The organism is Salinimicrobium tongyeongense, from assembly GCF_026109735.1.
GTDB classification, from domain to species: domain Bacteria; phylum Bacteroidota; class Bacteroidia; order Flavobacteriales; family Flavobacteriaceae; genus Salinimicrobium; species Salinimicrobium tongyeongense.
This window is the reverse complement of record NZ_CP069620.1, coordinates 1,958,309-2,188,994: the sequence shown is the minus strand read 5'-3', so window position 1 is coordinate 2,188,994 and position 230,686 is coordinate 1,958,309. Positions and strand designations below refer to the sequence as shown.

Annotated in this window: 201 protein-coding genes, 4 tRNA genes and 1 pseudogene (2 of these 206 cut by a window edge); 114 read left to right on the top strand and 92 right to left on the bottom strand. The window is 44.1% G+C overall.

Annotated elements, in window-relative coordinates:
- Positions 1–1,557, top strand: partial view of a lysine--tRNA ligase gene (gene lysS / locus JRG66_RS09705; protein WP_265162576.1) — the 3' portion only. Its footprint begins 141 nt before the window's first position; 1,557 of the gene's 1,698 nt are visible here — the last part of the coding sequence; its start codon lies off the left edge, out of view; it ends in the stop codon at positions 1,555–1,557.
- A 108-nt stretch (positions 1,558–1,665) separates the two neighbouring features.
- Here the strand turns inward: lysS and JRG66_RS09700 are convergent, their stop codons facing one another.
- Positions 1,666–2,619, bottom strand: coding sequence for a PorP/SprF family type IX secretion system membrane protein (locus JRG66_RS09700; protein ID WP_265162575.1), 954 nt, complete (start codon positions 2,617–2,619; stop codon positions 1,666–1,668).
- A gap of 51 nt (positions 2,620–2,670) precedes the next feature.
- On the bottom strand, positions 2,671–4,530 hold the full coding sequence (locus JRG66_RS09695; RefSeq protein ID WP_265162574.1) for a T9SS type B sorting domain-containing protein: 1,860 nt from the start codon (positions 4,528–4,530) through the stop codon (positions 2,671–2,673).
- Positions 4,531–4,749: 219 nt separating this feature from the next.
- Here JRG66_RS09695 and JRG66_RS09690 point away from each other — a divergent pair, with 219 nt between their 5' ends.
- Positions 4,750–7,242, top strand: a complete 2,493-nt coding sequence (locus tag JRG66_RS09690; RefSeq protein WP_265162573.1) for a zinc-dependent metalloprotease — start codon at positions 4,750–4,752, stop codon at positions 7,240–7,242.
- Between the two features lie 52 nt (positions 7,243–7,294).
- On the opposite strand, the gene JRG66_RS09685 is transcribed toward JRG66_RS09690, so the two are convergent.
- The 10 genes from JRG66_RS09685 to xrtF form a co-directional block, all read right to left on the bottom strand.
- The gene (locus JRG66_RS09685; RefSeq protein ID WP_265162572.1) at positions 7,295–8,518 is read right to left on the bottom strand and encodes a permease; all 1,224 of its coding nucleotides are present in this window, start codon (positions 8,516–8,518) and stop codon (positions 7,295–7,297) included.
- 57 nt (positions 8,519–8,575) lie between these two features.
- Positions 8,576–11,572: a heavy metal translocating P-type ATPase gene (locus JRG66_RS09680; RefSeq protein ID WP_265162571.1), complete on the bottom strand. Its 2,997-nt coding sequence runs from the start codon at positions 11,570–11,572 to the stop codon at positions 8,576–8,578.
- An 80-nt stretch (positions 11,573–11,652) separates the two neighbouring features.
- Positions 11,653–12,171 (bottom strand): helix-turn-helix domain-containing protein, encoded by a 519-nt coding sequence (locus JRG66_RS09675; RefSeq protein ID WP_265162570.1) that lies wholly within the window; start codon positions 12,169–12,171, stop codon positions 11,653–11,655.
- 44 nt (positions 12,172–12,215) lie between these two features.
- Positions 12,216–12,815: a DUF3347 domain-containing protein gene (locus JRG66_RS09670; RefSeq protein WP_265162569.1), complete on the bottom strand. Its 600-nt coding sequence runs from the start codon at positions 12,813–12,815 to the stop codon at positions 12,216–12,218.
- Between the two features lie 24 nt (positions 12,816–12,839).
- Positions 12,840–14,594 (bottom strand): efflux RND transporter periplasmic adaptor subunit, encoded by a 1,755-nt coding sequence (locus tag JRG66_RS09665; RefSeq protein WP_265162567.1) that lies wholly within the window; start codon positions 14,592–14,594, stop codon positions 12,840–12,842.
- On the bottom strand, positions 14,578–15,831 hold the full coding sequence (locus tag JRG66_RS09660) for a TolC family protein (RefSeq protein WP_265162566.1): 1,254 nt from the start codon (positions 15,829–15,831) through the stop codon (positions 14,578–14,580). Before JRG66_RS09660 ends, JRG66_RS09665 begins: the two co-directional genes overlap by 17 nt.
- On the bottom strand, positions 15,828–19,658 hold the full coding sequence (locus tag JRG66_RS09655; RefSeq protein WP_265162565.1) for an efflux RND transporter permease subunit: 3,831 nt from the start codon (positions 19,656–19,658) through the stop codon (positions 15,828–15,830). The genes JRG66_RS09660 and JRG66_RS09655 overlap by 4 nt, the downstream gene beginning before the upstream one ends.
- A 78-nt stretch (positions 19,659–19,736) precedes the next feature.
- Positions 19,737–20,135 carry an HYC_CC_PP family protein gene (locus tag JRG66_RS09650; protein WP_443096476.1) on the bottom strand — a complete coding sequence of 133 codons (399 nt, stop codon included), beginning with the start codon at positions 20,133–20,135 and terminating at the stop codon, positions 19,737–19,739.
- A gap of 43 nt (positions 20,136–20,178) precedes the next feature.
- Positions 20,179–20,616, bottom strand: a complete 438-nt coding sequence (locus JRG66_RS09645; protein WP_265162563.1) for an exosortase F system-associated membrane protein — start codon at positions 20,614–20,616, stop codon at positions 20,179–20,181.
- Positions 20,600–21,157 carry an exosortase family protein XrtF gene (xrtF, locus tag JRG66_RS09640; protein ID WP_265162562.1) on the bottom strand — a complete coding sequence of 186 codons (558 nt, stop codon included), beginning with the start codon at positions 21,155–21,157 and terminating at the stop codon, positions 20,600–20,602. The genes JRG66_RS09645 and xrtF overlap by 17 nt, the downstream gene beginning before the upstream one ends.
- Positions 21,158–21,244: 87 nt before the next feature.
- On the opposite strand from xrtF, the gene JRG66_RS09635 reads away from it, so the two are divergent.
- Positions 21,245–21,700: an XrtF-associated fRMsr-like GAF protein gene (locus tag JRG66_RS09635; protein ID WP_265162561.1), complete on the top strand. Its 456-nt coding sequence runs from the start codon at positions 21,245–21,247 to the stop codon at positions 21,698–21,700.
- A 111-nt stretch (positions 21,701–21,811) separates the two neighbouring features.
- Here JRG66_RS09635 and JRG66_RS09630 read toward each other — a convergent pair whose 3' ends face one another.
- The 4 genes from JRG66_RS09630 to JRG66_RS09615 form a co-directional block, all read right to left on the bottom strand.
- Positions 21,812–22,642: an IS3 family transposase gene (locus JRG66_RS09630; protein WP_265165389.1), complete on the bottom strand. Its 831-nt coding sequence runs from the start codon at positions 22,640–22,642 to the stop codon at positions 21,812–21,814.
- Complete coding sequence (locus JRG66_RS09625) at positions 22,630–23,031, bottom strand: helix-turn-helix domain-containing protein (RefSeq protein WP_265162560.1); 402 nt, start codon at positions 23,029–23,031, stop codon at positions 22,630–22,632. The genes JRG66_RS09630 and JRG66_RS09625 overlap by 13 nt, the downstream gene beginning before the upstream one ends.
- Before the next feature lie 214 nt (positions 23,032–23,245).
- On the bottom strand, positions 23,246–24,562 hold the full coding sequence (locus JRG66_RS09620) for a serine hydrolase domain-containing protein (RefSeq protein ID WP_265162559.1): 1,317 nt from the start codon (positions 24,560–24,562) through the stop codon (positions 23,246–23,248).
- Between the two features lie 77 nt (positions 24,563–24,639).
- Positions 24,640–25,893: an ABC transporter permease gene (locus JRG66_RS09615; RefSeq protein WP_265162558.1), complete on the bottom strand. Its 1,254-nt coding sequence runs from the start codon at positions 25,891–25,893 to the stop codon at positions 24,640–24,642.
- 147 nt (positions 25,894–26,040) lie between these two features.
- Here JRG66_RS09615 and purH point away from each other — a divergent pair, with 147 nt between their 5' ends.
- The 6 genes from purH to rodA are packed head-to-tail and all read left to right on the top strand — an operon-like array spanning position 26,041 to position 33,089.
- Positions 26,041–27,567, top strand: coding sequence for a bifunctional phosphoribosylaminoimidazolecarboxamide formyltransferase/IMP cyclohydrolase (gene purH / locus JRG66_RS09610; RefSeq protein ID WP_265162557.1), 1,527 nt, complete (start codon positions 26,041–26,043; stop codon positions 27,565–27,567).
- Between the two features lie 39 nt (positions 27,568–27,606).
- On the top strand, positions 27,607–28,635 hold the full coding sequence (locus JRG66_RS09605) for a rod shape-determining protein (protein ID WP_097055686.1): 1,029 nt from the start codon (positions 27,607–27,609) through the stop codon (positions 28,633–28,635).
- A gap of 9 nt (positions 28,636–28,644) precedes the next feature.
- Entirely contained in the window at positions 28,645–29,472 is an 828-nt protein-coding gene (gene mreC / locus JRG66_RS09600; RefSeq protein WP_265162556.1) for a rod shape-determining protein MreC, read from the top strand.
- Positions 29,465–29,971: a rod shape-determining protein MreD gene (locus tag JRG66_RS09595; RefSeq protein ID WP_265162554.1), complete on the top strand. Its 507-nt coding sequence runs from the start codon at positions 29,465–29,467 to the stop codon at positions 29,969–29,971. Before mreC ends, JRG66_RS09595 begins: the two co-directional genes overlap by 8 nt.
- Entirely contained in the window at positions 29,968–31,836 is a 1,869-nt protein-coding gene (gene mrdA, locus JRG66_RS09590; protein WP_265162553.1) for a penicillin-binding protein 2, read from the top strand. The genes JRG66_RS09595 and mrdA overlap by 4 nt, the downstream gene beginning before the upstream one ends.
- A 2-nt stretch (positions 31,837–31,838) precedes the next feature.
- Positions 31,839–33,089, top strand: coding sequence for a rod shape-determining protein RodA (rodA, locus tag JRG66_RS09585; protein ID WP_265162551.1), 1,251 nt, complete (start codon positions 31,839–31,841; stop codon positions 33,087–33,089).
- Between the two features lie 336 nt (positions 33,090–33,425).
- Here the strand turns inward: rodA and JRG66_RS09580 are convergent, their stop codons facing one another.
- Positions 33,426–35,558 carry a carboxy terminal-processing peptidase gene (locus JRG66_RS09580; RefSeq protein ID WP_265162550.1) on the bottom strand — a complete coding sequence of 711 codons (2,133 nt, stop codon included), beginning with the start codon at positions 35,556–35,558 and terminating at the stop codon, positions 33,426–33,428.
- Positions 35,559–35,703: 145 nt separating this feature from the next.
- On the opposite strand from JRG66_RS09580, the gene surE reads away from it, so the two are divergent.
- The 5 genes from surE to JRG66_RS09555 all read left to right on the top strand — a co-directional run bounded on the left by surE (position 35,704) and on the right by JRG66_RS09555 (position 40,481).
- Positions 35,704–36,486: a 5'/3'-nucleotidase SurE gene (gene surE, locus JRG66_RS09575; RefSeq protein WP_265162549.1), complete on the top strand. Its 783-nt coding sequence runs from the start codon at positions 35,704–35,706 to the stop codon at positions 36,484–36,486.
- The gene (locus JRG66_RS09570; protein WP_265162548.1) at positions 36,479–36,760 is read left to right on the top strand and encodes a hypothetical protein; all 282 of its coding nucleotides are present in this window, start codon (positions 36,479–36,481) and stop codon (positions 36,758–36,760) included. The genes surE and JRG66_RS09570 overlap by 8 nt, the downstream gene beginning before the upstream one ends.
- A 1-nt stretch (position 36,761) precedes the next feature.
- The gene (gene lpxB / locus JRG66_RS09565; RefSeq protein WP_265162547.1) at positions 36,762–37,880 is read left to right on the top strand and encodes a lipid-A-disaccharide synthase; all 1,119 of its coding nucleotides are present in this window, start codon (positions 36,762–36,764) and stop codon (positions 37,878–37,880) included.
- The gene (locus JRG66_RS09560; RefSeq protein ID WP_265162546.1) at positions 37,877–38,428 is read left to right on the top strand and encodes a C40 family peptidase; all 552 of its coding nucleotides are present in this window, start codon (positions 37,877–37,879) and stop codon (positions 38,426–38,428) included. Before lpxB ends, JRG66_RS09560 begins: the two co-directional genes overlap by 4 nt.
- 118 nt (positions 38,429–38,546) lie before the next feature.
- Positions 38,547–40,481, top strand: a complete 1,935-nt coding sequence (locus tag JRG66_RS09555) for a ComEC/Rec2 family competence protein (protein ID WP_265162545.1) — start codon at positions 38,547–38,549, stop codon at positions 40,479–40,481.
- A gap of 191 nt (positions 40,482–40,672) precedes the next feature.
- On the opposite strand, the gene JRG66_RS09550 is transcribed toward JRG66_RS09555, so the two are convergent.
- From JRG66_RS09550 to JRG66_RS09535, 4 genes are all read right to left on the bottom strand, one after another.
- Entirely contained in the window at positions 40,673–41,224 is a 552-nt protein-coding gene (locus JRG66_RS09550) for a thioredoxin family protein (protein WP_265162544.1), read from the bottom strand.
- A gap of 96 nt (positions 41,225–41,320) precedes the next feature.
- The gene (locus JRG66_RS09545; RefSeq protein ID WP_265162543.1) at positions 41,321–43,108 is read right to left on the bottom strand and encodes a peptide MFS transporter; all 1,788 of its coding nucleotides are present in this window, start codon (positions 43,106–43,108) and stop codon (positions 41,321–41,323) included.
- A complete protein-coding gene (locus JRG66_RS09540; RefSeq protein ID WP_265162542.1) occupies positions 43,108–44,703 on the bottom strand; it encodes a peptide MFS transporter in 1,596 nt (531 codons plus the stop codon). The genes JRG66_RS09545 and JRG66_RS09540 overlap by 1 nt, the downstream gene beginning before the upstream one ends.
- Entirely contained in the window at positions 44,703–46,904 is a 2,202-nt protein-coding gene (locus JRG66_RS09535; protein ID WP_265162541.1) for a S9 family peptidase, read from the bottom strand. Before JRG66_RS09535 ends, JRG66_RS09540 begins: the two co-directional genes overlap by 1 nt.
- A gap of 179 nt (positions 46,905–47,083) precedes the next feature.
- Here JRG66_RS09535 and JRG66_RS09530 point away from each other — a divergent pair, with 179 nt between their 5' ends.
- Positions 47,084–48,427: a hydroxymethylglutaryl-CoA reductase, degradative gene (locus tag JRG66_RS09530; protein ID WP_265162540.1), complete on the top strand. Its 1,344-nt coding sequence runs from the start codon at positions 47,084–47,086 to the stop codon at positions 48,425–48,427.
- A complete protein-coding gene (locus JRG66_RS09525; RefSeq protein WP_265162539.1) occupies positions 48,427–49,344 on the top strand; it encodes a GYDIA family GHMP kinase in 918 nt (305 codons plus the stop codon). The genes JRG66_RS09530 and JRG66_RS09525 overlap by 1 nt, the downstream gene beginning before the upstream one ends.
- Before the next feature lie 117 nt (positions 49,345–49,461).
- On the opposite strand, the gene JRG66_RS09520 is transcribed toward JRG66_RS09525, so the two are convergent.
- The 7 genes from JRG66_RS09520 to JRG66_RS09490 all read right to left on the bottom strand — a co-directional run bounded on the left by JRG66_RS09520 (position 49,462) and on the right by JRG66_RS09490 (position 57,105).
- On the bottom strand, positions 49,462–51,582 hold the full coding sequence (locus JRG66_RS09520; protein WP_265162538.1) for a peptidylprolyl isomerase: 2,121 nt from the start codon (positions 51,580–51,582) through the stop codon (positions 49,462–49,464).
- 97 nt (positions 51,583–51,679) lie between these two features.
- Positions 51,680–52,966: a hemolysin family protein gene (locus JRG66_RS09515; RefSeq protein WP_265162537.1), complete on the bottom strand. Its 1,287-nt coding sequence runs from the start codon at positions 52,964–52,966 to the stop codon at positions 51,680–51,682.
- 5 nt (positions 52,967–52,971) lie between these two features.
- Positions 52,972–53,160: a hypothetical protein gene (locus tag JRG66_RS09510; RefSeq protein WP_265162536.1), complete on the bottom strand. Its 189-nt coding sequence runs from the start codon at positions 53,158–53,160 to the stop codon at positions 52,972–52,974.
- Positions 53,157–53,723: an LPS export ABC transporter periplasmic protein LptC gene (gene lptC, locus JRG66_RS09505; RefSeq protein ID WP_265162534.1), complete on the bottom strand. Its 567-nt coding sequence runs from the start codon at positions 53,721–53,723 to the stop codon at positions 53,157–53,159. The genes JRG66_RS09510 and lptC overlap by 4 nt, the downstream gene beginning before the upstream one ends.
- A 1-nt stretch (position 53,724) precedes the next feature.
- Positions 53,725–55,095 carry a tetratricopeptide repeat protein gene (locus tag JRG66_RS09500; protein ID WP_265162533.1) on the bottom strand — a complete coding sequence of 457 codons (1,371 nt, stop codon included), beginning with the start codon at positions 55,093–55,095 and terminating at the stop codon, positions 53,725–53,727.
- Between the two features lie 34 nt (positions 55,096–55,129).
- On the bottom strand, positions 55,130–56,377 hold the full coding sequence (gene bamG, locus JRG66_RS09495) for a BamG family beta-barrel-assembly machinery protein (RefSeq protein ID WP_265162532.1): 1,248 nt from the start codon (positions 56,375–56,377) through the stop codon (positions 55,130–55,132).
- Positions 56,374–57,105, bottom strand: a complete 732-nt coding sequence (locus JRG66_RS09490; RefSeq protein WP_265162531.1) for a type III pantothenate kinase — start codon at positions 57,103–57,105, stop codon at positions 56,374–56,376. Before JRG66_RS09490 ends, bamG begins: the two co-directional genes overlap by 4 nt.
- Positions 57,106–57,223: 118 nt before the next feature.
- Here JRG66_RS09490 and JRG66_RS09485 point away from each other — a divergent pair.
- Positions 57,224–57,299: transfer RNA gene (locus JRG66_RS09485), tRNA-Phe, on the top strand.
- Between the two features lie 39 nt (positions 57,300–57,338).
- On the opposite strand, the gene JRG66_RS09480 is transcribed toward JRG66_RS09485, so the two are convergent.
- The 3 genes from JRG66_RS09480 to JRG66_RS09470 form a co-directional block, all read right to left on the bottom strand.
- Positions 57,339–57,512, bottom strand: coding sequence for a hypothetical protein (locus JRG66_RS09480; RefSeq protein ID WP_265162530.1), 174 nt, complete (start codon positions 57,510–57,512; stop codon positions 57,339–57,341).
- 15 nt (positions 57,513–57,527) lie between these two features.
- On the bottom strand, positions 57,528–59,984 hold the full coding sequence (locus JRG66_RS09475; protein ID WP_265162529.1) for a TonB-dependent receptor: 2,457 nt from the start codon (positions 59,982–59,984) through the stop codon (positions 57,528–57,530).
- Positions 59,985–60,562: 578 nt separating this feature from the next.
- On the bottom strand, positions 60,563–61,432 hold the full coding sequence (locus JRG66_RS09470; protein WP_265162528.1) for a manganese catalase: 870 nt from the start codon (positions 61,430–61,432) through the stop codon (positions 60,563–60,565).
- Between the two features lie 477 nt (positions 61,433–61,909).
- Here JRG66_RS09470 and JRG66_RS09465 point away from each other — a divergent pair, with 477 nt between their 5' ends.
- From JRG66_RS09465 to JRG66_RS09445, 5 genes are all read left to right on the top strand, one after another.
- Positions 61,910–63,250: a ferredoxin reductase family protein gene (locus JRG66_RS09465; protein WP_265162527.1), complete on the top strand. Its 1,341-nt coding sequence runs from the start codon at positions 61,910–61,912 to the stop codon at positions 63,248–63,250.
- A 213-nt stretch (positions 63,251–63,463) separates the two neighbouring features.
- A complete protein-coding gene (locus tag JRG66_RS09460) occupies positions 63,464–64,504 on the top strand; it encodes a hypothetical protein (RefSeq protein ID WP_265162526.1) in 1,041 nt (346 codons plus the stop codon).
- A 361-nt stretch (positions 64,505–64,865) separates the two neighbouring features.
- Positions 64,866–65,366, top strand: a complete 501-nt coding sequence (locus JRG66_RS09455; protein WP_265162525.1) for a hypothetical protein — start codon at positions 64,866–64,868, stop codon at positions 65,364–65,366.
- Positions 65,367–65,417: 51 nt separating this feature from the next.
- Positions 65,418–65,669, top strand: a complete 252-nt coding sequence (locus JRG66_RS09450; protein ID WP_265162524.1) for a hypothetical protein — start codon at positions 65,418–65,420, stop codon at positions 65,667–65,669.
- Between the two features lie 261 nt (positions 65,670–65,930).
- Positions 65,931–66,806, top strand: a complete 876-nt coding sequence (locus tag JRG66_RS09445; RefSeq protein ID WP_265162523.1) for a DUF808 domain-containing protein — start codon at positions 65,931–65,933, stop codon at positions 66,804–66,806.
- A 195-nt stretch (positions 66,807–67,001) separates the two neighbouring features.
- On the opposite strand, the gene JRG66_RS09440 is transcribed toward JRG66_RS09445, so the two are convergent.
- On the bottom strand, positions 67,002–68,198 hold the full coding sequence (locus JRG66_RS09440) for a DUF7282 domain-containing protein (RefSeq protein WP_265162522.1): 1,197 nt from the start codon (positions 68,196–68,198) through the stop codon (positions 67,002–67,004).
- A gap of 484 nt (positions 68,199–68,682) precedes the next feature.
- On the opposite strand from JRG66_RS09440, the gene thrA reads away from it, so the two are divergent.
- The 3 genes from thrA to thrC are packed head-to-tail and all read left to right on the top strand — an operon-like array spanning position 68,683 to position 73,349.
- A complete protein-coding gene (thrA, locus tag JRG66_RS09435) occupies positions 68,683–71,130 on the top strand; it encodes a bifunctional aspartate kinase/homoserine dehydrogenase I (protein ID WP_265162521.1) in 2,448 nt (815 codons plus the stop codon).
- Between the two features lie 3 nt (positions 71,131–71,133).
- Entirely contained in the window at positions 71,134–72,057 is a 924-nt protein-coding gene (locus tag JRG66_RS09430) for a homoserine kinase (protein ID WP_265162520.1), read from the top strand.
- Positions 72,054–73,349 (top strand): threonine synthase, encoded by a 1,296-nt coding sequence (thrC, locus tag JRG66_RS09425; protein ID WP_265162519.1) that lies wholly within the window; start codon positions 72,054–72,056, stop codon positions 73,347–73,349. Before JRG66_RS09430 ends, thrC begins: the two co-directional genes overlap by 4 nt.
- Positions 73,350–73,431: 82 nt before the next feature.
- Here thrC and JRG66_RS09420 read toward each other — a convergent pair whose 3' ends face one another.
- The 3 genes from JRG66_RS09420 to JRG66_RS09410 all read right to left on the bottom strand — a co-directional run bounded on the left by JRG66_RS09420 (position 73,432) and on the right by JRG66_RS09410 (position 75,838).
- On the bottom strand, positions 73,432–73,953 hold the full coding sequence (locus JRG66_RS09420) for a hypothetical protein (protein WP_265162518.1): 522 nt from the start codon (positions 73,951–73,953) through the stop codon (positions 73,432–73,434).
- Positions 73,954–73,982: 29 nt separating this feature from the next.
- Positions 73,983–75,134 carry a zinc-dependent alcohol dehydrogenase gene (locus JRG66_RS09415; protein ID WP_265162517.1) on the bottom strand — a complete coding sequence of 384 codons (1,152 nt, stop codon included), beginning with the start codon at positions 75,132–75,134 and terminating at the stop codon, positions 73,983–73,985.
- Between the two features lie 227 nt (positions 75,135–75,361).
- Complete coding sequence (locus JRG66_RS09410; protein WP_265162516.1) at positions 75,362–75,838, bottom strand: DUF4168 domain-containing protein; 477 nt, start codon at positions 75,836–75,838, stop codon at positions 75,362–75,364.
- A gap of 129 nt (positions 75,839–75,967) precedes the next feature.
- On the opposite strand from JRG66_RS09410, the gene JRG66_RS09405 reads away from it, so the two are divergent.
- The 11 genes from JRG66_RS09405 to JRG66_RS09355 all read left to right on the top strand — a co-directional run bounded on the left by JRG66_RS09405 (position 75,968) and on the right by JRG66_RS09355 (position 86,171).
- Positions 75,968–76,861, top strand: coding sequence for a sulfotransferase domain-containing protein (locus JRG66_RS09405; RefSeq protein WP_265162515.1), 894 nt, complete (start codon positions 75,968–75,970; stop codon positions 76,859–76,861).
- A 101-nt stretch (positions 76,862–76,962) separates the two neighbouring features.
- The gene (locus tag JRG66_RS09400; RefSeq protein WP_265162514.1) at positions 76,963–77,151 is read left to right on the top strand and encodes a hypothetical protein; all 189 of its coding nucleotides are present in this window, start codon (positions 76,963–76,965) and stop codon (positions 77,149–77,151) included.
- Between the two features lie 92 nt (positions 77,152–77,243).
- A complete protein-coding gene (locus tag JRG66_RS09395; RefSeq protein ID WP_029036636.1) occupies positions 77,244–77,579 on the top strand; it encodes an arsenosugar biosynthesis-associated peroxidase-like protein in 336 nt (111 codons plus the stop codon).
- Between the two features lie 172 nt (positions 77,580–77,751).
- Positions 77,752–78,807, top strand: coding sequence for an arsenosugar biosynthesis radical SAM (seleno)protein ArsS (gene arsS, locus JRG66_RS09390; RefSeq protein WP_265162513.1), 1,056 nt, complete (start codon positions 77,752–77,754; stop codon positions 78,805–78,807).
- Positions 78,808–78,811: 4 nt separating this feature from the next.
- Positions 78,812–79,426: a TIGR04282 family arsenosugar biosynthesis glycosyltransferase gene (locus JRG66_RS09385; RefSeq protein WP_265162512.1), complete on the top strand. Its 615-nt coding sequence runs from the start codon at positions 78,812–78,814 to the stop codon at positions 79,424–79,426.
- Between the two features lie 10 nt (positions 79,427–79,436).
- Positions 79,437–79,997, top strand: a complete 561-nt coding sequence (gene msrB, locus JRG66_RS09380) for a peptide-methionine (R)-S-oxide reductase MsrB (RefSeq protein WP_265162511.1) — start codon at positions 79,437–79,439, stop codon at positions 79,995–79,997.
- Between the two features lie 10 nt (positions 79,998–80,007).
- Entirely contained in the window at positions 80,008–80,838 is an 831-nt protein-coding gene (locus JRG66_RS09375) for a purine-nucleoside phosphorylase (RefSeq protein ID WP_265162510.1), read from the top strand.
- Complete coding sequence (locus JRG66_RS09370) at positions 80,838–82,139, top strand: NAD(P)/FAD-dependent oxidoreductase (protein WP_265162509.1); 1,302 nt, start codon at positions 80,838–80,840, stop codon at positions 82,137–82,139. The genes JRG66_RS09375 and JRG66_RS09370 overlap by 1 nt, the downstream gene beginning before the upstream one ends.
- A 137-nt stretch (positions 82,140–82,276) precedes the next feature.
- Complete coding sequence (locus JRG66_RS09365) at positions 82,277–83,875, top strand: 4Fe-4S binding protein (protein ID WP_265162508.1); 1,599 nt, start codon at positions 82,277–82,279, stop codon at positions 83,873–83,875.
- Between the two features lie 29 nt (positions 83,876–83,904).
- A complete protein-coding gene (locus tag JRG66_RS09360; protein ID WP_265162507.1) occupies positions 83,905–84,594 on the top strand; it encodes a glycosyltransferase family 2 protein in 690 nt (229 codons plus the stop codon).
- Positions 84,595–84,629: 35 nt separating this feature from the next.
- On the top strand, positions 84,630–86,171 hold the full coding sequence (locus JRG66_RS09355) for a cellulose synthase family protein (protein ID WP_265162506.1): 1,542 nt from the start codon (positions 84,630–84,632) through the stop codon (positions 86,169–86,171).
- A gap of 23 nt (positions 86,172–86,194) precedes the next feature.
- Here the strand turns inward: JRG66_RS09355 and JRG66_RS09350 are convergent, their stop codons facing one another.
- Positions 86,195–86,392 (bottom strand): hypothetical protein, encoded by a 198-nt coding sequence (locus JRG66_RS09350; protein WP_265162505.1) that lies wholly within the window; start codon positions 86,390–86,392, stop codon positions 86,195–86,197.
- Here JRG66_RS09350 and mptB point away from each other — a divergent pair, their 5' ends adjacent.
- Positions 86,393–87,571 carry a polyprenol phosphomannose-dependent alpha 1,6 mannosyltransferase MptB gene (mptB, locus tag JRG66_RS09345; protein WP_265162504.1) on the top strand — a complete coding sequence of 393 codons (1,179 nt, stop codon included), beginning with the start codon at positions 86,393–86,395 and terminating at the stop codon, positions 87,569–87,571.
- A gap of 399 nt (positions 87,572–87,970) precedes the next feature.
- On the opposite strand, the gene JRG66_RS09340 is transcribed toward mptB, so the two are convergent.
- The 4 genes from JRG66_RS09340 to JRG66_RS09325 form a co-directional block, all read right to left on the bottom strand.
- A complete protein-coding gene (locus tag JRG66_RS09340; protein ID WP_265162502.1) occupies positions 87,971–88,942 on the bottom strand; it encodes a deoxyhypusine synthase family protein in 972 nt (323 codons plus the stop codon).
- Positions 88,935–89,810, bottom strand: a complete 876-nt coding sequence (gene speB, locus JRG66_RS09335; RefSeq protein ID WP_265162501.1) for an agmatinase — start codon at positions 89,808–89,810, stop codon at positions 88,935–88,937. The genes JRG66_RS09340 and speB overlap by 8 nt, the downstream gene beginning before the upstream one ends.
- Before the next feature lie 66 nt (positions 89,811–89,876).
- A complete protein-coding gene (locus JRG66_RS09330) occupies positions 89,877–91,274 on the bottom strand; it encodes an arginine decarboxylase (RefSeq protein WP_265162500.1) in 1,398 nt (465 codons plus the stop codon).
- A 261-nt stretch (positions 91,275–91,535) separates the two neighbouring features.
- Positions 91,536–92,444 carry a pseudouridine synthase gene (locus JRG66_RS09325; RefSeq protein WP_265162499.1) on the bottom strand — a complete coding sequence of 303 codons (909 nt, stop codon included), beginning with the start codon at positions 92,442–92,444 and terminating at the stop codon, positions 91,536–91,538.
- Between the two features lie 266 nt (positions 92,445–92,710).
- Here JRG66_RS09325 and JRG66_RS09320 point away from each other — a divergent pair, with 266 nt between their 5' ends.
- The 3 genes from JRG66_RS09320 to hemN all read left to right on the top strand — a co-directional run bounded on the left by JRG66_RS09320 (position 92,711) and on the right by hemN (position 96,877).
- Complete coding sequence (locus JRG66_RS09320) at positions 92,711–93,970, top strand: putative DNA modification/repair radical SAM protein (RefSeq protein ID WP_265162498.1); 1,260 nt, start codon at positions 92,711–92,713, stop codon at positions 93,968–93,970.
- Positions 93,971–94,744 carry a TIGR03915 family putative DNA repair protein gene (locus JRG66_RS09315; RefSeq protein ID WP_265162497.1) on the top strand — a complete coding sequence of 258 codons (774 nt, stop codon included), beginning with the start codon at positions 93,971–93,973 and terminating at the stop codon, positions 94,742–94,744.
- A 768-nt stretch (positions 94,745–95,512) separates the two neighbouring features.
- On the top strand, positions 95,513–96,877 hold the full coding sequence (gene hemN, locus JRG66_RS09310; protein WP_265162496.1) for an oxygen-independent coproporphyrinogen III oxidase: 1,365 nt from the start codon (positions 95,513–95,515) through the stop codon (positions 96,875–96,877).
- 430 nt (positions 96,878–97,307) lie between these two features.
- Here the strand turns inward: hemN and JRG66_RS09305 are convergent, their stop codons facing one another.
- The 6 genes from JRG66_RS09305 to JRG66_RS09280 all read right to left on the bottom strand — a co-directional run bounded on the left by JRG66_RS09305 (position 97,308) and on the right by JRG66_RS09280 (position 100,975).
- Positions 97,308–97,889, bottom strand: a complete 582-nt coding sequence (locus JRG66_RS09305) for a DUF1989 domain-containing protein (RefSeq protein ID WP_265162495.1) — start codon at positions 97,887–97,889, stop codon at positions 97,308–97,310.
- Positions 97,873–98,493 carry an FMN-binding negative transcriptional regulator gene (locus JRG66_RS09300; protein WP_265162494.1) on the bottom strand — a complete coding sequence of 207 codons (621 nt, stop codon included), beginning with the start codon at positions 98,491–98,493 and terminating at the stop codon, positions 97,873–97,875. Before JRG66_RS09300 ends, JRG66_RS09305 begins: the two co-directional genes overlap by 17 nt.
- A gap of 2 nt (positions 98,494–98,495) precedes the next feature.
- Positions 98,496–99,176: a guanitoxin biosynthesis heme-dependent pre-guanitoxin N-hydroxylase GntA gene (gene gntA / locus JRG66_RS09295; protein WP_265162493.1), complete on the bottom strand. Its 681-nt coding sequence runs from the start codon at positions 99,174–99,176 to the stop codon at positions 98,496–98,498.
- A gap of 107 nt (positions 99,177–99,283) precedes the next feature.
- Positions 99,284–99,550 (bottom strand): SemiSWEET family sugar transporter, encoded by a 267-nt coding sequence (locus tag JRG66_RS09290; RefSeq protein ID WP_265162492.1) that lies wholly within the window; start codon positions 99,548–99,550, stop codon positions 99,284–99,286.
- On the bottom strand, positions 99,550–100,071 hold the full coding sequence (locus tag JRG66_RS09285; protein ID WP_265162491.1) for a DUF421 domain-containing protein: 522 nt from the start codon (positions 100,069–100,071) through the stop codon (positions 99,550–99,552). The genes JRG66_RS09290 and JRG66_RS09285 overlap by 1 nt, the downstream gene beginning before the upstream one ends.
- Positions 100,072–100,117: 46 nt before the next feature.
- The gene (locus JRG66_RS09280; protein ID WP_265162490.1) at positions 100,118–100,975 is read right to left on the bottom strand and encodes an SDR family oxidoreductase; all 858 of its coding nucleotides are present in this window, start codon (positions 100,973–100,975) and stop codon (positions 100,118–100,120) included.
- Positions 100,976–101,101: 126 nt separating this feature from the next.
- Between JRG66_RS09280 and JRG66_RS09275 the strand changes: the two genes are divergently transcribed.
- Positions 101,102–102,337 carry a BaiN/RdsA family NAD(P)/FAD-dependent oxidoreductase gene (locus JRG66_RS09275; RefSeq protein WP_265162489.1) on the top strand — a complete coding sequence of 412 codons (1,236 nt, stop codon included), beginning with the start codon at positions 101,102–101,104 and terminating at the stop codon, positions 102,335–102,337.
- On the opposite strand, the gene JRG66_RS09270 is transcribed toward JRG66_RS09275, so the two are convergent.
- Together JRG66_RS09270 and tnpA are read right to left on the bottom strand one after the other, a co-directional pair.
- The gene (locus JRG66_RS09270) at positions 102,318–103,133 is read right to left on the bottom strand and encodes an SDR family oxidoreductase (RefSeq protein WP_265162488.1); all 816 of its coding nucleotides are present in this window, start codon (positions 103,131–103,133) and stop codon (positions 102,318–102,320) included. The two genes, JRG66_RS09275 and JRG66_RS09270, sit on opposite strands and share 20 nt — an antisense overlap.
- A gap of 160 nt (positions 103,134–103,293) precedes the next feature.
- Positions 103,294–103,791, bottom strand: coding sequence for an IS200/IS605 family transposase (tnpA, locus tag JRG66_RS09265; protein ID WP_265162487.1), 498 nt, complete (start codon positions 103,789–103,791; stop codon positions 103,294–103,296).
- A 270-nt stretch (positions 103,792–104,061) separates the two neighbouring features.
- Here tnpA and JRG66_RS09260 point away from each other — a divergent pair, with 270 nt between their 5' ends.
- The 3 genes from JRG66_RS09260 to JRG66_RS09250 all read left to right on the top strand — a co-directional run bounded on the left by JRG66_RS09260 (position 104,062) and on the right by JRG66_RS09250 (position 107,233).
- Positions 104,062–105,147 (top strand): diphosphomevalonate decarboxylase, encoded by a 1,086-nt coding sequence (locus tag JRG66_RS09260; protein ID WP_265162486.1) that lies wholly within the window; start codon positions 104,062–104,064, stop codon positions 105,145–105,147.
- A gap of 233 nt (positions 105,148–105,380) precedes the next feature.
- Positions 105,381–106,319 carry a mevalonate kinase family protein gene (locus JRG66_RS09255; RefSeq protein WP_265162485.1) on the top strand — a complete coding sequence of 313 codons (939 nt, stop codon included), beginning with the start codon at positions 105,381–105,383 and terminating at the stop codon, positions 106,317–106,319.
- A gap of 8 nt (positions 106,320–106,327) precedes the next feature.
- Positions 106,328–107,233 (top strand): geranylgeranylglycerol-phosphate geranylgeranyltransferase, encoded by a 906-nt coding sequence (locus JRG66_RS09250; protein ID WP_265162484.1) that lies wholly within the window; start codon positions 106,328–106,330, stop codon positions 107,231–107,233.
- 160 nt (positions 107,234–107,393) lie between these two features.
- On the opposite strand, the gene JRG66_RS09245 is transcribed toward JRG66_RS09250, so the two are convergent.
- A complete protein-coding gene (locus JRG66_RS09245) occupies positions 107,394–108,866 on the bottom strand; it encodes an AsmA family protein (RefSeq protein WP_265162483.1) in 1,473 nt (490 codons plus the stop codon).
- A 280-nt stretch (positions 108,867–109,146) separates the two neighbouring features.
- On the opposite strand from JRG66_RS09245, the gene JRG66_RS09240 reads away from it, so the two are divergent.
- From JRG66_RS09240 to JRG66_RS09210, 7 genes are all read left to right on the top strand, one after another.
- A complete protein-coding gene (locus JRG66_RS09240; protein ID WP_265162482.1) occupies positions 109,147–109,491 on the top strand; it encodes a hypothetical protein in 345 nt (114 codons plus the stop codon).
- Between the two features lie 398 nt (positions 109,492–109,889).
- Positions 109,890–111,104 carry a site-specific integrase gene (locus tag JRG66_RS09235; RefSeq protein WP_265162481.1) on the top strand — a complete coding sequence of 405 codons (1,215 nt, stop codon included), beginning with the start codon at positions 109,890–109,892 and terminating at the stop codon, positions 111,102–111,104.
- A 151-nt stretch (positions 111,105–111,255) separates the two neighbouring features.
- The gene (locus tag JRG66_RS09230; RefSeq protein ID WP_265162480.1) at positions 111,256–112,461 is read left to right on the top strand and encodes a primase-helicase family protein; all 1,206 of its coding nucleotides are present in this window, start codon (positions 111,256–111,258) and stop codon (positions 112,459–112,461) included.
- Between the two features lie 323 nt (positions 112,462–112,784).
- Positions 112,785–113,633 carry a DUF8464 domain-containing protein gene (locus tag JRG66_RS09225; RefSeq protein WP_265162479.1) on the top strand — a complete coding sequence of 283 codons (849 nt, stop codon included), beginning with the start codon at positions 112,785–112,787 and terminating at the stop codon, positions 113,631–113,633.
- Positions 113,634–113,776: 143 nt separating this feature from the next.
- On the top strand, positions 113,777–114,073 hold the full coding sequence (mbpA, locus tag JRG66_RS09220) for a mobilization protein MbpA (protein ID WP_265162478.1): 297 nt from the start codon (positions 113,777–113,779) through the stop codon (positions 114,071–114,073).
- Positions 114,070–114,942 (top strand): relaxase/mobilization nuclease domain-containing protein, encoded by an 873-nt coding sequence (locus JRG66_RS09215; protein ID WP_265162477.1) that lies wholly within the window; start codon positions 114,070–114,072, stop codon positions 114,940–114,942. The genes mbpA and JRG66_RS09215 overlap by 4 nt, the downstream gene beginning before the upstream one ends.
- Positions 114,943–114,953: 11 nt before the next feature.
- A complete protein-coding gene (locus JRG66_RS09210) occupies positions 114,954–115,406 on the top strand; it encodes a DUF6730 family protein (protein ID WP_265162476.1) in 453 nt (150 codons plus the stop codon).
- 219 nt (positions 115,407–115,625) lie between these two features.
- Here the strand turns inward: JRG66_RS09210 and arsB are convergent, their stop codons facing one another.
- The 5 genes from arsB to arsD are packed head-to-tail and all read right to left on the bottom strand — an operon-like array spanning position 115,626 to position 120,002.
- Entirely contained in the window at positions 115,626–116,693 is a 1,068-nt protein-coding gene (arsB, locus tag JRG66_RS09205; protein ID WP_265162475.1) for an ACR3 family arsenite efflux transporter, read from the bottom strand.
- Between the two features lie 2 nt (positions 116,694–116,695).
- Positions 116,696–117,469: a metallophosphoesterase family protein gene (locus tag JRG66_RS09200; RefSeq protein WP_265162474.1), complete on the bottom strand. Its 774-nt coding sequence runs from the start codon at positions 117,467–117,469 to the stop codon at positions 116,696–116,698.
- 17 nt (positions 117,470–117,486) lie between these two features.
- Positions 117,487–117,822, bottom strand: coding sequence for an ArsR/SmtB family transcription factor (locus tag JRG66_RS09195; protein WP_265162473.1), 336 nt, complete (start codon positions 117,820–117,822; stop codon positions 117,487–117,489).
- Entirely contained in the window at positions 117,823–119,613 is a 1,791-nt protein-coding gene (gene arsA, locus JRG66_RS09190; protein WP_265162472.1) for an arsenical pump-driving ATPase, read from the bottom strand.
- A 29-nt stretch (positions 119,614–119,642) separates the two neighbouring features.
- Positions 119,643–120,002, bottom strand: coding sequence for an arsenite efflux transporter metallochaperone ArsD (gene arsD, locus JRG66_RS09185; RefSeq protein ID WP_265162471.1), 360 nt, complete (start codon positions 120,000–120,002; stop codon positions 119,643–119,645).
- Between the two features lie 170 nt (positions 120,003–120,172).
- On the opposite strand from arsD, the gene JRG66_RS09180 reads away from it, so the two are divergent.
- The 11 genes from JRG66_RS09180 (at position 120,173) to JRG66_RS09130 (ending at position 134,885) form a co-directional block, all read left to right on the top strand.
- Positions 120,173–120,616, top strand: a complete 444-nt coding sequence (locus tag JRG66_RS09180) for a hypothetical protein (RefSeq protein WP_265162469.1) — start codon at positions 120,173–120,175, stop codon at positions 120,614–120,616.
- An 88-nt stretch (positions 120,617–120,704) separates the two neighbouring features.
- A complete protein-coding gene (locus JRG66_RS09175; protein WP_265162468.1) occupies positions 120,705–125,171 on the top strand; it encodes a CusA/CzcA family heavy metal efflux RND transporter in 4,467 nt (1,488 codons plus the stop codon).
- Positions 125,172–125,201: 30 nt separating this feature from the next.
- Complete coding sequence (locus JRG66_RS09170) at positions 125,202–126,452, top strand: efflux RND transporter periplasmic adaptor subunit (protein WP_265162467.1); 1,251 nt, start codon at positions 125,202–125,204, stop codon at positions 126,450–126,452.
- 93 nt (positions 126,453–126,545) lie between these two features.
- Positions 126,546–126,881, top strand: coding sequence for a P-II family nitrogen regulator (locus tag JRG66_RS09165; RefSeq protein ID WP_265162465.1), 336 nt, complete (start codon positions 126,546–126,548; stop codon positions 126,879–126,881).
- A 112-nt stretch (positions 126,882–126,993) separates the two neighbouring features.
- Complete coding sequence (locus tag JRG66_RS09160; RefSeq protein ID WP_265162464.1) at positions 126,994–127,350, top strand: SpoIIAA family protein; 357 nt, start codon at positions 126,994–126,996, stop codon at positions 127,348–127,350.
- Positions 127,351–128,244 (top strand): cation diffusion facilitator family transporter, encoded by an 894-nt coding sequence (locus JRG66_RS09155; protein WP_265162463.1) that lies wholly within the window; start codon positions 127,351–127,353, stop codon positions 128,242–128,244.
- A gap of 82 nt (positions 128,245–128,326) precedes the next feature.
- The gene (locus tag JRG66_RS09150) at positions 128,327–129,130 is read left to right on the top strand and encodes a cation efflux transmembrane domain-containing protein (protein WP_265162462.1); all 804 of its coding nucleotides are present in this window, start codon (positions 128,327–128,329) and stop codon (positions 129,128–129,130) included.
- A gap of 276 nt (positions 129,131–129,406) precedes the next feature.
- Positions 129,407–131,878, top strand: coding sequence for a heavy metal translocating P-type ATPase (locus JRG66_RS09145; protein ID WP_265162461.1), 2,472 nt, complete (start codon positions 129,407–129,409; stop codon positions 131,876–131,878).
- A 321-nt stretch (positions 131,879–132,199) separates the two neighbouring features.
- Entirely contained in the window at positions 132,200–132,376 is a 177-nt protein-coding gene (locus JRG66_RS09140; protein ID WP_265162460.1) for a hypothetical protein, read from the top strand.
- A 622-nt stretch (positions 132,377–132,998) separates the two neighbouring features.
- Entirely contained in the window at positions 132,999–134,378 is a 1,380-nt protein-coding gene (locus JRG66_RS09135; protein ID WP_265162459.1) for a calcium:cation antiporter family protein, read from the top strand.
- Between the two features lie 72 nt (positions 134,379–134,450).
- Positions 134,451–134,885, top strand: a complete 435-nt coding sequence (locus JRG66_RS09130) for an EF-hand domain-containing protein (protein WP_265162458.1) — start codon at positions 134,451–134,453, stop codon at positions 134,883–134,885.
- A 333-nt stretch (positions 134,886–135,218) separates the two neighbouring features.
- Here JRG66_RS09130 and JRG66_RS09125 read toward each other — a convergent pair.
- Positions 135,219–135,300: transfer RNA gene (locus JRG66_RS09125), tRNA-Leu, on the bottom strand.
- Positions 135,301–135,529: 229 nt separating this feature from the next.
- Between JRG66_RS09125 and JRG66_RS09120 the strand changes: the two genes are divergently transcribed.
- Entirely contained in the window at positions 135,530–136,927 is a 1,398-nt protein-coding gene (locus JRG66_RS09120) for a dipeptidase (protein ID WP_265162457.1), read from the top strand.
- Between the two features lie 156 nt (positions 136,928–137,083).
- Here the strand turns inward: JRG66_RS09120 and JRG66_RS09115 are convergent, their stop codons facing one another.
- The 10 genes from JRG66_RS09115 to ruvC all read right to left on the bottom strand — a co-directional run bounded on the left by JRG66_RS09115 (position 137,084) and on the right by ruvC (position 147,025).
- The gene (locus JRG66_RS09115; RefSeq protein ID WP_265162456.1) at positions 137,084–137,659 is read right to left on the bottom strand and encodes a PhnA domain-containing protein; all 576 of its coding nucleotides are present in this window, start codon (positions 137,657–137,659) and stop codon (positions 137,084–137,086) included.
- Between the two features lie 151 nt (positions 137,660–137,810).
- Entirely contained in the window at positions 137,811–138,710 is a 900-nt protein-coding gene (locus JRG66_RS09110; protein WP_265162455.1) for an EamA family transporter, read from the bottom strand.
- Between the two features lie 232 nt (positions 138,711–138,942).
- A complete protein-coding gene (locus JRG66_RS09105) occupies positions 138,943–140,658 on the bottom strand; it encodes a DUF885 domain-containing protein (protein ID WP_265162454.1) in 1,716 nt (571 codons plus the stop codon).
- Positions 140,659–140,715: 57 nt separating this feature from the next.
- Complete coding sequence (locus JRG66_RS09100; protein WP_265162453.1) at positions 140,716–141,717, bottom strand: metal-dependent hydrolase; 1,002 nt, start codon at positions 141,715–141,717, stop codon at positions 140,716–140,718.
- Positions 141,718–141,916: 199 nt separating this feature from the next.
- Complete coding sequence (locus JRG66_RS09095; RefSeq protein ID WP_265165429.1) at positions 141,917–143,689, bottom strand: MutS-related protein; 1,773 nt, start codon at positions 143,687–143,689, stop codon at positions 141,917–141,919.
- 2 nt (positions 143,690–143,691) lie between these two features.
- A complete protein-coding gene (locus tag JRG66_RS09090) occupies positions 143,692–144,051 on the bottom strand; it encodes an MmcQ/YjbR family DNA-binding protein (protein WP_265162452.1) in 360 nt (119 codons plus the stop codon).
- A 35-nt stretch (positions 144,052–144,086) separates the two neighbouring features.
- Positions 144,087–144,458: a DUF4260 domain-containing protein gene (locus tag JRG66_RS09085; RefSeq protein WP_265162451.1), complete on the bottom strand. Its 372-nt coding sequence runs from the start codon at positions 144,456–144,458 to the stop codon at positions 144,087–144,089.
- Entirely contained in the window at positions 144,455–145,207 is a 753-nt protein-coding gene (locus tag JRG66_RS09080) for a cyclase family protein (RefSeq protein WP_265162450.1), read from the bottom strand. Before JRG66_RS09080 ends, JRG66_RS09085 begins: the two co-directional genes overlap by 4 nt.
- Positions 145,208–145,270: 63 nt before the next feature.
- Positions 145,271–146,398: a radical SAM family heme chaperone HemW gene (gene hemW / locus JRG66_RS09075; protein ID WP_265162449.1), complete on the bottom strand. Its 1,128-nt coding sequence runs from the start codon at positions 146,396–146,398 to the stop codon at positions 145,271–145,273.
- A 75-nt stretch (positions 146,399–146,473) separates the two neighbouring features.
- Positions 146,474–147,025, bottom strand: coding sequence for a crossover junction endodeoxyribonuclease RuvC (ruvC, locus tag JRG66_RS09070; protein ID WP_265162448.1), 552 nt, complete (start codon positions 147,023–147,025; stop codon positions 146,474–146,476).
- Positions 147,026–147,098: 73 nt separating this feature from the next.
- On the opposite strand from ruvC, the gene JRG66_RS09065 reads away from it, so the two are divergent.
- Genes JRG66_RS09065 through JRG66_RS09055 form a run of 3 tightly spaced genes read left to right on the top strand, consistent with a single transcriptional unit; the run spans position 147,099 to position 150,115 of the window.
- The gene (locus JRG66_RS09065) at positions 147,099–148,064 is read left to right on the top strand and encodes a hypothetical protein (RefSeq protein WP_265162447.1); all 966 of its coding nucleotides are present in this window, start codon (positions 147,099–147,101) and stop codon (positions 148,062–148,064) included.
- Complete coding sequence (locus JRG66_RS09060) at positions 148,061–149,194, top strand: glycosyltransferase (RefSeq protein WP_265162446.1); 1,134 nt, start codon at positions 148,061–148,063, stop codon at positions 149,192–149,194. Before JRG66_RS09065 ends, JRG66_RS09060 begins: the two co-directional genes overlap by 4 nt.
- A gap of 48 nt (positions 149,195–149,242) precedes the next feature.
- Positions 149,243–150,115: a hypothetical protein gene (locus JRG66_RS09055; RefSeq protein WP_265162445.1), complete on the top strand. Its 873-nt coding sequence runs from the start codon at positions 149,243–149,245 to the stop codon at positions 150,113–150,115.
- 97 nt (positions 150,116–150,212) lie between these two features.
- Here the strand turns inward: JRG66_RS09055 and JRG66_RS09050 are convergent, their stop codons facing one another.
- From JRG66_RS09050 to JRG66_RS09040, 3 genes are all read right to left on the bottom strand, one after another.
- Positions 150,213–150,692 (bottom strand): hypothetical protein, encoded by a 480-nt coding sequence (locus JRG66_RS09050; RefSeq protein ID WP_265162444.1) that lies wholly within the window; start codon positions 150,690–150,692, stop codon positions 150,213–150,215.
- A gap of 185 nt (positions 150,693–150,877) precedes the next feature.
- Positions 150,878–152,230: a M56 family metallopeptidase gene (locus JRG66_RS09045; RefSeq protein WP_265162443.1), complete on the bottom strand. Its 1,353-nt coding sequence runs from the start codon at positions 152,228–152,230 to the stop codon at positions 150,878–150,880.
- Positions 152,231–152,357: 127 nt separating this feature from the next.
- The gene (locus JRG66_RS09040; RefSeq protein WP_265162442.1) at positions 152,358–152,720 is read right to left on the bottom strand and encodes a BlaI/MecI/CopY family transcriptional regulator; all 363 of its coding nucleotides are present in this window, start codon (positions 152,718–152,720) and stop codon (positions 152,358–152,360) included.
- 108 nt (positions 152,721–152,828) lie between these two features.
- Between JRG66_RS09040 and JRG66_RS09035 the strand changes: the two genes are divergently transcribed.
- The 5 genes from JRG66_RS09035 to JRG66_RS09015 all read left to right on the top strand — a co-directional run bounded on the left by JRG66_RS09035 (position 152,829) and on the right by JRG66_RS09015 (position 155,279).
- Positions 152,829–153,326, top strand: coding sequence for a DUF456 domain-containing protein (locus JRG66_RS09035; protein ID WP_265162441.1), 498 nt, complete (start codon positions 152,829–152,831; stop codon positions 153,324–153,326).
- Positions 153,327–153,722: 396 nt separating this feature from the next.
- Positions 153,723–154,325: a hypothetical protein gene (locus tag JRG66_RS09030; RefSeq protein ID WP_265162440.1), complete on the top strand. Its 603-nt coding sequence runs from the start codon at positions 153,723–153,725 to the stop codon at positions 154,323–154,325.
- A 282-nt stretch (positions 154,326–154,607) separates the two neighbouring features.
- Positions 154,608–154,838 (top strand): hypothetical protein, encoded by a 231-nt coding sequence (locus tag JRG66_RS09025; RefSeq protein WP_265162439.1) that lies wholly within the window; start codon positions 154,608–154,610, stop codon positions 154,836–154,838.
- A 100-nt stretch (positions 154,839–154,938) separates the two neighbouring features.
- Complete coding sequence (locus tag JRG66_RS09020) at positions 154,939–155,091, top strand: hypothetical protein (RefSeq protein WP_265162438.1); 153 nt, start codon at positions 154,939–154,941, stop codon at positions 155,089–155,091.
- A 23-nt stretch (positions 155,092–155,114) separates the two neighbouring features.
- Positions 155,115–155,279, top strand: coding sequence for a hypothetical protein (locus JRG66_RS09015; protein WP_265162437.1), 165 nt, complete (start codon positions 155,115–155,117; stop codon positions 155,277–155,279).
- 128 nt (positions 155,280–155,407) lie between these two features.
- Here JRG66_RS09015 and JRG66_RS09010 read toward each other — a convergent pair whose 3' ends face one another.
- Positions 155,408–156,175, bottom strand: coding sequence for an XRE family transcriptional regulator (locus JRG66_RS09010; RefSeq protein ID WP_265162436.1), 768 nt, complete (start codon positions 156,173–156,175; stop codon positions 155,408–155,410).
- A 140-nt stretch (positions 156,176–156,315) separates the two neighbouring features.
- Here JRG66_RS09010 and JRG66_RS09005 point away from each other — a divergent pair, with 140 nt between their 5' ends.
- From JRG66_RS09005 to JRG66_RS15645, 5 genes and pseudogenes are all read left to right on the top strand, one after another.
- The gene (locus JRG66_RS09005) at positions 156,316–157,581 is read left to right on the top strand and encodes a cation:proton antiporter (protein ID WP_265162435.1); all 1,266 of its coding nucleotides are present in this window, start codon (positions 156,316–156,318) and stop codon (positions 157,579–157,581) included.
- Between the two features lie 83 nt (positions 157,582–157,664).
- Positions 157,665–158,549, top strand: a complete 885-nt coding sequence (locus JRG66_RS09000) for a YihY/virulence factor BrkB family protein (protein ID WP_265162434.1) — start codon at positions 157,665–157,667, stop codon at positions 158,547–158,549.
- A gap of 135 nt (positions 158,550–158,684) precedes the next feature.
- Complete coding sequence (locus JRG66_RS08995; protein ID WP_265162433.1) at positions 158,685–161,054, top strand: heavy metal translocating P-type ATPase; 2,370 nt, start codon at positions 158,685–158,687, stop codon at positions 161,052–161,054.
- A 315-nt stretch (positions 161,055–161,369) separates the two neighbouring features.
- Positions 161,370–161,630: a hypothetical protein gene (locus JRG66_RS08990; protein ID WP_265162432.1), complete on the top strand. Its 261-nt coding sequence runs from the start codon at positions 161,370–161,372 to the stop codon at positions 161,628–161,630.
- Between the two features lie 16 nt (positions 161,631–161,646).
- Positions 161,647–161,730, top strand: a pseudogene (locus JRG66_RS15645) (type II toxin-antitoxin system YoeB family toxin); the annotation flags it as partial.
- A 254-nt stretch (positions 161,731–161,984) separates the two neighbouring features.
- Here the strand turns inward: JRG66_RS15645 and JRG66_RS08980 are convergent.
- The 3 genes from JRG66_RS08980 to nirK are packed head-to-tail and all read right to left on the bottom strand — an operon-like array spanning position 161,985 to position 164,866.
- Positions 161,985–162,602, bottom strand: coding sequence for an SCO family protein (locus tag JRG66_RS08980; protein ID WP_265162431.1), 618 nt, complete (start codon positions 162,600–162,602; stop codon positions 161,985–161,987).
- Positions 162,603–162,604: 2 nt separating this feature from the next.
- Entirely contained in the window at positions 162,605–163,384 is a 780-nt protein-coding gene (locus JRG66_RS08975; protein ID WP_265162430.1) for a formylglycine-generating enzyme family protein, read from the bottom strand.
- A 27-nt stretch (positions 163,385–163,411) separates the two neighbouring features.
- Complete coding sequence (gene nirK / locus JRG66_RS08970; RefSeq protein ID WP_265162429.1) at positions 163,412–164,866, bottom strand: copper-containing nitrite reductase; 1,455 nt, start codon at positions 164,864–164,866, stop codon at positions 163,412–163,414.
- 176 nt (positions 164,867–165,042) lie between these two features.
- Between nirK and ccoS the strand changes: the two genes are divergently transcribed.
- From ccoS to JRG66_RS08885, 17 genes are all read left to right on the top strand, one after another.
- Positions 165,043–165,231, top strand: coding sequence for a cbb3-type cytochrome oxidase assembly protein CcoS (ccoS, locus tag JRG66_RS08965; RefSeq protein ID WP_265162428.1), 189 nt, complete (start codon positions 165,043–165,045; stop codon positions 165,229–165,231).
- A gap of 4 nt (positions 165,232–165,235) precedes the next feature.
- Positions 165,236–167,428 (top strand): cytochrome-c oxidase, cbb3-type subunit I, encoded by a 2,193-nt coding sequence (ccoN, locus tag JRG66_RS08960; protein WP_265162427.1) that lies wholly within the window; start codon positions 165,236–165,238, stop codon positions 167,426–167,428.
- 5 nt (positions 167,429–167,433) lie between these two features.
- Complete coding sequence (locus tag JRG66_RS08955) at positions 167,434–167,619, top strand: CcoQ/FixQ family Cbb3-type cytochrome c oxidase assembly chaperone (protein WP_265162426.1); 186 nt, start codon at positions 167,434–167,436, stop codon at positions 167,617–167,619.
- Positions 167,616–168,488: a cbb3-type cytochrome c oxidase N-terminal domain-containing protein gene (locus JRG66_RS08950; RefSeq protein ID WP_265162425.1), complete on the top strand. Its 873-nt coding sequence runs from the start codon at positions 167,616–167,618 to the stop codon at positions 168,486–168,488. The genes JRG66_RS08955 and JRG66_RS08950 overlap by 4 nt, the downstream gene beginning before the upstream one ends.
- A 68-nt stretch (positions 168,489–168,556) precedes the next feature.
- Positions 168,557–169,933, top strand: a complete 1,377-nt coding sequence (gene ccoG, locus JRG66_RS08945; RefSeq protein ID WP_371875346.1) for a cytochrome c oxidase accessory protein CcoG — start codon at positions 168,557–168,559, stop codon at positions 169,931–169,933.
- 226 nt (positions 169,934–170,159) lie between these two features.
- Entirely contained in the window at positions 170,160–170,606 is a 447-nt protein-coding gene (locus tag JRG66_RS08940; RefSeq protein ID WP_265162423.1) for a FixH family protein, read from the top strand.
- Positions 170,606–171,307 (top strand): sulfite exporter TauE/SafE family protein, encoded by a 702-nt coding sequence (locus tag JRG66_RS08935; RefSeq protein ID WP_265162422.1) that lies wholly within the window; start codon positions 170,606–170,608, stop codon positions 171,305–171,307. Before JRG66_RS08940 ends, JRG66_RS08935 begins: the two co-directional genes overlap by 1 nt.
- Positions 171,308–171,682: 375 nt before the next feature.
- Positions 171,683–172,273: a YceI family protein gene (locus JRG66_RS08930; protein WP_265162421.1), complete on the top strand. Its 591-nt coding sequence runs from the start codon at positions 171,683–171,685 to the stop codon at positions 172,271–172,273.
- A 57-nt stretch (positions 172,274–172,330) separates the two neighbouring features.
- Complete coding sequence (locus JRG66_RS08925) at positions 172,331–173,653, top strand: hypothetical protein (RefSeq protein WP_265162420.1); 1,323 nt, start codon at positions 172,331–172,333, stop codon at positions 173,651–173,653.
- A 73-nt stretch (positions 173,654–173,726) separates the two neighbouring features.
- Positions 173,727–174,299, top strand: coding sequence for a YceI family protein (locus JRG66_RS08920; RefSeq protein WP_265162419.1), 573 nt, complete (start codon positions 173,727–173,729; stop codon positions 174,297–174,299).
- Positions 174,300–174,304: 5 nt separating this feature from the next.
- A complete protein-coding gene (locus JRG66_RS08915) occupies positions 174,305–175,579 on the top strand; it encodes an acetyl-CoA hydrolase/transferase family protein (protein ID WP_265162418.1) in 1,275 nt (424 codons plus the stop codon).
- Positions 175,580–175,643: 64 nt separating this feature from the next.
- On the top strand, positions 175,644–175,943 hold the full coding sequence (gene trxA, locus JRG66_RS08910) for a thioredoxin (RefSeq protein ID WP_265162417.1): 300 nt from the start codon (positions 175,644–175,646) through the stop codon (positions 175,941–175,943).
- A gap of 4 nt (positions 175,944–175,947) precedes the next feature.
- On the top strand, positions 175,948–176,541 hold the full coding sequence (locus tag JRG66_RS08905; RefSeq protein WP_265162416.1) for a Crp/Fnr family transcriptional regulator: 594 nt from the start codon (positions 175,948–175,950) through the stop codon (positions 176,539–176,541).
- A gap of 123 nt (positions 176,542–176,664) precedes the next feature.
- Positions 176,665–176,955, top strand: coding sequence for a hypothetical protein (locus tag JRG66_RS08900; RefSeq protein ID WP_265162415.1), 291 nt, complete (start codon positions 176,665–176,667; stop codon positions 176,953–176,955).
- 15 nt (positions 176,956–176,970) lie between these two features.
- Complete coding sequence (locus tag JRG66_RS08895; RefSeq protein WP_265162414.1) at positions 176,971–177,357, top strand: group III truncated hemoglobin; 387 nt, start codon at positions 176,971–176,973, stop codon at positions 177,355–177,357.
- A gap of 195 nt (positions 177,358–177,552) precedes the next feature.
- Positions 177,553–178,284: an SDR family oxidoreductase gene (locus JRG66_RS08890; protein WP_265162413.1), complete on the top strand. Its 732-nt coding sequence runs from the start codon at positions 177,553–177,555 to the stop codon at positions 178,282–178,284.
- Positions 178,285–178,375: 91 nt separating this feature from the next.
- Complete coding sequence (locus JRG66_RS08885) at positions 178,376–178,555, top strand: hypothetical protein (protein ID WP_265162412.1); 180 nt, start codon at positions 178,376–178,378, stop codon at positions 178,553–178,555.
- 343 nt (positions 178,556–178,898) lie between these two features.
- On the opposite strand, the gene JRG66_RS08880 is transcribed toward JRG66_RS08885, so the two are convergent.
- The 4 genes from JRG66_RS08880 to JRG66_RS08865 form a co-directional block, all read right to left on the bottom strand.
- On the bottom strand, positions 178,899–179,540 hold the full coding sequence (locus JRG66_RS08880) for a spermidine synthase (RefSeq protein WP_265162411.1): 642 nt from the start codon (positions 179,538–179,540) through the stop codon (positions 178,899–178,901).
- Positions 179,541–179,989: 449 nt separating this feature from the next.
- Complete coding sequence (locus JRG66_RS08875) at positions 179,990–181,162, bottom strand: PepSY-associated TM helix domain-containing protein (RefSeq protein WP_265162410.1); 1,173 nt, start codon at positions 181,160–181,162, stop codon at positions 179,990–179,992.
- 81 nt (positions 181,163–181,243) lie between these two features.
- Positions 181,244–182,593, bottom strand: coding sequence for a DUF4374 domain-containing protein (locus tag JRG66_RS08870; RefSeq protein WP_265162409.1), 1,350 nt, complete (start codon positions 182,591–182,593; stop codon positions 181,244–181,246).
- 10 nt (positions 182,594–182,603) lie between these two features.
- On the bottom strand, positions 182,604–185,045 hold the full coding sequence (locus JRG66_RS08865; RefSeq protein WP_265162408.1) for a TonB-dependent receptor: 2,442 nt from the start codon (positions 185,043–185,045) through the stop codon (positions 182,604–182,606).
- 210 nt (positions 185,046–185,255) lie between these two features.
- On the opposite strand from JRG66_RS08865, the gene JRG66_RS08860 reads away from it, so the two are divergent.
- The 3 genes from JRG66_RS08860 (at position 185,256) to JRG66_RS08850 (ending at position 192,744) form a co-directional block, all read left to right on the top strand.
- Positions 185,256–186,236 carry a helix-turn-helix domain-containing protein gene (locus JRG66_RS08860; RefSeq protein ID WP_265162407.1) on the top strand — a complete coding sequence of 327 codons (981 nt, stop codon included), beginning with the start codon at positions 185,256–185,258 and terminating at the stop codon, positions 186,234–186,236.
- Between the two features lie 522 nt (positions 186,237–186,758).
- Positions 186,759–191,282, top strand: coding sequence for a glutamate synthase large subunit (gltB, locus tag JRG66_RS08855; RefSeq protein ID WP_265162406.1), 4,524 nt, complete (start codon positions 186,759–186,761; stop codon positions 191,280–191,282).
- Between the two features lies 1 nt (position 191,283).
- On the top strand, positions 191,284–192,744 hold the full coding sequence (locus JRG66_RS08850; RefSeq protein ID WP_265162405.1) for a glutamate synthase subunit beta: 1,461 nt from the start codon (positions 191,284–191,286) through the stop codon (positions 192,742–192,744).
- Positions 192,745–193,039: 295 nt separating this feature from the next.
- On the opposite strand, the gene JRG66_RS08845 is transcribed toward JRG66_RS08850, so the two are convergent.
- The 5 genes from JRG66_RS08845 to JRG66_RS08825 all read right to left on the bottom strand — a co-directional run bounded on the left by JRG66_RS08845 (position 193,040) and on the right by JRG66_RS08825 (position 198,413).
- Positions 193,040–193,834 (bottom strand): HAD-IIA family hydrolase, encoded by a 795-nt coding sequence (locus tag JRG66_RS08845; protein WP_265162404.1) that lies wholly within the window; start codon positions 193,832–193,834, stop codon positions 193,040–193,042.
- A gap of 94 nt (positions 193,835–193,928) precedes the next feature.
- A complete protein-coding gene (locus JRG66_RS08840; protein WP_265162403.1) occupies positions 193,929–194,288 on the bottom strand; it encodes a hypothetical protein in 360 nt (119 codons plus the stop codon).
- A gap of 495 nt (positions 194,289–194,783) precedes the next feature.
- Positions 194,784–197,618, bottom strand: coding sequence for a glycoside hydrolase family 2 TIM barrel-domain containing protein (locus JRG66_RS08835; protein ID WP_503827433.1), 2,835 nt, complete (start codon positions 197,616–197,618; stop codon positions 194,784–194,786).
- Between the two features lie 41 nt (positions 197,619–197,659).
- Entirely contained in the window at positions 197,660–197,956 is a 297-nt protein-coding gene (locus JRG66_RS08830) for a hypothetical protein (RefSeq protein ID WP_265162401.1), read from the bottom strand.
- Between the two features lie 384 nt (positions 197,957–198,340).
- A tRNA-Gln gene (locus JRG66_RS08825) sits at positions 198,341–198,413 on the bottom strand.
- A gap of 258 nt (positions 198,414–198,671) precedes the next feature.
- Here JRG66_RS08825 and JRG66_RS08820 point away from each other — a divergent pair.
- The 5 genes from JRG66_RS08820 (at position 198,672) to JRG66_RS08800 (ending at position 206,834) form a co-directional block, all read left to right on the top strand.
- Positions 198,672–201,938 (top strand): glycosyltransferase family 117 protein, encoded by a 3,267-nt coding sequence (locus tag JRG66_RS08820; RefSeq protein WP_265162400.1) that lies wholly within the window; start codon positions 198,672–198,674, stop codon positions 201,936–201,938.
- A gap of 18 nt (positions 201,939–201,956) precedes the next feature.
- A complete protein-coding gene (locus tag JRG66_RS08815) occupies positions 201,957–202,598 on the top strand; it encodes a polysaccharide deacetylase family protein (RefSeq protein ID WP_265162399.1) in 642 nt (213 codons plus the stop codon).
- 69 nt (positions 202,599–202,667) lie between these two features.
- Positions 202,668–203,867, top strand: a complete 1,200-nt coding sequence (locus tag JRG66_RS08810; protein WP_265162398.1) for a tyrosine-type recombinase/integrase — start codon at positions 202,668–202,670, stop codon at positions 203,865–203,867.
- Positions 203,868–204,132: 265 nt separating this feature from the next.
- Positions 204,133–204,810: a hypothetical protein gene (locus JRG66_RS08805; RefSeq protein ID WP_265162397.1), complete on the top strand. Its 678-nt coding sequence runs from the start codon at positions 204,133–204,135 to the stop codon at positions 204,808–204,810.
- A gap of 182 nt (positions 204,811–204,992) precedes the next feature.
- The gene (locus tag JRG66_RS08800; protein WP_265162396.1) at positions 204,993–206,834 is read left to right on the top strand and encodes a PLP-dependent aminotransferase family protein; all 1,842 of its coding nucleotides are present in this window, start codon (positions 204,993–204,995) and stop codon (positions 206,832–206,834) included.
- Positions 206,835–206,983: 149 nt separating this feature from the next.
- On the opposite strand, the gene JRG66_RS08795 is transcribed toward JRG66_RS08800, so the two are convergent.
- Both JRG66_RS08795 and JRG66_RS08790 read right to left on the bottom strand, forming a co-directional pair.
- The gene (locus JRG66_RS08795) at positions 206,984–207,280 is read right to left on the bottom strand and encodes a thioredoxin family protein (protein WP_265162395.1); all 297 of its coding nucleotides are present in this window, start codon (positions 207,278–207,280) and stop codon (positions 206,984–206,986) included.
- 73 nt (positions 207,281–207,353) lie between these two features.
- Positions 207,354–208,574, bottom strand: coding sequence for a metallophosphoesterase (locus JRG66_RS08790; RefSeq protein ID WP_265162394.1), 1,221 nt, complete (start codon positions 208,572–208,574; stop codon positions 207,354–207,356).
- Between the two features lie 343 nt (positions 208,575–208,917).
- Here JRG66_RS08790 and JRG66_RS08785 point away from each other — a divergent pair, with 343 nt between their 5' ends.
- The 3 genes from JRG66_RS08785 to polA all read left to right on the top strand — a co-directional run bounded on the left by JRG66_RS08785 (position 208,918) and on the right by polA (position 213,498).
- On the top strand, positions 208,918–209,139 hold the full coding sequence (locus JRG66_RS08785; protein WP_265162393.1) for a hypothetical protein: 222 nt from the start codon (positions 208,918–208,920) through the stop codon (positions 209,137–209,139).
- Between the two features lie 16 nt (positions 209,140–209,155).
- Positions 209,156–210,466 carry a sugar MFS transporter gene (locus JRG66_RS08780; protein ID WP_265162392.1) on the top strand — a complete coding sequence of 437 codons (1,311 nt, stop codon included), beginning with the start codon at positions 209,156–209,158 and terminating at the stop codon, positions 210,464–210,466.
- A 206-nt stretch (positions 210,467–210,672) separates the two neighbouring features.
- Positions 210,673–213,498, top strand: coding sequence for a DNA polymerase I (gene polA / locus JRG66_RS08775; RefSeq protein ID WP_265162390.1), 2,826 nt, complete (start codon positions 210,673–210,675; stop codon positions 213,496–213,498).
- 119 nt (positions 213,499–213,617) lie between these two features.
- Here the strand turns inward: polA and JRG66_RS08770 are convergent, their stop codons facing one another.
- Positions 213,618–214,217, bottom strand: a complete 600-nt coding sequence (locus JRG66_RS08770; RefSeq protein WP_265162389.1) for a lipocalin-like domain-containing protein — start codon at positions 214,215–214,217, stop codon at positions 213,618–213,620.
- Positions 214,218–214,606: 389 nt separating this feature from the next.
- Here JRG66_RS08770 and rplM point away from each other — a divergent pair, with 389 nt between their 5' ends.
- From rplM to JRG66_RS08720, 10 genes are all read left to right on the top strand, one after another.
- Entirely contained in the window at positions 214,607–215,062 is a 456-nt protein-coding gene (gene rplM / locus JRG66_RS08765; RefSeq protein ID WP_265162388.1) for a 50S ribosomal protein L13, read from the top strand.
- On the top strand, positions 215,062–215,448 hold the full coding sequence (gene rpsI / locus JRG66_RS08760; protein ID WP_265162387.1) for a 30S ribosomal protein S9: 387 nt from the start codon (positions 215,062–215,064) through the stop codon (positions 215,446–215,448). The genes rplM and rpsI overlap by 1 nt, the downstream gene beginning before the upstream one ends.
- Before the next feature lie 183 nt (positions 215,449–215,631).
- Complete coding sequence (rpsB, locus tag JRG66_RS08755) at positions 215,632–216,528, top strand: 30S ribosomal protein S2 (protein WP_265162386.1); 897 nt, start codon at positions 215,632–215,634, stop codon at positions 216,526–216,528.
- Positions 216,529–216,620: 92 nt separating this feature from the next.
- Positions 216,621–217,445: a translation elongation factor Ts gene (gene tsf / locus JRG66_RS08750; protein ID WP_265162385.1), complete on the top strand. Its 825-nt coding sequence runs from the start codon at positions 216,621–216,623 to the stop codon at positions 217,443–217,445.
- A gap of 423 nt (positions 217,446–217,868) precedes the next feature.
- Entirely contained in the window at positions 217,869–218,576 is a 708-nt protein-coding gene (gene pyrH / locus JRG66_RS08745; RefSeq protein WP_265162384.1) for a UMP kinase, read from the top strand.
- A gap of 42 nt (positions 218,577–218,618) precedes the next feature.
- Complete coding sequence (frr, locus tag JRG66_RS08740) at positions 218,619–219,173, top strand: ribosome recycling factor (protein WP_265162383.1); 555 nt, start codon at positions 218,619–218,621, stop codon at positions 219,171–219,173.
- A gap of 123 nt (positions 219,174–219,296) precedes the next feature.
- Positions 219,297–221,717: an efflux RND transporter permease subunit gene (locus JRG66_RS08735; protein WP_265162382.1), complete on the top strand. Its 2,421-nt coding sequence runs from the start codon at positions 219,297–219,299 to the stop codon at positions 221,715–221,717.
- 90 nt (positions 221,718–221,807) lie between these two features.
- The gene (gene asnS, locus JRG66_RS08730) at positions 221,808–223,250 is read left to right on the top strand and encodes an asparagine--tRNA ligase (protein WP_265162381.1); all 1,443 of its coding nucleotides are present in this window, start codon (positions 221,808–221,810) and stop codon (positions 223,248–223,250) included.
- A 93-nt stretch (positions 223,251–223,343) separates the two neighbouring features.
- Complete coding sequence (rpoN, locus tag JRG66_RS08725; RefSeq protein ID WP_265162380.1) at positions 223,344–224,804, top strand: RNA polymerase factor sigma-54; 1,461 nt, start codon at positions 223,344–223,346, stop codon at positions 224,802–224,804.
- On the top strand, positions 224,804–225,409 hold the full coding sequence (locus JRG66_RS08720) for a hypothetical protein (RefSeq protein ID WP_265162379.1): 606 nt from the start codon (positions 224,804–224,806) through the stop codon (positions 225,407–225,409). The genes rpoN and JRG66_RS08720 overlap by 1 nt, the downstream gene beginning before the upstream one ends.
- Here JRG66_RS08720 and JRG66_RS08715 read toward each other — a convergent pair.
- From JRG66_RS08715 to JRG66_RS08680, 8 genes are all read right to left on the bottom strand, one after another.
- On the bottom strand, positions 225,404–226,111 hold the full coding sequence (locus tag JRG66_RS08715; protein ID WP_265162378.1) for a porin family protein: 708 nt from the start codon (positions 226,109–226,111) through the stop codon (positions 225,404–225,406). The two genes, JRG66_RS08720 and JRG66_RS08715, sit on opposite strands and share 6 nt — an antisense overlap.
- A 101-nt stretch (positions 226,112–226,212) precedes the next feature.
- Entirely contained in the window at positions 226,213–226,695 is a 483-nt protein-coding gene (locus JRG66_RS08710) for an ExbD/TolR family protein (protein WP_265162377.1), read from the bottom strand.
- A gap of 18 nt (positions 226,696–226,713) precedes the next feature.
- Positions 226,714–227,322 (bottom strand): ExbD/TolR family protein, encoded by a 609-nt coding sequence (locus tag JRG66_RS08705; RefSeq protein WP_265162376.1) that lies wholly within the window; start codon positions 227,320–227,322, stop codon positions 226,714–226,716.
- Positions 227,323–227,331: 9 nt separating this feature from the next.
- On the bottom strand, positions 227,332–227,769 hold the full coding sequence (locus JRG66_RS08700) for a hypothetical protein (protein ID WP_265162375.1): 438 nt from the start codon (positions 227,767–227,769) through the stop codon (positions 227,332–227,334).
- Positions 227,770–227,787: 18 nt separating this feature from the next.
- Positions 227,788–228,582: a MotA/TolQ/ExbB proton channel family protein gene (locus tag JRG66_RS08695; RefSeq protein WP_265162374.1), complete on the bottom strand. Its 795-nt coding sequence runs from the start codon at positions 228,580–228,582 to the stop codon at positions 227,788–227,790.
- Between the two features lie 70 nt (positions 228,583–228,652).
- Positions 228,653–228,740, bottom strand: a tRNA-Ser gene (locus JRG66_RS08690).
- Between the two features lie 95 nt (positions 228,741–228,835).
- The gene (locus JRG66_RS08685) at positions 228,836–229,864 is read right to left on the bottom strand and encodes an asparaginase (protein WP_265162373.1); all 1,029 of its coding nucleotides are present in this window, start codon (positions 229,862–229,864) and stop codon (positions 228,836–228,838) included.
- Positions 229,848–230,686, bottom strand: partial view of a 1-acyl-sn-glycerol-3-phosphate acyltransferase gene (locus tag JRG66_RS08680; protein ID WP_265162372.1) — the 3' portion only. The gene runs 304 nt beyond the window's last position; 839 of the gene's 1,143 nt are visible here — the last part of the coding sequence; the start codon falls outside the window, past its right edge; it ends in the stop codon at positions 229,848–229,850. The genes JRG66_RS08685 and JRG66_RS08680 overlap by 17 nt, the downstream gene beginning before the upstream one ends.

Here is a 230,686-nt window from a genome sequence, read left to right as displayed (position 1 = left end):
AAGGTGATCATTGCCGGAAGACTTATGTCTAGAAGAATACAGGGAAAGGCTTCTTTTGCTGAAATTCAGGACTCCACCGGAAGGATTCAGGTTTATTTTAACCGTGACGAGATTTGCCCGGGAGACGATAAAAGCAAGTATAACGACATTTATAAAAAACTGCTCGATATTGGCGATTTCATTGGGATTGAAGGCAAGCTTTTCAAGACACAGGTAGGAGAAAAGACTGTAATGGTCGAAAATTTTACCCTTTTGAGCAAGTCTTTAAAACCTCTTCCGCTTCCAAAGACCGACAAAGAAGGAAAAACCTATGACGAGTTTAACGATCCCGAACTGCGTTACCGCCAGCGTTACGCCGATTTGGTGGTGAACCCCAAAGTAAAGGAGATCTTTGTAAAAAGGACAAAGTTGTTCAACGCCATGCGCAACTTCTTTAACGACAAAGGTTACTTTGAGGTGGAGACCCCAATTCTTCAATCAATTCCGGGGGGAGCGGCTGCGCGGCCTTTCATCACGCATCACAACGCGCTCGATATTCCGCTTTACCTTCGCATTGCCAACGAGCTTTATTTAAAAAAGCTTATCGTGGGTGGTTTTGACGGGGTGTATGAGTTTTCCAAAAACTTCAGAAATGAAGGAATGGATCGCACGCACAACCCAGAATTTACTGCAATGGAGATCTATGTAGCTTATAAGGACTACAACTGGATGATGGAGTTTACCGAAAATCTCCTGGAACACTGCGCTGTTGCCGTAAACGGAACTACCGAAGCCACTTTTGGAAAACACCAGGTAGATTTTAAAGCCCCTTACGCCCGGGTAACCATGACCGATGCCATTAAAAAATTCACCGGATTTGACATTACAGGCAAGTCTGAAAAAGAACTTTTTGAAGCCGCAAAAGGCATGGGCATTGAGGTTGATGAAACCATGGGCAAAGGAAAGCTCATAGACGAGATCTTTGGCGAGAAATGTGAGGGCAACTTCATACAGCCTACGTTCATTACAGATTATCCAAAAGAAATGAGTCCGCTTTGTAAGGAACACCGCGAAAATCCGGAACTTACCGAGAGATTTGAGCTTATGGTCTGCGGAAAAGAGATTGCAAACGCTTATTCTGAATTGAACGATCCAATAGATCAGCGCAACAGGTTCGAGGAGCAGCTGAAGCTTTCTGAAAAAGGCGACGATGAGGCAATGTTCATTGACAATGACTTTTTACGCGCCCTGGAATACGGAATGCCACCAACTTCGGGCCTTGGTATAGGAATGGACAGGTTGATCATGTTCCTTACCAACAAACAATCTATACAGGAAGTACTTTTCTTCCCCCAAATGAAGCCCGAAAAGAAAGCAGCCACGCCAAAACCCGAAGATTTTATCAAAATCGGGGTGCCGCAGGAGTGGGTTGATACGGTAATGCACGAATTTGGTACGGTTGCCAAACTTCAGGAGAACAAACCCACCCAGGTACATCAAAAACTCAACGGCCTGCGCAAAAAAAATAAACTTCCCGTCTCTGCCCTGCAGCTGGAAGAGGTAGAAAAGTGGTTCTAAAATGCCATTTTTGACAGTCTTTAAAAAGGAACCTTTGGGTTCCTTTTTAGCTTCAGGCTTTTCAATTTTAAATAAAATCTTGGCTCCTGGTTCTTGCGCAACAATGTATTAGTTAATGGCCGGGCAGCCACAGTGATACCGGGTGCGCGGGGCTCCAAAATTATAACCAAGCGTGATTTGATGAAAGCCGCTGTTGCTAAAAACCACCTCATTGAACTGCCGGGAATAAGTGTAACCAACTAAGAATTTTCGGTATTCCACCCCTGCAAAAGGAGTAAAATATCTCGGGTTTTCCAGGTCTCCTTCCATTTTAACGAGCCCCTGCCGGTAAGACAGGCCGGCCCATATTTGTCCCAGTTCAAAATTGCGGTAAGCCTTCAGGTTGACATCCGCAATTTTTTCCGAAGTGTCTTCAACGAGCTGCAACATGGCCGAAGGCTCAATAAACCAATCGTATGCCGGGGAGATGATGTAACCGGCAGTTAAATAATACCGACGTAGATTACTGGCAATCCCCGTACTGTTGAAAAGTTCTTCTTTTACTGGCAAAAGATTCTTTGCAGTGACATGCACATAAAGATCTTTATTGAAATATGACATTCCCACATCCATATTCGCATAGCTCACCGAAATTTTCTCCTGCCCTAAAAGGGGATCGGGCTGCGTAAACCCAGACGGGTCAAGGCGGTGTTGAATTACCCCTGCGCTAATCCCAAAACTCAGTCTATGCAACTGCAAATCTCCCGCAGGCAGCCGTAAATGATAAGCGAAGGCACCATAAACGCCCGATTTAGAAAAATTGCCGTTCTGGTCATTGAAAAGAATGGCACCAACACCTTCTTTATTGCCCATTCGGCCATTGATCGTAAGGCTTTGCATTCCCGGGGCATCATCAACATCAAACCACTGCTGCCTGGCTGTTAACCGCAGCTGATTGGTAAGTGCCGCACCCGCAAGCGAAGGATGCAACAGGAAAAGATTGTCTGTAAGATAATCTGAATAAGTAGGAATGATCTCCTGGGCTGCACTTTCCCGGAAATGAAGTAAAGCCCCAAAGATCACCCCCCAAAAAAGGCATTTTAAACACTTATTTTTTTTCTTTGGCCGCAACAGTTAACGTTTTAATGAAAAATGCCCTTTTACAGGCTCAAAACCCTCAATAAAAATCTGGTACCAGTAGTCTTCTGAAGGCAATTCCTTTCCATTGTGAAGCCCGTTCCATGAAAACGTGGCCCCGCTTCCGGCAGCCAGTAACTTCCCGTACCTGTCAAAAATCCTGATCTCTGAACTGCTGAAATATTCAACGCCTTTTAGTTCAAAACTATCATTGAAACCATCACTGTTGGGGGTGATGAACTGAGGGACGACAAGATGAGGGAATTCTTCAGAAACAGTCTTACATCCCTCGAGATCCCGAACATAAGCCGTATAAATTCCGCCGGGGATATTCTGAAAAATATTCGACTGCTGAAAGTTGACCCCATCGAGAGAAAATTCAAATTCCCCGGGGTTCGCTGTTTTTATGATAACGCTACTGGCTTCCGAAGTAACTTTGGAAATTTCGGCAAGATTAACCGCAGTAACTTCAAATGTGCTCACGGCACTGCACCCGTTGGAATTTGTAAGGCTTACCGAATAATTACCGGGTTGTGTCACAGAAATTGTCATGCCCACGGCACCTGTGCTCCAGGTATAGGTGAAATTTCCGGGGGTGGCAGCGAGTTGAGTCGGGCTGCCGGTACATAACAACAGGGTTTCATGTTTGGGCTGGGGCGCAGGAAAAACCTGTAAAGTCACCGGCGTGCGGGGCCCGGGAATGCAGTTAAAGCCGGTTTTCGCGGCTTCGGCATAATAAGTTCCGGCGGCTGCAGGCACAAAAGTATTTCCCGTTGCCACCTCAACACCCCCCGTGGCACTGTTGTACCAGGTTACCAACTCATCATTCGCCGTACTCACCACCAGCGAGGGAAAAGCTTCTCCGTCGCATATTTTCTTATTCCCGCCACTAACCGGTGCTAAAGGGGTTTTTACAATATTTACGGCAAAAGGCTCAGAAACCGAACTACAGAGATTACTGTTCAGGTTAACCGAACTTTCGGCAACTTTAACCCTGTAGTACCGGGTGGTATGAATCTGCGGAGAAGTATAGACATTGTTTGTTTGGCCGGGAATGTCCTGCCAGTTACTTTCATCAAAGCTTTCCTGCCATTGAAAAGCGTGGGTGTTGTACACGCTATGATCTGGTGTGGCAGTGAGTTGTACACTTACGGGAGCAGCGGGTTCGCACACCTCCAAAGTGCTGCCGGGAGTTGCGGCAGAGGTTACTTTTGTGAGATCCCCGCAGGACCTGAAGATTATATCATCAATGGCGAGATCGTTCCCACAGCCACCAATTCCGTTATTGTACATTTTGAGGATGACCAGATCCTGCCCTGCCTGTGATTGAAAAGTCAGCGCAAACTGCTCCCAGTAGGGCGAGTTCGAAGAATGTATGTCTCCCGTATCTCCCTCGGCTAATAAAAAGGTATCTGTTTTATCCCAAATCTGGAACTTCACATTGATGGGAATCCCGCCGTTGGCACAGCTGGTTCGAGCGGGGCTTAAAATATTCATCAGATAGGCAGAGAATTCATAAGTAGTGGCTTCACATAAGCCCGATATTTCTCTGCGGAAAAACAGCCCCGCATTCTTGTCGTCGGCATTAACAATAAGTGCATTGCCGTTAGACAATGTGGTGTTGGGCAGAGAAGAATGCCAGTCTTGAATTCCCTGACCAATTGTACCTGAAATAGTGTAGTAACCGTCCTGAGGATCTCCCGAAACACGCGGGTAACTTGTGGTTCCCGCTGGTAAAGTACCAGACGAAAAATCTTCATGAAAAATAGCATCGCCTTTACTACCGGGACAAAAACCGAGCTGGGAAAAGGCATTTCCGGCGAATAAAAGAAAAACAAGAAAGCTGAAAACCTTCATCTTCCTTCAAAGGTACAAGGAAAGCGATAGACTTTAAGAAATTATTAGCATTTTATTTCAGTTTAAATCTTACTTCTTAAGATTTTATTTTAAACCTTTTAATGCCTGTCCTGTCAAAGACTAAGCAAAGTGCATCTCTTTTTATTTAACAGCTTCGGGTTAGGCAACTGCAAACTGTTTCTTTAAATTGAGCCATTCTTAACTAAAATTTTACACTTAATGAACAACCGACTATTGTTCCGGCTGGTACTCGTTTTTTTCTCTTTTTCACTAACGAGCTGTGCCGTCTTTCAACCTGAAAAGGACAAAAAGAACGCTACAGCAGCCAAAGCTTCTGAAAAAGAAAAGAACGGGGTCAAGCCTTACGACAAGGTGATCACCAAAAAAGCCAAATCGGATTCCGGATTATTTACAGTACATCAAATTGATGACGATTATTACTACGAGATCCCAGACAGCCTCTTTAACCGGGAAATGCTCATGGTGACTCGAATTGCCCAGACTGCCTCGGGTATTGGCTTTGGGGGTGGAAAACAGAATGAACAGGTGCTTCGCTGGGAAAAGAAGAACAAAAACGTGCTGCTTCGCGTTGTCTCCCATGATGTTTATGCCGCCGATTCGCTTCCGGTGCACGAAGCTGTGGTGAACTCAAACTTTGAACCCATACTTTTCTCGTTTGACATTGAAGCCTTCCGTAAAGATTCTGTGAACAACTCTACGGTAATCAAGGTGACCGACCTTTACACCAAAGATGTGCAGGCCCTTGGTTTTCCTGAAAGACGCAGGAAAGACTATAAAATAAGCCGTCTTGACGACAGCCGGTCTTACATAGACACCATCAGGAGCTATCCTGAAAATATTGAAGTGCGCCACGTAAAGACCTATAACGCCGGGGAACCGCCATCAAACTCCCACACCGGATCTATTTCAGTAAAAATGAGCAACTCCATGATCCTGCTTCCAAAAGTACCCATGGAAAGAAGGTATTTTGACGAGCGGGTAGGCTGGTTCACATCAAGCCAGACAGATTACGGTCTTGATGCTCAAAAAAGTGAAACCGTGCGCTACCTTGACCGCTGGAGACTGGAGGTGAAGGAAGAAGACATGGAGAAATTCAAGCGCGGGGAACTGGTGGAACCTAAAGAACCCATAGTGTATTACGTAGATCGTGCCACTCCAAAACAGTGGATCCCATACATCAAGCAGGGAATTGAAGACTGGCAGGTCGCTTTTGAAGCTGCAGGTTTTAAAAATGCCATTATTGCCAAAGATCCTCCAACAAAAGAAGAAGACCCGGACTGGAGCCCCGAAGATGTTCGTTATTCGGTGGTTCGATATTTAGCTTCCCCCATTCCAAATGCCAACGGGCCGCACGTGAGCGATCCGCGTTCAGGGGAAATTCTGGAGTCAGACATCAACTGGTACCACAACGTGATGACCCTGTTGAGAAACTGGTTCTTTGTGCAAACCGCCGCCATAAACGAAGATGCCCGCAGGGTTGAATTCAAAGATGAGATCATGGGCCGGTTGATAAGGTTTGTATCTTCTCACGAGGTAGGCCACACCCTTGGATTGCCCCACAATATGGGGAGCAGTGTTGCTTACCCGGTGGAATCTCTAAGAGACCCAGAATTCACCCAAAAATATGGAACTGCGCCTTCTATCATGGATTATGCGCGTTTCAACTATATCGCCCAGCCCGAAGATGGTGACGTGGCGCTAATGCCAAACATTGGGCCTTACGATAAATATTCTATCATGTGGGGTTACAAACCGATTCCTGAAAAAGAAGGCAAAGAAGAAAAAGAGGTGCTCGATTCATGGATCCTTGAAAAAGCAGGCGACCCGGTATATCGCTTCGGGGCGCAGCAAAGCGGGGTGATAGATCCTACTTCCCAAACCGAAGACCTGGGAGACGACGCTGTGCTTGCCAGCCAGTACGGGATCAAAAACCTGAAAAGAATAGTTCCCAACCTCATCGAATGGACTGCCGAAAAAGGTAAGGATTACGAAGACCTTGAAACCATGTATGAGCAGGTACTTAGCCAGTACAACCGCTATATGGGCCACGTTGCTGCCAATGTGGGCGGGGTGATCAAAGAAACCAAGACCTACGACCAGGAAGGTGCCGTGTATTTTCACGTCACTCCCGAAAAGCAGGAAAACGCCATGAATTTCCTTCAGGATGAGTTGTTCTCAACGCCTGAATGGTTGATTGATCAGGAGATCTTTAACCGGATTGAATTCGACGGAAACGTGGAAAGGATCAGAAACACCCAGGAGCGCACTTTGAACAACCTGCTTGACTTCGGAAGAATGGCTAGATTGATCGAGAACCGCGAAATGAACGGCAGCGATGCTTACGGACTTCTGGAGATGATGCAGGACCTAAGAACCGGGATCTGGAGTGAATTGAGAAGAGGACAAAACATTGACACCTACCGAAGAAATCTCCAGCGGGCTTACATTGACAGAATGGAATATTTAATGAACGAAGAGCAGGAAGCAATCCCTGCGCGCTACCGTTCATGGGTAACCCGTTCAAACATTGATGTGGCCCAGAGCGATATTCGCCCGGTAGTGAGAGGCGAACTTAAGAAACTTCAGCGTGACCTTCGCAACAGCATTGGTCGCAGCAGAGATACCCTTACCCGTTATCATTTAGAAGACGCTTTGGAAAGGGTGAACCTCATCCTTGACCCAAACAGCTAATTTCGGCTAAATAAATAAGCAAAAGAGCCGGACGTTTGTCCGGCTCTTTTTTTTATACCACCCAAATCCTCACGATCCAGCCTCCAAGCAGCCAGGCATAAGCAATAAAGGCCAGGTATTTCATGATGTTTTCCATAAGCTGACTCTTAGGTGCCATTTCTTTCATGTGCTTTACATCCTTCCTCTTAAAAAAGCCGATGTAAAGCAGAATTCCGGAGATAATGAGGAAAGCCAGGTTCAAAAAGAACGTATAGTCTATCTTGAAGTGTTCGGCCTGCAGGATCTTTACATTGTTTGGATTGGGTAACAAACTCAACAAATCAAAAGAATAATGCAGCAGCAGCGAAGTTCCCACCAGGCTTGTAAACAGCAAAAAGAGGATGAAAAGTGACATTTTCCAGCCGTAATATTTCGCATTGATCCGCAACACCGGAAATACTACAAGATCGCTGAAAATAAAGGCCATTACCCCGGCAAAGCTCACCCCTTTTCCAAAGAGCAGCGCCGCCAGCGGTATATTTCCCATAGAGCCTATAAAGGTTAGGAAAGCCGCCACGGGCCCAACAATGATATGCTCTAAAATGGTAAAAAAGCTGTGGCTTTCCACTTCTGGCCCGCTGTTGATGAAGAGGGTCCTAAAGAAGGAATCTGGCACGAAAGCCGCAACAATTCCGGCGATGGTGAACCCTATGGTCACATCCTTCCACACCATCTTCCACTCCATCGCATACTGCTTCGCCACTTTTGCCCAGGCCGTTTCCGACTTCATTTTCTCCTTCCAGTCTTTGTCTGGTCCTTTTTCGTCATCCTCTTCTCCTTTTAGCCGCTCCCGTGCCTTTTTGATGAGTTTCTTCGGATTGATAAGCCTCACAATAAGCCAGCTGATGAGGATAAGAAGGATTCCTCCCACATATTCCCCAACCACAAACTGCCAGCCCAGGAATATCGCGATGATGATCCCCAGCTCTATCACAAGGTTTGTAGACGCCAGGAGAAAAGCAATTGACGGGATGAAACCTGCGCCCTTTTTGAAGAGGCTTTTGGTAGAAGCAAGGGCTGCAAAACTACAGGAACTGCTGATAAAGCCGAAAAATGTACCCAAGAGAACTCCTTTGGAATCCTTTCCGCCCATGGTCTCCTGCATCTTCTTTTCGGTGACGAAAATTTGTATACCGCTACTAATAAGGTACCCGAGAATGAAGGCCCAAAGGGCCATCCAGAAAAATCCTGTGCTTGTATAAGCTGCTTCTGCCCAGCTCTTCCAAAAATCCTGCATAAGTTTTTCTACACAAATTAATAATTAAAGAAGACTCTTCAAAAATGCCATTTTTGACTAACCTATTTTCGCCCCTCTTAACCTCAGCGCATTTGCAATGACCGAAACCGAACTGAAACTCATTGCCAGGGCAGCGATCATGGGCGAAAGCAAGATTCCGAAGAAGGGATATAAAAGTCCTGCCGCCACGGGCACTCCCAGCGAATTGTAAATGAGGGCAAAGAACAGGTTCTGCTTAATGTTCCTCATCACCTTTTTGCTCAGGTTCTTGGCTTTTACCACCCCGTGCAAATCCCCTTTTACGAGGGTGATTTCGGCACTTTCAATGGCCACATCGGTTCCTGTGCCCATGGCGATGCCAATATCGGCTTTTGCAAGGGCGGGGGCATCATTGATCCCGTCGCCCGCCATGGCTACTTTTTTGCCCCGGGCCTGAAGCCTTGAAACCTCCTCCATCTTGTCCTGCGGCAACATTCCGGCTTTAAAACCCGACAAATGCAGCTCTTTTGCCACTGCCGAAGCCGTAATTTCGTTATCGCCGGTCAACATCACCACTTCCACTCCGGCCTCAATAAGATCTGAAATTGCTTTCCTGCTCGTCTTTTTAATGGGGTCAGTAATGCTAACAAAGCCCGCCACCTGTGAACCTATCGCAATGTAAGAGACTGTTTTTCCCTGTTCCTGCTCCTTTTTCACCTGCTGCTGAAGGCTTTCTGCAACTTCGGCATTTTCCTGCAGCATCAGTTTTTCATTGCCTATGGCGATCTTTTTTTCTTCGGAAATTCCCGTAACTCCTTTTCCGGTTACCGCATTAAAACCGGAAGCTTCAGAAAAAACAATATTCTGTTCTTTCGCGTACCTCACCGTGGCTTCTGCCAGCGGATGCTCACTTTGCGCATTCACTGAAGCCAGATGTTTAATTATAGTTTCTTCTGAAATCTCTCCCGAAGCCACCACTTTTTCTACGGAAGGTTTACCTTCAGTAATGGTCCCGGTTTTATCTATGATGAGCACGTCAATATCATCCATTTGCTCAAGGGACTGGGCGTTCTTGATAAGCACTCCATTTTGTGCGCCTTTTCCCACTCCCACCATGACCGACATGGGTGTGGCCAGGCCAAGCGCACAGGGGCAGGCGATGATGAGCACCGCAATGGCGTTAATGAGGGCGTACACATAGCTGGGCTCGGGCCCAAATGCCGCCCATATAAAAAAAGTGATGACCGAAATAAGCACCACCACCGGCACAAAATATCCCGAAATCTTATCGGCCAGTTTCTGGATGGGTGCCTGTGACCTGCTGGCGTCGTTCACCATTTTAATGATCTGGGCCAGCAGGGTTTCATCGCCCACTTTTTCAGCTTTCATGGTGAAACTCCTGTTGCCGTTTATAGTTCCCGAAGTCACCTTATCGCCCTCGGCTTTTTCCACCGGCACCGGCTCGCCCGTGATCATGGATTCATCGATGTTGGTCTGCCCCTTCTGAATACTTCCGTCTACCGGGATTTTATCTCCGGGCTTTACCCTTAGAATGTCTCCAACCTTGATCTCGTCGGCATGTATCTCCTGCTCTTCGCCATTCACCACCAGCGTGGCCTTATTTGGCGCCAGCTTCAGCAGTTCTTTTATGGCCGAATTTGTGCGGCTGTGGGCTCTTGCCTCCAGCAACTGCCCAAGCAGCACCAGGGTGAGTATCACCGTAGCGGCTTCAAAATAAACGTGAACGGTGCCTTCATGGGTGAGAAATTGCTGCGGAAACCAGCCCGGGAACAGCATTCCAAAAACACTGAACAGCCAGGCCACGCCCGCTCCTATTCCAATAAGCGTGAACATATTCAGGTTCCAGGTCACTATAGACCTGTACGCTCTTTCAAAGAACATCCAGGTGGCATAAAACACCACCGGAATTGACAATACCAGCTGCACCCAGTTCCAGGCTTCAAGGCTCATCCAGTTGTAAATGGGGTTTCCGGGGATCATTTCGCCCATCGCAATTAGAAAAATGGGCAGGGTAAAAGCCACGGCAATTTTGAACTTTTTGAGCAGCTTGTTGTAAGATTTCTTTTCGGCCGAAGCTTCGGGTTCCATGCGCACCAGCTCCATTCCGCAAATAGGGCAGCTTCCGGGTTCATCCTCCACAACCTCGGGGTGCATGGGGCAGGTATACTGTGGCTTATCGGCTTTTAAACTCACTTCCTCCACCAGATCCATTCCGCAGACGGGACAGTCTCCCGGCTGGTTATAGGTCTTATCACCCTCACAGTGCATGGGGCAGTAAAAAGTACCTGTGCCCTTGCCTTTGGGCTTTTCAGGTTTTGGCGGAGCAGTTATATCCTGCCCCGGCAGATAGATGTTGTACCTGCTTCCATCCTTTCTTAGAGCTTCCTGGAAAACACCCACCGGAACTGGCATTTTTGACAAGATCACCGCCTCTGCCTTCTCCAGGTCTACCGAAGCTTCTTGCACGCCTTCCACATTTTTCAGGATTTCTTCCACATGAGTGCGGCAACCATTGCAGGTCATTCCCGTAACCTGGTACTTTTCCTTTTCCCCTGAAGAATGAATATGATACCTGCCCCCATCTTTTTGCAACGCATCTTCAAATACACCTATCTCAATATGCCGCTGCATCTCAATCACCGCTTCAGATTTTTCAAGGTCTACGAAAGCTGATTTCACGCCATCAAGCTTTTGAAGGCTTTCTTCTACATGCGCCCGGCACCCGTTACAGGTCATACCGGTAACTTTGTAGGTATGGGTCATCACAGATCCATCTGTTCCGGAATCTGCTTCAGAAATGCCATTTTTGACAGGTTTCCCTGCGGAAACTTCTTCGGAAGTTCCAGGGGCTAAAATGTGATAATTACCGCCAGCCTGCTGAAGCGCAGTTTCAAAAATATCCCACGGAATATGCCGCTCCATTTCAATAACCGCTTCAGATTTTTCAAGGTCTACAGTAGCATTTTTTACTCCCTCAACCTCCTGAAGTGTTTTCTCAACATGCGCCCGGCAACCGTTACAGGTCATGCCGGTGATTTTATAAGTATGTTTCATTTCTTACACTTTTACATCCCAAAGTTCGGCAGGATTCAAAGCGGAAATGTTATACAATTCTGGAAATTTGTGGTAAGATTCTAAAGCCTGTCCAGAGGAATGCGTTTGTTTTCCTTTACCTGCTTAAAATGGGTGGGCGTTAGGCCCGTTACTTTTTTGAACTGCTTGCTTAAATGGGAGACGCTCGAATAATTCAACAGATGTGCGATCTCGCTAAGGGAAAGCTCATCGTACACCAGCAGTTCTTTTACTTTTTCTATCTTTTGATTGATCACGTACTGCTCAATGGTCACGCCCTGTACTTCAGAAAAAAGTTTACTGAGGGCAGAATAATCCTGGTGGAACTTCTCTGAAAGATGTTCCGAAAATGTCATTTTTGGAAGCTGTGCAGGATTTTGAATAATTTCAACAATCGTGGTTTTTATACTCTCAATGAGCCGCGTCTTTTTGTTATCAATAAGTTCGAAACCTAGTTTTTCCAGGCGTTCATTCAGCAGCTTTTTTTCTTCCGCAGAAAGCTCGCGCTCTACTTCGGCCATGCCCAGCTCAACTGTAACGGGATGAAGCCCGAACTGTTCCAGTTCAGACTTCACCATCATATTACAGCGGTTACAAACCATATTTTTGATGAACAGCTTCACGTCTAGCTGCCGCTAATGGTGTCTTCAACCCTGCCGCACTTCAGCATCTTGTCGCCGTAGTACGGGTTCCTGATTTCTTCTGAAGAAGACAACCAGTAAGCTCCTTTTCCGTCGAAAGCCATAGGGCAGTACTGCTTATATACTTCGCCCGACTTCACTGAACCTTTTAACATTGCTTCCATCGCCATAGAAAGATCTTCAAAAGCGGTTCTCTGCTCATTGACCTCCTGGGAATTGGCAATGGTTTTTGCTGCTTCGAGGGCCTGGGCATTGTTCTCTACCTCATTCAGGGTTTCCACCAGCATTTTTCCACCGTTTTGGGCTTCTTCGGCATTGGTGTTCACCAGGGCGGTCTTAATGTGCAGGTAGTGCTGGTAAGCGCTGCCTACAGCATCATTGCTAAATTCCACCTCTCCCGTTTGTCCGTCATCCAGGTTGCCGCCCATATTATCCATGTCGTGCTCATCGGTATCGGCCATGTGCATTTCATTTTGCATTGGCATTGCGCCGTCTTCTAGCGTATTTTCTTTTTTGTTCTCGCCGCAAGATGCCATGAAAAATGCTCCTGCCAGGGCCAACATTGTTAATTTGGTTTTTTTCATTGTTCAGGTTTTTTAGTTATTGATCTATTTTAGTTGTTCTACAATTTCACCACAGCCAAGCATGGCATCGCCGTAATATGGGTTCCTGATTTCGGCCACATCGCTTAGCCAGTAAGCGCCTTTATCTGAATTTGCCATGGGGCAGTAATCCACATACACCGTTTTGTTCTGCAAACCAAAAGCCGCCAGGGTCTTGATAAAAGCTTCAGAAAGATAAACAAAATTCTCCCTTTGTTTTTCCAGGGTTCTGGTCATGCCTTCTTCGGAATGCTGCAGCAAAAACCTCTTCTTTTCCTGCCAGAATTCGGCGGCTTCCCCGGTTAATCCGGTGGCATTTACCTGCTGAAGGTTTTGTGCAAAACTTCCTGTCAAAGTTAAGCTTTCTTCTTCGTTTCCTTCCACAAGTGCGTCTTTGAGTTGAAGGTAAACATCCAGCAGTGCCCCCAGTTCCTGCTGAAATTCTTCGGAAACCCGGCTTCTGAAGTCATGTTTTCCCTGCTTCAGGTATTGCCTAACATCAACCTGTGCTGCGGCTGAAGTTGCCGTGGCAGGATTCATCATACTGGGTTTCCCTGCCAGCTGGGCGGCGGCATCTACGGTAAAGGTGCCGTTCACCACGATCTCTTCTCCCGCTGCCAGGCCTTCCTGCACCACATAAGCCGATCCCAAAAGCGGGCCCAGCACCACTTCGCGCATCGCAAATAGCGGGTTTGAAGCTGTGCCCTGGTTCACGTACACCACGCTGCGCTTCCCGGTCCACAACACTGCCGACCGCGGAATTGTAAGCCCGTTGGCTGTTGTTTGGCCGTTGCCACTCACCACGCCCGAAACGAACATGCCCGGCTTCAGCCTCTCATCTGTATTGGAGACTTCTACCCTTGCAGTTGCCACCCGGGTCTGGCGGTCAATTATGGGATCTATAAAGTTAATGGTGCCGGTAAAATTTTCTCCCGGAATTGAAGCCACGGTAAAATTCACCGTGTCTCCCACTTCAACCATGCCCATGGTCCTCTCGTAAAGGTCGAACAAAACCCACATTTTTGAGAGGTCGGCGATCTGGTATAGCGGCATTCCGCGTTCCACGTAATCTCCAACTTCCACCAGTTTTTCGGTCACCACGCCATTGACATCGGCGGTAATGCTGAAACGCTCTGTGGCTTTTCCAGATTCAAGGATGCGGCTGATCTGGTTTTCACCAATCCGCCAGTTGCGCAGCTTTTGCCTGGCCGCTTCAAAGAGTTCGGGCTGGGTATTTCTAATGGCGTAAGCTTGCAAAAGCTCTTCCTGCGCCGTGACAAGCTCGGGCGAGTAAACTACTGCAAGTGCCTGCCCGCGACGGACTTGCTCCCCGGTGAAATTCACCAGCAGGCGTTCTATCCTTCCCGGCACGTGGGTGCTCTGGGTGTAGGAGATCCTTTCGTCTACCTCAACCTTCCCGTTAAGCTGCAGTTCTCTTTCTGCGGAAGTATTCCCTACCTGCTGCGTTTGTATGTTGGCCAGCTTCATGGCATATTCTGTCATTTGCACTGCGTCGGGGTTTTCCATTACGTCGGAACTTTCCAGCGGAATAAGGTCCATTCCGCAGATTGGGCATTTGCCCGGCTCGGTTGCCCGAATCTGTGGGTGCATGGAACAGGTCCAGATAGTTTCCTGCCCAACTTCTGAGCTGTGGTCATGAATTTCGGCATCGTCACTGCCGCCAAAAAAGAGCCAGCCAAGCAGGATTCCTGCCACCAGTGCACCGGCTATGATGAGTATATTATTATTTCTGCCTGTCATAATCTAAAGTGTTACCCGATAAATAATCGATTTTTGCCAATGCGGTGAGATAATTGGCCTCTGCGCCAGCCACCGCAAGCTGATATTTTAATAATTCCTGTCTCACCCGCAATACCTCCTCAAAATCTGAAGCTGCATTTCGGTAAGAGGAAAGCAATAAGTTGAGTACCTGTTCTGAACTTTCTACCTGCCGCCTGTAAAGCTGCAGCATGGCCTGCGCCTCGCGCACTTCAAAAAATGCAGATTCCATTTCTGCTGAAAGTTGATTTCTCAATCCTTCTTTTCGCTGCTCGTAACTTTCGGCTAAAAAAGCAGCCTGTTTACGGGCAGCCTTATATTTTCCGCGGAAGATAGGCAGGCTCACAGTGAGCATTGGCATAATGGCATCGCGGCCATTATCTTCAACTGCCATATCCATTCTCTCCCCAACGATCACATAATCCAGTCCCAGCCCCACATTCGGCATTCCTTCCTTTTTCGCCAGTTCTTCGCGTGCCCGGGCCGAGGCTGCCATATTCTCCAGTTCTTCCAGCTGTGGGTTGTTTTCAACAAGAGTGTCAAAAATGGCATTTTCGGAAAGTATTTCTATTTCCTGTTGCAGCACTACAGCTTCAGATTTTTCACGATCTAGCAAAGCGTTGAACTGCGCGAGCAGCACATCCTTTCTGAGTCGGATAACATCCAAACCTGTAATAGATTCATTCCGCATAATGTCTGCCTGTAAAACATCAGACAATGCTCCGCTGCCGGCACTTACCCGCGAAAGCGCCAGATCTTTATAGTTCTGAAGTATGTCCAGATTCTCCTGTTGGTACTGCAGCTGTTGCTCCAGCTCGTAAAGTTCATAGTATTTACTGCTCACCTGCAACAGGATCTCATTGCGGGCCTCCAAAAAGGCCTGAAATTTAGCCTGGGCCATGAGTTCTGCAACATTTTCGCGTGCCTCCAGGGTTCCAAACCAGGGGAACATCTGCATGAGCGAAAAACGGGCTTCCTGCGGCCCCAGCCGTGTCTCCACCATTTGCCCAAAGGCCGAAACGCTGAGGGTGGGATCGGGCAGGCTCTTCACCTGCGGCGCTTCCTGCAGGGCGGCCTCAAATTCGGAATATGCTGCTTTGACCTGCGGATTATTTTCCGCAGCTATTAACAGGTAATCCTCCAGCGTCTGAGCTTCTATGTTTCCGAAGAGAAGAAAAAACAGACCTGTCAAAAAAGGTATTTTTAGAGCGTCTTTCATTCGGCTGTAATTTTGTTTTCGTTTCTGGTCACTACTGTCTCACGCCATATAGCCTGTAATACCGGCACTACAAAGATGGTCATGATCTGTATGACCATTCCTCCTACAATGGGAATTGCCATGGGCACCATAATATCTGCTCCTTTTCCGGTAGAAGTAAGTACCGGGAACAGGGCAATGATTGTCACTGCAGTGGTCATCATTGCAGGCCTTACCCGTTTTTTACCTGCTTCGAGAACGGCTGCCCTTACCTGGGGCACTGTTTGCGGGTCACGTTTCTCAAATACCTGGTGGATGTATGTTCCCATAAGCACGCCGTCATCGGTCGCGATCCCGAAAAGGGCAATAAACCCGACCCATACGGCTACACTCAGATTGATCGTACCCATCTGGAACAAGTCGCGCATATTTAAACCTGAAATGCTGAAATCCATAAACCACGGCTGTCCGTACAGCCAGATCATGATGAATCCGCCGGCAAAAGCCACAAACACCCCTGAAAAATGGATGGTGGAGGCGATCACTGTTTTAAACTGGAAGTAAAGCAGCAGGAAGATGATCACCAGCGAAATGGGAATAACGATGGCCAGCCTTTTTACCGCCCGCACCTGATTCTCGTAATTTCCAGAAAATTCAAAGCTCACCCCCGGCGGGACTTCAAGTTCCCCTGAAGCAATCTTTTCGGCGATAAGATGCTGCGCATCATTCACCACGCTTACTTCAGCAAAATCCTGTTTTTTATCGAACAGCACATAACCCACCAAAAAGGTGTCTTCACTCTTTATCATTTGCGGCCCTTTCACGTAGCGCACCTCTACCAGTTGCCCCAGCGGGATTTGAGCTCCTGTGGGTGTTGGCACCAGGATGCGCTCGATCTCCTCCGGGGAGTTGCGAAGCTCCCGTGGATACCGCACCCGCACCGGATAACGTTCCCTGCCTTCAACGGTGGTGGTGATCTCCATTCCGCCAATGGCAGTTTCGATTGTTTGCTGCACTTTTTCAATGCTAAGGCCATAACGGGCGATATTTTGCCGGTTGATGTCGAGTTCGAGGTAAGGTTTTCCCACAATTCGGTCGGCAAAGACCGCTTCTTCTTTTACCGAAGGCACCTGTTTAAGGATTTCTTCCAGTTCAAACCCGAAATTCTGAATGGTTTCAAGATCAGGCCCGTAGACTTTGATCCCCATGGGAGCGCGCATGCCGGTTTGCAGCATTACCAGCCGGGTTTCGATGGGCTGCAGTTTTGGAGCCGATGTAATTCCGGGTAGCCTGGTCGCGTTTACGATCTCGTTCCAGATATCATCGGGGCTGTTAATGTGTTCCCTCCAGTTCCTGAAGTATTCTCCATCTTCATCGGGAATAAGGTCTTTGGCGGTGATATTGCCCAGCACTGCTTCGCTGTTCGACAAAGCTTCTCCCGTCCGCAGCACAAAATTACCATTGTCGTCTACCCTAAACCTTTGCAAATCACCTTCTTCATTCAGTATATATTCAGGTTTGTAGTTGATCACATTTTCGTACATGGAAATAGGCGCCGGGTCTATTGCAGTTTCGGCCCTTCCCAGTTTCCCTACCGCAACTTCAACTTCAGGAATATTAGTGACGGCCATATCCAGTTTTTGAAGCACTTCTTTACTGCCTTCAATACCCAGGTGTGGCATAGCGGTGGGCATTAACAGGAAACTACCCTCATTTAACGTAGGCATGAATTCTTTGCCCACTCCGGGAAAAGCTTCGGAAGCACCTTCCCAGGCCGCAGTTTCCCTAATTTCCCAGCCAACTTTTTCTGCGCCGTCACCAATAAATCCGAAGATTTTGGGAAAGCCCTGCCAGATCAAAATCCCGATTAGAATGGTGATTACAGGCAGCATTAAAAAGGTCTTCTTATTCTGAAGGCACCATTTTAAGATTGGCTCGTAAAACCTTACCACCGAAAGTAAAACTGCCAGGGTGATCACCAAAAGGACGATCACGAACAGGTAATTTTCAATAATGGAATTTCTAAGCCCCAGCGGCATCCAGTGCGTAGTGAGGAAGAAGATAGTTACTGCCAGGATGATGAACAGCGAAATTTCGCGGGAATACCTTCCCAGTAAACCACGGCTTTTAGGTTCGAGCAACCTCAAAATTCCAATCCCGGCCAAGGCCAGCGGCAGCCACATTGAGAATAAAAGGGCGAGAATGATTCCGCCGGCAACAAGGCTGTAGTTCCATATACGGTTCACCCTTTCTTTTTGCAGTCTGAAAGAAAAGAAATAATAGGAAAGCATTGGCAGCACCAGGATGCCCAGCAGGAAAGCTGCCACCAGTGCAAAAGTTTTGGTGAAAGCCAATGGAATAAAGAGTTTTCCTTCGGCGTGTTCCATAAAGAAAACCGGAAGGAAGCTTACCACTGTAGTAGCCAGGGCGGTGGTAACTGCGGGGCCAACTTCTACGGTTGCAGTTTTGATCACCTGCAGCAATTTGGCACCACGCGCATCGCGGTTCTCCGGAAATTCAAGGTGCCGCAGGGTATTTTCAACAAAGACAATCCCCACATCGACCATCACGCCAATAGCGATCGCAATTCCTGAAAGCGCCACCACATTGGCATCTACCCCAAAGTAACGCATGGCGATAAAGGTCATAAGCACCGCAATGGGCAGCAGACTGGAAATAAGAATTGACGCACGTAAGTTGAGCACCAAAATGATCACGACAATGATACTGATAAGGATCTCGTCAGAAAGGGCATTTTCGAGGGTTCCCAAAGTTTCCTGTATCAACTGGGTGCGATCATAGAAAGGAACTATGGTCAGTTTACTCACCGTTCCATCCTGTAATACCTTTGTAGGCATTCCGGGGGCAATCTCCTCTATTTTATCCTTGACATTGTTGATCACCGCCAAAGGGTTTGAGCCGTAACGCGCCACCACCACTCCGCCGGCGACCTCGGCCCCGGCTTTGTCGAGGATTCCGCGTCTTTCAGCAGGCCCAAGGGTGACCACGCCAATATCAGAGATAAGGATAGGTTTGTTTTCATTGACTGCCACCACGGTATTTTCTATATCTTCCAAAGATTCGATATACCCCAGACCTCGAACCAGGTATTCTACCTTGTTCACCTCAATGGTCTTGGCACCAATATCGCGGTTGGAGTTCTTCACTGCCATCATCACGTCGTCGATGCCCACATTAAAGGCTTTTAAAGCATCGGGATCTACATCTACCTGGTATTCCCTTACAAATCCGCCTACAGAAGCAACTTCAGAAACTCCATCTACTCCGCTTAACCCGAGCTTCACGTAGTAATCCTGCACCGAACGGATCTCATGCAGGTTCCAGCCGCCGGTAACATTGCCTGCAGAATCCCTTCCTTCAAGCGTATACCAGAACACCTGGCCAAGGGCCGTAGCATCGGGACCAAGTGTAGGCTGGGCATCTTCGGGTAAAAGTCCCGGAGACAGGGAATTGATCTTTTCGAGAATGCGGGTGCGCGACCAGTAGAATTCCACATCTTCATCAAAAATGATGTTGATGCTGGAAAACCCGAACATGGACGTACTTCTAATGGATTCCACTCCCGGAATTCCGAGTAAAGCAGTTGTGAGAGGATAGGTGATCTGGTCTTCGATATCCTGAGGCGAACGTCCCGGCCATTCGGTAAAGACAATCTGCTGATTCTCTCCCAGGTCGGGGATGGCATCTACCGGCACAGGGTCACGTGGCAGAAGGTCAAAATCCCAGTCGAAAGGAGAAGTGACCACACCCCAGCCAATCATAAAGATCAGCAACAGCATAGTTACCAACCTGTTATATAAAAAATAATGAATTATTCTATTAAGCATGCTTTGATATTAAATTGATCTAAATGTGAACAAACACAGCAACCCCGGCCTGCAGGGTTCAAAAAATCAATTTAAATATCAAATAAGAAAAGTCTCGTCAAGCAGGTGTATATCGTAGACGAGCAGGGGAGGTTTGTAGTGGAAAAAAGGAGTTTCGGCCTGAGCTTCTCCTTCAAAAAGATTGAGATAAGACCAGCTGAAGGAGGCAAGAAACACCTGTTGTTCCAGGTCAAGATCATCAAAAGAAATTTTTAGCTCCTTCTGTCCTTCAACAATTACCTTCTCTTCATCGCAGCAGTCATCTTCAGAAGAAGCAGGCATATCGCCGTGCATTCCGCAGGACTTTGCTTCAGAAAAAACAGCCTGGTCAACCAGAATTTCTCCACAAAAATGCTTGTCCACCGTAAAAGAAACGGTAGAGAACAGCACTAAAAATGCCATTGTGAAAGAAGTTATATTTTGAAAAAACTGCTTCATAAAGAGGCAAATTTAGTAAAAATTTAATTATGAAAATATTTCCTCAGTCTTTGAGGTTCCTGCTCAACCTATTGTAATAAAAAGCGGGCAACAAGATGAGGATCAACAGCGGGTGCGCCAAAAAACGCCGCACGTAAAAGGCAGCGAGATACTGCCCCGGCTCAACATGGTGCATGAGGTATACAAAAATGGGAAAAAGCACCACCAGAAATGCCGCATAAATAAGTGCTGAAAACTTTATGATCCCCCAACTCCTGAAGGCTACCCACAAAATTAAAAGTGAAACAAGCGTATTCAGAAAAAACCTGAGAAAAACATTGAAGAACATCTGGAAACTGTAATCTATAGTATCACCACTCTGGTAGGCTTTTTCAAAAAAGTACATAAAAGGGTCGTAAAAGAAACGGTACTCGTAGAGCCTTATCATGGCCAGTACCCCTACAAGCCCCAGGATGATTATAATTTTAGTGACTCCTTTCATGCTTAATTTCTTTAGTGTAAATAATGATCCAAAGCACCCAGAGCAGGAAAACCACCCCGTAAATCACCAGCGGAAAAGCTATGGAGTGCAAAAAATGGGCATAGCCCGGATATTCATAAATACCTATAGCCATTAGAGCAATTCTAAGCACATTTGTTACATAAATCATTACGGCGCCCCCAAGGCTAAAGAAAAACGTGCTTTTCCATTTACCCGAAAAGGCGACCATAAAGGAGACAAAAAGAATGATTATACTTGCCGCATTACAGCCTTCTATAATTCGGGCCACAAATTTGCCGTTCACAAAAAGGTGCATGTTTGCCTCGGGATAACCCGGCACCACCTGCGTGATATATCCAAAAGCCGACACCACAGCCTCACTTTGCAAGGCTACAAGGTGTGTAAGAAAATCGGGGTAATAGGCAGGGGAATAAAAGTTATGGAGGTACAGGTTGTACAGCAAAGCCAACAGCAGGTATACGCCTAAAAAGGTAAAAATGAACCGAATTACCGGCGCGTATCTTTGAAGGAGTTGTCGCAAAATTTAGCCAATGGTTTCATCAAAAGTATTTATTTATACCTATTTAAAAAGCTGTTTTTTTAAATACTTTTGCTTAAAAAGTAAACAATGGCATTAGAAAGATTAAAACAGGAGGTTACTGAAATCCTTGCGAATGATAAAGTTCAGGTTGAAGAGCGGCTCTCTAAAGTGTGCGAACATTTAAAAGCTGAAGTAGATTATTACACCTGGGTAGGATTCTATTTCAAGAACGGGGACAAAAATGAATTAAAATTAGGCCCTTTTGCCGGAGAACCTACAGATCATACCATTATTCCCTTCGGAAAAGGCATCTGCGGACAGGTTGCCGTATCTAACAAGAACTTTGTAGTGCCCGATGTTTCTGCACAGGACAATTATATTGCCTGCAGTATTCACGTAAAAGCTGAAATTGTAGTGCCATTATTTAAAAATGGAGAAAACATTGGCCAAATTGATATAGATTCAAACGTTCCCGATCCTTTTACTGAAGAAGATGAACGTTTCCTTGAATTTGTGAATGAAAAAGTAGCGGAGATCATCTAATCCTCTCCCCGGCCCCACCTTAAGCAGAGGAGAGCTTTAAATTATTTCAAAAACAAGGGGTGCCAAAAATGACATTTTTGGACTAGCCCCCAAAAGTTGGACGGTTTATAATTAGATTAAATTTTCTACGTGAGCTCGATATTGTATCGGGCTCATTCCATTTAGGTTTAGTCTTATTCTGTCATAATTGTAGTATTTTATATAATCTTTTATATCCTGCTTTAGTTGATCTACAGTGTTATATTGATTTAGGTAATACAGCTCAGATTTTAGAGTTCCAAAGAAGTTTTCTGCCACGGCATTGTCTAAACAGTTTCCTTTTCTCGACATGCTTTGGGTGATGTTCTTTTTCTGTAGGGTCTTTTGATATTGCTTCATTTGATACTGCCATCCTTGGTCAGAATGAAGAATAAGCCCCTGTTTTTCCTGTTTGCTACACTTATTAATCATATCCATTACCTGTTTAAAATTAGGTCTCTCAGAGATGGTAAAGCTTAGGACTTCTCCATTGAAGAGATCTATAATAGGTGATAAATAAAGCTTTTTGTCTTTGACTTTGAACTCTGTAACATCAGTTGCCCATTTTAGGTTAGGTCTATCGGCTTTAAAATTTTGCTTTAACAAGTTAGCCGCTATTTTCCCTTGGTTTCCTCTGTAGGAAGTATATTTCTTGACCCTTATCAAACTGCTGATCCCTAGCTCCTGCATGAGCTTAAACACAGTCTTGTGATTCACTACATAGCCTTTGTTCTTCAGAGTTAACTGGATTCTCCTGTACCCATAGCGTCCCTTGTGTAGATCATATATAGATCTGATTTCTTTACGAAGAACCTCATACTTATCCTGTTTACTGGCCTTTAAGTGATAGTAAAAGGTACTACGTGCCATCCCGGCATGCTTTAGTAGTTTTTCTAGCGCATGCTCTTGCCTTAATTCCTGGATGATTTGCGTTTTTCTTCTTTCTCTTTTTCTGATTGAACTAAGGCATGAAGCTTTTTTAGATAAGCATTTTCTGCTTTAAGATCAGCTAACTCATCCAAAAGTTGCTCCTCTCGGGTCATAGGTTTTTTAGGCTTTCTAGGCATAGATTTAGGTTTTCCTCGTTTTTCTATTGATAAACCTTCTGGCCCTTTCTCTTCATAAATCTTCAACCATCGCTTAAAGGTTTCCTCGGTTGGAATCTTGAAGAGCACACAAGTTTCTTGGTAAGATAGAGATTTCTCTTTCATCTCCAGAACTACTCTCGCCTTAAATTTTTCTGAATATTTATTTCTAATAGGTCGTAATCCTTTAGCACCGTGAGCCTTATAAAACCTAACCCATTTTTGCACTAATGACTTACGTAGACCATGCTTGTTACCTGTAGACCATGCTTGTTACCTACTGAATAACACGATAATCCCTTCTTGATAACTTCTAAGACTATAGTCCTTTTAAATTTATAGTCATACTTTACTCTTTTATCCATAAAAAATGCCCCCAATAAGTGTCTAACTTTTTGGGGGCACTCTATTTTTGGCACCCCTTGTTGTATGGTTTCCTTTTTTACTTCCGGGTTAATTCATAAGCGCCGCCCCCCTGGAATAAGGTCAGTTTACCGGCTTCAGGGTTGAACTCCAGTTTAAGTGCGGCGCGGGTGAACTGGAATTTATTTTCGTCGTAGGCTTCAAGAGGAAAAGAAGGCTGGCCGGTAGCCTGCCCCATAAGCGTTTCATCTTCAATAAAGATTTTTACTTCCAGCGGAAAGGTTTCACTTCCATAGGTTCCCACATACTCTTCAAGTTTTTCCCGGGAAACTTCAATGCCTGGCTCAAAAGAAGGTAAAGTATAATCCAAACCCCAATAAATACTAAGCGCACCAATAAGAATATCGTTTGGAGACAGGTCGGTGCCATTAGAAATATAAGTCACGGCAAGTTCTTCTTGAGGGTAATATGTACTCATGGAGTTGAACCCGTCTATGCCGCCGGTGTGCCCGTAAAGCTTTTTGTCGTTGAACGGATAGCTGAAAAGCCCCATTCCGAAGCCATTTTTGAGGCTTTTCATCTTTTCAAAAGTTTCGGGTTTTAAAACTTTTCCTTCGAAGAGCGCAGTAAAGAATGTATTGAGGTCTGAAGGCGTAGACACTATGCCGCCCGCTCCCAACGGAATGCTCAAATGGGTTTCTGTAGCGGGTTGCCAGTCCTTCTTTTTCTGATAAGAATAAGCTTCAGCATTACCGGAATCGATTTTTCTTCCGTAGTAGGTGTTTTCGAGATTGAGCGGTTGGGTAATTCGATTTTTCAGGATTTGGGCGTAATTCTTTCCGTCTACATCTTCAAGTATAAAGGAAAGCAACACGTAATTTGTATTGGAATAATCGTTTTTCTCACCGGGCTCAAAAACCGGCTCCTGGGCTTTAAATATTGCGAGAAGCTCCTTTTTTGACTTTGGCTCTTCCATATAATCGAGGTAAGCATCTTCACTGGTAAAATTGAAAAGCCCGCTTTGGTGCCGCAAAAGGTCTTCTATACTGATACTTTCGGCATTAGGAATTTCAGGATAAAACTTTGAGAGCCGGGTATCCAGTGAGAGTTTTCCTTCTTCAACCAGTTGCAGGATCATAGCTGCTGTAAAAGTCTTTGAAATTGATCCAATGCGGTATTTTGTATGGGCGTTGGCTTTAGTTCCTTTTGATATATCGCTGTAGCCAATGGTGTTCGTGTAGACAGGTTCTCCTTGTTTGTGAATTGCAAAGCTGCCCATCCCTTTATTGTACTTTTCGACAAGCTTAAAGAGGCTGTCCATTTTTTGCCTTTCAAAGTCCTGGGCTACTGCATAGAGGGAACAGGTTAAAGCCAGTACTGTAAATATTTTTTTCATGTACATGGTTTTTAAAGTATTGATTGCCAAACCAAATATATATAAAATAGTATTATGTTATACAAGTAAGCTTGGAGTTACATTCCCGTTCTAATGGCTTCTACCGGATCAAGTTTTGAGGCTGAAATTGCAGGAACGATCCCCGAAATAAGCCCAATAACTGCCGATACCGCCGTACCTATAAACATATTCCAGGTAGAAAGGATGAATTCAAAGCTGCCGGTAAATTGCGAAACTACGAGAGATGCGAGCCAGACCAGGAACAGCCCGATAAGCCCACCAATTACTGCCAGGATCACGGCTTCAAACAGGAACTGGAAGAGGATGAATTTGTTTTTGGCCCCCAATGACTTCTGAATCCCGATGAGGTTGGTGCGTTCTTTGACACTCACAAACATGATGTTTGCAATTCCAAAGCCTCCCACCAGAAGTGAAAATCCGCTGATGATGAGTCCGAAGAAATTGAGTTGCCCGGTCATATTATCTATGAGATCGGTAAAGCCTTCGAGTTGGTTCACGAAGAAGTTGTTGATATCGTCTCGCCTCAAGCCTCTAAAATTGCGGAGTTGTTGAGAAATGTAGGCAATGATTTCATTGGTGTCGGCCTCGGGATCGGGTTTTATGACGATTTGCGGAAAGGTCCCGCGGTTACTTCCGCCGTAGATCCTTCTCACCACGTTCACCGGCACAAAAACGTTGGTATCATGGCTGCCCCCAAAAAGGCTTGCCCCCTGTTTTTCGAGCACACCAATCACCGTAAATTTTCTTCCGTAAAGCCTCACCTGTTCGCCAAGGGCATTGCGGCTTCCGAAGAGATTTTCATACACATCATGCCCCAGTACAATTACGGGAGTTCCGCTTACAGATTCGGCCATGTTAAAAAACCGGCCTTCTTCAATTTGCAGGGCTTCAATGTCGTAATATTCGGCAGAGACAGCCGCTATCCCCACATCGGAGGCAGTTTTGTCGCTGTACTTAATGTTCTCGGAAGGAACGTTAAGCACGTAAGACATAGCCGAAACATCGGGTACACTGCGGCTCAAATATTCGTATTCTTCGTAACTCACATCGGGGAACTGTTCCCTTTTCCACTGTGGCACTTCGGTAGGGCCAAAAGAAAAGCGGGTAAGGATCATGGTGCGGTTATCTAACGCGCTAAGACTGCCCTTAATCTCTTTCTCCAGGGAATCTACCGCCGCAAGTACCGCTATGATGGAGAAGATCCCTATGGTGACCCCCAAAAGGGATAACATGGTTCGCAGCTTGTTGTTTTTAAGAGCGTTAATGGCGAAAAAAAAACTCTCTTTAAGAACCCTTAGATATATTAACATGGTACTTTTTCTGTATAATTAGAAACCTGCAACACATAAGACGCCGGCTTTAAAAATTCGTTACAAAATAATTATTTAAATAAGCGCGGCAGCCTCTTTATTTTATATTGAAATAATTACTTTTGCAACCTCAACAAAACCAACACAATGAGCGACCTAAAATCGGCCAAATCTGCACTTATTTCTGTCTTCAGCAAAGAAGGACTTGAACCTGTTGTAAAAAAGCTTAACGAGCTGGGTGTCACCATCTACTCTACAGGAGGAACCGAAAAATTTATTAAAGAACTGGGAGTAAATGTAGTGCCGGTAGAGGATATTACTTCCTATCCTTCCATTCTTGGCGGGCGTGTAAAAACGCTGCACCCAAAAGTTTTTGGAGGTATTCTTAACCGCAGTGAAAACGAACAGGATAAAGCCGAACTGGAGCAGTATGAAATCCCACAGATAGACATTGTGATTGTAGACCTCTACCCGTTTGAAAAAACGGTGGCTTCAAATGCTTCGGAAGAAGAGATCATTGAAAAAATTGATATTGGCGGCATTTCTTTAATAAGGGCAGCTGCCAAGAATTATAAAGATGTGATTTGTGTACCTTCAGTAGACAGTTATTCCGAATTTTTAGGAATTATTTCTGAAGGAAAAGGCCAGACAAGCCTGAATGACCGCAAAAGATTTGCCGCAAAGGCATTTAACGTGTCTTCTCATTACGACACTGCCATCTTCAATTATCTGAATAACGAAGAGCAGACTTATAAAGAGAGCTTCAACGGCGGACTCGAATTAAGATACGGGGAGAATCCCCATCAAAAAGGGCATTTTTACGGAGAATTTTCGGCCATGTTTGACAAGCTGCACGGCAAGGAGTTATCGTACAACAATTTACTGGATGTAGATGCGGCTGTAAATTTGATGAATGAATTTCAAAATGAAGCCCCCACTTTTGCCATTTTAAAGCACAATAATGCCTGCGGACTGGCGCAGCGGGAAACCCTGCTCGATGCTTACAAAGATGCTTTGGCGGGAGACCCTGTTTCGGCTTTTGGAGGAATTCTTATTGCCAACACAGAAATAGACAAGGCTACTGCCGAAGAGATACATGAGCTGTTTTGTGAAGTGGTGATTGCCCCTGGTTATTCCGAAGAAGCTTTGGAAATATTAAAAGGAAAGAAGAACAGGGTACTACTTGTTCAGAAAGAAACCGAACTTCCGCAGAAGCAGGTACGCACCTGCCTGAACGGAATTTTGGTTCAGGATAAGGATTCAAAAACAGATTCCGCAGAAGATTTAACGTACGTTACCAACAATAAACCTTCACAGCAGGAGTTAAATGACCTGTTGTTTGCCTCCAAAATTTGCAAGCACACCAAATCAAATACTATCGTTCTGGTAAAGAATAACCAGTTACTGGCTAGCGGCACCGGGCAAACATCGAGGGTTGATGCGTTGAGACAGAGCATTGAAAAAGCTAATTCTTTTGAATTTGACCTGCAAGGCGCAGTAATGGCCAGCGATGCTTTTTTCCCGTTCCCCGATTGCGTGGAGATTGCAGATAAAGCAGGGATCACTGCCGTTATTCAACCCGGCGGATCAATTAAGGATCAGCTAAGTATAGATTACTGCAACGAGAATAATCTCGCTATGGTAATGACCGGCACGAGGCATTTTAAACATTAATTTTATTACATTTACCGAACCTCAACTAATTGACTTAACATGGGATTTTTCGATTTTCTCACTGAAGAAATTGCTATAGATTTAGGAACTGCGAACACACTTATTATTCATAATGATAAGGTTGTGGTTGACAGTCCTTCTATCGTGGCCCGTCACCGCACTACCGGAAAGATCATAGCCGTAGGAAAAGAAGCTGCGATGATGCAGGGGAAAACGCATGAGAATATTAAAACTATTCGCCCCCTCAAGGACGGGGTAATTGCCGATTTTGATGCCTCTGAAAAGATGCTCACCATGTTCATCAAAGAGATCCCGGCCTTAAAGAAGAAAATGTTCACTCCTGCTCTAAGAATGGTGATTTGTATCCCATCGGGCATTACTGAAGTGGAGATGCGGGCGGTAAAAGAGAGTGCAGAAAGGGTAAACGGGAAAGAGGTGTACCTGATACACGAACCTATGGCCGCAGCTATAGGAATTGGGGTTGACATCATGCAGCCAAAGGGAAATATGATTGTGGACATAGGAGGTGGAACCACTGAAATTGCCGTGATCGCCCTTGGAGGAATTGTGTGCGACAAATCGGTCAAGATAGCCGGAGACGTGTTCACCAATGATATAGTGTATTACATGCGCACGCAGCACAACCTTTATGTAGGTGAGCGTACTGCGGAAAAAATAAAAATTCAGATTGGTGCCGCCACCGAAGATCTTGAGGTACCGCCAGATGAAATGAACGTACAGGGAAGGGATCTTTTAACCGGAAAACCAAAGCAGGTGAACATCTCATATAGAGAGATCGCCAAAGCCCTGGACAAGTCGATTTTGAGAATTGAGGATGCCGTGATGGAGACGCTCTCCCAGACTCCTCCCGAACTCGCAGCCGACATCTACAATACCGGGATCTATCTTGCCGGTGGGGGATCTATGCTGCGCGGGCTGGACAAGAGATTATCGCAAAAGACCGATCTTCCGGTGTATATCGCCGAAGATCCTTTACGGGCAGTTGTTCGCGGAACGGGTATTTGCCTGAAGACCCTTCATCGATACAAGGGGATCCTGATAAAGTAGGAGTAGCTTATGCAGCAAATAATTAATTTTCTTATTCGCAATAAGAACAATATTTTATTCTTATTGCTGCTCACCTTTTCCCTGTTTTTAACCATACAGTCCCACTCCTACCAGAAAAGTAAATTCATTAGTTCTGCCAACTTTTTGAGCGGAGGGATCTATAGCTGGACCAGTAACATCAACAGCTACTTTTACCTGGAAGAGTACAACCTGCGGCTGCTTGAAGAAAATGAGCGCCTGCGCACCCGCCTGGCCACCTTTGAAGATTCTCTGGAAATTAGCACCTACCGCGATACCAGCAGCTTTGATGCCGATTATATCTTCAGGGCTTCAGAAGTGATCAATAACAACTACGCCAAGGTAGACAACTACCTCACCATAAAAAGCGGAAGCCGCAACGGAATTGAAAGGGATATGGGAGTGGTGACCAGCAAAGGGATTGTGGGAATAGTGGAGAATGTTTCCCCAAACTATTCCACAGTGATCTCCATACTTAATTCAAATTCACGCATCAACGCACAGCTAAAACAGTCGAACCATTTTGGGACCCTGGTGTGGAATGGCGATGACCCCAATGTTGTTCAGCTCATAGATGTGCCCTCTGTAGCACCCATAGCCGAAGGGGACACCATAATTACCGGAGGACGGTCGCTAATTTTCCCCAAAGGCCTGCCCATTGGTGCCATTAAGAACTTTTCGCTGGATCAAAGCGAAAGCTATTACAACATTGATATAGAATTGTTTAATGACATGACCAATATTGGTTATGTTTATATCATTGAGAACACCAGCCAGGCTGAAATAAGAGAACTGCAAAATCTTTCTAAAGATGAATAGTGTCATTTTCAACAATGCCCTGCGTTTTATAGTGCTGTTATTGCTCCAGGTGCTGTTGTTGAACAATATCAATTTTCTGGGTTATATAAACCCCTACCTGTACGTACTGTTCATCCTGTTGTACCCGTTCAATGGCAATCAAACCCTTTTCATCTTTTTGAGTTTCCTTTTAGGTTGGGGTGTAGATATTTTTGAAGACAGCGGCGGCATAAATGCTGCAGCCTGTGTGGTTGCTGCCTACATTCGCCCTGCTATTCTTCGCTTCTCCTTTGGGGTGAGCTATGATTATCAAACCATCAAATTCTCCAGCACCCAGCCCGGCTCAAGAATAAGTTATGTACTCATCATTGTGCTCGTGCATCATTTTGTATTGTTTTTATTGGAATTTTTCAATTTTGCACACTTATTGTTGCTACTTAAGAAAACAGTCTTTTCGGCAGCGTTTACCGTAATCCTGGTTTTCCTAACGCTCGCTTTATTCAGTAAAAAATCAAGATGAGAAAAGTTTTACTCTACATAATAGTCATTACTTCCGGAATCATTTTCCTGGCCAGGCTTTTTTACCTGCAGGTAATGGACGACTCTTTTGTAGGGCTTTCAGAGAACAACGCCATCAAAGTCGTCTATGATTATCCGCAGCGCGGATTTATTTTCGACCGCAATGGGGAACTGCTGGTATCCAATCAGCCGTCTTACGATGTGATGGTGATTCCACGTAACCTGAAACCTTTTGATACTACCGAGCTGTGCAATATTTTAAGTATTACCACAGAACAACTTGTTGAAAGGCTTGATAAGGCTAAGATCTATTCTCCCCGCCTGCCTTCGGTGGTGATTCCGCAGCTCACAAAAAGTGAATACGCTTATCTCGCTGAAAAAATGCGGAAGTATGAAGGCTTTTATATTCAGAAGCGGTCATTAAGGGATTATTATACCGAACATGGCGCCAATGTGCTTGGATATATAGCTGAAGTAAACCAGCGCATTGTAAACGAGAACCCTTACTACCTCTCGGGAGACCTTATTGGCCGGCAGGGCGTTGAAGGTTACTACGAAGAACTCTTACGCGGGGTTAAAGGAGTAAAATATATTCAGAAAGACCGTTTTAACCGGGACATAGGCCCTTACAAGGAAGGCATTTACGACACCCTTCCAAAAAAGGGAAAAGACATTACCATTACCATTGACGCCGAATTACAAAAATACGGGGAGCTTCTCATGGAGAACAAAAGAGGCGGTATTGTGGCTATCGAACCTGCTACCGGCGAGATCCTGGCCCTGGTAACAGCTCCAAATTACGACCCGGCCAACCTGGTGGGGCGTAAGAGGTCTGAGAATTTTACAAAGCTCTGGCTAGATTCCATTTCGAAGCCCTTGTTTGACAGAGGCCTGTTAGCCGAGTATCCCCCCGGGTCCCCTTTCAAGACCATTAACGCCTTAATCGCATTACAGGAAGGCGTTGTAACTACCCAGGAAAGTTTCTCATGCCATGGAGGGTATTTCTACGGAAGAGGCCGAAAAATGGGTTGCCATGCCCATGCGAGCCCGCTGAATATGATCCCGGGGATTGCTCAGTCCTGTAACGCGTATTTTGCAAATGTTTACCGAAGGATCGTTGAAAAATACCCTACCCCGCAGGAAGGCGTAGATGTTTGGGCAAACCACCTTAAGAGTTTCGGGCTGGGGGATTATCTGGGTTCCGACCTTTCTACCGGAAGGCCGGGCAAGATCCCTACTTCAGAATACTACAACAGGATTTACGATTATCCCACCTATAAGTGGTTTTCTACCGCAACCCTTTCTAATGCCATAGGCCAGGGGGAAGTTCTTATGACCCCCATTCAACTGGCAAATATGACCGCCGCCATTGCCAATCGCGGATGGTTCTACACCCCTCATGTTCTAAAAGAAATTGAAGGAAATCCCATTAAAGAAAAGGAGTTCACCCAGAAGAAAGTCACCACTATAGATCCGCGACATTTTGAGCCTGTGGTAGAAGGAATGCACCAGGTGTACAAATCGGGGACGGCAGCTTCACTTCAGATTCCCGGCATAGAGATCGCCGGAAAAACAGGAACAGCCGAAAACTTCACCAGGATAGACGGAAAAAGGGTACAGCTTACAGACCATTCTATCTTTGTTGCCTTTGCCCCTGTAGATAACCCCAAGATAGCTTTGGCCGTGTTCGTGGAAAACGGATATTGGGGAGGGCGTTATGCAGGGCGTATCGCCGGCTTAATGATCGAAAAATATATCAAGGGTGAGATTACCCGTAAAGACATGGAAGAATGGATACTTACCCACAGCCTTGAAGAAGAATATGAAAAACCTTTAAGCGGGGAACCATTTAGAATTAACCAGTAATTATGCCCAAAACTATTTCCCAGTTTGACTGGCTTTCTATACTTGTTTATTTTTTATTGGTAACCATAGGCTGGGTTAACATCTACTCGGCATCTCTCGATGATACGGCCAGCTCTTTTTTTGACCTTAGCCAGATCTACGGAAAACAGATGCTGTGGATACTTCTTAGCGTCCTGCTAATCGTAATTCTCCTTTCTTTAGAAGCCAAGTTCTACGAGCGTTTTTCGAGTGTGATTTACATGATCTCTCTGCTGTCTATTAGCGGACTCTTTCTCTTCGGAACAACGATTAATGGCGCAACTTCCTGGTATACCTTCGGAAGTTTCTCCATACAGCCTGCCGAGTTTGCCAAAGTAGGTACGGCCCTGGCGCTGTCAAAATTCATCAGTGATATTCAAACCAATATTACCAGCCTTACCCATCAATTTAAAGCCTTTATCATTATTGCCCTGCCGGCTTTTATCATTCTGCTGCAGCCCGATGCCGGAAGCGCCATGGTATACGCTGCATTTTTCTTTCCGCTGTACAGGGAAGGGCTTTCTGGAGGGTATTTAATTGTAGTGGTTCTTGGGGTGGTTGTTTTTGTTACCACGCTCTTATTTGGCCCCGTATGGGTCTCGGCTGGAGCAGCAGTGCTCGTGCTTTTGCTGTTCTTTTTAAAGAAAAAGAGAATTGCAGGAGCATTAACTTCCATAAGCCTTTTGGCTGTAGCTGTTGCCCTGTCTTTTTCTGTAGATTATATCTTTGAAAATATTTTTGAACAACGCCACCGAGACCGCTTCAACATCGTTCTTGGCAAAGAGGTTGACAACCGCGGAATAGGCTATAACACCAACCAAAGTGAAATTGCCATTGGCAGTGGTAGCTGGTTTGGAAAAGGATGGACCGAAGGCACACAAACCAAAGGAAATTTTGTGCCTGAACAGCATACCGACTACATTTTTAGTACTGTTGGCGAAGAATGGGGATTTGTAGGAAGCTCTGTGGTAATCCTGTTATTCATCTTTTTGATCCTGCGCATTATCCACCTGGCCGAAAGGCAGAAATCCCAGTTCAACCGGGTGTATGGCTACAGTGTGGCCGGGATCCTTTTTATGCACTTCTTTGTCAATATAGGAATGGTGATTGGCGTTTTTCCCACTGTGGGGATCCCGCTGCCATTCTTTAGCTACGGGGGATCGGGATTATGGGGTTTCACCATCCTGCTCTTCATCTTCCTCAAACTGGATTCTGACCGGATGTCTTTTTGGTAATTTAACTGATAGTTGGGAGTCGCAAGGCGATAGTTTAAACGCACAGCCCTGATAAGGACCTGACCTGCACCTCTCAAAAAAGGCATTTTACTACTGAATTATTCTGAAGAGTTCAAGTCCGGGAAAATTGTTTTTTGGCTGAATCAGGATCAGGCTCTTTTTTCACAACTGAGCTCCCGAAACTGCTGTAAACCACCTGAAGTGACCTCTTTAAGGCATTTTACCGGCTTCTTATACCGGGAGCGTCTTTTTTTATTGCACGGGTGAGCCCTGAAAAAGAAGCCATAAAAAAAGGGCCTTTAAAAAGCCCTTTTTGAATAACCTGTATGCCTGCGTTTATTTCTTAATATCGGCAAGACCAGATTTCTTGATGTTGTTCATCTTCATATCTTCAAGTACATGCACCGCTTCTTCCATATAGATATCACTCTTCAGGCTCTCGTGCCATCTTTCCCTTTTTTCGGCCAGTACGGTATCTACTTCAAACATCTGCTTTTCATAAGGCAGGGATTCAAAGCTAAGATCTGACTCATATTCAGAAATTTTATCAAATTTTTTAGCCTGCTCTTCGTTCAGCTCCATTTCCCTGCTGTATTCAGCATAGTTAAGCGAGAATGTTGTGCTGTTACGCTGATCCCTGATCCACTCGGCATTCTCCCTTATCAAGTCAATATGTTCATTTTCGGCCATTCTCTTCTGACTGTTTGAAAGGGTTTCCTCAAAATCGATATACCCGTTCCACTCTTCAAAAGACGCTGCCTCGATCTGATCCCATGGCAACGGATTCTTTTGATCTTTCTCACCTATGTCAATAAAAGAATACCTATCGGGCACCACAACGTCACTTTTCACACCTTCAAGCTGGGTAGAACCACCATTCACCCTGTAGAACTTTTGAGTGGTGATCTTTAGAGCTCCAAGGTCACCAAGGTCATTATTTTTGATCCATCGGTTAAGGTCAAGTACGTTTTGTACGGTTCCCTTTCCGTAGGTTTGTTTACTTCCAATGATTACCGCTCTCTTATAATCCTGCATTGCAGCTGCAAGAATTTCGGAAGCCGAGGCAGAAAGTTCATTCACAAGGATCACTAAAGGACCGTCCCATAAAATTGAGGAATCTGTATCTTCAAGAACCTGTTGCCCTTCAAGTTTAGATTTCACCTGTACAATGGGGCCTTCTTTGATAAACAATCCGGCTATATCCACTACTGTCTTAAGAGATCCGCCACCGTTGTTTCTCAGGTCAAGCACCAGCCCATCCATGCCTTCTTTCTTAAGTCTTACAATTTCCTGTTTAACGTCGGAAGCTGCATTTCTTTCAGAATAATCTTCCATATCAAAATAGAACTTGGGCAGGTTGATCACTCCATACAAGCGCCCATCCTTTTCTACTTTCGCAGCCTTGGCATAGGTCTCTTCGATCTCTACCACATCTCTAATAATGTCTACTTCCTGGATAGTACCATCAACCTTTTTAAGGGTTAGGGTTACTTTTGATCCTTTTGGCCCTTTAATAAGGTTTACGGCATCGTCAAGCCGCATTCCCACCACGCTCACAGGCTCTTTCTCATCTTCCTGCTTCACTTTAATGATCTCGTCACCCACTTCTACGTCTTCTCCTCTCCAGGCCGGTCCGCCAGAGATCACTTCAACAATCTTTACATTATCGTTCTTCTTTTGCAAACGGGCTCCAATACCTTCCAGCTTACCGCTCATGGCCATATCAAAACGATCTTTGTCTTGCGGGGCAAAGTAAAAAGTGTGCGGGTCAAATTCTTCCACAATGGCGTTAACGTATACTGAAAACCAATCTTTTCTTTCAAGGTCATCACTGAAGTCAAAGTACTCATCGAGCGAGTTTTTGGTCAATTCACGCGCCTCTTTTTCAAGCTCGCCATCAGATTTGGCTACGTAGTCGGCATTGTTCTCAAGTTCTCTTTCCTGCTCTTTTTTCTTGTCGTAGAAGTTGGAAATAGCCGAAAACTTAAGCTGTTTTCTCCACCTCTCCTTCATCTCTTTCTTTGAGCTAACGTAATCGCGCTTGCTGTAATCGGTATCCAATACTTCCTGTTGGTCAAAATCAAAAGGTTGTTCGAGAACTTCCTTGTAGATTTCTTCAGCTTCAGCCATTCGCTCTAAAAGTCGGGTATGGGTAAGATCAAAAAAGCTGATCTCGCTGTTCTTTATCTGGTCGTCAATAAGGTTTTCATATTGTTTGAATTCCTCTATATCACTTGCATAAAAGTACCTTTTTAGAGGGTCCAGGGCCTCTAGGTAATCTTTATAAACTTCCGAAGAAAAGGAATCGTCTACCTCTTTGGCATCATAATGCCCGTTTTTTAGAACATAAGAAATTAGTTCAATCAGGGTCTTATCTTTATTGGGGTCATTGAATGTCTTGGTAGTAAAGCTGCAAGAAGCCGCGGCAAACAGCAAGACCAGCACGAGTAGCTTATAGTTCCTTTTCATTATGGTTTTTATTTTCATCATTAGTATACCTGTACTACAGTAAAAACTATGCCAACTTCCACAGTTTTCTTCTTTTTTGTTAATTTACGAATATAAGCCTTTCCTCAAGAAATTAATTTAATTTAGCAGCCATAAATTTTTCATAATGTCTCAGGAAAAACCGCTCATTTTAGTAACCAATGACGACGGAATTACGGCTCCCGGAATTAGAGCCCTTATAGAGGTCATGAAGCAATTGGGAGACGTGATTGTGGTTGCACCCGATAGCCCTCAAAGTGGCATGGGCCACGCCATCACCATTAGCGACACTCTTTTTTGTGATCAAATTACGGTCAAGGAAACCTACAAGCATAAAGAATACAGCTGCTCGGGCACACCGGCCGATTGCGTGAAGATCGCCACCCAGGAGATCCTTCACCGCAAACCCGATCTTTGTGTGAGCGGTATTAACCACGGCTCAAATTCTTCTATCAATGTGATCTATTCGGGTACCATGAGTGCCGCGGTAGAAGCCGGCATTGAAGGCATACCGGCCATTGGGTTCTCTTTACTCGATTACTCGCTTAATGCCGATTTTGAACCCTGTAAGAAGTTTGTAAAACGCATTACCAGGCAGGTGCTTAAACACGGGCTTCCAAAAGGAGTGGTTTTAAATGTGAACCTTCCAAAGCTAAGCGAATCAGAAATTAAAGGGATTAAAGTGTGCAGGCAGGCAAAGGCGCGCTGGGAAGAAGAATTCGATAAGAGAACAAATCCGCAGGGGCGCGATTATTATTGGCTAACGGGAAAATTTGTGAACGAAGACGAAGGCGAAGACAGCGATGAATATGCCCTTTCCCAGGGGTATGTTTCGGTGGTACCGGTTCAGTTTGACCTTACGGCACATCAATTTCTGAGCGATCTAAATTCCTGGGAACTGAATGATTAGGAAAGAGATCTTACTGGGTTTTGTAACAGGTATTGCAGCCAATCTGGTTGGAATGCTCATTTACATCCTCATTTTTTCTGATCTGCCCATTTGGGAAACCCTTCAGGAATCTATGCGCGGCGGCTTTATTGGCACACTCATTACAGCGGGCGCCATTTTGAATTTCCTGCCTTTCTTTTATTTTATAAAAAGGGAAGCCACGTACAGGGCAAGAGGTGTTTTGATGGCTTCAATTCTCGCCGCACTTGTTATTGCAGTAATAAAGCTTAGTTGATATGAAATATTACATTATTGCAGGAGAAGCTTCGGGAGACCTACATGCGGCAAATCTCATGAAAGGCCTCAAAAAGACCGATCCCCAGGCCGAGTTCAGGTTTTGGGGCGGAGATCTCATGCAACAGGAAGGCGGTACACCGGTGAAGCACTACCGCGACCTCGCATTTATGGGGTTTGCTGAAGTGCTCATGAACCTGCGCACCATTCTTCGCAATATTTCATTTTGTAAGGACGACATTAAAAAATGGGAGCCTCATGTTATCATTTTTGTGGACTATCCCGGGTTTAACCTGCGCATCGCGAAATGGGCCCGCAAGGAAGGCTACAAAACCCACTTCTACATTTCTCCTCAAATCTGGGCATGGAAAGAAAACAGGATCAAAGACATTCAGCGTGATATTGACGAGATGTACGTGATCCTGCCTTTCGAGAAAGATTTTTACGAAAAGAAGCACAACTTTAAAGTCAATTTTGTGGGCCACCCGCTCATAGATGCGATAGCCGGAAGACCTCCCGTGCAGGCTGAAAAGATCAAAGCTGAGCACAAACTCGATGCCCGCCCAATAATCGCCCTCCTTCCCGGAAGCAGGAAACAGGAAATCTCCAAAATGCTGGAGGTCATGCTTAGTGTAACCAATGACTTTAAAGAGTACCAGTTTGTTATCGCAGGCGCGCCCAGCCAGGAAGAGAGTTTTTACCGGCCCTATATCAAGAAGAAAAACGTGCACCTTGTGATGAACCGCACCTACGATGTGCTGGAAATATCTACGGCTGCGCTGGTAACCTCGGGCACTGCCACTCTTGAAACCGCTTTGCTCAAAGTGCCCGAAGTAGTTTGCTACAAAGGCAATTTTATCTCCTACCAGATCGCCAAACGCATCATCAAACTCGATTATATCTCACTGGTGAACCTCATTATGGATCGCGAGGTGGTAAAAGAACTTATTCAAAACGAGTTCAACCGCGAAAATCTAAAAACAGAACTCACCAAAATTCTCGATAAAGAGAACCGGAAAAAGATCTTTTCCGATTACCACGAACTGGAACAAAAGCTTGGCGGTAAAGGCGCCAGTGAAAAAACTGCCGAATTAATTTACCAAAAGATTTCTGCCCAATGAAGCTTTTGAGGTTCACCCTGCTGGCCCTTATCCTTACCCTCACTTCTTGCGGGGCACGCAAATCTGCACTGGGGAATAAAGCCACAATTGAAGAGCAAAAGATTGATTATGCCCAGATTCCCGATTTTTATGACACTTCTGAAGAAGTGATGGAAGAGGCCGAAGAAGAGACTTTTAGCATCATCGATTACGCCCTGCAGTTTCTTGGCACAAAATACAAATACGGCGGCACCACGCCTCAGGGTATGGATTGCTCGGGTCTTGTCTATACCTGTTTCCTCGAAAATAACATTGAACTGCCGCGTTCTTCACGTGATATGGCGCTCCTGGGTGATGAGCTCGAACTCCGCCATGTAAAGCTGGGCGACCTCCTGTTTTTTAAGACCGACAGGCGCAAAAAAGCCATCAACCACGTGGGCCTGGTAGTAGAACTTGACCAGGACAATATTTTCTTCATTCACTCCAGCTCCTCGCGCGGCGTCATTATTTCGGCACTCAATGAAAATTACTGGAAAGAGCATTTTGTGATGGCTCGCCGCATCCTTTAAATTATTATCTTAGGCTAACCACCTCACACATAATAATTTGAACACCGCCATTATCAGACTTAGCATTTTGCTGCTGCTGGGAATATGCAGCGGTTTTTTCCTGTAACTACCTCTCAAAATGGCATTTCTGGCACTGCTGCCGGGAATCTTATTATTTCTCCTGGCCTATTTTAGAGCCCGAAAACTGCTTTTCCCCGATCTTTTCTTCGGAAGCAGCACCGCCCTCCTCTTTTTCCTCTTCGGAATCTTTTCAGCAAGCCTGCACCTCCCACAAAACCAGCCACAGCACTACATTCACAAGATTTCTTCGGAAAAAGCCCACTTTCTGAAGCTAAGTATTCTCGAAACCTTAAAACCCGACGCCTTCAGCGATAAATATATTGCTGAAGTGAACGCAGTCAACGGAAAATCTGCGCATGGAAAGCTGCTTGTACTACTTCCGAAAGACAGCCTAAAAAAGCCATTTTTGGAAGGTGAGCAGCTGCTCATTTCTGCCGATTTAACGCCCGTTCCCCCACCTCTCAACCTGCACCAGTTCAATTATGCCGACTTTATGAACAGAAAAGGGGTCTGGCGACAGGCAAACCTTCGCCAGGGTACTTTTAAAAAATTACAGAAAAAAGAATCCGGGCTAAAAACAAGTGCGGCAAATTGGCGCCGTAAAATAAGTGCTGCCCTTAAAAAACATCATTTTGAACAGGACGAACTTTCTTTGGTACAGGCGCTGCTGCTGGGTCAAAAACAGGATATTTCAGCGCAAACCTACAATAATTTTGCAGCTGCAGGTGCCATTCACATCCTCGCGGTATCGGGCCTGCACGTGGGGATCATTATGTTGATGTTACACTGGCTTTTCAAACCTCTTACCGGTCTCAAAAATGGCAAATTTTTAAAGACTTTCCTGGTCATTTTATGCCTCTGGGGCTTTGCGGTACTGGCGGGGCTTTCGCCTTCGGTGGTGCGGGCGGTGACCATGTTCAGCTTTCTTGCCGTGGGCCTGGAAATTAAAAGGCGTACCGGCACGCTAAATTCCATTTTCCTTTCGCTGCTCCTGCTCCTGCTGGTTAAACCGGGATGGATCTTTGAAGTGGGGTTTCAACTGAGCTACCTCGCGGTGCTTTCTATTGTGCTTTTTCAGCCCTTGCTCAACAGGCTTTACACGCCTGCCAACCGCATTCTAAAATACTTTTGGGATTTGTTAAGCGTTACTCTGGCGGCCCAACTTGGGGTGCTGCCGCTAAGCCTGTACTATTTCCACCAGTTTCCGGGGCTCTTCTTTCTCACAAACCTGCTCATCCTTCCCTTTCTGGGCGTCATCCTTATAATGGGCGTACTGGTGATCTTTCTAGCTCTTGTAGATATGTTGCCCTCATTTATTGCTGAAACCTACGGAATCATCATCAAAATCCTAATTAAAACGGTAGACTGGATTGCCGGGCACGAACAATTCCTCTTCAAAGACATTGGCTTCAGTTTAGCTGAAGTCTTAAGCTGGTACCTCTTTCTCTTCACCGCATTCCTGCTATGGAAAAGCTTCGGCTATAAAAGGCTTCTAGCCGTTCTTATTTCAGCAATCATCCTGCAATCGGTTTATATTTCTTCGGAAGTGAGACAGGAGAACCGGCTTATCGTATTTCACAAATCCCGAAGCAGCCTGGTAGCAACACAACATAATGACCAGCTGATGCTGTACCATAACCTGAAATCTCCTGCAAAAGACCTGAAATTGCTACAAAATTTCATGGTAGGAGAAGACCTTCAGCAGATAAGGGAAGCGCCGCTTAAAAACATATATCTTCAAAAAGGGCATTTTTTGATGCTCATTGACAGCAGCGGTTTTCTTCCGAAGCAAACGCCTTTTAACACCCACCTGCTGCTTACAGGTGCTCCCGGGATTAACCTGGAACGTCTTTTAATGAATCTCAAACCTGCAGCCATCATCGCCGACGGCAGCAATTATCCTTCAGTCATTAAAAAGTGGAAAAAAACTGCCAAAGCAAAGCACATTCCTTTCTTTTACACCGGTGAAGACGGGGCTTATATCCTTGAATAAAAAAGCCTCACAATTCTAAACTGCGAGGCGAAATTCTATATTCAAATACAGTGTTGGCCGGGAAGAGAAACAAGTACCCTTCGCTTACCTAACGGCAGGTAGGCTGCAAGAACCAGGAATATATATTCAGAAACAGCCCTTCCATACCTTAAAAACAGGCTGGATTATTCCTGAATTCGATTCAAAAAAAATTAATTTGAAACGCTGAATTCATTTTCAAAAGCCGCGGAATAGTCCTGGAAAGCTTCGGGGCTGGTAATTTTCTTGTAATCTTCACCTACAAACATCTTTAAGAACAACTCCAGCTGGTGCGGAGTGCGGTAGCCGGGAATTGGCCCTATGAGGTTGGCCTCTTCGTCAAAAAATACCAGACTGGGGTAGCCGGTGATCTTCATTGCGCTGGCAAATTCATGCTGACTGTTACGGCCTTTGCGATTGGGGTCGTAATTGGGGTTTTTAAAAGACATGCCCAGGTAATGGATTTCCTCGGTACCTTCAGCATTAAATTTTACGGGATAATAATGCCGGTTGATGTAATTAATGACGTCTTTATTGGAAAAAGTATTCTTATCGAGCATCTTGCACGGGCCACACCAGGTGGTATAGGCATCCATAAAGATCTTTTTTGGCGCTTTCTTTTGAGCTTCAAGGGCTTCGTTCATGCTCATCCACTTGATCTCCTGCCCCAGCATGGCAGAGGCCGTAAAAAGGAAGACACTAAGGCTAAGAATAATTTTCTTCATACTTTTTCTTTGTCTGTTAGCAATAGTCGTTCCGAATTTTCATAAAAACTACGCCCTCAGGAATGAGGGCGTAAAAATAGCATTTTAGGGAGGAATTTATTTCACCCCGTGCATCAATTTCTTTAGAAGTGGGTTTAGCAGCGCCACTAAAACTCCGGCACCAATAGGCACTACTGTAAAAATCAGGAAGAAGGTAGAAAGGCTGTATTGTTGGGTGATCTCGTCTACCATTCCTCCAAAAGAACCGGCCAGTTTGTTCCCAATCGCAATTGCCAGGTACCACATCCCGAACATAAAGGCAATCATCCTTGCCGGCACAAGCTTACTCACATAAGAGAGCCCGAGCGGGGAAAGACAGAGTTCGCCCAGCGTATGGAAAAGGTATGCGAGGATAAGCCATATCATGCTCACTTTAGCTCCTTCGGCTATCCCGCTTGAACCAAATGCCAGCAGGCCGAATCCTATTCCCAGAAGTATCAAACCGAAACTGTACTTCCAGGCAGCAGAAGGATTGTACTTGCTCTCCCACCATTTTGAGAAGAAAGAAGCAAAGACAATAATAAAGAAAGAGTTGAGTATACTGAACCAGGAAACAGTGATTTCTGTAGCATCTCCCTGGAATTCCCTTACAAGCATCCAAATTACGATTGCCCAGATTGTTCCGAAGCAAATAACCAGAACGATGTTAGAACCCAGTACTCTTTTATAAGTCTGTTTCCACAACAAATACAAAACCCAGGTGATAATCATGAGCGGCACCACCGTAAGCAGGGTGTTGAAAACATTGAAGACCGTGGCACCCGCACCTACCAGTACCCTGTCTACAGAATCACGCGCAAAGATAATTAGGGAGGTGGCGCCCTGTTCAAAAGACATCCAGAAGAACACCGTGAAAAAAGCGAAAATAATTACCGCTATTAACCTGTCGCGCACCACTTTAGCATACCTGGAGATACGCGAGATGACCAGTACAAGAAATAGTACCAGGCCAATTAAGGCTAAGGCCAGTGGCCCCGAAAAAGGCTCCCCCTGAAAATCGAAAGGCATTACTGCAGGCAGAAGGTTTAGGTTGGCTATCCTGGACACCGGATCGTTGATCAAATACAACAAACCAATAACTGAAGTAGCCACCACAAGGATCTTATCAAACAATGTAAATGGATTGTGAGAATGATCTTTAACCCCCGAAGCTTCCTCTTTTGCTTTTTCTTCAGCTAATTTGGCTTTATCGGGCACTCCACCTATGTTTCCAAAAAGAGGTTTTGCCAGCCAGAACTGAAGGGTTCCCAGGAACATGAAAATTCCCGCGAGGCCAAAGCCCCAGCTCCATCCTACCCTTTCGGCCAGGTAGCCGCACAACATCATTCCGAAGAAAGCCCCGGCATTTACGCCCATGTAGAAAATGGTGTAAGCCCCATCTTTCTTGTCGGGTTTGCCGTCGTACATTTCAGAAATAATCGAGGTAATATTGGGCTTAAAGAAACCTGTTCCTATAACCAGCAAAGCAAGGCCAAAATAGAGGGAAAATTCTGTTTCGAGAGCCATAGAGGCGTGGCCCAGGGTCATAATTGCAGCACCAATCACCACTGCCCAGCGGTAGCCGGTGATCTTATCGGCAATGATACCACCCGCTATAGGGGTAAGGTAAAGTAAACCTGCATAGGTCCCAAAAAGGGCACCTGCGTTCTCTGCGCTCCAGCCCCAACCGGGATTATCTACCCCCACAATTGCCATGGTGAGGAAGTTGATGAGGAGCACCCGCATCCCGTAGAACGAGAAGCGCTCCCACATTTCAGTAAAGAAAAGAACAAAAAGGCCGGCGGGATGGCCTAAAACTTTTGACTTAAAGAAATCGTTCTCTGCCGCAGGAACTGTTGCTGCCATTATTTTCTTCTTTTAGTTTCTTCTCTATCTACAACATCTTCATCTCCAAGTTCAAAATTCTCCTGTTGTGGTAACTCCCTCTCTTCATCTTCAACCCCGTGAGTAAGGCGTTTAAGAGGCTTAAGCATTAAAAGTACAAGAATAGCAAAAGCCACAGTGAAGATGGTAATACCCATAAAGATGGTTCCGTCTCCAGCTTCAGAAGAGAATTCTCCCACAATTCCCGCAACCTTATTTCCAAGACCTGTTGCCGCAAAGTAAACCCCCATCATTAAAGACGCATATTTTACAGGAGCAAGTTTGGTGATGAATGACAGTGCAACGGGGGAAGAACTAAGTTCCCCAATGGTATGGAAGAGATAAGCAAGTACCAGCCAGTACATCGCCGAAGCTCCATTATTCTGAAATTCCATTGAGGCAAAGACCATGAAAACAAATCCGAGTCCCATGATGATAACCCCTATAGCCATCTTAAAAATTGAAGAAGCTTCTTTGCTTTTGAGTTTTCTTTTTGCCCAGAAATTGGCAACTACAACCCCAAAAATGATAATAAACAGGGCGTTCAGAGACTGAAACCAGGAAGCAGGAACTTCGTTGCCTATCAATGGCAGGCTAAAGGGTAAAAACCTGTCGGTTTTTTCAAGGGCATAGATATTCATGAGTCCACCTGCCTGCTCAAAAGCCCCCCAGAACACAATTACCAGGATAAAAGAAAGCAGCATGACTACATACCTGTCTTTCATCACCTGGGTAGTAAGATCTTTATAAACCATGAGCATCATGGCAGTAACCAAAGTAAGGAATATGAAAAGGAAGCCGTAAGCTACATCTACAGCAAGAAGATAATAAATAGACCCTATAAGCAATGCTGCAGTGATGGTTAACTGTAGCGGAGATTTAAAAAGATCTTTGAACATCCCGCCAAAGGAAGCACCCGAATCCCTTTCGGCTTTTGAGAGCAGGTTACCTACTTCTACAAGGTATTTTTGACCCCACAGGTAAACGAGGAGCCCTAATGCCATGGCTATTCCGGCAAGCCCAAAGCCCCAGTGCCATCCAATATTTTCTCCCACATAACCTACAATTAAACTTGAAAGAAATGCCCCAAGATTGATCCCAATATAGAAAATGGTAAATCCTTTATCACGGCGTATGTCTCCTTCTTTGTAGAGGCCTCCCACCATGGTAGAGATATTGGGTTTTAGCATTCCCACCCCGGCAATGATCAAACCGAGCCCGGTGTAAAAAGCCCACATTTCTTCAACTGCCAAAATTCCGTGACCTGCCACTAAAATTATTCCACCCCACAAAACCGTCTTTTTTTGACCCAGCAGCTTATCAGCTATAATACCCCCGGGAATAGAAGCCACGTAGACCAGCATGGTATACCAGCCGTAAAGAGCTAAGGCCTCTGCGTTGGTCCAGCCCAATCCGGCATTTCCGCCCTGGGTGGCACTAACAAGGTAAAGTACCAAAATGGCGCGCATTCCGTAGTAGGAAAAGCGCTCCCACATTTCAGTGAAAAATAATATATAAAGACCTACCGGGTGACCAAATAATTCTCGTCTTTGCGGTGCTGTTGTTGCCTGTGCCATTATAGGGATGATTTGATATTAGGATTAACTTTTAAATTTTCTTCAATAAAATTTGTCATGAGCGTGTACAAATGTAAACGTGTATTGCCCCCATAGATCCCGTGATTTTTGTCTGGGTAAATTGCCCAGTCAAATTGCTTATTGGCCTGTACAAGGGCTTCAATCATTCTCATGCTATTCTGAACATGCACATTGTCATCTCCGGTACCGTGAATAAGCAGGTAGTCTCCTTTTAGTTTCTCCACATGGTTGATGGGTGAATTCTCATCATAACCCGAAGTGTTCTCCTGCGGGGTGGTCATGTACCGCTCTGTATATATGCTGTCATAAAACCTCCAGCTGGTCACCGGCGCAACGGCAATCGCCATTTTATAAACATCATTGCCTTTAAGAATGGCATTAGATGACATAAAGCCTCCATAGCTCCAGCCCCAGATCCCCATATTTTCTTCGTCTATGTAATCTCTCGCTCCCAGAATTCTTGCGGCTTCAATAATATCTTCAACCTCGTACTTACCTAGTTCTTTTTGAGTGACCTTTTTAAAGGCTGCTCCTTTAAATCCGGTACCGCGAGGATCAATCCCCACCACTATATACCCTTTCCCGGCAAGCATTTGATACCAGTAATCATTGGTACTGTTAAAGCGGTTCCCAACTTCCTGAGACCCGGGACCCGAATACTGGGCTACAAAAAGCGGATATTTTTTCTCAGGGTCAAAACTGGCAGGTTTGATCATCCACATGTTGAGATCAACACCATTTACCGCAAGGGTCGAGAACTCCTTGGGGACGATCTGGTACTGGGCCATTTCCTCCAGCAGTTCTTCATTGTTAAGGATCTCCCTAACCAGTTTTCCGTTCTTTGCAAGGTGTAGAGTGAATTCGTAAGGCGTGGTGGCGCTGTTGTAGGTATTGATAAAGTAAGTGTAATCGGCACTAAAGTCGGCACTGTTTTGCCCTACCTTATCTGTAAGTTGTTTTTTACTTCTGCCATTGGTCTTTACCGAAAACACATCGCGATTAATGCTTCCGTTCTCGGTGCTCTGATAAAAAATAGTTTTTGTTTTGGGGTCAAGGCCGTAGTAATTGGTCACTTCCCAGTTCCCGCGGGTCACCTGGTTTTTCAGTTTACCGTTCTTGTCGTAGAGGTAAATGTGGTTCCAGCCGTCTTTTTCACTTGTCCAGATAAAGCTGTTATCTTCCAAAAATGTCAAATTATCGGTCACATCTACGTAGGCTTCGTCGGTTTCGGTAAGCACTACTTCAGCTTTATTTGCTTCAGCATTAACAAAGATGAGGTCAAGCACATTCTGGTGGCGGTTCAAAACCTGTGCGCTCAGAATATTAGCATCATTGGTCCACTTTATACGCGGAATATAAAAATCTTCGTAATCGCCCAGGTTGACATCTGAAGTTGTATTTTTCTGAAGATCGTAAATATGCAGACTTACTTCTGAGTTCTTTTCACCCGCTTTCGGGTACTTAAAAACAGTTTGGGTTTGATAAAGATCCTGCCCGTAAACATCCATAGAAAACTCGGGCACTTCAGTTTCATCAAACTTCAAAAAGGCTATTTTCTCACCAGATTTGTTCCATTGGAAAGCGCGCACAAACGAAAATTCCTCTTCATAAACCCAATCGGCCACCCCATTGATGATCCTGTTCATTTCGCCATCTTTGGTCACCTGAGTGACTTCGCCCGAAGAAAGTTCTTTTACAAAAATGTCATTTTTGAAAACATAGGCCACTTTTTCGCCTTGTGGAGACAGGGTGGGCTCTTTAATTTTTTCTTCGGAAATCTTTTTCAGCTCTTTGGTCTGCAGGTCATAAACATAAAAGATCCCGCGGGTAGAATGCCTGTAGATAGATTCTATCTCTGTGCCCAGCACCAGCTTTGATTCATTTTCACTAAATTCATATTGTGAAAAATATTGGATGTCCTCAAGATCTTTACTGTTAAGAATAGTTCTTGTCTTTTCACCGGTCTTGTAAGAGTAAGCATCTATGGCTGATGTGCCTGCACTACGATCAAAATTAAGCACCACATACTCGTCCCCGTTGTTAAGGGACTGCAGGGATTCCATTCGTTCCTGCCGGAATGTTCCTCCCCAAATGTCTTCAAGTGTAATTGCTTTTTTCTGCGCAGTGAGTACCGTTGTAGCCGAAAGAAAAAGGGCTAAAAACCCGTAGGTCAACTTCATTTTTTGCGTTTAAAAAATTTGCTTGCCAAGTTTAGTAAAAATTCGGCTAAAAAACAGGCTTTAGGCTGTTAAATCATAAGGAGATGTTAATATTCAAACCTTACTTATCATCCGTGATCACCCAATTTATTTACACTTTGCTTCAGAATTTTTACATGCTGCTGCGTTTCCTGCAGTAATTGTATCTTTGTAGCCTCAAATTTCACATAATGATCACACTTATTTCGGGCTTTTCCAAACTGTCAAAAGAGGAAAAAATTGAATGGCTTAGCCAGACATACCTGGCCAATAACAAGGATGCCAGAGAGATTTTAACCCAGTACTGGAACCCGGACTCCAGCCTGCAACAACTCCACGAGGAGTTTACAGAAAACACCCTTTCAAATTACTACCTGCCTTTTGGGCTCGCCCCCAATTTTCTTATCAATGACAGGCTTTATGCCATCCCCATGGCCATAGAAGAAAGCTCGGTGATTGCCGCTGCGAGCAAGGCAGCTAAATTCTGGAGCAAGCGCGGCGGATTTAAAGCCGAAGTTCTGGGAACCCAAAAGATTGGCCAGGTGCATTTCATGTACACCGGGGATGCGAAAAAACTGGAAGATTTCTTCAGTAAAATAAAGCCGAAATTGTTTGCAGCGGTCGCCCCACTCACCAAAAACATGGAGAAGCGCGGCGGCGGAGTAATGAATATGGAATTGCGCAACAAAACCCGCCTGCTGGCCGGTTACTACCAGCTGCACTGCACTTTTGAGACCAAAGACTCTATGGGTGCAAATTTCATCAATTCGTGCCTTGAGCGTTTTGCTGAAACTTTTAAAGCAGAAGCTGAAACGCACGAAGCTTTTGATGCTGCCGAAAAGCAGGTTGAGATCGTGATGAGCATACTTTCCAACTATGTTCCCGATTGTATTGTGAGGGCCGAGGTTTCCTGCCCCCTAACCGAACTTGCCGACCACGGGATGAGCGGGGAAGATTTCGCCTCAAAATTTGTGCGGGCACTTAAAATTGCCGAAGCCGAACCTTACCGTGCGGTGACCCACAACAAGGGAATCATGAACGGGATTGACGCAGTAGTACTGGCAACAGGAAACGACTTTAGGGCAGTAGAAGCCGGCATCCACGCCTATGCTTCAAAAGAGGGAAAATACAGCAGTCTTTCCCACGCCCAGGTGCAGGACGGGCAGTTCAGGTTCTGGCTGGAAATTCCGCTGGCCCTGGGCACGGTGGGCGGCCTCACGGCACTGCACCCGCTTTCTAAGATCGCTCTTGAGATCTTACAAAAACCATCAGCCGAAGAACTTATGAAAATAGTGGCAGTAACCGGGCTGGCACAGAACTTTGCCGCAGTAAAATCCCTAATCACCACCGGCATTCAGCAGGGGCACATGAAAATGCACCTTATGAACATTCTCAACCAGCTACAGGCCACGGCACAAGAAAAAGAAGTGCTCACAGCCTATTTTAAGGACCACAATGTTTCACACAGTGCGGTAGAGCAGCAAATTGAAAAACTGAGAAGCTAATGGAGACCTTCCACAGCCACGGAAAATTATTGATAAGCGGGGAATATGTTGTGCTCAACGGGGCCACAGCCTTTGCCCTGCCCACAAAATTCGGGCAGGGCCTGGAAGTGACAAAAATAGGAGCGCCTGTAATCAACTGGAAAAGCCTTGATCACAAACAAAACACCTGGTTTGAGGACAGCTTTGAAATTTCAGACCTGATTGCTTCGGAAGTGCCAGAGAAACACAACAAAAATGAGGTGTCAAAAATGCTATTTCAGACACTTTTTTTTGCCCGGAAAATGGCTCCGCAGGTATTTGCTGAAGGCGGCTTTGAAATAAGCACAAAATTGGACTTTCCAAGGGATTGGGGCCTCGGAACTTCTTCCACCCTTATCGCGAACCTTGCCAAATGGCTCAAAATTGATGCTTACCAGCTCCTGCAGCACACTTTTGGGGGCAGCGGGTACGACATAGCCGTGGCGATCCACCAAACGCCTGTGACTTTCGAGAAACAGCCTTCCGAAAATAGCATTTTAAAGACTTCTTTTGATCCTCCCTTTAAAGAGCAGCTCTTTTTTGTGCACCTTAATCAAAAACAGAACAGCCGCGAAGCCATAGCCCATTACAGGCAGCAGGATAAAACAACTTTAGGCACCGCCATTAAAAAAATTTCGGCACTTAGCCATAGCCTTATCAACGCCACAGATCTCCTGGAATTTAAAATGCTCCTGGAAGTGCACGAAAACGTCATTTCACAGCTGGTGGGGCTTCAAAAAGTGAAAAGCCGGCTGTTTCCCGATTACCCGGGGGCCGTGAAAAGCCTTGGGGGATGGGGCGGGGATTTTGTTCTGGCCACGGGAACAGCAAAAGATATGGAATACTTCAGGAGTAAAGGCTACAGCAGCATTCTTCCTTATTCTGAAATGATCTTATAACAAGCCTTACTATCTCCCTGGAAGAAGTTTTCTTCCGAAGAAATTAATCGGCAGCATCAAACAAAAAAAGCCTTTCTAAAACAGAAAGGCTTTTTCTTTATTGTAAACTACAGTTTCTTAATAGAATCTCGCGCGGTTATCTTCAATTTCGGCAGATTCTTTAAGAGCCTGGTAAATTTCGGAATTCACAGAGATACGGCGCGCAGAGGCTTCTCTTGCCGCATAAGGACGGTAAGATTCCATTTGAGGGGCATCGTTCTTTTGGAGCACTTTCACTACAAACACACCTTTTTCACCCGCTAAAGGACTGCTGGTTTCACCGCTTTCAAGTCCAAAAGCAGCACCCACAATTTTTGGCTCACTGCCAACACCCGGAAGCGTTGGACTGTTTCGGTTAACCGCATTTGCGGTATTCACCTGTACGCCCTGATTTTGCGCGATAGCCTGAAGATCACTTCCGCTGATGTCAGATTTAATGATCTCAGCTTTCTTTTGCTTCTGAAGGATTGGAATCACGGTTGCAGACGCAGCTTCAGCCGATTTAAGGCCGCCTTTGTTTGCCGCAGTCACCTGTGCCACCACATAACCTGAAGGAACTTCAAACCTTCTTATATCCCCAACTTCAACTTCCTCTTCAAAGGCCCACTGCACAATTCTTCGCTGTGCACCAATCCCGGGAATATTCTCTTCAAGTTGCTTAATTTCTTTTACCGGCCTAACTTCTTTTCCGCTTTCTTTTGCAAGGTCGCTGAAGTTGCCATCTTTTGCCGCAAGCTCAAATTTTGTCACTTCAGCAAAAAGCTCGTTGGAAGTTTTTTCTGAAGGCTGGATCGCTCTTGAAACAGTAGCAAGCTTTACCGCCTTTTCCTTATCGGTCAACTCCTGAATATGGATCACGTGGTACCCAAACTGAGTTTCTACTACTCCAACTGAACCTTCGTTGTTATTGAAAACGTAGTCATTGAAAGCAGGAACCATCGCTCCCGGCCCAAACCAGCCAAGTTGCCCCGCATCTTCTTTATTGGAAGTATCGGCAGAGAATTCTGAAGCCAGTTCCGCAAATTTATCGTTGTTGTTTTTGACCACGTTAGCAAGGCTATCGGCCAATTGCTGTGCCTGTTCTTTGCTCCTGGTCACCTGCCCTCCTACCGGAGAACCCTGCCATGCTACAAGAATATGCCTTGCCTTTGCAGAATCGGCCATTTGAGCAGTTTCTACCACTCTGGCAAGCCTGTAAGAACCATTGTATTTAAACGGCCCGTAAACTTCTCCTTCGTTTAGGTTGAAAAGAGAATCTGCATGCTCTGCAGGTAACTGATCTTTAAATACAAACCTGTCCTGAAATTTCTCATCAGATCTTTCATTTACTAATTCCTCCCAGTTTCTTGTAGTTGCAAAACCTTCAACCGTATCACTGGTATTGGTAGCTGAATTGAATTCTACCTTGTCGTTTAAAAGACCAAGCAGTTCAGATTTTACTTCGGCCTCATCTTCAACAGAAGCAGTTTCTTCGTAAAGCACATACTGGATGTCGCGGGTAGGTTCAGTCTTGAACTGCCCCGGATGCGCTTTCACGTAATCCCTGATCTCGTCTTTAGAGATCTCTACCTGTGAATCTTCAACAGTAGTGTAGGGTACGTAAACAAATTCCATATCTACGTTATCACTGGCAAACCTGTAAGCCTGCTCACCTTCAAGAAGCGTGGCTCCTACCCCGGCCCTTACCAGGTTAAGGTAGATCTGCTCCCTGGCAGTTTCAGCAAGACTGGTTTCAAAATCCAACCATTGCTGGTATGCCTGAGGTGAAGTAGATTTAAGCGTAGCTACATATTCTCTCAATTTAGCTTCATCAAAAACACCGGCTTCATTGGTAAAATTAGGGTTGTTTGCAAGTTCCCTTCTCATCATCTCCTTAACCTGGGCTTCTTCCACCCGAATACCAAGCTCTTCAAACTGCTCCTGCATAAGGGTTCTACGCACATTCATTTCCCAAACCTGATTTACAGCCTGAGAGGTAGTTGCATTTTGCCCCATGTTACGCTGAAAGGATTCTACCTGACGGGCAAACTGCTCCCTTTCAATATCCTCACCATTAATCGTAGCTATAGTATTCTGGGATTTTTGAGAACTCATTCCTCCGTTGCGAATAACATCGGCTAACACGAATGAGAAAAGTGCCAAAGCAATGATCACGATAAGGAAGACCGAACGTTGCCTTATTGAATTTAATACTGCCATTATCTTATTATTAATTCTAAAATATAGGGGGCGAAAATAACGTTTTTAGCTTTACTAAAAAACTATAAATCTTCAAAATGTGAGGAAAAACTTAAAATTAATCGTTTGAATTCACAATCACCTCTACAAGCTCAATCCTGGTATTGGACACTTCCCTGATATGAAAAGTAAAATTGTCAATTTCAACCACCCCGTCTTTAGGAGGAATTTCTTCGGTGTGATCTAAAATATAGCCGCCCAGGGTTTCATAGTTCTCGCCAATGGGGATATCGAGCTTGTAATTTTCATTGAGATAATCTACTTCCAGGCGGGCCGCAAAAAGGTATTTATCTTCCTCAAGCTTTTCTTCTATAAGGATCACGGGATCATGTTCATCTTCTATCTCCCCAAACAGCTCTTCCACGATATCCTCTACTGTCATCATCCCGCTGGTACCGCCATATTCATCAATTACTACAGCAATACTTTTCCTTTTTTTGATAAGGATATTCAAAACGTCTTTTACCAGCATGGTTTCGGGCACAAAGACCACGGGCAGCAATATAGATTTAATGGTAGGCGGCTTTTTAAAGAGCTCAAAAGAGTGGATGTAGCCAATGATATCGTCTATATTTTCCTTGTACACCAGGATCTTTGACAAGCCGGTTGCCGTGAAGGTCTCCACCAGTTCCCGCGGATCGGTAGTGATGTCTACCGCCACAATCTCGGTACGCGGAATCATCACTTCCCTCGACTTTACTTCGGAAAACTCGAGAGCATTCTGAAAGATCTGAATTTCGGAATCTACCTCCTGGTCGTGTTCTATTTTGTCCATTTGTTCAGAAATATAGTTCCCGAGCTCTACTTTGGTAAAAGCCAGTTGCACTTCATCCCCCTGGGTCTTAAAGAACCTTTTTAAAACAAGATCTGAAACCCAAATCACGAAAGAAGAAATAAAACTGAACAGCAGGTAGAACAAATAAGCAGGTACCGCAAAGAACTTCAGGAAAAAATTGGCATAGATCTGAAAGAAAACCTTGGGTAAAAATTCCGCAGTAAGCAGAATTATAAGTGTGGAAATAATGGTTTGAGTAAGGAGGCTGAGATCTGTAAGCAGATAAACTACAATTTCATTGCTGAAATTTTCGGGTGCCAGCCAGCTCATCAAGAGATCGCCCATAAAAAAACCATAAATGACCAGGGCAATATTATTACCCACCAGCATGGTGGCGATAAATTTTGAAGGTTTACGGGTAAGGCGGGTGAGAATCTTAGCCAGGAAATCATTCTGCTTCTTTTCGATCTCCACATGTATCTTGTTTGCAGACACATAAGCGATCTCCATGCCCGAAAAGAACGCCGAAAGCAGCAGGGAGCATAAAATAATAATGATCTCGTAGGCCATAGTACCTATTCCCTTTTACCGTACTTATGCCTGAAGTGCCTTCTAAAGAAGAACATAAAAATTGCCACCACCACAAAAAACAGGAAGAGGTAGGCTTGGTTGCGCTGGTCGTTCCATATTACAATTGCCTCGTAGAGAAAGAACACGGCAGCTGCCAGGTAGGCAAATTCAAAAAATTTCGAAAATTTCATCATTGTTTATCTTCTTCTAAAATTTGCACCCCAACATTAGATCTTGAACGGAAATTAGTGAATTCCTGGTTGCTATCAAAACCCTGACCTTCATTGATGGCTCCATTTTTAAACCGGATGGTGTTGGGATGATCTGTAAAGACCCAGTTCCTTGCCTGGTCCCAGTAGAGCTGATCGGCAGTGAGTTTTGTGCTGTCACTGGTAACCACCACCACATCGCCCTGCAGGTCTATGAGCCCGGTCTCATTGTAAACTATCCCGTAATTGGCAGTGACGGTATTCTTTTGTCGCTGGTCATCAAAAAATTCGACTATAACCCCGTCGGGAAATTCCCTGTAGGGGAACTCCTTGTTTGAAAAATCCCTCATGGTTTCACTTCTTAAGGTAGCCACCACTTTTCCGGAATCTACATATTTCATATTAATCCCCACGCCAATAGATTGAGGGGCGTCTTCGGGGATCTCCATTTGCCTAACGCCTTTCAAATTGCCTTCACAAGAAAAAAGCATTGTCACAACCAGGGTTGTGACAATGCCTCTAAAAAATATCCTGTATGTAAATTTCATATTACAAATTAGGTACTCTTACGCTTTCCCCTATCCAGCATCCAATGTTGATGGTCTTACCCTGCATATCGTTCTGGAAGATATCACTACGCTGTGGGGCCCTTCCTCTATAAGCAGAAGCTGTTTCGTTGGCAGTGCTGCTAATTGACGGGTCAACCCTTGCAGCTCTCTCGGCATATTCTGCAGCTTTCCAGTATACAGCTCTTTTTTCAAAAGCGGTGTTTCCACAGTTGTTTGCACTTTGAGCAATCATGTTAGAGATTTGAAGGTAAGCTCTACCAAAAGATGGTTTTGAGCTGATAGCCTTACGGTACATGTTCCTGGCCTGACCAAACTGACCTTTCTCTTTGTACTGGTTTGCAATCTTGTAATATATACTCGCCCTGGCGCTTGGATCTTTCTGAAGCTCGGCTGCCTGGTTGTAGTATTCAAGAGCTTTAGACTGGTTTCCATTTGCTTCGGCTAGCTGACCAAGGGAGTAAGCCGAACTTGCAGATGGCTCCAATTTGTGTAAAGCTTCAGACACTTTTACAAAAAGCGGATCTTCAGTACAATCTTTTGCAGACAACCTGCTGTTCACCCGCTTCAACCATTCAGTATCTCCTTTTTTGGCTTCAAAGTCTTTGCTGTAAAGCGGGATAAGGTTATCACAATCTGCACGCTGACCTAACTTAGCATTTATACTTCCTTTTACGGCATTATAAGCCACAAGGTTTTTCTCATATGCATTTAGCCTTGATTTATCTTTTGAAGAAAGCTCTTCTCCGGCTTCCTGTTTTTCGATAAGCTGGGCTAAAGACTCGGCAGTTTCGTTTTCCTGTTCTTCAAGTTTTGCAATTACAACATCGTACTTGTCAAAAACTTCCTGAAGATCTTTCTTACCGGCATCCTGTAACTCCACCAGCAGGTAGAAGTAGGTATAAAGAGATTTTGCGTTAAGGCTGTTTGGATCCTGCTTAAAAGCTTTATCAAAGGCCTCGAACTGCTCTTCGGTTGAACCCAGCTTCACGTCAAACATCAACTGTGCAATATCTGCATTAACATCTCCGGCGTCGGTCTTTGCAGGGAAATGCTGTAAACGTTCTTTATATAATTTAATAAGCTCCTGTGCTACAGCTTCCTTTTCAGCTTCGGGTGCATTATCAAGGCGATCTTTTAATATTCTTTCTCCGTACTGATAGGTTGCAATGTGATAAGAAGGACATTCCTCTCTTAAGGTTTGAATTCTGGTCCAGGCTGCATCATAGTTTTTTGCCTTTGCATCGCTGTAAGCCAGGGCTGCTGTCGTGGCACACTCCTGATTGGCCTGTGCCTGCAAGGCTCCTGTCCCCAGAACAACCCCCGAAAGAAATAATATTACCTTGGTTTTCATAGTATAAGTTTTATTCCTGATTAATAGTTTGTGATTATTCGAATCTTCTTTTGATAAACCACCTGTCACTTAACGAGAGGCTTATCATGGCATTAAAAAAGTTTTCCTGGATCAATCCGTTGCTTGTTGTACCGCGCTGTCCATACTCAAATCCCAGATTAATGTTGGTCAACATCCTTCCTGCTGGTAGTCCTAACCCAAAAGCTATGCCAAACTCATCAATCGATTCTCCATTGAGGTGCAGCCCGGTCTCTTCCATGCGCAGCCCTCCGCGGTAAACAATTCGGCTAAAGTAGCTGGTAAGGGAGTTGTAGTTTGGAATGAAATAGCCTCCCAGCCTGTAGCCTGAAGCCTGCTCAAATGAAGCCCCCTCTATGGCAAAGGCACGGTTGCTGTAATCTCCCGCACCGGTGGTAGTAAATTCCCCTCCTAAAAACCATTTTTGAGGCCTGCCCACCCCTGCTCCTATACTAAGGCTTGAGGGGAGTTCAAAATCTGTATTGGGCGAAGAAATATCCTGCCTGTCAACCGTAACTTCCCGGCCTTCAACTCCCAGCAAAATGGTTGCAAGTTCACTTTGATTATCGGTTTTAAGCGTGGTTTCAGGCGTATAGTGCGCCCCAAACTTTAACTGCAGGTTTTCATTGAGCATTCTCTCGTAATCAAGCCCGATTTTATAAGTAAAACCACTAAGATCGCTTCGGTTTATCTCCCGGGAACTATACTGCACTCCTTCGCGCACCAATATGCTTTTATTCTGAATATTTCCGAAGTTATAACTGGCATCTACCCCAATACTGAGGTTAGGGTTGATCGCGTAACCCGCAGCAAGAAAAACGCGGTTAAGGCCGCCTTTACCCGTGTACCTGTAACCTATCCCGGCTTCCTGGTCTATATCATCAATATTATAACCTACAGATGAGTAGGGCACCAATCCAAAAGCAAAACCCAATTTGCCGGTGGGAATCCCCACAGCCAGGTAGTCAAGGGAGCTGGATTTAGCAGTTTCAGAAGCATCATCATTCTTCATTTCAACCGAACTGCCGCTTAAACCAACCGTGTAGGCTGTCAATCTAAGCCTGCCCAGGGAGGCCGGGTTTTGCAGGTTAACATGTATACTATCTGAAAAAATGCCAAGACCACCCATTGATCTGTTTTCTACGGTACCTTTGAAGGTATTTAATCCCAGCCCGTAAAAAGAATAAGGTGAGGAAGTTCGCTCCTGAGCGGTCGTAATCACTGAAAATAAAATGAATACGATTATTAACAATCGTTTTGTCATTGATCGATATTAAATTCGAGAATAAAATTTAAACCCTCCAACAAGAAATTGGAGTTCGCAAATATGCCATTTTTTAAGTTTCCAGACAAGAAAGTTGCATCTCCACCGGTAATTATGCATATTAAATTGGCATATTTTTCTTTATACTTGCCAATTATGCCCTCAATTTCCATAAGCGTGCCGTTCACCACGCCCGAACTTATTGAGGATGTGGTGGAATCGCCAATCAATTCATGCCCTTCTCCTGCTTCTACTAACGGAAGATTTGACGTAAAATTATTTAGTGCCAAAAAACGCATTTTTAAGCCCGGAGATATTGCACCGCCCAGGTATTCTTCTCTGGCGGTTTTAAAGTCGTAGGTAATGCAGGTACCGGCATCTATCACGAGCACGTTTTCACCTGCATACTGCTTAACGGCAGCAGCAATTAAAGCCTTGCGGTCGTTCCCCAAAGTAGCAGGCGTTCCATAGCTGTTCTTAAAAGGCAAAAATGTTTCTGCGGAAAGCTCCAGGACTCTGACCGATTTTTCAGCTCCTTCAGGAAGCTCCCATTTTACTGAAGACACGTTAGAAACCACCAAATTCCGGATTTGCGGATGAAGTTTGAGGAACTCAGAAATTTTTTTATTCAGGTCGCTTTTCCCGGCCGAAGTTTTCTTAATAATTTCATCCTGCTGAAAAACAGCAAGTTTAGCAATGGTATTTCCTATATCAACAACAAGATTCATGGCAGTTCTTTGAAAAAGCTAAAGTACAAAAGCATTTTTTTTCATTTTCCCTTGGGAGATATTAAATTTGAATATATATTTGCACCCGCTTACTACAAGGTAAGCCGCTTTAAACACTGGTGCCTTAGCTCAGTTGGTAGAGCAAAGGACTGAAAATCCTTGTGTCCCTGGTTCGATTCCTGGAGGCACCACCATCAAAGCAGAAGCCCTCAAATGAAAATTTGGGGGCTTTTTTAGTGTATACACCTTTCGAAAATGCATTTTTGGGGGATCATGATCAAAAGTTGGGGATTACCTAAACCTTCAGGAAAACCAGCAAAGAAAAATGCCATTTTTGACACCTCGGCACCTACTTCTTCAGCATAAAAAAACCGCCCCGGAATTTCTTCCGAAGCGGTTATTCTCATTCTAATTGATTTCGACTAGAACTTATAGGTAAAGCTCGCCGCAAAATTTCTTGGCGTTTGCGGGTTGATCGTAGACCAGCCGCTGTAATATTCTTCATCGCTAAGGTTGTTCAGCTTCAGGTTGACCGAAAACTTCTCTGCGTTGTAGAAAACCGCTGCATTAAGAACGGTATAAGAAGACAGGGTAAAAGTCCCGAGGTTTCGGTTGAAGATCATGTTCTCATCTGCATAGTTTCCTCCAAAACCAAGGCCAAAGCCATCAAGTTTCCCTGCAAAGCTATAGCTCGCCCACAGGTTTGCCAAATTCTTGGGACCCGCAGTTTCCGGACGTAAACCGGTTTCTTCCAATTCACTTTCATTATAGCTGTACCCGGCAATAATATTTAATCTGTCAACGGGAGTGGCTGTAATACTGGCCTCAAAACCACGGCTGAACTGCTTCCCGTCCTGCACGTAGAAGAACGGCCTGTCAACAGCTTCTGTCACTATGTTAGAAACTTCAATATCATAGTAGCTAAGGCTTGCCGAAACGCGGTCTTTAACAAGGTTTAATTTGGTTCCCACCTCCAGCTGCTTGGCCCTCTCAGGATCAAAACTCACGGTAGTGGTAGCCCCCTCTGCAGGATTTCCCTGCTCTCGCGGATCTACATTGCTGAAACCATCCATATAGTTCGCAAAAACCGAAACCCTCTCAAGAACTGGCTGATAAACAAGTCCGAATTTTGGCGAAAGGGCGGTCTGGCTGTTATTTTCGCCCTCAAACTGGTCAATCCTCAGGCTGGCCATTGCAGAAATTTTTGGGGTAATGTTCAACACATTGGAAATATATGCGCTGTACACTTCTTCAGTAATTGTAGAATTGTTTAGTGCCACTCCTGAAAGCAGGTCATTCACAGAGGCTTCAGAAAGCAACCCGCTGTCATTATTCCTTACATAGTTGGCGGGGTCAAACCTTCCAAACACACTCTCATTCACATTTTGAAGGCTTGCATCTCCTATGTAAACATTTCCGTTGGCAATATAACCAGAACTGTTGTCGATAGTTTTCCTGTTGAAGTAATCAAGCCCTACCACAACGCGGTTTCTCAAATCGCCTAGATTGAAATCGCCTATAAAGTTTTGCTGAATATCGCTTGTTAACGTAGTAGAGTTTTGGTTATTCATGTAGCGGGTAAAAACAAAACCTTCATCCAGGTTGGTCACCGAACCTTCTACCTCGGTACGGCCCATATAGAAACGGGTGGTTTCATACAAATAGGAGTAGTAACCCTGAGCTTTGGAAGAGCTTCTGGAAAAAACGGTCTGAGACGTCCAGTCGTCAGATATTTTGTATTCCATTTGCCCCTGCAGGCTGTAATTCGGGTTTTTTAGGCTAAGGTCGTTGCTGGTGTAAGAACGATTGGGATCATAGCCCAGCTCATCCATACTTGTAGCACTCACCGGCGCGCCCCTGTCAAGGAACAACATCACAGGATTGGTGGTTTCAGAAGTATAGAATTCGGTATTTACCAGGAACGACAAACGATCATTCACTTTATAGCTCAAGGCAGGGGCCACAAAGAAAGATTCGCTGAAGCCCAGATCCTGATAGCTGTTTTGTTTTTCGTATGCCGTGTTTACGCGCAAAGCCACATCTCCATCTTCGTCAAGCGGCATGTTCACATCGGCGGTCACCCGGTTCATTCCGAAGCTACCCATAGTGTACGAAACACTTCCGCCAAAGTAATCGTATGGTTTTTTTGTCACTATATTAATTAATCCACCATAAGAGATAAGGCTGCTTCCGTAAAGGGTTCCCGAAGGGCCTTTAATCACCTCTATCCTCTCAATATTGGCTGGATCGGGGCTCGCATTGGTCAAACCAGGCAGGCCGTTCACCAAAGTAGGCTGTACGGCAAAACCCCTTATTGAGTAATATCCGGCACCATCGCCTCCCCTACCTGTAGACTCCCAAAGCTTTGTGATCCCGGGGGCATTCTTCAGGGCATCATCAAACGAAGTGACCACCTGCTGCTCAAGCAATTCTCCCGTGATGGTATTGTACACCTGCGGGTTCTCAATATCCTTTAAAGGAAGTTTCGCCACATATTCGCTTTTTGCCCGGGCAAAGCTGTTGATGTTGGCGTTTCCGGTAACCACTACTTCATCAAGATCCTCTTCGTTATTTCTCAATATAACAACCGGGATCGAGGTGGTTTGTCCGGCCTGAACCGAAAATGCCAGATCTTTGTTCCCATACCCCACATAAGAAATACGCAGTGTATAACTTCCCTGCGGAACTCCTTTAATAACAAATTCGCCGTTCCTGTTGGTTTCTGAACCCAGGCTTGTGCCTACAATATTCACATTAGCGTTGGCAATGGGGTTGCCGTTGCCGGTAATAACATTTCCTTCAATGTTTCCTGTTGCCTGGCCAAAGCCGAAGGTGGCCATGAGCATAAACAGAAAAATGATGTAGTATTTCTGATACATTTAGTAAAAATTTTATTTGGACTAATTATAAATAGAGCGCAAATCTAGGAACCAGAATTTAGATATAAAAGCTTATTTAAAACAATTACAAATAAAAGATACCAGCTATAGTCTAACTTAAAGATTATCAGTAAAATAAAATCTATTTAAAAATGATATTTTTGAGAGACCCAGACTCGTGTTTCTCACTAACAGCTATTCAGCTTGTCACCAGCACATACAGTGTTTCTCACCGATTTATAAAATCCTTGTGCATTTCACCGAGATATTAACACCATTAGCCATAAATTTATGTCAATTTGGTAATCAATAATATTTTTTGTTATATTTAAGAACTAGTTAACGAGTTAAGGACAGAAGCAACTCCCTACAGGCTTTTGTCTGATTATCTTTCCCCCTTTTTTAATCCGAAGAATTTATCTGACTTACCTGTAAGTCTACAACTTCAGGTTTAGCATTAACGAGATTACACGGGTATATTTATTATTCAGAATAAACTTTACAGCCCATACCTATTTAAATCCACAAAAAAAAGAGGACCGAAGTCCTCTTTTAAACCGTATAAGATGCCGGGGGTATTATTTTTTGAAGACATCTTTAATCTTGTCTGTAAAGCCTTCTTCCATTTGCTCTTTTTGAGCAAAACCTGAAGGGGAGGCAGCGCCCAGGTGTGGTTTCTTTCCGTAAGGGCGTGCTTTTTCAAACTTAAACTGTCCTTTCCCGTCAAGGGATTCCCCCTCACTCCATCTACCTTTTGCTTCACTTTCACCATCAATTTTGGTTGAAATAAAGGTATAATTGAAGTCGTGGTTCTCTTCGTCCTGCGGAAAACTGTTTGGTATTGGGTGCGCCCCTTTAAGTCCGCCGGTTTCTTCTAGTACGGCGAGCCACTGGTTTTGGTGCATGGTGTCTCTGGCCAGGAGAAAAGACAGCATGTCTCTCATTCCTTTATCTGAAGTTGACTTCCACAACCTTGCTGCAAGGGTTCTTCCGGTTGATTCGGCCATGACGTTGGCGTACATGTCGGCCGCCATATTCCCCGATCCTACTATCCACGAACCGTTGAATGGCACACCACAACTATCGGTAGCCATTGCTCCCAGACCTGAAGAAAGTATGTGCCTTGGGTTAGCGCCTCCCATGACCTGTTCCATAAATGGACTGTCTCCGGCTACTTTATCCTTCAGCTCATTTGGCGCCCCTTCTAGGTTGAGGGCAACAGCAGTAGCAAGCATTTCAATATGCGCCATCTCTTCTGTACCGGTGTCCAGCAACATATCCTTATACTTTGCAGGGCCTCTCATATTCCAGGCCTGAAAAAGGTATTGCAGGCATACGCGCATTTCCCCTTCTACTCCGCCAATAGCCTGTTGAAGCATTTTTGCGAATTGCGGATCGGGTTTGTCTACTTTTACTTCATACTGAAGCTTTCCATCATGATAAAACATAAATAATTGATTTTTGGTTAATAAATATGTGGTTAATAAATACGAGTAAAACAGCTTGTTCACTCTTAGCCCAAGGTATACCTAACAAAACCTAATCTGCGTTAACTGGTCGATAATATTTTGTTAGAGACTCTGAAAATCAGGGATGAAGAAGCAATTCTGATATTTTTTTAAATTTCGGTTAGCAAACTACCCTCAACCTCTACTCCTGCTGCTTTTTTCCGGCACCCGATCAATTTTCCGCCTGTATTCTTTCTGAATTTGCCTTAAAAAATGATATTTTAAAGAAGTGTTTTTCAGTAAATATTTTCACAAAGCTTTAATGCGAATTGCATTTGATTTTATCGTAATTTTATAAGGCTGTTCTGTTTGCTGAAGCAGAAGATCTTTAAGATTCCCTCCCACCCTTTCTCCGGATATCTTGAAAGCAGCTCACTACAGCTGTGCCTTGATGTGAAATTTCAAATACAAAAAGATATGTTATCCTACCAACTCATAGCCAGGCCCAGATGGGGAGGGGCGAAAAAAGATAGGCCGGGAAAATTCATTTTTTGGGGAGTTGCCCTGCTGGCAATTCCGCTTTGGATGCTCTCCTACCCCGCAACTACGGTAAAACATAATGCCACTCCAATACTCGTTTATGCAAGCCAGCTTTTTTCGCTCACCGGCTTTGCCCTTTTTGCCCTCAGCTTGATGCTCACCTGCCGCTTTAATTTTCTCGAAACCTGGTTTGGCGGACTCGACAAGGTCTATAAAATGCACCGCCGCATGGGCAAAGTTGCTTTTTTCCTAATTCTGGCCCATCCAGTGCTGCTGGCACTAAGATGGATTCCGCAGGATGTTTCCAAAGCGCTCTGGTACCTCTTCCCGCTTCACCGGCGCCTTGAAATAGACCTGGGGAGCTGGGCCCTGTGGGGAATGACCCTACTCATAATCTTCACCCTCTTAATAAAGATCCCATACCACAGGTGGAAGCTCTCGCATAAATTCATGGGCTTTTTCTTCATTTTAGGCGTAGCGCACATCTTTTTTCAGGGATTGTTTTTTTCTGAAAATGTGCTCTTAGGGCTTTACCTCAGCCTGCTTTCGGCCGGCGGGATAGCCGCCTGGCTGTATAAATCGGTTTTATTTGACCTGGTAAAAAGAAAGTCGCTGTATTCGGTAAGCGAACTCAAATATCTTAATGACAGCATTATTGAAATTGAACTTGAGCCAAAAAAAGAACACCAAAGCCTCTACCGCCCCGGCCAGTTCTATTTCTTCTCATTTCTTTCTGAAGATCTTACGGCAGAAAGCCATCCTTTCACCCTGTGTGATCGCCACAGTGACGGAAAATTAAAGATTATGGTAAAATCTTTGGGCGATTACACCCACCGGCTCTATGCCCTTTTAAAACCCAATACCCCCGCTTTACTTGAAGGCCCCTACGGAAGGTTTTGCCTTGATACTGCCCGAAAACAGCAGCTGTGGCTGGCCGGTGGCGTGGGCATTGCACCTTTTTTGAGCTGGGCCAATTACCTGCTCAAGCAACCCGATGAAAATTTACACGTAAATTTATACTACTGTGTGAAAAATTTTGCAGCAGCCAACCAGCTTTCTACTTTTGAAGCCCTTGAGAAAAAAATGCCGCATTTTCATCTTAAAGTGATCTCCCGGGAAACCGGGGATTATTTTCATGCCAAAGATCATCCCGAAATTATGCACAGCGATATTTTCATCTGCGGCCCCAAACGAATGCGGAAAACTATTTGTAAAGAATTAAAAAGCCTTAAAGTACCTGCTGCAAGCATACATACTGAAGAATTCGATTTTGACTAACTGCCTGAATAAACTTTGATAAAAAAAGCAAGGCAATATATTCTGAAGTCGCCGAACACCAGGATCTCATAAAAACTTTAGGTTCAGGTTTTTTCAATTCAGAAATAACCATTCAAAAATGCCTTTTTTAACACCTTTCTTAGTAGAATTTTTCAGAAGATTTTCCCTGCATATCTACAAATTACTTACTTTCACTTCTGCTAATTCAGATATATGGCTTTAAAAATATTCAGGTCACTACTTTTGTCGGCCTTCCTGGTTTTATTCATTTCCTGTTCAGAAGAGGAAAGTTCCGCAGAAAAAGAAAACCTACCCGAGCCCCCCGCAGAATCCCTTGTAGACACCTATAATTATATCGTGCTAAAGAATGACGGCACCTTATATACCATTGGCAACAAAACCGGAAAGGTAACCCAGACCGGTCGTATTCCCGGCATTGAGTTTAATACCATCTTTAATTCGGTTACTTCGGCCGGTTCAAAGATCTTCATTTATGAACATCGTTTTGACCCGCCTGCAGGCACTCTATACAGCTATGACAGCCAATCGGGCAAAACAGTTTCTGCCGTGCTCGATTTTCCCGAAGAATTTGGCGAGAATACCGCATTGATGTCTCTAGATTGGGATGAGGAAAACGAGAACCTGCTGGGCATAACCCAGGAAGACCTGGAATCTACTACCAGTTTTAAACCCATAAAAGTGGTAAAAATAAACCCTGAAAGTTTTGCGGTGGCCACTGCTTCCGAAGTTGATTTACATGCCCTGGGCTATTCAAACGTGATGTCTACCAGCCTGATAGGTCAAAAGATATATGCCGTAAGCCTTAAAGGCAGCAACTGGCAGCCTCACCTCCTGGAAATCGACCCTGTAAATAACAAGGTAGAAGTCCTTGAGGTGCAAGGCCGTGACTTAGGGATCACCAACCTGGGGAACAACGGCAGTGCCAACAGCCTCTTTGGATTTTCGCCGGTACCAAATTCTGATATTATGGCAGAAGTGAGGCCGGTAACATTCAATATCCAGGATGGTACAACAACCGAAATATCTAAAGTTCAGCGGATCTCCGCCCTCAGTTTTTCGCATAAGACCTTTTACAACAAAGAGGCAAAAGAGTTTGCAGCGCTGGTGGCTTCAGACAAAAAATTATATCTTTTTTCCTACAAACCTTCAACCGGTGCATATCAGATGCTGGAAGTACAAAAACCCGAAAACCTTTTTTCTCTGGTGAGTATTGTAGGGGTGAAAAAAATCTAAGAACCTCCCAAATTTTACTCCTGGCTCCCGGCCCTTACAGCCTGCCTGCCGTGAGGCAGGCGAAGCGAGCCTGGCTCTATCCCCGGCTGCGCCATAATATTCGCAACCCGCTATTAAACAGCAGTTAAAATTTTGCTCTATTCAGGAAATTTTAAAATTTCTGTTTATATTGTCACAAATTTTGTGGCAAGGTTTTTTCGGAAATTATTTTTTGAAGCATCCCTGTCCTTTTTTACCCTATTAAAACAGCACTCCCTGCAGCTGTTAGACCTACAACTCTCTGTCACTTCTGCCGGTTCAAGGCCGATGATCTCCCTACAGCACAAGAGTTTTTGTATGTCTTGGATTTATAAATAAAATTATGATTTGGTTTAAGATTAAAAGGCTGGAAAAGCTCCTGGCCCAGGGTGAGCTTTCAGATATAACTGCGTTCAAATACCTGCTGTCCCATCTTTTACTTTGGGCCCTTTTGAACAACATCCCGGTAAATACTCCCAGTGTTCCGCTGTGGTCGCTGTATGCTAAACTGCTCATTGCCCTTGCTGCCATTTCATGGGGAATAAGCAAGACTTTTAAGATCAACCAGAATGGCGACGGCAGAGATTACCTAAAACGTCTGATTTCACTATCCCTAGTAGCGAGCCTTAAAACCCTTGTCATTTTCTTCATTATTGCCGCAATCATTGCTACAGCCATGCTTTTTGCTGCAAAAATAGGATTTATCCTCCCCGATTTCTGGAACGATATTTTGAACCTCCTCGTACATCTCCTGTTACTTGGAGCCTACTATAAGATCTTACTCACCTCCTTCAGCCGCATTAATGCCAGCCCGGTGAGCAAACAAAACCCCTCTAATCTATAATAAAATTAAAAAAAACATCAGCCAAACCAGCACCAAAGCCTACTAATAGTTATGAAAACTACAGAACGAATTATTGTTTTTACCATCATCAGCATTTCCGCAGTAACTATGTTTTTTTCAGATTGGGAAGAATACGATCTAAGCCCCTGCGGCAAACCCCCGGTGGGAATGAGGCTGGAAGTGGCACCCAGCACATCGCCCCCCAAAGATACCCTGCAACATCATTCTGAAGTCACCTACGAAGACAGTGAACTTGAGCTGCTTGAAAAATTTAGCCACAGGCGGGGCCGGGCTATTTTTTAGCCTATTTCTTCGGAAGAATACCATGTCTTCAGGCTCTTCGGTTTATGTAAATTAGGAGAGCTTTTTCAGTAATATACTTTTTTTAAGCTGAAGCCAGCTTTAGGCTTACCTCTCAAAAATGTCATTTTTGAGCAGTCTTTTTTTATTCTCTTTTTACTTCCGAAGAAATTACCACCTAAAAAATAACTTTTCTTTACCACCAATCTATTTATAGGGTAATTCCAAAACCCCTTATCTTGCCCTACAAAAACACACCCCACTATGGCTTCAGGAATTTTTGCTCTTTTAGATGATATCGCCACCTTAATGGACGATGTCGCCATGATGTCTAAAGTTGCCGGAAAGAAAACCGCCGGAATCCTGGGCGACGATCTCGCGGTAAATGCCGAAAAGGCTTCCGGCTTCATGTCTTCCCGTGAGCTGCCCGTACTTTGGGCCATCACAAAAGGTTCTTTTTTGAACAAATTGATTATCCTGCCACTCGCTTTCTTGCTGAGCGCTTTTCTGCCCGCTGCAGTGACCGTGATCCTGATTATTGGCGGATTGTACCTGGCATACGAAGGTGCAGAGAAGATCTATGAATATTTTTTTCCTCATGAACATGAAACCGAAGCTCCTAAACTCGAAAAACTTTCTGAAGAAGAGGTTTTGAGCATGGAAAAAGAGAAAATAAAATCGGCCATCGTAACCGATTTTATACTTTCTGTAGAAATTGTGATCATTGCCCTTGGCAGTGTGGCCGCTGAGAACCTTGTGACCCAAGTCCTCGTGGTCACGGTTATCGCTTTAGTCGCCACAGTGGGCGTTTATGGCATTGTGGCCCTCATTGTAAGAATGGATGAATTTGGGGCGAAACTTATCGACCTAAACGATCGTGAAGACAGTATTTCAGACAAGGTTGGGGCGTTTCTGGTGAGTGCCCTCCCTAAAGTCATCAAAAGCCTGTCGGTAATCGGCACAATTGCGCTGCTACTGGTTTCAGGAGGAATTTTTGTTCACAATATTCATTTTCTGCACGAACTTTTCCCAAACCTGCCGGGAATTGTGGTGGAATTACTAACCGGCCTGGCTGTTGGCATCCTCATGTTGCTCCTTATAAAAGCAGCCACCGGCATCTGGAAAAAAATCGCCCGCTAAATGCTTCAGAAAAAACTCTTCTAAAATGGCATTTTTGAAGCACAAGGAACGAATTATTGATTTTCAGCTTAAGTATTAGAGAGTAGCTGGCATCAAGCCTGTATTGGATTATGGAGCTGCCCGGTTTAAATTCAACCTTGGGAATAAAAAAAAGGCCGCCAAAACCGGCAGCCTTTCATTATCAGCAATTATTTACTACTCTAGAGTGATAGGAGTGACAATGATTCCGTCATCATCAAACAGAGGCAAATCAAGCCCGTTCATGTTGTCGAATTCATAGACTTCTTCAACTCCCGTATCGTCATGCAGCATTACCCAAACGGTATCTCCTGCAGCAACATTGGCGTCTTCTTCAAAAGTAACCACAACATCGGTGTTGTCTCCGGCTTCAAGGTAAACAGGTTCAGAAATGATCTCGGGAACCTGGGGCCCGTCTCCGGCTTCATTTGAAGCGTGAACTACAACCCATCCGTCCATATCAACATTAATGGCTTCAACAGTAATGGTATTATCGGCGATTGGCTGGTCGTTTACCGTAAGCATACCGCTCATTGCAGCCTCAGTGACATCATTGATGGTAATGGAAGTAACAACAATGTCCCCATCTTTTGTAAGAGGACTGTCAAGTTCATTCTCCCCGTCAAATTCATAAACACCCTCTTCCCCGGTGTCTTCATGGAGCATTACCCATAGAACATCTCCGGCTTCAACTGTGGCGTCTTCTTTCAATGGCACACCTACATTAGCATAGGCACCGGCTTCAAGATAAACAGCCTGAGAAATGATTTCAGGAACCTGAGGCCCGTCTCCGTTGGCATTAGATTCGTGGATCACCACCCAACCGTCTTCTTCAAGGCTAATAGATTCAACATAAACCACTCCGTTCACAAGATCCTGATCGGCAGCAGTAAGCAATACATCATCACCTTCTACAGTCGCAGTAAATGGCAGGGTTACGATATCTCCCTGTAAATCGGTCACAGGGGCATCAACGCCGTCAACGGTATCAAATTCATACACGCCGCTCTGGCCGTTATCTACGTGAAGCATTACCCAAAGGGTTTCTCCGTTTTGTACCTGTTCCCCGTCTTTTAACTCAATAGTCACATTAGTGGTAGGCCCATCATCAATTTGTTTGGGAACAGAGATAATTTCAGGCACTACAGGTGCTCCGTCATCATCACGGTGAATTACCACCCAACCGTCTTCACTAATATTTACCGAATTGATGGTTAAGGTACCATCCTGCACAGTTACCTGCTCATCTACAACAATAGCTCCGGTTGGTGGAAGTTCTGGGTCTACCCCACCATCGTCATCATCACTACACGCCACTAATCCGAGACTTAGAATTATTGGCAACATTAGAAGATAAAATTTCTTTAATTTCATAATAGCTCTTTTTTTAGGTTTTTTTCAAAGTACCCAGATGAAATTGCAATCGCCGTTAATGCTATGCTAAATACCCTAATAAAAAACCTAATTAATATTTTTTTAATAGTCTTATTAACAGGCTTCTGCTCTTTGCTGGCACTGCTTACACACCAAAACACCCTTTAGTAGAAAAGTTATCTATCGTAAACCCAAAACCCCCGGTATTTTAAAAAACATACAGTTTTTTAGCAAAAATTATTAGGATTAGTTTCTTTAATTAAAAATATTGAATATATTCACCAACTGTTAGCCGTACATGAGCAATCAACAGTCCACATATAATCTATTTCTTTCCGCAACAGGGACTGTTGCCATGATGACTATTTCTACGATGATTATGATTACCCCTTGGGGGTAGTGAGCTAATATAATTTCCGTCCGCATACCATCTTGTTTTTTAAACAAGACATCAAACCATTTATAGTTTTTAAAATCTAACCATATGAATATCCTGAAATTCGGGGGCTCTTCTGTCGCCTCTTCGAAGAATATAAAGCTCGCTGCAAAAATTGTTCAAGATCACGTAAATACCGATAATACCATTGCTGTATTTTCAGCTTTTGGCGGCGTCACCAATGAGCTCCTGCAAATGGCCGAACTCGCCGCAAATGAAGACGCTTCTTATAAAGACCTGCTTGAAAAAAATGAAAAAAGACATCTTAATGTAGTCAAGGAATTGATACAGGTAAAGGATCAAAGCAGGATCCTGGCCCGGGTAAAGAATGAATTCAACCGCCTGGAAACACTGTATGAAGGGGTGTACCTGCTAAACGAATTGTCTGACCGCACCCGGCATGTGATCTCGGGGTTTGGAGAAATCCTCTCCTCGCTCATTATTGCTGAATATTTTAAAAGCCTGGGAGAAGACGTGCTGTTTGTAGACAGCCGTGAGCTCATTGTTTGCCGTAATACCCAGGAGAAAATTCAGGTACACTACGACAAGACGTACAAAAACATCCAGGATTTTTTTAAGCAGAACAAGGCAAAACTCTTTGTTGCACCCGGATTTGTAGCCCGCAATGAACAGGGCGTTCCCAGCACACTGGGCCGGGGCGGATCTGACTTTACGGCAGCGATCTTTGCCGGCGCGCTCAACTTGCAACTGCTTAAAGTTTACACCGATGTAGACGGAATGTACACTGCAAACCCAAGTATAGTACCACAGGCATATGCATTAAAAAACATCTCATATGAAGAGGCCATGGAGCTTTCGCATTTTGGCGCAAAGGTTTTGTACCCGCCCACCCTTCAGCCCCTTCTCAAAAATGAGATCAAGATCAATATCAAAAACACTTTTAACCCCAACGAACCCGGAACCCTTATTTCTAAAGGAAGTAAAGAAAACTTTAGATGGGTTACCGGCATCACCCATATTGATGCCGTAAAACTGATCAATATTGAAGGCAGCGGCATGGTAGGCGTAGCCGGGTTTTCAAAACGCTGTTTTGAGGCGCTATTTCACGTGAACATCAGTGTGGTTTTAATCACCCAGGCTTCTTCTGAACACAGCATTTGCCTTGCCCTAAAAGAGGATGAAGCCCAGGCTGCAAAAGATGCGCTCAATGAAGCATTTGAGGTAGAGATACAGTCGGGGAAAATTAAAAGTATGGAAATTGAAGATGATATCGCCATTGTTGCGCTGGTAGGCGACCGCATGAAGAGCCATCACGGGCTAAGCGGAAAGATGTTCAGTGCGCTGGGCAATAACAATATTAACATCAGGGCGATCGCGCAGGGCTCTTCAGAACGCAACATTTCGGCCGTGATTGCCAGAAAAGATGTGAACAAGGCATTGAATGTGCTTCACGAACAATTCTTTGAAGTGCCTTCCAAAGAGCTCAACCTCTTCATTACCGGGGTGGGCAACGTGGGCAGCAAACTGCTCAACCAGTTAAAAAATCAGGAAACCTACCTCCTGGACAAGCTTCGGCTTAAAGTGAGGGTACTTGGCCTCTCCAACTCCCGGAAAATGGTGTTCGACGAGAACGGACTCGATCTTACCCACTGGAAGGAACTTCTTGAAAACGGGGAAAAGGGTGACAAAAATGCCTTTTTTGAGCAGGTAAAATCCCTCAACCTTCGCAACAGCATTTTTGTTGACAATACAGCCAGCCCCGAGATCTCCTCTTTATACGAGAAGTACCTCTCCCACTCCATTTCGGTAGTGACCTGTAACAAGATCGCCTGTTCGCAGGAATTCAAAAGCTATTCAAGACTGCAGGATCTATCACGCGAATACGGGGCTTCCTTTTTATACGAAACCAACGTGGGTGCCGGCCTGCCCATTATAGACACGCTTAAGAACCTCGTGGCTTCGGGGGATAGAATTACTAAAATTCAGGCGGTGCTTTCGGGTAGCCTCAATTTTGTTTTCAATAACTATGATGCCACAGAACCATTTTACAAGGTGGTGGAAAAAGCCATGAAAGAAGGCTATACCGAACCCGATCCCACTATTGACCTGAGTGGCGTTGATGTGGCCCGGAAAATACTCATCCTTTCCCGCGAAAGCGGACTCCAGATGGAACTTGAAGATATAGAAAACAAGAGTTTTCTTTCTCAAGAGAGCCTTGAAGCCGGTTCTAATGAAGAATTCTTTGAGATACTGAAGAAAGACGAATCTAAATTCAAAGAGATCTATGACCATGCTGCCCAGAACAATGCCCAGTTAAAATATGTGGCCCAGCTTGAAAACGGCGAGGCCAGTGTGGGGCTGCAACAAGTGGGGCCAGAGCATCCGTTCTATAATCTGAGCGGCAGTGACAACATCGTACTTTTCTTTACCGATCGCTACAGCCAGCAGCCATTGATCGTGAAAGGCGCAGGTGCCGGTGCCGATGTTACCGCCTCCGGGATCTTTGCCGACATAATAAGGATCGGAAAAAAATAGGCCATGGAAGAAATCAAAGTATTTGCTCCGGCAACTGTTGCAAATTTATCCTGCGGATTTGACGTTTTGGGCTGCTGCCTGGAATCTATAGGCGATGAAATGCTGCTTCGGAAGAATTCCAGCGGCGAGATCAGAATTACCATGATCACCGGGCAGGACCTTCCTTTGGAAGCAGATAAAAATGTAGCAGGAGTGGCCGTTCGTGCGCTGCTGAAGAAGCTGGGTTCACAACAGGGTTTTGATATAGGGATCTATAAAAAAATCAAAGCCGGAAGCGGCATTGGCAGCAGTGCAGCCAGCTCGGCAGGAGCCGTTTTTGCCGCCAACAAACTCCTTAAAGAACCTTTTTCACCCGAAGAACTCATCCCTTTTGCTATGGAAGGGGAACGCCTTGCCAGCGGAAATGCCCATGCCGATAATGTGGCACCGGCACTTTTGGGCGGCTTTAACCTCATAAGAAGTTACGAGCCGCTGGAAGTAATTCCCCTGCCCTCTCCGCAAGATTTGCGCATGGTGATCCTGCACCCGTTAATAGAGGTAAAGACCATGGATTCGCGCTCTATTATCAGGCAGAATATCAGCCTTCAAAAAGCGGTAAAACAATGGGACAATCTGGGGGCATTTGTAAGTGCCCTGTATTCAAATGACTACGAACTTTTGGGCAGAAGCCTCAAAGATGAAATTGTAGAACCGGTGCGTTCCATTCTCATTCCCTTTTTTGACGACCTTAAGGCTATCGCCCTTGAAAGCGGTGCTTTGGGATTTGGGATTTCGGGCTCTGGCCCTTCGGTATTTGCTTTGTGCAAAGGCGAGGCTGCAGCAAAAAAAACCGGCGCAGCTATTCAGAAATACTATCAGGAAAAGGAAATCGACTTTGATCTTCACCTCTCAAAAATAGGGAATGAAGGCGTAAAAATTATATCATGAAGTACTTCAGTTTAAACGATAAAAACCATAAAGTAAATTTCGAAACCGCAGTGCTTAATAGTCTAGGGCCAAAAAAAGGGCTTTACTTTCCGCAGGAAATAAAAAAGCTGCCGCAGCAGTTTTTTGAACAAATCTCTTCCCTTACACCTACCCAAATTGCGCAAAAAGCGATTGGTCCCTATGTGGAAGATGAAATCCCCCCAGCCGAACTCTCAAAAATTATAGAAAACACGCTTGATTTTGACTTTCCGGTAAAAGCTGTGGAAGACCGGGTGGGTGTACTCGAACTGTTTCACGGCCCTACCCTGGCTTTTAAAGATGTGGGTGCCAGATTTATGGCGGGCAGCCTGGGCTATTTCATAAAGAAAGGCAATCTTCCAGGCCTTACCGTGCTGGTAGCAACATCGGGCGATACCGGCGGCGCCGTGGCCCGTGGGTTCCTGAAGGTTAAAGGCATTGAAGTGGTCATTCTCTACCCAAAGGGGAAAGTAAGTGAGATCCAGGAGAAACAGCTCACCACGCTGGGGGAAAATATCACGGCCCTCGAGGTTGACGGGCCTTTTGACACCTGCCAGAACATGGTAAAAACGGCATTTCTGGATCCAGAAATTCGGCAGCACAAAAAACTCACTTCGGCCAATTCGATCAATGTGGCGCGCTGGCTGCCTCAAATGTTCTACTATTTCCTGGCCTACCGGCAGCTTAAGCACAAAGATCAGAAACTGGCTTTTTCGGTGCCCAGTGGAAACTTCGGAAATATTTGCGCCGGGCTCCTCGCCAAAGAAATGGGGCTGCCTATTGACCATTTTGTAGCTGCCAACAATGAGAACAACGTGGTCACCCGGTTTTTGCAAACGCAAAAATATGAACCTACCGCCAGTGTGCAGACCATCTCTAACGCTATGGATGTGGGCGATCCTAGCAATTTTATAAGGATCCTGGAGCTCTTCAGCAATAATTTTGAAGACCTTAAAAAGAATTTATCCTCTTACAGTGTTAGCGATTCCCAGACCAAACAGGCTGTAAAAGAGGTTTTTGAAAATACGGGATACTTGCTCGATCCACATGGTGCTGTAGGCTATTTAGGGCTTAAAGAATTTCTGAAAACCCATAAAGATCACTACGGAATTTTCCTCGAAACGGCCCACCCCGTAAAGTTTCTGGAAACTATTGAAGCTGTGATCGAAAAAAAGATCCCGCTCCCGCCCGAAATTGAAAACCTGAAACACCAGGAAAAAAAAGCTGTGCAAATTTCGGATTACGAAGACCTGAAGAATTTTCTTCTGAAATAATATGCTGTATAAAAAAACACAGGTGCCAAAAATGGCATTTTTGGCACCTGTGTTTTTCATTTAACCGAATATAAACTTCGGCTTAATCTTTTTTGTCGCGCGTGAGAAACAGCAGGACACCAGCCAATGCAGCTGCGGTAACTGCCGATTTTAGCACAAATTTCTTGCGGTTGTACTTCCATTCAGATTTTAAGCCGTGCTCGGCGAAAAGGTTTGGGATATGGCCTTTTTTGAGGTCATCAACTATGCCTTCAATTTCCCCAAGCCTGTCGGCCATTACCAGCGGTAGCCAGCGCCCATAGCTCGATTCGCTGTACTTAAAAGCAAACCGCCGCAAAGCGCCGCTCAGGCCCTGTGGGGGTTGTGCGGTTCCAAAAACCGCCGGAATATTAGGCCGTTCCACCGAATGCAACACCTCGATGTTCACAGGCTGCTGCTCGGGCCGCTCCCAGGTGTAACCTTCAATTTCTTCATCTGTTCTATGTTTCATGGGGTAAGTGGGATCGTTTTTTGGATCCCGGTCTATTCCCCATCCTTTTATATGGCTGTGGTCGCCCCCTCCAACGTTCTCAAAGTCTTCGGGCTTGGTTTGATCTCCGATCATAGATTCTGTTTTTAAATTTGAAATACTGCTTATGCTGTTGGCGGGATAAGCACGGTTTTTATACAATTGTCGAGCTTATTGCTGAAAATGTGGTAACCCTCGGCCACCTCTTCCAGCGGGATTCGGTGCGTGATCATTTCTTTCGGCTTTATTGCGCCCGATTTTACGTGCTCTATCATTTTTGGCAGCAGCCTTTTTACCGAAGCCTGGCTCGCCCTGATGGTAATGCCCTTGTTCACCACATTCCCTATGGGCACCAGCGCATCTATAGGCCCATACACACCGACTATAGAAACAATTCCGCCTTTTTTGACCGAATTAATTGCCCAGTGCAATGCGGTTGTTGAACCTCCCTGCATGAGGAGTTTTCGCCCCAGCATGGTGTTCATAGTATCTCCTGCGGCTTCGGCACCCACGGCATCTATACAAACATCGGCTCCCAGGGAATCTGTGATTTTTTTAATGAACACCACAGGGTCTTCAAGTGCCGTGAAGTTATACACCTCGCATTGTGCGAATTCCTTTACAAATTCAAGCCGGTAATCGAGCTTATCTATCACGATCACCCTGCCTGCTCCAAATAGCCAGGCCGATTTTGCTGCCATGATCCCAATGGGGCCTGCACCAAAAACCACCACCGTATCACCTTCCTGAATTCCTCCCATTTCGGCAGCCTGATATCCTGTGGGTACCACATCGGTAAGCAGCACGGCATCATCGGGGTGCATCCAGTCTGGAATTACCGTGGGGCCAACATTGGCATAAGGAACCCGCACATATTCTGCCTGCCCGCCGTGGTAACCCCCGGTGGTGTGCGAATACCCGAAAATCCCCCCGGCAGCGGTAGACTGCGGATTGGCTTCATGGCACATCCCATACATCTCCTGCCTGCAAAAAGCACATTTCCCACAGGCAATGTTAAAGGGCACCATCACCTGGTCACCCACCTTCACTTTAGTGACCGATGCGCCTACATCTACCACTTCTCCTATAAATTCATGGCCAAAAGTAGTTCCCACACGGGTATCGGGCACCAGGCCGTGATACAGGTGAAGGTCTGAGCCACAAATACAGCTTCTGGTAACTTTTACAATAGCATCTTCGGGATGCTCAATTTCGGGGAAAGGGCGGTCTCGGTCTGCACGAATCCTGAAAGGACCGCGGTAATTCATTGCTAGCATACTGGTAAGTTTTTCTTTTTAAAAGCATCGAAAAATCAGAAGTGAAATCACATCAGCCTGATTTTGTGTGTTTTAAAATTAAAGAAAGAGAACTTTCAGCAAAACTTTTTAACGATACTTTATAGGCTCACCAGCCTTTTTTGGGATGCTGCTAACAAACCTCTTAATATTGGGCACAAAAAAAGGCCGTTTAGAACAGCCTTTTTAAAAGAATATTTTGTGGAGGTTTAACCCTGTATCATCTGTTGGATTCTCTGCTGAAGTTGCATATCGGTTTGAACCTGCATGGCAATTTGCTCATATCTCTCCATGGTAAGCCCCTGTTTTTTGATATGTTCCTCAAGTTGTTGCTGAAGTCCCTCCTGCATAGATTCAAATTCGGCAATGATCTTTTTGTGAGTTTCCTTTTCTTCGGAAGTAGCTTCTACCTCAGCTTCAGGATTTACCGAAGCCTGGTGGATCTCGTTGAAACGGGCGAAATCCATGCCTTCGTCCTGCACCAGCTGCATCATTTTTTGTTGTGCTTCCATCGCCACCTGTTGTACGCCCTGCAGCGCCTGTACAAATTTGGTCAATTCGGCATCGCTCACTTCAGCCGATTGTTCCTGCTGTGCCGGCGCCTGTTGCTCCTGTGCAAAAGCCGCCGTGCTGCCCATTATCAAAAAGAACATTAATGCTCCTGCCAGTTTGTTTACTTTAATCATAATAAAAGTTTTATTTGCCGGGGGTTTGTTCAAGTACCATGCCAGCATAGTTTCGAAACCGTAAACTTAAGAAGAAAGACAGGAAGGTTTCCTCTAAATTTTATAACTTCTGGGCTAAAAAGCAGAAAAATGAACATTCTACAGGTTAGTGCCCCAAAATCGGGTAGCTTTTGGCTAAATACCATTTTAAAGAAAAGCCTTGAAAAGACAGGTGAAGAAATCTCCTATTTTATAAAATCCCGGCCCGAATATGCCAGGTTAAAGCAGGAAAAGCTGAGTTTTGAAGACCAGGCAGGAACCGATATGCTCGACATTGAAGATAAAGGCGTGTTCTTTAGGGTAAGTTCCCTGCTCAAAGAGCCTGTACCCAACCTGCAGGCCTATTCCCAAAAAGCCAGCCTGGCCTGGACGCATTCTACCTGGTGCCAGAAAACTGCCACCGTTTTTGCCCTTTTTGACAGGAAAGTCTGCATGGTAAGAGATCCGCGGGATACTGCGCTTTCGGCCGCTAAATTTGCCTTTACGCCTTACATGCAGAAGCATTACCCTTCGCCTTATGAGTCGGTGGAAGATTTTTTTTCTGCGGAATATGAACGCCTCCTGGAGCAATGGGTCTGGTTCTACGGAAATTACCTGCTGCATTCAAAAGAGCTCGATCTGCATTTTGTTTTTTACGAAAACCTGCTGAAATCCTTTCCGAAGGAATACGATTCTTTGCTGAAGTATCTCGGCCTTCAGCTTGAAGAGAATGAAAAGAAGGCAGTTGCTTCAGAAGTGAGCTTTTCCAGCATGAAAGAAGATAATCCGCGACATCTTCATAAAGGCAAAAGCCGAAAGTGGGTAAAGCAGTTAAGCATAGACAGGCTTGAAAAAGCTGCAATAAAAGCCGGGCCGCTAATGCGCATTTTTGGGTACCCGCTTAGCCCGGGAGAAGGAGATAAACTGCCCGCCACGCCGCTGGATATTCCCAAAAAAGAGCTGGAAGAGATCCTTCAGCAAATTGACTGGAAAAAGCTTTACTAAAGCTTAAACCTCTAAACTTTTCTTAATTGTGCCCCTGCACAAATATAGAAGCAGAAGTTTCTAAAGGCAATTTTGTACCTTAAAGTTTTAAAGCTTTTATCATGGAAACTAACGATCGCAAGGAGAATAAAAAATCTACGCCCGTAGAGAATAAGAAAACTGACAAAAAGTACCATGTCAATCAGTCAACCGAAGAGAAATCTGGCGGCAGCCTGGGAATGATCGCCATTATTGTGATCATTGCTATTGTGGTGCTGGGCCTGCTGTTTTTCTCTGATGTCTTTGCCTAGGGTTCAAAAAAGCCATTTTTGACACCTTATTTCCTGAAGGTTTAAGTGCTCTTTTCCCCACACTTCCTATCTTAGGGCTCAAAAACGAGATCATGTCAAAAACATATTATGACCCGGCCGACCTGAAGAAGTTCGGCAGTATATCGGAGTGGGATGAGGAATTGGGAAGTAAGTTCTTCGAATATTACAACAGTGTGTTCGAGGAAGGAGCCCTAACCGCCCGTGAAAAATCGCTTATCGCTCTTGCCGTATCACATGTGGTACAATGTCCATACTGCATTGATGCATATACCAAAGACGGCCTACAACGCGGAATAGAAAAAGAAGAAATGATGGAAGCCATCCACGTTGGCGCAGCCATAAAAGGCGGTGCCACCCTGGTGCACGGCGTACAGATGATGAACAAGTACAACAAGCTGTCTATGTGAGTCGCTCACCCCGCTGTAAAGCGGGATCTCAGCTCGTAAAACCGTTGCACGCAACGGCTCCAAAGCACGCAACGGCTCCGAGCTGAGATACCAAGGGTCTCCACAGGACCAACATCCAAAGTAAAGCCGTTGCGCGCAACGGCCCAGCAGTCACTATAACCACCACTAACAGATGCCCACAAAATCTCTAAAATCCCGAAAAAGCAACCTCTCCAACCCCCAGGAACAACTAAAATACCTTAGCAACGGGATCTTTGGAGAAGGGGAACTTCCTTTTTTCAGAGATAAAGTGGGCGAGAAAGGCGCATATCCGCTTAAGCCCAAAAAGCTGGAGATCCTGCAACTCAACCTTGGGTATATGTGCAACCAGGTGTGTTCGCACTGCCACGTAGATGCAGGCCCCGATCGCAAGGAGATCATGACCCGCGAGACCATGCAGCTCTGCCTAAACGTGATTAGGGAATCGGGCGCACATACCTTAGACCTTACCGGCGGCGCACCCGAGATGAACCCAGACTTCAGGTGGTTTGTAGAGGAAGCTTCAAAAGCAGGAATAAAGGATTTTATAGTTCGCTCGAACCTCACAATAATCGTGGCCAATAAAAAGTATCATGATCTACCGGAGTTCTTTAAGAAGCACAATGTGCATGTGGTCTCGTCGCTTCCGTTCTACAAAAAAGAAAAAACCGACCGGCAGCGTGGCAGCGGAGTTTTCGATAAATCCATTCAGGCTTTAAAAATGTTGAATGCCGTGGGGTACGGGAGAGAAGGCAGCGGACTAAAACTCGACCTGGTCTACAATCCAGCAGGGGCATTTTTGCCGGCCAGCCAGGAAGCGCTGGAGCGGGATTTTAAAAGGGCCTTAAAAGCCGATTTTGACATAGACTTCAATCAGCTTTTTTGCATTACCAACCTTCCAATAAGCCGGTTTTTGGAGTACCTTATAGCTTCAGAAAACTATGAAGATTACATGACTGCGCTGGTTGAAGCTTATAATCCCGCTGCCGTAGAAAATGTGATGTGCAAAAACACCCTTTCTGTAAGCTGGGACGGCTGGCTGTACGACTGTGATTTTAACCAGATGCTGGGGTTAAAGGTCAACTCCAAAGTGCAGCATTTAAAAGATTTTGACCCTGAAATGCTTCAGGAAAGAGAGATTTGCATTTCCCAACACTGTTATGGCTGCACGGCAGGGGCAGGAAGCAGTTGCCAGGGCAGCGTAACCTGATATTATGACAAAAAATAAAACCGATGAATTGCTCCTCATTTTTACACGAAACCCGGAAAAAGGCAAGGTCAAAAAGCGTTTGGCGCAAAGCATAGGAGACCAGGCAGCCTTAAAGGTGTACAAGTACCTCCTTAAGCATACGGTAGAGGTTACAAAGCATCTTGGGGCAGAAAAATGGGTGTATTATTCTGAAGCACTTCCGGAGGATGATATATGGGAAAAGGATCTTTTCAGAAAAAAACTTCAGCAGGGGGAAGACCTGGGGCAGCGTATGGAGCAGGCTTTTTCCGAAGCATTTAAAGCCGGATTTAAAAAAGTGGTCATCATTGGAAGCGATCTTTTTGAGCTTACAAAAGAAGACCTGAAAATGGCATTTTTGGCACTTCATGAACACCAGTATGTTGTGGGCCCGGCACAAGATGGGGGCTATTTCCTGCTGGGTATGACCGCACCCACGCCGCGCCTCTTCAGAAATAAAAACTGGAGCACGAGCAGTGTACTCGAACAAACCCTGGGCGACCTGGAACAGGAAAAGCTAAAGCTGTTGCCGGTGCGCAACGATATTGATACTTTTGAAGATATGCGCGGCCACCCGCAGCTTATGGAACTGATTAATTAAAAACCATGTTATGAAGAAGATGAAGATTTTAAGTTTTTTAATTGCAGCGGCATTGACCCTGGCGTGTAACGACAAAAAGAAAACCGAACAGGGAGCAAACCTTATGACGCAGGTGGAAGAAGTGCCTGTGCAGACCCAAAAGTATGATTCGGTTAAGGCCGATACCATTGAGGTGGGAAATATCACCCGATCTAAAGCCGAATGGAAACAGCTGCTTTCTTCCGAAGAATACCACATTTTACGGGAGGCAGGCACAGAACCGGCATTTCGCAACGCTTATTACAACAACAAGAAAGAAGGAATTTACTACTGTGGCGGCTGCAGTTTACCGCTGTACAGCTCTAACACCAAATTTGATTCGGGCACAGGCTGGCCCAGCTTCTATGCGCCCATAGACCCAAAGCTCGTGAAACGAAAGGTGGACCGGCGCTACGGAATGGAGCGGGTAGAAGTGGTGTGCGCCCAGTGCGGCTCTCACCTGGGGCACATCTTTCCTTACGAGGGAGTGCCAACAGAAGAACGGCATTGCCTGAATTCACTGGCGCTCGATTTTAAACAAATGGATATTTAATAACACATCAATGCTCAAAGATTTAGAACACACTACAGAATTTCTTGAGGCCAGGGGCTTCGATAAACCCGAAATAGGGATCATACTGGGCACAGGATTGGGTAAGTTAATTGATGAACTGGAAATAATTTCAGAAGTCAGTTACAACCACATTCCCGGCTTCCCAACAGCAACCGTGGAATTCCACAAAGGGAAGCTCATTTTTGGAAAGCTCGACGATAAAAAAGTGGTGGTGATGCAGGGGCGTTTCCACATTTACGAAGGTTACTCCCTTTGGGACGTGACATTTCCGGTAAGGGTGATGAAACGGCTTGGCATAAAGAAGCTGCTCATCTCGAACGCCGCCGGCTCTGTTAACCCCGATTTTAAAAAGGGGGACATCATGCTTATCGACGACCATATCAACCTTCAGGGCGGTTCCCCGCTGGCATTTAGAGGCGTGGAGCAACTGGGCACCCGCTTTACAGATATGAGTGCGCCTTACGACCAGCAAAGCGGCCGGATTATGCAGGAAATTGCCAAAGAAAACGGCTTTCCACTGCACAAAGGCGTTTACGCTGCAGTGGTAGGGCCTCAGCTCGAAACCCGGGCCGAATATCGTTACCTGCGCACCATTGGGGCCGATGCTGTTGGCATGAGTACAGTGCCCGAGGTGATCGTGGCAAATCATTTGAAGATCCCAATTGCTGCAGTTTCAGTATTGACAGATGAAGGGAATCCGGACGATCTTAAACCTGTAAATATTCAGGATATTATAGAAACTGCGGGAAAAGCCGAGCCGCAAATGATCACGCTCTTTAGAGAACTCATCAAGCGGATAGAACTAAAACCTGCGGAATAATGTCTACTCCCGAACATGTGGTGATCATTGGAAACGGCATTGCCGGGATCACTGCTGCACGGCACATAAGAAGAATTTCCGATAAAAAGATCACGGTCATCTCTGCGGAAAGTGATTTCTTTTTTTCGCGTACCGCCCTCATGTATGTGTACATGGGCCACATGAAATGGGAGCACCTGAAGCCTTACGAAGACTGGTTTTGGGAGGAAAATCGAATTGAGCTGAAGCAGGCGTATGTCGAGAAAATAGAAGCCTCTTCAAAAATGCTATTTTTGAGAGGTGGTGAAAGAATATATTACGACAAACTTATTCTTGCCACCGGTTCTGTGCCTCGTTTCCTCGGGATTGAAGGGGAAGATTTAAAAGGCGTTCAGGGACTGGTTTCAAAGCAGGATCTTGAATTGCTGGAAGAAAATACCCGGACCTGCAAGAGTGCAGTGATTGTTGGCGGCGGACTCATAGGCGTGGAACTGGCCGAGATGCTGCACACCCGCAACATACCGGTGACCATGCTCATTCGGGAAAAAGCTTTTTGGCAAAATGTGTTGCCTTTGCAGAATGCGCAATTCATCTCCCGGCACATTGAAAGCCACGGGATCATTTTGAAACACGAAACTGAATTAAAGGAAATAAAAGGCACCAACGGCAGAGTGACTTCTGTAAAAACCTCTGCGGGAGAGCAAATTGATTGTGACCTGCTGGGCATCTCTGTGGGTGTGAAGCCAAATATTACATTTTTGGAAGGTTCAGAAATTGAAATTGACCACGGAATCCTTGTTGATCCTTACCTGCAGACCAATATAACAGATGTTTATGCCATTGGTGACTGTGCGCAGCACAAGGAGCCCAAAAATGGCAGAAAAGACATCGAAGCTGTATGGTACACCGCCCGTATGATGGGCGAGACCGTGGCGCAGACCATCTGCGGAAAGCCATTTCCTTATAATCCCGGCCACTGGTTCAACAGCGCGAAATTTTTTGAGATCGAATTTCAAACCTATGGTTATGTGAGTGCCAATCCCGGGGAACATGAGCAACATCTGCATTGGGAACATCCGGATGGAACAAAGGCTGTAACCATTGCATATCATCCTGAGAATTTCAGGTTTTTTGGGATCAACACCTTTGGAATCCGTATGAGACATGAAGTTCTCGACCGCTGGCTAACAGACGAACGCGATCTGGAGTTTATCCTCTCACACCTTCGCGAAGCTAATTTCGATCCTGAATTTTACGATCGCTACGAGAAGGAGATTTTTAGTAGTTTTAAACATCAGGTCAGGGAACGACTAGAACATTAGACCTCAGAGGTTTTAAAAACCTCTGAGGTCTGCAAAAAAAGAAAAAAAGAACAGGATTAGATTTAAATTCAGACATTGAATCATAAAAAAAAAGACCTCACAGGTCTCCAAGACCTGTGAGGTCTGATCTTTAAATTATGTCCACACCCCAACACAACATGTCTCTTTCCGGAGAACCGCCCGCAACACTCTCCACTACTCAAAAAGTAGCCACGGGTATTGGCTGGACGGGAGTATTCATCTTTACCCTGGCCATTTTTAATCTGCAATTGCCTCAAATGTTCCTTTGGTTGGGTCTTGGATTGATAAGCCTTGGCGTTATAATTTTCGCAAATGACCAGTACTATGGAAAACCTGCAGGTGTAAAAAACGACGGGATCTGGTTCAAATCCATGACCGCTCGGGGAGTGCTCGCCTGGGGCACCGCAATTCTGCTCACCCTTTTCTACGTTGTACTCTACTGGTTTCCTCAATACCTGGGCTACAATCCCGATGGTGCCAACTCCGGACTCGTTGGTTTATTCGATCCGCTCAGCAGGTTTATAAGCGGCCAACCTGCAAGTCAGTGGTTTGTTTACGGAACATTCTACACCCTCGCGATCCTTATCTTTGGATATAAATTCCTGCTCAAGTACCGGCACAACAAGTACGAGGTATTGCGCACCTTTTCGGTTATGTTTTTTCAGTTAGGGTTCGCGTTCCTTATTCCCGAGATCCTCATGCGGCTCAATCAGCCGTACTTTAATCCGGTGAATATATGGCCGCTCAACTACGATCTTTTTGCGGGCTATAAATTATCAGAATTCTTTTCCGCAGGAAATATTGGGCTGCTTATGCTCTTCTTCGGAATTGCATCCATATTTGTGATCACCCCCATCCTCACCTATTTCTATGGAAAAAGATGGTACTGCTCCTGGGTTTGTGGCTGTGGCGGACTCGCAGAAACTGCGGGCGACCCGTACAGGCATTTATCCGACAAAAGCAGGGCAACATGGAAATTTGAAAGATATATCATACATACGGTTTTGGTTTTAGTGGTGGTCATGACCATCGCGGTGATATATTCATTTCTGAATGAAAACCCCGACCAGTTCTGGCTAAACAAGAATGTTTTTCTACTGGGATCTGCAGCTTTTCTGGTCCTGCTTTTTGGTCTTATCTGGATATTCAAAAGACACAGGCTGGCAAAAGATGCCAAAAAAGGTGCAATTATCTCCCTCAGCATTGTTCTGGCGATTATCGCTGCATTCTACTTCAGCGGAATGACCTACGGTTACCTGCTAAGGCAATGGTATGGCTTCCTGATCGGCGCGGCTTTTTCAGGGGTGATAGGGGTCGGTTTTTATCCAATTTTTGGGAACCGGGTGTGGTGTCGTTTTGGCTGCCCAATGGCCGCCGTGCTGGGAATGCAGCAGCGCCTGTTCTCCAAATTCAGGATCACCACCAACGGCGGGCAGTGCATCTCCTGCGGCAACTGCTCCACCTACTGTGAAATGGGAATCGATGTGCGGGCTTATGCTCAAAAAGGGGAAAATATTGTGCGTTCCAGCTGCGTGGGCTGTGGGATTTGCAGCGCTGTGTGCCCGCGGGGCGTCCTTAAACTCGAAAATGGTGCTTTGGAAGGCAGGATCAACAGCGAAGCTGTACTTCTAGGGAATGATGTCGATCTTCTCGATCTTATCCGGCAACAGAAAAAAGCTACCCGGGATCCTCACAGTTCTCCTTTCAATTCCTGACCTTTGGCGGAGTAAAAATTTCTGCTGAAATGCCTCAAATAAAAGTCATTATTCCTGCATATAACGAAGCCGGTTCGATTAATTTGGTAGTGAAAAATGTGCCTGAAATTGTGGACGAGGTCATCGTGGTGAGTAATAATTCTACAGATGCCACAGAAGAGAATGCTGCAAAAGCTGGTGCCACAGTGCTTCGGGAGCCGAAAAAAGGCTACGGCCACGCCTGTTTAAAAGGAATGGAATATGTCGCACAGCTCCCAAAAAAGCCTGAAATTATCGTATTTTTAGATGGTGACTACAGCGACTTTCCGCAGGAACTGGAAAAGATCGTGGAGCCAATTATCCAAAGAAATGTTGATTTGGTGATTGGCGCAAGAGTGAAACGCTGGCGGGAAAAAGGAGCGATGACCTTTCCGCAGATCTTTGGAAACTGGCTGGCAACAAGCCTTATGAAGTTGTTCTTCAACGCCCGGTTTACAGATCTTGGTCCGTTTAGGGCAATTAAGTACGAGAAGTTACTGGCTTTGGAAATGGAAGACAAAACCTACGGCTGGACGGTAGAAATGCAACTAAAGGCACTGAAAAAGGACTTCAGCTATGAAGAAGTACCGGTGCATTACCGCAACCGGATAGGGGTTTCAAAAGTTTCGGGAACTGTAAAAGGCGCTTTTATGGCCGGAGTCAAGATCCTTACATGGATCTTTAAATACAGCTTCAAATAATGGGAACGGCAATTTTAATAATTTTCGGGTTGTTAATGTTTGTAGTTTTTCTCTACAGCCTCTCCCTGCTGCACCTGCTCATCAACTTCCGAAGAAGTAGAAAACACAAAGACACCTCTCAAAAATGGCATTTTTCACACCCCGCTCAATTCCCTTTTGTCACTATACAACTGCCCCTCTACAACGAAAAACCTGTAGTGGAACGCCTGCTTCGGAATATTGCTGAAATAGATTATCCCCACCACAAACTCGAAGTTCAGGTACTCGATGATTCTACCGATGATTCCGCCGAATTAACAGCCCAAATTATTACTGAACTCCGGGCTGAAGGTTTCCCCATTCAACACCTCACCCGAAAAAACCGCATGGGCTTTAAGGCCGGTGCGCTAAAAGCCGGACTGGACGCTGCAAAAGGAGAATTTATTGCCATTTTTGATTCCGATTTTCTTCCGAAGCCAGACTGGCTCAAAAAAACTGTTCCTTATTTTAAAAACGAACGTCTGGGGGTGGTACAAACGCGTTGGGGGCACCTTAATGCCGATTATTCGCTGCTCACAAAATTGCAGGCTTTCCTGCTCGATTACCACTTTATCCTGGAGCAAACAGGGCGAAACTTTGGGAAACATTTTATCAACTTCAACGGCACCGCCGGAATCTGGCGAAAAACCTGCATCCTTGATGCCGGAAACTGGCAAGGCGACACGCTTACCGAAGACCTCGACCTTAGCTACCGGGCCCAGCTCAAAGGCTGGAAATTTAAATACTTAAAAGAAGTAGTAACTCCCGCCGAATTACCTATAACCATTGAGGCAGCACGTTCACAGCAATTCCGGTGGAATAAAGGGGCAGCAGAGAATTTTCAGAAGAATTACAGGAAAGTATTAAAGGAAAAAAACACCACTTTTGGCACCCGCATCCACAGTTTCTTTCACCTTTTAAACAGCAGCTTTTTTTTCGTGGTACTGTTGATGGGAATTATTAGTATCCCTGTGCTCTTCTTACTCAATGATCCCTCCTACTCCGGAATTTTGACCGGGATGACCGTCTTCATTTTAAGTCCGGTTATTTTTTTTATTACTTATTACGCAGCTTATCGGGAACTCCATAAAGATCAACAGCTCTCATTTTTCAGGTTTACAGGCCTGTTTTTTACGTTTTTTTCCATCGCTATGGGGCTTTCCCTGCACAATAGTATCGCCATTCTGGAAGGGCATTTTGGGAAGAAAAGCGAGTTCATAAGAACCCCAAAATTCAATCTTAAAGAAAACCTTCACACAAAAATTAAAGTTCCGGTGAAGATCACTTTTCAATTGATCCTGGAAATTATGTTGATGCTGTTGTTTGGCTTCGGGATCTTTTCAGCTTTCAGGATTGGTAGTTACAGCCTGCTCCCCTTCCATTTAATGATGTTTTTCGGGTTTTCTTATGTGGTGCTGACTTCTTTAAATATTGAGGTTGGGAGACCTCCCATTAAAACTCCAAGAAAAAACTGGGAAGAGAAATTCCAGAAGATGGCGAAAAATGCTGATGATGAACTTCTTTTGGATGATGCATTCGAGGATGAAAATTTTAATTAAAGAACATTAAATAAATTCAAACCTCACAGGTTTTGAAAACCTGTGAGGTTTAGTTGTGAAGCATGAAAAAGTTCCTCAGCCTCCACAAGATCCCTCTCCTCATTTTCCTCAGTTGCTGTGCCTTTTATCTGGCTTTCTCTTACGACCTGGAAAGGACGGACTTTTTCAAACTTTTGTCCCTCTGGGGCGGACTCTTTGTTCTTAGCTACAAATTCTTTCAATTGCAGCGGTACAATCTGAAAATTTTACTGGCAGCCGCAATTATTTTTCGCCTGCTATTCCTGTTTGCTATACCAAATTTATCCCAGGATTTCTATCGCTTCATCTGGGACGGCAGGTTATTGCTGGAAGGAATAAATCCCTATTTGATGACTCCTGCTGAATATTTTTCTTCAGGAGATTTACCATTTTCAGGAGCGCAGGAACTTTATGAAGGCATGAGCAGCCTTAGCGCCAGGAACCCGACTAACTATCCGCCGCTCAACCAACTTTTCTTTGCCCTGGCTGCTCTTTTTGGCGGAAATAGCATCCTCACGTCTGTTGTCTGGCTTCGGATATTTATAATCGCTGCCGATATCGGGATCTTTTACTTCGGAAGAAAACTGCTGAGAAACCTCAAGTTTCCTGAAAGCAATATTTTTCTCTATCTGCTAAATCCGCTCGTCATCATCGAACTCACCGGAAATCTTCATTTTGAAGGAGTAATGCTGTTCTTTCTACTGGCAGCCCTCTATATACTACAGTGTCAAAAATGGCTTTTTAGCGCCCTCTTCTTTTCCTGTTCTATTGCGGTGAAACTGATCCCGCTTATTTTTCTTCCGCTCCTCTTCAGAAGGCTTGGCTGGAAAAGAGCTTTGGTATATTATGCAGCCACAGGTATAATCTTACTTCTCTTCTTCCTGCCATTTCTTTCGGGTGCATTTGCAGAAAATTTCTTCAGCAGCATAAATCTCTGGTTTCAGAAGTTTGAGTTTAATGCGAGTATTTATTACCTCATCAGGTGGATTGGTTATGAGGTTGAAGGCTATAACATCATTGGATATGCGGGACCTGCACTGGCGGGTGTGGTGTTTGTCTCAATCCTCTTTATGGCCATTTTAAAACAAAATCAGGAAATGAGGGGCTTGCTCACCAGCATGATGTTTGGTATGGTGATCTATTTATTGCTGGCCACTACAGTACATCCCTGGTACCTGGCCACTCCGCTCCTACTTTCTGTTTTTACCCGCTATAAATTTGTGCAGGTGTGGAGCCTAATGGTGGCGCTGAGTTACTTTGCTTATTCGCAGCCGGATTATGAGGAGAACCTGTGGATTATTGCCTTGGAATATGTCGTAATATTTGGAGTGATGGTCTATGAGGTTATCAAATTCCAGGCAACAAATTCCAAATTTCAATAAAGAAGTTTTCTCGCAGAGGGCGCAAAGGCTTTCCGCAGAGGCCGCAGAAAATTAGTGGTCAGTGATCAGTGATCAGAAAAAAAATTACTGGAAGTTATTAGAATTACAAATATTCCCCGCTGATCTCGCAGATTCCCGCAAATGAAGACGTGAAAATTTCACAGAAAAGACACAAAGATTAAAAAAGAAGAGCACGAAGAAATCTTACTTTCTCAAATATTCCGCCTCCTTTTAGGACCGGGGCAAAGCGGAGAGTTTTATTTTATTTCTGTGAATCCGTGGCTATGCTTCACCCTGATACCACAAAAAAATCAGCGAAGATCTGCGCAATCTGCGGGAAACAAAAACTCCGGAAACATTGCTGCTTCCGGAGTTGAATAATTATTTTAAGACTTGTGGTTACCAGCCTAAAAGGTAAGCAAACACAAGAGGCGCCACGATGGTAGCATCACTCTCGATAATGAATTTAGGCGTGTCTTTATCGAGTTTTCCCCAGGTGATCTTTTCATTTGGTACAGCACCGGAATAACTTCCGTAGCTGGTTGTGGAATCTGATATCTGGCAGAAATAGCTCCAGAATGGGATGTCATGCATTTCCATATCCTGGTAAAGCATTGGCACCACACATATTGGGAAATCTCCGGCTATACCTCCTCCAATCTGGAAGAAACCAACTCCCTTATCGGTGTTCTTCGTGTACCAGTCGGCAATGAAGCCCATATATTCAATTCCCGATTTCATGGTAGAGGCTTTTAGTTCGCCTTTCATGACATAAGAAGCGAAAATGTTCCCCATCGTACTGTCTTCCCAGCCGGGAACCACCATTGGCAGGTTCTTTTCTGCTGCGGCATACATCCAGGAATCCTTCAGGTCGATCTCGTAATACTCCTCCATTACTCCGCTGAGCAACAGCTTATACATATATTCATGCGGAAAATACCGTTCTCCTGCAGCTTCAGCATCTTTCCAGATCTTTACGATATGCTTCTGGATTCTTCGAAAGGCTTCTTCTTCAGGAATACAGGTATCTGTCACGCGGTTAAGACCACGCTCCAACAGGTCCCATTCATCCTGCGCTGTGAGATCCCGATAATGAGGCACACGCTCGTAATGGGTATGCGCCACAAGGTTCATCACATCCTCTTCCAGGTTGGCCCCTGTACAGGAAATGAACTGCACCTTATCCTGACGGATCATTTCAGCAAAACTTTTACCAATCTCGGCAGTACTCATCGCACCGGCGAGGGTAACAAGCATTTTGTTCCCCTTGTCAAGTTGGGCCTGATATCCTTTTGCGGCATCTACAAGAGCCGCTGAGTTAAAATGTTTAAAATGTCTTTCTATAAATTCCGTAACCGGTCCTTTACTCATCGTCTTCGTCTTCGTTATGATTTAAATATTTAAATTTGTAGCTCAACATCTTGTAGTAAAGTTTGGCCGCAAGAAAATCGGATGATTTTTCGTTTTCATTCGGGTTAAGCTCTACAATGTCGAATCCTACCACGTTCTTCTTTTTGAACATCAGCTTAAGGAATTCGAGGGTTTCATACCAGAACATTCCGCCGGGTTCGGGAGTACCTGTAGATGGCAGGATAGAAGGATCAAACGCATCAAGGTCTATAGTGATAAACACGTTTGGGGTCATTTGCCCAATGGCATCTTCCATCCAGTCTTCGTAAAGATCGTGAGCCCAGTACACCTGGTTCTCATCCATATGATCCATTTCAGAAATATCCATAGAGCGTATACCTACCTGGATAAGGTTGGTTTTCTTACTGGCTTCGTGAACGGCACAGGCGTGGTTACAGGTGGTGCCTTCATACTCGGGACGCAAATCGGCATGTGCATCGATCTGCACCACGGTAAGGTCTTCAAAGCTTTCGTTAAAAGCACGAATGGTTCCAATAGAAATGGAATGCTCGCCTCCAAAAATAGTAACGAATTTTTCCTGCTTAATGTAGTTCTTTACAGTTTTATGAACCGCTTCCACCATTTTCTCGGGGGAGGAATTTTCGGTCACCGGCGGTGCAAGGTACACGCCTTTTTTATAGACTTCAGTACGGGTCTCGATATCAAAGAGCTCCATATTTTCTGAAGCTTCCAGAAAAGCATCGGGGCCTTTATCGGCTCCCTTACCCCAGGTACTTGTTCCGTCATAAGGAACCGGGATCAAAACTACTTTTGCGTCATCTAAGCGTGCATACTTGTCCGGAATGCCGGCGTAATTCTTTTTACTCATTTTATTAGCGATTGTTGTGTTCTAATTGCTTCAATTATATATAGTTAAAAATATAAAAATTTCAGACTATTTCTCGTATCCGAGAATTTTAAGAAAATCCTGGGGCTCCTGCTGCTCGCTAAATAGCCTGGTCTCCAGGTTTCCGTCTTTGTCTCTGTTAATAAGGATTTGCTTTGGCTGCGGAATCAAACAGTGCTGCAGTCCGCCAAAACCGCCAATGGTATCCTGATAGGCTCCTGTGTTAAAAAAGCCGATATACAAGGGTTTTTCTTTCTTGTACTTTGGAAGGTAAATGGCGTTGGTGTTTTGCTCTGAGTTGTAATAATCATCACTATCACAGGTGAGGCCGCCAAGCAATACCCGCTCATATTCGTCATTCCAGCGGTTCACGGCCAGCATGACAAACTTTTTACTTATGGCCCAGGTATCGGGCAGGGTGGTAATGAAAGAGGAGTTGATCATATTCCATTTTTCCCTGTCGTTCTGCTGCTTCTGGTAAAGGATCTCGTAGATAGCACCACCACTCTCCCCAACTGTAAAGGAGCCAAACTCTGTAAATATGTGAGGCGGCTCTACCTCGGCATCATCACAGGCGATCTTGATCTGGTTCACAATTTCTTCGACCATGTACTGGTAGTCATAATCAAAATGAAGGGAATTCTTCACCGGGAAACCACCTCCAATGTTAAGGCTGTCAAGGGTTGGGCAAACCCGCTTCAGGTTGATGTACACCCTGAGACACTTCAGCAATTCATTCCAGTAATAAGCGGTATCGCGAATCCCGGTATTGATGAAGAAGTGCAGCATCTTAAGTTCTACCTGGTCATTATCCTTGATTTGCTTGTTAAAAAAAGGAACTATGTTCTTATACCCTATACCCAAACGGGAGGTGTAAAATTCAAATTTCGGTTCTTCTTCCGAAGCAATCCTGATCCCAATTTTAAATTTCCCGTCTATAGCTTCAGAAAGCAGGTCGATCTCCTCGTAATTATCAATTATGGGAACACAGTTTTTATGTCCGCCATTAATGAGGTTGGCTATATTTGTAATATAACCGTTGCGCTTAAAACCGTTACAAATCACATAGGTATCATTAGTGATCTTCCCCTTTTTCTTAAGGCTTTCTACAATATTGATATCTACCGCCGCCGATGTTTCAATGTGAATATCGTTCTTTAAAGCTTCATTGAGCACGTGCTCAAAATGAGAACTTTTGGTGCAGTAGCAATAATTGTAAGAACCCGGGTAGTCGTGCTTTTTTAGGGCATCAAAAAACCATTTTTTGGCCTTATTTATATTTTCTGAAATTTTGGGGAGATAAGTGAACTTCAATGGGGCGCCGTATTCTTTAACAATCTCCATCAGGTCTATTCCGTGGAAATGCAGTTCACTACCTTCTACTGTAAATTCTTCCTGGGGGAAATAATAAGTCTGGTCGATTAAATCGCTGTACTTCGTATTCAATTTTTACGTAATAAGGTTTGAGGTTAAAAAGTAGAAATTATAAGCCAATGCTGAAAAAATAAGGTGATAAAAGTTTGTTAAGGCTACAAGTGCCGGGGAAGAAACAGTATAAAAACCAATGGGATAGGGCCCGTGGCGATTCTTTCATCATTTTAGCTTAGCTAAAGCAAATGTATTAAAAAGCCGGAAAGTTGCAGGATTTTTTTTAATCTCCTTTTACAACTTTCCGGCCGGTATTTTTAACCTATGCTCCTGCTAACATTAAAGGTTCGAGAGGTTGATCACCTCCTGCCTGCTCAATACTCTCCAGTGACCGCGAGCGAGGTCTTTTTTGGTGAGCCCCCCATAAACCACCCTGTCAAGCTTTACAATTTCATAGCCAAGGCTTTTAAAGATACGCTGTACAATATGAGGTTTGGTGCTTTTAATTTCAAGGCCTACCTCCCGCTTAGGCTGATTTTCCACATAGCTCACATCGGTCACCTTTACCGTGCCATCTTCGAGCGTTACTCCTTCTTTTATCTTCTGAAGGTCATCATAAGCCAGATCTTTGTCCAGCTCAAGGTGATAGATCTGCCTGATGCCATTTTTAGGACTGGCAAGGTTCTTTGCCAAAGTACCGTCATTGGTGAACAACAACAAACCTGTTGCCTGGGTATCGAGTTTCCCAACCGGAGAGAGTTTCGATTTTGATGCATTGGCTATAAGATCCATCACCGTCCTGTTCTTTTTCTCAAGACTGCCGGTTACATAAAAACCTTTTGGCTTATTTAGAAGAACATACTCAGGTTTTTCGGGATTGATTCGGCGGCCGTCAAATTTCACTTCATCTGAAATTTGTACTCTGTGCCCCATTTCGGTCACTACCTTTCCGTTCACAGTAACATTTCCGGCAGCAATGTAAATATCGGCATCCCGCCTGGAGCAGACACCGGAATTTGCAATATACTTGTTTAGTCTTATGCCTTCACTTTTCCCGGCCCCTCCCTGCTTTTTCTTAAGCGGCGCATTGCCCCGGGACATGTTTTTAGGATCCTTTTCATTCCGGTTCACCGGCGCATTTCCACGGGAATGGGATTTCGTTCGTTCGCCGCCTCCCTGTCTTCCGCCATAAGTTTTACCGGAAGAGCGGTCTCCCCTGCTTCCGGATGACCTGTCATTTCTACTCATATAAAATAATTTTGTACAAAGATAGTGTTTGTTTCATAAAAGATTTGAGGATGGGAGGATTTGAAAATGTGGCGATCTGAAAATTTTCACAATCTCTGTGATCTGCGGAAAGTTCAGGAATGACCTTTCGCCTCCACTCAAGGTGACAACGACAAAGAATGTTTCGAAAATGCCATTTTTGAGAGGTAATTTAATTAAATCATCTCCCGGGAAGGATTTATTCCGAATTATAGGAAAATTTCCTATTTTTGCTGAAATTCAGCAGTATGGATTATGAGAGAATAAAGGAGAAGCTGAGTATCCTGGCCGATGCCGCCAAATACGACGTTTCCTGTTCTTCCAGCGGAAGCAAACGCAAAAACACGACCAAGGGCCTGGGAGATTCCTCGGGCATGGGCATTTGCCATTCCTACACCGAAGACGGCCGCTGCGTTTCCCTGCTTAAAATCCTGCTCACCAATCACTGCATTTTTGACTGCGCCTACTGCGTTACCCGAAAGAGCAACGACATAAAACGCGCAGCCTTTAAAGTGCAGGAAGTCGTTGACCTCACCATTCATTTTTACCGTCGAAATTATATTGAAGGCCTGTTCCTGAGCTCAGGGATCTTTAAGGATGCCGATTACACCATGGAGCGGCTCATCCAGGTGGCAAAAAAACTGCGGCTCGAAGAGAATTTCAACGGGTATATTCACCTGAAGTCCATTCCCGGGGCCAGTGACGAACTCATGCGCGAAGCCGGGCTCTATGCCGACCGGCTGAGCGTCAACATCGAGATCCCCACCAAAAGCGGACTCAAGCTCCTGGCACCCGATAAAAAGCATGAAGATTTCATCAAACCCATGGAAAAAGTGAAAAATGAGATCATTCAGTATAAACAGGAGAGCCTTTTCATTAAAAGCACCCCAAAATATGCGCCGGCAGGCCAAAGTACGCAGATGATCGTGGGCGCATCGGGAGAAAGTGACCGGGATATTATGTATTCAGCTAACTTTTTTTACAAAAAATACAATATGAAGCGGGTGTATTATTCAGGATATGTTCCTGTGGCTGAAGATCCGCGCCTGCCGGCATTGAACAGTAAGGTGCCGCTGTTGCGGGAAAACCGCCTGTACCAGACCGACTGGCTGCTGAGGTTCTACGGCTTCGATATTCGTGAGCTGCTGAATGAACAAAACCTCAACCTCGACCTTGAAGTAGATCCAAAGCTCAGCTGGGCGCTGCGCAACCGGCATTTGTTTCCGGTGAACATTAACAGGGTAGAAAAGCAGTTGCTGTTGCGCATTCCGGGGATTGGGTTAAAATCGGTGAACAAAATCGTGCAGGCCAGGAAATTCCGGAAGCTCAATTGGGAGCACCTCAGTAAAATTGGTATCGCCATGAACCGGGCCAAATATTTCATTACCTGCGATTCCCGCGAATTTGAAGTGAAAGAACCTTCAAGCGAGTACCTCAAAAATGTCATTTTAAAGACCTCTTCCGGGAAATTCAGGAAAGAAACCGGGACCCAATTAAGCCTTTTTTAGATGGAACAGCAGGCAGTACTTTCTTACGACGGAACTTTGGAAGGTTTTTTAACCTGTGTGTTCACAGCTTATGAAGAAAAGCTGAAAGTTGTGGCCATAAATGCTTCGGAAAACACTACACAACAATTATTCACAGCTTCTTATGAGGTGATCACCCATTCAGGAAAAGCAAAAAGAGTGTGGTTATCCCTGAAGAAGAAAACTTCGGCAGCGGGGCTTAGGGATCTAAAATGGGCTTTTTTGAGTGAAATTTCCCAAATGGAGATGCAGCTGTACCGCATGATACGCTACATCCTGGCCGAAAATGTGCCGGTAGACCGGGATTTTTCACACCCTGCAGTGCTCAAAGTGGCGCAGGCCGCAAAAAAAGTCGGACGGGAGAAGCATCGCATGGAAGCTTTTGTAAGGTTCAGACGCACCAGGGATGAGGTGTATTTTGCTGCCATAGAACCAGATTTTAATGTGCTGCCGCTTATAAAAAGCCATTTTAAGAACCGTTATGCCGATCAAAAGTGGATCATCTACGATCTAAAACGGAACTTTGGGATTGCCTGGGATCTTGCTGCAGTAAATTACATCAGTCTTGATCTCGATCCTGAAGTTGGTATTTCAGGCGCACCCGAAGCATATTTTCATTCTTCAGAAATAGCATTTCAGCAGTTGTGGAATCAGTATTTCACCAGTACAAATATCAAAAGCAGGGCGAACAGCAAGTTACATTTACAGCAGCTTCCGAAGCGCTACTGGAAATACCTCACAGAAAAGAACCTCTAAAAATGTCATTTTTGAGAGGTAAGTTATTCCAGATCAAAATAATCCCGATGAATTGCCATTGGCTTTAGCCAGTGGTTTGAAGAAGAGGTAAAATCAGGGCTTTAGCCCAAATTTCTGACTGGTTTACAAAAGGAGCTGATGGAATTGGAGAACTCAATTGGGCTAAAGCCCTATCAATCTTTGGTTCTATTAATCCCCCGTCTAAAGGCGGAGGCAATTGATAATTCTTTCTTGCAGATCTTCAAATCTCGGAACGGGTTGAATAAAACCCCCGTTATGCTGAGTTTATTTCAGAATCTCCTGTCTGACAACCGGGAACACCTTCAGAAAAAAATCTTCAGGGAATGCCATTTTTGAGAGGTAAGTTATTCCAGATCAAAATAATCCCGATGAATTGCCACTGGCTTTAGCCCAAATTTCTGATTGGTTTACAAAAGAATCTGATGGAATTGGAGAACTCAATTGGGCTAAAGCCCCGGCTTGTTTGATTAATTCCTCCGCCTAAAGGCGGAGGCAATTGCGATTTCTTTTTCGCGAGCCTCTTAGCATCGGGACAGGTTGACGGATACTAAGAGTTCGGGTGGACACAAAACCCATAATATGCTGATTTCATTTCAGCACCTCCTTCCCCACAACTGGGAACACCTTCAGAAATAAGCTTCAGAAATGACATTTTTGAAAGCCTTTGTAATTCAGACATTTTTGACCTGATTAAAATCATGTTATAGGCTCCATGTTCCCTTTACCTTTGCATTAAAGAAAAGAGGTATGAGCACAGCTTTGATTAGAAAATACAACGTTCCCGGCCCCAGGTATACCAGTTATCCCACGGTGCCCTACTGGAACGAAGCTGCATTTACGGTAGCGCAGTATAAAGAGCGCCTGAAAAAGTCATTTTTGGAAAGCAACAGCGAAGAGGGGATTAGTATTTACATCCACCTGCCTTTTTGCGAGAGCCTGTGTACTTTTTGCGGCTGTAACAAGCGCATTACCAAACGCCATGAAGTGGAGTCGCCCTACATCGCTGCGGTGCTCTGGGAGTGGGATATGTATGTGAACCTGCTGGGGGAAAAGCCGGTGATAAAGGAGATTCACCTGGGGGGAGGAACACCCACTTTCTTTTCCCCTGAAAACCTTAGAATTCTTCTTGACGGACTTTTCGAAAAAGCTGTGCGGGCAGAAGAAGTGGATTTTAGCTTTGAAGGCCACCCCAACAACACCAAACAGGAGCACCTGCAGCTACTTTACGACCTGGGCTTTGACCGTGTGAGCTACGGGGTGCAGGATTATAATTTTGAGGTGCAACGGGCCATTCACAGGTTTCAGCCTTTTGTGAATGTGAAAAATGCCACGCAAGCTGCCAGGGAAATGGGTTATACCTCGGTGGGGCACGATCTTATTTTTGGTCTGCCATTCCAAACTGTAGAGCACGTAAAGGAAACCATTGAAAAGACCAGGGAATTAATGCCCGACCGGATCGCTTTTTACAGCTATGCGCACGTGCCGTGGATAAAAGGGAACGGGCAGCGCGGCTTTAAGGAAGAAGACCTGCCAAAGCCCGCTGTAAAACGCGAGATGTATGAAGTGGGAAAACAGCTGCTGGCCGAAGCCGGTTATGTAGAAGTGGGCATGGATCATTTTGCCCTAAAGAGCGATTCGCTCTACAAGGCCATGGAAAGCAGAAAGCTGCACCGCAACTTTATGGGCTACACCTCATCAAAGACCAAAGTAATGATTGGCCTGGGAGTTTCGGCCATTAGTGACAGCTGGAGCGGGTTCGCGCAGAATGTCAAGACCATTGAAGAATATTACGAGATCCTCGAAAAAGGCGATCTACCCCTTTACCGCGGACATATACTCACTGCGGAAGATGAGAAGATACGCCAGCACATTCTCAATTTAATGTGCAACCTGGAAACCTCGTGGAAAGACAATGCAATGAAATTCCCGGAACTTCCTGAAGTGCTCATAAGCCTGAAAGAAATGGAAGCTGACGGCCTCCTGGAATTCGGGGATGAAAAGCTCATCGTAAAAGAATCGGGGCGGCCTTTTGTAAGGAACATCTGCATGGCTTTTGATTTGCTGCTTCAAAGAAATAAACCTGAAACGAGGTTGTTTTCCATGACGGTTTAGACAAATTTTAGATTTAAAATCCAGTTACTTTCAGGTCAACTTCGAGTTTATTGAGAAAAAACCTGATGCGCTTTATCGAGGATATTTGCTGTTGATCGAAAAAATATAAAGAAGCAACCAAACATTATGTTAAGGCTCTGGTGAGGAATATTGTAATTCTTACATTTAAAACCCTATAAAATTTAAATGAAGTTCAAAGTCAACAAAGCCGTCCTTCTGTCAATTATTGTTTTTGGAGTGATTGCAGCGCTTTATTTCAATTATTTGTTTTCGCTCATTTAGAGAGTATTACCCTCTGCTTCGGAAGAAGAGAAGCTGTGAAAGAGCTGAGAACACCAGGCTAAATTATTCCAAAAACCTCCTGTCCTTTACTCAAACTTTTCTTAAGAAAGGAAATCAATGGGAAGGAATTTTCTTCCGAAGAAATTTTCTAATCCAGGATTTCGTAATGAATGGGTTTAAAGCTGCCGTTGTTGCTGTCTTCGGCAGAGCAGGCGGTGAGGCCAACAATGAGGTCCATTTCGGCTTCAAAAAGCACATAATCCCCAGCCCTGCTTAATGGCGCTTCCACGCTCAACTTTCCTTTTTCGTCAAACTGAACATTCATAAAAATGTTGAAAGCTGTGGGCACATCATCGGGCTCAATATCAAAAGGAGCAAGATTGGTATAAAGGTTCTCAAAGCAACTGGGGTGGTACTCGGGGTTGTTGTACATGATCTGGAAGGTTTCGGGGCTGCACGGGGCGAGTAAAAAATCATTGCGGCCATTGGTGTCTTCCAGGATCTTCATCATTTTATGGCTTCGGTTGCTCCATAACCAGTTTCCTTTGGTGAGTAGTATACTTTCTTCAAAATCCATGGTTTTCCCTGAAGAAATCTTTTCCCCTGGGTCTTCCGCATTAAACAGCACCATATCGCTCACCTGCTCTCCCCGCGGATCTATGACCTTTAATTTTTGCCCTTTTTGAAGCTTGAAGGCTGCGCCTGTTTGTTTTTCAATAACCTGTACCATGTTCCTTTTTTATGTTTTTGCTCAATGTTGAAGATAAGGGGTCCTGCCGTGCTTCGAGATGCTCACTTACCGAGTTTACATCGTCTTTATCAAATCCCTGGTGGAGTTTTACTATAGCCTGCACCTTTACCGGCTCACACCAAAACCCGGTGATGAGCGGAAGGTGATCATCAATCATCTCTCGGGGCAGATCTTTATAGAAAATAGGGCATTTCTGCTCTTTTTCAAACCTGCCAATGAGCTTTTGAAGACTTTCTTCGAGCTCCTGCTGCGACTGCAATTTCAATTTCACATTCACGTGTACGGCCGAATAATCCCAGGTGCTAATGTTGATGTCTTTGTACCAGGACGAAGAAACGTAGCCGTGGGCACCGTGAAAGATGAGCAGGGCATCAAGGCCGTCTTTCAGGAATTTATATTGCTCATTGGCTTCGGCAATGTGCCCGTATAACCTGAATTTTTCGGGAGTACCTTCAATTAAAACCGGGATATGCGTAGCCAGCAGGTCTTCCCCCTGCAGCACAAAGCTGGCGAAGGGATGCTGGTCTATAAAATCGAAAACGTACTGCGGATCTTTTTTGAGATATTTCTTTTGCCGAAACATATTTATTTTTTTCCGTGAAGAAAAGGACATTTCCAGTCTTCTCTAACTTTTCGGCCGCTATACTGCCTGGCTTCGCTGCGTTCGCCAAAATCTTCGAGCATTGGGTTGATCTCCCCCTGCAGCTCAATATCCCTTTCTCTAATTTTGTCTCTTACGGTGTGGTAAGTATTCATTTGCCGCAACTTCTCAAACTGCCAGTGCAGGTTAAAAGCGATGGCAGGGTAAGGCGCCTGCCTTGCTTTTCTAGAGCTGTTTGGGTGTAAGCCTACAATATAAAAAGCCTTTCCGCCCAGGCTAAAGCTGAAGTTTTTGTGTTCGGGATCGGGGCTTACCGCCTCATCCCACTGGGTATCGTCAACTTCGTGCAAATGCTGTAGCTGTGCCCATAGCGTTTGCTCAAACTCTTCTTCGGAATAATGCTGCCTGCCTTTAAAACCGACTAAAAAAGTGAGAAAATCATTAGATTCAAAATCGTAAGCAGCGATATATTCTTTAAGGTCGGCAAGTATAGCTTTCGCGGTTTCCCGGCTTCCGAAGTTATCGTACTCGTGAAAGTCAACCTTGTCCATGCTAAACACCGTCTGGGCCATGAGGCACGGGTGATTGTTGCCAATTATAAAATCTTCAAACTGGGATTTTGCAGATGAAACTTCAGAAATTTGCTGTTCTTTTACCTGGGACATAAAAAATGTATTTCAGTAAAAATACTATCTGAAAATGTCGTTTTCAGCAGGTTTAAGAATCCCTTAGTGGAGTTTTAAGTAAGATTAACAGCTTTTCACCTAATGAGTTAGTTTTTATTGCGATAGCGGTAAATAAGGAAAAGCATAAAGCTGTTGAGCATAAAAGCTACCCCGTTTGTTGCAATGATGGGAATGTCTTTTTCGATAAACCCGTAGATCACCCAAAGGGCCAGGCCGGTAATGAGCACAAAGAACATTCCGGGAGAAACATCGTCTACCTCTTTGGTCTTCCAGGCTTTCCAAATTTGCGGGGTCACTGCCGCTGTGGTAAAAACGCCCGCGGTGAGGCCCAGTATTTCTGTCCAGCCTATCATTACCGCTCTACATCTTTTAGCAACCAGTCTTCGAGCACCTCATCTTCACTATCGCTGTGCAGCACCGAAATATCTCCTGTGGCCTCAAAGATCACGGCCCTTACCTGTGAGAGGTTCAGCACATTTGCCTCGCGCAGCTTTGACCTTAGATCTCCTTCGGTGACCTTTGCCCTGTGCAGGTTTTTTGTTAGAATATTCTTCCCATCCATAAGCATAAGGGGAGAATTATCTACCACTTTACCTACTCCTTTATATCTTCGGAAAAAAGCAACACTCATTTGCAGGCCATAGATGAGTGCCAGCCCGAGAATTCCGCTTGCCAGGCTCACATTTTTGGAAAGCACTGTAGATGCGATCATAGAACCTATGGCCACCGTCATGGCGAAATCAAAGCTCGACATTTTTGAAAAACTTCGTTTTCCGGCGAGGCGGGTAAAAAGGATGATCGCGATGTAAATTCCTACCGCATTTACCAAAATAGCAATAACAGCTCTCCAGCCTATGTTAAACCATTCTTCCATAATATCATAAATTGGTTAAGAGAACAGGGTAAAAATATCAGGTTTATCAGGCGCCCACCACTTCGCCGCCGTTCACGTGGATTACCTGCCCCGTGATGTAACTCGCGTCTTTACTGGCCAGAAAAACATAAGCCGGGCCCACTTCGCTGGGTTGTCCTGCTCTTCCAAGCGGAACTTTTTTACCAAATTCGGCCACATGTTCTGCATCAAAACTGGCTGGGATTAAAGGCGTCCAGATTGGTCCGGGCGCAACACCATTAACTCTAATGTTCTTCTCTGCCAGCATTTTTGACAGGGACCTGGTATAGGAGGTGATGGCTCCTTTGGTACTCGAGTAATCCAAAAGATGTTCACTCCCCCTGTATGCGGTCACCGAGGTTGTGTTGATAATACTATCCCCATCTTTCAGGTGTTTTAGAGCTTCATTGACCACGAAAAAATAAGGATAAATGTTAGTTTCAAAGGTCTTTCTCACCTGCGCCGGAGTGACTTCTTCCGGCTCTTCCTTCGGAAATTGCATGGCTGCATTGTTCACCAGGATGTTGAGCCCACCGAATTTATCTACAGTTTTCTGTACCACTTCTTCGCAAAATTTTTCATCCTTAAGATCACCTTTTAAGGCCAGGCCTTCAGAGCCTGCTTTTTCGATCATGTTGATGGTTTCATTGGCATCCTTATCTTCAGAAAGATATACTATGGCCACCCTGGCGCCTTCTTTTGCAAAATGCACTGCCACGCTTTGGCCAATTCCGCTGTCGCCACCGGTGATAAGCGCAACTTTTCCCTTCAGTTTATCACTGCCTTTATAGTCTTTGCGGATCACTTCGGGTTCCGGATGCATTTTTTGCTGCTTTCCTGGTTGTTTTTCCTGCTTTTGCTTCGGAAGGTCTTTCGGTTTGCTCATGGTTTCAACATTTTGAAACTTAAAGTTATAGAACCCTGGTTAAGGCTGCCGAAGGTTTAAGAAAGATTTAGCGCAGCTTTAAACAAAGAATAACGTCTTTTAAATTGATATCTTTGAGGCTGAAAAATGACATTTTTGGAACCTCTTTCTTTTGATATTGTAATTATTGGCGGTGGCGCCGCCGGATTCTTCACTGCGATAAATGCTGCGGAAATGGCTCCGGAAGCTAAAATCTGCATCCTGGAAAGAGGAAAGGATGTGCTGACCAAGGTGCGTATCTCGGGGGGCGGAAGGTGTAACGTCACCCACGCCGAATTTCTTCCAAAAGAGCTCGCAAAAAACTATCCTCGCGGCGAAAAAGAGCTGCGCGGGCCGTTTCATTCCTTTATGACCGGCGATACCATCGAGTGGTTCGAGAAAAGAGGCGTGCCGCTAAAAATTGAAGAAGACGGCAGAATGTTTCCGGAAAGCAATTCTTCAGAAACCATAATTGATCTTTTTCTACAGGAGTCAAAAAGGCTAAAAATTGAGGTGCTTACCAAACGGGTGGTTCAAAGCCTGAAGCAGAAAAATGACCTTTGGGAAATAGGAACTTCCGCAGAAAATTTCATTGCCAAAAAAGTATTGGTAGCCACCGGAAGTAACCCGAAGATATGGAACCTGCTGCAGGAGCTGGGCCATGAGATCGTTCCCGGGGTGCCATCGCTTTTCACCTTTAATATAACCGACAGCCGGATAAAAGAGCTGCCCGGGGTAGCTACAAATGCTGTGGTGAAACTGAAACGAACAAAGCTGGAAACTTCCGGCCCTTTGCTCATCACCCACTGGGGCATGAGTGGTCCGGCGATTCTGAAACTTTCCGCCTGGGGCGCAAGAGAACTGAGTGACAAAAAGAATTTTGAGATCGAAGTGAACTGGCTTCCCGAAATTTATTCGGAAGAAGTGGAAGAGGAACTGCAGCGGTTAAAAAAGCTAGCTGCAAAACAATCCCCGCATAAAACTGCCCGTTTTGAGCTGCCAAAAAGGCTGTGGCAAAGCCTGGTAAGTGCTTCGGGAATTGATTCCGAGCTGCGTTGGGCCGATCTTAACAAGCAGCAGCTCCAAGCACTGAAGCAGCAGCTTATTTCCGCCACTTTTCAGGTACATGGCAAAAGTACTTTTAAGGAGGAATTTGTAACTGCCGGAGGTGTAGAGCTAAAGGAGGTGAACTTTAAAACCTTTGAAAGCCGCATTTGCAAAAATCTTTTTTTGGCAGGTGAAGTTTTGAATATCGACGCCATCACCGGCGGCTTTAATTTTCAGAATGCCTGGACCGGCGGATATCTTGCAGCTATGGCAATGACTACCGATTCTGCTGTTTAAAAACCATTTTATTGAACCAGCTAGTGGGTAGGAGCTTTCGGGCGATGAGTACTGCTCCGGCACCTTTTCCGGCAGGATATCTTAATTTTTGGCTGCCATCTGTAGCGGCTTTAAAAACTGTTTTTGCAACTACTTCGGGACCGGGAGCTTTTTCATTTCTTTTTTTCATACCGCTTAAAATATTTTTCTCCATTTTGTCATAGCCTTTCACGGCATCGTTTTCAAAGGTCTTAAGCGAACGCCCATGAAAATCTGTTTTTATGGCTGCGGGTTCTATCATTTTCACTTTTATGTTAAACTGCTTTAGTTCATATTGCAAAGCTTCAGTAAAACCTTCAAGCGCCCACTTACTGGAGCAGTATAAACTGTAAAGCGGAATAGTAAACCTGCCCACCACAGAGGAGGTGTTGATGATCATACCTTCCCCTTTCTGTTTGAAATAGGGGATAAATTGGCGGGTAAGATCCATCACACCAAAGACATTTACTTTAAACTGGTTGAGCACGTCTTCTTCGGTAGATTTCTCGAACGCACCCACGGCACCATAACCGGCATTGTTGAATAGCACGTCTATACCCGGAAAATCCTTTTCCACTTCAGAAATGATCTTTTGCAAATGTTCTTTTTTTGTGACATCGAGGGTATAAAGCTTCAGGTTTGGAAGTTCTTTGAGTTCAGTTTCTTCTTCGGGAGAACGCATGGTCGCGGCAACATTCCAGCCTTTTTTGGCAAAAAGTTTTGCTGTGGCCCGGCCAATCCCGCTGGAGGCACCGGTAATGAGGATGGTTTTTTTCATTTTTTCTTTTTTTTGGATTAACCCCACATGCAGTGGAAGAATAAAAAATAGAAGCCCTGCAAGGGCATGATATGCCAGCATCCCGTAAAACGGGATGTATAAAATTAAAGCGACCACCCTAACCAAAGCCCTGTAGGGGCGTGATTAACCGGCATAATTTTTAATCCCAAACATATCTCTCGTCAAATTCAACCTGGTATTTTTTCATAAAATCCCGATATTCATCCTGAAATGATTTTTTTTGATGATGTTCGTGTTGTTTTGAAATGTAAATGGTGACTTTATCTACCTCAGAAGGGTTCACTGAGAAGGCTCCGTATCCATCTTGCCAGTAAAAATTTTCATACCCCTCACCTTTGGTTTTTATCCATTTGGATGAATGCGATTTTAATTCTTCAAGTAGCTTTACAAGTGCTAATTTTTTTGACAACATACAAAGTATGTGGATATGATCAAAATAGCCTCCGATTTTTATTACCTGGCAGTCGAGTTTATTACAAATGCCGCCCAGATAACTGTACAGTTCTGCTTCTACAGGTGGGTATATCAATGGCTGCCGATGTTTGGTACTAAAGACCAGGTGAATATAATTTTTCACAAGTGACTGTCCCATGATGCACCATATTACGCCCCTATCAGGGCTCCTAATATTCTTCACTTTTTATACGAGGGGCTGCGCCCATCGTTAGCATATTGTGCCCCCTTCGGGGCTTCATACTCTCTTTTATTGGCTTATATGCTTTTGTACAACAATGATTTAAAATAAGAAATTTTGAACACACAGGAGTTGTAAAAGTTATTCCCTCTTTTAAATAGCATATTAAGCTATAAATAAGGAGATAACTTTGTTTGTTATTTTTCTTTTTTTTGAAGTGATTTAAATTCACGGATTCCTAAAGCCTTTATTAGGAAAATCTATCTTTGTGTTATGACCGAAAAAGATTTTATTCCGAAGACCTACCCGGCAGCGATAGAGCAGGGGGAGGTAACCTGGCAAAGCCCCAGTAATATTGCCCTGGTGAAGTATTGGGGAAAGCTGGAAAACCAAATTCCGGCGAATCCCTCCATAAGTTTTACACTCGATTCATGCCGTACAACGACTAAACTGAAGTTTCAGAAGAAACAAAAATCTGCTGCCGATTTCGATTTCAGGCTGCTGTTTGAAGGCGAGGAAAAAGATGCTTTCCGGCCAAAGATCCTGAAGTTCATGCAAAGAGTGGAGCCATATTTGCCATTTTTGAAAGACTATGAATTTACTATAGAAACTTCTAATTCATTTCCGCACAGCAGCGGGATTGCATCTTCGGCCAGCGGCATGAGCGCGCTTGCACTTTGTCTTATGAGCCTCGAAAGACGACTGAATCCCGAAATGGATGAAGAATATTTCACCCGAAAAAGCTCATTTTTGGCAAGGCTGGGATCGGGTAGCGCCTGCCGCAGCATTGAGGGGGAGCTGGTTGTGTGGGGCATGCACAACAATATTTATCGTAGCAGTGATCTATACGGGGTTCCTTTTCGCGATGAGGTGCATGACAACTTCAGGAATTATCGCGACACCATTTTGCTTGTAGATAAAGGTGAAAAACAGGTGAGCAGTACACTGGGGCATGATCTTATGAATGATCATCCTTATGCCGAAACCCGCTTCAGGCAGGCGCACGACAACCTAGATAAGCTCAAAAAGATCTTCCGCAGCGGCGATCTTTCAGCATTTATAAAAGTGGTGGAAAGTGAAGCCTTAACCCTGCACGCGATGATGATGACGAGTCAGCCGTATTTTCTCCTTATGAAGCCTAACACCCTGGCAATTATCAACAAAGTTTTCAGGTTTAGGGAAGAAACCGGGCTGCATCTTTGCTTTACTCTTGATGCGGGTGCTAATGTTCATTTGCTTTTTCCGGAGAAAGAGGCGCAGGAAACGCTTGAATTTATTGAAGCAGAATTAAAACAATTCTGCCAGAACGGCCAGTATATCAATGACAGAGTAGGCAGCGGCGCGAAGAAATTGGCCTGATAGTTGAATCTAATTTGCTGAAAAACAAAGTAATTGCCTACGGATTAATTAATTATATTTGCAACCTTTATACGGTACAAGTCTTTTTTTAACATGGTTTTATCATAAACTGATCACAATCATGTGGCTAAAAGAAAGTTGTATGCCGGATGTTATTTAGTTTTGCTAACTTTGAGTAGTTTGTAGAGGGATGTATAGCAGATGTACGACTCCTGCCCCAAAAGATGAACAGTATGAAAGGACCTTTATTTTATTCTAAAATCTTACTCTTCGGAGAATATGGGATCATTAAGGATTCCAAGGGTTTATCTATTCCATATAACTTCTACAATGGGGCTTTAAAGGTTGATGAAGATCCTTCGGAAGCAGCACAGATTTCTAACGCGAGCCTGAAGCGGTTTGCAGCTTACCTGGAGAACCTCCAGCAGGAACAACCAGAACTGGTTCAGTTTGATCTTGCCGAATTAAAGGCCGATATTGACCGGGGAATGTACTTTGATTCCAGCATTCCGCAGGGATATGGAGTGGGGAGCAGTGGTGCTCTGGTAGCGGCGATCTATGATGAATACGCGGTTGAAAAGATCACGGTGCTTGAAAATCTTACAAGAGAAAAACTCTTAAAACTGAAAAAGATCTTTGGGGAAATGGAATCATTTTTCCACGGGAAGTCTTCAGGTCTTGATCCATTGAATTCTTATTTGAGTATTCCTATCCTCATCAACTCTAAAGACAATATTGAACCTGCCGGGATACCGTCACAAACGCAAAACGGAAAAGGTGCGGTGTTCCTTCTCGATAGCGGATCTGTTGGTGAGACTGCTCCCATGGTGAACATTTTCATGGAGAACATGAAGCAGGAACCTTTCAGGAAAATGCTGAAAGATCAATTCGTAAAACATACCGATGCCTGTGTTGATGATTTTCTAAAAGGTGACGTAAAATCCCTTTTTGGAAACATGAAGAAACTTTCACATGTGGTACTGGATAATTTTAAGCCCATGATCCCGGCCCAATTCCACAAACTCTGGAAGAATGGAATTGAGACCAATGACTATTACCTCAAGCTTTGCGGCTCGGGTGGCGGTGGTTACATCCTCGGGTTTACCGAAGACATTGAAAAGGCAAGAAAAGCATTAAAAGATTACCGCCTGGAAGTAGTCTACAACTTCTAAAGCGATACATGGCTTCTATATACAAAAAGCGGCTTCTGCTCAAGATTCTCAGCTTTATATCGGTTATTAGGGGCTATAACATCCTGGTGCTGGTTATTGCCCAATACCTTACTTCCATTTTTATTCTTGCGCACGATTTGCCGGTGAGGCAGGTGCTTTTTGATCCTAACCTGTTCTTTATGGTGCTGGCAACTGCCTCGGTGGCGGCTTCGGGTTATATCATCAACAATTTTTACGACAGCGAAAAAGATCTCATTAATCGGCCGCAAAAGACGATGCTGGACAGGTTTGTGAGTCAGCGGACAAAGCTTTCGGTATACTTTCTGCTCAATATGTTCGGGATTTTCTTTGCCAGTTATATCTCGTTTAGGGCAGTGGTATTTTTCTCTCTCTACATTTTTGCCATCTGGTTTTACTCGCACCGGCTCAAAAAAATTCTTTTTATTAATAACCTGGTCGCATCTGTAATAACCATAACCCCGTTTTTTGCTGTTTTTCTTTACTATAAGAATTTCGATACCGTTATTCTCGTCCATGCAGCCTTTTTATACCTCATTATTTTAATGCGCGAGATGGTGAAGGATCTGGAAAATATGAAAGGAGACTTGGTGCAGGGGTATAGAACCATACCTATAGTTTATGGGGAAAACCTGAGTAAAGGCCTGCTCACGGTTTTAACCTTTCTCTCTATGATCCCGGTGTATTTCCTCATTTTTACATTTGAGATAGGGAAAATGTATTACTTTTTCTATGGAGCTGTGGCCTTGCTGCTTCTCTTTCTTTTGATCCTCTATTTTAGTCGGGCAAAGTGGCAGTATTTGCTGTTGCATAACCTGCTGAAATTTATCATTGTCGCGGGGGTCTTTAGTATCCTCTTAATAGATGTGGAGGCGCTGTTGAGCAGAGTGTTTTAGGATTATATAAGGAATATTGGATATTGAACATTAAAAGTAGTTAAGAAAAATAAACTTCATTCTCTTTTCACTGTCCTCAGCTCTGGCGGAACCGAGAACTAATTCCCCGGGTTTCCCGAAGACTAGAAACTCATCAATAAACATTAATCTTTAATCCTTTCTAAAGCTGCCCCACTGCGTCTAGCAGGCCTTCTCTAAGCCCTTTCCAGGCGAAGTTCCAGAAAGATTTGTTCTTAGTGCGTTCTACCTGCACATCGTAGCTACCGCCCTCTTCGGGTTCCTGCTCGTTATCTACAAAAAGGTTGGCAATGGCACTCAAAAAACCCTTTTTCTCCTCCTTTTTCTTTGTAAGCAGCTCCACTTTTAGGTCGTCATATTCCATTCGGAAATCGCCCTGCATCACGTCATCATTTCCAAAGAAGTTAAAATAGACACTATTTATAGTACCGCGGGCGCGGGCATTGAGCGAAGGGACGAGAAAAGGATCAAGGGCCTCTCCCTGAATAGTACCAAAATTCCCCGAAATTTGAAATTTATCCTGCGCGCTGAAGACCGGAAAAGTCCAGTCTATACTCACCGGTGTACCCTGCATAAAATCGGCACTGGCAGTAATTCTGGGTTGCGAAGACAGCTCCTTCAGGTTATGAAGCTTGTCTACCTCGCCTTTAACCGCGGCAAAACGCACTATGGCAGGCTGCTCCCCGGCTTTCACCTGCTCTTCGTACACAATTTCGCTATTGTTAACCACTACCTTCTCAAAATTGATAAAAATTGGGGCATTGCGCAGCATTTTGCTGTAAAGCGGCTTCACATTGGGATAATCGGCCACCAGTTTGTTCCTGTAAATATTGAGATTGGCACCGGCTAGCGTCATTTTAGAGTTGCGCAAGTACAAAGAATCCTTTCGCATCTCAAAGTGGAGACTGTCGAGTTTGATTTCATTTACATCGAGCCTCACGTAATCTTTTTCGTACGGAATTCTCTGTACAAATTCTTCCCTGTTGAAAAATGAACGGATTTTAAAATCGGAAATCTCCACCTGCCCGTTTTTTGCTGAAAGCCTGCCCACATCTATGTAATGTTCGGGGTTCATTTTCAGGAAAAGACTGTCCACTTCGAGCTGGTAAGATTTTAGAGTGGAAAGCTGCATGCCCGAGTGTATATTTTCAACTGCGGCCGAAGTAACATGGGCGTAAACCGTGGCTTCAGTCGTATCTGCAGATTGCCGACTAAATTTGCCATTTTTGACCCGCAAATTCTTTATTTGCAGCTTTTGTTGCCCCGATGTTTCTTTTGCTGAAGAATCTTTCGGAAAAACCGTGATTTGCGGTCCTATTAGTTCAAACTCGTTTATTACAATGTTGTTATTAAAGAGGTATTCCGAATAAGAAAGTCCGGATAGTTTTACTTCCTCAATATTTCCTGAAAATCTTTCTCGGTCCAGTTTTAAATCTTCCACACTAAACCTGTTAAAAAGGATATTTACTGAAAGATCTTTATAAGCCGTAGCCTGCAGTTGCTCATCAAGCTGCTGTTCAATTTTGTTCTTCACATAGAGGTTTGCCAGGAAGAAAAGCAGAACCAGTCCCGCCACCCCTGCAATTATCCAACCCGCTTTTTTCTTATTACTCACGCTCATTTTTTTCTGAAGATAGTATTTTTCCTTCAAATGCCATTAACACTATCTAAGCAAGAAACTTACAAAAGTATTTATACTGAAAATACGTGAAAATTTGTTAATAGTTTCTGTAAGATAATACGTACTTATTCTTAATCTTTCATAACTTTTCATCAGCAATGTTACTCCATTGTTAATTCTTTATTAATCAACATTTTATTAGAATTTATTTAACACCTGAAGTTTTAATTTAGGCTCTGTAAAAATGAATAACTAACCTAAAATAATCTGCCTCATGACATCATTTCAACCCTCTCAAATTATTGAAGAATTCAAGAGCTTTATACACGATAGCTGTACAAACTGCGAAGGCGAAATGGAAAAGTACAGTTCTCTGCACAAGGGGATCATTAAAATGTATTTTGGGGCACGTCGTGTAGAGATAGATTACAGGCAACAGCTAATAAAAGCCGAAATTCCCATGGCTCCACATCAATACACCACCGTTAACTTTGAGTGCCAAGATTTAGACAGGTTCCTTTCTTCCTGCATCAAAAAAGATAAAAGAAGCCTGAACTTTTACCAAAGTTCATTAAACTATTACAACCATACTCCTGGCGCCCTCTCACAGGTGGCATAACTGAAATGTTGAATATGGTTTATAATTTTGCCCCGGACGACCTCCGGGGCTTTTATGTTCTGCATCCAGGAATTCTGTAAAGCAAAGATCTTCAGAATTAACGGATCAAAGTTTCGTCAAATTTAGAGAATTACGAAAATATTCACCAACAAAAAAGCCGACTCGTTAAAGTCGGCTTTTAGCTGTGCGGGCGAAAGGACTCGAACCTTCACACCGTGAGGCACTAGATCCTAAGTTCCCAAATTAATTAACCAAAAAAACATGAAACCATTGATTTTCAAGGATTTATGGGTTTTTTTATTTTACATAATATCAAATGAATTCATTCAAAATGAATAAATGTTGTACCTATGTTGTACCAAAAAATCCTATCTTAGAGTCAGTCTAAAACCTTGAGTATGAACTCTAGTGCATCTATAATTCTCAGAAAAAAGCCAAACAAAAAAGGTCTTTATCCTCTGGCAATCCGCATTACCAAATTTCGTAAGTCTACCTATTTATTTGTTGGACATTGTATTGAACAAAAGTATTGGGATGACACAAAATGCTTGGTAAAAAAGTCCCATCCCTATGCTGGCCGATTAAATACCTTACTGTTGACAAAATTGGCCGAGACAAACAAAATTTTACTTGAGCTCCAGGCCGAACGTAAAGATTATTCGGCTTCCCAGATTAAAAAAGAAATTTCATTTAAAAATAGGAATAATAACTTTTTTGATACAGCTGATGCACATCTAAAAGAGATTAGAACAAGTAATAACTATGGCCGACTTTCAGTTGACAAAGCTATTATCGGGCATATTTCCAAATTCAATAAATCAAAACACCTATCATTTCTGGATCTAGATGAAAATTACCTCAAAAAGTATATCGCCTATTTAAGGAATAAACCGACCATTTCTGAGCGCACAATTGCAAATCACCTCGTTCTCATAAGACTTCTCTTCAACAGGGCAATTCGAAGTGGTTTGGTAGACGGAAAATTTTATCCCTTCGGAAAGGACAAAATAAAAATAAAATTTCCTGAAGCTAATAAAGTAGGATTAACGAGAGAAGAAATAAAGAAAATTGAAAATCTTAGAGATCTAACAAGTGAGCAGCATCACGCGCGAAATATTTGGCTTTTTAGTTTTTATCTCGCCGGAATAAGAATCGCCGATGTTTTAAAATTGCGATGGAGTGATATCTATGACAACAGAATTCATTATACCATGAACAAAAATTCTAAGTTAGTGTCTTTACAATTACCTGAAAAGGTAACTAATATTTTGAGGGAATACATCGAAAATAAACGCGAAGAAAATGACTACATCTTTCCTGAACTTAAAATGATTGATCCAAGCAACAAAAAGAAAATATTTGACAAATCTAAACGAGCCAACCGAGTCATCAACGCCTTTTTGGCTGAGATTGCTGAAAAAGCCGGTATAACAAAAAAACTGAGCATGCACATTGCACGTCATAGCTTTGGTAACATTGCAGGAGATAGGATTCCAGTTCAGATGCTCCAGCAACTATATAGGCATTCCTCGGTTACTACAACCATGATGTACCAATCCTACTTCATCAACAAAGAGACAGACAAAGCATTAAATAGTGTCATTGATTTCTAATATCTCAGCAAACTTCATTGAATACTTTTTGGTGTTTTCGGGATTCCTTTAAATTAAGTATAAAAATCACCTAGAAAACTCCCAATGTCTACCTAGAAGTTGCTAATGAAGAAATTATCCTTTTTCCTTTGTCATTACAAAGGAATAGGTGATGGAATCATATACCTACATACGAGTAGGCACTCAGTACTACAAACTGGTTAAAGCTCCGAGCATTTCCGGTCATGGAAATGAATCTCTGGTGCCCTGGAATATTGAAACCATTCGCCAGGATCACGGGAAAACTTATTTGGCTGGCATTCCAAAATTTGATGGCTTTACGTGTATTCCCGATCACCAGAACTTTAAATATTCCCACCACAACTTTTATAACACCTATGCCCCACTCAGCCATGAAGTGACGGAAGGAGATTGCAACCTTTCTTTGGATTTTGTGAGACATATATTCGGAGACCATTATGACCTGGGTTTGGATTATCTGCAACTTTTATTTGTAAAGCCAACTCAGACTCTTCCAATTCTTTGCCTGGTCTCCAGGGAACGATCTACCGGGAAAAGTACTTTCTTAAAATGGCTGAAGCTGATCTTCGAGAACAACCTTACCTATCTTACCAACGACAGCTTTACCAGCCAATTTAATTCAGACTGGGCTAATAAGCTCCTGATCTGTATTGATGAAGTTCTGTTCAACAAAGAAGAACTTACGGAAAGGATAAAATACCTAAGCACCACCAATATTAATAAACTCGAAGCTAAAGGAAAGGATAAACGGGAGGTGGAATTCTTCGGGAAATTCATCCTTTGCAGCAACAATGAGGAGAACTTTATCAAGATCGACCACCATGAAACCCGCTTCTGGGTGCTCCAGGTGCCATCTGTAAAAAAAGAAAAGACCCAGTTCCTTGAGGCATTGGCTTCTGAAGTACAGGCTTTCCTCTACTTTCTAAAGAACCGAAAACTCTCTACCAGGCACCAAACCCGGATGTGGTTTTCTGCTGAACAAATAGAAACACCTGCTCTCAAGAAACTCATGCAGAACAACCTGAACCGGGTGGAAAGAGAACTGGCCGGTATTTTAATCATGGTAATGGAGAATCACGACCTGGACCAACTGGATCTTTGTCCGATGGATGCTCTCAATGCTATCAGTAAGACCAGGCTTCGAACAGATCTTACCCAGATCAGAAAGATCCTGAAGAAGGACTGGAAACTGGAGAACCAGCCGAATTCAAATCACTACAGAAAGTTTGTGATCTGGAGTGATGGCAGCACTACTTTCACCGATGCTAAAGGCCGTTATTTCACTATAAATAAAAATTTCCTGATGGAGAATTTTGAGGATCGAAAGTTCAGCTGATTTTCGGTTTCTGAATCAAAAACGATGAAACGATGACAAAACGATGACAAGGTGAACCCAGCATTCATAAGGGTTCCCACGCGCTGTCATCGTTTCATCAAAATGAAGGCTGCTTTTGAAAGAAAAACTTTGAAATACTTCTAATTTTTGATGAATTGATGACAGAATAAGATAAGACCAGTAATAGCAAGGGTTCCGGCTGTCATCATTTTGTCATCAAAAGGTCATCAAAAATAAAAATGATGACAGTAAAAGGATAAAAAAAGACGGTAGCTAAAAAACAACAAATGGGTGTAAATAAAATGCTGATGAAAACAAAAAGAATGAACTGTGAAAGAGCCCGTAGCATTTGCATCGTTAGCACGCTGGCAAAGCTAGGGCATTTTCCCAGTCGAAAATCGGAAAAAGAAGCCTGGTTTCTGAGTCCCCTGCGGTCAGAAACTCAGGCCTCTTTAAAAGTTTCCTCCAGACTTAACAGGTGGTATGACTTCGGAATTGGAAAAGGAGGTAACGTGGTTGACCTGGTATGCCTGATACTTAAATGTCCGGTAACTGAAGCTTTGGCATATTTATCAGATGGTTTACCGCTTATTAGTTCGTGTCAGCCAGAACCAACTATTCCGAAACAAAACCGGAGATCAAAAAACAAAGTACTGGAGGTTCGCCCCATTTTAAATCCTTCTTTGGAAAACTACCTACAGTCCCGATGCATACCAATCGAGGTGGCCAGAACCTTCTGTAGGGAAATCCGGTATGAGTGCAACAGAAAACAATATTATGCTTTGGGACTTCAAAATAACCTTGGTGGATGGGAACTTCGGAATTCGTATTGTAAAACCTCTACAGCTCCCAAAAGTTATTCCCAGATCGAAGGTGGATGGAGTGAGCTTATTGTATTGGAAGGAATGTTCGACCTTTTATCCCTGGCCACTATTTCTCCAGAGGAAGCACAAACTTCCGACCTGGTGATTTTGAATTCTCTCTCTTTCTTACCCCAAGTTCTACCGCTTTTTAAGGAGTACCGTTCAGTCACTTTGTACCTGGACCACGATACTTTAGGAAGAGAAGCAACTGAAAATCTAATGTCGAACTTTTCCAATTGCAGAGATGGAAGTGATTTTTACAAAGGCTACAAAGACCTTAATAAGAAGCTGATCCAGATGAACAACTGACAGCTCTTATCCTGAAATAAAAACTGTTTAACTGCTGAAAAAGCAATAATTGAGATGGAAGTAATTTAATTTTTTGAGGAGCAATTCAAGATGTGTCATTGTCATGACATCTTGCTTTTACTCCCGATGGTCGCAAAACTTTTATGAAACGGGAATTCATCCAGATCCGATGCTCGATCTACGAGAAAAAGCTACTCAAAAAAAGAGCGGCCCGGGCAGGAATTTCCCTTTCACAGTACATCAGATCAACTGCCTTTGGAAAAGGAGTGACCGAAAGATTGACACCCGAACAACTGGACTACTACAAAATGCTGGTCCAATACAAGAACAACTTTGTTCGCATTGGAAATATGTTCAATAAGAGAGATCCCAAACTGGCTCATGAGGTTATGGCTCTTGCAGAAGAAATAAGAACACACCTCCAAAATTTTCAGAAATGATTGGCAAAGGAAAATCCATTTCCCATACCCTGGCTTCCATGAATTACGGCTGGAACAAGGAGAAACGAGCTGAAGTGATCTTTAAAGAACATCTGGCTGGAGATACTCCTGGTGAGATCACGGAGGAGTTTAGAATTATTCAATCCCAGAACGAACGCTGTAAGAATAACACCCTGAGCTTTGTACTAAGTCCGGCAATAAAAGATGGACAGGATCTAAGCGGCACAAAGCTGAATGAAATCACTTCAAGATTTATTAAAGAGATGAAGCTTCAAAATCATCAATCGATAGGTTTTGTTCACCGGGATAAACATCACCTGCACATTCATCTATACACCAACCGAATCGCTTTAAACGGAGAGCTCTACAAAGACAGCTTTATCGGAAAACGGAGCCAAGTGGCTGCAGACAAAGTAGCCCAGCAGATGAACTTGACAAGAGCAAGAGAGGTTCAAAAGGAAAAGCTGGAGGAATTAAAGCACTTACGCAAGGAGGTTCAACATATTCATCAACAGGTTCTCCAGGCAAAACCGAAGTCCCTAGATGAATACCTAAAGAAGATGAAGAATCACCAGGTAAGGGTTCTGCCAAGTATCAATAAGGCAAATCAACTGCAGGGTTTCAGGTTTGAATACAAAGGAATCAATTTAAAAGGAAGTCAGATCCATCGTTCAATGAATGGCAACAACATCATTTTGGCCATTTCCCAAAACAACAGGTACACCAGATTACGGGAGGCACCAAAGACTATGAAGTTACTTGACAGCCCTATTCAGCTCAGCACCGGTATAATAAACAAAATAACTAAAGATCTTATGAAGCAAGCAATTAAAAGGGCCTTAGATACAGGAATGGGTGCAGGATTTTAAAAACATTAAAGATGAAGAAGCTAGATGAAATCATGGAACTCATGACTGATGAAATGGATGAGTTCAGGAAAAACCTAATGCATTTGCAGAAGTTATCGAATGAGCTCCACAATAGAAGCATTCCTATTTCTACTGAAGTACTAAAAAACCAATTGAATTTTTTCTTTCAGAAGCAAGAGAAAAGAGATGTCCTGACTGCAGAAGCACTCAAAGTAATTGATCAGAAATTGAAGAAGGCTTACCTACTCCCCAAGAGCCTGGGAATTCTATTTGGAAGTTTTCTAATCCTGCTAGTGACTTTGATCGGGTATCTCACCTTGCTAGTCGTAGAATCGAAAAAGGAAATAAATAATAGCTATCGAAATACAGAAGAAGAGAGCCTTATTTATCGTAAATACCTTTTGGAAAAACCAGAGATAAAAGCAGATTATGAAGAATGGTTCCAAAACCAGAACTCACCATAATGCGCCCTATGCTGTTTTTACTTAACGCTTAACTTCCCGTACGCTATAAAAACAGCACAGGATCCGGCGCAGGTAAGTTATGGTAGATTGGGGGCAAATCTTTGATTATCAAGAAGCCAATAAAACAGAAGGCGTAGAACTTCTTCCTTTTTCTCTTTTACCCTTGTTTTTGAAACAATGTTTAATCGTTAAATCCTTCCCTGTTTATCCAGTGGAAAATTAAGCTTCATATGCAGGTACTTCTTTCGGGTAATATTTCTTCCGAAGCCAGAAAGCAACCCTCACCAATAAGATCAAAGCCGGCACTTCCACCAGCGGACCAATAACTCCCGCGAAAGCCTGTCCTGAATTAAGTCCGAAAACTGCAATAGCCACGGCAATGGCAAGTTCGAAGTTATTTCCAGCAGCAGTAAAAGCTACCGCCGCATTCTTGTCGTAATCGGCCCCGGTCATTTTCGTTACAAAGAAGCCGATAATGAACATCACGGCAAAATAGATGAGTAGCGGAATGGCTATAATTACGACATCCATCGGGATTTCTACAATCATCTCACCTTTTAGCGAAAACATTACCACAATAGTGAATAACAAGGCAATAAGAGTGAGAGGTGATATCGCCGGAATGAAAGTCTCTGAATACCATTTTTCACCTTTAGCCTTTACTCCAATCCAGCGGGTGATAATCCCCATAAGGAATGGCAAACCAAGGTAAATGGCGACACTTTCAGCAATAGTGCCGATGGAAATATCTACAATAGCACCTTCAAATCCGAAGTATGGAGGAAGAACAGTTATAAATATCCAGGCGTAGAAACTATAGGCGAAAACCTGAAATATACTGTTCAAAGCCACCAGGCCTGCCCCGTATTCGCTGCTGCCTTCCGCCAAGTCATTCCATACCAGTACCATGGCTATACAACGTGCCAGGCCTATAAGGATAAGACCTACCATATATTCAGGATGATCCTGAAGAAAAATTAGTGCCAGGGCAAACATGAGCACAGGACCAATGATCCAGTTAAGCACAAGCGAAACCGAAAGGATCTTCACGTTTCTAAAAACCTTTGGTAGCAGCGCGTAATTTACTTTAGCCAGCGGCGGATACATCATTAGGATCAAACCAATGGCGATCGGAATGTTGGTGGAGCCACTACTCATCTCGTTCAGCCTTACGGGAAAGGAGGGGAAAAAGAATCCTATACCAACACCAACGGCCATTGCAATGAAGATCCACAAAGTGAGGTAATTGTCCAGGAAACCTAATTTTTTCTGCTTAAGTGTGCTCATAACTAATATCCGTTTCTTAGATTATCTGCGTAAGCATTGGGCAGGCGGCTGTCTTCAACGGCCTTTGCAGCTTTTTCAATATCATATTCAAATCTTATGAAATGTGGCTTTATGCTGTCCTTATCCAAAGCTGAAGCATTTTCATCTATTTCCAGCAATACATAACAGCCGCGATTGTCGCTGTCCTTAGGTTTTCCAACAGAGCCCAGATTGATCGCGTGTCTAAAATGGGCTTTTTCTTCATCTCCGGAATTCAGGATGCGGTGGTATGGCTTGTGGGTGTGACCAAAACACATGATGTCGGCATCTGCATCCTGCATAATGCGCAGCAGACTTTTCTCTGCCCGGTCTTCAAACAAATATTCATTGATCTTACGCGGACTTCCATGAACAAGTAGCAGATTAAGCTTTTCGTCATTCAGCTGAAATTCTACCCGGATGTGTGCCGGAAGAGTTCGGAGATAAGCCCGGTTTTTATCTGATATTAATTCATTTGTAAGGGAAATGGAAACAGCTCCGTTGGCTTTTTCCACATCTGTTTTATAGGCGCAGCCGCATTCATCGCTGTTCCTGCCAATTCCGAAGTCATAATTCCCCGCGATGGTAGGTATATTCCTTTTTCTTATTTCCTCGGTCACTTCGTTTGGCCAGATGTTATATCCAACAAGATCACCGAGACAATAAATGGAATCGATATCCCGCTTTTCTACGTCGGCAAAAAATGCTTCCAGAGCCGGAAGATTGGCGTGAATGTCACTGAATAAGGCAATTTTCATAAATAATTTGTTTTAGGTTAGCAGCAATCCTTTGAAGAAGGATCCTTGAATTGGTTAAAAATTTTGTCAAATTGTTTTTGAATTTCTGCCCAACGCCTGGCATTGATACAGTAACTGACACTGGTTCCTTCTATGGTTCCCTGGATGATCCCGATATCTTTAAGTTCCCGAAGGTGCTGACTAATGGTTGCCTGGGCAAGTCCCAGTTCTTTTACCAGGTCCCCATTAATACAGCTGTCAGATTTCAGCAGGAATTCAATGATGGCAACACGGGCAGGGTGAGCCAATGCTTTTGCAGCAAGTGCAAGGTCATTTTGAGCCTCAGTAAAGAGGTCGCTTTTTGTTACTCCCATTTAAATAGTGGTTACAGGTTTTATATTATCAAGAGATTTGAGCAGTGCTGGAAGTAATTTCTCCTCCGGAATGAACGGAATGCCATAGGTCCTTTTAGAAAGGTCTTTCTGAATGGTCTGAATTACATCCTTTTCCGCCAAAGCCCTGCTTTTTAAAAGTGGATCTTGGAGGCCTTTCTCCATGGAAAGGCTTTGATTTACTACCCACGCATAAGTGTCTATTCCGGCACGTTTTAGATCATCTTGTAGGACAGAAGCTTCCCGCATAGGAGTAGTTTCCGGCAGGGTAACAAGGATCAGCTTTGAAAGTTCAGGATCCTGTAGTGACATATAGGGAGTTCTGATCTTTGCCGGATCCATTCCGGTAGTTCTTAATACTTCCCTGTGATAACTTCCTGCTGTGTCCAGCAAAAGCAAAGTATGCCCCGTAGGTGCAGTATCGATCACCACAAATTTTCGTTTGGCTTGTTGTATGGCTTTTGAAAAAGCATGAAAAACAGCTACCTCTTCGGTACAGGGGGATTTAAGGTCTTCCAGCAATAATTTCTTTCCATGCTCATCCAGGTTTTCACCTTTTTGAGATAGTATTTTCTCCGTATACCGCTGTGTTTCAAGTTTTGGGTCTATTCGATCAATGCTCAAGTTCTCCGGAAGTTCCTCAAGTTGATCCATAAAATCCTGAACGTGAGCAGCAGGATCTGTCGTGGTGAGATGTACCTCAAAGCCCCGTTTGGCGATCATCACGGCCAGAGTTGAGGCGGTAAGCGTTTTTCCAACTCCGCCCTTCCCCATCGTCATAATAAGTCCGTGGGTTTTATCTGCAGTAAGTTCATCCACCAGTTTGTCCATACCGGGCAAAAGTCGATCTGTTTCTTTCGCAACTTTTACTTCGGAAATAACAAGTTTCTTTTGAAGTTCAGGATCTAAAAGCGAACGTAGTTTCTCCACACCAAGAATGTTGTAAGGCAGAAGGGGATAAGTTTTGATGGACAATTTCTGAAGGTTTTTAGGAATTGATTCCAGCTCTTTTTCTGCCAGTTCTTGCATTTTCAGCGCAAAGTCGTCCTGAATGTCCACCGCCTTAAAAACTCCGTTGACAAGCAATTCCTGATTTTTCATTGCAAGTTCTGCCAGTTCGTCGCTTGTACGGGATGCTTCCTTAAGAGAAGATTTGTCGGCACGGGCAACGAGGTAAAAGGTTGCCAGTTCAGGATCCCGCAAACGCTTTACAACAGTATTATAGCGCTCCTGACTGCTTTTTAAGGCAGAGGTTGGTCCAAGACAGGAGGCACCGTCGGGATTTTCCTCTGTAAAAGAGGCCCAGGCGGCAGGCAGTTCCAATAAACGTAAGGTATGGCCGGTGGGAGCCGTGTCAAAAACCACTACATCAAATTCACCTCCTTCAGATTCCCCGGAGATAAACCTGGAAAATTCGTCAAAAGCGGCAATCTCTGTAGTGCAGGCACCAGACAATTCCTCGTTCATTTTTTGGATGTCTGCTTCGTTCAGGATCTGCTTTAAAGGCTCGGTGACACGGGAGCGGTATTCTTCAGCAGAAACTTCGGGATCAATGTTGATCGCCGAGAGGTTCGCAACTCCGTCAACAGGATTGATCTTGTCGTACACCTCGCTCTGCAGGACATCCTGCAGGTTGGAAGCAGGATCTGTACTTACAAGTAGCACTTTTTTACCTTCATCGGCAAGTTTGATAGCTGTCGCACAGGACAGGGAGGTTTTACCCACCCCGCCCTTCCCGGTGAAAAAAAGGTATTTTGTTTGATGATCTTTCATAGCCAGGGATTTAATGGTTTATTTTCTGCTTAACAGCAGCTTGTCCCACCACAGCAGGAATTATCTTGTGGTTGTGCCACAGGAGCAGGCTCGGTTTTCAAAAGCTTCTCCCACTCGGTTTTATTTGGATAACGTCCACTCATGACGATCTTTCCATCTATGAGGATATAAGGGAGGGAATTGAGCCCGTCCATTTTGAGTTTTTCAATGGCCTCAGGATATTGCTGAAAAGCTTCTCCGTCGTTCGACACATTATGTCTGGCCACCTCTACGTTCAATGATTTCAGCCATTTCACATTGGCCGCTGTCTGTACAAGGCTGTCATCCACATCGGGTCCGCACACTCCTGTGCTGCAACATAAAGCCGGATCAAGAATGGTGATTTTCATATCTAATGTTTTAAAGTTTAATATTGCAATATTACGATTTAATATCTGAAACGTCAATTAATAAGAACAAAAAAATCATAAATCCAGGTGAGTCGTTCTCAACTGACAGTGGTCAAAAAGATGAACTTTTTTCATCCTTTTAGATAATTTTAACCAATAAATACTGGTTTTTGGAATCCTTTTTGAACCACATTCTGCCAAAAAATTGCTACTTTTACGGCGTGAAATTTTTCGTAACCACATTCTTATCATTTCTGCTTTTGCTCCAATCCTCTGGTCCGGTAGCAGATCTGTGTTGCGAATTGTTGAAGCTTCCAAATCTCATTGAACATTATAAAGAATGTACAGCAGGTGCTGAATTATCTTTTGAAGATTTTTTAGACGCCCAGTATGGAGATCGGTCTGAATTGCCGGAACATGACGACAAGCATGACGGGAAACTACCATTACAAGGTCATCACCATTCATGCTCTCATGGAATTACTGTTCTTAATTCAGAGATCTTCGAATTTACTACGATCGAATTCATAGAGGCTCCAAGAGCCAGCATCTTTTATCAAGCTCCGTTTTCTTCTGCGAGCTTAGGCGGAATTTTCCAACCGCCCCAGGTTTAACCTAATTTTTGTGATAGGATAGCTATATCCAAATGCCATCTTTTTGTTTGGCATCTCATCAATTACGTTAAACCAAATTTTTTTATTTATGATTAATAAGATCATAGGATTCTCTATAAATAACAAATTTATAGTGGGCCTGCTTACGCTGGCTCTTATAGGAACCGGAATCTGGTCGATGATGACCGTAAACCTGGGGTCGGTTCCTGATATTACAAATAACCAGGTACAGGTTATTACTCAATCTCCAAGTTTAGGTACTGAAGATATTGAACAATTTGTGACCTACCCCGTCGAATTGGCTATGGGTAATCTTCCCGGAGTAACAGAATTGAGATCTGTTTCCCGTTTTGGACTTTCGGTTGTCACTATTGTCTTTGAGGACGATATGGGTACCTATCTGCCCAGGCAGCTTGTACAGGAAAAACTGGCTGAACTGAAGGAAACTATTCCGGACAAATTCGGGAGTCCTTCGATGGGGCCTATTTCTACAGGACTGGGACAGATCTATGAATATACAATACAACCGCAGTCGGGTTTTGAAGATGATTACACTCCTGTTGAACTAAGGAGCATTCAGGACTGGATCATAAAAAGGCAGCTCACCTTACTTGAAGGTGTGGTAGAAGTCAACTCTTTCGGGGGAGCAATCAAACAATACGAAGTAGCTATTGATCCTGAAAAACTCAATGCTCTTGATATTAGTATATCACAGATTTATGAAGCCCTGGCCAGGAATAATGTGAATACCGGTGGAGCTTACATCGAAAAAAATAAGATGTCAAATTTTATTCGGGGTGAAGGATTAATTGAATCCCTGGATGACATTAGAAAAATTGTAGTCGCCAACAGAAACGGAACTCCTATAACCATTGCAGACGTAGCGGAAAAGGTTCATGCGGGTAGCCAGGTGCGTTATGGTGCCTTTACCCAGGATGGAGAGGAAGCCGTTGGAGGTATCATCATGATGCTGAAGGGATCCAATCCTAATGCCGTAGTACAGGATGTTAAGGACAGAATGGAAGAAGTGGAGAAATCCTTGCCCGAAGGTTTGGAAATTAATCCAATCATCGACCGAAGTATGCTTATTGGCAGGACAACCGACACTGTAACCAAAAACCTGCTGGAAGGAGCATTAATTGTGATCTTTGCTTTGGTGTTTCTTTTGGGAAGTTTACGAGGCGGCCTTATTACAGCAACCACCATTCCCCTCTCTCTACTTTTCGCTTTTATTCTAATGAAACAGTTTGGAGTATGGGCAAATCTTATGAGTTTGGGCGCAATTGACTTCGGGATAATAATTGACGGAGCGGTCATTATTATTGAAGGTGCGGTATATGAGATCCACAAAAGGATCAAAGCCGGAAAGCTTAAGTTCAACCGGGCTGTCATGGACGAGGTAGCATATGATGCCGGTAGTACCATGATGGGATCAGCATTTTTTGGCCAGATCATTATTTTGATCGTTTTCGCCCCTATTTTATTCCTCACCGGTGTTGAAGGAAAGATGTTTAAGCCAATGGCCTACACCTTTGGATTTGCCATGATAGGTGCCATCATCTTGTGTCTTACTTATGTACCGATGATGACAGCGCTTTTCATGAAGCCAATTCAAAACAAGAAAAACTGGTTTGGTCGGTTTGAAAAAGGATTAGAAAGAATAAGTGACAAGATTATAGGTGGAATTCAGCGGGTATATCTTCCGGTTTTGAAAGCTTCCCTCCGCCTAAGATCGGCGGTCATTATTGGTGCAGTAGTTTTACTTGGAGCGGCAGGATATGTATTTTCCACAATGGGTGGGGAGTTCATTCCGCAGCTCGATGAAGGAGATATTGCTATGCAGGCCCTTATCCGACCCGGAAGTTCTTTGACTGAATCTATAGAGGTTTCAAAGAAAATAGAAAGCCTATTGCTTGAGAACTTTCCGGAAGTAGAGACGGTGACAGCCCGTATTGGAGTAGCCGATATACCAACAGATCCCATGCCCATGGATATTGCCGATATGTATATAATACTTGAAAAAGATAGAGATGAGTGGGTCTCGGCTGACACAAAAGAGGAGCTTGTTAATCAAATACGTGAGTTACTCAATAAACATTTGACGGGAGTGAATCTCGTTTTCACACAACCGGTAGAGCTGAGGTTTAACGAACTTTTAGAAGGAGTCCGGGAAGATATAGCCGTTAAACTCTATGGCGATGATCTGGATGTACTTTCTACTAAGGTTGAAGAAATGGCAGCTATTATAGAAACCGTACCAGGTGCAGCGGATGTAAATCCAGAAAGAACCTCGGGGCTTCCACAAATGACAGTTCGCTTTAACCGCGATAAGATTGCTCAATATGGTTTGGAAATCCAGAAGATTAACGAGTACATAAGTACAGCCTTTGCGGGTGGAGTTGCCGGAGTTGTTTTTGAAGGGGAAAAAAGGTTCGATCTTGTTGTTCGTTTTAATGAGCAAAATCGTGAAAACATTGACGACCTAAAAAATTTATACATTGATTTACCCGATGGTACACAGATCCCGATCAAAGAAGTAGCTGATATTAGCTATGTGCCGGGACCAATGCAGATCTCAAGAGATGATACTTACAGGAGAACCTATGTAGGAGTTAATACACAGGGGCGTGATGTTGAATCTGTTGTAAATGACATTCAGGCAAAACTGGATGCCGAGCTGGATTTGCCGCCGGGATACTACATCGAATACGGTGGGGAATTTGAGAATCTTCAAAGTGCCAAAAGCCGACTCTCTATCGTTGTTCCCATTGCTCTCTTCCTGATCTTCGTGCTGTTGTATTTTGCCCTTGGCTCCTTTTCGCAGTCAATAATGATCTATATCGCAATTCCTTTGGCAGCCATTGGAGGTATCTTTGCTCTCTGGTTTCGGGATATGCCGTTCAGTATTTCGGCAGGTGTAGGTTTCATAGTACTCTTTGGGGTTGCGGTACTCAATGGTCTGGTCCTCGTGAATCGTTTCAATTCATTAAAAGAGGAAGGAGTAACAAGTATAAAAGACCGAATATTGATAGGTACCAAAGAACGAATCAGGCCCATCATGCTTACAGCGGTGACAGATATATTAGGATTTATGCCTATGGCATTTTCTTCTTCGGCCGGGGCAGAGGTGCAACGTCCTTTAGCAACGGTTGTTATTGGAGGAATGCTTACCGCTACCCTGCTCACCCTGGTGGTATTACCTGTACTTTATACATTAGTAGAAAACATGAAAAATAGAAGAAACAATAGTAACGGTTTTGCTCCGGCGCCCGCCATATTAGTGGCAGTGCTTTCCATTGGAGGTATACTTGGTCTTAGTTCTCCTGCACAGGCACAGGAAAAAAACCTGCAGGGGAATGTACCGGTGCAGGCTGAGAGCGTTCAGCTACAGGATTCTCTTCAAACTTTGACTTTAGAAGAGGCCAAAAAACGTGCTGTGGAAGCTTTCCCCAGTATTAAGGCGGCAGCCCTAGAGATAGAAGGTGAGGAAGCCTTGAAAAAAACCGCATGGCAGCTTGGGAATACCGCAATATTTACAGGAGCAGAAGAACTTAGTGATGGTTCAAATAATCCGGATCTCGGTGTGTATACCCAAATCGGGGTGCAGCAACAGGATATCGATATTTTTGGTATCATTCCCCGTCTGAGGCTGCAGAAAGCAAGAGTGGCTTTAGCAGAAGAGGCTCTCGATCTTTCCATTCTCGAAGTAGAACTGGAGGTGAGTCAGGCTTGGGCATCGTTATATGCTGCAAAAAATGCATATCAAACCTTACAAAGTCTGGATTCCTCATTTACAGATATTGAAAGAGCTGCTCAAATAAGACTGGAAACAGAAACAATATCCCGGCTGGAATATCTGGCTACGGTGAATCAGGGTAATGAGGTGGAAATACAAAAAGAACAAGCTTACCGTGATTATCTAGCTGCCCTGCAGCGATTCAATCTCTGGTTTGCCAGTGATGATCTCTTTACGGTATCTGATGTGCCTGTCGAGGAAATCATTGAGCCCCTTTCGCAGTTCCTACAACCTCTTGGAGACCATCCCCTTCTCGATGTTTATGAGCAACAAATAGAGGTGGCTGACGCAACTGTCAAGGAAAGGCGGTCACAGTTTTTTCCAAAATTCCAGGCGGAATACGGACGTCAAAAGATCGACGGGCAGACTGGTTTTTACCAGTATCAGGTGGGCATAAGTATTCCTTTGTTGTTTGGACCCGAGTTGGGGAGGACCCAAGCCGCCAGGATAGACCGTGAGATAGCCGAGGCAAATCTACAGCAAACCCAGTTGGAGCTAAAATCTGCTTACAGTGAAGCGCGCGAAGAATACCTAAAGTGGCTTAATTCCTGGCAGTATTATCAGGAGGCGGCGCTTCCCTTAGCCATAGAACAACGGGAAGGGGCACTTCTTGCATACAGGGAGGGAGCGATTGATTATGTCACTTTCCTTCAAACCCTTCGGGATGCCGTAAGGATAGAGGTTGATGCCTGGGAGGCATTGGGCAATTATCTCGAAAGCCGCTCCCAACTTGAATATTATATAAACACTTCTGAATAACCCGGTACTAATAGATTAAAGAATAAAGAAATGAAAAAACACGTTATAAAATTATTCACCCTGTTAATTGCAACCACCCTGTTTATTGCATGTAATGGAGGAGGTGAAGAAGAGAAAACTACAGTTGGGGATGAGCAAACCGAAGATCATGCTGAAGAAGAAGGTGGTCATGCTGAAGAAGAAGGAGATCATGCAGAAGAAGGAGGCATGGGACAAGTACATCTCTCGGAACTTAAGTTCAATAGTTTAGGTATAGAAATAGATACCTTACCTACAAAACCCCTTTCAGATGCAATTGCTGCGACAGGACAACTTGAAGTACCGCCGCAATATGAAGCAACAGTAACTGCCGTAATAGGAGCAAATATAACTTCTATTGAAGTAATTGAAGGGGATGATGTGAGAAAGGGTCAGGTCCTGGCCTATCTTTCCCATCCCAACCTTACAAGATTACAAACTGATTATATGACTGCCTATAATCGTATGCAGTTCCTGGAGAAAGAATTTGAACGTCAGCAAACCCTCAATGAAAAAGGAGTTGGATCTGGTAGACAGTTGCAACAGGCACGGGCAGATTATCGGGTTGTACAGGCAGAGGTCAAAGGTCTGGAATCGCAGCTAAGAAGATTAAACCTCAAAATTTCAGGGATCAGGGAAGGTAACATAGTTGAGAATATACCTGTAGTAAGTCCCATTCAAGGAAGTATAGAAGACGTGGGAATACAGGTAGGACAATTTGTCGATCCACAGACCGAGCTTTTTGAGGTAATTAACACAGAACATGTGCATGCCGATCTAATGGTCTTTGCTAAAGATGTCTATAAAGTAAAAGAGGGACAAAAAGTCCTGTTGAAAATGGAATCTATGCCGGGTAAAACTTACACTGCTAAGATATATTCTGTCGGTAAAAAATTTGAGCAGGACCCTAAGGCAGTTCATGTTCATGCAGAGATACAAGAGGATACAAAAAATCTTGTGCCGGGAATGTATATTAACGGCAGAATTATCACAGGAGCGGGAACAGAAGTGACGGCTTTGCCCGAAGGTGCAGTAGTTGAGGAAGAAGGAAAGTCCTACATCTTTATTGCTGAAAAAGAGCAGGAAAATGGAGAAACTGAATGGTCCTTTAAACCCGTGGAAGTAAAAACAGGAGAAAAAAATGAAGGCTGGGTTGAAATAAAGTTGTTGGAGCCTTTACCTGAAGGAGCTCGGGTAGCATGGAACAACGCCTATTATTTAATAGCTGAAATGAAGAAGAGTCAGACTTCCCACGGACACTAGGAACCAGGTAAAAAAATGGATGGACTCTCTGGACAATTTTTTCTGAATTAGTTAACGCGGAGGGTTCATCCTTAATAAACTAAAACAAAAGAGATGAAAGAAATCAAAGCATTTATAAAACCAAAAAGAGTACAGGTAGTGGTAGAATCCTTGCGGGATGCAGGTTTTGAAAGCATAACCTTGTCAAAGGGCGAAGGCACCGGTGCCTATAAGAGCAAAAACGCAGCTCCTTCCCTGGACTTTCATTTTACCGATAGCCCGGTGGTGAAGCTTGAACTTGTATGTCAGGATGAAGAATCCGGGCAGGTAGTTCGGCTTATTAGCGAAAAAGCCCGTACGCCTGAGCCTGCCGATGGACTGATTTACGTTTCTGACGTGGTGGATGCCTATCGTATAAAAACAGGCGAGTCTATAAGGCAATTATCCTAGAGCAGCGTTGAGCCACATTTAATATCTTAGTGTCTTCTGAACGAAATTAGGTTTTAAATTATGTTCAAAAGACCTTCAAAGCGATCGGTGTTCAATTTTAACATTAGAAAAAATGATACAGGTATATAATTCGAAAAAAGATAATCTCATTGCCGCAAAGATCAGCGACAAGGTTTCAAAAGAAGATGTTGAAAAGGTACACCTCCTCATTCATCAAATTCTAAGCAAACATGAAAAAGTAGATTTTTACCTGGAACTGCAGGATTTTCACGGATATGAGTGGGAAGGACTGTTGGCAGATTTAAAAGTTGATTCCGCCCATCTTTCTGATTATGGCGATATGGCTATCGTAGGTGATAAAAAATGGGAAAAGTGGGCTGCAAAGGCTACAGATCTTTTCACAGCCTCTGAAGTGAAATATTTTGATTTCAACGAAAAGGAATCGGCTAAAAAATGGATCGGATTATAAATGGGGCATCATCATAACCACAATCACGGAGGTGCGAAAAAGAACCTGAAGCTCGCCTTTTTTATCAATCTCGGTTTTACAATACTGGAGATCATAGGAGGTTTTCTTACCAACAGTATTGCCATAATTTCTGATGCCCTTCATGATCTGGGAGATAGTTTATCATTGGGGCTGGCCTGGTTTATTGAAACCAAGGCTCAAAAAAAGGGAGCTACGGATGATTTTAGCTTCGGGTATGCCCGCTTCAGACTTTTGGGTGCTTTAATTAATTCTGTAGTTCTTATAGCAGGTTCTATTTATATTATTTACGAAGCAATCTCCCGCCTCCAAAATCCGGAGGCTGTTGATTCAAAGTATATGATTGGCTTTGCTATACTCGGAGTTTTGGCAAACGGCTATGCTGCCTGGAGAGTAAGTGGAGGCAAAACCTTAAACGAGAAAGTAGTAAGCTGGCACCTCCTTGAAGATGTACTGGGTTGGGTGGCAGTGCTAATCGTGGCCATCATACTCCAGTTTAAAGACTGGTATATTTTGGATCCTATTCTCTCGCTGGGCATAACGCTTTATATCTTGTGGGGCGTCGGCGGAAGGCTGAAAGATACCCTCTACTTAATGCTACAGGGAGTACCTGAAGGAGTTGATCTACAAGAAGTTAGGGAGAAGTTACAGCAGGTTGCGAATGTAAGCTCAGTGCATCATACCCACGTCTGGTCTTTAGATGGAGAACACCACGTATTAACAGCACACCTGGTACTGGAAAAAATCAGCGAGTATGATCAAATAGATGAAATAAGGCAAAAGGCAATAGGTGCTGTAGAAGAGTGGGATTTTAGCCATCATACCTTGCAGCTGGAGCTCGATAAGGAAGAATGTTCATTGTTTAAAAAAGAATAAAAGTGAAATGCCCTATGCAAGGGAAACCAGGTTATAAAGACTCAGAGCATTACGGAGTGGTTTAACTTTTTAGGAATGACTTATGAATAAAACAACTTTTCGGGTAAATCAAATGGATTGTCCTTCTGAGGAGAATCTAATTCGAATGAAACTTGATAATATAGAAGCTGTAAAATTTCTTGATTTTGATATTCCGAACCGGCAGGTCATGATATTACATGAGGGCGAGCTGGAAAAAATAAGAGAGTCTTTCGAATCCCTAAATCTGGGGTCTTCCATTTTAAAGAAAGAAAAAGCTGCTGAAGAGGAAGAAGAACTGATGCTGGCAGAGAATACAGGGCAAAAAAAGATGCTCTGGACTGTGCTGGGAATCAATTTTGCGTTTTTTGTAATTGAAATTACTACAGGCTTACTTTCAGACTCGATGGGTCTCGTAGCCGATTCTCTGGATATGCTGGCGGATGCCCTGGTATACGGGTTAAGCCTTTTTGCTATCGGAAGTACCGTGAAGAGGAAGAAAAGAACTGCCAGTCTCAGTGGCTATTTCCAATTAACGCTGGCTATCGTCGGGATCGCTGAGGTAATCCGCAGGTTCATAGGGATGGAGGAACTACCGGAATTCCGAACCATGATCATCGTCTCCATACTGGCCTTACTGGCGAATTCGTTCTCTCTTTACCTCCTGCAAAGATCAAAAAGCAAGGAAGCCCATATGCAGGCCAGCATGATCTTTACCTCGAATGATATTATCATCAATGCAGGTGTAATTGTGGCCGGTGTCCTTGTTTATTTTACAGAATCTAAACTACCCGATCTTATTATTGGTGCTATTGTATTTATGATAGTGACTCGTGGTGCCATAAGGATTTTGAAACTGGGGAGGTAAAATGTTATTTCTAACTCCTAATTGCTGTAATAGATTTCATTGGGAATGGAAAAAATGTTTGTTCAGTGAAAGTTGAAGTATCTTTTCTTTTCCGTTTAAAACGAATTTCTCAAGTATAAAACAATAGAAAAAGCTGGAGTGACTGAGCACGCACCACTCTATCCGTCATGGATATCTCCTTTTTTTAAGAAAGTCATAAGGTTTATTCCCAGCCTCTTTTGTGATGAAATGGTTATCTTTAAGTACCGATGACATTTATACACTATTCTTCAATTAATGAAAAAAATAGAATTAGATATACCCGTACTGCTTCCCGATGTTCCGGATGAAAAGGATCATTGCGTTTCCAGAATAATGGATATGCTGGAAGGAAGAGAAGGAATTGACAAGGTACATGTTAAGGATAACACCACGGCTGGAGAAAGTAAACTCTGCATCCATTTTCAGCCTGAAATCATTACTCTCGAGCGGGTGCAGGAAATAGCCCGTAATTCCGGGGCGAAACTAACCGATCAGTTCAGCCACGTCGTATATGAAGTGGAAGGGGTGCGCCACCAGCGCCATGCACGTACCTTGACAGCCCACATAAGTGACACAAAAGGGGTGATCGATGCGCAGGTTTCCGGTTCCGGTACTATTCGTGTGGAATTCGATCGGACTCAAACAAATGAAGAAGCCATAAAAGAAGCTATTCGAAAGAATGACCTGGAAATCCTGGAAAGGGTGGAAAAACAGGGAAAATCTGACCGACCTTCCAGTAAAGAGCAGAGTGAACACAAACACGAAGAAGAAGGCCATGAGCATACCCATGGGGGAATCTTTGGAGCCAATACAGAATTGATCTTTGCTATCATATGTGGATCTCTCCTGGGAATCGGCTTTGGTCTAAGTTTTATTGAAGGCATATCTTATTGGATACCGCTGGCCCTGTACATTGGTGCCTATTTTTTTGGGGGCTATTACACCGCAAAAGAAGCCATAGAAGCTGTTGCAAAGGGAAATTTTGAAATTGACTTTTTGATGCTCGTAGCCGCCATAGGAGCGGCTGCTTTAGGAGAATGGGCCGAAGGTGCTTTATTGCTCTTCTTGTTTAGCATAGGTCATGCGCTGGAGCATTATGCGATGAACAAAGCCCGGAAATCGATTGCCGCCCTGGCTGACCTTGCCCCAAAGACAGCGCTGGTACGCCGCGGTGACCGACAGGAAGAGGTGCCGGTGGAAGCCCTTAAGCGAGGGGATGTGATTATTATTAAACCCAACAGCAAAATTTCTGCTGATGGCGTTGTAGTGAAAGGAACCAGCAGTGTAAATCAGGCGCCTATTACGGGTGAAAGTGTGCCGGTAGACAAAAGGCCGGTAGAGGATCCCTCATTAAATTACAAAGATGAAAATAAAATCCCTGCCGAGCACCGGGTGTTTTCGGGCACCATTAACGGTAGCAGCGTATTAGAAGTAAAAGTAATTAAGGAAGCGAAGGATTCTACTTTATCGCGTCTGGTAAAACTGGTAAAAGAAGCCGAAACGCAGAAGTCCCCTACCCAGCAATTCACAGATAAATTTGAAAAGTACTTTGTGCCTTCTGTCCTTACCCTGGTTGTGCTCTTGCTTTTTGCCTTTCTGGTAATAGATGAAACTTTTGGCGATAGCTTTTACAGGGCAATGGCAGTCTTGGTGGCGGCAAGCCCATGTGCCTTGGCTATTTCCACCCCCAGTGCGGTGTTAAGTGGAGTGGCAAGGGCTGCCCGCGGCGGAGTGCTGATAAAAGGAGGTCGTCCTCTGGAAGATTTGGGGGAGCTAACTGCCCTGGCCTTTGATAAAACCGGTACTTTAACTGAGGGCAAACCTAAATTAACCGTAGTTGCACCGCATGGTGGTGTCTCAGAAGAAGAACTTCTTATAGTAGCCATTGCGGTAGAAAAACTGAGTGACCATCCTTTGGCTGCAGCTGTTGTAAAAGGAGGAAAAGAAAGGTTATCAGGCATATCCATTGAAGAAGCAAAAAATTTGCAATCCGTGACCGGAAGAGGGGTTAAAGCAGAATTTCGGGGAGAGGAAGTATTTATTGGGAATAAAGGCCTTTTTGAAGAAGAACTTAATATCCAACTTCCTCCCGATTTATCAGCTAAACTGAAAGAGGTTGAATCGGGTGGTAATACGGCTATGATTCTGCGAAAAGGCAGCAGCTTTCTGGGAATTATCGGTTTAATGGATACACCAAAAGACGAAGCTAAAAGTGTTATTAAGAGATTAAAAAAAATTGGTATCCGTCGAATGATCATGTTGACTGGCGACAACCAGCAGGTGGCAGACAGTGTGGCAGCTGAAATAGAAATTACCGATGCTTGGGGCGGTTTGCTTCCAGAAGATAAAGTGGATGCTATCAAGAAGCTCAGGCAGCAGGAAAACAAAGTGGCCATGGTGGGAGACGGCGTAAACGATGCCCCGGCAATGGCAAAAAGCACAGTTGGAATTGCTATGGGTGCAGCCGGATCAGACGTCGCCCTCGAGACAGCAGATATTGCTTTAATGGCTGACAACTTGAATGATCTTCCTTTCGCGATTGGTTTGAGCCGAAGAAGTAAAAGTATAATAAAACAGAATCTTTGGGTAAGCCTTGGCGTCACAGCCTTGCTTATACCCGCCACTATCTTCAGTTTTGCCGGTATTGGGATTGCCGTACTCATTCATGAGGGTTCTACGCTTGTGGTTGTCGGAAATGCATTGAGACTATTGGCATATAAGAAATAACAGCAATTACCCTAGAGGTTTTAGAAGCTCTTTATCGTAATTATGACGTTTAATTAAATATAAATTTAATCCGCTTCGATGAACTCATCCTGAAAGCGGAAAAGAACAACAAATTTCACTGGCATGTCTGTAAACCCAAAAAACAAAAGAAAAACACGGCTAAAAAAGGACACCAGGCCTTCAAAAAGTAATATCACGAAAAAGGATAAAGTAAACGGTATTATTATGCTTCTCGGAATACTCATATTGTCTTTCCTGCTTTACTGGTTCGTTTTAAAGGAAGTCCTTTAGCTCTGCAAACAATGAAACTAACCGCACAATATGGACTGGATCTTTGAAAATTTTAAGACTGATCTGAACGCATTAGATCCACTTGTCAAAGAAAAAGCTCTTTATATAGCTAACCAGCTTATGAGGCAGGGGAAGTATAGCGAAAAAGAGGCCATAACTGAAGCTATAAAAAGAGCGGAAGAATGGTTTTACGACATGGAAGGATAAACCATTTTCCTTGTGATATTAAAGCTTATTTTAATGACAATTTACAGCTCCTTACTGATTCCTAAAGAATTATAAATAACAGAAGTTTAAGAAGAAAGCTAGGCCAATATCTTTATTTTAGGATGAGATCGGTTCTATGTCGAACCGAAAATGGAAGTAATGGGGCGACCTTTTAGTTGTAATACTATTCGCAGCTTTGCCTGCCGCTGGAAATTTTGCCGGAGGCATATTGGCGGAATCCATGAATGTTTCGGAAAGGAATTTACGCTTATCGCTCCACTTTGCCGCAGGTTTCATTTTAGCTAAGGTGGGAAGGGAGTACCTAAGAAATTGCGCTATTTACTTGCAGTCGGGTTCGTCATTCCTATTCTCCTCGGTGCAACCATCGGTTATTGGGCGGTCCGGGATAGTGCTGAAACTGTAAAGTTTAGCCTTCTCGCTTTTACCGCAGATTTTAATTAGAGTATCTGTAAAAGAAATGCTAACAGAGGCACATATCAAGCCGGATCCCACTTTTGCATCTGTTGCTTTGCCTGCCGATTTGGTCTTTTTGCGTTGCTTACAGTGTATCTGGAAGGCTGAATTTTTTTAATGAAACTGAATTTAAATTTTAAAAATTATTATGAGTACCTGGTTATGGGCATTAGTATTGCTTGCCGCCGTATGGCTGGCACATTGGGGCGCAGAACATTTAGCAACACCTTTGAAAAAGCTAAGAAAACAGTGGGGCTTTTCGGTAGCTGCCGGTGGTGCCCTTATTGGTTTAGCAGCAGCAAGTCCTGAAATCGGCATAAATATTACAAGTGCGATGACCGGGGTTGGTGATATCGGTCTGGGTACCATGTTCGGCTCCAATGTGATCGCCATTCCGCTAATGGTAATTACGGCCTACATTGCGACCAGACACCTGAAAAAAGATAAGGAAGGTAAAAATCACCAGAAGCATAAAAAGGAGCACCTCCTGAAAGTGGATCCTACTGCTGTAACAGTGCAGGCCCTACCCTATCTTGTTATCGTTGCAGTAGTTGCGATTCTCACTGTTCCTGCTGCATGGAGAGGACTACAGCCTATAGATGGCTGGATCATGTTAGGAATGTATGTTGCTTTTCTCACTCAGGCTCTCCTTAGAGGTAAAAAAGAAAGTGAAAAAGTAGAATGGAAAAAGAAAGAAATATGGCTTGCGGTTGCAGGAGTGGTAGCTTTAGCTATAGGCGCTTTTTTTACAGTACGTGCCACAGAAAATCTAGTTGCTGCCTTTGGAATTTCTAAAGTAGTGGGTGGCCTGTTTATAACAGCTCCTCTGGCAGCCCTGCCGGAAATATTTGCTACCTGGAGCGTTGCCAAAAGCGGACAAATAAGTTCTGCCGTGACAAGCGTTATAGGAGATCATGCTGTAACTCTTACAGTAGCATTTTTCCCGCTGGCGTTAGTCGGTTTGCAGGTAAAGAATTTTCCCCTCTTCGTAACCGTCCTCTGCTTTGTTGGCTTAGTTGCCATTCTTTATGCAGCTTTTATTCATTGGGGAAGTAGTGGAGACGAACATGGTTTTAAGCTTTGGCAGGTTTTTACCCTTGGTGCCGTGCTTATCGTGTATGTTGGAGTTATCTTATTTGGAGTTCTGCAGATCTTTAGTGGTAAAACCGGTGCAGGAGCCAACCACTTCAAAATCTTCAATCAGGATGGGAATGATTACCTGGAAGATCAAGAATTTTTTATGGCAGTAGACAAAATAGGCTATTTTAAAGACTGGAATCAGGACAGGGATCAATACATCAATGAAAACGAATGGAAAGCCGGCATCAGCGAATACCTGGGTGGTTACGAAGTTCGGCAGGTGGAAGAGTTTGGTGAGTGGGATCTGAATGGGGATAGCAAAATTTCCGTGGAAGAGTTTAGAGAAGGATTATTTGAACTGACCGATAGGGATCAAAACAGGCAGATCAGTGAAACCGAATTCGTGGATCTCTACCTGGAAGGAAGCGGGTCGCAACGCAAAAAATGACCGTACCTGCTGTACCCGGAGAATTAACAACTGCCATAAAGTTTTTAATTTCTGAATTAAATAAGTGTAAAAATGATGAACCGTAAACTGTTTTCTAAAAGTATTCTGACTATTCTCATCTTTGGACTAGCCTGTGGTCAGGATGGCGAAGGAGCAAAATTATACAAGGCATTCAATAAAGACCAGAATAACAATCTAAATGACGAGGAATTTCTCAATGCAATCGCCGAAATGGACTATTTTGGAAAATGGGACCAGAATCGTAACGGTACTTTAAGCGAAGAGGAGTGGTACAATGGTGTAAATGATTTTCTGGGTGGTTACCAAATTTCCGCAGTGGAAGAATTTGGAGAGTGGGATCTGGATGGTAATAATAAAGTGTCAATGGAAGAGTTTAATGAAGGATTATTTGAAGTCGCAGATAAGGATATCAATAGCCAAATTACCAAAAAAGAATTTATAAGGTTGTACAAGGAAGGAGGCGGGAAGAAGGGTAAAACGAATTAAGAATGAGAAATGTCCTATTGCAAGAAATTTTCTAGGACTCCTACATTGAATAGAACTTTTGAGACGTTCTAAGTGACAAAGGTAGAGCTTTGACTAACATATAGCTTCTTCAATTCTTTTGAAGTCTTGAAGGTTTTCTAAAAAAACAAAGAGATCAGTTAGTTTAGAAGTTATTCCAATTCACACCATACTCTGGAAAGCCTATAATATTTGAATACAACTGGATTCCATTGCCACTATATAAATTCAGAAGTAGAAGTTGAATTCTATGTTGTACCTATGTTGTACCCCAAATAAAAAAGCCGACTCGTTAAAGTCGGCTTTCTCAGTCTGTGCGGGCGGAGAGACTCGAACTCTCACACCGTAAGGCACTAGATCCTAAGTCTAGCGTGTCTACCAATTCCACCACGCCCGCATTGGTAATTTCAATATGATTGCTTGTTGTAAGCGGATGCAAATATAAGCATAAGTTTGAATCTGCAAATGGAAAAACATTTTTTTTTCATCCGAGCATGAAAAAAAATTCAGACATAAGATTTCAGTTATCAATATTTAGGCCTGGGCTAAGTCTCAAGACTAAAACCTCAGGTCTAATGACTCACATCTAATTTTATTACCTTTACTTTCATACCAAAATTATACACATGCAAGACATCAAGAAATATGTGGATGAGAATAAACAGCGGTTCATTGACGAACTCGTGGAGCTGTTGAAGATCCCGTCCATTAGTGCCGATTCCAAATACAAAAAAGAACTGCTAAAAACCGCCGAAGCGGTTAAACAAAGCCTCTTAGACGCCGGGTGTGATGTGGCCGAGATCCACGAGACTCCGGGGCACCCGGTTGTGTATGGCGAAAAGATCATCGATAAGAACCTGCCCACCGTACTCGTCTACGGCCATTATGATGTGCAACCCCCAGATCCGGTTGACCTTTGGGAGAGTCCGCCATTTGAGCCGGTGATCAAAGAAACCGAAATTCACCCCGAAGGTGCCATTTTTGCCAGGGGTGCCTGCGACGACAAGGGGCAGATGTACATGCACGTAAAGGCCGTGGAATACATGACGAAGAACAATCAGCTTCCGTGTAATGTAAAATTCATGATTGAAGGAGAAGAGGAAGTTGGAAGTGAACACCTGGGCTGGTTTATTGAGAAAAATAAGGAAAAACTGCAGAATGATGTGATCCTCATCAGCGATACCGGGATGATCGCCAAAGACACCCCTTCCATCACTACCGGTCTTCGCGGACTGAGCTATATGGAAGTGGAAGTTACCGGACCAAACCGCGACCTGCACAGCGGACTCTATGGCGGAGCAGTTGCCAACCCCATAAATGTGCTTTCAAAGATGATCGCTAATTTACAGGATGAGAACAACCGCATCACCGTACCCGGCTTCTATGACGATGTTAAGGAATACAGCGAAGCTGAAAGAAAAAAAATGGCCGAAGCTCCTTTTGACCTCGAAGCTTACAAAAAGAAACTCGATATTGATGATGTGCATGGGGAAGAAGGCTACACCACGCTCGAACGCGCTTCAATTCGCCCCACCTTAGACGTAAACGGGATTTGGGGAGGCTACACCGGCGAAGGCGCCAAGACCGTGCTTCCTTCCAAGGCTTACGCTAAAATTTCGATGCGCCTTGTAAGTGACCAGGACTGGAAGAAGATAAGTGAGCTGTTCACCAAATACTTTGAAAGCCTTGCCCCCAAAAGTGTAAAAGTAAAGGTGACCACTCATCACGGCGGTCAGGCCTACGTCACGCCTATAGATACACTGGAATATCAGGCTGCAAACGATGCTTATGCCGAAGTCTTTGGGAAAGACCCTATCCCGCAGCACAGCGGGGGAAGCATTCCCATAGTTGCCCTTTTTGAGAAGGAACTGAAGAGTAAGACCATCCTGATGGGCTTTGGCCTGGATACCGATGCCATCCACTCCCCCAATGAGCACTTCGGGATCTGGAATTACCTGAAGGGAATTGAAACCATTCCGTATTTCTACAAGCACTTCGCCAAGCTGAAGCAGGCAGAGAAGTAGCAGTATACACTACATAAAACAACTTAATATGCCAAACCTAACAGGTCTTTGAGACCTCGATAGGTTTAAATTACAAAAGGCCTCACTGCTTTTGAAAAACAGTGAGGCCTTTTCTCATGCTGTGAAGTCGCAGAAATTCCGCGGTTTGTATATTATTTATGTCTTCTTAACGAACTTTGTAAGGATCACGATCTGCTGCCCTTCTACCTTCCCTTCTATCTGCTCCGGATTGTCGTGTACCAGCGAAACCCTTCTTACGGCCGTTCCCCTTTTGGCTACCAGGCTCGAGCCCCTTACCGGCAGATCTTTAATTAAAACCACGGTATCTCCCGCTTCGATCTTGGCCCCGTTGGAATCTTTGTGCACCACAGTACCCTGAATTTCACCCGTTGCCTGCCCCGATTTTGCCCAGGCCAGCTGCTCTTCTTCCATGTACATCATATCAAGCAGGTCTTGCGGCCAGCCTTCAGCTTTGAGGCGGTTCAACATGCGCCAGGCCATGACCTGAACAGCAGGGACCGCACTCCACATACTGTCGTTCAAACACCTCCAGTGGTTAGGGTCGGTTTTCCCGGGGTCTTCTATCTGGTCTTTGCAGGTAGCACAAATAAGAATATGATGTTCATTGCCTTCAGGAGAATCTGGGATTTCATACACCTGTAGATCATTGGTAGAAGTACAAAGCTCACACTGGGAGGAACTTCTTTGAAAAAGGTCTTGCTCTAAGCTCATTTTAAGAAATATTTAAGACAAAGATACTGTTTTCAGGTTTTAGAAAATTTCAGCTTTAGCAGTAGCAGAAAAAATGTTCTCTTCGGAAGCTTTCTGAAAAATTTTGAACTCGTATTCCCTCGCTTTCCGAAGTAGTTTCCGAAGCTAATATTCAGGCTTTCCCACGCCTGAAGTTTGGCAGGTTCATCTGGATTACCGCGATTAAGATCAGTATAATTCCCGCCCATTGATACATATCTACCCTCTCGCTAAGGAGGAAATAAGCCATAAGTACTGCTGCCGGAAGTTCGATTGAGGAAACGATAGCTCCAAGCCCCACTCCTGTTTTTGGCATTCCCCGGGTGTAAAGGATGGGAGGAAGTATGGTTCCAAAAAGGGCAAGAATAAGCCCCCATTTCTGGATTATTTGCAGGTTAAACTGCTCAATTAAAAACGGGAATGAAATGATCCCGACAATAAGTGTACCGCCCAGCATCATCCACAAACTTCTTCTTAAAGGATGCAGCTGTAGTGCCACGGTATTGGAAGTGTAAATAGTCACGGTGTAAGACATGGCGGCAAGCAGCCCCCATCCCATCCCTCTCCAGTCCAGCTGGAAAGAGTCGGCCAAAAGATTTGTCGCCAGCACGGTGCCCGCCAGGATGGCAATTACCGCAAACACCTTTTTAGCGCCCGGGGCTTTCTTTTCGAGTAAAGCCTCAAGCACCACGCCCATCCATACGCTTTGCATTAACAGCACAATCCCAATGGAGACCGGGATATATTTTGCTGCCAGGTAGTAGAAAGTACTGGTAAGGCCCAGGGAAGTTCCTGCAGCCACAAGTTTTATAATGCTTTTTGATTTCTTCTGAATGGGGGCAGCTGCTTTTTCCTTCCTTATAAAAATGTTGATAAGCACTAAGCCCGCAAGGCCAAGGGCCATTTGGGAGAACGTGATCTCATGAGAGGTGTAGCCTTCGGCATAGGCCATTTTTACAAAGGTAGTGAGCATTCCATAGCTAATCGCCCCAAGTGCAACGAAAAGGCTGCCTTTAAGTATAGAGTTGTTCATAAGTAGAGATTGCAGGAAGCCTGCAGATGATTTTAAGAATTGGATTTATCTGGAAAAAATCCTGTGTTTAGAAAGAATTTTTGCGGGTGCAAAAGTAGCTTATTTTAACGAAGCGGGAAAAGTTTTTTTGGAATGTTATTTGGCTGTAGGATTTATAGTTTTGTAAAGAGTCGCATTCGTATTTAAATAATAGGCCTCACAGGTTTTGGAAACCTGTGAGGCCTTTAAAATATTACTTCAAACTCCTCTCAATATACGCCTCCACCCTTTCCTCCATGATGGGCAGGGTTACCGTGCCCTGTTCGAGAATGATCTCATGGAATTTCCTGATGTCAAAATCGGGCCCCAGAGCGGCTTCGGCTTTTTTTCGGAGTTCGCGGATCTTCATTTCCCCAATCTTATAAGAAACAGCCTGCCCCGGCCATGAGATGTACCGGTCAACTTCAGTATTAATATTGTGCAGCGAAAGTGCGGTATTGGCGCGCAAAAACTCCACAGCCTGTTCGCGGGTCCAGCCCATGGCGTGAATTCCGGTATCAACTACGAGTCGGCCGGCGCGCCACTGTTCATAAGTCAGTTTCCCGAACTGTTCATAGGGGGTTCTGTAAATGCCCATTTCTTCGGCTAAAGTTTCGGCATAAAGCCCCCAGCCCTCTCCAAAAGCCGATAAATAAAAGTGCTTTCTAAACTTCGGGATGCTGTCACCCAACTCGCCATTCAAAGAAATTTGCAGGTGGTGCCCCGGCACGGCCTCATGCGCGGTAAGTGCCGGCAGCACGTAAAGAGGCCGGTTCGGCAAGTTATACGTGTTCACCCAGTAATATCCCGGCTGGGTTTCATGAGAAGCACCAACATACCTGCCGGTGGTGTATTTTGGCGCAATGGCATCGGGTACAGGCGCCACGCCATAAGGTTTTCGCGGCAGGGTCCTGAAAAATTTTGGAAGTTCGGCATCGATGCGCTTGGCAATATCACGTGCCTCCTTCAGCAGCTCCTCGCCTGTCTGGGCATAAAACTGCTCATGGGTGCGCAAAAATTGTATAAAATCTTCAAAACTGCCTTCAAAACCCACTTCAGCAATGATCTTTTTCATTTCGGCATTGATGCGCGCCACCTCCTCAAGGCCTTTCTGGTGGATCTCTTCTGCGGAAAGGTTCAGCGTTGTATAGTAATTGAGGCGGTTTTGGTAATATTCGCGGCCTCCCGGAATTTCTGAAACTCCGATCTTTTTTCTCGCCGCCGGAAGATATTCGGTCTCAAAAAAGGCTTTTATGCGCCTGAACTGCGGGATCACCTTTGTGGCCACAACTTTCCTGGCCGCCGCCAGAACCGAATCTTTCTGCTGCTCACTCAAAGTCTGTGGAAGCTTCAAAAATGGCGAATAATAGTAACTTTCTTTCGGGTCATCCACAATCTGGTCATTGTAAGTAGCTTCGTAGCCCTCAAAAATAACAGCGGGCTGTAAAAGCCCTTTTTGTATCCCTTTCCGAAGCAAAACCAGGTGTTGATCTACATAAGCCGGGAGGGCGTTTAACTTTTGGAGATAGGTTTTCACCTGCCCGTAATCGCTGAGATCGCGCACATGGTAAGGCAGACTCACATGAAAACCGGCATCTGAAAGCAACGGGTTCAAATAAGCCTCATACTCGTAAAAATCTACCGTTTCCTGCAAATCGTAGCGCAACAGTTCGGCTGAAATCTTTTCTGTTTCCGAAAGGGTCGCTTTATCAACTTTTTTCAGCTCTTTTAGCTGTTCCCGGGCAAAACCGGCTTCATTTTTATAGTATTCTTCAGTGTAAAGTCCTAACGGAAATTCCTTCCGGTCATAAGCCTCGTGCTGCTGCACCTTTTCTATCACCCGCTTAAGTGCTTCGGAAGAATTCTGACTTATTGCCGCGGAAAAACTGAAGAAACAGATAAAGCTGAGGGGCCAAAAAAGGTATTTCATGGTCAAATTTTTGTGGAGTGATAAATATAGCTTTTTCCGGAAGTAACTGCTGCCGGATTAATTGCCTTTGATACGCTCCCAGAGGTCACTCAAAATCTCCCGGGCATCTTCAGGACGTTTGGAAACCTCTTCTGCCCTTATGCTACCGCCTTCAGAAATGAGCTTATAGCTAAAAGCAAAATCTGATTCTTCATTCTGCGGATTCAATTTTCCGAAGCGAAGGTCATTGAAATACAAATCGCCATCTTTTTCTGAAATCGTGTACCAGCCTTTGGAAATATCGATTAAACGCTGCACGTTTTTGTCATTTTTGAGACCTCCAAGGTAGTAGTGGTTCTTGGGAACGGCTTCAAACCTTATTATCTGGTCGTCAAAAAAGGAGTAGTAGCCAATGAGAAAATCATTTTCTGCCTCGGCATTCGCCGCCCATAAAATGGTGTTCAATGGAGTGGGGCGGGTGTCAATTCGGCTGTAGAAATGGCCCTGCTGCTCAAGGCAATCTACAAATTGCTGGTGCGCCACAAACTTTAAACCCAAAGTAAGCATGAGGTAAGTGCTGCTCACCATAAGGCCAAGGCGGTTGAATTTTGCCCTTTTTGGATCCTCTTTTTTCCTGCGCATGGCTAGGATGAGAAAAAGCAGAAAAGGCAGGGTGTACAAAGGGTCTATGACAAAGATGCTTTTAAAAGCCAGCCGCGCCTCCAGCGGCCAGAACAGCCGGGTGCCCCAGGTGGTGAAAGCATCGAGAATGGGGTGGGTCAACAAGCCCCAGAACATGAGCCACGACCAGTTTTTCCAGCCCACGCCCGACTTTCGTTCGATTTTTGAGATGAGATATCCAAATACTGGCGCTGCCAGAACCGAAAACACTATGGAATGGGAAAATCCGCGATGGATTTCAATGGCGGTAATGGTATCGGTGAAATTTCCCGCAATGGCATCGAGGTCGGGGATGGTACCGGCAATGGCGCCGTAAAGCATGGCTTTATTGCCCGCTTTCCTGCCAAGAACGGCCTCGCCCACCGCGGCACCAAGAACGATTTGAGTTAATGAATCCACTTATGAAATGTATAATGTATATTGAATAATGCATATTGGTTTGGATCCTGCGAACTTCGTTTTCTGAAGCCTAATTTTCCTTTGGGGGTTAGGGGCTAATCCACAATTTCATTTTTTCAAATTCCAAATTCCAATTCCAGTCCCGGCACGGATTGCAAATCTGCGCCAACTTCTAATTTCGCACCTCTAAAATCTACCTTCAATCGACAATTTCCATTTTCTTCAGCAGGAAAGAGGCATTCATATTCTGGCAGATTCCTTTTTTGAAGAGATAGTCAAAATTGAGCTCGTCATTGATGATCTCGGCATCAAAATAGTAATTTTTCACCTGCGGGAGTTCTTCAGAAACTTCGCAGAGGCTGAGATCGTGTGTGGCAATGATTCCGGTGGACTGTGAGCCAACCAGCTTTTCAATGAATTTTCTCGATCCAATGGCTTTGTCGGTGCTGTTGGTTCCTTTCAGGATCTCGTCTAAAATGATAAAATATTTATCGGTTTTAATTTCATCTACCACAAACTTGAGGCGCTTTAATTCTGAAAAGAAATAGGATTCGTCATCTGTGAGCGAATCGGTAGTCCGCATACTGGTAATCAATTTTATGGGGGTGTAATGGCAGGAGGTGGCGCAAACCGGAAGCCCAACATTCCCCATGAGTATTTGCAGGCTCACAGTTCTCAAAAAGGTGCTTTTCCCGGCCATATTAGCCCCGGTGATGATAAAGAACTGCTCTTTCTCAATGGCAAAATCATTGGCCACTCGTTTTTCGGGGTCCAGAAGCGGATGCGCCAGGCTGGTGGCCTTAGCAATGTGGGAATCGTGGTGTAATTCGGGAAAAACGTAATTTGGATGGTTGAAGGCAAAATTTCCGAGGGAATTGTAAGCGTCAAGAAATTCAATGACTTCAAACCATTTTGGAACTACCTGCCCGTGGTCTTTGATCCATTGCTCCAGTTTGTAGGAGTAACGAAGGTCCCACAACAAAAACCCATTTCCAAACACGCCAAAGATCATATTGTTGCGTTGATCGAGCGAATCTATAGCCTTTGAAAACTGCTTTAGAATGGCCGAAGCCTTGTTTTTTTCAGAAATTATCTGCTCCCTTTGCACCTTTAGCAACTGTGAAGAAAAAGTAGTGTTTTCAATAAGCCCGAGCAACTGGTAATACTGGTGAAAAGTGTCCTGCACCTTACTCACGCTGGAGGAAAGCAGGTTAATGCGTTTTAGGAAGAACCCGGTGATGAGCAATCCTGCAAAGAACCAGAGCGCAAGTTCAATCCCGCCAATGAGGTCAAGAAAAAATGCAGCAATCACAACCCCCGAAATGCCCGAAAAAACCCATGGCAGCCATTTCATAAAGCCGGGAACAAAATGTTTGTAACCATTGAGCCAGCCGGTGATGGTGGCGGTACGGGTTTCGGTCTTTACCAGGGTTGCAAGTGCCGAAAAATTTTGCCTCCAGTCGGCTTTTTCGGCACTTTCCTTTACTGCTTCCTGCTTCAGGTGAATGTTGTCAATATTATTTGAAAGCAGCAGCCGTGCAAGTTTTTCCTTTCCTTCAGCAAGGGAAGTGCGATTGAGGTACTGGAAAAAGGAGGCTTTTCCGAAGAGATCAACATCCTGGCTGTAAGGGTGCTGCGGATCTGAAAATTCGGAGCCGGTGGGCAAATGCTGAAAATCCCGTTTTAAAACCTGTAATTCGGTCTCATTGATCTTAATAAGTTCCCGGAATTTATCCCGCTCGTACCGCAAATCTGAATGCCGGGTAACCAGCAACACAAAAATGATTATTCCTGCAAGAACAGTAGCGACAACAGCGGTGGTGTTGCCCCAAAAAGCATAAACGGCAAAGACGATGGCGAGAAAAACCAGTAGCCGCAGCAGGCTGGAAAAGCCCAGTTTACGGGCGGCGGCATTAAGCTGGCTGCGGTATTTCTCAATTTGTGCGTGATAAAAAGCTGCGGGTTCCTGCATCATTAATTTTGTGGGTTTTGTAGTTCCTGCTGAAGTTTCTTCGGAAGGTTTTGCGTGACCAAAGTGTAGGAATGGTCTATTAATGCTGTGACCAGCCCCGGCGGAAGCATTTTCACCTGAAGGCTGTTCCAGTGTTTTTTATTCATGTGGTAAGCACCCTCAATTTGGGGGAATTGCTCCCTAAGCGCAATGGCTCTTTCAGGATCACATTTTAGACTAAGACTGAGGGGTTCGCCTTCAAGGTTCACCAGCGCGAACATTTTGCCCATCACCTTAAATACAAGTGCATCGGGACCAAAAGGCAGTGCTTCGGTCACGCCGGGTTTTGCAAGGCAATACGTTCTAAGGCTATCAACGTCCATAGCTCAAAGATAAGAAATCGGTACAGTTGAGGCGCTTATTTAAATTTTGTCGTGTTGGTTTTGCCAATCGTGCCCAGGTGGGTATACTTAAAACCCTGCTCATATTTTAAACCGTAGCCCAGGAGCCGATCAAAAGCGGCGTGTGAAAAAATTATGAGCCCCGCCAGTTGCAAACCCGGAACCTCAAGAAAGAAGCCGGCAAAATAGCTGAAAATTGCTGTTGCCCTATGGTGAAACAGGTTGTACATGAAAGCCCCGGTTATGTTCCCGAAGGCATAACCAATCATACTAAGATCGGGTGCCAGAAAGAGGGTTAAAAACCACCACCAGGAATAATCAAGCAAGGTAAAGCCGAAGAGGCCCAGCAACAGCATGGCCAGTTCCTCCAGTTGCAGGCTGAACTTCATATTTTTTCAGGTTTATACAGCACAGGTTTTGAGGGGGCAGCGTCGTTCTCAAATGATGCCGGCTGCAGGTTAAGAAAATAGAAACCGTCTTCAATTCGTGAAGGCACGTAAACCAGCTCGGTAATTGTGGCCCCAAAGCGCGTGTGCTTTGGGTAGTTCCAAAATGCCTTGTGAGCGAGTAACTTCCCGCCATCCTCTTCCCTGTCGATTGATGGCAGGTCGATCAAAAGATGTTCTACCCCACATTCCCTGAGGTAAACTGCGGCTTCTTCTTCCAGGTAAGGCCAATTGGTATGGGAATAGTGTTTGCTCCGTTTCGCGATGCTGTTGGGCAGCGTGCGAATGATGATTGCCTGCGCCTCTCCCTCTCTAAAATGGCATTTTAGCTGGTCTTTTGTGAGCACCTCATCTCCACCCGATCTTACAGGCTCAACAGAAATTAATTTTGCTGAAAAGAAAAATGTCTTCAGGCTCTCGTTAAGCCCGTGATATTCGGGCGTGATATGCCCCACACATTCGGTATGGGTGGTGTGCCCATGCGGGTTGAAATAAATATTATTGAAATTCACCGAACCGCCCCTGCCCACTTTACCTATCCAGTTTCCATCCTGCACGGGCTCGATTTTGGGGGCATTTAAATACCATGCCACCGGATTTTTATCATCTCCACGAAGGCTCAGGGAAATATCCAGGGGTTTGGAGAAGTCAATTTTGTAGTTGGTTTGCTTGTATGTAACTAAGGCTTGCATTCTTTAATCTATAGTAGGTCAAAGATAAGAGGATAATTTCTGTTTTGCGGCTGTCAAAAAACCTTAAGCTTCTACCCAAAACAACTCCGCAGCAATACCATCGCTTAAGAATTTGCCCTTTTTGGAAACCTGCAGTCTATTGTCGCTCCAGTCTAGCAGCTTATCTTCAATTAATCTGGCGGCTTCCCGAAGCAGATAATCTTTATATTTTTTTCCGAAGCTACGTTCCACCTCATCTACAGAAATTCCCCAGCTGGTACGCAGCCGGGTCATCACCAGCTCATTGTACCTGTCGGCCACAGACAGCTCTTCCACCTCTGCCGGGATTTCCCCCTTTTGAAGGGCTTTGATGTAAAGCGTATTGTTGCTTATGTTCCATTTTCGTTGAAAACCATCAAAAGAGTGCGCCGAAGGCCCTATTCCCAGATAAGGTTTCCCAAACCAGTAGGCAGTGTTGTTCCGGGAAAAGAAACCGGGTTTCTCAAAGTTTGAAAATTCATAATTGTCAAACCCGGCTGCCGATAATCTATTGATCATAATCTCGTATTGCTCCTTTGCCAGTTCTTCTTCCACCGGGGCTACCTTCCCTTTCTCGATGAGGCTTTTTAAAGCGGTCTTTGGTTCAACAGTGAGGGCATAACTCGAAATATGCGGCACATTAAGATCTAGCGCAATTTGCAGGTTTTCCTGCCAGCGATCGTTGCTCATGCCGGGAATTCCGTAGATGAGGTCAATTGAAATATTATCAAAATAGTGTTTGGACAGCCGTATAGATTCCAAAGCTTCATTGGCATTATGTGCCCGGTTCATCAGCTTAAGGTCTTCTTTAAAGAAAGACTGTACTCCAATACTCAGCCTGTTTACAGAAGAAGCAGCGAGCATCTTCAGTTTTTCTTCTGAAAGATCATCGGGATTTGCTTCGAGGGTAATTTCAGCATTCCCTACTACAGTGAAATTGCTGTGAATCACCTGAAATATCTGCTGTAACTCTTCAGCAGACAGTAAAGACGGAGTTCCCCCTCCAAAGTATATGGTCTCCACATCTCCAGAAATTTCCTGCTTCCGCAGCAATAATTCTTTGCAGATTGCCCCCACCATCTCGGGCTTCTTCTTAACCGAAGTCGAAAAATGAAAGTCACAGTAGTGACAGGCTTGTTTGCAGAACGGAATATGTACGTAAATTCCAGCCATTTTTTGAATTTGAAGATTAACCAATTTGAAAATTTGAAGATCATTTTCAAATCTTCAAATCCTCACATTTTCAAATCATTTAATTTTCCCCGGATTTTGCTTCACAAAGGCGGCCCAACCCGAATAACTTTTCCCAACTTCCACTTTTCCGGAATTGTAGAAATGGCAAACGGCAGCTGCGAGACCATCGGTGGCATCGAGGTTCTTGGGAAGGGATTTGAGGGAAAGCAGGTTCTGGAGCATTCCCGCTACCTGTTCTTTACTGGCATTTCCGTTCCCGGTGATGGCCATTTTTATTTTTTTCGGGGAATATTCGGTTACGGGCACTTCCCTGCTCAAACCTGCAGCCATGGCCACTCCCTGTGCCCTGCCCAGCTTGAGCATAGATTGTACGTTTTTTCCGAAGAAAGGCGCTTCAATAGCGATCTCATCGGGCTTCCAGGTGTCAATAAGCTCTACCGTGCGCTCAAAAATGAGCTTGAGCTTTATATAAGGATCATCGTATTTTTGAAGTTCCAGTTCATTGAGCTGCAGGAAAGACATTTTTCGGTTCACCACCTTAATAAGTCCGAACCCCATTATAGTAGTACCGGGATCAATGCCTAAAATGATTTTTTCAGTATTCAAAAGCTTCGTAATATTGCAGGTTCAAACCAGCCGGTGACCTAATGCCGGAAAGTTGCGGTTCTTAAATAATTTCATGCGAATAACCTCGCACAAAGCTAATCAATTCTTCTCACTAGTTCTCAAAGTTCTGGTGGTATTGGCCGCAGTATCATTTATTTGGTACAAAGTGACCAACGACGAGGCAATGGACTTTGACAGATTTGTGCAAATCCTTACCGAATACCGCATTTTCTCATTTTTCAACATCCTGGTTCTCATCATACTCACCGTGTTAAACTGGTACTTTGAGATCTTAAAATGGCAGAATTTGAGTGCCCATGTGCGAGAAAACTCCTTTAAGGCAGCCATGCGCGAAAGCCTGGCCTCATTTACGGCGGCTATTTTTACTCCCAGCCGCATTGGAGAATACGGTGCCAAATGCCTTTACTACACCCGGGCAGCCTGGAGAAAAATAGTTTTCCTGAACTTTTTGGGAAATACAGCCCAGTTGTTCGCGACCTATTTCTTCGGAATTGCGGGCCTGCTCTTTCTCATTACATCTTTAGACCTGGCCCTGCCCGTCTTTAACATCATTATGGTCTCGGCACTGCTGTTAGCGCCCTTCATGCTCTACGTGCTCATGAAAAAATTCCGCATTCGCATAAAAGGGTATTCCATACAACGCCTCGAAGAATCCTTTCACAATGTCTCTGAAAAAATCAGGTGGAAAACCCTCATTTTTGCCAGTATCAGGTTCCTTATTTTCACCCATCAGTTTTACTTTTTGCTGCTGCAATTCAAGGTAGATGTGTCTTACCCGCTACTCATTTCGGCAGTTTTTAGCACCTACATTTTAGCGTCTATCATTCCCACAATGATCATTTTTGACGCTTTCATAAAAGGCGGTTTTGCCGTATGGATCTTCGGGCTGCTGCAGGTACCCCAAATCATTGTGCTCACCATTGTGCTCACGGTATGGATCCTGAATTTCGGCCTTCCGGGGCTGGCCGGCAGCTATTACGTGCTTAGGTATAGAAAATCCAAACACGCCATTGCATGATCGCCGCAGCTGTGGTCATCACGCTGCTCTATGTGCTGGCAATGCTCTTCCTGCTCTACGGTTTTTCGCAGGTTAAAAATTTCTGCGGAAGTCATTCTGCTCCAAAAAGCGGTTTTTCAATAGTCATTCCCTATCGGGATGAAGCCGGGAATCTTCCGCTTTTATTCAAATCGCTTCTGCAGCTGAAATATCCGCCTGAAATGTTCGAGATCATTGCCGTAGACGATGCCTCCCAAGATTCTTCGGAAGGCTTGTGGAAAGATTTTCAGCAGGAAAATCCGCAGTTAAACCTGAAGCTGCTCCAGAACATCCGGATATCGGGCAGCCCCAAAAAAGACGCCCTTGCCCTGGCCATTGGCAGCTCAAAAGAGGATTACATCCTAACCACCGATGCCGATTGTGAGTTGCCGCCCGGTTTGCTCTCAAATTACAACAGCCTTATCGCAGAGACGGGCGCAGTAGCAGTGGCCGCCCCGGTGGCCTTAAAAACTGAAGGGCCAAAAATGTCATTTTTGAGAGGTTTTCAGGAAATGGATTTCTTCAGCTTACAGGCAGCAACAATGGGAGGTTTTGGGGTTGATATTCCGTTTATGTGCAACGGCGCCAATTTCTGCTATTCAAAAAAGGCTTTTTTGGAGGTCAATGGTTTTGAAGAAAACCTTGAAGTAGCCAGCGGTGACGATATATTTCTACTCGAAAAATTTCAGAAAAAAGGATTGAGAACGGCATTTTTGAAATCTGCCGGAGCCATTGTGCGCAGCGCACCGGCATCTTCATGGCAGGAGCTCTTTTTTCAACGCGTGAGGTGGGCCGCAAAGACTTCGGCATACCAGAGTTTTTTTCCAAAAAGCCTGGGGTTGCTGGTATTTTCAATGAATTTACTCCTCGTGCTGTTAAGCCTGCTGGTGTTAATGACAGTGATGCCCCCGGGGCTGCTTTTAATGGTCTTCCTGCTCAAATTCAATGTAGATTTTTACCTCATTTACAGCAGTGCCAGGTTCTTTGAGCGCGAAAAGGGCATGAAAATGTATTTTTTGAGCAGTATAGTTTATCCTTTTTTTAGCAGTAGCGTAGCTGTTTTTTCCTTTTTTTCGGGATATCATTGGAAGGGCCGGCATTTCAGAAAATAAAGCTCCCCTTATTTTTTTACTATCTTTAATTCAGTGATCCCGAAAAACATGCAGAAAACAAGGATTGTTTTTATTGTTCTATTCTTTTGCCTCAGTTTACCGCTGGCCGCACAAAATGTTTTTATCATCAACAAAGACACGCTGCAGCTCAAGCGGGAGGTGAAAGGCCCGCTAAGCCTTTTTTGGACCCGGCAAGACCTCGAGTACCGCTATTTTGTGCAAAAGGGAAAACGCATGCTTGAACTTGTAAATCCCGATGGCAACGGAAAGTTTAGGGAACAGCTTTCAGAATTAACAACCGATGCCAAAATTCACACCCGCGATGTAAAATTTGTGCTGTACAGCCTGAGGCATTTTACCAACACTTATAATGCCCTGGTGCAGGAAGATTACGTAAAGAACGAATCGACCAGGAATATTTTGCAGCGCATAAGCATATTTACGGGTTTGTCTAATAATATTTACACCGATAATCCGGAGAATATTCTGGCGCCAGTGCTGGGTTTTGAATACGAATTTTACGATCCCAACCTGGCACCGCGGCATTCGGCATTTTTGCAACTACGGCATAATTTTGAGCAGGACGAGTACCGCTACAATGCTACGCACCTTTCGGTTAACTACCGCTTCAAGGCCTTGTACTTCAAAAAATTCGATTTACATATAGATGCCCGGCTGGCAACGCTCTATTATTCTTCAGAAACAGTTTCGGTTAAGAATGATGCAGGCAAAGTGGTTTCAGTAAAAGATGAAAGCGGGTTTACCTTCACGGCGCCCCTGAGTTTTGGAATTGGCAGCGACATCAAGATCACCCCAAACAGTTTTCTCACAGTGGGCTATAATGATATTTTTTCCCTAGTGCTGGACAGTAACGGAAATTTTCCCATCGATTTTACCCTGGGATATAAGTATAGTTTATAGTTTGTAGTTCAGAGTTTGGAATTTGGAATTTTGACTTGGAAGTTGCACTTCTAACTTCCCCCTTCTAAAATCTAACATCTAAAATCTAACTTCCCAATTATTCGGCCTTGATCACTACCGGCATGCGAAAGGTTGTTTTTACAGGGATTCCGCGTTTGGTGGCGGGGTAGATCTTTGGCAGGGAATCTACACTTTGGGAAAGCCAGGTACGAATTTGCGGCAGCTGGCGCAGCACCAGCGAATCTATTTCCATAGAATCTATGGCCGGTTTGCCATTTTCAGAGATTTTGAGGTAGAGGTAAAGTGTATCATCTAAAGCTTCGGTTACCACGGGTTGTTTGGCTTCGAGCCTGGAATAGAAATACTGTGCTACTTTGTTTCCAAAACAGGCTTTTGCGAGTTCAACTTCAGTTATACTTCTGCATTCTGAAAAAGCCGGGTATTCATCTACTTCATGCCAGTTAAAGTCGCGGGTCTCTTCTATGAGGATTTCTTCCGAAGTTATTTTACGGGTCTTAAACTCTTCACAGGAGAAAAGCAAAAAAGAAATCCAGAATAAGACTAAAATTTTCTTCATATAACTGAAACTCCTCAAAAATAGTGAATTTAAGCAGTTTCCCGAAAACTTTCTAATGGCTTTGCCGTGCAGCCGGTTAGCAGGATGCGGTTTTCAAAATAATGAGCACAAAACAGCCGAAGATCGAGCTTCGGCTTTAATGGAAGAGTTACCATAACGACTCATAAAACCTTCAACATTACCGGTTAGTTGTCAGAAACATTTTCGGCTTCAGGAGTAGCTTCGGGAACCATAAAGCTGATTGGCAGGGAATAAAGCACCCCTACTTCTTCCCCTCTTTGCTTACCCGGTGTCATTTTTGGGAGAAGATTTACAACCCGCCTTGCTTCTTCCTCAAGTGCAGGGTGTGGTGCCCTTGCTCCCAAGACTTCAACATTTCCATCTTTGGCGATTCTGAACTGAACATAGATTCTGTTCAGGCCTGTTAAACCCAGTTCTTTTCCAAGAGAGGTATTGAAATTCTTATTGATAAATTCTGTGATTTTATTAGACATACATTCTTTTCTCTCCTCATTTGTCGAAAACTGCTCACACCCAGGGTAAGCAGGAACCTCTTCTATAACGGCAAAAGGTACGTCACCAGTGCCGGAAGTAGCATTTTTGAGCTTTTGAATCTGGATCTTTTCCGTACTATTTTCCGAATTTTGAAGATCCTGAGAACTTATAGAATTTAAAATAGAGGTGATTTTTTCATGATCTTCAGGAGTGATCTTCGTACTGTCATTCACAATGGCTTTGATCTCCTTAAGCTTTTCACGGGCAGTAGCTTCCTGCTCTGCCGGTGAATTAATAGCGTCATCTGAACAAGCCACATAGGTCAACATGGCGGCCATGAGCGGCAGAATGATCAGAAACTTGAACTTTGAGACTGAATTGGATTTGGTTTTTTGCAACATAACTATTCGTTTTTTGATGATTGAGTGATTAAAAAATTGATTGATAAAGGAAATATCCCGTGTATTAAAAGCTGAATTGAGCAGCTGCTGGAAATACTCCTGTTTTTTGACATTTTTGACTACCCCGGCATCGGCCATGAACTCGTGCAGGGCCGAGATCCTGGACTGGTAGATGTAAACCAGCGGGTTAAACCAGAAGACGATCCTTAACAGCTCAAAGAACAGCAGGTCAAAGGTATGTTTTTGCCTCACATGCACTTTTTCGTGAGACAGAATTTGCTCCCGTTCCTTTTTGGGAAGGCTGGCACCAAGAAAGACTGTTTTATAAAAGGTACAGGCAATTGTTGAATCGGGTACTTCAACGATCTTTATTTCTGAAGTGTTTATCAGCGGTTTAAATGAGAACAATTGCCGGATGAGTCGAAGCTTATTAAAGAAAAAACCAAGGCTGAAGAGGAAGCCGCCGGTGTAAATGACCAGCCATGGGTTGAGCAGCGGGCTTGCTTTGGCGGGCATGGCGTTAGCTGGGTTAGCCAAAATGGCTTCGGGTGCCGCGCCAATCAGCACTTCGGGTAGCAAGACAAAATTTTCAGCCGAAATGGCATTTTGCAGCTCCGGGATCCTTAGCAAAGGGAGCAACAAAGCGAGCACTGTGTTAACAGCAAATAAGCGCGATTATAAACAAAGAAAGTTTCCTTTTTTAACCAAAACTCATACACCAGCAGGAAGATGAGCTGAAATACCATGGTTTGTAAAATATAGTGCAGCATTACTTTTCGTTTTTATTGATTTCCTTCAGGATGGCTTCAAGCTCGGCAGTATTCATCTTGTTCTTCTTCATAAAAAAAGACACCATACTTTTAAAGGAGCCGTTAAAATACCCGTCTATAAGTTTATTCATGCTCTGGTTGGTATAGGTTTCCTTTTCCACCACCGGAAAATAGATATAGCCTTTCCCCTGCTTGCGGTGAGCTACAAATTCTTTGCTCTCCAATATTCGCACAATGGTAGAAACCGTGTTATAAGCAGGCCTGGGCGCGGGCATCTCTTCAATTATGGCAGCCACATTGGCTTCTTTCAAATTCCATAAGATCTGCATAATCTCTTCTTCGGCCTTGGTAAGTTGTTTCATAATTCGCTGAATATTTGAGCTAATATAAACTAAAGTTTTAGTTTAAACTAATTTTTTAGTTATTATTTCTCAATGCTCTTTCTCTATCTTAGTTGAAAAATCGATTTTATGGATCTTATTCTGCTGGCCCTTGCAGCCATTCTAATGCTCGTAGGAATACTTGGAAGTTTTTTACCCATGCTCCCCGGAATACCTGTAAGCTGGGTAGGACTGCTTTTATTGCACCTCACCCAGGCAGTGCCTGTGAATTACCCTTACCTGGGCATCACACTTTTGGTGACCCTAATAATTTTTGCACTGCAATACGCCATTCCGGCATTGGGCACAAAATATTTGGGCGGCAGTAAAAAAGGTATGGTGGGCGCGACCATAGGATTATTTGCCGGCATCTTTATCCCCATTCCCTTTGCAATATTAATTGCCCCGTTTATAGGAGCTTATCTTGGGGAGATCGTGAACAAAGCCGATTCGCGTACGGCCCTTAAAGCGGCTTCGGGTTCTTTTATAGGGCTGCTGGCCTCTACCTTTATGGAATTTGTGGTCACCGCCATTTTTCTCCTGCTCTTTATATATAAGGTATGGGAATATAGAATAGCACTCTTTTAATATTGAATTCTCCCTGTAATCTAATTCCTACTATGCATTTACGGCTGCACTTTCTCAGCCTACCTCAGTCTTAATTTTTTTTATTTCAGCCTGTCTGAAGCACCTGAAACCCTAAGTTTTCCTTAAATGTTTCAGCTTTAAGATTAATTTAAAGGAATACCAGCTCGAAACCTTTAATTTTAATTGTAAATACCTGATGTTCAGTTAATGAGAACATAGTTAGAATTTACATTTCTCATTTAAGTAGTGAAGTCGGTAGAGCTTATTGGCTTCGGGCAGTGTGAAATTTACCTGCTGTAGAAGCATATGGCTATTGAAAAATGCCATTTTTAAAAGGTTTTCTACGGAAGAAGAATTCTTCCGAAGTAATTATAAATTAATCAAAAAAGCAGAATTATGAAACGATTTATTCTAGCATTTACATTTCTATTCACGCTGAGTAGTTCTTTTTTAGCATGTAAAAACAATGAACGGGATACTCAGGAACCGGAAATTATCGAAGAAACCAACACCGACACCGATCTTACTGAAGAAGGGGTTATGGATGATGGGTTTGGAACTTACGACGCCAACCAGGACAACCAGCTGGATGAGAACGAATTTGGAGAAAGCAACAGTGCTGCCTTTTCAGAATGGGATGAAGATGACGACGCTGCGCTGAATAATGACGAATTTTACGGTTCCACCTACAGTATGGTCGATCTCAACAATGATGATATGATAGATGAAAATGAGTGGAACGAGGGCCGGAACCAGCTTTATGGAGATTTTGCCAGCGATGATGACTGGGACCTGTTTGACCAGGACGAAGATGGTTTTCTCGACCAGGACGAGTGGAACGAAGGATTTGCAGATTCTGACTGGTTCGGTGAGTTTGACGAAAATAACGACGACCTGGTAGACAACAATGAATGGAACTCAGGTTTATTCGATGACTGGGATGCCAACGACGATGGTTTCCTCGATGGAAATGAATACAACAACACTCGTACCCGCTAAGGCTCAAAGCTGAAAAATAAGATCTAAAAAGGCCCTTTTAAAAGTTTGAAGCAGTGAGAATTGTTTATCAGATCAGGTGCTGACTTGGGCACAAATTCTGAATCCCGTTTAATTCTACGCCCAAACCTTTTAAAGAGGCCTTCGCATATTATACAATTAAACCTAGTATTTTTACCATTTTTTTAATATCAATTCTGTTTTTATGCTAAATTATTGCTAATATCTTTACAGGAGGAGCAGGAGTTTCCTACTTTGGTCGTCTCAAATGAAAATAAATAAGTTATGAGAACGACAAATTTATTTGCCGCACTGGCACTTGGAAGTGTACTACTGGTCTCGTGTCGCGAAACTGTCACCGAAAGGGAGGTGATACGCGAAAAAGAAGTTGAAGTAGAACAGGAAGAACCCCGCGAAGACAAAGAAGGTATCATAGAACGCACCGGTAAAGAGATTGACCGGGAAGTAAACGAAGAAATCAATGAGGAAATAGACAAGATTGGCGATGACAACTAAAGTTTGTTCCCTCTGGGCGAGGTTCCAAAAATGACAAAACTGACGCCTGTTTTCCTTATTAGAATAACAACAAAACTTAATCAACCATAAAAACAGAAAAATGAAACGTATTGCTTTAATATTTGCTTTGCTGTTCACTTTTAGTTCCGGGTTTGTTTCCTGTCGAGACACTGAGAGGGAAGCCGATGGTTTGGAAGAAGTAGGTGACGAAATTGAAGAAGCCGGCGATGAGCTGGAAGATGAGCTCGAATAATTTAAACACTAAAACTCAATAATATGAAAAAGTATTTTTTATTACTGTTCTTTTCTTTTGCACTTTCCACCTCTTTGATTTCGTGCAGGGAAACACAAAATGCTGCCGAAGCCACAGGCGATGCTGTAGAGGAAGGAGTAAATGAAGCTCAGGAAAACACCGGCCTAGGAGGGCAGGATGATCTTTAAAAACAACAGCTAACCAACCAAAACCACCCGGATCAAAGATCCTGAAAAGAGGTTGTCTTAACAGCTACTCAGCGTCAGCTAGATAAATTTCACGCTGATAAAGAATAGCTTTTGAGACAGCCTCTTTTTTAATGTTTTAAAGTCTTGAACTCACTTTTGAGGTCTTCCATAGATTGCTGCAGCTGCTTTAACAAAGTACTTTCTGAAGGTGCATCAAGATTAAAAGTCAGTTTGGAGTTCACCTGCCACAATTCCTGTATATCATTCACCCTTATCTCTATGGGCAGGTACTCTTCATTAAGGGATATGAGCAGCAGCTTGGAAGGATCGGGCAACTTCTGAAGTTTCTTCACCAGAACCGAATCATAGAGCACCACAACATAAACCCGGTTGTTACTCGCTTCCTCAATGGTGGGAACGGCTTTTCCCAGAACCCATTCGCCAGGCCTGAAATTGGGCAGCATACTGTCTCCTTCAATCTGGAAACCCCGGTGAGTAGCATTCCGGTACTCGGGCAGGGGAATGTCAAATGCAGGTAACTGCTGGTACCAGTCCACATCCTGCACATTATGCGGATAACCCGCGGCTGCCTTCACATTTACCAACACGATATTTTCTTCTTCTGCACTGTTAAGGCTCACCACTTTTGGGCTTATATCTCCTTTGGTCACCTGCAGGTATTTCTGGTTGCTTTCCCCAAACAACCACAAAGGATTGATCCCGAACTGCCGCAGAAGTTCAGACACTACTTTCCCGGAAAGTTTCGTGCGGCCCCTTTCAATATCGGCCGTTGAATTTTTGATGCCCAGCAGGTTGGCAAATTCGGTTTGGGTAAAGTTATTTTCGTCCCTTACCTCTTTGAACCGCTTAATTTCTTGTGATACATCTGTTCCCATACCAACAAATGTAGCTATTTTAGGAAAATATCCAACTTATTTATAGGACATTTTCCTAAAGTTTTCCGTTTTTTAGCTGTAACTAAAGAAGTAACATTCCTTTAGGAAAAAAAAGGGGGAATAAACCCTATTTTTCAGTAATGGAAACACATTACCTGATCCTCGCAGGCCTCGGTTTCGCTACCATCATTATGGCGTGGCTGCCGTCATTTTCTGAAAAGCTGAAGATAAGCTCCCCCATTTTGTTATTGCTTATAGGCTTTGGCCTTTATGCAGTGGGATTGCCCCTGGGCTGGCCAGATCCGTTATGGGATGACCAAAGCCTCATGTATTTTTCTGAAGCCCTAGTGATTATCTCGCTCATGGGCGCCGGTTTAAAAATTGGTGCCAACTACAGCCTGAAGGCATGGCGAAAGCCCCTGCTGCTGGTGCTAATCACCATGCCCATTTGCATGGTTTCGGCATTCCTGCTGGGGCAGTATTTCCTGCTGCTCAGTTTACCGTCCAGCCTTTTACTGGCTGCCGTTCTCGCTCCAACCGACCCGGTTCTGGCCGCCGAAGTGCAGCTGGATGACCCTCTTGAAGAAGAAGAATACGCCAACGATATCAGGTTTACACTTACAGCCGAAGCCGGCCTAAATGACGGGATCGCCTACCCTTTCTCTTATCTCGCTGTGCTCGTGGCACAGGCTGGTAGTTGGGCCGCCTTCAACTTTACAGACTGGCTTTGGGATAAAATGCTCCTGAAAGTAGTGATTGGCGTTATTTGCGGCCTGTTTATTGGCTGGCTTATAGGCCACCTTATGGACAGGATACATAAATACGCCGGGGTTAAGACTTTTGTAGGTTTCCTGGCACTCTCCCTCACGTTTATGACCTACGGCCTTACAGAGCTGCTTCACGGTTACGGTTTCCTGGCCGTGTTCTTTGCCGGTTTCAGCCTAAGGTATTACGAGAAAGTAGATCAGGATTACAAAAAAAAACTCCACGATTTTGTACAGGAAATGGAACACCTTTTCATGGTAATCTACATCCTGCTTTTTGGAGGGTCAATAATGAACGGCATGCTTAGCCTTACCGACTGGAAAGGGGTGGTCTTCGCCTTCCTCTTCGTGCTCATCATCAGGCCGGTGGCGGGTCTTATCGGGTTATGGGGCGTAAAAAAGGACCTCAAAAGCAAACTCGCCATCAGTTTCTTCGGAATTAGGGGAATTGGCTCCATTTTCTACCTGTCATGGGCCTTTGTAACTTTCGATTATTTTAGCCATAAGAATGAATTATACGCCATTACCGCTTACATTATTCTTATCTCGATTGTAATTCACGGCTTCACCGCACCTTCGGTCATTGGTCATTTTAAAAAGCGCGGAAGGTTTGAAAAGAAAGGCTCCACACTTAAGGATTAACAAATGTTTATGGCAAAATATTAAAATGCTGCTGTATGAATTTATTATTTTAAAAGGAAAATTCAGAAAAAAAAAAAAGAAAAATGAGTAAAGGCTACCATTCTTCCAGAACAGTAGAAAAACCAACCGACATCTCCTCTTCAGGATGGAAATCTATAGGGTTTGCAGTAAAAGATCAAATTGGGGAAGACAATGTGTCGATAGTTTCTGCGGGGGTTGCCTTTTATGCATTTTTAGCGGTTTTTCCGGCTATAGGCGCCCTGGTTTCCATTTATGGCCTGGCCATGGACCCGCAGAGTTTACAGGACCAGTTGCAAAAAATAGCGCAGGTAATGCCGCAACAGGCTTTTGAGATTATAGAAACCCAGTTGCAGGATCTGGTCTCTACCCCCCAAAGTGCTTTAAGCTGGAGCCTTATCATTGGAATCCTGCTGAGTCTCTGGAGTGCCAATAAAGGCATGAAATCCCTTTTTACGGGCATAGACATTGCCTACGGCACCAACAACGAACGCGGCTTCATCAAACAAAACGCACTTACCCTGCTCTTCACTTTTGGTGCCATTCTCCTGGTAATTATTAGCCTGGGCGTCATTGTGATCTGGCCCGTGATCATTGATGAAATCCCTTTACCTTCAACTGTAACCGCTTTGATCACCTGGCTGCGCTGGCTCATATTAGCGGCCCTGGTGGTATACTTTATAGGATTGATCTATCGCTACGCCCCTGCAAAACCCACTTCCGATTTTAAATGGGTGCTGCCGGGTGCGCTCGTGGCGACCCTGCTCTGGCTGATCGCCTCCTGGGGTTTTTCTTTTTACGTGAAGAACTTCGGAAGTTACGGCGAAGTTTACGGTTCAATTTCAGCTGTAGTGGTTATGCTGCTCTGGCTCTTCCTTACCAGCATTATAGTTCTGCTTGGTGCCGAAATCAATTCTGAAACCGAAAAATATTCTAATTCCAAAGCCTGAATTTTAGTCTAAAGCTTCAGAAAAAATACCTCTTAAAAATGTCATTTTTGAAGAGCATTAAAAACATGACCGGCATCATATTTTCCAACCCGCTCATTTTCAACCTTTGTACCCGGTACGAAACGAGCAATTTTTATGGAAGCACTTTCTTGTTATCACTGCGGTGATGCGATTAAGTCATGCGTTAGCTTTGATGAGAAGTCTTTTTGCTGCAATGGCTGCAAGACCGTCTACGAGATATTTTCGGAGAACGGCCTTACTTCATACTACGATATGGAGGCGGCTCCCGGTGCAGCGCCGGCAAAACTCGAAGGGAAATACGACTTTTTGAGCAACGGGAAGATCGTTGACAAGCTCCTGGAGTTCAACGACGGAAACCTGCAGGTGATTTCGCTGTACATCCCGCATATTCACTGTAGTTCCTGCATCTGGATCCTCGAAAACCTCAATAAACTGAAGCCTTCCATCACGGCCTCACAGGTAGATTTTCCTAAAAAGAGCCTGCGCGTTACCTATAATTCAGAAAAACTGAATCTAAAAGACCTGGTGCTCTTCCTTAGCAGCATTGGCTATGAACCTTACATAAGCCTTGACGACAGTGAAACCGGGAAGAAAAAGATCAACCGCAGCATTATTTATAAGCTGGGCGTTGCCGGTTTTGCTTTTGGAAATGTCATGTTCCTTTCCTTCCCCGAATATTTTGAAGTAAACGAATACTGGCTGGAGCAGTATAAAGGCCTTTTTAGGTGGCTCATGTTTGCTTTTTCGCTCCCGGTGGTGTTTTATGCGGCGCAAGATTATTTTATTTCGGCCTACAAAGGCCTGCGGGCAAAGATCCTCAATATAGACGTGCCCCTTGCCCTGGGCGTGCTGGTGCTTTTTGTGCGCAGCAGCCTCGAAATCATTTTTGACTGGGGCCCAGGGTTTTTTGACAGCCTCACCGGACTCGTATTCTTCCTCACCCTCGGAAAATTCTTTCAGCAAAAGACCTACAACTTCCTTTCTTTTGAGAGGGATTACAAATCGTATTTTCCCATTGGCATCACCCGCATCAATCCTGACGGCAAAGAAGAAAGCATCCACGTTCACGACATCGAAAAGGGCGATCGCATTTTAATCAGGAACGAAGAGCTCATCCCGGTAGACGGAATTCTCATCAACGGGAAAGGCCGTATAGACTACAGTTTTGTAACGGGAGAGTCGGAAGCTGTAGAGAAAGCATCGGGAGACAAATTGTTTGCGGGCGGGCGGCAGGTTTCGGGGATGATTGAGATGGAAGCACTTAAATCGGTTTCTCAAAGCTACCTTACAAAGTTGTGGAGCAACGACGTTTTCCAGGTCAAAAAGGAAGATTCGTTTACCTCGTTCATCAACCACATCAGCAAATATTTCACCATAGTTTTGCTCTTAATTGCGTTCACGGCCGCCGCTTACTGGATGTTCTTAGATGTGGCCACAGCCATCAATGTCTTTACCGCAGTGCTCATTATTGCCTGCCCCTGCGCCCTGGCCATGTCTACACCTTTCACCCTGGGCAACCTGCTGCGCATATTTGGAAATAAGAAATTTTACCTGAAAAATGCCGGGGTGATTGAGCAGCTGGCCAAAGCCGACACCCTGATCTTTGACAAAACCGGCACCATTACCTCAAACAAGAAAAGCAGCATTAGTTATGAAGGCATCACTTTAACTGCGGAAGAAGAATCCCTTCTGAAGAATACCCTGCGCGCTTCAAACCACCCGTTAAGTCGAAGCCTCTACGATATGCTGGCCGAATATGACATTGCCCCGCCTGAAGAATGCCGGGAAGTTGTAGGTAAAGGAATAGAAGCTGTGCACCGGCAAAAAGCCATGAAGGTGGGTTCGGCAGAGTTTGTGGGCAGCACGGCACACGGCACTTCCCTCAACACCTCGGTACACATTAGTGCCAATAACGAGTATAAGGGCCGGTATATCTTTTTTAATGAATACCGCGAAGGCGTAAAAGAGCTTTTTGACGATCTCGCCCCAAATTACCATCTTTCCATACTTTCGGGTGACAATGAGGGCGAAAAATCGAGGCTGGAAGCCCTGCTGCCTAAAAACACCCAAATGCTCTTTAACCAGAAGCCCGAAAACAAACTGGATTATATCGCCTCCCTTCAAAAAGAAGGAAAAAAGACCATTATGGTAGGTGACGGGCTCAATGATGCGGGGGCACTGGCCAAAAGTGAAGTGGGAATTGCCATTTCTGAAAACGTGAACGTCTTCTCTCCCGCCTGCGATGCCATTTTAGACGCCAGCAGGTTTGGAAGTTTGCCAAACTTCATCAGGGCGTCAAAAAAGGCCATGACCGTTATTAAAGTTAGTATGGTACTGTCTTTTCTGTACAACGTTGTGGGGCTGTATTTTGCAGTGACCGGGCAGTTATCGCCCATTATCGCTGCGATCCTTATGCCCTTCAGCTCTATAAGCATCATTGCTTTTACAACCCTGTGCACCAACATTATCGGACGCAAAATTTAGCTTTTTGAAGACCGAATTCTACTAAAAAAACTGCTGCAGCCGATTTTCTCAGAAAAAGTTGGGAATTAGGGAGAAAAACGTCTACATTAGAAATGTGATTATTTGTTTTTCCTGCCACAGGCCGGAATGGCGACAAGAGAGCAACCCCCTACTTGCTTCTTGTTGTTTTAAAGCAGTCTTCAAAATCCCTTTTTTGACACCCCCGCAATTAATACACCAGGCTAACTCCCTTTTTTTAGCTTCGGAAATTTGCCGCTTTTTAAGGAATGTAATTCTACTGAACAGGAAAGGATCCAGGAAAAAGAGGGGCCAAAAATGCCATTTTTGACTGGCTTAAAGGCTTCAGGTCTAATGATCATTCCCAGCCTGCTGAAGGTAAAGCAGAAAGAGAACCCGAAAAACATTTTTCAGTATTTGAGCTTTTCAGAAATAGTGATAAGAAGGTTGGCAACCATCCAAAAATTATCGAATCATTATTTGTACATCTATTTGTACTTTATCAATTACAATATTATACAAATAACAACTGTTTCTGACTTTAAAAAAATATTAAAACCTACCTGGACCAGGTGGTAAGACATTTTCCCGAAAACCTTTTGACGGAATTGGAAAACCCGAACCTCTCAAGCATAAGTACACCGGATTTTGGTCTCGTCGAATTAGTAGCGAACATTGACTGATCTACCAATACAATGAAGGGGAAATATTAACTGCGAAATGCAGGTTATATTATGACTGAATAAAATGCTGCTGCCACCCCTGAACAAAACTAATTGGGGAATGGGAGATGAGGATTAAAAAGGGGCTGCCTGAGAAGAGCGCACCAACATCCTGACTTTACTTCAGAATTTTTGCAAAACCCGAAATGAAATTCAGGTTTACGGTACAGTTCTTTTCTCAGGCAGCCCCGGCTATCTGATCTTACTTTACTTAATTTGAAACTTCAGTTTTAATGGCTTCTACGGTTTCGGTATTGTCTACCCCAAGGCCTTCCTGCTGGTGAACCAGCACTCCTTCTTCGTCAAAAACGCTGATAATATTGGAGTGTGAGAAATCTATGGGCGAGATCTTTTTATAGCTTACGGCCAGTACGGTTGCAAACTCACGGGTGTCTTCGGGCGTACCGCGAAGGAACAGCCAGTGGTTGTCTTCCATTTCATTCTCCCTGGCAAAAGCGTTGAGCCTTTGCGGCGTATCGGTTTCAGGATCAATACTCACCATGATGAACTTTGTCTTGTCGAGATACTCTTCGGGCACCTGTTTTTCGATATTGCGCATATCGGCGATGAGTCGTGGGCAGGCGGCCTTGCAGGAAGTGTAGATCATTACCATGACCAGCACATTTCCGCGGAGATCTTCCAGCTGAATATCCTCGTGGTTTTGAGTGGTCCAGGTGGATGGAAGGTTGTAGATAGACAATTCGGGCAGCTCTCCTTTTACCTCTGTGGTGTTTGCTGCAACTTCTTCAACCTTTTCTTCCTCTTTTTTGACATTGTTACATGCAGTAAAAAGAACTATGGAAAGCAATATAAAAGCTACTTTTTTCATGCTTATAAATTTGATTTTTCAATATCCCTGACGCATCTAAAGCCAAGGTTTTTCACCGAATACCTTGCTTTTACGCTTCCGCGGAAGGCATAGCGCATAAAAGCTGCGTAGTTCATAAGGTCTGTGGCGCCAACTGCGGCGGCCCCGCAAAAGAGGTTGTTGTCACCTGTGCTGTCCTGCCGGGATTCACCCCCAATCATCACCGAATTAAAGTCGGAAGTCCATTCCCAAACCAGGCCGTGAAGATCGAACACTCCCCAATAATTCTTGAAGGTATTGCCCACGGTATTTTTAAAGGTATTGGGCGTTTCATACCAGCTTAAGATATACTGGTTATAGGATTTCTCGGAACGGGCATCGGGGCTGGTCTCGTTTGCCATGGCCACATACTCCCATTCATCAATGCTAGGCAGCCTTTTGTCCTGGCATTCACAGTAGTTCTTCGCAGCGAACCAGGAGACATTTGTCACCGGCGAGTTGGGCAGGTTATCGCTACCCAGGCTCAAGTCATTTTTCCAGCTGCGCAGGTAATTTTCATCGGCGAACAGTTGTTTTACCTGAGACTTCCTCCAACGCGGGTTTTGTTCTACAAACTCCAGGAATTCGGCATTGGTCACGGGATAGACATCCATCAAAAAATTGCCTACAGGAACTTCGGTTTTTGTTCCGTAGAGAGGAATGAATTCCCCCCCGCGGACTTCGACCATGGCACCAGACTGGCTATAGGCCTGGCCCTGGATCATTATCGCGATGCATACTGCCAATCTGGTTAAGGTCTTCATTTCTTTAAATTTTTTGTTAACTGCTAATTACTTCGCTTTCTTCACCATTTCGGCAGTCACTTCAGTTTTGTTGTTGCCCCAGTTATTATAAACATAAGTGAGAACATTTGCAACATCCTCATCTGAAATGTTTTGCTTTGGCATTGCGCTGTTGTAAACATTCCCGTTCACCTCAATTTCACCGCTAAGACCAAACTTCACCACTTCTATGGCACGATGCACATCGGCATTTAAATAATCGGAATTTGCAAGTGGAGGAAAAGCATTGGGGATCCCGTTACCGGTAGCCTGGTGGCAGGCAAGACAGTTTTGGGTGTAGATTTGTTTTCCCCTTTCCATTTTTTGGGCTAAAGAAGTACTGGCCACAGGTGCGTCTTCAGTTACTTCTTCGGTAGCTTCTTCGGTAGCAGTTACTCCGGGATTGTATACTTTCTCTTCAATTTTACCTCCAAAAACTTTTTCATTTTCTTCGCCTTCAACTTTAAGTATCCCCAGGGCTCCTTTGTTAAATGCTCTGAAGATGGAGTGATCTACCAATACAAGGTTCCCGGGCACCTCAACTTTAAATTCTACGATGGCGGCACCACCGGCGGGGATCAAAGTGGTTTGCACGTTCTCGTTGATCATGGCACCACCTTCAAGATATACTTTGTCAAAGATCTCTCCAATCACGTGGAAGGAAGAAACCAGGTTAGGGCCACCGTTACCTACAAAGAGACGTACGGTTTCACCAACTTTTGCAGTTAAGGCGTTGTCTCCTGTAAGGCCACCAACTTTACCATTAAACACTACATAATCTGCATCTTCATCAACTGCTTTCTGCATACTGAAAGCCTGCAGGCCTCTTTCGCCGTTCTCACCTTCAGTATAGAAATCCCCCTGCATTACATAATATTCTTTATCAACCGGCTCAAGACCACCTTCTGGCTCAACAAGAATAAGACCGTACATACCATTAGCGATGTGCATCCCAACAGGAGCTGTGGCACAGTGGTATACATACAGACCAGGGTTCATGGTTTTAAAAGTAAATACAGCTTCGTGGCCGGGAGCTACAAAAGAAGATTCGGCACCACCACCAGGTCCTGTTACCGCGTGCAGGTCAATATTGTGTGGCAATTTACTGTCTGGGTGGTTTTTTAAGTGGAATTCAACTTCATCTCCAACACGGGTACGAATAAAACTTCCGGGAACTGTACCATCAAAGGTCCAGTACACATAACTTACCCCGTCGCTCATCTCCATTTCTTTTTCTACTACTTCCATATTAACGATGAGTTTGGTAGCAGCTCTTTTTCCAACAGGTCTTGGTACCATTGGAGGAGAAGTCATTTCGGCTTCGCTCTCTCCATATACTTTCATTAGTTCGGGGTTTTCTTTGGCAGCAACTGCTTTATCGCAAGAGGTAAATATCCCTGCTACAAGGGCTGCAAGAAAGAAAACGCAGGCAAGTCTCTTTTTTGAATGTTTGAAATTTTTCATGATCAGATGTGTTTAATATTAATTTCAGATACAAATGTCCGAATTAAGTTCTCTCTTATATATGAGCCTAATCATATATGACTGAATTTTTTACAAATGTTTTTCTAACGAAACCTGACCGAAATCATATTTAAAAAATAACAATGCCTGTAGTTTTGCCTGATATATAAATAGGTATGAGCGTCATCTATTTACTCCTTACAATAAGCATTATTGTAGCGGTATTGTTTTTCGTTGTTTTTATTGTTGCCGTGCGTAACGGCCAGTTTGACGATGACTATACCCCGTCGGTGCGTATTCTTTTTGAGGATGAGCTTGTAAAAGAGAAATCAACAAAATCGAGTAAAATTAATCAAGACAATTAAAAGAATGGAATTGCAACAGTTCTACTACGACAACAAAATCGTAAAAAAGTTCCTTTACGCCACCCTTTTTTGGGGAGTCATAGGAATGACAGTCGGGCTTCTTTTGGCCTTTTTATTCCTTTTCCCTAATTTGACCGACGGAGTTTCCTGGTTAAGTTTTGGGCGCCTTCGCCCGCTGCACACTAATGCAGTGATCTTTGCTTTTGTGGGGAATGCTATTTTTGCAGGAGTATACTACTCTACCCAGCGGCTGCTCAAAGCCCGTATGTACAGTGACATTTTGAGCAACATCAACTTCTGGGGCTGGCAGTTAATTATTGTTGGAGCGGCCATTACACTTCCCCTGGGCTTCACCAGTTCTAAAGAATACGCCGAACTGGAATGGCCTTTTGATATTGCTATTGCTGTGGTATGGGTTGTTTTTGGGTGGAACCTCATCGCTACTATTTTTAAGAGAAGACAACGCCATTTGTATGTAGCCATTTGGTTCTACATCGCAACCTTTGTAACCGTTGCAGTACTACATATCTTTAACAGCCTTGCAATTCCGGTTGGTTTATTTAAGAGTTATTCAGTTTATGCAGGAGTTCAGGATGCATTGGTACAGTGGTGGTACGGACATAATGCCGTAGCATTCTTCCTGACCACACCCTTCCTGGGGCTCATGTACTACTTTGTGCCCAAGGCTGCCAACCGCCCTGTGTACTCATACAAGTTATCTATTATTCACTTCTGGTCCTTAATATTTATATACATCTGGGCCGGACCTCACCACTTGCTTTATTCATCACTACCCGATTGGGCTCAGAACCTTGGAGTTGCCTTTTCGGTAATGCTGCTGATGCCATCATGGGGTGGTATGATCAACGGGCTCCTTACCCTGCGTGGCGCATGGGATAAAGTTAAGACAGATCCTGTTCTAAAATTCATGGTGGTTGCCATCACCGGCTACGGGATGGCCACTTTTGAAGGCCCAATGCTCTCTCTTAAGAACGTAAATGCCATTGCCCACTTTAGCGACTGGGTAATTGCACACGTACACGTAGGCGCACTTGCCTGGAACGGGTTCTTAACCTTTGGGATGGTATACTGGCTAGTGCCAAGAATGTTTAAAACCCGGTTGTATTCGGTTAAGCTTGCCAACGCCCACTTCTGGACAGGTACTTTAGGTATTATCCTATACGCCCTGCCCATGTATGTTGCAGGTTTTGTACAGGCTTCAATGTGGAAACAATTTAACCCCGATGGTACCCTTGTCTACGGAAACTTCCTGGAAACTGTAACCGAGATCATGCCAATGTACTGGTTTAGGGCCATTGGAGGTAGTATGTATATCTTCGGAATGTTCATCCTGCTGTACAACGTATACAAAACCATTAAAACCGGAACCGAAGTTACAGACGAACTTGCCGAAGCAGCTCCCCTACAAAAAATAAGCAATAGAAGACTTGTGGGAGAAGGTTTCCACACCTGGCTGGAGCGCAAGCCGGTGCAGCTTACAGTTTTAGCTACTATCGCAATTCTTATAGGAGGTATTATCCAGATAGTGCCAACCCTGCTGGTAAAATCTAATATTCCAACCATCACCAGCGTTAAACCTTATACGCCACTGGAACTTGAAGGAAGGGATATCTACATTAGAGAAGGCTGTGTTTCCTGCCACTCACAAATGATCCGCCCTTTTAGAAGTGAAGTAGAACGCTACGGCGAATTCTCGAAAGCCGGGGAATATGTTTATGACCATCCATTCTTGTGGGGAAGTAAACGTACAGGCCCCGACCTTATGAGGGTGGGAGGAAAATATTCAGATAACTGGCACTTCAACCACATGTATGACCCGCAAAGTACCTCCTCTGGTTCTATCATGCCCGGCTACAAGTGGCTGATCACCAGCAAACATGACCGTTCTGAAACTGAAGATAAAATGAAGGCCATGGTACAACTGGGAGTTCCATATACCGAAGCCGAGATAGCCAACGCCCAGGCCCACATGGAAGAACAGGCTACCAAAATTCAGCAAAACCTTTACAGTGATCCCGACTTTGTGACCACTTATGAAGCCGATAAAAAATATGCTGAAGAGAACGGACTGGAATTTATTGAAATGAAAGATCGCGAGATCGTTGCCCTTATCGCTTACATCCAGCGATTGGGAACAGATATTAAAGTGGTCAATTCAACAACTTCAACAAACTAACTGTCATGCTAAAATTTATTAAAGGACACATGGAGAGCATTGCAGGGATAGAGATTTATCCAATCATTTCCCTGCTCATCTTCTTCATCTTTTTTGTAGCGCTTTTCTGGTGGGTCTTCACCGCAAAGAAAGACTACATCCACACCGTAGAACAAATACCATTAGAAACAGATAACGACCAGAACTTATGAGACAAGCTATCCCGGCCTGGATAAGAATCCCTGTTTTCTTTCTCCTCATCGCAGGAGTGCTAGAATACTTTATAGACTCAGGTGACAATTTTGCCTTTATTGAATACCCGGTACTCTCTGCGGTGCTACTGGTGATCCTGTTATTCCTTATTGCTGCGGAAGGCATTCTCAACGCAGTAGAAAATATCATGTTCCAGTCTCTTTCGCCTGAAGCCAAAGAACGGTACATGAGGGCGCAAGAGGAGCGAATGAAGAAGTACGACCTTAAAAGGATCAGCCGTAAACTAGCTGGTACCCGCCCAATTTCCGAAGAAGGCGAACTAGAACTTGACCACAATTATGACGGAATAAAAGAGCTGGACAACAAGCTCCCGCCATGGTGGCTTTACTCCTTCTATATTTCCATCATTTTTGCCGCCGGTTACCTTGCCTACTACCACCTTTGGAATGGAGAAGATCAGGTAGCAGAATTTGAAAAGGAAATGCTGGCAGCAAAGATTGCAGTTGAAGAATACAAAAAGAATGCTCCCGACCTGGTTGATGCAGAAAACGTAGAGCTACTCACCGAAGCTGCCGAACTGAAGAAAGGTGAGGCTATTTACCAAACCAACTGCTTGGCCTGTCACGCTGCCGATGGCGGTGGGGGAATTGGCCCTAACCTTACCGACGAGCACTGGATTCTTGGCGGGGGTATCAAAAATGTCTTCCACACGGTAAGTGAAGGCGGGCGTGCAGGCAAAGGGATGATCGCCTGGAAATCTTCCCTCAAACCGGCAGAGATCCAACAGGTAGCAAGTTATATTCTCAGCCTGCAGGGAACTTCTCCGGCCAACCCAAAAGACCCCGAAGGGGAAATCTGGACAGAATAAGATAAATACAGGAAAGGCAGCAGGAAGTGGAAAGAGCAGAGAACAACTTTAGAGACAGGATAGGCACCATGAATGCCGAAGGTAAACGCGCCTGGGTGTATCCAAAAAAACCTGAAGGCCGGTTTTATAAGTACCGCACGCACTTAACCTGGTTCCTGCTTCTTTTTCTAATCGCATCTCCATTTATTCATATAAATGGAAACCAGTTCATGATGCTCAATGTACTGGAAAGAGAATTTTTCATTTTCGGGCAACCCTTCTGGCCGCAGGATTTCTACCTGGGGGTTACCGCAATGATCATTGGCGTTTTGTTCATCACGCTTTTCACCTCTGCCTTTGGCCGCATATTTTGCGGCTGGATTTGCCCGCAGACCATCTTTATGGAAATGGTCTTCCGGAAGATCGAATACTGGATAGAAGGTGACCGCGGGGCACAAATGAGGCTGGACAAACAGGAATGGAATAGCGATAAAATAAGAAAGAAAGGCTTTAAATGGTTCCTGTTCTTCCTTATTTCATTCGGGATTGCCAATGTTTTTCTTGCGTATCTCGTGGGCAGCGAAAGACTGCTGAGATATGTTACTGAAGGCCCGCTAGAAAACCTAAGCACATTTATAGGGCTTCTAATTTTTACCGGCGTCTTCTATTTCATCTTTTCGTGGTTCAGGGAACAGGTTTGTACCATTGCCTGCCCCTACGGAAGGTTGCAAAGTGTGCTGCTCGACAAGAAATCTGTAGTGGTGGCTTATGACCATAAAAGAGGGGAAAGATCAAAAGGACGTTCAAAATTCAGAAAAAATGAAGATCGCGCCCAGCTGGGAAAAGGAGATTGTATTGACTGTTCCCAGTGCGTGAATGTTTGCCCTACCGGAATCGACATAAGGAATGGAACACAGCTGGAATGCATCAACTGCACCGCCTGTATAGATGCCTGCGACGCCATGATGGACAAGGTAGACCTCCCACGGGGGCTAATAGGTTTTTATTCTGAAGAGAATATTGAAAAAGAAGAAAAATTCAGGTTCAACCCCAGGATGAAAGGATATGCTGCCATCCTGTTTGTACTTGTTGGAATTCTTTCGGGAATGTTGTTTTTAAGGACCGATGTTGAAGCCACAGTTTTAAGGCTTCCGGGGCAGCTTTATGAGACTCACGAGAATAACATGATTAGCAATGTTTACACCTTTAAACTCATAAATAAAACTACCGGTAGTTTTGAAGATGTACATTTTAAGCTGCTTTCCCACAACGGAAGTATTGAATCTGTCACCCACGAGAAAATCACAGTTCCCGAAAAAGGCCTTGCAGAAGGCACTTTATTTATCGAGATCCCGAAAGCGCTTTTAAAAGATGAAAAAAACAGTGTGGAAATAGGCGTGTACAGTGGCGAGAAGCTCATAGAGACCACCAGCACAAATTTTATGGGGCCCAGGAGCTTCAGGTAATAAAATAACGGCTGCTGAAGAAAAAACCTTCAGCAACAGTGGTATTCAAAGCGATACTGAAGCCTTCCGCAGAAAAAGAACTGAAAAATACTTCCCAAAAATGCCATTTTTGAGGAGTAATAAAAGAGTAAAGCAAAGGAATTACGAATAGGCAGACTGTTCAACAAATAGAGAAATAAGAAACCTCAGAAAGACCAAGTTCTTCTGAAAATTAAAAGACAAGATCATGAAAATATCCTGGGGCACATCACTGGTACTGGCTATATTTAGTTTTATAGCCTTCATCATGTTTTTTGTGATCACCATGATCACCGATAAAGCTTACAGCCATGATTTGGTTGTGGAAGAATATTACAAAAACGAACTCACATTTCAGGAGCAGCTGGACAAGACTAAAAATGCCGGCCTGCTTTCAGAAAATATCAACCTGGAACAAACTCCCGAAGGTTTGCTGATCACTTTTCCGGCAGAACTTGAGTTTACTTCCATTAAAGGAAATGTGTTCCTGTACCGGCCGTCAAACAAGCAGCTGGACTCTGAAATTCCTCTTTCATTGTCCTCACATCAATTGCTCGTACCTGATAGTCGCTTTATAGACGGCCGCTGGAACATTATTATTGACTGGGAATACAAGGGCGAAAAATTCTATTTTAAAGAGGATATCCTGTATTAATGCTCTACTCTGCCTTCATATTAGGCCTACTTGGCAGTTTTCACTGCATTGGGATGTGCGGCCCAATTGCATTTATGCTTCCGTTGTCGCGTGACAATAAAGTGTTGAAACTGCTTCAGATATTCCTGTACCATTTTGGGCGGCTTTTCTCATATGCGCTAATAGGCCTGGTGTTTGGGCTACTGGGCAAGAGTTTTGACCTTTTTGGGATCCAGCAACAACTGTCTATTGGGATTGGGGTTCTTATGATCCTGGCCATACTCCTACCATCCAAAAGCTTCAGCAAAATAAATTTTTCCCGGCCATTGTACCGGTTTGTGGGGCAGATAAAATCATCTTTGGGGGCCGCCCTCAAAAAAAGAACGCCCGATACTTTCTTTACTATTGGCTTTTTAAACGGCCTGCTGCCCTGTGGCCTGGTGTATATGGCCGTATTTGCCGCGCTGGCTTCGGGCGAAATGCTCACAGGAAGCCTTTATATGGTAATCTTTGGCCTTGGCACCATTCCTCTTATGACCACCGCAGTCTACTTTAGCCGATTTCTGGGAGGAGCCTTGAGAAAGCAGGTGCAAAGGTTCATTCCGGTTGTTGTAGTTGTGATTGGCCTTCTCTTTATTATAAGAGGAATGGGCCTTGATATTCCATATCTATCTCCTGCGCCACAAACGGCTGTGGTGAATGCTTCGGCAAGCTGCCACTAATAGTTGTTAAAGCTTTGTTATCATTTCTTCTTTAGTGGCATTAACCATTTTAATAATTCGGACATATTTCTCCGGGTTTTCACTCCCTCCTACTAAATTCTGGTTAAAATTTCTTAATCTCTTGCCACCGCTGGGCATCTTTTGGAACTTTGAGGGCAAATTTAATCGGTGAAATTATGAGCAAAATCAGCTTTTCAAAATGCCATTTAAAAAACAATCATCATAACTAGCTAATTTAAAGCTGATTACACGAATGTGAATGCGGACTTAAAATTTAAAACCATTCCCTGTGAGAATCTTGCCGAAAGCTGACCCGCGTCATACTCTACCGCTCATATCTGTGCCATCTTTGTATCATAATTAAAAACAAAAATCATGAACACAAAAAAGAACCTTTGGTTAGTAATTGGAAGCTTTCTGGTAATGGTCTTTTCTGCCAATACTATGGCAGGGCAAACCTTTAATGTAAATAGCGGAGCCTCCAGTTTAAAAGTGGAAGGAACCTCAAACATACATGATTGGGAGTTAAGCGCAAAAGAACTCCAGGGAAGTATAAAGGTTCAAATGGAAGACGGACAATTGGTGCAACTTGATCAATTACAGTTTGCAGTAGTTGCCGAAAGCTTGAAGAGTGGAAAGGGCGGAATGGACAAAAACACCTATAAGGCTCTTGATACCGATAAGCACAGAAGAATCACCTACGAATTATCAAGCGTTAAAAACCTTGATTGCACTTCAAAAACCTCATGTAAGGTAACTACTAATGGTGTACTTACCATTGCAGGCACCAAGAAGAACGTAGAATTGATCTTTGATGCCAAAGTTGCCGGTGACAAAATCACTCTAAGCGGCGACAAAAAAATAAAAATGACCGATTTTAAAGTGGATCCCCCAACAGCCATGTTTGGAACTATCACCACAGGAGATGAAGTCAACATTAAATTCCAGACTGTTTTTACTAAATAATTCTAATTCAACGACAAATTTTAAAATTCAACTATCAACTTTTTTAATGTATCAAAAATGAAAAATCTAATTAAATATTCCGGTATTGCCCTCTTGATGGCCATGGGCTTTCAGGCACAGGCACAAGATGTAGATGTTCTGGTTGTGGAAGACAACGACAGCAAAACCCTTTGGGATAGAAGCCTTCCTAACTACAGATATCCAGATCAACGCGGTGTAAATACTTTTGAACCTAACAAAGATATTAACCTTGAAGAATTTGAAGGAGTACAGGTAAGACTTGGAGGTGCATTTGCACTACAGTTCCAGGGTCTTGAGCAGGAAAACGAAAGCACTCTCCCTGTATATGAGCTTGGAAAAGATTTTAACCTTGCTACTGCAAACATGACCTTTGACATTCTTCTTGCAAAAGGAGTTAGAGTACACCTTAACACCTATCTTTCTTCTCAACACCACCCAGAAGCTTACGTAAAAGGCGGGTACCTGCAGGTAGACAACCTTGACTTCATCAGCGAAGGTCTTGCTTCAGGACTTATGGAGCACTTGAGAATTAAGTTTGGTCACATGGAGAACAACTACGGTGACGCCCACTTCAGAAGATCTGACAACGCGATGGCTCTTTACAACCCATTTGTTGGAAACTACCTTATGGACAGCTTTACTACTGAAGTAGGTGGTGAGATCTACTATTTCAACGACGGATGGTTAGGTATGGTTGGATTCACCAACGGTAAATTGAACCAGTCAACCAGCAGTGAAGGCCACACCAGCCCATCTCTTTTAGCCAAAATAGGTTATGACAAGCAAATTTCTGAAGACTTCAGATTTAGATTGACAGGATCTCTATTCCACAGCAACCAAAGCAAAAACATCTACCTTTACAGCGGTGACCGTGCAGGTTCAAGATACTACAACGTAATGAGCGGTAGCCTTCCTGACGGAACTGCAGTTGGAGACGGCTTTAGATCTGGTAGAATTAACCCCGACCTTAAAAATGAAATGACTGCTTTCATGATCAACCCTTTCATCAAAGCAGGTGGTCTTGAATTCTTCGGAATCTATGAAAGAGCCAAAGGAAAATATGCTTCTGAAACTGACGAAAGAACCTGGAACCAGTACGCCGGTGAACTTCTTTACAGATTTGGAGCAGATGAAAACTTCTACTTAGGTGCACGTTACAACACTGTAAACGGTGAACTTAAATCTGGTGATGATGTAAAAGTTAACCGCTTCAACATTGGAGGTGGATGGTTTATGACCAAAAACATCTTAACTAAAGTTGAGTATGTTAACCAGAACTACAATGACTATCCACAAGCGGATATCCACCATGAAGGACAATTCAACGGCTTTAACGTCGAAGCAGTAATCAGCTTCTAAGAAATTAAGATTCGTTTGAACTAGCCAGAAAATGGGGGAATTAAATTCCCCCATTTTTTTTAACTTTAAAAAAATGAAAAAAATTGCGTTTGTTTTATTGGTGCTTTTCTGTAGTGCGGTAACATGCGCACAGGATTTTCAGAAAAGAAAGATCACAGTGCTCCCCAGCAGTGAGCTTACTATTATTGGCGATTCTAACATTGCCGCTTTTAAATGTGAATTCGATAATTCATATTTAGAAGATTCTCAGAACATCACCTACACCCAGCAGGGCAGTAAAATTGTATTTACAGGAGCCGTTCTCACTCTTAACAACAAGGGCTTTGACTGCGGCAGCAAAGGTATTAACCGCGATTTTCACGACCTCCTGCAAACCGACAAACACCCAAAAATACTTCTCGAGCTCACTGAAGTAAGCATGTCTTCCCCTACAAAAGCAGTCGCAAAAGTGGGCATTACCATAGCAGGCAAAGAAAGGTTCTACGAGCTGCCTGTTGGCATAAAGAACGCCGTGATAGCCGAATTTAAAGGAAAACTGCACCTCAACATCAAAGATTACGGCCTAGAGGCTCCAAAAAAGCTGTTTGGGATGATCGTTGTAAAAGACGAGATCGATATTGAATTTAACCTCCAGGTAAAAAAATAAAGAATATGAAATTAGTCAGTGCTGCCCAGGCCGTGTCTTATGTAAAATCGGGTAACAGAATATTTTTCCAGGGAGCGGCCATGACGCCCAATATCCTGATAGATGCCCTTGTTGATCGCTACAAAGAGCTTAAGAATGTAGAGATTTTTCATATTCATACCGAAGGCCCTGCCAAGTACACCCAGCCACCCTACAGGGAAGCTTTTTCCCTTAACAGCTGTTTTGCCGCCGGCAATGTGCGCGATGCGGTAAATTCGGAATACGGGGCTTACATTCCTATTTTTTTAAGCGAGATCCACATTTTATTCAGGAAGAATATCCTTCCGCTTGATGTGGCTTTTATTCAGGTTTCCCCTCCCGATAAACACGGGTTTTGTTCGCTGGGCCTTTCCGTAGATATTACCCTGCCTGCCATACAAACCGCTAAAACGGTGATTGCACAAATAAATCCGCAGGTACCAAGAACCCACGGTGACGGGATTATTCACGTAAGCCAGATCACAGCCGCAGTAGAGGCAAATTTACCTTTACACTCACACCTGCCTGTAGAAGCTTCAGAAATTGAAAAGCAAATAGGAAAAAATGTAGCCGAACTCATTGAAGACGGCGCAACCCTGCAAATGGGAATTGGTGCCATTCCAAATGTGGTGCTCAGCAACCTCATGAACCACAAACGCCTTGGGATTCACACCGAAATGTTTTCTGACGGGGTTTTACCGCTTATTGAAAAAGGCATCATCACCGGGGAAGAAAAAGAGGTGAAAACCGGCAAGATCGTGACCTGCTTTGCGCTAGGCTCCCCAAAGCTGTACGATTTCATTGACGATAACCCAATGATACATTTTAAAGAAGCGGCTTACACCAATGACACTGCGATCATTAGAAGGAACCCTAAGGTAACTGCCATAAACAGCGCCATAGAAATTGACCTTACCGGCCAGGTTTGCGCCGATACCATTGGAACTTACCAGTACTCGGGCGTGGGCGGACAAATGGATTTTATTCGTGGGGCTTCCCTCTCTAAAGACGGAAAAGCCATAATTGCCATGCCTTCAACCACCGCAAAAGGCATTTCCAAGATCGTTCCCAGCCTACGCGAAGGCGCAGGTGTTACCACTACCCGGGCACACGTGCATTACATCGCTACAGAATACGGCGTGGTAAATCTCTACGGAAAAAACCTGAAACAAAGAGCTAAAGCCCTCATCTCTATCGCTCACCCAAACCATAGGGCAGCCCTGGAAGAGGAAGCTCATAAAAGGCTCTCCGGAATAAGGTAGGCCTGAAAATACTTTCCAAAAATGCCATTTTTGAGTACCTTTAGATAGCTTTAAAAAAGAAAATATGAAAAGTAAATTTAGCGAGATCATCCAGGATGATAAACCAGTGCTTGTAGATTTTTTTGCCGACTGGTGTGGCCCCTGCAAAACCCTTGCGCCCATACTTAAAGAAGCCAAAGCCGATTTGGGGGACAAGGTGAAAATAGTAAAGATAGATGTAGACAGAAATCAGGCGCTGGCCGAAAAATTTCAGGTACGGGGCGTGCCCACCCTTATTCTCTTTAAAAATGGCGAACAACTATGGCGGCAATCGGGCGTGGTGCCCAAGGCCAACCTGGTTGAGCTCATAAATTCCCACCAGTAGTTTTATGATAGACGAGAACCTGTTGCTTAACCATGGCGCCAAACGCGTGGCTTTTTCTAAAGGAGATCAGTTATTCCGCGAAGGGGAATCGGCTCTTAATTTCTACCAGGTAGCTTCAGGAGAGATCAAGATGAACAACTACAACGAAGATGGCAAGGAGTTCATTCAGGGAATCTTTTCTATAGGGCAGAGTTTTGGAGAACCGCCGCTGCTGGCAAACGTGAAATATCCGGCAAACGCCGAAGCAATTTCGGATGCCGAAGTTTTTCAGCTTTCAAAAGAGCAATTTTTAGAACTGCTTTCGTCAAATCCAAAAGTTCATCTCAAGATCACCGAAACCCTGGCAAAAAGGCTTTACTACAAAGCCATCATGGTTTCAGAAATATCGAGTCAGGAACCCGAGCACAGGATTCTTCGTATCATAGATTATCTAAAGCATGTAGATAAAGTTGAAGGAAAGTACACTTACCGTCTAAACCTTACCCGCCAACAGCTTGCCGATCTTACCGGCCTGCGGGTAGAGACCGTGATACGCGCCACAAAATCTCTTGAAAAGAAAGGGGAACTGCAAATAAAGAAGAGAAAAGTCTACCGGTAGAACTTCATTACCAGCCTCTTATGATCTTTATCAGGGACACAAATGTCCTGTTTTATGATCCCAGTCATATTCTCCCCCTCCCTATACTTTTAATTTTACGGCATAATTAAAAACTACTATGCTATGAAACTTTACAACACACTTTACAAAGATTTTGAAGACCTTTATGTAGGATATTCGGCGGTGGCCATTATTCTTTCTACCTGTTTGGGTGCTGCGGCGGCTATGGTGATTTTAATGAACGGGCATGACTTTATTCAAATGTTCCAGTTATTCCTGGTGGTTGCAGTGTGTATGACCTATATGGTGACGGTTTTAGCGCAGTTAAAGCCTAAATTTGTATTTAATACTTTAATTTTAAGCCTGCTGCTTAGCGCACTCCTGCTCGTGATCAATGTTTTTATGCGCTATTAGAAAGAGGATTTTCTTATGAAAAATGATATACAAAACCGGGAGGATGTCTTTCTCCTGGTTTCTGCTTTTTACACCAAAGTGCGGGCCAACACAAAAATTGGCCACTTTTTTAATGAGACTATAGATGACTGGCCGGCACATCTTGAGAAGCTTACCGATTTTTGGGAAACCAACCTGTTTATGGTGAGCAAATTTCGCGGTAACCCAATGCGGGCCCACAAAGAGGTAGACCGCGAATTTGATCATTCTATTGAACAGGCCCATTTTGGCGAATGGCTCAACATGTGGTACGAGACCCTTGATGAGCTTTTTGAAGGCGACAGGGCCAATATCGCCAAAAACAGGGCGAGAAATATGGCCCACAACCTCTTTATGAACATGTACCTGAGTCGGCAGCAGTGATTCTGCTTCAGGTGTCTTCGGAAGAATTTATACTGAAGAAAATTACTTTAGTGTACAGCTTCCTTCTGAAGCATTTCCGAAGCAATACACATTGGCTCTTTCATTCAGTAAAAAAAGCCGAGACGTTAAATTCCTGTTATTCAACCGCTGTACCTTCAGCACAAGCCTTATCTTTTAAAGAAAAAAATCTGAAAGATGGAAATAAAGGATAAGGTAGCCATAGTAACCGGCGCCAGCAGCGGAATAGGAAGAGCAATAGCAAAAGCCCTTTCGGGGGCTGGCTGTAAAGTGGCACTTGCCAGCCGAAGTATTCAAAAATTAAACGACCTGCAGGACGAGCTGGACAATAAAAGTCTTGTGGTGCGCATGGACGTTACAGATTCCGAAAGTGTAGAAGGCGCTTTTAAAGACATCTGGGATGAATTTGGGGAAGTGCACATTCTGGTAAATTGTGCCGGCGTAATGCCGCTCACCTACCTCAAGAACCAGCACCTCGAAGAATGGCTTGAGACCATTGAGGTGAACGTGAAAGGAACTTTGCGCTGTATCAATGCCGTGCTGCCGGCCATGAAAAACCAGATGAACGGCCACATTATAAATATAGCTTCTGTAGACGGCATTGAGGTGTTTAAAGGCGGGGCGGTCTACGGCGCTTCAAAGGCCGCGGTCATTGCCCTCTCCCGCGCCATGAGAATGGAACTTTCGCCCGAGTTCAATATCCGTGTTACTTCAATAGAACCCGGTACCGTGGCCACAAACCTGCGCGATGATATCACCGATAAAGAACTGCTCGATGAAAAAGATTATTCTGGCGATGAGCCAAAACTGGAACCTCAGAATATTGCCGATGCCGTTTTGTATGCCGTTACCCAGCCTAACAGCGTAAATGTTAACGAATTAATGATCAAGCCCACAGGCAAGGCTTAAGGGTTAAAAAAGTGTTATTTGGAAAGCCTTTAACGCAAGTTGACCCAATTCTTCACGATCTTGAAAAGGAACCTTAAAAAACCAACAAAAAATGGATTTGAAGAGAAATGCAAAAGACGCAGGTGAAAAAGTAGTAAAACTGTGGGCTGCCAAAAAAGGCCTTCAGTGGACGGGCAGTCTCCTAAAATGGGGTGCCATTGCAGGAGCCGGGTACTACGCCTATACACTTGTGAGAGACAATAAAGATCAAATAAAAGCTAAATTGTCTTAGAAGACCTTAGTTTTTAAAAATATACCACCGGGATAGCCCCCTACAGCAATTCCGAAGGGTATAACCTGAAAAAAGGCTGTCTTAAAAGCTCTTCTCCGTCAAAACCTGAAACTTTTCAGGGGTTTTGGTGCAAAATTAGTCTGAAATCAGATTTTTTGCACCTCAAGCATGACGTGTAAAGTTTTTAAGGCAGCCTTTATATTTTTAAAAACCTGAAAATAACCTTCGGAAGGGGTTCTTTAGAAATGAACTTCAGCTGAAGCAGAGTTTTTTGTTGCTTCGGAAAAATTACTTCCCAAAAATGCCATTATTGGAACCCCACGGCAGCAACTCATAAATCACCTCAGCTTTTTTCACCCAGCAGCAGGGTATTGCTTCCGTAGACATATTCCTTCTTCTGAAAATGTATGCCTAAAGTGCCATTTTTTAGCAGGTAGTCAATCTGCTCCTGATGCGCCTCATTTATCCCGGCATTGAAAAGGATTTTTGCGCCCGGCAGCAACAATCCTCCAACATTTTTCCAGAAGGTTTCTGAAAAGAACTGCGACGGCACCTTCAAATCCAGAAAAAGATCTACAATTATAAAACCGAATTGCTCTTGCGCTGTGGCGACAAAAGCTTCGGCATCTTCACACAACAGCTCAAGGGGCTGGTGTGCTTCAATATTAAATTCGGTTTTGGCGATTTCAACGATAGCGGGATCAAGTTCTACAGCAGTAATTTTTCCGTAGTACTTAAATTTATTCCGAAGTAAAGAAATGGCACTCCCACCACCCAGCCCCAGTAACAGCACAGGGGCTGCACGGTCTGCGCGCACTTCTGAAATCCCGCGGTCGAGCACCTCCTGAAGGGCACCGTATGAATAATTGGCGTTGCTACTGTCGAGTACCTTGCGCCCGTTGATCCAGGTAACTTCCAGCTTCCCATTGTAACTGGAGTTGTACTTTTTGGTGAGCGGCCACAGGTAGCTGAAGGTCTTTTTCATAGCCCTGTAAAAGTACGATTTTAGAAGTTAGAAGGGAAATGGGAAGGGGAATTAATTGAATTGGGCTAAAGCCCTATTTTAAATCCCCCGCCTGAAGGCGGAGGCAATTCATGAATCCTTTTGTCCTGCCTTAAGGAATGGGTAAGATATTTGATGCCTGGAATTTGGGGTTTATAGGTTGCGTAAAAATATAGGATTCCAATTATAACAGGAAGCTTGAAATTGCCTGGATAAATGGACGAACAATAAATTCTTCAAAGTTTAGAGTTGGGCTAAAGCCCTATTCTAATCCCTTTTTTCACCACTGGCTAAAGCCAGTGGCAATCAATAAGTGAGGAAAAAGATGTTCTGGGGTTTTAAGAAGCAGGCTCTCCACCCTGGCTTATGAGAGCAGTCTTGACTCTTGGATCTTTTTACCTGGCAACCCCAAACCCGCAACATGCAAAAATTTATTCCGTCACAGTCTTGACTCTTGCCTCTTGTTTCCTGGCTCTGTTCTTAGGTTTCTTCTTTTTCATCTTGTTCAGCCATATCAGCGTACCGGTAATGGGCAAAGTGGTCGCGATTAGGCAGGCCAGGAAATAGATGATCTTGGAGAAAGTCCCGAAGATCTCCCCTGTATGAATGGGCTTGATCAAAGATGCTATCTGTACATTAAGCGGTTTTTCATTAAAGATCTCCTTGTTTAAAACTGTACCATCGCGATCTATCACCAGTTGATCTGAAGTCACAGGAGACCAGCTGTTATCGTTGGTCTTTCTTATTTTGTACACCTGCTCCCTTTCGGAAGGAAACGAAATTGTGGTGGTGCCTTCATAGTTGAGCTCTTCCGAAGAAATGTTGTAGATAGAGGCTATTGAGGCTTCATCGGCTTCGGTGATATTCTCATTGGAGGTAAAAGAAGGGCCTCCTCCCCTGTTAAACACTTTTGTTCCCAACACAGCACTCCCTGCTTCGCGGTACCACTCAAAACTCCAGAAGAGTCCGGTGAGGGTCATGATGATCAAAAAGATGCAGGCGTAAAACCCGAGCGTGTTGTGAAGGTCGTGGTTAATGCGTTTCCAGTTGGCCGAGGTTTTGATCTTAAAGCCGCTCTTCATGTTTTTCCACTTCAGCTTTTTTGGGAACCAAAGCACAACACCACTCAGGGAAAGAATAAAGAAGATAATGGTGGCTATTCCCACAATGGGACGGCCTATAGCCGAATCTAAAAGCAGCCATCTGTGCATCCTGAAATTCCACATAAAAAAATCGTCCAGGGAAGATTTTTTAGTCTGCATGTAATCGCCGGTGTAGGGATCTACATAAAAGGTAGTGCCGCGGCGATCTTCGGGAGATGTCTTTACACGGAATTCGTAAGGTTTCCCGGCTTCAGCAGGGATGCTTACCGAAGAGACTTCCCCTTCCTGCTGTAATACTTCAGTGAGGGCTTCAATTTGCATAGGCTGCGTACCCGAAACCTTGAAATCTTCAGCAAAAACATTTTTAATTTCCTTCTCAAAAGTGAGTACAGTTCCGCTGAAACAAACCAGGAAAAGGATGATCCCACTGGCAAGGCCAAGCCATAGATGAACGTCATTGAGGAACTTTCTAATGCCGTATTTTTTCTTTTTATTCTTCATTGAAAGAAATTTAAAGTTCCGGCATACAACAAAAAGCTGTAGCCGGAACTGTGGAGTAAGATATGATAAGCTAATTCAAAATTAAAACACTCCGATGAAATGGTTTCCGGGTTCGTTAAGCAGTTGCGCCCCTTTGGTCACTTCACCTGTTACACTGTTAAGAACATAGATATTCCCGTCTTTCCCAACCGGGGAAACCGTAACATAGACTTTATCCCCATCTACCACGAAGCCCTGGTACTGGAAGAAGTACATATCTGGCTCATAAGGCAGGTCTACTTTTTGTGCAGTTTTGGCATTAAGATCTACCCTTGCCAGGAAGCTTTGCTGGGTGCGGTCACTAAAACTTGTATATGCTGCATCATCGTGGGTGTACATTACATAAGCAATACCATTTTTCACATATCTCCAGCTCTGGATGTATGAACCTGTAACGTTAAGGGCTTCATCAAGGCTAAAGTCATAGCTGTTGTCATATTCATTACTGGCATTGATCTTTAGAATATGAGAACCCCCCGGATCTCTTTGGGTAGCCTGGTAAATACTGCCATCTTCGGCCAAAAAGCTGTTAAAGCTGCGGTAACCGCTGGTGTCGCCAAATCCAACCGTAGAATTGATCACTTTTGGATTTTCAAGAGATGGATAATCTACCACCACCGATTTTGACCCCAGCCTTTCATAAGCATTGGCATCGCGTTCTCCTGTAGCAGGATCTGTTTTTCCCATCCAGGTTCCTATAATCAGTTTATCTCCTGCAGCGTTGAGAACTGGTGTATCTAGCCTGAAAATATGGTGCCCTGCTGCCTCCTCTTCTTCGGTAAGCGGGATTTCAAATGAAATGTTGTTCGAAATCTCAGAATTTTCCATGTCAAGAGTAACAATAGTGGCAGTACCTCTTGTGTACTCGTAAATATCCCCATCATTTACCATAGGGCTGGTCACACTAACGGCCACCCCGGTTTTGTCCCCGTCAAAAAGTTTTACCCATCTTGGAGAAGTTCCTGCGTACTGTGATATATTCACAAGACCTCCTGTTGGTTCAAAATTATCACCTCCATTGACGATATACTTTGAGAATTCCCCTCCATTGTCACCCCCGTAAGCAATGTTGAACATGGTTGAACCATCTACCGAAGATTGTAATCTCGCCGTTCTTTGAGATCTCACCTGGAAACCCTTGTCAAAAACGTTAACGGCGTAGTTGGGGTCTTCGGCATTTTCCTGGGAGATAGAATAAAGTACGGTGCCCCCGTTACCGTTACCCGGGGTTTCATCCATTACTGCTCCTGCAATGGTAAGCCATCTGCTTTCTTCAGGATTAGGCTCTGGGGTTGGAGAAACGGCATCTTCATCGCTGCTACATGCCGTAGACAGGTTGAGTAGTCCAACTACAGCGGCATAACCAAAGAGTCTTGAAAATTTATTTTTCATGTTTAATAATTTATAAGTTATTGATTGAATAATTGAGTTTTAAATAAAAAGCCCTACCCGGCTTTTGCACCGCAAAATTGTCAAAAGCCTGTTTGTTGAAAATGTTGTTGGCATCAAAGCTCACAATGAGGTTTCGGTTTGGAAAAACATAGCTAAGGCCAACATCCTGGATATGTTGTTCGGGGACCATCGAATTTTCAAGTCCGCTTCTTTTATTCACCACCCACACGTTGTAAAAGGAATCAACAAAAGCATAATTGTAATAGATGTTCAGTAAAGATGCTTCTTGAAACACATTTTTGAAAGAATACCGGGCAGAAGCATTGGCGGTAAAGAAGGGTTCACTGGGTATTTGTGCGTTGTAGTTAAACAAAACATTGCCGTTTGAGTCATACTTTGTACTCACCCGGGTGTTGAACTTGGACAAGTTGACCAGCAGGTTGAGGTTATCCTTAAAAACATAATTCAGTTCTGCATCAAAGCCTTTAGACTCCGTTCCTTTCATGTTTACAAAAGGAGCAGTTTGTTGTGCATCATTCAATGTCATTTGGGGCTCCCTTACAATCATACCACGGGTGTCTCTTAAAAATCCGGAAGCGTAAAGAGAGACGCTGTGATCAGCAATTTTGTAGGGGCCGAGCTTGAATCCGAGGTTATAATTATTGCTTTGTTCGGGTTCAAGTCCTGAGTTTTCAGCAACATTATCTCCCACATCCCCAAATATCTCGTTATCGGTAGGAAGGCGGATGGCTTTTTCTGCGGAACCTAAGATGGCAATGCCCGAATTTACCAGGTAAGAAAGTGCCATCCCGTATCCCGTGTAGTCAAAATTACTGCTGAAGTATTCTTCTACCCGTACCTCTTCCCCGTTAATGGTTGCAACCCCCGGGTCCATTTTATTCGTCTTCTGCTGGTAATACTTTACGAAGACATTGGCCTTCAAATTATCATTGAACCATCTAGATTCATAAGAAAATGAGGAAATATTCTTCTCCAGTTCACGGGTTTCAACGAAATTCTTTCTTATCCCGTTCCACAATTCATCATTCTGTTCCCTGGAGATATTGTAAAGTACATGGTGCAAACCAATTTTGTGGTTCTTGTTGAAGGAATAGCTAAGACCGGCCCTAAAAGAGTAAATATCCCTGTAAATATTTGCAATGGTAGGTGCACCCTGCTGCGCTCCCTGCTGCGACGGAATAGGATCTCCCTTTCGGTCGCGGCTAAGTTCACCCGACCAGTTGTAGACCCAGGTTACAGTATCGTTTATGGTTCTTTTGCGCTCGTTGTATAATCCGTGAAAATTAAGGTCAAGCCCTTTAACAAAGAGGTCAGATTTTTCATAAGTTAGGTTTACAATCCCGGCTTCGGCTTCCATAAACCTTCCTTTGTATGGGATGGTCATGTATGCGCCATGCTGAATTTCGTTGTAAGAATCTGAAGCTGTGTACCCTACGGAAAAATGATCTGCAAATTTGACATTTTTGAAACCCGCTTCGAGTATTCCGCCACGGGAAGAGTATTCATCATTGAACCTCTTCACCCTTACATATTCATATCTCCCATTGGGCTGAATGTTGTACACATTTCTTCCCCAAACCTCATAATCATTGTCTGAATGGTTGTAAAAACCAGAAGCTTTCACGAAAAACCCTGAGTTCTCTGCCTGGTACACTGCATTGAAGTTGCTCTGGAGGGTATTGAAAGAACCATAAGAAACCGAAGCATTGATCTGGGTTCTAAAATCATCTCTTAAAATGACATTTATGGCACCTCCCAGGGCATCAAAGGCCAGTTCGGCAGGAACCACCCCTTTATAGACATCAATACGTTCTATCATGCTGGGGCTAATACTGCTAAGGTCAAAGGAAGAACCGTAAGACGAAAGCGGGATTCCGTCAATGAAGATCTGGATAGAATTTCCCGACATCCCGTTGAGGTTATAATCTACCGAAGACCCCAAACCGCCACCCTGCCTTATTTTCACCCCCACGCTCCTGTTCAGGAGTTCGTTGGTCTGGATATTTCGTACCGCTGCTTCTTCTGTTTCTATGACATTTACCGCAAAACCTTTCTTTTCAATTTCAGATTTTACAGATTCTACGTTAAGAAGCACTTCCCCGAGTTCGTAATCATCAGTATTTTTGATCTGGAAATTCTGCACCAGGTCTTCCCCCTTAATGACCAGCTCCCTATATTCAACGTGACCGGCCTTCCGCAGTTCGATTATATAAGATCCTGAAGGCACCCCGGAAATCTCATAATAACCTGAATAATTTGATGTGGCCCTGAATTCTTCCGAAGCATTTGAGAGGACAACCTCAACACTGGCCGAAGAATACCCGTTGTGGTCTTTAACATAACCCGAAACAGTATATGCAGCCCCCACTTCCCGGGTTAACTTCTCCGCGGAATTCTTAGCTGCCTGGCCTATTACTGTCGTGGAAAACAAACAGCAGCAAATGAGCAAAAAATATGTAGATGCAGATTTCAAAAACTGACCTTATTTAGATTTAATAAAAATAATTACCTTTGGCAAAAGTAAAGGGAGAGGCTTGCCGTTGGGTAACGCAAAAGGAATTTTTACTTACGTGAAAAGAATAATATACCCAACCCCACCCTTTAGTGATGTTATTTAAAAGGAAGTCAGGCGATTTTGAACATGAAATTCAGGTTAGAAAGTTCTTTTTTTGAAGATAATGCTGTAGTTAGAACTTTCAGCAAAGATTTTTGTGCCGATGCCTTTAGCGAGGAAACCTTTATTATTGACAAGGAAGTTGTAAAGGGAAGCCTGCAGGAGCTGCACCTGGATCACTTTTGTATTATCACGCAGGAACTTAAATCCCCGGCGGGCTATTCAATAAATTTTTCGGGAAATTCAGCTTTATTCAAGCTGCATTTTGAACTGGAGGGCGACTACAATTATATCCCTACAGATCCTTTGGCCCCGGTAATTTCTATACCCTCAGGGCATTTCAATATTTTTTATCTGCCAAAACCCGAGGGTTGTTTAAAGTTTGCATCTTCTTCAAGAAAAACCCTGGAAGTGCTTTTTACTGAAGAATTGCTTCGGAAGATCATGGGGCCAGATTATAAAGGCCTATCGTCATTAAAGAAGGGAATAAAGAAGAACCGCCCATTCCTGTTATGGGAAGAAAGCAGGTATATTCCCACAGAATTACAGCAGCACATCAAGGAAATTATGAGTTGCCGTTATTGCGGCCACATCAAAAAGATCTACCTGGAAGCCCGAATTACTGCTCTCTTGCTGAATTTCCTGGTAGACAACGACCCCAAAAATGCCATTTTGGAGAAGCACCCCATCCCCAAAAAGGAGTATGCAGGCATTGTAAGAGTGGAGGAGCACATTAGGAAGAACTTCAGCAAAAACCTCACCATTACCGAGCTCGCACCCATTGCCGGCCTCAACACTTCCAAACTTAAGCAGTGTTTCAAAAAAGTGCATTCTACCACTATCTTTAAATACATCACCGGGTTGCGCATGGAAAAGGCCAAAGATCTTATTACGCACGAAAAATTATCGGTTTCTGAAGCTTCTTATGAAGTTGGGTATAAGAATCCGCAGCACTTTACGGTGGCTTTTAAAAAATACTACGGCTTTTTGCCCAGCTCCCTCAATTAAACCTGCAGTTTTTGCTTTGAGCAACTAAAAGCCGGCATCTACAGGCTATTTACTGTTCCTGTTGATGAAGATCCAGTACAGGGCCGCCACCAGAATTGTCAAAATCCCTCCTGCTATGTAGATTTTATATTCCATTAGAACGCTGGATTGCCGGGGAAGATGGAAAGTCGGAAAAACAGGGGCATAAAACCATGACATTTGTCAGATTCGCTTTTCCGAAGAAATTACCTGTCAAAAATGCCATTTTTGAATCCCCTTTAAACCAGCATTATTATTGATTTTACTTCCGGTTTAACGACATTTACTTCAGCTTTACATGTAAAGCTTCCGCAGAAAAATTCCCTGATTTTTTTTGAATTGCATGATTCTCAATATAAAAGCTTCTTATTCTCAATTTATCATTTTAAACATATTATTTTCATAAGTCAATATTTAATGTATTAAAACTGAATTTTTGTTATGCTATAATTACAGAAATGGCTATTTTGCTGAATATTCAGTAATTTTTCCAAGGAGATTTATATGAGAATGAAGCAACAGGGACTCTACTCCCCCGAATTTGAACACGACAATTGTGGCGCAGGTTTTATTTGTAACCTTGAAGGCAAAAGGACCAATGATATAATCCACAAAGCCCTAGACATCCTGGTGCGGCTGGAACATCGCGGTGCCGTTAGCGCAGATGGAAGAACGGGAGACGGCGCGGGAATTTTAATTGAAATTCCGCATGCTTACTTCAAAAAAGTGTGTGATTTTGAAATTCCGGAGCCAAAGGAATATGCCGTGGGAATGGTTTTTTTACCACCGGCTGCAAACCAGCGAAAAATCGTGCAGGAAATCTTTGAAAAAGAGATTAACCGGCAGCATTTACAAATTCTGGGCTGGCGGGAAGTTCCGGTAGACAAATCCTGCCTTGGAAGTGTTGCTGCGCTTAGCGAGCCCAATGTGCAGCAAATATTTATCGGGAAGGCCGGGGATATTTCAGAAAGAGAGTTCAACGCCCGCCTTTTCACCGCCCGAAAGATAGCCGAGCACAAAGTAGAAGAATCTTCGCTTTCAGATTCTTTCCATTTCTATGTGCCCAGCCTTTCTACCACCACGATTATTTACAAAGGGCTGCTTATGCCCGAAGACATCAATATTTATTATACCGATTTAAATGACCCCGAGCTGGTGACAAAACTGGCTCTCGTGCACCAGCGTTTTTCCACCAACACCTTTCCCAGCTGGGAACTTGCACAACCTTTCAGGTACATGTGCCACAACGGGGAGATCAATACCCTGCGCGGAAACCTAAGCCGGATGAAAGACCGGGAAGAGCTCTTTAAAAGTGACCTTTTAGGCGAGTATGTAAAGGAGATCCTTCCTGTTACTGCGGAAGGAAAATCTGATTCTGCCTCTATGGATACTGTGCTGGAGTTGCTGTTACACACCGGCCGCTCTCTGCCCGAAGCCATTATGATGATGGTGCCTGAAGCCTGGGAGAAGAACCCGGTAATGAGCGCCGATAAAAAGGCATTTTACGAGTACAATTCGTGCATCATGGAACCCTGGGACGGCCCTGCTTCCATTCCATTTACCGATGGAAATTATATTGGGGCCCTGCTGGACAGGAATGGGTTGCGGCCCTCACGTTACACCGTGACCAAAGATGGTTATGTGGTGATGGCTTCAGAAACCGGGGTGATAGAAATAGCCCCTGAAAATGTGGAAAGGCACGGCCGGCTTGAGCCGGGAAGAATGTTCCTGGTAGATATGAATGAAGGCAGGATCATTGAAGATGAAGAAGTAAAAAGCAAGATCGTAGCCGAAAGGCCGTATAAAAAGTGGCTGGAAGAAAATTTACTGCCCTTATCAAATGTTCCCTACACCGGAAATAAAACTCCTGTAGAAAAAACCGATTTTAAGACCAGGCAAAAGCTTTTTGGATACACTCTTGAAGATATTAACAGCATCATTGCCCCCATGGCAAATACCTCAAAAGAGGCCATTGGCTCTATGGGCTCAGACACACCGCTGGCGGTACTTTCAGACAAGCCCCAGCTGCTGTTCAATTACTTTAAACAGCTATTTGCCCAGGTGACCAATCCGCCGCTGGACGGGATCAGGGAAGAGATCGTGACAGACATCAGCCTTTCTCTGGGTGAGGACAGGAACTTATTCGAGATAATCCCCCAGCATGCTAAAAAACTCCGCATCCAGAATCCGGTGATCTCCAATGAAGACCTCGACAAGATCAAATACATTGACACCCCCGGATTTAAGGCCGCGTCTATCCCCATGCTTTATGAAGCCGACAAGGGCCTCAACGGCATGGAAGAGCGACTTGATGAAATGATCACAGAGATCACAGCAGCAGTTGATAATGGCTGCAATATCATTATACTATCTGACAGAAATACAGATGCTGCCTTAGCTCCCATCCCGTCGTTACTGGCCTGTTCTTATGTGCATCACAGCGTGAAAAGGCACAACAAAAGATCGTCTTTTGAGATCGTCATCGAATCGGCCGAACCCCGGGAACCCCATCATTTTGCCCTGTTGTTTGGCTATGGTGCCAGCGCGATCAACCCGTTTATGGTCAACGAGATTATTTATGACCTGGTAGAAAAGGATGAACTGGAAGTAAAAGACCCCGAACTTGCCGTTCAGAATTTTAATACCGCCGTGGGCAAGGGCATTGTTAAGATCATGAACAAGATTGGCATCTCTACCCTGCATTCTTATCGTGGCGCCCAGATCTTCGAGATATTGGGGCTCAATAAAAAGTTTGTCAACAAATACTTCTGCAACACCCCTACCCGCATTGAGGGAATAGGTTTGTACGAAGTGGAAAAAGAAATTCAGAAGCGATATAGAAAGGCTTTTAATCTGAAGGCTGTTCCTTCAGCTATGGACCTGGAAATAGGCGGCGATTACCGGTGGCGAAGAAATGGGGAAAGACACATGTTCAACCCGGCCACTGTTGCAAAACTTCAACAGGCAGTAAAGCAGAATAATCCGAAAAGCTACAAGGAATATTCAAAAATGGTGAATGAGCAAACCAAAAACCTCATGACCATCCGCGGAATGTTCAGGTTCAAAGACCTTAACCCTGTACCCATTGAAGAAGTAGAACCCTGGACAGAGATCGTAAAAAGGTTTAAAACCGGCGCAATGTCTTTTGGTTCTATAAGCAAAGAAGCCCATGAGAATTTATCTATTGCCATGAACCGGATGAAAGGAAAAAGCAATTCGGGCGAGGGAGGCGAAGATGAAAACAGGTTTCACAAGAGCCCCGATGGAGACTGGAGAAATTCGGCTATAAAGCAGGTAGCTTCAGGAAGGTTTGGAGTTTCCATCAATTACCTCACCAACGCGCAGGAAATCCAGATCAAGATGGCGCAGGGCGCAAAACCCGGTGAAGGCGGACACTTACCGGGCCCAAAGGTAAATCCGGAGATCGCAAAAACCCGGAATTCCACGCCTTACGTGGGCCTTATTTCGCCTCCGCCTCACCACGATATTTATTCTATTGAAGATTTGGCCCAGCTCATCTTCGACCTCAAAAATGCAAACCGGGAAGCCCGCATCAATGTGAAGCTCGTCTCAAAAGTGGGCGTAGGCACCATTGCTGCCGGGGTAGCAAAGGCCAAAGCCGATGTAGTGCTAATTTCTGGATATGACGGCGGCACAGGGGCGGCGCCACTCACCTCGCTGAGACATGCCGGCCTGCCCTGGGAACTGGGTATTGCCGAGGTGCAGCAAACCCTGCTGCTCAACGACCTGCGAAGCCGGATAGTGGTGGAGTGTGACGGCCAGCTTAAAACCGGCAGAGATGTAGCCATAGCCTGTCTATTGGGCGCCGAAGAATTCGGGTTTTCAACAGCCCCGCTCGTAGCCTCGGGTTGCATCATGATGCGCGCCTGCCACCTTAATACCTGCCCCGTTGGGATCGCAACCCAGGACCCGGAACTCAGAAAGAACTTTAAAGGCACCCCCGAACACGTGATCAACTTCATGTATTTTGTGGCACAGGAGCTACGCCAAATCATGGCCGATCTTGGTTTTAGGACCATAAACGAGATGGTAGGCCAAAGCCAGAAGCTAGACATGAACAAGGCCATAGAGCACTATAAAGCCCAGGGAATTGACCTTTCAAACATCCTGTACAAACCTGCTGTTGATGAAAGCATGTGTTTATACAACTGCAAGAAACAGGACCACCGCCTTGACGATGTGCTCGACTTCGAGATCTTAAGACAGGCGCATCCGGCTATTTACCGGAAAGAAAAAATGAGGCTCGATTTTCCCATCACGAACATCAACAGAACCACGGGAGCCATTATCAGCAATGAGATCTCCAAAATTCACGGTGCAAAAGGATTACCCAAAAACACCCTCAGCCTTAATTTTACAGGAGCTGCGGGGCAGAGTTTTGGGGCATTTGCCACCAAAGGCCTCACCCTTAACGTAGAAGGCAACACAAACGATTACTTCGGAAAAGGCCTTAGTGGTGCCACGCTTTCAGTAAAAAAACCTTCCAGGGCCAGCTTTAAATCTAATGAAAATGTCATTATTGGAAATGTTGCACTTTATGGCGCCACAAACGGCGAGGCTTACATCAACGGAATTGGCGGGGAACGCTTCTGCGTTCGCAATTCGGGTGCCAGGGCCGTGATTGAAGGAATTGGCGATCATGGCTGCGAATATATGACCGGCGGCGTGGCGGTTATACTGGGCAACATAGGAAGGAACTTTGCTGCCGGGATGAGCGGCGGGGTAGCCTATATCTACGATCCGGAAAACAAGGTTGACAGCCACAACTTCAATATGGAAATGATCGACCTTGAAAAACCTTCAGAAAATGACCTGCAGGAATTAAAGACGCTTGTTCAAAATCACTACAATTATACTGAAAGTGAGGTCGCAAAAGAAATACTAAATACCTGGGAAACTGCTGCTGCAGGCTTTATAAAAGTTATGCCGGTAGAGTATAAAAAAGCACTAAAGCTTTTGGAAGAGGAAAAAATGAGAAACGCCCAGATGGAATTAAAAACAGCCTGAAATGAGTAAGTTAAAAGGATTTTTAGAATACAACCGAAAAGAAGAAAAAACCATTGCCGTTCAAGACCGTGTGAAGAACTACAAAGAGTTCACACAGGAAATGACCAACGATGAGCTTCGGGAACAGGGAGCGCGTTGTATGGACTGCGGAATTCCGTTTTGTCACAGCGGCTGCCCCGTGGGCAACCTTATCCCCGACTTCAACAGCTCAGTATACCGCAACGACTGGAAACGGGCTTCAGAAATTTTACATTCCACCAACAATTTCCCTGAATTTACCGGCAGGCTTTGCCCGGCGCCTTGTGAATCGGCTTGTGTTTTGGGGATTATCAAACCCCCCGTAGCCATAGAGCTCATGGAAAAATATATTCCCGAACGCGCTTTTAAAGAAGGATGGATACAGCCTGCACCTCCCCAGGAACGCACAGGAAAGACGGTAGCCGTGATAGGCTCTGGCCCCGCAGGCCTGGCAGCTGCGCAACAACTCAACAGGGCAGGACATCTCGTAACCGTTTTTGAAAGGGATAAAAAAGTTGGCGGGCTATTACGGTACGGAATCCCCGATTTTAAGATGGAAAAATGGGTAATAGACCGCAGGCTGAAGATCCTGGAAGAAGAGGGCATTATTTTCAAGACAGAAACCAACATTGGGGTGAACTATGACATAGAAAACCTCAACGAATTTGATGCTGTTGTGCTTTGCGGCGGCGCTACCCAACGCAGAAATTTACCCATTGCAGGAGCCGAAGCCACCGGTGTGGTACAGGCCATGGATTTCCTTAAGCACAACAACAAGGTAGTAGACGGGCAGGCAGAACCCACCGAAGCCCTTAATGCCCGCGATAAACATGTGATCGTGATTGGAGGGGGAGACACAGGTTCAGATTGTGTTGGAACTTCAAACAGGCACGGAGCAAAATCTGTGACAAATTTTGAGATCATGCCCATGCCTCCAAACAGCCGTACCGATGCCAGCCCCTGGCCCTACTGGCCTTTTACTTTAAAGACTACTTCCTCTCACGAAGAAGGAGTGGAAAGGAACTGGTGCATTTCAACCAGGGAATTTATAAAAGACAGCAATGGAAACCTCAAAGCTTTAAAAACTGTAGAAGTGGAATGGGTAGACACAGAGAATGGAAGGCCTCAACTAAGGGAAATCCCCGGAAGCGAAAAAGAATGGCCCTGTGACCTTGCCCTGCTCGCCCTGGGCTTTACCGGACCCGAAAAAACACTGGGTGAAAAGCTCGGTTTGGAGGTAGACGAAAGAACCAACATAAAAGGAGACAACAACTACCAGACCAACAGGCCAAATATTTTCACAGCCGGGGATATGCGCAGGGGGCAATCGCTCATTGTATGGGCAATTTCTGAAGGCCGGGAGGCCGCCAGAAGTGTAGACCAATACCTCATGGGAGCAAGTGAGCTTCCCACCAAAGGCCCCGGAGATTTGCCCGCAGCATAAAATTTATTCCTATAAACCTAAAAAAGCAGCTCAAAAAGCTGCTTTTTTAGGTTTATAGTCAGTATTGTCCGATTAAAATTCAGACTAGAACTAAGCTCATGAAATCACAAATATTCAGCCCGATTAAAGCTATAAAAGGATGTTTTCAGGTTCTGAATATATAGGAACTCTATTTTTGAAATAAAGTAAAATTACCTTTATCCATCAGTTGGTTGGATAAAGTCCTGGCTCTGGGTTCCTGGTTGTTGCGGAGAAGCGATCCTATCTTTCCCCAGAGAACAATAATTTTAAATAACTAAGCGAAAGCTTTATTGTGGAAATTAAAAACCTCCTCAAGATCAAGGTCTTTTACTGAATCTACAATAATATCGGGTTTAAAAGCATAGTCGTTGAGGCTTTCCCTGGAAGAAATCCCTGATAGGGTGAGGATAGTAGTATACCCCAGTTGTATCCCGCCAAGAATATCTGTATCCATGGTATCGCCAATGATGACCGTCTCTTTAGCTTCAAGCCCCAGGTATTTCCTGGCCGAACGCATCATCACAGGGCTGGGTTTACCTACCGAAAATGCCTTTTTCCCGGTGGCTTCTTCAATCATGGCCACTACGGCACGAATTCCCAGGTTGGTCCAGCCTGTCTTTTTAGGGGAAGGGTCAAGGTTGGTGGCTATAAGCCGTGAGCCTGAAAGAATCATATCTACCGCGGCATTGACCATTTCAAGCGTAAAATTGCGGCCCTCACCCACCACCACAAAATCGGGGCGTTGATTTACAAGATTATAGCCTTCTCGAGCAAGACTGGTGATCAAGCCTCCTTCTCCCAACACATATGCACTGCCGTTGGGTTTCATGAATGAAAGGAAGGAAGCCGTTGCCATGGCACTGGTATATACATTTTGTTCACTAATGTATATGCCCATTTTTGAAAGTTTGTTCACAGCATCCAACGGTGTGCGCTGGCTGTTATTGGTCATAAACAGGAACGGGATCTCCCTTTCCTGAAGGTTTTCGATGAAAACATCGGCGCCCGGGATCAGGATGTCATTTCCGTAGATCACGCCGTCCATATCTATTAAAAATCCCTTTTTCATAGTGCTTCAGAATTGTTGGTTGATAAAATTACCACAGCTTCAAAGGTGATGCTGTTAGCCGTCCTGAAGTTACGCAATCTTTTCACGTTTGTGCTTAAAGCACCAATATCTTATCGTTAAATTCTTTTCCTTTAAAAACTCTTGCGTAAAACTCCAAATCTCCTCGTTTGGTTTTAAAAGAAGCAGTTAACCTCTCTTCAAGTTCGTCCAGGGGGAATTGGTAAATCCTGATATCGGCATAAGAGGTAGTGCTGTGTTTACACTCGTTCACCCCAATTTCAATATCGTCAAACTGGGGGTTATAAGCAGCGTATTTTGCAAACAAATTGTGTTTGATGAGCTCCAGTAAACCTCCGGGCAGCTTTTTACTTGCCCTGCAGTCGGCAATCATTCTTTCCAGGGAGGTTTTCCAGAGCAGCCTCATCTCATTTTGGGTTACGAAAGTTGTGGTCATATCTTCAATATTTTATTCGGAAACATTTTTTTATTTCTGAAGTTTTCTTCAGAATAACCCTTCAAAAATGGCATTTTCTATTTGCCTTTTTGGCGGGCATGAATGTTCAGTTTATATCTTCAAAGCCCTTTTCAGCTTTCAAAAGTTACTTTTGAATAGCAGTTCCCTTACTTCTCTTAACAGCAACAAAAAATTTAAAACCGAGATTAAATTTATATAAAAATGAGACACACCCCCTAATATTTATTTAAAAAAATGATGTTTTTACAGCATAAGGAATTTATACCCCCTAATTTTAGGGGGTTTTTATTTAAAAATGTCATTTTTTACTGAATTGATCTTATAGAAATCAACCTAAAACCATATCAGATTAAAAAATATACATTCCGTTCGAAAATTATAAGTCAATTCCAGCCTTTTTTAAGGGAAAGCTATCTTCGGAAAAGAGAAAATATTGCTGATCTCCCATCAGCTGAAAAAATTTTCAGAAAGAAACTATTCGATCAGAGAAATTATAAAAGAGTATTTGTAATTGTCATTTTCAAGCCGGTAAGGTTCATGAGGATAGGCTCCCCAGCTGTTATCCCCGCCCAGACCGCGTTGTTTGTAATCTATATGAAGGAACACTTTATCCTGCACCTCAAGATCTACAGGATGTCTTCCTGTTTTTCTTTCCCCTGAATCGAGATCTTCTGTGGAGATATTAAGCGCACTAAACCCCAGAGGCTGGCTTCCGATTATTCTAATTCCGCTGCCGGAATTATCCTTAAGGGAAACCCAGCGAACATCGGTCTTGTACCCGGCTTCCTGCGGCCTTATGTATTCCCATGTGAATTGGTTTGCCACCTTATCCTTATAAATACCTAAAAAAGCCGATGTATTTCTATCGGAATAATTTTCCCAGGGACCACGGCCATAATATTCCAGATGCTCATAATTTCCCTCCAGGATCATGCGCATTCCAAACCTTGGAATTTCCGGAAGCTCTTTTTCAGAATTAAGAGTTGCGGTAACCTGGATATTTCCGTTATTTTTAATAAAGTAACTCACTAAAAATGGAACATCCACCCCTGCCAGGTGATAGGTAACAGTTATTGGCTGACCTGCTTTTGTCTTTTTACCCACTTCGACCTTAGTAACTTCCGGATTATAAGTTGCTTCTTTCCATACTTTAAGTCTTTCGGGCATCCTGTTCCCATAGTCATTATCTGTAGGTGCCCTCCAGAAAAATGGTTCGGGAAATTGAGAAACTGGTTCTTTATTCAAAGCTTTCAGTTTATAAGTTTCAAAATTCCCGGTTCCTGTATTAAACACCCCTTCAACCATAGCTGTTGAAAATGCCAGTTTATTACCATCTCTGTTGATTTGTAGTTGGCCTGAAATAATATCTTCCGATTCAAAAAAGTCATTTTTACTCAACCGGAATTGTTCACGTGCAACTTCATGCCCCGCAGGAACCAACGCCCTTGCATTTTTTGAATAAGCATAAACGTTTAAGAAATATTCTTTCTCCTCAAGCTCTGGCAGTTCGATTTTCACCTCCCTGGAATCATTGGGAGCTACTTCTATATTAAACATACCGGTTTTCACCACTTCCCCGTCCCCTAAAAGCTCCCATTGAAAATCAAACTCATTAAGGTTAGTGAAATTAAAATCATTCTTTACCCGAATTGCATTTTCCTGCTTCTCAAATTTGATGTTTTGATGCACCTTTTTCACCTCGTGAAGGGCGGGATGCGGTGTACGGTCTGCACTTACCAGTCCGTTAGCATTAAAATTCCCATCATGGTAAAGGTGTCCGCCGCCAAGATCACCTCCATAGGCCCAAAATTTTCGGCCATCTTCGGTTTCAGCCTGCAGTCCCTGGTCTACCCAGTCCCAGATAAATCCGCCCTGCATGTGATCGCTGTTCTCAATAATGTCCCAGTATTCCTGGAAGTTTCCGCTGCTATTACCCATGGCATGAGAATACTCGCACATGATAAAAGGTCTGGTTTTACTTTCATCTGCAGCATAGCTTCTCATATAATCCAGACCCGGGTACATTGGTGCCACAATATCTGAATTGCGCTCCTGCCCCGCCTGTTCAAATTGTACCGGCCTTGTGGTGTCTCTTTCTTTGATCCAGTCATACCCATCAAAGAAAACCGGGCCGTTCCCGCTTTCATTGCCTAATGACCATATAATTACTGAAGGGTGATTTTTGTTAAACTCTACCATTCGCTTCATGCGGTCTAAGTGTGCAGGCGTCCACTCTTCCAGAAAGGCGGGATGAACTGTTTTGTCAAAGCCTCCCTGGTGTTCGGCTCCCATACCGTGGGTTTCTATATTTGCTTCGTCTACCACGTACATTCCATATTCATCTGCAAGGTCATAAATGCCAGTGTCATGAGGATAATGGCTCATTCTTATTGCATTGATATTGTTTTTCTGCATCAGCTCGATATCCTTTTCATTTATTTCATGATCGGGAACATGTCCTTTTACAGGATGGTGTTCATGCAGGTTCACACCTTTTAGGGTTAGCGGCTCTCCATTGATCATCAATTGGGCATTTTTTATCTCGATTTCCCTAAACCCCGTTCTTCCAGCTAGCGCAACCACTTCTTCCCCCTTTTTATCTAAAAGTGCGATAGTATAAGTATACAGGTGAGGGTACTCTGCGCTCCATTTCTCTACGGAAGGAATTATTTTTTTAAACTCAACTACCTTTTGGTTCTTTGAAACCTGTTTTGTCTCAGAATAAATTTCTCTTCCCCCGGCATCCAATAAAGTGAATTTTACCTGGGGCTTTACTATCCCTCCCTTATCAAATTTTTGAAGTTCAACATCTACAACAAGGTTTCCATCCTTATAATTATTGGCAAGACCACTTTTTACGAAATAATCCCATAACGTGGTTTTAGGCAATGCCTGTAAGTGCACGTCACGTTCAATCCCACTTAAACGCCAAAAATCCTGATCTTCCAGGTAACTGCCATCATGCCATCTAAATACCTGAACAGCCAGAAGGTCCTCTCCTTTTCTCAAAGCTGAAGTGATATCAAATTCGGCCGGGGTCTTGGCAGCTTTGGTCATTCCTACTTGGTTTCCATTCACAAAAATCCGGGCATAGCCTGAAATGGAACCAAAATGAAGAATCACCTCTTTATCGGTCCAGGTCTCAGGCACTGTAAAGGTTTTGCGATAAGAACCCACAGGATTGTAGATCTCTTCATCTCCATCTTTAGCATTTAAATTCAGGACTTCTCCAGTGGATGTAGTTTTATCTGAAGGAAATCCTATGTGCGGCGGATTCTTCGGAAAAGGATATACTACATTGGTATAGATAGGAATATCATAACCTTCAAGCTCCCAATTGGAAGGAACTTTTATTTTATCCCATTTACTGTCATCCAGATTTTCTTTATGAAAATCAAAGGACGTTCACTGGGATGCTTTACAAGCTGAAACTTCCATTTCCCGTTTAAACTCTGGTAAAGACTGGAAGATTCTTTTTCTTGCCCTAATGCTTTAGATGCCGACTTAAACAGGATGAAGTCACTGCGGCCTTCCAGTTTATTTCTGTCAATTGCCAGAGGATTCTCCCATTCATTACTTTGCTGGGCAAAAATCTCATTATTTACTAATGATGTTAGGAGGATGAAGAGTAGGTGCTGGATTTTCATTAGATTAAAAATTACATATAGAACAAAGAAGACTCCCGGTCTTTTTGTTATTCCGCATTTGAATTGTAGGAATAATCTGTAATCTAAAATATTAAAATATTACCTCTTAACATTATTGTAAGGAAAGAAAAAAAAGGAACTGGTATTTTATAAGAAGATAATGAAGGATTCTTCTTGTATCGGCTTGAAAAATTATTTTCCTAAAACTCAAAAGCCCAGAAAATGTTCTTGATCTCTATTCAGATTAACCACAATTTTTGCCTAATCCCCAACTTTGGATTATGATCCCTTTTGATCATGATCCATGATCCATCCCTATTCGCCATACTGCTAAAAACAAAAAAAACCGAACTGTTTTCACAATTCGGTTTCACATTTACTTTGTTGGCCTACTAGGGCTCGAACCTAGACTCTTCTGGACCAAAACCAGACGTGTTGCCAGTTACACCATAGGCCATTGCTGTAATGCGGATGCAAATTTAAAACAAACTTTTACTTCTACAAACATTTTTTAAAAATTATTTTCACTGCTTTAATTCCAACCTCTCAAAAATGCCATTTTTGAAACCTCTCCTGCAAAACCGCCTGGGAGGTACTTAAAAGATCCCTAAGGGGTTAAAGCTAACCCCACATCAAAATATCTTCTTTTAAAATTCGTTCTTCCCACAATAGTTTAATTATTCTTAAATTCGCCACTGTTCTCAAACTCACTAAAATGACAGATTTTAACTTTACCCGGTGGAATAAAATTCTGGGCTGGGTGGTTTTCCTTATAGCTCTTACAACTTTTTGGTTAACTGTTGAGCCCACGCTTAGTTTTTGGGACGCGGGAGAATACATTGCCACTTCTTCAAATCTCGAGGTGGGCCACCCTCCCGGTGCGCCGCTCTACCAGATGATGGGTGCTTTTTTCTCCATTTTTGCCAGTGAACCCTCACAGGTAGCCTACATGGTGAATTTAATGTCGGTTTTCGCCAGCGCCTTCACCATCCTGTTCATGTTCTGGTCTATTGTGCTTCTAGTACTCAAAATAAGCGGACCTGTCTCTGAGATCTCTGCGGCCAAAAAAGCTGCTGTTCTTGGAAGTGCCGCTGTAGGTTCTCTTGCCTTTACTTTTACCGACAGCTTCTGGTTCAATGCCGGCGAAGCCGAAGTTTACGCCATGGCAACCTTTCTCATGTCTATCCTGTTCTACCTGGGGCTGCTTTGGGAACGCGATATGTTCGCTCCTCGCGGCAACCGCTGGGTCATCCTTATTAGTTTTATCATAGGGCTTTCTTTTGGGGTGCATTTTATGGGGCTGCTCACCCTGCCCGCCATAGGTTTTCTTTACTATTTCAAGAATTTCTCAAAAGTCACCGTTAAGAATTTTATCATTGCCAACCTGGTTGTGGTTGCGGTGCTTATGTTCATCTTTAAGCTGCTGCTGCCTTATTCTCTTGACCTGTTCTCGTCCACAGAGATCTTCTTTGTCAATACACTGGGGCTTCCGTTCAATTCGGGAACGATTTTTACCGCCCTTGTGCTTATCGCTGCTTTTTACTTCGGAATAAAATACACCCGGCGCAAACATTACTTTCAGCTAAATACATTGCTGCTTTGCATCCTATTCATCTTTATTGGTTTCTCCTCCTGGCTGATGCTACCTATTAGAGCGAACGCCAATACGGTGATCAACGAAAACAACCCTAACAATGCCCGCGAACTGCTGGCGTACTACAACCGGGAACAGTACCCCGAAACGCATTTATTCTACGGCCCACAATTCACAGAGATCTACAGCGGACTGGATGAGAACAACCCTTATATTGACGATAAGCCGAAGTATGAAAAAGACGAAGCTGCCGGAAAATATGTCATTGTAAACGACTACAAAAATGCGAAGCAGAATACCGATGATGCTCACAAAGCCCTGCTGCCGCGTATGTGGAGCACAGAACATGCTTCCAATTACATGGAGTTCACAGGGCCTTTAGAATTCACCATCAAACCCCAATACCAACAGGAAGAACAGCTTATTGCCGCGGTAAACGAATTTCAACGTAATTATAATCAGGGGAATGTAGATTACGAGCAGTACAACAGCTTTTTGCGCCGCTTCAGGGAATATCTTGATGTAGAAAAACCCTCTTTTGGCTCCAACCTCAATTACCTTTTTGAGTACCAGATGGGCTATATGTACTGGCGATATTTTATGTGGAATTTTGTTGGCCGGCAAAATGATGTTCAGGGAAAATATACCGACCAGAACGGAAACTGGATAAGCGGGATCGACTTTATTGACGAGGCCAGGTTGGGCAACCAGGATCAGCTTCCGTCAGATGCACTGAACAACCCTGCAAGAAATACTTATTACTTCCTCCCGCTTATCCTCGGGGTGCTGGGGCTGGTTTTTCAGTATACAAAAGACAAAAAGAACTTTTGGGTGCTGCTGGTTTTCTTCCTCTTTACGGGTATTGCCCTTAAAATCTACCTCAACGAAAGGCCTTTTGAGCCACGCGAAAGGGATTATGCCCTGGTAGGTTCTTTCTACGTGTTTGCCATGTGGATAGGCTTTGGCGTTTATGCCCTTTTTGACATCCTCAAAGATTACCTCAAGCCCAAAATTGCCGTTCCTGTTGTTGTTGCGGCTTCCCTGCTGGCGGTACCGACTGTACTGGCAAGCGAGAACTGGGATGACCACAACAGGTCCGAAAGATACACAGCCCTGGCCATGGCCAAAATGTACCTGGACAGCCTCGACGAGAACGCCATTCTCTTCACGATTGGAGACAACGACACATTTGCCCTGTGGTATGCCCAACAGGTGGAAGGCTACCGTACCGATGTGCGTATTGTGAACACCAGCCTGTTTATGACCGACTGGTATATTGACCAGATGAAACGCAAGGCGTGGGAAAGTGAACCCATCCCCGGGCAGCTTGTACACGAGCAGTATACCTATGGCACACGGGATGCCATATGGTTCCAGCCAATTACACAGGACACTATGAACATAAAAACCTGGATGAACTGGATTGCCAGCGATGACCCCCGCACCAATGCCGATCTTATGAGCGGGCAAAGCGTGAGCACCTTCCCTACAAAGCACATTAGGATTCCCGTGAACAGGGAAAATGTACTCGAATACGGAATTGTAAAACCACAGAATGCCGATGAAATTGTAGACGAGATCATTATTGAGCTTAATGAAGATATCCTTTACAAGAACCGTTTGTTAATGCTCGATATCATTGCCAATAACGACTGGAAACGCCCTATTTATTTTACCGGCGGAAGTTTTGGAGATGACGACTACCTGTGGATGAAAGATTACCTCCAGCTTGATGGCGTGACTTACAAACTAGTACCAATAAGGACACCGGTGAACCCGAGAAATCCGTTTGATATGGGCCGAATTGATGCCGATAAGATGTACGATATCGTGATGAACTGGTACTGGGGGAATTCGGGCGATCCAGATTTGTATTACGATCCCGAGACCCGCAAAAATGCCATCACTTACCGCAGCAATCTTGCCCGTCTTGCCGAAACCCTTATCAATGAAGGAAAAATGCAACGCGCCGAAGATATTATTGACCTGGCGATGGAAAAAATGCCCGTAGAGCACTTTGAGTACTACACGCTGCTTGAACCTTTCATTCAGGGTTACTATGAGGTAGGACAAAAGGAAAAAGCTCTTGCCCTATGGCAGCAGGTTGCCAAAAAGTACCAGGAGAACCTCACCTACTACAGCTCTCTTGAACTGGACAGGCAGTTTGCCCGTGGCAGCGAAATAGTGACCGACATTGAAAGGTACAGAAGCCTCGTAGATTTGCTTATCATGAACGATACTGAAGAAGTAGCACGCAAAGAAGCCGATAAATTCAACCAGTATCTCATGTTGTTCGAGCACTTCTACGCCCGGCCTGAAGAAACACCTACAGAGATCCCGACTGAAGAGACCCAGCTGCTGCCTGAAGAGATCCGGGATTCCCTGTAACGCCATGACAAGAGCAGAATGAGGGAGCGCATACCGCGGGTGATAAAATATTTATTTCCGAAAAGGATCTGGGATGTTCCAACCGGGGGCAAAAACCTTTACCTCAGCTTTGACGATGGCCCCATCCCTGAAATCACGCCCTGGGTGCTGGAGCAACTGGAAAGCTACAATGCCCGGGCAACATTTTTCTGTATTGGCGACAATGTGGCAAAACACCCCGAAATCTTTGATCAGGTAGTAAAGGCGGGCCATACTGTGGGCAACCACACGCACAACCATTTGAACGGCTGGAGTACTTCTATCGAGGCCTATGTTTCCAATGTGAAGCAGGCGCAACAGGTTATAGATCGGGAACTTCCGCAGAAAAAAGGCTCCAAAAATGCCCTTTTTCGCCCCCCGTATGGCAAGATTAGAAATATGCAGGCCAAAAAGCTTCAGCAGGAAGGTTTTAAAGTAGTAATGTGGAGTATTGTGAGCATGGATTATGACCGGCGGCTTTCTTCGGAAAAAGTCCTTCAGAATGTACTTAAAAACGCAGGCCCCGGAAGCATTATCGTCTTCCACGACAGCCTGAAAGCCGAAAAAAACCTGAAAGCGGTATTACCGCAGGTGCTGGAACATTTTCAGAAACGAGGCTACTCCTTTAAAGCACTGAAATAAAGAATAATAGGCTGATATTTTTCAGGATCAGGTTCGTTTTTAGACTATATTTATCTAAAAATGAGCAGCATGAAAAAAGTTACACTTGTTCCACTTTTCCACCGCAACGAATGGCAGATAGGCATAAAATTTCCTTTTGACACCGAAATTAAATCGCGGTTACAAAAACTGGAGATCGTAAAATGGACGCGCACCCACAGCTGCTTTTACAGCCTTTACACCCAGGAAAATAAACAGTTGCTTTACAACAAATTGCGGGAAGGCAAACTATTTGTTGATTACACTGAACTTCAGAATTTTAAGCTGCCGGCAAAGCAAATCAGTACTCCGCAGCCTGTCCTGGAATATAACACGGCCCAGAAGAAGGTCATGCACGAATATGTGAATTATCTGAGAGGCCGGCGGCTTAGTGAAAGCAGCGTGCGCACGTACTACAGTTTTGTGCTGAAGTTCGTCCATTTTATTGGAATCAGGCAGGTTTCAGATTTGAGAAAAAGGGATATCGAATTGTTTATTGAGCAGCATATCGCAGCCGAAAATTATGCCCTTAGCACCCACCGCCAGTGCATAAGTGCGCTAAAGCATTTTTTGCAGCTGTACAACAGTGAACACATAGATGTCAACGAAATTAAACGACCTTCAAAAAGCAGGTATTTGCCCGTGGTATTGTCAAGCCAGGAGATTATGAGGCTGCTGCAGGCCACCCGAAACCTGAAGCACCGCGCCATATTAGCCATGATCTACTCGGGCGGGCTGCGTATAGGCGAGGTGCTCAACCTGGAACTCGCCCATATTGACATTCACAGGAGACAGATTTTTATTAAAAATTCCAAAGGCCGGAAAGACAGGATGGTGGTGCTGGCAGAGAGCATTTTGCCTTTACTGAAAAACTACCTTAACACCTATAGCCCGCGGGTATTTTTTGCGGAAGGCCTTTACGGCGGACCTTACAGCCAGCAAAGTGTACGCGCCTTTTTGGCCGACTCCTGCTGCCGCGCCAAAATCAAAAAGAGAGTTACCCCGCACACCCTGAGGCATTCCTATGCCACACATATGTTGGAGAACGGCGTAGACATACGCTACATCCAGGAGCTGTTGGGACATTCAAAACCCGAAACCACTATGATCTACACCCACGTCTCCCGAAAGGACATGCTGAAAATTGAGAGTCCCTTAGACGTGATGGTCAAGCAAATCTACAAATCTGACATAGAAGAAGACCACCTGTTGCTGCCACCACAGCATATTGCTGATAAACAACTATATTAGTGGGAGGTATAACATGTTATGCGCAATTATTTTTCACATGGTTATCAATGAAAATATACAATATCTATCCGCAAAAGGTTTTTTGATTTAGTTCAATAATAACGGCAGCTAACATCGCTTACGAGCAAATAGCGGGCAGTCCGCTGAAAAGTGCTATTTTAGATACCAATTAAAAACCAACTAAGCCGACAGGGGCTCATCCCTACTCCCGCTACTTGTCCATAACCGCAAACCGTCGGCAATTATATTTAAACAGAGATTCGAATTGCGAAATAAATTTTTTGAATTATCATCAAAACAGAAAAGAAGATTTTATATAAAGCTGATTTCAATTGTTTTATCTCTTCTAATACCAATATTTTTTATTTCGTTTTATTTTAAAATTTATTTCCTCGCACCAATTACTTTCTGGATTGTACTTTCAGTTATAGCTTCATTTTTCGATATGCCATCGATGATAAAAAATGGAAAATTACAATACGAATCTTCACTTTTAATTTCCGAGAAAGAAAAAGATCATCAGATAACAATTCATGGAGGCACCTTGTTTGATTATTACTTTGTCTTAAACAAAGACGATAATGGAAAAAACAGGAGGAATTTTATCCTATCAGAATACTTAAACGGAATCCTGAACTTAGTAGCATCGAACAATGAAAAACCCAATTTAGAAATAACCGGCACTACATATATACTGAACCCGAGAACGGCAAATAAAATTGGATTTGAAGTCCAAAAAACGAAGCCGGCACAACTTATCATCCTGATCTTAAATTATCCAAACTTAGTTTTCACCAGGTCTTTTGCAAATAAAAAATTATCCTTTCCCAATCTCAAGAACATCAAAACATATAAATCAAATATTCAAAAACTGGAAGAGAATAAACAGAGGATTTCTAAAATTAGAAATGCATTACAAAGCAGAATTGCCAAAAATGTTTAGACAATTATTTCAGGTCATATTTAAATACTTCAAATTCCGGCTAAACAGGACATCCACCCACAAATTTCAGGGACCTCTTCAAAAGACTGTTCGGCACTAACCCACAAGCACAATTCTCCTTCATCCCTTTTGTAATAAGTCCAATTCGGTCTATCTTGCCGGTCCATTTGAAAGTAAAGACCATGAAAGAGAAAAACCTGCTAAGTTACATAGAAGAGGTACTGCAAAATATGCCCAATGACTGGCTTAAGCTCACCACGCACCGGCTCGATATCTACAATGAAGAGCTGGCCAAAACTCAATTTTTAGATCAGTTTGAAACTTTATATCAAAAGAACAACGCCAGGCAGGAAGCACTGGCCGCCCTGCCCACCGCTTTCGATTATATAAGGCTGGGGCATCCGCTTTCCAGCGTTCTGGAATGGGCCATTGCCCGGCTAAACGACCTTAAGCCTCAAAACGTGATCAGTTTTTCGTCACGCACTGTCCCGGTATTAGCTGTTCTCAGGAAAAACCTTTTTGCTGAAAAAAACACCCGAATTCTTTATACTGAAGCCTTACCCGGTTTTTTTGATGCTGAAATCATTAAACGGGTTTACGGCTATAACTTCGAATTGGAGCAGGTTGCGAACCTGAAAGAAATCACTGAATTTGACGGCAGCACAATCCTCATTTCCCAAAAAACCGATTTTGGAAGTGTTGACCTTCCGGCTACAGTCGACTTTTTTATACAGATCCATCCACAGCTTGGCAGTATCTTACTCGTAAATGGAGATCAAAATGACGATTACGTACCTGAAATCCAGCACGTGCGAAGAAGGGAAACCATCGCCATGACCCCGGCCGATGCTTTTACTGCCTTACAGCAGCTCACCGGAAGAGTTTCCGGCCCTTCACAAAAAAAATCCGAAGCAGCCAAAGCCAGTGTGCTCAAATCAATTCGAGAGATCACCGCCACCAATTCGCCTGCGCTTTTAGCCTCCTCGGGACTTTCTATGCAGTACGCCATCATGATGGGCCTCGTTGACAATGCCATACAAAACCACCCCGGAAAAAATATTAAGTTCATTGTGCCCCCAAACTGCTATGGAGGCACCAACGACCAGGCAAGACGGGTTGCCGCCTGCCTTGACCAGGTTGAGGTAGTCGACCTGCTGGTAGACGGAAAAAACAATATGGTAGACAGTATTGATAAGGTCCTGAACGAGATCGCGCAGCAGGATGCCGTTCCTTATATTATTGCTGAAATTCCTACCAATCCGCGGGTGGAGGTTCCAAACCTAGAGAATTTAAAAGAAGCTTTGGGCAAAGCGCGCCAAACCGCCACCGGGCAGCCTGCTATTGATCCGGTTTTTATTTTGGACCAGACTTTTTGCCCCAATGTCCGGTTTTCGGCTAAAGATGGGATCCTCTCTAACACCCGGGTCATATCTTATGTTAGCGGATCAAAATTCCCTAGCGGAGGAAAGTGTACTGCAGGTTACTGCGTAGCCAATGAAAAAGCTGAAAAATTGCTGGAAGACATAGCCCTTCACCTGAAGCTTTGCGACAATGAAGCTACCAATCTACAGGTAGAAATACTGGCTGAACAACTCCCTTCCATGAACCAAAGGATAAAAGACGCCTACAAAAACACCCGTGAGTTTGTGAATTTTATCCAGCAGGCTTTACCTGCGGCCAGAATAAATTTCGTTTCAGAAGAGCTTGCAGACCAGGGGTTCACGCCATCTGTATTTTCACTCGATCTTCCTACAAAAGGCGAGACTGCCGAAGAAAGGGAAACTTACAAACGCGCTTTAAACCAGAAACTCATCGGGATGATGATCACCAAAATCCCGAACGAAAGCAAATACTGTGTGAGCTACGGCCAGTTAAAAGGCTGCTACTGGACCATTCCCGCAACTTCTACCCAGGGAACCACCAAAGAAGCCGACAAAGATTACATTGCCAGGGTATCTGTATCCCCCCATTTAGATCTTGAACGCCACAAACAGGTGTTCTCAGAATTTGTGGAGCAAATCTAAGTTATTGCAAAGTTTTTGCTGAAAACTAATTGCTGAACCGATTTTTTGCTGCGGAAGATCGCCTTCAGCAACTCAAGAACAGCGGTTTTTTTTCCGAAGTAAAGCTGAAACTAAAAAAGGTTCCGAAAATGTCATTTTTGGAACCTTTTTTACACATATTCATTAATAAGGCCTATTAGTGTTTCGGCATCCTGTTCGCCGCTTTGCCTCCACTTCATCTCCCCTGTCTTATAGATCATAAGGGTAGGCAGACCTTTAACACGCAGGGCTTCAGCAAGTTCAGAATTCTTATCTACATCAATTTTAATGATCCTGGCCTTGTCTCCCAGGGCCGAGGCCACTTCTTTCAAAACCGGTTGCATAGCTTTGGAAGCTTCGTGCCATTGGGTGTAGAACTCAAGCAGGACCGGCACCTGCAGATCGATTAATTCTCCAAATTTCGACATATTTTGAAATTTATAGCAAGCCACAGGAACATGGGTTTCTGCAGCCTTTCTCAAATATAGTCAAAAGTTTGTTCTATGCGGGTTTTGGCCCTTTCCGAAGTTCAATTACCGAAACTTCGGGCCATATCCCTACCCTGCCCGGGTAAGCCAGGAATCCGAAGCCACGGTTCACATTGAGAAAGCGGCCGGCTTCGTTGTAAATTCCAGCCCAGTGCTCATACCTGTACTGCGCCGGACTCCATTTGAACCAGCCGGGAATTTCTATTCCAAACTGCATCCCGTGGGTGTGCCCGCTTAACGTAAGCTGGAATTTCTTCTCATCCTTTTTAACTTTTTGTTCCCAGTGAGACGGGTCGTGCGACAGGAGGATCTTGAACTCCCCGGCAGAAAGTCCGCTTGCAGCCTTGCCAAGATCGCCCACCTGTTTAAAACCGGCGCCCCAGTTCTCCACGCCCACTATGGCGATAGTATCGCTGCCGCGGGTAATTTTTTTGTGTTCATCGAGCAAAAGGTTCCAGCCCATTTCCCGGTGCACAGCTTTAAGAGCCTCTAAATTTGCCTTTTTTGCCGCTGCAGATTCCCAGTGCACATAGTCGCCGTAATCGTGATTTCCCAACACCGAATAAACCCCGTCGGGTGCCGAAATCCCCGAAAAAACTTCCTTCCAGGGGTCCATCTCAGAGGCCGTGTTGTTCACCAGGTCTCCGGTAAACATCACGGCATCGCTTTTTTGCTCGTTAATAAGTGCTATCCCGTAGCTTATTTTTTCAGGATTGTCAAAACTTCCGGAGTGCACATCGCTAATCTGGGTTATCCTGTAGCCGTCGAAGGCATCGGGCAGGTCGTCAAAATGCAGCACATACTTAAGCACCTTATAGTTGTAGCGCCCGCGATACATTCCGTAGAGCAGCGAAGCAAACGGAATGGCGGCTATCCCCAGGGCCACCTGGCTCACGAATTTGCGGCGTGAAGGCAGGGAATATTCGGTTTTGGTGTGCGCCAGTTTCTGAAATCCGCTAACCACCAGCCGAACGAGATCTTCGCCAAAAAGCAGAAAGAAAAGGATGAGCTTGGGGGCGAAAAAGGCCAGAAAGAAACCTATGGCATAACTCCGTGCCCCGGTAAGACCCTGTTTTTCGGGCACATTGAACTGGTACAACAAATACCCCAAAACCCCAAGCGAAAGGGCGAGGTAGATAAAGTAGATCCAGGATTGGCGGGTAACGGTTTTAAAAGCCTGGTAGGCGTATATATCGAGAATGAGGTAAATGATTACAAAAATGATCCAGCGCATGTAAAAATTTTTAAGCTGCAAAGATACTGCTAAAGCCCTGCCAAAAATTGCGGCCTGCCAAATCTTTCATTTATAGCACAATTGAACTTTTGCATAAGCAGGTACTTCGGTAGTTATAAAATGTTAAGATCTAGTTCAAAATTTCTTCGGAAGAGGATCCCATCAGGCTGCCTTCAGGAAAAATTCTATGTTTGGGCTTTGTAAAAGGGTATAAAACAGACCAGTAAATTTTCAGCAGAAAACCTGAGCATTCTCATACAGGCCCAGCCTTACAGGCAGCCGGTTTCTGGATCAGTTTTCATACATTTACGGCAAATTTTTCTTTAACTGTGCTTTAGCTGACTTGGAAACACAACATTTCATAAAAAACACCTCCCGTGGTGCAGCCAGAGCAGCTACAGTTTCCCCTGATAATGATTGCCCTAACCTGTCAAAAATGGCAAATTGCCGATCTGTTTACGACACCCCCACCGGGGAATATCTTTTTCGGCCTTTGCTACAAGATTTTCATGCCCTGAAAGCAGTATGGCAAAACAGGGCCACCAATAGCAAACATTCCTACTAAACACTACATTTAAAAAATGGAACAAAAAAAATCCTATCGCACCGCATTTATTTTTCTTACCGTCCTCTTCTTTTTGTGGGGCTTTATTACCGTGCTGGTTGACTCGCTTATCCCCAGGTTACGAGAAGTCTTTACGCTTTCGTACTTCCAGGCAGGGATGGTTCAATTTGCCTTTTTTGGTGCCTATTTCTTATTGTCAATCCCGGCGGGCTGGCTGCTCTCCAAAATAGGATATAAAAAAGGGATTGTACTGGGATTATTCACCATGGCCACGGGCTGCCTCCTGTTTTGGCCTGCGGCATCTTACCGGGTGTTTGGTGTGTTTATGCTGGGTTATTTTATCCTGGCGGGCGGGATCACCATCCTGCAGGTGGCGGCCAATCCATATGTCACTATACTGGGGCCGGCAAAAACCGCTTCGAGCCGGCTTAACCTTTCCCAGGCATTTAATTCCCTGGGAACTGCCATCGCGCCGGCCCTGGGTGCTTTGTTCATCCTTAGCGACAAAGTGATGACCAAAGAAGAGATTGCCTACATGACCGAAGCCGAACAGATCAAATATTATGCTTCGGAAGCTGCAGCCGTACAAACGCCTTTCCTCGGAATTGCCATTTTTATCATATTGATTGCGCTGGTTTTCCTTTTTGTGAACCTTCCGAAGGTAACAGATACCGAAGCTTCGAATGATTACGGCGTGGTGCTCAAAGACCGGAACCTGGTAATGGGTGCCTTCGGACTTTTCTTTTACGTGGGTGCCGAAGTTGCCATTGGTTCTTACATGGTAAACTATTTCTTAAGCCTAAACCTGCCCGATGTGATTAGGGAAACCCCTTTTATGCGAACCCTCGCCGAGTTGATCCTGTCTTCGGGCGTGACCACTTCTACAGATATGGCTGTAGTGGGTGTATTTGTGACGTTTTACTGGACCGGGGCCATGATTGGCCGCTTTATTGGGTCTTACCTCACCAAGATCCTCAACCCGGCAGTGGTACTTAGCACTTTTGCGGCCTGTGCTATTGGGCTGGTATTGATCTCTAACCTTACAACAGGCCTTGTGGCCATGTGGACGCTTATCGCAGTAGGGCTGTTCAATTCTATCATGTTCCCCACAATTTTCAGTTTGGCACTTGACGGGCTTGGCGACAACAAACCACAGGGATCGGGGGTACTTTGCACCATGATCGTAGGTGGAGCCATAATTCCTCCCGCCTTTGGATACCTCACAGATTCCTTCGGATTTAATCTCGCACTTATCCTTGTGATGTTGTGCTACGCTTATATCTTTTTCTACGGTTTCAAAAACAAGAACAGAGAAGTAGCGGTTTAGCGTTCAGCTATAACTACCATAAAAATTTAAGCCCTCACAGATTTTTTTGAAAACTGAGAGGGCTTTATTATTATTCCTGAACATTAGATGGTATTTATAAAATTTAATTCCTGATCCATTATCATTGTTAACTGTTAACTGATCATCATACTCACTACCCAATACTAATTTGAGTTTCGTAAATTTATCCTCTTAAAATTTTATCCATGCCCGAACAAAAACGCCTGTTCCTTCTCGATGCTTACGCCCTTATTTTTAGGGGATATTACGCTTTTATCAACAATCCCATAGTCAACTCAAAAGGCCTTGACACCTCGGCGATTATGGGGTTCATGAATTCCCTTTTTGATGTAATTAGGCGGGAACAACCCGATCATTTAGCCGTTTGTTTTGACAAGGAAGGCAGTGCCGCCCGCACCGAATTGTTTGAAGCCTACAAGGCGCACCGCGATGCCACGCCCGAACCCATTTTAAAAGCCATTCCTTACATCCAGGAGATATTGACCGCCATGCATATCCCGGTGGTAGTGCTGCCCGGCTGTGAGGCCGATGATATTATTGGCACCCTGGCAAAACAGGCAGAAAAAGAAGGCTATAAAGTCTTCATGGTAACGCCCGATAAGGATTTTGCGCAACTTGTTTCTGAAAATATCTTTATGTACCGCCCTGCCCGCATGGGTAACGGGATTGAAATTTGGGGCATCCCCGAAGTTCAGAAGAAATTTGCCGTGGAACGGCCCGAGCAGGTAATAGACTTTCTTGGAATGATGGGCGATGCCGTAGACAATATTCCGGGACTTCCCGGGGTGGGCGAAAAGACTGCCAAAAAATTCCTGAAGGAGTTTGGCAGCATGGAAAACCTGCTGGCAAATACCGACAAGCTCAAAGGCAAAATGCGCGAAAAAGTAGAGGCCCATGCCGAACAGGGCATGATCTCCAAAAAACTCGCCGCCATTATGACCGATTGTGATGTGCGGTTTCATGCTGAAGATTACGAACTCTCCATGCCCGATGCCGAAAAGGTACAGGAGATCTTCGAGGAGCTTGAATTCAGGCGTCTAAAAGAGCAATTTCTGAAGCTATTTTCTGGCGAGGAAACAGCGCGGCCCACACAGGTAACGAGCACAGCTACCGCAAAAGCCCAGGAACGCCAGGCAGGAGCCGGGCAATTTTCCCTTTTTGGAGCTGAAGCATCCGAAAGTGTGGAAAAATTTTCGGGCAGAAAGACCATAAAAGATGTGCCCCATGTTTATCAAAGCGTAAATTCAGGTATGGCCACAGAGCTTTTCCTTCAGAATTTAATGAAGCAAAAATGTGTGTGTTTTGAATTCACCACCACCGGTCTCAACCCTTTTTCCGCAGAAATAATCGGCGTGGCATTTTCATGGGAAGCCGGGAAAGGTTTTTATGTGCCGGTTCCCGAAGATAAAACCGAAGCCATGCAGGTGATGGAGAAACTTCGCCCTTTCTTTGAAGCTGAAGACATTGAAAAAGTGGGGCAAAACCTAAAACACGATATTAAGGTACTGGCCAAGTACAACATCAGGTTTAAAGGGCCGCTTTTTGACACCATGATCGCGCATTACCTTATCAACCCCGATATGCGCCACAGCCTGGATGTACTTTCAGAAACCTACCTTAATTATTCTCCTGTTTTTGCGGAAGAATTGCTGGGAAAAGGAAAGAACCAAAAATCCATGCGCGAAATTCCGCTGGAGCAGCAAACTGAATTCAGTGTAGAAGATGCCGATGTGATCCTCCAGCTGAAACAGCATTTTACCCCCGAATTAAAGGAAGCAAATACCGAAAAGCTCTTCAATGACATCGAAATCCCGCTGGTACGCGTACTGGCCGATATGGAACTGGAAGGGATAAAACTGGACAAAGATTTTCTTGCCAGCCTTTCCGAAGCATTAGATAAAGATATAAAGCAGCTCGAAAATGACATTTTTGAGACCTCGGGCGAAGAGTTTAATATTGGATCCCCAAAACAGCTTGGCATCATTTTATTTGAAAAGCTGAAACTGGTGGAGAAACCAAAGAAAACAAAGTCGGGGCAGTATTCTACGGGAGAAGAGATCCTCTCGGCCCTGGCTCCGCAGCATAAGATAGTACGGCAGGTACTGGATTACCGCGGACTCGTAAAACTGAAGAACACTTATATTGATGCCCTGCCACTACAGGTAGACGCCACTACCGGCCGGGTACATACCGATTATATGCAGACGGTTGCCGCCACCGGAAGGCTGAGTTCCAACAACCCGAACCTGCAGAATATCCCCATTAGGACCGAAAGGGGAAGACAGGTGCGAAAAGCCTTTGTTCCCAGAGACCCTGATCACGTGCTGCTGGCCGCCGATTATTCACAGATAGAACTGAGAATTATTGCCGCTTTGAGCAAGGAAGACAACATGATCTCTGCTTTTCAACAAAACCAGGACATTCACGCTTCTACTGCTGCAAAAGTCTTTAATGTTCCTATAGAAGAAGTAACCAGGGAGCAGCGCAGCAACGCTAAAACGGTAAACTTCGGAATTGTTTACGGGGTTTCGGCTTTTGGGCTTAGCAATCAAACCGAACTTTCCAGAGGAGAAGCAAAAGAACTTATAGACACCTATTACAAAACCTATCCAAAACTTCGGAATTTCATAAGCGAACAGGTAGAATTTGCCCGGGAACACGGTTATGTGCAAACCGTATTGGGCAGAAGAAGGTATTTGCGTGACATTAATTCCCGCAACCAGATGGTGCGCAGTGCCGCAGAAAGAAATGCCGTGAACGCCCCAATACAGGGTAGTGCCGCCGATATCATCAAGCTGGCCATGATTAATATTCACCAGAAACTACAGGAAGGCAACTACCGCACAAAAATGCTGTTGCAGGTGCATGATGAACTTGTTTTTGACGTGTACCGCCCCGAATTGCAGGACATTCAGAAAATGGTGAAGCACGAGATGGAAAACGCCTTTAAGATGGAAGTTCCTTTAGAAGTAGAGCTTGGCCTTGGAGAAAACTGGCTGGAAGCACACTAGGGGAAGGATTAAGGGCTAAGATCTAAGGACTATTAAATTCATTAATCCTTAGACCTTAAAAAAAGAATCCCCAAAAATGACATTTTTGGGGATTCTTTTTTTAAGGGTGAAAATTACTTTTACTGTCTTTGATACACCATATCAATTTGTTTAATATCTGACGCTACGGTGTTCCCCGGGTCATCAGCCACATAAACAGCCGAATCGGTCTCGGCTTCAGTTAGTGTAACTTTCAAATATTCCTTTCCATTTTCACTATAGCGGGAAACGGTTTTAGACTGTGTGTATGCTATGCCGTTCACTGTGAAAGTAACTGTAAGTTCATTCCCATTAATCTGGTATGTAGCAGCATAACGACCTGTTGTTGAACAGGTAAATTTTCCTGAAGCGTCAAAATACAACCTGGCCTGTTCGGTTAATACATCTCCGTTGGTTTCAAAAACAAAAAACATATTGTCAAAACAGTCGGTTTCTTCAAGAAGGTTATAGGTATAATTACCATCTCCGTCAAAATCTACGGTTTTTCCTTCGCCAATTGAGGTCATGGAATACATGTTCCAGGTTCCGGCAAGGTCGTTCATGCTAAGATCCTGTGTAGGCACGGTAGAAGTTGTGGCATTAAGGGAAAGCGCATCGTCACTTACACTCTCTGCAGTACAGGACATTAACATACCTAAACCTACTCCGCCCATCATCACTCTTTGTAAATACTTTTTCATTTCGTCTTCTTTTTTCTTTTTCATTGAAACAGGTGGCAAAGATAATTTCAGTTAATCTTTTTTAATAATTTTTTAACACAAAATATTCCGTTAGTCGGTGATTTTGTGTTCTTTATCGATTAAGCCTTTTGAATACGGGGGCTGTACTATCGAGAATTCCTTCAGAAAAAAAGAATAGAAAAGAAAAATAAAAGAAGAAGATTCAGGCTCTCTTATAATAGGATAAAATGCCTGTTTGGAGGCAAAACCAAATCTTACTGAAAATCAGTTTATTCAAACCCAATAAATTAATGAAAGTGCCATTTGCAATATAAATTTATAGTTGTACATTTGCACCCCTGTTTTATGCAGGGAATGGAATGTTTAATTATTAAGTAAATTTAATTAGTGTGGACACATTAAGCTACAAAACGGTTTCTGCCAACAAAGCCACTGTAAACAAGGAGTGGGTTGTTGTAGACGCTGAAGGACAGGCCCTTGGCCGCCTTTCTTCTGTAGTAGCAAAGCTGCTAAGAGGAAAGTACAAAGCTAATTTTACCCCACACGTTGATTGCGGTGATAACGTAGTTGTTATCAATGCCGAGAAGATCAACTTAACAGGAAAGAAATGGGACTCAAAAGAGTACATTCGCCACACCGGCTATCCTGGGGGTCAAAGAAGCCTTACTGCTTCGGAATTATTCACTAAAGGTCCAGAGAGACTTGTGGAAAATGCAGTAAAAGGAATGCTACCAAAAAACAAACTTGGAGCAGATCTTTTCCGAAACCTAAGAGTTTTTGCAGGAGCTGAACACGACGTTCAGGCGCAAAAGCCAAAAACTATTAACTTAAACGATCTTAAGTAATGGAAGTTATTCACAAAATTGGCCGTAGAAAAACGGCTGTTGCACGTGTGTACGTTTCTACAGGAAGCGGGAACATCACTGTAAACAAAAAAGACGTTAAGGATTACTTCTCTACAAGCACGCTACAGTACAAAGTAAGACAGCCTCTAAACATGACCGGGAACGGTGAGAGCTTTGACATCAAAGTAAATGTTTACGGTGGCGGAATTACAGGACAGGCAGAAGCTATTCGCCTTGCCCTTTCAAGAGCTATGGTAGAAGTAGACGCCGAGAACAGAAGCACTCTTAAGCCGGAAGGACTACTTACAAGAGACCCGAGAATGGTTGAGCGTAAGAAATTCGGTCAGAAGAAAGCCCGTAAGAAATTCCAGTTCTCTAAACGTTAATATTATTTGGTGTTTTAAAGCGCCAAAAAGTTCATTTAAATCATTAGATTTTTGTTGTTACTCCGGAGTCACACTAAGCTTGACGAAGTGCCGGTGGTTAGTTTAGCATCTAAACGGTCAGGGCCTGATATGATATCGCCACCTGGTTGTTGCTAATTCAACAGAACGTAAACTATTACAAAAATGGCAAACAAAGTAGAAGTAAAAGAATTACTTGATGCAGGTGTACATTTTGGACACCTCACAAGAAGATGGAACCCAAACATGGCGCCTTACATATACATGGAGCGCAACGGGATTCACATCATCAACCTATACAAGAGTGCTGCTAAAATGCAGGAAGCCGGTGAGGCCCTTAGCAAAATTGCAGCCAGCGGTAGAAAGATACTCTTCGTAGCTACCAAAAAACAAGCAAAAGAAATTGTTGCTGAACAAGCCGAAAAAGCTAACATGCCTTACATCACCGAAAGATGGCCAGGGGGTATGTTGACCAACTTCGTTACTATTCGTAAAGCTGTTAAGAAAATGGCTTCTATTGACAGAATGAAGAAAGACGGTACCTTCAACACCCTTTCTAAAAAAGAACGCTTACAAGTAGATCGTTTAAGAGCTAAGTTAGATAAAAACTTAGGTTCTATTGCCGATATGAGCCGCCTTCCAGGTGCCCTATTCGTGGTAGACATCACTCGTGAACACATCGCGGTTAAAGAAGCTCAAAAATTAAACATTCCAATTTTTGCAATGGTAGACACCAATTCAGATCCAAGAGATGTGGATTATGTGATCCCTGCAAACGATGATGCTTCTAAATCAATTAGTAAAGTAGTTTCTTACGTGGCCGATTCTATCGTAGAAGGTCTTTCTGACAGAAAAGCTTCAGGAAAAGATTCTAAAGATGAAGACCAGGGAGAAGACAAGCCAAAAAAAGCTCCTAAAGCAAGAAAGCCGAGATTAGAGACCGAAGCTGTTTCATCAGATCCACAAGATCAAAAAGACATGAAAGAAGCTCAGGAAGATGTAAGACTAAAGTCTAAAAAAGAGACTTTGGCCGATGCAGACTCTAACGACGAAGAAGAATAGAAGTTTATAACATTGATCTGTGAGTCGTTTGGTTGCATTCCCTTTGAATTTGACTAAACGACTTATTTTTTTAATAAAAAACATTTAAGACTATGGCTAATATAACCGCCGCAGAAGTAAATAAATTGAGAAAAGCTACCGGTGCCGGTATGATGGATTGTAAAAAAGCACTGGTTGAAGCCGAAGGAGATTACGATAAAGCTATTGAAGTACTTCGTAAAAAAGGCCAAAAAGTTGCTGCGAACCGTGCCGACAGAGAATCTTCTGAAGGAGCCGTGATCGCTACAGTAAACGAAGGCAGCACCAGAGGTGTGATCGTTTCCCTTAACTGTGAAACAGATTTCGTGGCTAAGAACGAATCATTCATTCAACTTGCACAAGATTTCGCCGATCTTGCTTTGAACGTAAATTCTAAAGAAGAATTACTTGCAAAGGATTACAAAGGCATTACAGTTCAGGAAAAACTTACTGAGCAAACCGGAGTTATAGGTGAGAAAATCGAAATTGGGGACTTTAGAACCCTTGAAGCTCCTTTCGTAGGTTCTTACATCCACGCCGGAAACAAGATTGCTGTTCTTACAGGACTTTCTGAACAAACTGCAGGAGCCGAAGAAATCGCCAAGAACGTTTCTATGCAGGCAGCTGCAATGAACCCTGTGGCCCTTAACGAAGAAGGAGTTGACCAGTCTATCATCGAGAAAGAAATCGAGATTGCCAAAGATCAGCTTAGACAGGAAGGCAAACCGGAAGGCATGCTTGACAATATCGCCAAAGGTAAAATCAAGCGTTTCTTCAAAGACAACACACTTGTAAACCAGGATTACATCAAAGACAGCAAAATGTCTGTTGCTGAATACGTAAAATCTGAAGATGCCAACCTTAAGGTGGTAGCTTTTGAAAGAGTTGCTTTAGGATAAGCACTAACTTTTTATATCAAAACCCGCTTCTGAAAAGGAGCGGGTTTTTTGTTATACCCTTCAGCGGTTGAACTGAAGCAGACCTGCAAGGTTTTAAAAACTTATAGGTTTTTTTGTGTTAAACCCAATAGCTCTCCAAAAAAAACCTGCATCTTTAAATGCTGAAAAAATCTTTCAAAGTTCAAAACAGCGGAAGAATTATTTTCATTCATCTTGGCTCTTGACTCTTGCCTCTTGACTCTTCATTTCCCATACCTCTTTAAAATGGCATTTTCAACCTCATTTTTATCAGCTCAACCACAATAATGATTCATCCCTTAAGCATTTCCACATTTTGTAAAGCTTTTAATGTTTTTTGGAATTAAGCAGCCTGTAACACAAAGATAATTTCCTTAGTTTTGCACAACCCATCAAATCACGCAGATGCATTACAAAAGAATTTTACTAAAACTTTCGGGCGAGGCTCTAATGGGCTCTCGTCAATACGGGATCGATCCCGAACGTTTAGCCGAATATGCCAGGGAAATAAAAGCCGTGACAGACAAGGGGGTGGAAGTAGCCATAGTCATTGGCGGCGGCAATATCTTTAGGGGTGTTGCAGGTGCCAGCCGCGGGATGGACCGCGTGACCGGAGACCACATGGGAATGCTGGCCACGGTAATTAACGGCCTCGCACTGCAATCGGCCCTTGAAGATACCGGCATCCAAACCCGGCTTCAATCGGCCATAAAGATCAATGAAGTAGCCGAACCTTTCATTAGAAGAAAAGCCATGAGGCACCTCGAAAAAGGCCGGGTGGTCATTTTTGGAGGAGGTACAGGGAACCCATATTTCACCACAGATTCCGCAGCAGTCTTACGCGCTATTGAAATTCACGCCGATGTTATTCTAAAAGGCACTCGGGTTGATGGTATCTATACTGCAGATCCCGAAATTGACAAAAAAGCCAAGAAATTTGACTTTATCAGCTTTGACGATGTGCTTACCAAAGGATTGAAGGTGATGGACACTACTGCTTTTACCCTTAGCCAGGAAAACAAATTGCCAATAATTGTCTTTGACATGAACAAACCCGGCAATCTTGAAAAAGTGGTAACCGGAGAAAAGATAGGCACCAAAGTAAATTTTTAGACGAACCAGACTTATATAGTTTTTAAAAATTAATTTTTAGAAATGGACGACGAGTTAGATTTTATCATTGATAGCACAAAAGAAGCAATGGATAAGGCCATTGTTCACCTAGAGAAGCAACTTCTCAACATCAGGGCCGGGAAAGCCACTCCGGCAATGCTTGGCAGCGTAAGAGTAGATTACTACGGAAGCCAGACGCCGCTCAACCAGGTGGCCAACGTGAATACGCCCGATGCGCGCACGCTTACCATTCAGCCATTTGAAAAAAGCATGATCACAGCCATTGAAAAAGGCATAATGCAGGCCAACCTCGGCTTTAACCCAATGAACAACGGAGACAGCGTGATCATCAATGTTCCGCCCTTAACCGAAGAACGTCGTCGTGAACTGGCAAAACAGGCAAAAGCCGAAGCTGAAGATGCAAAAGTAGGGGTTCGCAACGATCGTAAGAACGCAAACCAGGACATCAAGAAGCTCGATATTTCTGAAGACCTTCAAAAATCGGGAGAAACAGAAATCCAGAAACTTACCGATGCCTATATTGAAAAGATAGACAAGATCCTTGTTATCAAAGAAAAAGAGATCATGACCGTCTAACCCAAAGACGATCAATACCTTTCAAAAAGCGGCTTTTTAAGCCGCTTTTTTTGTCCTTTTTCGGCACGGCTGCACTGCCAAAAGTTTACATGCTTTCTTACCTTTGCAAAACAATTTACTCCCATGTCTAAAATCCTCGGCTTTGAGTTCTGGAATACTGTTGCGCGCACTATTCTTCGGAACAGGATCCTCATCCTGACCCTGATTGCCGCATGCACTGTTTTCCTGGCGCTACAGTGGAAAAACATGAAGTTTTCCTATACTGAAGCCAACCTGCTGCCAGATGATGATCCCATTAACCTGCAATACCAGGAATTCCTGAAGAAATTTGGGGAAGAAGGCAATGTTATTGTCATGGCCGTTAATGATACAGCCCTCTTCACGCCCGAAAACTTCACCGCCTGGAACAAACTGGCCGACAGCCTTAACAACTTCCCTGAAGTTGAATTCACTGTGGCAGTAGGCAACTTACAAAAGCTGGAAAAATTTGAAGATCCCGGCCGCTTTGAAATGGTTCCGTTCATTTCAGAAGATGAGCCCGGCGAAGGTCAGGTAAAAGAGTACCGGGAAAAATTATTTCAGGATTTGCCATTTTACGAAGGTCTGGTTTACAGCAGGCATTCCAACACGGTACAAACCGCAATTTACCTGGACAAGGATATCGTCAACACCGGCAAACGGAAAAAATTTGTGGTAGAAGACCTCATTCCGTTAGTTGAAAATTTTGAAGAGCAATACGGGCTCAATGTTTACGTATCGGGGATGCCCTATATACGCACGCTCAATTCGCAGAATATTATTGACGAAATAGGCCTGTTCATTGGTGCCGCTTTGCTGGTGACCTCGCTTATTTTCTTCTTTTTCTTCCGAAGTGTTCGCGCTACAGTAATTTCAATGATCACCGTAATTATTGGGGTAATGTGGGCTTTTGGGGTACTTGGGCTGTTGCATTACGAGATCACCGTGCTCACCGCCATCATTCCGCCTTTAATAATCGTGATAGGCATCCCCAACTGCATATTCCTTATCAACAAATACCAGCAGGAAATCAAGAAACACGGTAACCAGGCAAAATCTTTGCAACGCGTGATCACTAAAGTGGGGAATGCCACCTTAATGACCAACCTTACCACAGCTTCGGGCTTTGCCACTTTTATACTTACCGAAAGTACCCTGCTCAAGGAATTCGGGATTGTAGCTTCCATAAATATCATTGCGATCTTTATTTTGAGCCTGCTCATTATTCCAATTATTTACAGCTATATGAATGTGCCGCGGGAAAAACACCTCAAGCACCTCAATAAAAAGTGGATTGGCGGCTTCGTAGACTGGATGGAAAGAATGGTAAAGCACCACCGCATTGCCATCTTTATTATTTCGCTGGTCTTGCTGGTAACAAGCATCATTGGCATTTACACCATAAAAGTTTCGGGTAGCCTGCTGGAGGATATGCCTCAGGAAGCAGCATTCTTTAAAGATATCAAGTTCTTTGAAGAGGAATTTGACGGCGTGATGCCCCTGGAAATTCTCATCGACACCAAACGGGAACAGGGTGTGATGAAGCTGCCTACCCTGAAGAAAATGGAAGAACTTCAGGAGCTTATTGCTGAAGAAGAACAGCTTTCACCGCCCGTCTCGATCGTGAACCTGGTAAAATATGCCAAACAGGCTTACTACAATGGCAATCCAAAATATTACCAGTTGCCCACTTCCCAGGAGAGGACCTTTATCCTGCCCTATGCAAAAGGCCTGGACGCCGGTGGCAGCAACCTGCTAACTTCTTTTGTAGACAGCACCGGCCAGTATGCGCGCATGACCACATTTATGAAAGATATTGGCACCCAGGAAATGGAAGAAATTGAAGAAGACCTGTGGCCAAAGATCAACCAGATCTTTCCTGAAGACCGGTTTTCGGTAGAAATGACCGGGAAGGCATTAATTTTTCAGAAAGGAACAAATTACCTGGTCAAGAACCTGGTCATTTCCCTGAGCCTTGCCATCTTTCTTATTGCCTTGATCATGGCCTGGATGTTCCGTTCGTTCAAGATGATCCTGGTATCGCTTATTCCCAATTTACTGCCATTACTGGTAACAGCGGGAATGATGGGCTTCCTTGGTGTTCCAATAAAACCTTCTACCATACTTGTTTTTAGCATTGCCTTCGGAATTTCGGTAGATGACACCATACACTTTCTCGCCAAGTACCGGCAGGAGCTCAAGGCCAATAACTGGAAGGTCAAAAGATCGGTCTATGCAGCACTTAGGGAAACCGGGGTGAGCATGTTTTACACATCAATTGTGCTTTTCTTTGGCTTTTCGGTGTTTATGATAAGCAGTTTTGGCGGCACCGTGGCCCTGGGCGGGCTGGTTTCGGCCACCCTCTTATTTGCCATGCTCTCTAACCTCATGCTGCTTCCGGCTTTACTTCTTTCACTTCAGAAAGAAATCGCCAACAAAGATGTACTGCGGGAACCAGCCATAGATATTATTCCGGAGGAAGAAGATTCCGAAGAGAATCAGGAAGACGGGGGCTCAAAAATGTGATTTTTGAGAGATCTTTTTGCCAGAAGCCTTTATTTTATTACTTGTAAGGCAAGTGCGGAAAAATTATCTTTGCTCTTCAAATAGAAAAAGATGATCACAGGAAAAGTTGCAGAACTTTTAGAAAGCACTCAGTATCTACAGGAAGTTGAAGTAAAAGGTTGGGTACGCTCCTTTAGGAGCAACCGGTTTATTGCCCTTAACGACGGCTCTACCATTAACAACATGCAATGCGTGGTAGATTACGAGCAGCTAAGCGAAAATACTTTGAAACGCATCACTGTTGGTGCGGCCATAAAAATAACCGGAACCCTGGTGGAGAGTCAGGGGAGCGGGCAAAAAGTGGAAGTACAGGCAAATGCAGTTGAAATTCTTGGAGATGCCGATCCCGAAGAAGTAAAATACACCATTTTGTCACCAAAAAGGCATTCTTTAGAGAAGCTTAGGGAGCAGGCGCACCTTAGGGTGAGAACCAACACTTTTGGCGCGGTAATGAGGCTAAGGTCTAAGCTTGCTTTTGCCATTCACAGCTATTTTCAGCAAAATAATTTCCACTATGTGAACACCCCTATCATTACGGGCAGTGACGCCGAAGGTGCAGGGGAAATGTTCAAAGTGACATCTTTTGACCTTGATAATATCCCGCGGAAAGAAGACGGATCTATAGATTACAAAGAAGATTTCTTCGGAAAGGAAACCAACCTTACCGTATCGGGGCAGCTTGAGGGGGAAACTTACGCCTTAGGCCTGGGGCAGATCTACACTTTTGGCCCCACTTTTAGAGCCGAAAATTCAAACACTTCCCGCCATCTTGCTGAATTCTGGATGGTAGAGCCCGAAATGGCATTTTGCGACCTTGCCGGCAACATGGACATAGCCGAAGATTTTATAAAGTATGTGCTGAAGTATGTGCTGGACAATTGCAAGGATGATTTGGCATTTTTGGAAGAGCGCCAGGCAAATGAAGATAAGGCAAAGCCCGAAGCCGAACGCAGCGCAATGAGCCTTACCGACAAGCTGAAGTTTGTTGTTGAAAACAACTTTAAGAGAGTGAGCTATACCGAAGCCATAGACATTTTAAAAAGTTCAAAACCCAACAAAAAGAAGAAATTCAGCTATATCATAGAAGAATGGGGAGCCGACCTGCAAAGTGAGCATGAACGCTACCTGGTAGAAAAGCATTTTAAATGCCCGGTGATCTTATTTGATTACCCTGCCAACATAAAAGCCTTTTACATGCGTTTAAATGAAGACGGAAAAACAGTTCGTGCCATGGACATCCTCTTCCCCGGAATTGGAGAGATTGTGGGAGGTTCACAACGGGAAGAACGCCTCGATGTTTTGAAGCAGAAGATGCAGGCTTTGGATATTGATGAAAAAGAACTCTGGTGGTACCTGGACACCCGTAAATTTGGTACCTGCGTACACAGCGGGTTTGGTTTAGGTTTTGAAAGGCTGGTACAGTTTGCCACAGGTATGGGGAACATTAGAGACGTGATCCCTTACCCAAGAACACCACTAAACGCCGAGTTCTAAAAACCTTTACATCCTAAAGTACTCATAAAACAATCTGCGTTCGTTTACGTTTGTAGATTGTTTTTTTTATTTTTATAAAAAGCCAGTAAGTATATGCTAAAACAGCAGTTAAATTTCAAATTATCTCAAAAGCTTTCCCCTCAGCAAATTCAGTTGATGAAGCTTATCCAGCTGCCTACACAGGCTTTTGAGCAACGGCTTAAGCAAGAAATGGAGGAAAATCCTGCCCTTGAAGGCGGCAAGGAGGAGAGCGACGAGTACGAAGAAGATTTCAAGACAGACGATTACCAGGAAGACGATCCCGGAAATGAAAGCATAGACACCGATATTGATGTAGATGAATATTTAAGCGACGACGAGATTCCCAGCTATCGTTTACAGGCCAACAATTACAGCGCCGATGACGAAGACAGGCAGGTACCTTATGCCTCGGGCACTTCTTTTACCCAGTATTTAAAGACGCAGTTGAGCACTTTAAGGCTCAATGAATCTGAAGAAGAGATTGCCGAATTTTTGGTGGGAAGCGTGGATGAAAGCGGATATATACGAAGGTCGGTTCAGGATATAGTAGACGACCTGGCTTTTACGCAAAACATTTATACCGATGAAGAAACTGTTGAAAAAGTATTAAAATACGTTCATGAACTGGATCCTGCCGGGGTGGGGGCAAGAAGCCTTCAGGAGTGTTTGCTCATTCAGTTAAACCGGAAGGAACAAACCCGGCCGGTAAGCCTCGCAAAAGACATTATAGAAAAGTCTTTTGACCAGTTCAGTAAAAAACATTACCAGAAACTACTTTCAAAGCACGATATTTCTGAAGAAGAACTTCGCAACGCCATAGATGTCATTGAACATCTCAACCCTAAACCCGGTGGTGCCTATGCAGGCAATACCAGGGCTGTGGAGCACGTGATCCCCGATTTTACGATCAAGATCTCTGAAGGTGAACTGGAATTGAGCCTTAACGGCCGAAATGCACCCGAAATGCACGTCTCAAAAGACTACAGTGAAATGCTGAAAGGCTATAAGGAGTCGAGAGAAAAGAGCAAGGCGCAGAAGGATGCGGTGATGTTCATCAAACAAAAGCTCGATGCTGCAAAATGGTTCATAGAAGCTATTAAGCAGCGGCAAACAACGCTGTTTGTTACAATGAGCGCTATCATGAACTATCAGAAAGAGTATTTTCTCACCGGTGATGAAAGGAACCTCAGGCCAATGATCTTAAAAGATATTGCCGACGAGATCGACATGGATGTGTCAACCGTTTCCCGTGTGGCCAACAGCAAGTATGTTGACACTCCCTATGGGACTAAACTCATTAAAGAGTTCTTTTCTGAATCTATGAAAAATGACCAGGGGGAAGACGTGTCTACCCGTGAGATCAAGAAGATCCTGGAGATGACCATTGAGGATGAAAACAAGAGAAAACCATTAACCGACGAGAAACTGGCGAAGATCCTGAAGGAGAAAGGATATCCTATTGCACGACGTACAGTAGCCAAATACCGGGAGCAGCTGGATATTCCCGTTGCCCGTCTTCGAAAAGAAATTTAATGAAGCTTCTTCTAAGGTCGGCTTCCTTCCTCTTCCATCCGGTTTGGATGCCATTTGCTGGCACTTTGATCTATTTCCTGGTAACCCCAAGGTTTTTCCCCTTAGAAGTGATTAAAGCCAAGCTTTTGGCCGTGGCAATCATCACTATATTCATCCCCATTGTATATGTCTATATGCTGAGAACTTTGGGGAAGGTGAAAGATCATTATCTAAATGAGCTAAGGGAAAGAAAATGGCCCCTGCTCCTCTATGCCGGGCTGGATTTTGTAGTTCTAAAGTACGTCATAAATACTTTTGATTACCCGGCCCTCTACTACTTTTTTGCAGGAGTAATGGCTTCATCAGTTATGGCACTGTTCTTATTGTTTGCAAAGATCAAAGCGAGCCTGCACATGATAGGCTTAGGCGGCCTCATCGGGTTTTTGGTCCTGCTTAGTATACACTTCCACCTGAACCTGGTTTACAGCATAAGTTTTCTTGTAGCCATCACCGGACTTACTGCTACTTCCCGGCTGTTTTATGGGGCACATTCCTATTCCGAATTATTTACAGGCCTGATACTGGGAATTCTCCCACAGGCTATCGCGGCCATTGTGTGGTTATAACAAGTAGAAAGTAAGCCCCACCTGGAAAGTGCGAAGATCGAGATCTTCATTATTCACCGCGGCATCTTTAAAGAAAGAGTTGAGGCTGTAATAAAAAGAAAAATTAAAGGTGTTATAACCAAAAGTAAAGGTTGCGCCTAACCGTAGTTTTTCAAATTCAGGAATGTTCGTCTCCCTAAAGCTGTTGCCATCCTGCACAAACTTAGACTGAAAATGGTAAACATAGGCGGGACGGATCCCGGTATAGATGCGCCAGAATTTATAACTTTCGGGAGTTGAAGTGCGCCATCTAAACTGGATAGGGAGATCTATAGACTGCGTGGTAAAGCGATTTGCATCGAAGTCCACCCTGTCTCTGTTGAGTACTGTAAAACGCGTTCCTTCCCCCTCTGTGGCTTCCCCTATGAACAGGTTTTGGCCATAGGTATCAAGAGACCAGCCCAGGCCAACCCCCAGGGCCACATTCCGGCGTGAATTGAGAGGAAAGTCCCTTATAAAACCGGTGTGAAAGCCCCCGGAAAATTGTGAGCTCTTTATTTCAGAAGGACCACCGCTAACAATGTTATAGGTAAAGCTCACATAAACCTGATCTTCGCGATACAAGCTATCTACAACAGCCGGGATATCATTCTTCTCCTGCGCTTTCAGAAAAAAAGGCAAGAATAACAAAAGGAGAAAATGCCATTTTTGGATGTGGTGCATTAAAATATTTTAATCAAAGATAATGCGAAGCTAAACAGCATTCAAAAAAAATCCCCTTTCATGAACCTGAAAGGGGATCTTCAAAAAATAATGAATTGATTTTAATTTAAATTCTGTGACGCGTCACCTGTACGGGTGGTGTAGTTGATCTTAAGAGCTTCAGCTTTTCTAAGTTCCATCTTAATATCAGATACCAGCCCCATGTTGGTTTCGTGGTCTACTTTAAGAGCTGTGGTAAGGAAAGGAACAAGTTCTTCCCTTTTTGTTTCTCTTTCAGCATAAATGAACTGCTGGATATCAGTAACCTCTGCGAAATTGTCATTTAATTGTATCCTTGCTTCTGTACCAAAGTTTTGTTGAAACCTCTCACTGGGTTTACCAGCATAGATGTACATTACAAGATCTTTTTTGTCAAGTTTTTCCACCTGGTCGGCATAAGGCAAAGTGTTTTGCACCTTCAGGGTGGTCTCCCTCATTGTTGTAGCAACCATGAAGAAGAAAAGCAGCATAAATACGATATCTGGCAGGGCCGAAGTATTGATCGCGGGTAGTTCACTACTTTTTTTCTTATTGAATTTTGCCATAGTTTTTAATTTTCGCGATTAATTTTTAGGATCGGCTTCAGAGAGTTTTTGAGGCCACATATCTTTCACTTCCTCAATTTGCTCTTTTAACCTGTCCTTATTTCCTGTAAAAGTCACGCTGTTGTAATCTGCTTCCATTTGAGCAAAGGACCTGCCGTACAACCTTTGGGCGGTACGATCACGCAACTCATTATATGCACCTACAAGTTCGTTTTGAACTGCAATATAAGTTCCATACTCTGTTTGCCTGTCATTTACCAGCATAATTACCGCTTTGATCGGGTTATCTGAAGAAGTTGGATCTCCGGCACCCTGGCAATAATCACATGCCTCGGGGCCTACTCCGCCACCGTTGTCCAAAAAGGCAATGGCAGCGTCTCTAAGATCTTTAAGCTCCATGAGCTCATCTTCTACTAACAGATCGTTATTACGGTTTACAATTACCTTGAAAATATTCTTTTCTTTGATAATTGGTGGTTCAACGTTTTCATCCTGCATTGGAGGTAACTTTCTGCTGATACCGCTATCGGTCTCAATAGTTGTGGTCACCAGGAAGAAAATCAAAAGCAAGAACGCGATGTCGGCCAATGAACCGGCATTTACTTCAGGTGTAGATCGTCTGGCCATAGCTTTTTATTACTTTATAAGTTTTCTTACTCCCGAAAGTACCATTAGCAATACTGCAGCTGCGGCAAGTATATAGAAGGTCACAAGACCTGCACCCACCCAGTGGTCTGTATTTGCTGAAAGCATTGTTCCGTCTCTTAGTTGTTTCTCTGTACCATCGGTAAGCACATAGGCAATTGCCACTACGAGTATAAAAGATCCTACTGCAATAAGGGTTCTTTTAATATCGCCAGAGAACAATCCTTTTATTACAAAGAACACAACCAGCAGCACAATAATAGCAAACACAAGATATGCCACATATAAGAATGGAGATACCACGCTTGCCTGTACATCGGCTGAATTTTCTATAGCATCATCACCGGCCATGAGAACTCTCCCCCAAAGGATGAGCCCAACCACTCCAATGACGAGCGCTAGATATTTTAATATTTTATGTAAGGTCATAATTAAATCTTGGTATTATTATACTCTTCTTTTATTCTTGTACTCTACAAGGATATCCATCAAAGTGATAGAAGCATCTTCCATATCGTTTACAATACGGTCAATTTTAGCGATGATATAGTTGTAGAAGATTTGAAGGATAATAGCTACGATCAAACCAAATACTGTAGTAAGAAGTGCGATCTTAATACCACCTGCAACAAGTGAAGGCTGCATATCTCCCGCTGCTTCAATTCTATCGAAGGCTTCGATCATACCAATTACCGTACCCATGAACCCAAGCATAGGAGCAAGAGCGATAAACAGAGATACCCAGGAAACGTTCTTTTCAAGAAGCCCCATTTGAACACCACCGTAAGCCACAACAGCTTTCTCAGCAGCTTCAGTACCTTCTTCAGCACGGTCAAGACCCTGGTAATAAATAGAAGCAACAGGACCTTTTGTGTTACGACAAACATCCTTGGCAGCTTCAATACCTCCAGTATTTAGTGCATCCTCAACATCTTGTGCCAATTTTTTTGTATTGGTAGTAGCAAGGTTAAGGTATATAATTCTTTCAATTGCAATTGCCAGACCAAGGATCAAACAAAGAAGTACGATTCCCATAAAACCTGGACCACCTTCGATGAAGCGCCTTTTCAGCTCCTGGTGAAATCCTACATCTTGAGTTTCTTCAGCAACCGCCTGATCTTCATCCTGAACAAAGTTCACCATGGTAGCCGGCAGGGCATTCACGTTATTTGTCGCATTCACATCTACGGCTCCGAACACCATAATTGTAGCGATCACCAAAATTGAAAATAATCTTTTCATTACTTTTTGTCTTAATTTAATTAGTTAACGGGTTAAAGATATAAATATTTATTCAAATAAAAATAACTAGCAGAGAGGAAGGGATTCGAACCCTCGATACCCTTGTGGGGTATACACACTTTCCAGGCGTGCGCCTTCGACCACTCGGCCACCTCTCTATTATCAAAACTCTCCAGCGCTTTTTTAACTTTTTCTGAACAGTTCGCCAAATAACGAAAAAAAAGAGAAGCCGGTCAAGTAACAGCAGCAAAATTTACGACATTTCCCCTCGTAAAGATGTTTCAAAAATTGTTCGAAAAACTTTTGGACTAAGTTCCTTTGCCAGTAAATACATCATTTTTGTCACAGCTGCCTCTGTTGTAATGTCTTTACCCGAAACCACACCAATCTTTTTGAGCTGGGTACTGGTTTCATACTGCCCCATAGCCACACTGCCCCCAATACACTGGGTAACATTGACAATGACCACTCCGCGGGAAATAGCATCTTTTAACAGCTGCACAAACCAATCTTGCGTGGGGGCATTGCCGCTGCCATAGGTTTCCAGGATCACTCCTTTTAATCCTTCTTTGGCCAAGATATACTCCAGCAAGCTCCTGTTTATTCCCGGAAAAATCTTTATTAAAGCGATCTCATCCTTTAGCCCCTTGTGAAGTTTCATCTTTCGCCGGTTGTGCGGCTGCCATAAGTAAGCATCATTAACGGCAAGGTGCACCCCCGAATTTACCAGTGGCGGATAATTAGGCGAGGCAAAAGCCTGAAAGTGTTCGGCATTTATCTTAGACGTACGGTTGCCCCGGTAAAGCTTGTATTCAAAATAAAGCCCCACCTCGGTAATTACAGGTTTGCCGTTTTTTTGAAGTCCCGCAATTTGTATACTGGTAATAAGGTTTTCTTTAGCGTCTGTCCTCAGGTCTCCAATAGGCAACTGAGAGCCGGTAAAAATTACGGGCTTAGACAGGTTCTCAAACATAAAACTGAGGGCCGAAGCACTGTAAGACATGGTGTCACTGCCATGTAACACCACAAAGCCGTCGTATATATCATAGTTCTCCTCGATGATCTCTGCCAAATGCAACCAGGAAGCAGGGTTCATGTTGGAAGAGTCTATGGGCCGCTCAAAACTCACCGTATCAATATTGTGCTCCAGGAGTTTTAATTCGGGGATATTTTGAAGCAGCTCACTAAAGTTGAAAGCTTTGAGCGCTCCTGTCTCAAAATCTTTCACCATACCAATGGTTCCCCCGGTGTAAATAAGGAGAATATTAGCGCTGGTTTTCATGCTGATTCTTCTGATTTATTACCGGATTGGCATACATGAGGAGGTAACTGTTCACCTCAAGGGCATTTTTAAAGTTGACCCGCCGGGTAAGACGCCTTTCAAATTGCCGCTTTTGCTTTGAAGTATATTTTTCCTGAAACATGCTGCTACCGTTCAGCAGGTCAAAAGCTATGTAGTTGGCAGGCCAGAGCTTGTAGTTCTGGTGCACGCGAGAATCTATACTGGCGGTTATCTTCTGAAGCTGCTCGTTCATTGAACCTGCTGTTGCTTCAATTTCGCCAAGGGCCGCTGCACTAATAGGCTCCCCGGCCGAAATATGTATTCTTCCCTTATTCCCAAGCGCGCCTTTAAGTATAGATTTAAAATCTTCGTTAGCCGATTTTATATAGATCTGCTCCATCCTTTTGGCGAGAATTTCGGGCAGCTTAAGCACATCTGTAGGATCAAATTCATAAGAGATCGACACAGGCACTATCTTCAGTTTAGTAAAATATTCGGCTACAGAGTCATCTCCTTTAGCCATGGCCAGCATCTTCAACACTCCCTGCTGGGTATTGTCATTTCCGTCTTTGGTTCGCCCTTCCCGCTGCGCCATCCAAACTGAGCGTTTATCTTCAAGCAGCAGCTTTCTTATATATTCTGAAAGTTTTTGAGAACTCTTCAGCATTTCCCTCGGACTAATTCCTCTTTTTACAAGAAAATTTCGATTGAGGCGTGAAAGGGCAAGCAAAAACGGTTTTTTTACGAGGTTATCACCAATGGCTGAAGCAGTCATTCGCAGATCACTCTCATACAACACACAGTTTAAGAGAGAAGTATCGA

What these genes read in the sequence shown, in the direction of transcription:
- polA (WP_265162390.1), top strand. Translation starts at nt 210,673, where the DNA reads ATGCCCGAACAAAAACGCCTGTTCCTTCTCGATGCTTACGCCCTTATT.
- JRG66_RS09250 (WP_265162484.1), top strand. Translation starts at nt 106,328, where the DNA reads ATGGCTTCTATATACAAAAAGCGGCTTCTGCTCAAGATTCTCAGCTTT.
- JRG66_RS09340 (WP_265162502.1), bottom strand. Translation starts at nt 88,942, where the DNA reads ATGAGTAAAGGACCGGTTACGGAATTTATAGAAAGACATTTTAAACAT.
- rpsB (WP_265162386.1), top strand. Translation starts at nt 215,632, where the DNA reads ATGGCAAACAAAGTAGAAGTAAAAGAATTACTTGATGCAGGTGTACAT.
- JRG66_RS09370 (WP_265162509.1), top strand. Translation starts at nt 80,838, where the DNA reads ATGTCTACTCCCGAACATGTGGTGATCATTGGAAACGGCATTGCCGGG.
- ccoS (WP_265162428.1), top strand. Translation starts at nt 165,043, where the DNA reads ATGAGCGTCATCTATTTACTCCTTACAATAAGCATTATTGTAGCGGTA.
- JRG66_RS09135 (WP_265162459.1), top strand. Translation starts at nt 132,999, where the DNA reads ATGAGTACCTGGTTATGGGCATTAGTATTGCTTGCCGCCGTATGGCTG.
- thrC (WP_265162519.1), top strand. Translation starts at nt 72,054, where the DNA reads ATGAAGTACTTCAGTTTAAACGATAAAAACCATAAAGTAAATTTCGAA.
- JRG66_RS08975 (WP_265162430.1), bottom strand. Translation starts at nt 163,384, where the DNA reads ATGAAGACCTTAACCAGATTGGCAGTATGCATCGCGATAATGATCCAG.
- JRG66_RS08990 (WP_265162432.1), top strand. Translation starts at nt 161,370, where the DNA reads ATGCCATTTTTGACTGGCTTAAAGGCTTCAGGTCTAATGATCATTCCC.
- frr (WP_265162383.1), top strand. Translation starts at nt 218,619, where the DNA reads ATGGACGACGAGTTAGATTTTATCATTGATAGCACAAAAGAAGCAATG.
- JRG66_RS09490 (WP_265162531.1), bottom strand. Translation starts at nt 57,105, where the DNA reads ATGAATCTTGTTGTTGATATAGGAAATACCATTGCTAAACTTGCTGTT.
- JRG66_RS08980 (WP_265162431.1), bottom strand. Translation starts at nt 162,602, where the DNA reads ATGAAAAAAGTAGCTTTTATATTGCTTTCCATAGTTCTTTTTACTGCA.
- JRG66_RS09355 (WP_265162506.1), top strand. Translation starts at nt 84,630, where the DNA reads ATGTTTGTAGTTTTTCTCTACAGCCTCTCCCTGCTGCACCTGCTCATC.
- JRG66_RS08935 (WP_265162422.1), top strand. Translation starts at nt 170,606, where the DNA reads ATGCTCTACTCTGCCTTCATATTAGGCCTACTTGGCAGTTTTCACTGC.
- JRG66_RS09480 (WP_265162530.1), bottom strand. Translation starts at nt 57,512, where the DNA reads ATGAGAATAACCGCTTCGGAAGAAATTCCGGGGCGGTTTTTTTATGCT.
- JRG66_RS08895 (WP_265162414.1), top strand. Translation starts at nt 176,971, where the DNA reads ATGAAAAATGATATACAAAACCGGGAGGATGTCTTTCTCCTGGTTTCT.
- JRG66_RS08830 (WP_265162401.1), bottom strand. Translation starts at nt 197,956, where the DNA reads ATGAAAATCCAGCACCTACTCTTCATCCTCCTAACATCATTAGTAAAT.
- arsS (WP_265162513.1), top strand. Translation starts at nt 77,752, where the DNA reads ATGCCCACAAAATCTCTAAAATCCCGAAAAAGCAACCTCTCCAACCCC.
- JRG66_RS09670 (WP_265162569.1), bottom strand. Translation starts at nt 12,815, where the DNA reads ATGAAAAAAACCAAATTAACAATGTTGGCCCTGGCAGGAGCATTTTTC.
- JRG66_RS09315 (WP_265162497.1), top strand. Translation starts at nt 93,971, where the DNA reads ATGGAACAGCAGGCAGTACTTTCTTACGACGGAACTTTGGAAGGTTTT.
- JRG66_RS08885 (WP_265162412.1), top strand. Translation starts at nt 178,376, where the DNA reads ATGGATTTGAAGAGAAATGCAAAAGACGCAGGTGAAAAAGTAGTAAAA.
- JRG66_RS09165 (WP_265162465.1), top strand. Translation starts at nt 126,546, where the DNA reads ATGAAAGAAATCAAAGCATTTATAAAACCAAAAAGAGTACAGGTAGTG.
- JRG66_RS08685 (WP_265162373.1), bottom strand. Translation starts at nt 229,864, where the DNA reads ATGAAAACCAGCGCTAATATTCTCCTTATTTACACCGGGGGAACCATT.
- JRG66_RS09460 (WP_265162526.1), top strand. Translation starts at nt 63,464, where the DNA reads ATGGCTTTAAAAATATTCAGGTCACTACTTTTGTCGGCCTTCCTGGTT.
- JRG66_RS09050 (WP_265162444.1), bottom strand. Translation starts at nt 150,692, where the DNA reads ATGAAGAAAATTTTAGTCTTATTCTGGATTTCTTTTTTGCTTTTCTCC.
- ccoG (WP_371875346.1), top strand. Translation starts at nt 168,557, where the DNA reads ATGAATGCCGAAGGTAAACGCGCCTGGGTGTATCCAAAAAAACCTGAA.
- JRG66_RS09140 (WP_265162460.1), top strand. Translation starts at nt 132,200, where the DNA reads ATGGACTGGATCTTTGAAAATTTTAAGACTGATCTGAACGCATTAGAT.
- JRG66_RS08930 (WP_265162421.1), top strand. Translation starts at nt 171,683, where the DNA reads ATGAACACAAAAAAGAACCTTTGGTTAGTAATTGGAAGCTTTCTGGTA.
- JRG66_RS08860 (WP_265162407.1), top strand. Translation starts at nt 185,256, where the DNA reads ATGAAATTCAGGTTAGAAAGTTCTTTTTTTGAAGATAATGCTGTAGTT.
- rpoN (WP_265162380.1), top strand. Translation starts at nt 223,344, where the DNA reads ATGCTAAAACAGCAGTTAAATTTCAAATTATCTCAAAAGCTTTCCCCT.
- gltB (WP_265162406.1), top strand. Translation starts at nt 186,759, where the DNA reads ATGAGAATGAAGCAACAGGGACTCTACTCCCCCGAATTTGAACACGAC.
- JRG66_RS09475 (WP_265162529.1), bottom strand. Translation starts at nt 59,984, where the DNA reads ATGTATCAGAAATACTACATCATTTTTCTGTTTATGCTCATGGCCACC.
- JRG66_RS09690 (WP_265162573.1), top strand. Translation starts at nt 4,750, where the DNA reads ATGAACAACCGACTATTGTTCCGGCTGGTACTCGTTTTTTTCTCTTTT.
- JRG66_RS09695 (WP_265162574.1), bottom strand. Translation starts at nt 4,530, where the DNA reads ATGAAGGTTTTCAGCTTTCTTGTTTTTCTTTTATTCGCCGGAAATGCC.
- surE (WP_265162549.1), top strand. Translation starts at nt 35,704, where the DNA reads ATGTCTCAGGAAAAACCGCTCATTTTAGTAACCAATGACGACGGAATT.
- mrdA (WP_265162553.1), top strand. Translation starts at nt 29,968, where the DNA reads ATGAGAAAAGTTTTACTCTACATAATAGTCATTACTTCCGGAATCATT.
- JRG66_RS09500 (WP_265162533.1), bottom strand. Translation starts at nt 55,095, where the DNA reads ATGAAAACCAAGGTAATATTATTTCTTTCGGGGGTTGTTCTGGGGACA.
- JRG66_RS09300 (WP_265162494.1), bottom strand. Translation starts at nt 98,493, where the DNA reads ATGTTTCGGCAAAAGAAATATCTCAAAAAAGATCCGCAGTACGTTTTC.
- nirK (WP_265162429.1), bottom strand. Translation starts at nt 164,866, where the DNA reads ATGAAAAATTTCAAACATTCAAAAAAGAGACTTGCCTGCGTTTTCTTT.
- hemW (WP_265162449.1), bottom strand. Translation starts at nt 146,398, where the DNA reads ATGGCTGGAATTTACGTACATATTCCGTTCTGCAAACAAGCCTGTCAC.
- speB (WP_265162501.1), bottom strand. Translation starts at nt 89,810, where the DNA reads ATGAGTAAAAAGAATTACGCCGGCATTCCGGACAAGTATGCACGCTTA.
- JRG66_RS09260 (WP_265162486.1), top strand. Translation starts at nt 104,062, where the DNA reads ATGACCGAAAAAGATTTTATTCCGAAGACCTACCCGGCAGCGATAGAG.
- JRG66_RS09040 (WP_265162442.1), bottom strand. Translation starts at nt 152,720, where the DNA reads ATGAAACAACTTACCAAGGCCGAAGAAGAGATTATGCAGATCTTATGG.
- JRG66_RS09665 (WP_265162567.1), bottom strand. Translation starts at nt 14,594, where the DNA reads ATGACAGGCAGAAATAATAATATACTCATCATAGCCGGTGCACTGGTG.
- JRG66_RS09605 (WP_097055686.1), top strand. Translation starts at nt 27,607, where the DNA reads ATGGGATTTTTCGATTTTCTCACTGAAGAAATTGCTATAGATTTAGGA.
- JRG66_RS09470 (WP_265162528.1), bottom strand. Translation starts at nt 61,432, where the DNA reads ATGTTTTATCATGATGGAAAGCTTCAGTATGAAGTAAAAGTAGACAAA.
- gntA (WP_265162493.1), bottom strand. Translation starts at nt 99,176, where the DNA reads ATGTCCCAGGTAAAAGAACAGCAAATTTCTGAAGTTTCATCTGCAAAA.
- JRG66_RS08800 (WP_265162396.1), top strand. Translation starts at nt 204,993, where the DNA reads ATGAAAGAGAAAAACCTGCTAAGTTACATAGAAGAGGTACTGCAAAAT.
- JRG66_RS09160 (WP_265162464.1), top strand. Translation starts at nt 126,994, where the DNA reads ATGATACAGGTATATAATTCGAAAAAAGATAATCTCATTGCCGCAAAG.
- JRG66_RS09145 (WP_265162461.1), top strand. Translation starts at nt 129,407, where the DNA reads ATGAAAAAAATAGAATTAGATATACCCGTACTGCTTCCCGATGTTCCG.
- JRG66_RS09105 (WP_265162454.1), bottom strand. Translation starts at nt 140,658, where the DNA reads ATGAAATACCTTTTTTGGCCCCTCAGCTTTATCTGTTTCTTCAGTTTT.
- JRG66_RS09200 (WP_265162474.1), bottom strand. Translation starts at nt 117,469, where the DNA reads ATGAAAATTGCCTTATTCAGTGACATTCACGCCAATCTTCCGGCTCTG.
- tsf (WP_265162385.1), top strand. Translation starts at nt 216,621, where the DNA reads ATGGCTAATATAACCGCCGCAGAAGTAAATAAATTGAGAAAAGCTACC.
- JRG66_RS09080 (WP_265162450.1), bottom strand. Translation starts at nt 145,207, where the DNA reads ATGCAAGCCTTAGTTACATACAAGCAAACCAACTACAAAATTGACTTC.
- msrB (WP_265162511.1), top strand. Translation starts at nt 79,437, where the DNA reads ATGAAGAAGATGAAGATTTTAAGTTTTTTAATTGCAGCGGCATTGACC.
- JRG66_RS09325 (WP_265162499.1), bottom strand. Translation starts at nt 92,444, where the DNA reads ATGAGTAGAAATGACAGGTCATCCGGAAGCAGGGGAGACCGCTCTTCC.
- JRG66_RS09540 (WP_265162542.1), bottom strand. Translation starts at nt 44,703, where the DNA reads ATGGCACAGGCAACAACAGCACCGCAAAGACGAGAATTATTTGGTCAC.
- mreC (WP_265162556.1), top strand. Translation starts at nt 28,645, where the DNA reads ATGCAGCAAATAATTAATTTTCTTATTCGCAATAAGAACAATATTTTA.
- JRG66_RS09275 (WP_265162489.1), top strand. Translation starts at nt 101,102, where the DNA reads ATGACATTTTTGGAACCTCTTTCTTTTGATATTGTAATTATTGGCGGT.
- JRG66_RS09320 (WP_265162498.1), top strand. Translation starts at nt 92,711, where the DNA reads ATGGATTATGAGAGAATAAAGGAGAAGCTGAGTATCCTGGCCGATGCC.
- JRG66_RS09595 (WP_265162554.1), top strand. Translation starts at nt 29,465, where the DNA reads ATGAATAGTGTCATTTTCAACAATGCCCTGCGTTTTATAGTGCTGTTA.
- bamG (WP_265162532.1), bottom strand. Translation starts at nt 56,377, where the DNA reads ATGACAAAACGATTGTTAATAATCGTATTCATTTTATTTTCAGTGATT.
- JRG66_RS09525 (WP_265162539.1), top strand. Translation starts at nt 48,427, where the DNA reads ATGGAGACCTTCCACAGCCACGGAAAATTATTGATAAGCGGGGAATAT.
- rpsI (WP_265162387.1), top strand. Translation starts at nt 215,062, where the DNA reads ATGGAAGTTATTCACAAAATTGGCCGTAGAAAAACGGCTGTTGCACGT.
- JRG66_RS09225 (WP_265162479.1), top strand. Translation starts at nt 112,785, where the DNA reads ATGAACTGTGAAAGAGCCCGTAGCATTTGCATCGTTAGCACGCTGGCA.
- JRG66_RS09655 (WP_265162565.1), bottom strand. Translation starts at nt 19,658, where the DNA reads ATGCTTAATAGAATAATTCATTATTTTTTATATAACAGGTTGGTAACT.
- trxA (WP_265162417.1), top strand. Translation starts at nt 175,644, where the DNA reads ATGAAAAGTAAATTTAGCGAGATCATCCAGGATGATAAACCAGTGCTT.
- JRG66_RS09560 (WP_265162546.1), top strand. Translation starts at nt 37,877, where the DNA reads ATGAAGCTTTTGAGGTTCACCCTGCTGGCCCTTATCCTTACCCTCACT.
- JRG66_RS09010 (WP_265162436.1), bottom strand. Translation starts at nt 156,175, where the DNA reads ATGGGAACAGATGTATCACAAGAAATTAAGCGGTTCAAAGAGGTAAGG.
- JRG66_RS09580 (WP_265162550.1), bottom strand. Translation starts at nt 35,558, where the DNA reads ATGAAAAGGAACTATAAGCTACTCGTGCTGGTCTTGCTGTTTGCCGCG.
- JRG66_RS09420 (WP_265162518.1), bottom strand. Translation starts at nt 73,953, where the DNA reads ATGATCGGAGATCAAACCAAGCCCGAAGACTTTGAGAACGTTGGAGGG.
- JRG66_RS09375 (WP_265162510.1), top strand. Translation starts at nt 80,008, where the DNA reads ATGCTCAAAGATTTAGAACACACTACAGAATTTCTTGAGGCCAGGGGC.
- JRG66_RS09405 (WP_265162515.1), top strand. Translation starts at nt 75,968, where the DNA reads ATGAACATTCTACAGGTTAGTGCCCCAAAATCGGGTAGCTTTTGGCTA.
- JRG66_RS09020 (WP_265162438.1), top strand. Translation starts at nt 154,939, where the DNA reads ATGAAACGTATTGCTTTAATATTTGCTTTGCTGTTCACTTTTAGTTCC.
- JRG66_RS08810 (WP_265162398.1), top strand. Translation starts at nt 202,668, where the DNA reads ATGAAAAAAGTTACACTTGTTCCACTTTTCCACCGCAACGAATGGCAG.
- JRG66_RS08695 (WP_265162374.1), bottom strand. Translation starts at nt 228,582, where the DNA reads ATGAAAAGATTATTTTCAATTTTGGTGATCGCTACAATTATGGTGTTC.
- JRG66_RS09535 (WP_265162541.1), bottom strand. Translation starts at nt 46,904, where the DNA reads ATGAAGTTGACCTACGGGTTTTTAGCCCTTTTTCTTTCGGCTACAACG.
- JRG66_RS09455 (WP_265162525.1), top strand. Translation starts at nt 64,866, where the DNA reads ATGATTTGGTTTAAGATTAAAAGGCTGGAAAAGCTCCTGGCCCAGGGT.
- JRG66_RS09285 (WP_265162491.1), bottom strand. Translation starts at nt 100,071, where the DNA reads ATGGAAGAATGGTTTAACATAGGCTGGAGAGCTGTTATTGCTATTTTG.
- JRG66_RS08870 (WP_265162409.1), bottom strand. Translation starts at nt 182,593, where the DNA reads ATGAAAAATAAATTTTCAAGACTCTTTGGTTATGCCGCTGTAGTTGGA.
- JRG66_RS08720 (WP_265162379.1), top strand. Translation starts at nt 224,804, where the DNA reads ATGAAGCTTCTTCTAAGGTCGGCTTCCTTCCTCTTCCATCCGGTTTGG.
- JRG66_RS09035 (WP_265162441.1), top strand. Translation starts at nt 152,829, where the DNA reads ATGGATCTTATTCTGCTGGCCCTTGCAGCCATTCTAATGCTCGTAGGA.
- JRG66_RS09025 (WP_265162439.1), top strand. Translation starts at nt 154,608, where the DNA reads ATGAGAACGACAAATTTATTTGCCGCACTGGCACTTGGAAGTGTACTA.
- JRG66_RS09360 (WP_265162507.1), top strand. Translation starts at nt 83,905, where the DNA reads ATGCCTCAAATAAAAGTCATTATTCCTGCATATAACGAAGCCGGTTCG.
- JRG66_RS08875 (WP_265162410.1), bottom strand. Translation starts at nt 181,162, where the DNA reads ATGAAGAATAAAAAGAAAAAATACGGCATTAGAAAGTTCCTCAATGAC.
- JRG66_RS09685 (WP_265162572.1), bottom strand. Translation starts at nt 8,518, where the DNA reads ATGCAGGATTTTTGGAAGAGCTGGGCAGAAGCAGCTTATACAAGCACA.
- JRG66_RS09175 (WP_265162468.1), top strand. Translation starts at nt 120,705, where the DNA reads ATGATTAATAAGATCATAGGATTCTCTATAAATAACAAATTTATAGTG.
- JRG66_RS09415 (WP_265162517.1), bottom strand. Translation starts at nt 75,134, where the DNA reads ATGCTAGCAATGAATTACCGCGGTCCTTTCAGGATTCGTGCAGACCGA.
- JRG66_RS09015 (WP_265162437.1), top strand. Translation starts at nt 155,115, where the DNA reads ATGAAAAAGTATTTTTTATTACTGTTCTTTTCTTTTGCACTTTCCACC.
- JRG66_RS09065 (WP_265162447.1), top strand. Translation starts at nt 147,099, where the DNA reads ATGCGAATAACCTCGCACAAAGCTAATCAATTCTTCTCACTAGTTCTC.
- JRG66_RS08995 (WP_265162433.1), top strand. Translation starts at nt 158,685, where the DNA reads ATGGAAGCACTTTCTTGTTATCACTGCGGTGATGCGATTAAGTCATGC.
- JRG66_RS09465 (WP_265162527.1), top strand. Translation starts at nt 61,910, where the DNA reads ATGTTATCCTACCAACTCATAGCCAGGCCCAGATGGGGAGGGGCGAAA.
- JRG66_RS08815 (WP_265162399.1), top strand. Translation starts at nt 201,957, where the DNA reads ATGAGGGAGCGCATACCGCGGGTGATAAAATATTTATTTCCGAAAAGG.
- JRG66_RS09395 (WP_029036636.1), top strand. Translation starts at nt 77,244, where the DNA reads ATGTCAAAAACATATTATGACCCGGCCGACCTGAAGAAGTTCGGCAGT.
- JRG66_RS09570 (WP_265162548.1), top strand. Translation starts at nt 36,479, where the DNA reads ATGATTAGGAAAGAGATCTTACTGGGTTTTGTAACAGGTATTGCAGCC.
- JRG66_RS08925 (WP_265162420.1), top strand. Translation starts at nt 172,331, where the DNA reads ATGAAAAATCTAATTAAATATTCCGGTATTGCCCTCTTGATGGCCATG.
- JRG66_RS09255 (WP_265162485.1), top strand. Translation starts at nt 105,381, where the DNA reads ATGAAAGGACCTTTATTTTATTCTAAAATCTTACTCTTCGGAGAATAT.
- JRG66_RS09440 (WP_265162522.1), bottom strand. Translation starts at nt 68,198, where the DNA reads ATGAAATTAAAGAAATTTTATCTTCTAATGTTGCCAATAATTCTAAGT.
- JRG66_RS09280 (WP_265162490.1), bottom strand. Translation starts at nt 100,975, where the DNA reads ATGAGCAAACCGAAAGACCTTCCGAAGCAAAAGCAGGAAAAACAACCA.
- JRG66_RS08955 (WP_265162426.1), top strand. Translation starts at nt 167,434, where the DNA reads ATGCTAAAATTTATTAAAGGACACATGGAGAGCATTGCAGGGATAGAG.
- JRG66_RS09240 (WP_265162482.1), top strand. Translation starts at nt 109,147, where the DNA reads ATGACATCATTTCAACCCTCTCAAATTATTGAAGAATTCAAGAGCTTT.
- JRG66_RS09555 (WP_265162545.1), top strand. Translation starts at nt 38,547, where the DNA reads ATGGCATTTCTGGCACTGCTGCCGGGAATCTTATTATTTCTCCTGGCC.
- JRG66_RS08915 (WP_265162418.1), top strand. Translation starts at nt 174,305, where the DNA reads ATGAAATTAGTCAGTGCTGCCCAGGCCGTGTCTTATGTAAAATCGGGT.
- ccoN (WP_265162427.1), top strand. Translation starts at nt 165,236, where the DNA reads ATGGAATTGCAACAGTTCTACTACGACAACAAAATCGTAAAAAAGTTC.
- asnS (WP_265162381.1), top strand. Translation starts at nt 221,808, where the DNA reads ATGATCACAGGAAAAGTTGCAGAACTTTTAGAAAGCACTCAGTATCTA.
- JRG66_RS08950 (WP_265162425.1), top strand. Translation starts at nt 167,616, where the DNA reads ATGAGACAAGCTATCCCGGCCTGGATAAGAATCCCTGTTTTCTTTCTC.
- JRG66_RS08715 (WP_265162378.1), bottom strand. Translation starts at nt 226,111, where the DNA reads ATGCACCACATCCAAAAATGGCATTTTCTCCTTTTGTTATTCTTGCCT.
- JRG66_RS08790 (WP_265162394.1), bottom strand. Translation starts at nt 208,574, where the DNA reads ATGCGCTGGATCATTTTTGTAATCATTTACCTCATTCTCGATATATAC.
- JRG66_RS08700 (WP_265162375.1), bottom strand. Translation starts at nt 227,769, where the DNA reads ATGACCTTACATAAAATATTAAAATATCTAGCGCTCGTCATTGGAGTG.
- JRG66_RS08890 (WP_265162413.1), top strand. Translation starts at nt 177,553, where the DNA reads ATGGAAATAAAGGATAAGGTAGCCATAGTAACCGGCGCCAGCAGCGGA.
- JRG66_RS09545 (WP_265162543.1), bottom strand. Translation starts at nt 43,108, where the DNA reads ATGGCAGCAACAGTTCCTGCGGCAGAGAACGATTTCTTTAAGTCAAAA.
- JRG66_RS09550 (WP_265162544.1), bottom strand. Translation starts at nt 41,224, where the DNA reads ATGAAGAAAATTATTCTTAGCCTTAGTGTCTTCCTTTTTACGGCCTCT.
- purH (WP_265162557.1), top strand. Translation starts at nt 26,041, where the DNA reads ATGAGCGACCTAAAATCGGCCAAATCTGCACTTATTTCTGTCTTCAGC.
- JRG66_RS09305 (WP_265162495.1), bottom strand. Translation starts at nt 97,889, where the DNA reads ATGGTACAGGTTATTGAAAAACAAACAGGCGCAGCCTTCAAGCTTCAA.
- JRG66_RS09085 (WP_265162451.1), bottom strand. Translation starts at nt 144,458, where the DNA reads ATGAAGTTCAGCCTGCAACTGGAGGAACTGGCCATGCTGTTGCTGGGC.
- JRG66_RS09445 (WP_265162523.1), top strand. Translation starts at nt 65,931, where the DNA reads ATGGCTTCAGGAATTTTTGCTCTTTTAGATGATATCGCCACCTTAATG.
- JRG66_RS09110 (WP_265162455.1), bottom strand. Translation starts at nt 138,710, where the DNA reads ATGAACAACTCTATACTTAAAGGCAGCCTTTTCGTTGCACTTGGGGCG.
- JRG66_RS08710 (WP_265162377.1), bottom strand. Translation starts at nt 226,695, where the DNA reads ATGGCAAAATTCAATAAGAAAAAAAGTAGTGAACTACCCGCGATCAAT.
- JRG66_RS09095 (WP_265165429.1), bottom strand. Translation starts at nt 143,689, where the DNA reads ATGCAGGAACCCGCAGCTTTTTATCACGCACAAATTGAGAAATACCGC.
- JRG66_RS09060 (WP_265162446.1), top strand. Translation starts at nt 148,061, where the DNA reads ATGATCGCCGCAGCTGTGGTCATCACGCTGCTCTATGTGCTGGCAATG.
- arsA (WP_265162472.1), bottom strand. Translation starts at nt 119,613, where the DNA reads ATGAAAGATCATCAAACAAAATACCTTTTTTTCACCGGGAAGGGCGGG.
- JRG66_RS09120 (WP_265162457.1), top strand. Translation starts at nt 135,530, where the DNA reads ATGCAAGACATCAAGAAATATGTGGATGAGAATAAACAGCGGTTCATT.
- JRG66_RS08795 (WP_265162395.1), bottom strand. Translation starts at nt 207,280, where the DNA reads ATGTCGAAATTTGGAGAATTAATCGATCTGCAGGTGCCGGTCCTGCTT.
- JRG66_RS08900 (WP_265162415.1), top strand. Translation starts at nt 176,665, where the DNA reads ATGAAACTTTACAACACACTTTACAAAGATTTTGAAGACCTTTATGTA.
- JRG66_RS09290 (WP_265162492.1), bottom strand. Translation starts at nt 99,550, where the DNA reads ATGATAGGCTGGACAGAAATACTGGGCCTCACCGCGGGCGTTTTTACC.
- JRG66_RS09090 (WP_265162452.1), bottom strand. Translation starts at nt 144,051, where the DNA reads ATGGACGTTGATAGCCTTAGAACGTATTGCCTTGCAAAACCCGGCGTG.
- JRG66_RS09620 (WP_265162559.1), bottom strand. Translation starts at nt 24,562, where the DNA reads ATGAAAAAAATATTTACAGTACTGGCTTTAACCTGTTCCCTCTATGCA.
- JRG66_RS09645 (WP_265162563.1), bottom strand. Translation starts at nt 20,616, where the DNA reads ATGAAAGGAGTCACTAAAATTATAATCATCCTGGGGCTTGTAGGGGTA.
- JRG66_RS09055 (WP_265162445.1), top strand. Translation starts at nt 149,243, where the DNA reads ATGCAGAAAACAAGGATTGTTTTTATTGTTCTATTCTTTTGCCTCAGT.
- JRG66_RS09270 (WP_265162488.1), bottom strand. Translation starts at nt 103,133, where the DNA reads ATGAAAAAAACCATCCTCATTACCGGTGCCTCCAGCGGGATTGGCCGG.
- JRG66_RS09365 (WP_265162508.1), top strand. Translation starts at nt 82,277, where the DNA reads ATGTCCACACCCCAACACAACATGTCTCTTTCCGGAGAACCGCCCGCA.
- arsB (WP_265162475.1), bottom strand. Translation starts at nt 116,693, where the DNA reads ATGAGCACACTTAAGCAGAAAAAATTAGGTTTCCTGGACAATTACCTC.
- JRG66_RS09235 (WP_265162481.1), top strand. Translation starts at nt 109,890, where the DNA reads ATGAACTCTAGTGCATCTATAATTCTCAGAAAAAAGCCAAACAAAAAA.
- JRG66_RS09230 (WP_265162480.1), top strand. Translation starts at nt 111,256, where the DNA reads ATGGAATCATATACCTACATACGAGTAGGCACTCAGTACTACAAACTG.
- JRG66_RS09635 (WP_265162561.1), top strand. Translation starts at nt 21,245, where the DNA reads ATGGCATTAGAAAGATTAAAACAGGAGGTTACTGAAATCCTTGCGAAT.
- JRG66_RS09510 (WP_265162536.1), bottom strand. Translation starts at nt 53,160, where the DNA reads ATGATGAAATTTTCGAAATTTTTTGAATTTGCCTACCTGGCAGCTGCC.
- JRG66_RS09520 (WP_265162538.1), bottom strand. Translation starts at nt 51,582, where the DNA reads ATGGCAGTATTAAATTCAATAAGGCAACGTTCGGTCTTCCTTATCGTG.
- hemN (WP_265162496.1), top strand. Translation starts at nt 95,513, where the DNA reads ATGAGCACAGCTTTGATTAGAAAATACAACGTTCCCGGCCCCAGGTAT.
- JRG66_RS09410 (WP_265162516.1), bottom strand. Translation starts at nt 75,838, where the DNA reads ATGATTAAAGTAAACAAACTGGCAGGAGCATTAATGTTCTTTTTGATA.
- JRG66_RS08735 (WP_265162382.1), top strand. Translation starts at nt 219,297, where the DNA reads ATGTCTAAAATCCTCGGCTTTGAGTTCTGGAATACTGTTGCGCGCACT.
- JRG66_RS09430 (WP_265162520.1), top strand. Translation starts at nt 71,134, where the DNA reads ATGGAAGAAATCAAAGTATTTGCTCCGGCAACTGTTGCAAATTTATCC.
- JRG66_RS08940 (WP_265162423.1), top strand. Translation starts at nt 170,160, where the DNA reads ATGAAAATATCCTGGGGCACATCACTGGTACTGGCTATATTTAGTTTT.
- JRG66_RS09130 (WP_265162458.1), top strand. Translation starts at nt 134,451, where the DNA reads ATGATGAACCGTAAACTGTTTTCTAAAAGTATTCTGACTATTCTCATC.
- JRG66_RS08840 (WP_265162403.1), bottom strand. Translation starts at nt 194,288, where the DNA reads ATGACCACAACTTTCGTAACCCAAAATGAGATGAGGCTGCTCTGGAAA.
- JRG66_RS08845 (WP_265162404.1), bottom strand. Translation starts at nt 193,834, where the DNA reads ATGAAAAAGGGATTTTTAATAGATATGGACGGCGTGATCTACGGAAAT.
- JRG66_RS08880 (WP_265162411.1), bottom strand. Translation starts at nt 179,540, where the DNA reads ATGAAAAAGACCTTCAGCTACCTGTGGCCGCTCACCAAAAAGTACAAC.
- JRG66_RS09195 (WP_265162473.1), bottom strand. Translation starts at nt 117,822, where the DNA reads ATGGGAGTAACAAAAAGCGACCTCTTTACTGAGGCTCAAAATGACCTT.
- JRG66_RS08770 (WP_265162389.1), bottom strand. Translation starts at nt 214,217, where the DNA reads ATGAAAAAGTATTTACAAAGAGTGATGATGGGCGGAGTAGGTTTAGGT.
- JRG66_RS09385 (WP_265162512.1), top strand. Translation starts at nt 78,812, where the DNA reads ATGACAAAAAATAAAACCGATGAATTGCTCCTCATTTTTACACGAAAC.
- JRG66_RS09155 (WP_265162463.1), top strand. Translation starts at nt 127,351, where the DNA reads ATGGGGCATCATCATAACCACAATCACGGAGGTGCGAAAAAGAACCTG.
- JRG66_RS08705 (WP_265162376.1), bottom strand. Translation starts at nt 227,322, where the DNA reads ATGGCCAGACGATCTACACCTGAAGTAAATGCCGGTTCATTGGCCGAC.
- JRG66_RS09450 (WP_265162524.1), top strand. Translation starts at nt 65,418, where the DNA reads ATGAAAACTACAGAACGAATTATTGTTTTTACCATCATCAGCATTTCC.
- JRG66_RS08820 (WP_265162400.1), top strand. Translation starts at nt 198,672, where the DNA reads ATGACAGATTTTAACTTTACCCGGTGGAATAAAATTCTGGGCTGGGTG.
- JRG66_RS09675 (WP_265162570.1), bottom strand. Translation starts at nt 12,171, where the DNA reads ATGATGGTGAAGTCTGAACTGGAACAGTTCGGGCTTCATCCCGTTACA.
- JRG66_RS09170 (WP_265162467.1), top strand. Translation starts at nt 125,202, where the DNA reads ATGAAAAAACACGTTATAAAATTATTCACCCTGTTAATTGCAACCACC.
- JRG66_RS09615 (WP_265162558.1), bottom strand. Translation starts at nt 25,893, where the DNA reads ATGTTAATATATCTAAGGGTTCTTAAAGAGAGTTTTTTTTTCGCCATT.
- JRG66_RS09000 (WP_265162434.1), top strand. Translation starts at nt 157,665, where the DNA reads ATGAGTAAAGGCTACCATTCTTCCAGAACAGTAGAAAAACCAACCGAC.
- JRG66_RS09115 (WP_265162456.1), bottom strand. Translation starts at nt 137,659, where the DNA reads ATGAGCTTAGAGCAAGACCTTTTTCAAAGAAGTTCCTCCCAGTGTGAG.
- JRG66_RS08850 (WP_265162405.1), top strand. Translation starts at nt 191,284, where the DNA reads ATGAGTAAGTTAAAAGGATTTTTAGAATACAACCGAAAAGAAGAAAAA.
- arsD (WP_265162471.1), bottom strand. Translation starts at nt 120,002, where the DNA reads ATGAAAATCACCATTCTTGATCCGGCTTTATGTTGCAGCACAGGAGTG.
- JRG66_RS08920 (WP_265162419.1), top strand. Translation starts at nt 173,727, where the DNA reads ATGAAAAAAATTGCGTTTGTTTTATTGGTGCTTTTCTGTAGTGCGGTA.
- JRG66_RS09515 (WP_265162537.1), bottom strand. Translation starts at nt 52,966, where the DNA reads ATGGCCTACGAGATCATTATTATTTTATGCTCCCTGCTGCTTTCGGCG.
- pyrH (WP_265162384.1), top strand. Translation starts at nt 217,869, where the DNA reads ATGCATTACAAAAGAATTTTACTAAAACTTTCGGGCGAGGCTCTAATG.
- JRG66_RS09030 (WP_265162440.1), top strand. Translation starts at nt 153,723, where the DNA reads ATGAAACGATTTATTCTAGCATTTACATTTCTATTCACGCTGAGTAGT.
- JRG66_RS09650 (WP_443096476.1), bottom strand. Translation starts at nt 20,135, where the DNA reads ATGAAGCAGTTTTTTCAAAATATAACTTCTTTCACAATGGCATTTTTA.
- JRG66_RS09660 (WP_265162566.1), bottom strand. Translation starts at nt 15,831, where the DNA reads ATGAAAGACGCTCTAAAAATACCTTTTTTGACAGGTCTGTTTTTTCTT.
- JRG66_RS09215 (WP_265162477.1), top strand. Translation starts at nt 114,070, where the DNA reads ATGATTGGCAAAGGAAAATCCATTTCCCATACCCTGGCTTCCATGAAT.
- JRG66_RS09005 (WP_265162435.1), top strand. Translation starts at nt 156,316, where the DNA reads ATGGAAACACATTACCTGATCCTCGCAGGCCTCGGTTTCGCTACCATC.
- thrA (WP_265162521.1), top strand. Translation starts at nt 68,683, where the DNA reads ATGAATATCCTGAAATTCGGGGGCTCTTCTGTCGCCTCTTCGAAGAAT.
- JRG66_RS08905 (WP_265162416.1), top strand. Translation starts at nt 175,948, where the DNA reads ATGATAGACGAGAACCTGTTGCTTAACCATGGCGCCAAACGCGTGGCT.
- JRG66_RS08780 (WP_265162392.1), top strand. Translation starts at nt 209,156, where the DNA reads ATGGAACAAAAAAAATCCTATCGCACCGCATTTATTTTTCTTACCGTC.
- JRG66_RS09210 (WP_265162476.1), top strand. Translation starts at nt 114,954, where the DNA reads ATGAAGAAGCTAGATGAAATCATGGAACTCATGACTGATGAAATGGAT.
- mbpA (WP_265162478.1), top strand. Translation starts at nt 113,777, where the DNA reads ATGAAACGGGAATTCATCCAGATCCGATGCTCGATCTACGAGAAAAAG.
- JRG66_RS09400 (WP_265162514.1), top strand. Translation starts at nt 76,963, where the DNA reads ATGGAAACTAACGATCGCAAGGAGAATAAAAAATCTACGCCCGTAGAG.
- lptC (WP_265162534.1), bottom strand. Translation starts at nt 53,723, where the DNA reads ATGAAATTTACATACAGGATATTTTTTAGAGGCATTGTCACAACCCTG.
- JRG66_RS09680 (WP_265162571.1), bottom strand. Translation starts at nt 11,572, where the DNA reads ATGAAACATACTTATAAAATCACCGGCATGACCTGTAACGGTTGCCGG.
- lpxB (WP_265162547.1), top strand. Translation starts at nt 36,762, where the DNA reads ATGAAATATTACATTATTGCAGGAGAAGCTTCGGGAGACCTACATGCG.
- JRG66_RS09150 (WP_265162462.1), top strand. Translation starts at nt 128,327, where the DNA reads ATGAATAAAACAACTTTTCGGGTAAATCAAATGGATTGTCCTTCTGAG.
- rodA (WP_265162551.1), top strand. Translation starts at nt 31,839, where the DNA reads ATGCCCAAAACTATTTCCCAGTTTGACTGGCTTTCTATACTTGTTTAT.